The sequence below is a fragment of the Ruegeria sp. CDSA020 genome, from assembly GCF_059612345.1.
The window spans coordinates 112,035-337,410 of record NZ_JBXWQK010000005.1 but is presented as its reverse complement, the minus strand read 5'-3'; the positions used below and the strand labels follow the sequence as shown (position 1 = coordinate 337,410).

The following is a 225,376-nucleotide window of genomic DNA, read 5'->3' as shown; positions in this document are numbered from 1 at the left end:
CCGAATTTTTGCCCGTCGGATATCCGATCACGATGGCCGCGCTGCGTGCGCTGCCTGCCGGACTGCTGCTGCTAGTTTTGTCCCGTCAACTTCCAAGGGGTCATTGGTGGGGCCGCATATTCATTCTGGGCGCGCTCAATTTCACCGTGTTCTGGACCCTGCTTTTCGTCGCGGCTTACAGGCTCCCCGGTGGGGTCGCAGCCACTGTCGGCGCGGTACAACCTCTTATTGTAGTCTTCCTGTCGGCATTTCTGCTGAACACCCCGGTTGGGCTGAGATCGGTCGGCGCAGCGCTGCTGGGGGTGATCGGCGTCGGGTGCCTTGTCCTCGGAACAGCTATCAATCTTGATACGGTTGGCCTGATCGCTGGACTGGGTGGCGCCCTTTCGATGGGGGCAGGAACTGTCCTGACGCGCAAATGGCAACCGCCGGTGCCGCTGCTGACATTTACCGCTTGGCAACTAACCGCCGGCGGGCTGTTGCTGGTGCCGCTTGCACTGATATTTGAGCCCGCCTTACCAGCGCTTGAAACAAACAGCCTTCTCGGAATTGGATATCTGAGCGTCATCGGGGCTGCCCTGACCTATATCCTGTGGTTCCGAGGCCTCGCCCGGATCGAACCCTCTGCGGTCTCGGCACTTGGCTTTCTCAGCCCGTTATCCGCCGTAATGATTGGTTGGGTCATGCTTGGGCAAAACCTGACCTTTGTGCAGATCGCCGGTGTCTGTATCGTACTTTTGGCGGTCTGGCTGGGGCAAATGGGCAAGCGTACCGGCCGTTCGATTGTCACCATCAGAAAGCCCGCCTGAAACTCCAGGCATCGATGTACGAGTTTTGTGCTAAACTGTGTGCTGTGCAACGCCCGGGCAAGAAAGGTATCACGTGTCAAAAAGCCGAGTAAAACCGCGCTATTTTGCCATCGCCCTGCTGCCGGTATGTGTTTTCGCAATCCATAAACTGATCCAGAACCAAATGATCGCCAATGAACTGGACGTCCCAGTGAACTTTGTGTTGAGCGGTAGCTCTTGGCGGGAAGCCGTTGGTCGATTTCGATTTCTTGCCGCGTCCTGGTTCTTTTTATCGCTGGCCTTGTTGCCCGTGGCAGTCTTGTTCCGGACCCTGTCACGCCCGATCGAAAAAAGCACCCGGATCGCGGCAATCGCGATTGTAGTCGCCATCGTGTTTCTGGCTCTCGTGCCAACCATTCAAAAGCATATGACCGACCAAAGCCCGCAGATTTACCACCAGATCGGCAAAGCCGTTTTTGAAACAGCATTGTCGCAAGGCACCTTACCGGCATGTTCCGGTTCGGAAGATAGCTGGATGTTTGGGAAATGCGGGCAGGCCCCTGTTCTTTCACTGTTCAACCGTATTCTGGACCTGGTAAATGCAATGGCCGGCCTTGCGATCGGGTCGCTGATTGTCGGAATGATATTGTGTCTTGGACGGCATGAATCTCAGGACATCGAAGCAACCGCAGCTGAGCTGGCGCAAAACCTGCGGCAGATGCGGCAGCAGCTCTACCTGTCCAGTCTGGTGCTGACCTTCGGCATGTTCTTTGCCGCAAGCTGGATGTACTGGCCCTTGCCCATGATCGCTGAATCAGAAAGGGCCGCCTATAGCGCATTGCTCAACGCATCGGCCTTGTTCACCGGCACATATTTTTGCTTGCTAATGCTCAGCTACTTTCTTCCCGTGGCAGTCCTTCTGGACGGAAGAATTTCTAACCTCGCTTTGGCTGCACGAAATCAGGGCGGCAAAGACCAGGCATTCGACATTGATGACTGGAGATCGTCGCATAAGCTGACAGAAGGCACAGGTGACATCATCGGCGCCGGCTTCGCCCTGACGGCCCCAATCTTGGCCGCTTTTGCCGGTGGCATATCACCGATTTTGGGTTAGACCGTGGTTTGTTGAGCAACCAGAACGCGGTTTATCGCATCGGTCGAATGCTCTGCTGGTCCAAGTTGTAACAGCTAGGCTGCGCAAAGGGTCACGCGAGTCCCATTCCGCCCAAGCGGCACAAACTTCTGGAAATGGAGAGAATGGCAGGGGCAGCAGGGTTCGAACCCGCGACCTACGGTTTTGGAGACCGTCGCTCTACCAACTGAGCTATACCCCTAAGGTGCGCCTCAAATATGCCAGCCGCGCGGCGGACTCAAGAGGCTTTTTCAGATTCCTCCTCAGTTATGCGCACGACAAACAAGTTGCGTATAGCGTTGAGTTCTATAAGACACGGTTTGATCAATATGAGGGTCACCATTCGTGAGTATCCGCAAGAAAATCGCCGATAGCGAGGCCGTCCTGAATTGGACCGCCCGCCGCATCGCGAGCTATATTCGGATGGTCAACCGCAACACCCAATGGCAACGCATCGGCTATGAAGAGCTGGACCAACTGGCCGATCAGGGCGAGCCGGTCATCGTTGTCCTTTGGCATCAGCGACTGGCACAATCGCCCTATTTCTTTCCGTTGGATAAGGGGCGTATCTGCTCGATCACATCCTCGGCGCGCGCTGGCAGCATGGTTGGTCGGGTGCAGAAACTGTTCGGCATGGACACCATCGCCATGACCAGCAAAAACGCCAACAACATCGCGGTGTCACGCGAAGTGATCGGCAAGATCAAGCGGGGCATTTCCATCGGTATCGCCGCTGACGGCCCGCGCGGTCCGGAACGGGTGCTGTCGACCGTGCCTCTGGTTTGGGCACGCACCTCGGGCAAGCGGGTCTTCGGTATCACCTATTCCGCCCGCCACGGCAGCGAGGCCGGAACCTGGGATCGCCTGCTGATGCCGCGCCCCTGGCGCAACAAAGGCGTGTTTCTGTGCCGGGAATGGACCGAAAACGTTCCCCGCAAGACCAGTGAAGAAGAACTCGAGACCCTGCGGTTAAGCCTTGAGGCGCATATGAACGACATCACTGCCGAAGCAGACAGGATGGTCGGGCGCGAACCCTGGTTACCCAAGGGCTAACCGCCGCGCAGCCTTTGCATCAGATACACTTCGCTGCCTTCGGGGATCGGTTCGGTCAACCCGCTGGCGATCACGCGCCCATTGATTGAGATGGATACACCGGCATCTATCGGCGCCTGAAGCTGCGGATGTACCCGCGCGAGCGCCTGCAACAACTCGCCGGTGGTTTTAGCCTCGACCTCGACCACCTGCTGACCCCCGGTCAAAGACCGGAGGCCGGACCACAGGTGAACCTCAACCATTGTCCTTGAGCGCCGCCAGAATGCGCGGCGGTGACATTGGAAGTTGTTTCATCCGCACACCCGCCGCGTTCGAAACTGCGTTGGCGATGGCTGCCAGCGGCGGCACGATGCCGGTCTCGCCCACGCCGCGCACACCAAACGGGTGGCCGGGATTGGGCACTTCGACGATCACCGTGTCGATCATCGGCAGGTCGCTGGCGACCGGGATGCGATAGTCGAGGAAGATCGAGTTCTGCAGACGACCATCCTCGCCATAGACATATTCCTCGTTCAACGCCCAGCCGATACCTTGCGCCGCGCCGCCCTGATATTGGCCTTCGACATAGGTCGGGTGGATGGCCTTACCGGCGTCCTGGATGACCGTATAGCGAGTGATGCTGGTCTTGCCGGTTTCCGGGTCGACCTCGGCATCGACGATATGGGTGCCGAAGGACACGCCTGCGCCCTCGGGCGTCGCTTCGAAATGGCCCGAGATCGGACCGCCGGTCGCGCCCATATCAGCGGTGATATCAGCCAGCGGCATCGGGTCGAAATCACCTGCATTGGGGCCCGAGGGCACCGCGCAGCCGTTTTCCCATTTCACCGCATCCACCGGGATGCCCCACTTGGCCGCCGCCCGTTCGCTGAGCTTTTCGACCGCGTGCCGGGCCGCCTTGATCGTGGCCAGACCCGAGGCATAGGTCACGCGCGATCCGTGGCTAACGTCATTGTATCCCAGCGTCGCCGTGTCCGCGATGGTGACGCGGATATTCTCGTAGGGAATGCCCAGAACCTCGGCTGCCATCAGCGCCATCGACGCGCGCGAGCCGCCGATATCGGGCGTGCCGACCATCAGCTGGGCCGAGCCGTCCTCGGACAGGGCAAGCGACACCGATGTCTCGCCGCCGTGGTTGAACCAGAATCCACAGGATATCCCACGCCCCTGCCCTGGTTTCAGTGGCGCAGAATAGTGCGGATGCGCCTTGGCGGCCTCAAGCGTTTCGACCAGACCGATGCGTTCGTAGCGCGGGCCATAGCTGGCCTTCGTACCTTCGTAGGCGGCGTTTTTCAGACGCACGTCCACGGGGTCCAGACCCAGTTTCTTGCACAGCTCGTCAATCACCGACTCAACAGCAAAGGCTCCCATCGGTGCACCGGGCGCCCGGTAGGCCGCTTGTTTCGGGCGGTTGGCCATGACGTCATAGCCCACCTGCTTGACGTTAGTCAGGTTATAAGGAGCAAAGGCACACATGGCCGTCATATCACCCGGCGCGCCGGGGAAGGCCCCACCCTGCAGGCGGAACACGCCTTGCGCTGCGGTGATCGTGCCGTCTTTCTTCATCCCGATCTTGATATCCATCGACGCGGAGGCCGTCGGACCGGTGGCCCGGAATACCTCGGATCGGGTCATCACCAGCTTGACCGGGCGGTTGGCCTTGCGGCTCAGCGCCAGCGCGACCGGCTCGATGAATACGGTTGTCTTGCCACCAAAGCCGCCGCCAATCTCGGACGCCGTCACCCGCAGTTGCGATGTTTCGATCCCCAGCAAAGCCGCACAGGTTTTCTGCGCGATCCAGTGCCCTTGGGTGGTGCACCACAGCTCACCCTTGCCGTCATTTCCCAGCGTCGCCAAACAGGCATGAGGTTCGATATAGCCCTGATGGGTTGCCTCGGTGACGAAGCTGTCTTCAACGACCAGATCCGCCTCGGCAAAACCGGCTTCGACATTGCCATGCCCGCTTTCGTGATAGCGCACGACGTTCGGGTGCATCCCTTCGGGCACGGAATAATCCGCCGCCCCCTCGCGTATAACCGGAGCGTCCGGAGCCATCGCTTTGTCGACATCGGTCACATGGGGCAGCACCTCATATTCGACCTCAATCAGTTTGAGTGCGTCACGTGCCGACAGCGCCGAAGTTGCCGCAATAGCTGCCACCGCGTGGCCGTCATACAGGGCCTTCTCGCCTGCCATAACGTTTTCCAGCACGTTCCAGAACTCACCTTCAAGACCGGGCTTAAACGGCACCTCAGCGAAATCGTCACGGGTCACAACGGCTTTGACGTCTTTATGCGCTTGGGCCTTGGAGGTGTCGATCTTTACGATCCGCGCATGGGCATGGGGCGAGCGCAGAATAGCCCCGTGCAACATGCCCGGTGCGGTGGCGTCAGCGCCAAATTTCGCGCGCCCCGTGACCTTGTCCAGCCCGTCAGGGCGGTTCGGTCGGGTGCCAACGAAAGTGAATTCAGATTTGCGATCGTCGAGTGCCATTACGAAGCCTCCCGCAGTTCAGCCGCTGTATCCATCACGGCGCGAATGATCTTGTCATACCCAGTGCAGCGGCAGAGATTACCAGCCAACCAATACCGTGTCTCTTCCTCGGTCGGGTTCGGGTTCTTTTCCAGCAACGATTTGGCCGCGACCAGAATACCGGGGGTGCAGATACCGCATTGAAGAGCAGCATATTCAATCATCTTCTTCTGCAGCGGATGCAGAACGTCCCCGTCTGCAATACCTTCGACCGTCTCGATCTGTTTACCCTCTGCTTCGATCCCAAGCATCAGGCAGGAACAAACCAAACGGCCATCGACAGTTACCGAGCAGGCACCGCAATCGCCGGTGCCGCAGCCTTCTTTCGCACCGGTCAGGTTCAGCTTGTCGCGCAGACAGTCCAGCAGGGTCTCGCGTGGGTCACATAGGTATTCGACCGTGTCACCATTGACGGTGGTGGATACGTGGAACTTGCTCATGCTTGCTCTCCCTTGGCGCGGGCATAGGCGATTTTCGCGGCGCGTTTGGCCAGAACCCCGGCCACTTCTGTACGGAATGCGATCGTGCCGCGCTTGTCGTCGATCGGGTTACAGGCAGTAGATGCGGCAGCGGCAAGCGCGTCCAATGCAGCATCGTCAAGGGTGCTGCCCATGATCGCCTTGGCGCAGTCTTCGACAAGCAGAACAGTCGGAGCCACAGCGCCCAGCGACACGCGGACCTCGGTGATGGTATCCCCGTCCAGACGGAGATTCACACCTACGCCAACCACCGCAATATCCATCTCGGTCCTGGGGATGAACCGCAGATAGGCATCACCTCCGTTTTCGCCGCGTGCAGGAATATTGACCGCCGAGATCAGTTCACCCTTGGCCAAGGACGTTCTGCCCGGGCCGGTCGGAATATCTTCGACGGCAACCTCACGGGTGCCACCTGGTCCGGTTACTGTCACGGTCACGCCCGCTGCCACCATGGCTGGCACCGAATCCGCCGCAGGCGAGCCATTGCACAGGTTGCCAGTCAGCGTCGCCCGCCCCTGCACCTGAGTCGATCCGATCAAATCCATCGCTTCGACCACGCCGGGCCAATCGCGGCCCAACCCGGGATGTTCGCTCATTTCCGCACCCGTCGCCGCCACGCCCAGCGTCCAGCTGCCGTCAGCATTGCGGGTGATATCGCTTACGCCATTGATTTTCTTGATGTCTATCAATGTATCAGGCGTCACCAATTCCGAGCGCAACTGCACCAAAACATCGGTGCCACCGGCAAGAAACCGTGTAACGCCTTTTGCATTTTCTGCCAGAGCCGACGCCTCGGCAAAGCTGGCAGGGCTGTGATAATCCATGATTTTACCTCGCGCCTGTTGGTCAGGATCCACTGGGGTTCGCAGGGACGTTAATGCAGCAACACACTGGCGTCCATGGCAAGAACGACCTATTTTTCGATCCCGAAATGACGTTTCCAGACCTCGGATCAGAGGTCGATCTCGACCACCCCGTCCGGGTCCGCAGCACGGCTTTGGCACAGGATGATTGCGCCTTCGCGCTGCTTGTTCGACAGCACGAAATCCCTATGCTCGATTTCACCCGAAATCACACCGCATTTACAGACGCCGCAAATTCCGTCCGAACATTTCACATCGACCTGAATTCCGGCTTCGTTCAGCACCTGCGCCGCGTGTTTGTCGGCGGGAACCTGCAGCTCTCGCCCCGATTTGGCCAGTTTCAGCGTGAAAGAATGGTTCTCATATTCGGGCTGCTCGGGAACGGAGAAATACTCCAGATGCCGCGCCTCGTCTGGGAACCCTTGACGTTCCGCTGCCTGCATCACGCCTTCCATGTACCGATCCGGGCCGCAGGTATAGACATGCCAACCTACCTGATATCCCGACAGGATTGACTGTAAATCAGCGCGCGTGCCTTCGTCCGAGAAATGATAGTGCACGTGATCGGCCCAGGGCATTGCAGCCAGATCGTCCAGATACCCCGCCCCAGCGCGGGTACTGGCCGAGTAATGCAGGTCAAAGGGTTTGCCCAGACTGTGCAGGCGGTGGGCAAAAGCGATCATCGGCGTGATACCGATCCCGCCGCCCATCAGGAATGTCCTGGTGGCGGTCTCATCCAGTTCGAAATGGTTGATCGGTTTCGAGATGAAAACCTTGCGCCCTTCGGTAAAAATCCGGTGCAACAGGGCCGAGCCGCCCCGCCCCTCATCCTCGCGCAAGACACCGATCTGATAGGTCGCTGGGTTCGCCGGATTGCCGGACATTGAATATTGCCGCAGGAACTCTGGCGCGACCAGCACGTCCAGATGGGCGCCTGCGGTCCACTGAGGCAGCGGCGCGCCATCCAGCGTCGCGAACTCATATTTGGTCACATCATCCGTCATCCGGTCGACCATGCTCAGCTCGACCCGCATGACAGGGGCATCACCTGCGATGGAATAGTTGTGAACAACAGACATGTCCCCGGCGGCCTTGCGTGCCTTGTACTCCTCTGCCGTGACCATCGCTTCATAAGCTGCAATCCCGGCTTCGCGGTCCATGGCAAAAGGATAGGGCCAGGGATGCGGGGCCAGATAGGCGGGATAGACCGCCAGCGTCTGATCCTCATATTCCAGGGCAAGGTCCGTCTGCAGGTTGCGCCGGTTCAGCGGATGCTGGGTCGGGCGATACGCGCCGTCGGGCTGCAATTCGATATCCCACCACCATTTCTTGGTGTCGTTCAAGCCACCATTGCCCACCGCATCGTCCAGTTTCGCCAGCGCTGGCGCGGCTTGGGGGAAGTTCATCGCGGCCCAACGGAAGGGACGTTCCTTGAAGATGCCTTCCAGATTCCATGGGCAGGTCTTCATGCACCGCCCGCACATCGCACCACCCGATGTTGTCACCCGGTAAGTGGCGCATTTCTGGCTGTCGGACTTCCAGATTTCATAGCCGTTGAACATCAGTTTTGGCCCGGCGGTGATCGCCCCCGAGGGGCATTCTCGCGCGCATTTATTGCAGCTTTCACAAAAACTCTGCAGTCCGAAATCTATCGGCTTGTCATGAGCCAGAGGCATATCTGTTGTGACCGCACCGGATTTCAGACGCGGGCCCAGATAGGGGTTCAGGATGACCTCGCCAATCCGGCTGACCTCTCCCAGTCCCGACAACAGCAAAAGCGGAGGCTGCAGCACCTCGCCATCCATCACCGTATGGGCCTTTGCCTTGTACCCAAGGTTGCGGATCTGCTGTGCAACGACCCCACCCAAAAGCGAGAACCGCAGATAGGCGCGCATGGATTGGGCCACTGCAATCCAGTCGTCGCCACTGGACCCTTCCATGGTCTCGTAACCCTGATCAATGATCATGCTGATGGCTTGATCATGCGGCGGCGTGATCTCTTCTCCGGCGGCATCATGTGAATACCACGCCCAATCGGGGCACCGGCTGAGACCTACGGCATCCGCACCCAGAAAATAGGTCGCGGCCTTGATATTGGCGGCGTTCCGGGCGGCATCTGTCGGCGGCGCTGTCTCGGCGCTATCGCCATCCTGCAGCAGAACAAACGCGCCCAGCGCGCGCCGCTGTGCGAAACTGGGGGCCGCCTTGCGCACGTAATGCCCACCCTTGGCGGCGTCCTGCATGGACTTTCCCATGTCGCCGAATTGCGCCCGGGCAAACATGTCAGCCCGTTTGGGGACGCGTGCAACGTTTTCCTCGTCAATATAAGTTGTCGGCGTTTCGACACGCTTAAGCTTTTCGAAGGGATGCGCGCCGTCGACATAGCGCCGTTTGGCATAGGAGTCTCGGTTCAACGCATTCTTGGCAAAACCCGCCCCCAACCACCATGCCGGTCCTTGTGTGCGAAACCACGGTTGCTGAGCCATCGGGCACAGCGGGCGGTCATGAGCGATCTCCAACTCGGTCGTCACCACCGCCAGCCCGAACCGAGTCCCAAGCCAGGGGGCAACAAGCTGCCCACCTTCGACCGAGGCCAATCCTGCGGCGACCGCCAATTTGCCCAGATCAACATCCGAAGACATCGCCGAATGCGCCCGCGCATCAAAGCCAAGCAGGCGGATGTAGTTGGCAATAACCACCGCATTTTCGGTCGCCAACAAACAAGCGCGATGATCCTGCGCATCCACGATCCAATCGGCTCCGGGCTCGGACGGGTCCGGGTCACGGTTGTGTTCATATAGGAACACGATTGCATGGCGGTGGCTGTCAATCGGTTTGGGTGCAGCCTCGATACTGTCTTTCAAATCCGCCATGATGACGTCAATACCCGAGGCCAGTGTTTTGGTCTGCCGAGTTCTTAAGGCATCTGACAGCCGGTCGATATCGGGATTACGGCGTGGCGCGGATAACAGCGCGTCGGACGGCAGCGGACCGCATCCGATCATCGACGCATCGTTGAAATAACCAAAGGCCTTTAAATGGTTGGCACGTTCGCGCGGCTCTGACGGGATATCGGCCATTGCCGTGTTCACCAGCCCGTTGCGGATCGCATCCATCATAGCCTGAAATTCACCCATCGCATTAACGATGCTTTGGGGTTTGTCGGGTCGGCGAAAGCTAAGATCGCCCATAGGCGTCACCTGCGAAAGGTCCGGCATTGTGTCCTGCCGCGCCAACCGCTCTAGCGGGTAGCCGCCCATATGAACTGGCCTGTTCCGGTCTGAAAAGAAACGGATTCCCATAGCGTGCCTCCCCTTGCCCGTCTGACCCTTAATGCCCGGTAGACAGCAATACCATTCATACTTAATCATAAATAATATGAATAAAAATGATTTCACTGATTTGGACGGCAAAGTCCTGCGGGTCTTTCTGACAATACTCGAGGAAAGCTCGGTCTCGAAAGCAGCCGATCGGCTGGGGGTCACGCAATCGGCAATCAGCCACACGCTGTCCAAACTGCGGCAGGTGCTGGGCGATCCGTTGTTTGTACGTTCAGGTCAGGGCCTGACCCCGACCGAACGTGCCTTGTCCCTGAAGGACCCTATTCAAACGGTGCTGGACGGGATGCGTGCCTTGACCGACGGTCGCCCCTTTGACCCGTTATCCGAACAGATCGACATTCGCATCGCCACAAATGACATGCCACGCGAAGTGATATTCCCAAGGCTGTTGCGAGACACACGCGCCGAGGGTGCACGGCTACGGTTGGAGTTCATCCCATCGGGCGTTCCCGATCCGGACCTGTTGCGCAGCGACCGGTGTCAGTTGATGGTCACCCCTCTGCCGCCGGATGGGCCGGACATTTACCAGAAACGACTGCTCGAAAGCCCGCTGATGATGTTTTATGATGCCGGCCATTGCACCCCGCCAAACAGTTGGCAGACCTACTGCGAGAGCGAGCATATCGAGGTGCGCTTTTCCGATGGCCGCAACGCCCGTGCCGTCATGCGGGGTGTTGATCAAAGCCAGATCAGAGCGCCGATTGTTACCCTGCCCCATTTCAACGCGATTCCGGCCTTTGTGCGGGGCAGCTCGTTGATCTCGACCGATACCGCCTTGATGAGACAAGGTCCTCTGGCCGGGTTGGACTGTGCGCATTTGCCCTTCGAATGCACCCCGGTTCCGCTTTACATGGTCTGGCACCAAAGGTCGGCCAATGACCCAGCGCATCGTTGGCTGCGCAGAAGGATCGAAGCCATAGCAGCTGACATCAGCGCGCCTTGATCAAATGGGTCAGTGCAGCACCGGTTTCAAAGTAGGCGTGACGCAGGCGGGTCCAGCGTTCAGTATGTTCCGCCACAGCGGGAACTGGCAGCAACGCCGGATCCCCTGCCAAAAGGCTCTCAGCCGCCATACGGCCAAACACCGTGCCCGGCCCGATACCCCGGCCTGAATAGCCATGGATCGAAACCGCATCCGGTCCGATCCGGGTGATCTTGGGAATGTGGTCCGAGGTCATCCCAATGCGGCCGTGCCATCCCTGCTGCAAGGGTTGATCCGCAAGCTGAGGATAAAGCTCTGACAGTTTGCGCTTGATCCATCCGGTATGAGCGGCGCTGCCCGCATGTTCTAGATTGCCCATTGCGCCGAGGATAAAGCGCCCGTCGTGATCCATTCGGAAAGAGGTCATGATCAGGCCGGTATCCCAACATCCTTCGGCTCCGGGAAGAATACTCGCGCGCAGATTGTCGGACAACGGCGCAGTAGTGAATTGAAAATACGAGACAGGAACATAGGCCGGTGCCGTATCGGGCAGGTTCCGATGATACGCGTTGGTGGCCTGGATCACTGATTTGGCGCGCACCGTGGCCTGCGGGGTTTCCAACAGCCACTGGCCATCGACATGGCGCATCGTCATCACTGGGCTGTGCGTGTGAACGCGTGCCCCGGTTGCGGCAGCCGCACGGACCAGACCACGCACATATGCCATCGGCTGGATCGTTCCGGCGCGCGGGTCGAACAGAGCTCCACGAAAGGTGGCGCTGCCCGTGCGCTGGTACGTCTTGTCCGACGACAGCAACTCGACCGGAGCGCCTGCCTGACGCAACTGTGCATGGCGTATTTTCAAATCAGCAAGACCAGAGCCAGAATGCGCACAATGCAACGTGCCCTTGCGCATCGGCTCGCACTCGATCCCATGTGTCTGGATCACGCTGAATACTTCACTTGGGGCCGCCGCAAGGATTTCGATCAGACGTGTCCCGGCCGCATCCCCCAGATGAGCGCAGATTTCAGTAGGTCGTACCCAGAGCCCGGCATTGACCAGCCCCACATTGCGCCCAGACCCCCCATGCCCGATCTCTTGCGCTTCAAGCACACAGACCGAGGCTCCGGCCCGTGCGGCCGTCAAAGCCGCGGAACAGCCAGTATAACCGCCGCCGATCACCGCAAGGTCCACAGACAAATCGCTGGTCAGCGGGGCGCTCTCCACATGCTCGCGGCAGGTGTGTAGCCAAAGGGATTGATCGTAGTCGCTCAATGCGGACTCCTTGCGGTGTCAAAAACCATTAGGACGCGGGATCAGGTCGTCGCAAGAGCCCTTTGATCCTCACGCCCCATCGCGATCAGGAAAGGCCGCGCCTCTTGCTGCGACTGAAACGCTGCCCGATCGCACATCCCCTGCCACCCGGCCAGAACCAGCGATTGCGCAACGGCACCGCCCAAAGTCGCTCCGGGGCCTGTCACGATGAACAGGTCAGGCGCGAATTCGCGCGCGGCGGTCTGGATTGCGCGGGTGAAGTCATAGGCCGCGGTCACTTGATGTCCCAGGGTGTAATCCCACAGTGCCTGCGTGTCCGTCGCACCCGGCCACCAGATTTTGCCACGCCCGTCGATCAGAGGCCGGTCAGGCTGTTTGAACAGCTCCGCACCAAGTTGCGTGCGCCCTTCCGCAGCCACCGGAGCTTGAAGGTGGGTGTGAAATGCGGCGTGATTTGCCAACCTCATGGGGAACCTGTCTTGCACACTCGGCCACGATGCCTCGAACGCGCGCAAGCCCTCTTCGTTACCCGCTAGAACCAGCATTCCGCCCAAATCAATCGACAATGCCAGAACCTGACCGTCCTGCGCGTTGATCCGCGCCACATCCGCCAGCAATTCAGCCTTACGCTGAGGATCAGCCACCCAGCTATCGTCTGAAAACGGGTATACGAGCTGCCCACCAATTAGGTGGTCCTGCATCAGCGTCCCCATTGTGTTCACCACACGAAAGCCATTCTCGGGCGACGCCGCGCCTCCGACGGCGAGGGCGATGTACCAGCCCATCGAGTTGCCGGTGACAGCCACCACTTCAATGTCATCGGCCAGCACCTGAGCATCAGCCAGAGATGCCGCGTAGATCAAAGGTGAGGCCACATCTCCACGCGAATACTTGCTGACCGTGAACCGATCGGCACCGTCCAGCTCCGTGACCGTCTCTTGCCCCGCATTGGCACGGATAGCGTCAAAATTGCCAAACATCTGCATCCGGCTTGCGTGATGACGGTGCAAATAACCCAGCTCGGCTTTGTTATAGGTGCCCCGACCCGGGCAGATCACAACGGCGGTACGGGTCATGAGCGGTTTCCAGTCAGATTGAGCGCGGCGGCGACGATATTAACCTTTGACGGCAATGGCGCAGCATATGCAGGCCCGGTCGCGATAAAGCTGTCTTCCGCCACAACGCGGGCGATTGGGGTGTCGGGGCTTTCTTCGACGAAGAAAGTTGTCAACGCCTCTGACTGGCTCCCGGTCCGGCGGCATTCGTCAACGACCAGAATATGCGCACAGGTTTTGGTGGCCTCGCGCAACGCTTCTGCAGGTAATGGAGCCAACCATCGCATGTCGATAATCCGGGTTCGGATCCCTGCGGCCTCAAGTTCGGGCAAGGCTTGCTGCGACAGGTAGTGGCCGTTGCCATAGGTCACAATCGCCAGATCGGTGCCGTCCCCCTGTACCCCGACCTCGCCCAGGCGGATGCTGCGATCCGGCGAAGGATAGGTCGTCATCCATCCGGCATCTTGTGCCTGATGGAGGTCGCGCATCGGATAAAGCGCAATGGGTTCCAGGAATACCACGACGCGCTGCTCTTCGCGGGCCAGCCTTACGCATTCTCGAAGCATCTGCACCGCGTCCGAACCGGTCGAGGGGCAGGCAATGATCACACCCGGAATATCGCGCAGAACGGCCAGAGAGTTGTCGTTGTGGAAATGCCCCCCGAAACCCTTCTGATATCCCAGCCCGGCGATCCGCAGGACCATCGGATTGGTAAATTGCCCGTTCGAAAAAAAGGGCAAGGTCGCGGCCTCGCCCCTGATCTGGTCCTCGGCATTGTGGAGATAGGCCAGAAACTGAATTTCAGGGATCGGGACAAAGCCGTTATGCCCCATACCAATGGCCAGCCCCAGAATGGACTGTTCGTCCAACAGCGTGTCGATCACCCGATCCGGGCCGAACCGCTGTTGCAGCTTTTGGGTCACGCCATAGACGCCACCCTTGCGCCCCACATCTTCGCCCATGCACACGATCTCGGAGTGTTCCAGCATCAGATCGGTCAGCGCCCAGTTGATCAGACGACTCATCGGCTGGGGGTCGTCCATCGCGCGCATGTCGCCGCCAAAAGCGGCTGCACGGGCCTCGGCCCCCGGACCATTGGTGGGTTTGCAGGAGCGTTTTGGCGGGATCAAGCTGGCCATGACTTCGGACGCGGTGGTCAGATGCGGGCGGGTCACGGCCTCTGCCGCGATCCTGTCGGTGCGAGCGCAAGTATCCTGATATATCTTCAGCGCCTGATCCGACGATAGCGCCCCGGCCTGATCCAACAGCCGCACCGAATGCAGCAGCGGATCATTTGCCTCATCAGCTTCGACTTCGGATTTAGCCATATAGGTCGTCGGGACGTCCGCCCCCGCATGGCCATAAAGCCGAACGGTTCTTAGATGCAGAAAAGCCGGTTTGCGCCGAGTGCGCACGTATTCCGCCGCCTCTTTCGCAACCGCATAGGTTTCGAAAATATCCAAACCGTTGGCCTGGAAATATTTGATCCCCGGCCGGTGCTGCATCGACGCTTGAATCCATCCCTTTGGCGTTTTGACCGAGATACCGATCCCATTATCCTCACAGACGAACAACAGGGGCAAAGGGGTCGACTGAACGCTGGTCCATCCGGCCGTATTGATCGCCCCCTGCGCAGTCGAGTGGTTGGCCGATGCGTCCCCGAAGGAACACATGGCGATCCCGTCCTGTGGCAGTTCGCGATGTTCGGGCGGGTGCCGCCGCGCTGCACCCAGGGAATAGGCCGCACCCACAGCTTTGGGCAGATGACTGGCAATTGTCGAGGTCTGCGGCGGGATCATCAGTGCCTTCGAGCCCAGTACCTTGTGCCGACCACCCGAGATCGGGTCCTCTTTCGAGCAGGCGAAACTCAGTAACATATCCCAGGCGATCTGCTGACCCGGCACCTGCTCGGAACGCGCGATCTGAAACGCGGCATCTCGGTAGTGCAAAAACGCGATGTCCGTGGGCCGCAGCGCGTGGGCGACAGCCGCCATGCCCTCATGCCCGGACGAGCCGATGGTATAGAACCCCTGCCCCGCCTTCTGCATTGCGCGGCTGGTACGGTCCAGTGCCCGGCTGAGAACCTGAGACCGGTACAGCGACACCGCATCGGCGTTGCTTAATCCCGGTCGCGGTGCGGCGCCGTCAGGCAGGTGGTGCTGCGCCACACGTGTCAGGAAATTCTCATGAACGATCTGAGCGCGATCCATGGCGGCCCCTCTACTTCAATCTGGTGGTCGCAACAGAAATGCGCCGCAACCCTTCTTGCAGGCTTTCGGTGGCGTAAGCAAAAGAAAGCCGCAGGTGGCCCGGCAAACCAAAGGCACGCCCCGGCACCAGTGCCACCCCGACTTCGTCCAGCAGATACCGGCAGAATTCGTGATCGACCGGCATTTCAGCCGGTGTTTTGGGAAAGACATAGAACGCGCCATCCGGAACGGCACACTCCAGACCCGCGGCATTCAACCCAGCAACCACAAGATCACGGCGCACCCGCATCGCCTGCAGGCGTTCGCCCAAAAGCGTTTGCGGCCCGGTAATCGCAGCCAATGCTGCCGCCTGCGCGATGGAACATGCGCCTGATGTAATCTGCCCCTGAACAGCGGTCATCGCCTTGATCAAGGGTGATGGCCCGATTCCCCAACCGATCCGCCACCCGGTCATTGAATAGGCCTTGGAAACTCCATTTACGGTCAGCACTCTATCCGCCAGATGCGGCACGGCCTGAACAAATGGCGTGAAGGGAACATAGGTCAGGTGTTGGTAGATCTCATCCGAGATCACCCAAACATTGGGATGCCTGTCCAAAACGCGACCCAGAGCCTGCATTTCCGATTCAGTATAGACCGCGCCGGTCGGGTTTGAGGGCGTGTTCAGCAAAAGCCAGCGAGTGCGCGGCGTAATTGCGGCCTCAAGCTGTGCTGGGGTCAGCTTGAACCCCTGAGAAACCGGGCAGTCCAGCACAACCGGAATACCGCCGGACAGCCTGACCATATCCGCATAGCTGGTCCAGAACGGCGCCGCGATAATAACTTCATCGCCGGGATCGAGCGTGGCCATCAGCGCCCCGGACAAAACCTGTTTAGCACCGGTCGAGACGATCACGTTTTCCGGCCGGACACTGGCCCCGACGGCGATAGCCGCCCGGAGGTCCGGCGCCCCTACCGTCGCCGGGTATCGTGTTTGCCCGGCCAGCGCCGCTTGATGGGCCGCTTCGACCACATGTTCAGGGGTCGGAAAATCAGGCTCACCGGTGCTGAGCGCGACTACATCGACACCCTGCGCCTTAAGGCGCGCAGCCTGCTCAGAGATCTGAACAATCTCTGACAACTCAATCCCGCGCAGCCTGTCTGCACGCCTAAAACTATCTGCTGCGATTTCCCTGGACACTGCCAACGTCTCTCTTGACCAAAATATTCATTTGGTATCGGGCTGGCGGGCCCTAAAAGCCAGTGATATTCCATCCGAAAGGTATGAGGAATTATCATATGATCGCCCCCCGTCGTTTTCTGCCGTCTATCCCCTCTCTGCTGGCACTCGAGGCCGTTGACCGCCTTGGCAGTGCTTCGGCGGCAGCGGAAGAGCTTTCGCTGACCCAAAGCGCCATCAGCCGACAGCTCAAGTCGATGGAGGAACAGCTGGGCATCGAACTGATCCAGCGAACCCAGATGCGGCTGCAGCTTACCCCGGCGGCAAAAGAATACGTTCAGGTCGCGCGCAAAAGCTTGCACCAACTGGCGCAGGCCTCCCTAAAACTCAGAGCCAATCCGACCGGAGGATCGCTGAACCTGTCGATCCTGCCGGCGTTTGGGATGCATTGGCTGGCGCCGCGTCTTCAGGACTTTGCTCGCCGACATCCCGAGGTGACCGTCAATCTGAACACCCGGCTTCGCCCCTTCGATTTCGAAACGGAACATTTCGACGCCGCGATTCATTTCGGGCGTCGAGATTGGCACGGCGTCAACTACCTGCCGATCATGCGTGAAAACGTTGTACCGGTCTGCGCTCCGGAAATTCTGCCAAAAAACCCCGAACAGATTGACTGGCTAATGAATGCCCCGCTGCTGCACCTGGAAACACGCCCTGATGCCTGGGAGCAATGGTTTGCCGCACAAGGGCTTGTGGCATCAGGGCTTGGCGGCATGTTGTTCGACCAATTCTCGACTATGGGACAAGCCACAATTCATGGGCTTGGGGTGGCGCTGCTGCCCAGCTATCTGGTCGAAGACGACCTGAAAACCGGGCGACTCGTTCCCGCCTGGAAAGGCCCAGGCGTCAGTCTGGGCGATTTCTTTCTGGTCTGGCCGCAATCCCGGGTGGCATCCGAGCCGCTGAAGTCGTTCTGTTCTTGGCTGCAAGGCCAAGTCGACCAAATCTCGTGACCGGGCCATTCCGACCACCCTAGAAAACTGCGGGGAGGGAGCGTTCCGAACAGGATTATGTGTCCAACGACCGAGCAATGAGTTCCTTCATGATCTCATTTGTCCCACCATAGATCATCTGAACCCGCGCATCCGCGTAAAGCCGAGCAATCGGATATTCCATCATGAACCCATAGCCACCAAACAGCTGCAGACATTCGTGCATGATCTCATTCTGCACCTCAGACCCCCAGTATTTGGCCATCGACGCGGTCGATGCATCCAAAGTTCCAGCCTCAAGCCTGGCAATACAGTCGTTGACAAAACTGCGCAGCACTTCGGCCTTGGTTTTACACTCGGCAAGCTTGAAGCGGGTATTCTGGAAATCCATCACGCGCTGACCGAAGGCTTTGCGCTCCTGCGTGTATTTCACTGTTTCGGCAATCGCGAAATCAATCGCACCCAGGGCACCGATTGCAATCGTCAGGCGTTCCCAGGGAAGTTGCCGCATCATCTGGTAAAAACCCTGCCCCTCTTCCGCACCAATCAGGTTTGTCATCGGGACCTTGACGTCCTCAAAGAACAGCTCGGCCGTGTCATTGGACTTCATGCCCAGTTTCTTGAGGTTCCGCCCCTTGCGGAACCCATCTGCGCCCTGCGTTTCGACCGCGACCAACGATACCCCCTTCGACCCTTGGGACTTGTCGGTCTTTGCAGCCACAAGGATCAAGTCCGCAGATTGCCCATTGGTGATAAAGATCTTGGACCCGTTCAGACAGTAGGAGTTACCGTTCTTTTCCGCAGTTGTGCGAATCGACTGCACATCCGAACCGGTTCCGGGCTCTGTCATGGCCAGCGCGCCGACCATCTCGCCCGAGGCGAGTTTCGGCAGCCAATTCAACTTTTGATCTTCGTTGCCATAAGCGGTGATATAGTGGATGACAATCGACTGGATCGCATAGCCCCAACCGGAATCTCCGTGCGAGGTCTGGGCGTACATGGTCAGAGCATCAAATCCCATGCCACCACCGACACCGCCGTGTTCTTCGGTGATCGCGCCAGCCATCAGTCCCATGTCACCGGCCTTGCGCCAGAACGCACGATCAACAACCCCGTTTTCGGTCCAGCGCTCGATATTGGGCACCAGTTCGTCCTGCATGAAACGGTTCGCCATTTCGGCAAACATCTGGTGCTCTTCGGACACCCAGCTGGATGTAGGGGTAATAAGAGACATTGCGCATCCTCCAAGATCAACTTGCTGCCAGCGTAATTTGGACCGCCAAGTAATCCAATGCGTTGGATGAAACGCTACGCAACGTCTTTTGGAAGATTTCGCCGGGTCACGGGATCGGTGCGGCCAACGCGTTTTCCAGCAAGACCCGCGCTGCAGCTTTGGCATCTTGCGCGGGATCACAGCTTTTCAACAGAACCGCCGTCACGATTGCCCCTTCTTTCAGCAGAAGAATCTGACATCCCAGGCTTTCAGGGTCGAAGGCACCGGCTTTGCGGGCCAGATCCGTGAAATATTCCAACAACAACCGCTTGTGCTCCGCCGCCTGCACGTGGATCGGGTGCTCTTTCTCCTGGAACTCGGCGCCAGCCTTGATGAACATGCAGCCGCGAAACCCGTCTTCGGCGAACCACTCGCCCAGTGCATCAAAGCTTGAAATCAACTGGTCCGCAGGGGTGTGGGCCAATTCCTCGACACGACGCATGAACCAGTTGCGGAAATTCTCGTCCCGCAGACGCAAAGCCGCCAGAATCAGATCTTCCTTGGTGCGGAAATGTTTGTACATCGAAGTCTTCGACACACCCGTCTCAGCCACCAGCTTGTCCATGCCGGTCGCATGAAAACCGTCACGATAAAAGACCTTCAGGGCCTTGCGGACCAGCTCATCCCTTTTGTTTGGGCGCATGATTCGCCTCCTATACGTACCGATCTGTACATAATTGTACCCTCCATAATCCGCAAGGGCCACCAATGTTCAGGAAATTCTCTTTATTTTCCACCTGGATAGAGAAAAATTTTAGATATTTTACAGGCGCCCCTTGCAAAGAGGTACCGATCAGTACACCTTAACGACACGATGTACCGATCAGTTAACTATGGAGCCGTCATGAAACGCCGTACCAGCCCCTTCAACCGCCAGTACATCCCATTTCTGTTGACCCTTGCGCTGCTCGCTGCATCGCTAACCTGAAGGATCATGACATGAACCGCCCCCCTCTGCCGCCATTCACTGCTGAGACCGCTACACAAAAGGTCCGCATGGCTGAAAATGCTTGGAACAGCCGCGATCCGGATATCGTGACGCCCGCCTACACCGAGGACAGCCAATGGCGGAATCGGGCTGAGTTTGTCGCGGGCCATGCTGAAATTCACGCGCTTTTGACCCGCAAGTGGAGAAATGAGCAGGAGTACCGGCTGATCAAAGAACTCTGGGCCTATTCGGAAAACCGTATTGCCGTGCGCTATGCCTATGAATGGCGGAACGACAGCGGCCAGTGGTTCCGCTCATATGGTAACGAGAACTGGGAATTCGATAGGGATGGTCGGATGGCCAAACGTCATGCCTCGCTGAACGACCTTCCGATCAGGCAACAGGATCGGGTTTTCCTTTGGCCTCTTGGTCCACGCCCTGACGACCATCCCGGCCTGTCTGATCTGGGCCTGTAGAAAGGACCTATTATGCCACGTGCTTTTTCCAAACTAACCTTCACGTCTGCTGTTCTCACCCATCAAGAAAGGATGGGATCGGCGAAAACCTATGCGAAATTCCTGGAAAGCGGCCCTGTGCAGGGTCACGAAATCAGAGCCGCCGAAAAAGTGTTCATCGAGGCCCGCGACGGGTTCTACCAATCAACCGTGTCCGAGACCGGCTGGCCATATGTGCAGTATCGTGGCGGACCCGCGGGGTTTTTACGAGTACTTGATGCGCAGACCATCGGGTATGCTGATCTTTCGGGCAACAAACAGTATATCTCGCGCGGGAATTTGGATGGCAATGACCGGGTTGCGCTGATCCTGATGGATTATGCCAACCAGCGACGCCTGAAAATACTTGGGCGTGTCAAAATTGCCGAAGGCGCTGCGGCGGCTGCCAGCCTCTCCCCTGAAGGCACCCAGACCCCGGCCGAGCGCGCCGTCATTATCAAGGTCGAAGGTCTGGACTGGAATTGCCCAAGTCACATTACCCCACGATTCACCGAGGCCGAGCTGCGCCCCCACCTGAACGAATTGGGCCAGCAGCTGGCCCAACTTCAGGCGGAAAATGACCGGCTGAAACGGGAACTGGAAAATAAGAAATAAACCCCAGTGCCAAGCATTCCCCAACTTGTGATTCAAGGACTGACACCATGATAACGTTAACGCTGCACCGAGCCTTCATAGTCCTGTTTGGTTTCGCTCTGTCGATTGCCTTTCTTATGCTGGGATTTTTCGCATCTCCCGAAGCTGTTCGGACATCCCCGCCCGCGCTTTATAATTCGCTGCTGCTGGAAAAACTGACCCAAGACTAAGAACCGTACGGCCCTCGAAACAAGAGATTGTGCCTGAATCATGATCTCTGCCCTTGACCTTCCTGTGACTGGAACCCCCATCTAGGGTTGGAAACAGGACAGGATGAGTCGATTGGCCACCCCACATGCTATCAGACTGAAGGTCACCGGAATGAACTGCGCATCCTGCGTAGGCCGCGTGGAATCTGCGTTGCGCAATGTTCCCGGGGTTACCGAGGCTTCGGTCAACTTCCCAACCGAGACTGCACAGGTCACTTATGACGGGCCGATCAGCGACCTGACCGGCGCGCTGGACAAAGCTGGTTATCCGGTGTCAGTGGCAGAAGCTGTTCTGCAGATTGACAGAATGAGTTGTGCTTCTTGCGTCGCAAGGATTGAACGAGCACTCTGCGCAGATCCGGCCGTCATAAGTGCTCGGGTCAACCTGGCCACTGAAACCGCGACCATTCGTTTTGCCGACGGGGCAACTGATCCTGTGAAGCTGGCGCAGCAAAGCACTAAAGCGGGCTATCCGGCGCACCCTTCCAGGATGGCCGAAAGCAACGATGACAAACCGGGCGAAGCCTCTGCGCTGATTCGTACGACCCTGATCGCTGCAACGCTGGCTTTGCCCGTGTTCATACTCGAGATGGGCGGGCACATGATCCCAGCCTTTCATCACTGGGTTCAGGCGATAATCGGGATTCAGACCAGCCATATCATCCAGTTTGTCCTGACGTCAGTTCTGCTGATCGGCCCCGGAAGGGTGTTCTATGCCAAGGGTATCCCGGCCTTGCTGCGCGGGACACCTGATATGAATGCGCTGGTCGCGATGGGAACCGGTGCCGCCTATCTGTATTCCGTCCTGGCCACCTTTGCGCCTCAGGTTCTGCCGCAAGGCAGTGCAAATGTGTATTACGAGGCCGCCTCGGTCATCGTGGTCCTTATCCTGCTGGGTCGCGCGATGGAGGCGCGGGCAAAAGGCCGGACCGGGGCCGCCATTCGCAAACTGGTCGGGCTTCAACCGAAAACAGCCCGGCTAGAACAGGACGGGGGCACGGTCGATCGACCCATATCCGAAATACTGGTTGGCGATGTGCTGCAGATCCGACCCGGAGAGCGCGTCCCAGTCGATGCTCAGGTGTTGGACGGCACCTCATACGTGGATGAAAGCATGATTACCGGCGAACCCGTTCCTATAGGGAAATCGGCCGAAGATCAGGTGATAGGGGGCACGGTCAACGGCACGGGCGCGCTGCGCGTGCGCGCCACGCGGGTTGGGTCCGAAACGGTGCTGGCGCAGGTGATCCAGATGGTTCAGCAAGCTCAGGGTGCCAAGTTGCCGATACAGGGGCTAGTCGACCGGATCACGGCGTGGTTTGTTCCCGTTGTGATTGGCGTTGCCCTACTGACCATTGCGATCTGGCTGATCTTTGGCCCTGCGCCTGCCTTGCCGATGGCGCTGGTCGCAGGGGTTTCGGTTTTGATCATTGCTTGCCCCTGCGCCATGGGGCTGGCGACTCCGACGTCGATCATGGTGGGCACGGGGCGCGCGGCTGAACTGGGCGTGCTGTTCCGCAAAGGCGATGCTTTGCAGCAGTTGCAACAGGCCAAGATCATTGCTTTGGACAAAACCGGGACTCTGACACTGGGGCGCCCCGAACTGGCGAATGTCACGACCACGAACGGGTTTGAGCGCGATACTGTTCTGCGGCTGGCCGCTGCGGTTGAGGCGCGGTCCGAGCATCCGATTGCCACGGCGATCACGCGGGCCGGACCGGCGGACCTGCCCCCTATCTCCGGCTTTGAATCGCTGACTGGGCTGGGCGCCCGCGCGTCCGTTGATGGGCACGATCTGTTGATCGGCTCACCCAGATTAATGGCGCAGAACGGCATTGATCTATCCGCGTTGAGCCAACAGGCCGACCAGCATGCCGCCGAAGGGGCAACCCCCGTATTCGTCGCGATCAACGGTCAGGCTGCGGCACTTCTTACGGTCTCGGATCCGGTCAAACCGGGCACGATCGAAGCTTTGCACAGGCTGCACACGATGGGCCTGACATTGGCGATGGTCACCGGGGACAACGCCCTGACTGCGCAGGCCTTGGCAAACAAGCTGGGCATCGATCATGTCACAGCCGAGGTCCTGCCGGACGGAAAGCTCGCCACAATCAACGCCCTGCGCGACCAGTTCGGAGAGCTGGCCTTTGTCGGAGACGGGATCAACGACGCCCCGGCATTGGCTGCGGCGGATGTCGGCATTGCTATCGGAACTGGCACGGATGTGGCGATTGAAACGGCGGATGTGGTGCTGATGTCGGGCGATCTTCGCGCGGTTGCCAATTCAGTTGAAATCAGTCGCCGGACCATGAACAATATCCAACAGAATCTGGGCTGGGCGTTTGGATATAATGTTTTGCTGATCCCTGTCGCCGCCGGGATTCTGTATCCTTTTGGCGGCCCGCTTCTTTCCCCGGTTCTGGCGGCTGGAGCCATGGCTTTGTCCAGCGTCTTTGTCGTCACCAACGCGTTGCGACTTCGCAGGGTTCGCGCCAGCCTGCCCGAGGGGTCACATACGGCGGCTCAACAAATGGTGACGTCATGAATATCGGCGACGTTTCCAACCAAACCGGTCTCCCGGCCAAGACCATCCGCTATTACGAAGATATCGGACTGATCAAACCGCTGCGCGATGATAATGGCTATCGCCGGTTCCGCAGTCAGGATGTGCACAAACTGAACTTTTTGGGCCGGGCCCGCGCATTGGGATTTACGATCGAAGATTGCCGGACCCTGATGGCCTTGTATGAGGATGAAACCCGCGCAAGTGCAGATGTGAAGAAGGTTGCCCGCGCGCATATGGTCCAGATCGAAGCGAAGATCGCCGACCTTAATGCGATGCGCGATACGTTGGGTCATTTAATTGACGCCTGCGCCGGCGACGACAGGCCTGATTGTCCGATCCTGAAGGATTTGGGCGGACAACCCTGACACGGGGTTGCCCTTTGTCTTCAGCTTTGCTTTGTCTCTGCCAAACAATCCGGCTTGCGGCGTCTGACCGGGCCCGGACAGCAGAGAGGTTCACCAAATGGCAAAAGTTGCGTTCCTTGGTTTGGGTGTCATGGGATATCCAATGGCCGGCCACCTGCAGGCTGCAGGTCATGAGGTCACGGTTTTCAACCGAACCACCGCTAAGGCCGAGGCTTGGGTCGCCCAATATGGCGGCTCAATGGCCGCTACCCCGCGCGAGGCGGCTGAGCGAGCCGAGCTTGTCATGGCCTGTGTGGGCAATGACGATGATCTGCGCATGGTCTGCACCGGCGACGATGGTGCCTTCGGCGCAATGTCAAGCGGCGCGGTTTTCGTCGACCATACGACCGTCTCGGCAAAGGTAACCCGAGAGCTTTATGGCGAGGGCAAAGCCGCAGGGATTGCCTTTGTGGACGCGCCGATTTCGGGCGGTCAGGCCGGGGCTGAAAACGGAGTTCTGTCGATCATGTGCGGGGGGGATCAGGCTGCCTATGACGCGGCCGAGCCCATTATGCAGGTCTATTCCAAAATCTGTCGCCGCATTGGGGACAGTGGCGCCGGTCAGATGACCAAGATGTGCAACCAGATCGCCATTGCCGGACTGGTTCAGGGCCTCAGCGAGGCGCTGCATTTTGCCGAAAAAGCCGGGCTGGATGGCCGGGCGGTTGTGGAAGTGATCAGTCAGGGGGCCGCAGGCAGTTGGCAGATGGCGAACCGCTATGAAACCATGTTGGACGATCATTTTGAGCACGGTTTCGCAGTGGACTGGATGCGCAAGGATCTGGGAATTTGCTTGGATACCGCAGATGAAACAGGGGCATCCCTGCCAGTGACGGCTTTGGTTGATCAGTTCTATAAGGATGTGCAGAAAATGGGCGGGAATCGGTGGGATACGTCCTCGCTTATTAAACGGTTGCGCGCATTGGGGTAACGGGAAAAGGGGGCTGTCTGCCCCCTCTTGGCCCGCAGGGCCAATTCACTCCCGAAGATATTTTTAGCCAGATGAAAAGGACCCCGGTTTACTGGGACAGGGTTTCAAATGAACGACATCATCGCATTTTGGGCTGATGCTTTGCGGCAAAATTGGGGGCTGGACGCGCGGCTGACCCGATTGGACGGCGAATACGATCTTAATTTTCTGGTCCGGGCAACCAACGGACAGGATTATGTTCTGAAAGTCATGCGCCCCGGATGCGAAGCAGAGCTTGTGGACCTGCAGGTCAAAGCCTTGGAACATATCGCCTCAGAAGCACCGGGGCTGCCATTTCCCACAGTGTTTCCCGATTTGCGGGGGGATTATCTGCCCCGAATCGAAGATCACGAGGGGGTACCGCGCCTTGTTTGGTTGCTGGAATGCCTGCCTGGGCAATGCTATGCGAAATCGGCACCCAAATCCGAAGAGTTGATCCTAAAGCTGGGTCGCGTTCTGGGTGCTACAGACCGCGCATTAGAGCGGTTCACGCATGAGGGTTTGGCCCGGGGCGATTTCAAATGGAATCTGACGCAGGCAGGATGGATCGAACAGCATCTGGACACCGTTAGTAGCCCCGCGCGACAGGCAGTGCTGGCCGATATATGTTCCGAATTCAATGCGATATCGGGCAAGTTGGCAGGCTTGCCCAGTCAGGCGATTCATAATGACGCCAATGACTATAACGTTCTGGTCGAAGCAGAGCTTGGCCAGCGCCCGGGGGTGTCGGGCTTGATTGACCTTGGCGATATGTGTGCCGCGCCACGCGTTTGCGATCTGGCGATTGCCGGGGCCTATATCGTATTGGATCATCCGCAACCCGAACGCGCATTGGCGGCACTGGTGCGCGGCTATCAGGCGGCAAACCCCCTGCGCGCGGACGAAGTCGATCTGATCTGGCCTCTCTTGCGGATGCGACTGGCTGTGTCGGTTGTGAACTCGACCCTGATGGCCCTTGAAAACCCGGATGATCCTTATGTCACCATCAGTCAGGCGCCGGCCTGGCGGTTTCTTGAGGACCACAGCGTCAATGGCGGATTGATGCCAGCGCGCCTGCGCGTCGCCTGTAGTCTGCCGGTCACCGATGGGGCCGAATGCATCCATGCCTATCTGTCCGCGCATCGTGGTCAATTCGCCGAGATGTTTGGACAGGGTCTAAAAGATGTGCCCATTGGCTCGCTATCGGTCGAAAACTCTGTGTGGCCGCAAAACCCATTCCACATGCCCCTGGCCGAGGCGGCACGTGTTGGCGAGGAAAATGTCACAGACTTCTGGTTGGGATATTACAATGAACCCCGCCTGATTTACACAGAGCCGGGGTTCCGCAAAGGGCCATGGAAAGCTTCGGACCGACGCACCGTGCATCTGGCGGTGGATGTGTTCGCGCCTGCCGGCACTGTCCTGAATGCCCCGATCAGTGGCCGGGTCGAGGCGGTCGAGAACCGCGACAGTCACCTTGACTATGGCGGGGTGGTGATCCTGCATCACGAAACACCCCAAGGCGATCCGTTCTATACACTCTACGGACATTTGGATCCCGAGGTCTGCGACAGGCTGAACCCGGGCGATCCAGTCGCACAGGGAGCGGCGTTTGCACGGCTTGGGGATGTCACACAGAACGGGGGCTGGGCCCCACATGTACATTTCCAGCTGGCCCTGACTACCAACGGGATGCAGGCCAACTGGCCGGGTGTTGGCGACCCTGACGAGCTTGAACTGTGGCACGCCGTCTGCCCGAATCCGGCGGCTCTGCTGAACCTTCCCGATGACAAGGTGTTCTATCGGCCGACCGATAAACAGGCGATCCTGCAGGGACGGCAGGACCACTTCGGAGGCAACCTGTCCCTGACCTATGACGATCCAGTCATGCTGGTACGCGGTTGGAAGCATCACCTGTTTGACGAATGGGGTCGCCCTTATCTGGATGCGTATAACAATGTACCCCATGTGGGCCACGCCCACCCGCGCATTCAGGCTGTCGCAGCAGATCAGCTCAAGCGGATGAATTCCAACACTCGGTATCTACATCCGGCCCAGACGGCTTTTGCCGATAAGGTTCTGTCCAAGCTGCCCGATCACCTCGAGGTCTGCTTCTTTGTGAATTCCGGCACCGAAGCCAATGAGCTCGCCCTGCGGCTGGCCCGCGCCCATACCGGCGCCAAAGGGATCGTGACGCCCGATCATGGGTATCACGGCAATACCAACGCCGCGGTGGCAATTTCGGCCTATAAGTTCAACAAACCGGGCGGAGTTGGTCAGGCGGATTGGGTGGAACTGGTTGAGGTCGCGGATGACTACCGAGGGTCTTTCCGGCGCGACGACCCCGATCGCGCCCAGAAGTTTGCAGATCTAGTGGACCCAGCGATTGCAGCCCTACAGGACAAAGGTCAGGACGTTGCCGGTTTCATTGCCGAGACTTTCCCTTCAGTTGGCGGGCAGATCATACCACCCAAAGGCTATCTGCCCGCGGTTTATGAGAAAATCCGCGCCGCTGGTGGTGTCTGCATCGCCGACGAGGTGCAGACAGGTCTGGGGCGTCTGGGCAAATATTATTTCGGCTTTGAGCATCAAGGCGCGCTGCCGGATATCGTGGTCATGGGCAAACCCATTGGCAACGGTCATCCATTGGGCGTTCTGGTTACTACCAAAGAGATCGCCCGCAGCTTTGACAACGGGATCGAGTTCTTTTCGACCTTTGGCGGATCGACCCTGTCCTGCCGCATCGGCAAAGAAGTTCTGGATATCGTCGATGATGAAGGCTTGCAGGACAATGCCCGCCTGATGGGCGACAGGTTGATGACAGGCCTGCGTCAGATCGAGACCGATTTCGGATCTGTCGGTGATGTGCGCGGCATGGGCCTGTTCGTTGGAGTCGAACTGATCAACCCCGATGGCTCTGAAGGCCGTGAGATCTGCAAATATGTCAAGAACCGGATGCGCGACCACCGGATTCTTATTGGCAGCGAAGGCCCAAAGGACAGCATCCTGAAAATTCGCCCGCCGCTGACGATCGAAGCGGAAGATGTGGACATGATCCTGTGGGCATTACGGGATGTGCTGGCAGAAGTTGGTGATTACAGCCCGCCACCCTCATGCGATCATGACCATCACCACGCAGGGTGCGGCTGCTGCTGAGGGCACGGAACCCCGGCGCGCATTCGCCGGGGTTCTGCACCTGCTCTGCTGCTTAGTGCAGCGTGGCAGTGGGGTTCTGATGTCTTGAGGTTGGCATCGGGATCGAGACCGTCATGCGTCGCAAAGCCAGCCCTAATTCCTCAGACAAAGCGGCCAATGCGGGGGCAAAATCGGGACGGACGATCAGGGACGCCATCATCATAGCGTCTTCGCGCGCGCCTTCTGATGCCGCCGCAATCATCTGGGCGAAACAGTTTTCATCCGCGCCAAGGCAGGCACAGCCCAACCCATGCCGGATCAGCGGGCGCCGTCCGTGATGGGCACAAAGCGAGCACAGCCGGTCCAGCGTCAACATCGCTGCCCGGCCCTGATCCGTGCCCAGGGCGATCTGAAAGTCCTGCGCCGCATCCATACGCGTTTGCATTCCGTCCCCCCAGAGGCGCAGGTACATGACCGCACCGGCCTCGACAGGGCTTAGGTCGGACAGACGACCAACGGTCGCGCCACCCCGGGCTGCAGGCGCGCTCATTTCGTCAGGATCAGTTTGCCCGCGCGCGTGATGCGCAGGGTGTACAGCTGATCGCCCAGCTCGATATGGGCCAGATTGCCCCCCTTGGTCAGATCTTCAGCCTTATGTGCAGGCAGCATTGATACGGCAAAAGACTGGCTGGGATTCGGGTTCTGAACATTCATCAGGATCACTCCGGAGGGTTTCGGGCAATGCGCCTTATCGGTTAACTTTTCGGGTATCTGGCTGGCCCGATTCCGGGGTTGCTGACGGCTTGAAATATAATCTGATTATTTTAGTCAGGTATGTCAAGCCTCAATATCCCACTCTCGCAACCGGGTTGAATTGCACTGCCTGAACACACCAGTTAGGACTTGCGGTGCAGCTTCAGAGGCAAGGATTTCAATGAGCGCTACAATTATGTTCGATTTGGACGGAACACTGGTCGACAGCCTTCCGGACATCACCGCCGCTGCGAATGCAATGCTGCGGGACACTGGTGTCCCGCCCCTGCCCCAGGACACGATCAAACAATTCGTCGGCAATGGCCTCCCGAAATTGGTAGAACGCATGATGTTTCATTGCGACCTGCCTATGGATCGCCATGCCGAGCTATCGGAACTGACGCTGACCCACTACAACGCAGCCTCCAGCGACAAAACCGTCGTTTACCCTGGCGTGGCCGAAGCGCTTGAACAGCTGCGCCAGATGGGTTGTGTTCTGGGTGTTTGTACAAACAAACCCAAAGCACCGGCTGACCATGTTCTGAAGTCGATGGGCCTGACCCATCATTTCGATGCCACCCTGGGTGGTGACAGCCTGGCCACGCGCAAACCAGACCCAGCCCATCTTGAGGCAAGTTTTAGCGCAGTGGCCGCTATAGGTCCGCGCCTGTTCGTGGGTGACAGTGAGGTCGATGCAGAAACCGCTGAACGGGCCCAGGTGCCCTTTTTGCTATTCACGGAAGGTTATCGGAAAAGCCCGGTTTCTGAACTGTATCATACCCGTAACTTCGCCGACTGGCACGAAGTGCCTGCGCTTGTAAGTGAGCTTTTGGGGGAATTGGGTTGATGTCCCCCAACTAGTGAGGGGCCGGCCGAGGGGGTAAGTAGCCAGCCCCTCAAGGGGGAAAAGTGGTAGGTCCTTGGAAACTCCTTGGATGATTTGAAGTTAACGAATCGCTCCAATCAAAGATATAGGGGGTTTCCCGTAGCCCTAGACAGGGTGTTGAAATTACATAATAAATTATCCGTAAATTCTAAAAATTCGTTGAATATTGTCATTTTCCGTTGGTGACCCGGACCCAGGACACCGCCAATCGAAAGCTGAACAACGAAAAAGGGCGGGGATGAACACCCCGCCCGACGGTTCAGAACAATTGCTGAATCCGCATGTTCAGATTGCCAGATATTCCTCGCGCAGCTGTGGATTCTCTAACACCTCGCTGGCGGCTCCATCAAACACGATGCTGCCCGTATCCAGAATGATCGCACGGTCCGCCAATTCCAGGGCGCGCACCGCGTTCTGCTCGACAATGATCGTGGTCATACCCTGCTGTTTGACGTGAAGCAGAGTCTTTTCGATCTCATCCACGATCACCGGGGCAAGCCCTTCATAGGGTTCATCCAGAAGCAACACCTTGATGTCCCGTGCCAAAGCCCGCGCAATCGACAGCATCTGCTGCTCTCCGCCAGACAGGGTAATGCCTTCTTGCTTGCGGCGCTCACCCAGCCTTGGGAACAGCTCATAAAGCCGTTCCAGCGACCAGCCGACAGGTGGAGCGATCTGGGCGAGTTGCAGGTTCTCTTCGACCGTCAGACCGGGGATGATACGACGATCCTCGGGCACAAGGCCAAGGCCTGCAGCGGCGGCCTCATAGCTGGTCATTTTGTGCAGCGGCTTGTGATCCAGCCAGATTTCACCATGACGCACCTCGGGGTCACTGACCCGCGCGATGGATCTGAGCGTCGAGGTCTTGCCAGCACCATTCCGGCCCAGCAGGGCCAGAATTTCACCTTCGTGCACGTTAAAGCTGACGCCCTGCACGATATAGCTTTCGCCATAGTATGAATGCATGTCCCATACGGACAAAAACGCAGGGGCGGTGCTGGCCATATTGGCGTTTTTCGAAAAGTCAGGTTTCTCGTTCATTGCTTTTCCTTACGCGGCCTCACCCAGATAAGCTTCGCGAACCTTGGGATGCCCGCGGATGTTTTCTGGCGTATCTTCGACCAGAGGTGTTCCCTGCGCCAGAACGGTGATGCGCTCGGCCAGGCTGAACACCACATGCATGTCATGTTCAATGATGGCGATGGTAATGTCACGCTCGTCCTTGATCTGTTTGAGCAGGTCGATCGTGTTGTTGGTATCTGCCCGGGCCATCCCGGCGGTGGGTTCGTCCAGCAAAAGCAGGCGCGGGTTCTGGCTGAGGCACATGCCGATCTCAAGTCGTCGCTTGTCCCCGCGTGACAGCGATGCCGCGTGCATCTCGCGTTTGTCAGCCATGTTCATCTCTAACAGCATCGCCTCGGCCTGCTCGACAATCGCCTTTTCACTGGAGATGGTTTCATAGGCGTGCATCCGAAACGCGCCGTCCCGCATCGCAAAGATCGGGATCAACATGTTCTCCATCACAGTCAAATCGCCGAAAATCTCGGGCGTCTGGAACACACGGCTGATACCCATCTGGTTGATCTGATAGGGTTCCAACCCCAGAACAGAATTGTTGTCGAACAAAACAGAACCGGTATCCGGCATCAGCTTTCCCACCAAACAGTTCAGCAAGGTTGACTTGCCCGCACCGTTCGGGCCGATGATCGCGTGGACCGAGTTTTCTTCGACGTTGAGGTTCACATCCGACAGCGCCTTGAGGCCACCGAAGCGTTTGCTGACGTCTTTGACTCGTAGAATTGCCATGGTGCCCCCTTATTCCGCTGGCTCGGTTTTGCCCTTCGGGGCATCATCGGCGCCCGGTTTCTTACGCTTGAACCAACCCATCAGCCGCTGACCACCTTCAACCAGCCCACCCGGCAGATAGATCACCACCAGCATGAACAGGATACCCAGCGTCAGATGCCAACCCTTGCCGATGAACGGATGGATCAGGAACACAACCGCGTCCTCAAGCCCATCGGGCAGGAAAGCGAACCAGCTGTGCAGAACATTGTCGTTGATCTTCGAGAAGATGTTTTCGAAATACTTGATAAAGCCTGCTCCCAGTACCGGCCCGATCAGGGTCCCTGTACCGCCCAGAATTGTCATCAGTACCACCTCGCCCGAGGCAGTCCACTGCATCCGTTCGGCCCCGGCCAGCGGGTCCATTGCGGCCATCAGCCCCCCCGCCAGACCGGCATACATGCCTGAAATCACAAAGGCTGCCAGAGTGTAGGGTTTCGAATTTAGACCGGTATAATTCATCCGCTGCTGGTTGGATTTCACCGCCCGCAGCATCATGCCAAAGGGCGAGCGGAAGATGCGGATAGAGAGATAGAACACCGCCATCATGATCACCGCACACAGGTAATAGCCCGCGTTAAAGTCAAAGCTCCAGGCACCCACATCCAACGTATAGGTCGCGCGCATGGGAATGCCGAACAGATGCGGTAGGTTTGGCGCGCTGGCCGATTGCAGGATCTGCGGATCGTCCGCATAGACCTGCAAGCCGGTCTCACCATTTGTCAGGTTGAATTTTGGGTTCGAAAGCACCGAATAGGCCAGCGCAAAGCTCATCTGTGCAAAAGCCAGCGTCAGGATCGAGAAATAGATGCCCGACCGACGCAGGCTGACAAATCCGATCAGCAGCGAAAACAATCCAGCAACCAGAACGCTGAGTGCGATGGCCGGAATGACGTTATAGCTGAGCAGTTTGAACATCCACACAGCGGAATACGACCCCACCCCAAGAAAGGCCGCATGGCCAAAGGACAGGTATCCGGTCAATCCAAACAGAATGTTGAAGCCGATCGCAAAGATCCCAAAGATCACGAACCGCTGCATCAAATCGGGATAGCCCGCGTTGAACTGCGCCATGGCGCTGCCTTCGGGGAACGGGTTCAGGATAAAGGGCGCCAACAGGGTCAGTATGGCGACGATGATCAGCAGGCTGGTATCTCTCTTGTTCAGTCCCAACATGGCTTATTCCTCCATCACGCCTTTGCGCCCCATCAACCCGCGTGGACGGGTCAAAAGCACGATGATGGCGACAAGGTAGATGATGATCTGGTTGATGCCGGGGATCGTGGTCGTGGCCCAGGTGGTCGACGCAAAGCTTTCGAGCACGCCCAGCAGGAACCCGGCCAGAACCGCGCCCGGCAATGAGCCCATCCCCCCCACAACCACAACCACAAAGCTGAGAACCAGAAAGTCCATGCCCATGTGATAATTTGGGGGGTTGAGCGGCCCGTACATCACCCCGGCAAGACCCGCGACCGCGGCCGCAATCCCGAACATGATGGTAAACCGCCTGTCGATATTTATCCCCAGCAGGCCCACCGTTTCACGATCTGCCATGCCAGCCCGCACGACCATGCCAAAGGTTGTGAATTGCAGGAACGAGAACACCGCTCCGATAATGCCAACGGCAAACCCGAAATAGACCAGCCGCCAGATCGGATAGATGATGGCGTTGGGATCGAATCCAACCATGATGCCAAGATCAACAGACCCACTCAGCATATCGGGGGGCGGGGTCTGGATCGGATTGGCACCGAAGAAATACTTGATGATCTCCTGCAGCACGATCGCCAGGCCAAAAGTCACAAGGATCTGATCCGCATGAGGGCGCTTGTAAAAATGTTTGATCAGCCCGCGCTCCATCACATAGCCGACAAACAACATGATCGGGATCGCGAACAGGACAGCCAGAGGAACGGACCAATCTATGATTGACGCGCCAATCTCGGGGCCGAACCAGGCCTCAATATACGGGGTTTCAACCTTCAGCGGGTTGCCCAGAAAATCTTTCTGACTTTCATCAAGGGTCACGTAGCTCAAGTTAAAGAGTTTTTGCAAAGACACCGCGCAGAACGCACCAATCATGAACAGCGCCCCATGGGCAAAGTTCACAACTCCAAGCGTTCCGAAAATCAGCGTCAGGCCAAGCGCGATCAGCGCATAAGCCGACCCCTTGTCCAACCCGTTCAGAATTTGCAGAAGAATGGCGTCCATAGTCCCCACCTTTGGCCTGTCCAGTGGACTCCCCCATAGGCGGGAGAGCCCGTTTTCTAGGTCAGAGAATTTTCGTCGAAAATTCTCGCGCTTGTGTTACGCGCCCGGATTGCATTTACCCAGTTCGCCACCGGCAAACATCGGGTGCTCGGGATCGTATTCGACCTGCGCGCGTGGGGTGATCTCGACGATCTCCAGCGTGTCATAGGCGTTGGTCGGGTTCTCGTTGCCCCGCACCACCAGCACATCCTTAAAGCACTGATGATCTGCACCACGATACCAGGTCGGCCCGTTGCCCAGACCGTCGAACTCGAAATCTTCCAGCGCTTCGGCGACACCACAGGGGTTGAAGGTACCCGCTCGTTCGCACGCATCTGCGTAGAGCAGAACCTGTGCATAGCAGGTCTGAGCCGAATTGGACGGCGGCTTGCCGTATTTCTCACCAAAGGATTTCACAAAGGCCTTGGTGCCTTCGTCTTGCAGCTGCCAGTTCCAGTTCATCGAACCCAGCACGCCCTTGATGTTCTCGCCAGCACCAGCAGCCATCAATTCGGAATACAGCGGCACGACAATCTTAAAGTCTTTGCCGTTGGCCACCTTGTCGAGCAGGCCGAACTGAATCGCATTGGTCAGCGAGTTCACCATGTTACCGCCATAGTGGTTCAGAACCAGCACATCCGCGCCCGAGTTCAGAACCGGCGCGATATAGGACGAGAAGTCCGTCGACGCGAGCGGTGTTTTGACCGTGTTGACCGTTTCCCATCCCAGGGCTTCGGTCGAGGCCACAATCGACTCTTCCTGAGTCCAGCCCCAGTTGTAGTCAGCGGTCAGATGATAGGCCCGGCGTTCACTTCCCATTTCGGCGGCAAGAACCGGCGCCAGAGCAGCGCCCGACATGTAAGCATTGAAGAAATGGCGGAAACCGTTCGCCTTCTTGTCCTTACCGGTCGTGTCGTTGGCATGGGTCAGGCCAGCCATGAAGATCACGCCCGCTTCCTGACACAGACCCTGAACTGCGACAGCCACGCCCGAGGACGAGCCGCCGTTGATCATGATCGCACCGTCTTTTTCGATCATCGACTTGGCCGATGCGCGTGCGGCGTCCGATTTGGTCTGGGTGTCGCCGGTTACGAACCCGACCTTTTTACCAAGAATCCCGTTCCCTTTCAGGGCCTTGGACGTAAAGGTGTTCAGGCAACCGCCATCGCCCTCACCGTTCAGATGCTCGACTGCAAGCTGCTGTGCCAGCAGTTCATCATTACCCTCTTCTGCATAAGGCCCGGTCTGCGGAACATTGAAACCCAATGTGACAGACGACCCAGAAGGTTCGTTAGTATATGCAGCAGCCGACGATGCGGTAAAAATCGTAGGTAGGGCCAGACCGGTACCGGCAACAGCACCAGACTTCAGCACGCCGCGGCGTGTGACAGATTTATTAGTCATTCATTCCTCCCAGTTCCCTGTTTTACGTCTGTTGGCTCCTCTTCCAGCAAACGATTGCGCAGGTTTACGCACCGCGAGTATGGCGGGGGTTCTGAAAATTTCTCAATAACCTATTCAAAAAGCAGCTATGTTATGTAAACAAATGAACACCTAGGTGCGGATTTTTGTAAATTTTCAAACATTTTGTGCTTCTTAAGAATTGAAATTAAAAGGTATTATTTGAAAACATGCCGGTGATCGCCATGCAGGCAGTGCCGCTCTGCTCGACAAGCAAGAAGTTGTTGCTAAATCTAAAGGAGAGCCCGGGCCGTATGATACAGCTCAGATGGTCACCGGGACGAGCTGACTTCCCCTGGAGATCAAGCCGTTTGAACCTGGGTTCTCAAACCCGAAGCATCGTGCAAATCAAGAATTGTGACAAATTGAAAAACGGTTAATCCCTCCACGGCTGCATCGGTGAATACAGGCAACCGCCCGACCAACCGACGACCAAACAAGCGCAATAACCTTACAAAAAAGGCATAAACCACTACGCTTCGCCCCGTATTCCGCGAATAGGTCAAAGAAATAGTCCGCGGATTTTGTGCAGTTTGTTTACTGAAACGCGACGAATTGATCGTACATAATTAGGTTAATGATTTTTTAGATGAGTTTTAGACGATTATATAGAACTATAGGAATGTAAAGAATCGGTAGGAGGTTGCGCACTCTTATATTGCAAATGCGCGTTTATGTTTGTTCGAGTACAGGTTGTTATCTATGGTCCGGGGGAATGCTCAGAGCGCTGCGTGGTTGCCAAACGCGCTTCATGCCAGAGCCATCATTAATTTCATTCATTGGAGCCAGGCAGGCGTCGTTCTTGATGCCGCGCTTGAAGGTATCGTCAAAGCATTTGGCGCCGATTGTGCTGTCATCAGCCGTGTGTGGCTGAACAAGGGGGCCCATCGTGTTGCCGCACGGGCTGACACACGGGATCCAAAATTCCAAAGACCGTTGTTTCATTCTTTCGCCAACGACGCCCTCGGCCCGTTTCGGAACAAACCAAAACGCGCCTCGGTGTTTAGTCTGCGAGATGACGGGGCAGATCCCAGTGATATCTCCGCAGTTTTGTTGGATTGGATGTCGCACCGCAAGCTGGATGACATTCTGTTCGTATGCCTGGACCATAACGGCGGCGAAATCGACTTTCTGGAACTTCATTTCGGGCAGAGTTCCGAACCCGGTTGCCGCGAAGCCATTGAACAGGTGGCTCCGCAACTATCCGAGACCTATCAGGCCCGCCGAGCCGGACTGATCACTGAATCATTGTCTCGGCAATCAGTCACCGCACTCAGAAAATCATACAGTGAAGCACCTATTCTCAGCACCGAGAACCCAACGGGCCTGACCCGTGCCGAATGGCGTGTTTGCGTTCTTGTTTCACGCGGGCTGTCGCCTCAGTCCATTGGTGCCGAACTTGAGATCGGACCAGCGACAGTTCGCACGCATCTCAAGCATATCTATTCAAAAACGGCGCTGGACACCTTCCACATGCTGGCCCGGCGCTTGGTATCGGTAGAAGAGCGCGAGGCCCTTTTTGGGAAACCTGGCCAGGCACGTGCCTGATGCCTGAACTGGACTGGCAGTCCTGGCTGACATTGTGGGTATTCACACCGTTGTTCGTAATGATCGCCTGGACGGATTTCACCCAAATGCGCATCCCTAACCTGTACTGCCTGCTGGGCGGTGCAGTCGTGCTTGTGACCGCGCCGTTTCCGGATTGGAACCAACTGCTGCTGCGCCTTCTTGTGGCCGTAGCGTGTTTTGCGATTTGTTTCGGTCTGTTTGCCGCGAGTTGGCTTGGCGGCGGCGACGCCAAGATATTGCCAATCGTATTTGCCGCAATTCCGGTCCCGGTCGTATCGACCTATCTGCTAATACTGGCAGGCTGCATGGCAGCGGGGCTGATCGGAATGTCGCTGTTTCGGCGCCTCGCCCGACAAACTTCCCCGCATATCAAGTCGACCGCCCAGTCGCGCGAATTTCCTCTTGGAATCGCTATCGGATCATCCGGGGTGATCCTTGCAATCTGGTCGGCTACAGCGCTTTGGTTCTGACCATGTCAGCGCCTTAAGGGCCAAACGCATCCATATAGCGGATCACGATCGGGGCCAGGATCAGCCCAGCGATTGCAGGCAGCATAAAACTGGCCATAACCGCCGACATTTGGACAGGCAACTTGTTGGCCTTTTCCTGTGCCCGCACCTCGCGCAGTTCACGCATTTCTTCGGCATAGGTGTTCAAAGCCGCAGCCAGGGGAACGCCAAACCGGGTCGATTGCAGCACAACGCTTACGAATGAGCTCATTTCCTCGATACCTGTTCGACGCGCCATACGCATCAGCGCGGTATCTCGGTCACGCCCTGCCTGAATCTCGGAAAGCGCAATCAGCATCTCTTCGGACATTTCCGGCGCGACAAGCTGCATTTCGACCGCCACTTTCAGTAAGGCCTGATCAAAACCGAGGCCAGCCTCGATACCGATCTGAAGCAGATCCAGCATGTTCGGAAACGCATTTTCCATCAGACGCTTGCGCTCTTTGATCCGGGCGCCCATCCATAACTGCGGTATGAGATACCCGATCCCGCACAATACGCCGACATTCCGGATAATCTCGAACGCGTTCAGGCTGGACGTATATTCCGCGATCCGCGCACCCAAGTTGTTTGCCGGTTGCCAGGACATCAGGAAGAGGAAGGCCAGCGGCAGGAACGTCGCCAGCCCCAAACGGATAAGATAGAAATTCACGATTGCGTTTTTGCTGCGAAATCCGGAACGCGCCAACACCTGCCCAACTTCGAAACGTACACTGGCATCGCTGGGTATCAGGGCCGCACTCAACCCTGTCGGCGCTTCGCCCTCGACTTTTTCAGGAACTGCCCGTGACAAAGCCTGACGTGGGCGGCTCGACACCATGCGCTCTGCGGCTGTGGACCGTTCGCTAAGCGAGGACGAGATACCAAGAAACGCTACGACCGCACCTATCAGCACACAACCCAGAACCAGGATCTGCGTTGATAATTCGCTATCAAAAATCGAACTCAAATACTCCATCGAATACGCCTCTTCAAATCCGGAAATTCACAAGCTTGAACATCACAATCGCGTTCAGGACGATGGTCACGGCGATAACGCTCATGACTGGCACAAAGGCCGGAGAGTCCGCGACATCGCCATAATATGTGGGCGTCATGATGGTCATGAACACGGCAATGCCAACGGGAATGGATGACAGGATATATGCTGTCATGCGGCCTTCGGCCGAGATGGCCTTGACCTTGCGACGCAATGACATGCGCGCTCGGATCACGCGAGCCAGCGTGCGCAGGATGCCGGCCAGGTCGCCACCTGTGCCGTGCTGCATCATCAGTGCAACAGCTAGATATTGGATATCTTCTTCATCGATGCGGTCAGCCATGCTTTTGATCGCAGTTGTCAGTTCTTCGCCATAAGAGACCTGATCAACGACCAGCCCAAACTCGGTTCCAATCGGGTCAGGCATTTCTTCGGCGACACTTTGTAAGGTTGTGTTCAGTGGGTGCCCCACCTTCAATCCACGGGACATCAGGTCCAGCGCATCGGGCAACTGCTTGATCAACGCCGCCTTGCGCTTGCGCAACGTCACACCCAACGCAACCAGTGGCGCAATCAGGAAAACAAGGGCGCAGGTGGGGACCACTTTCAACGGATCAGCCACCATAGACCCACCAATGGCCGAGATCAGAAAGGCTGCGCCACAACCGGCCAGAAACATTTCGGGAACCATGTTCAGGCCCGAAACCTTCAACGCCAGAGGCAAATCCCCCACTAGCGGGAAACTCCGCAACAGTGGCTTGGCTTCCTGCGGTTTCAACAGGCTGAGGACATCCTCACCCGACTTCCCCTCGGACAGCATCTGAATTCGGCGGTTGATCGCCTCTTCGCGGTTTTCGCCACGCCGCATAAACTGACGCAGCCCTTCAAAAGCAATCAGCGCACCCAGGAAAACCGCAAGCGCAAGAACAAACCTGACATCGAACCCGGCAACTTCCATTTCCGGGCCGATCAGGTTGTTGATGTTCAAATTGGCCAGATATGACCTGATTTTCTCGAACATCCCAGACCTCCTTAGTTGAACTTGACGGTGGACAGGTCGACCCCGGCAGCCGCCAGTGCATCACTGGATTTTGGTCGAATTCCCGTGGGCATGAACCGGCCCAGAACCTTGCCGTTTTCATCCTTGCCTTCGCGCTTGAAGACAAAGATGTCCTGCATGGTGATGATGTCGCCTTCCATTCCAGTCACTTCCGAGATCGAAGTAACCCGGCGCGTCCCGTCTGACAGTCGGTTCAACTGAAGCACAAAGTGGATTGCCGAAGCGATGGTGGCCCGGATCGCCGAATGCGGCAGCTCCATCCCGCCCATCTGTACCATCTGTTCGACCCGAGACAGCGCATCGCGTGGACTGTTGGCATGAACGGTCGTCATCGAACCGTCATGGCCGGTATTCATCGCCTGCAGCATGTCGAAGGCCTCTGATCCGCGCACCTCGCCGACCACAATACGGTCAGGGCGCATCCGCAGCGCATTGCGGACAAGATCACGCTGGGCCACAGCGCCGGTCCCGTCCAAACCGGCTGGGCGGGTCTCCATGCGGAGAACATGTTCCTGCTGCAGTTGCAGTTCAGCAGCGTCTTCGATGGTCACGACCCGTTCGTTGCCGCCGATATAGGAAGACAAGGCATTCAGCATCGTCGTTTTACCTGATCCGGTTCCTCCGGAAATCAGGACATTCATCTTTGCCTCGACCAAACCGCGCAACAACGCCGCGGCACTGTCATTCAATGCATCGTTCTTAACCAACCGCTCCATCGTCAGCGGTACGCGCGCGAATTTACGGATCGACAAGGCCGGCCCGTCCAGCGCGCAGGGCCGAATGATCGCGTTTACACGGCTGCCATCCTCAAGCCGCGCATCCACCCAGGGCTGGCGTTCATCGATACGACGGCCAACACGGCTGACAATCTTGTCGATGATCCGCAGCAAATGGCGTTCATCCCGAAAACGGGCCGAGGTTTTTTCCAGAATACCTGAACGTTCGACGAAAATCTGCTTGTGACCGTTCACCAGAATATCGTTGATCGAAGGGTCGGCCAGCAAAGGCTCCAGTGGCCCAAGCCCAAGCACCTCGTGCATCAGTTCTTCGACCAAAAGCTTGATTTCCTCGGACCGCATGGCCCGGCCCTCGGTCCGCAACAGATCAGTTGCGTGTTTGCCGATTTCGCCCCGCAATGTGTCTTCTTCGACCTTGTCGATCACAGCCAGATTCAGCTTATCAAGCAACGAGTTGTGCATCCGGGCCTTAAGGTCAATACGGTCCATCTCGCGCTCGCGCTCCATGGCACGGCGTTCGGCGTTCTTGACCTCGATATCAGCAACATTTCCGTTCGGCTGTTTCGTGTCCAACGGCACAACTTTTGGGGATTGGGATGTAGTGCGACCCGTTCTGTCAAATTCACGAAACATTCTGCTTTACCTTTTACTTAACTGATCTTCACATCTTCGGACTTCGATTTACTGTTTGCCCACGCGTGGCGGCAGAGAAACTGTGGTTTCCTGCGCGATGCGGCGGATGGCCCGTGTCAGAGGCGCCCGATTTGAGACCTCTTGCAGAGGTACGCCCCGGTCCACGCATTCACGAACGGTTCGCTCATCCTTGGGAACCCAATGGGCGAAATCCTGTTCCAACAGCTTTGCTGCTGCACGGTGGTGCGCGGCCGGGATCAGGGGTTTCTTTTCCAGGCTCGCAACCAGCTGGATTTCCAAGGCCGGGTTTTCGGCGTGATAGAAATCCATCAATTTCCGCGCTGACCGGATCGAAGGCACTGCGACATCCGTTACCAAAAGCAGCCGGTCGGCTTGCGACAACACCGGCGTGATCCACTCGACCAGAGCTCGCGGCAGATCAATAATCACATAATCATGGCTGCGCTTGAGGCTGTCCAAAATGGCCGAGATCTGTTCTTCATTAATGGCACTGAGAGGACCAAAGCGCGACGGTGCAGCCAGAACATCAACCCCACAGGGGGACTTGGTCATGGCCTGTTCCAGAAAGGCGCCATCGGGAATGCTCTCATCCATCGCCATCCGCCACATGGCGTCACTTTCCTCAACATCCATCAGGGCGGCAATAGATCCGAACTGAAAATCCAAATCGACAACCGCGACTTCGTTGGCGGCTTTCTTCTTGAAGAACCCTTCCTTGGCCTGTAGCTCGTTGGCCAGATTGGCAGCGACGATAGACGATCCAACCCCACCACGGGATTTGGCCACGGCGATCACTTTGCCCAGGGTTGCCTGACCGCCCCACACGGCCGGCAACTGCGCCTGACGGCGGGCCCGGATTGCGTCCACCTGCGGCACAATTTCCTCGTCGATCCACTTTCTCGGAAGAACGTCGTCGACACCAAGCTTTTTCAGCTGGCGCGCCTTTTCCAAGGGCAAATCCTCGTGGGCCAACGCAATGATGATCGCATTTGGCATACGGGCATCACAGATTTTCCGTGCGGTTTGCAGTAGGTCCCCGGAATTCTCATCCACATCGAACAGAACAACATCATGCTCTGCAGTCAGCGAGATCGCAGAGCCGTTTACCCCCGCAACGGTGTCCTGACGACCGGTGAACCGGCAGTTCGCCTGCCCCCGTAACGAGCCTTCTATGGCCGAGTAAATCTGCTCGTCCGGTGAAATCAACAATACTGAAATCTGCTTGGCACTCATTATGTTTCTCCTTACTCACTCGCCCCGGCCGCCAGATCTTCGGCGGGAACCGATGTGCTCATCGCGGGAAGAGAAATACTGTTGGGGGTATTTGACGCAGGTGTTGTGCCGTTCGAGGCAAGAGCGGCCAGACCGGCGATTGGCATCATGAAGTTAAAGTTTACGTTAACAAGTTCGGCGGTAACGACCGGCGTATATGGCCCCCCTAAAAATCCAAGGCGCGCGTCATGCGAATATCCGATCTGTACGTTGGCGGCAGTCGTTCCCGGTGGCAGCAACATGCGGATATCATTCCAGACACGTGCGCCGTAATCCGTCGCGGTATTCAACGGGCAAGGCGCAGGCAGGGCAGGCACGGCACAGACATTGCCACTGCGGCAGAGCACCCCAAATTTCGTACTTGTAGGAGCGCCGCTTGCCAGCGTGTGCTCGGTCGGCAACGCACCGCAAAGCGGAGGCCCAAGAGTTGCCAGCCTAGATGCTTTTTGCATCGCCTTCTGCGCCATGGTAGTCGACCAGAACAACCGGCCATAATCCACAATGCCGAACATCAGCAACAGGAACAGTGGAATGACCATCCCCAATTCGACTAGGGCAGCGCCACGCTCCTGACTCCGGAAGGTCCGCAGGATATGCGACAACCGGGTCATACGCCGAACACCCGGCTCTGATCCGAAATCACCGTGTCAAGCGTGCTAACAGCCCCGCCGAACAGGCCCAGAACATTGCCCAGGATAAAATCAATCTGGATTTTCGCGGTCACTTCGACCACTGAGGTCGGGTCAATACGATAGCTGCCAGACCGCGATATGCAGGTCGGGGTTACATCCACCAGCGTTGTTCCGACCGGCAAATGCGCCCCACCGCCCAGTCGGTTGGCGACAATATCTGTGGCCATTGCATCATAGCTTGCGACGCCGCCCGCGCTGCATAGATCCAGCGGTGCGATGCGAGCGATCATGCGCGACGCATCCCGTACGCCGGCAGATGTCGCCTGATGTATCCAGGTGATCCGGCTGCCCTCGATGATCACAACAAAGAACAGCAAGATAACCGGCAGAACCATGGCGAACTCGACCATCGGCGCGCCAGACTCGCAGCGCTGAAAGCGTGAGAGGAAGCGACCCAGCGGCTTCATCGGTACAGCCTCACGACATCGCGGAAAATGCCATCAACGGCACTGCCACCAACTCCGCCGCCAACCTGTTTGACCACCTCGACGAAGATGTCGAAATCCGAGCCTGTGGATTCTTCAAGTGGCTGAAACAGAAAGACTTTTACGAATTCCTTCACCGGCACATCGGTGGCCCGCCCGGAAACTGGGTTCGCGGTGCAGTCAATCGCTGCGGCGATGAACGTACGCCGCTCGGGATCGGTGCTGGGCTGGCCTGAACATTGGGCGCGGCCGGTCTCGTCCCGTCCGGTGACGATATCGCCTGACCCGGCCCGGCTGACCTCATCCAGATATACCTGATACCGGGTGTTTCCTGTCGGTGCGCCCTGCGCATGCGGCGTCAGCGTACCGTCCGGCCCAACTCCATAATTCATAAGGTTGTAAGCCGCTTGCCCTGACGTCCAGTTGCCATCGCCAAAACGGCTGCCATTGCAAAGACCACTCACCGGGTCAAAGCAATCATCCGGCGGCATTGGAATAGTATTGGTCGACAGGTCCGGGTTGTTTTTCACACAGCCCCCGCCGGAATGGTCCCAGCCTGAAATCACATTTGGACCCGGTGCATAGTCTGGATCGTTCTTCAGTTGGTTCATGGTCGCCTGGAACATATCGAACCGCGAATTGTAGATCGCGCTGCCAATCCCGTTCCGCTGACCGGGTTCGGTGTCGACACCGCGCTGAGACACGCATTTGGTCAGGTTCCCATTCGCAGCAATGAGGCAGATATACAGCTTTGAGCCGGTCAGACCGGCGCATGGTCCGTTTGGATTGATCCCGATATCCGTTGGATCCAGGAATCCGAAATTCCCCGGCCCCCAGGCTGAGTTGTTGCCGCCAGTACGCAATTTGATGGAAGCGCCGATATTGGCGCTGGAGGTCCAGCCCGACGGGATACAGAACATCAACGGCGTTACGTCACAGGCATATGCTGAATACCCAGCGATCGAGACTGAATTCACCTCTCCGGACGGGCTGGCGACACCCAGCAAGCTGGCCAGCGATCGGCCAAAAGGCAGGAAAACAGTCCGTGGTGTCGCGGTCACCTCGACCAAGACGGCACGCGCCGGGTCTGTCGTCACAAAGGGCGTAACCGAGTCGTTATCGTCTGGGTCTGCCGCCGGAGTCGGCAATCCGGTCAGAAAGCGAAGCGAAAAATCCGCCGAAGTTCCAAGGCTTTGGCTGCCATCCGCGAAAAACTGTTCGTCGTCGATCATGCCGGATGCCGCAGCTGTTGCACGTGTAATGGCGTCAGCATTGCCATCCAGCTCTCCTGCGGCGGCAAGCGCCACGTGGTCGGTATAGGCTTGCAGGTCAGTTTGGGTAGAGGCGATACGCCCCAGATCAAAAGTCAGTGCAGCCATTCCGATCATGACGACCATGAACATGCCGACAAAAACCAGAATTGTGCCGTCTTCTTTGTCCCTGATTTTGCGTAGCGAAGTCATATCAACCTCCCTCGAAAGACCAACCTGACCTCAGTTCACCGGCTCAGTTGTTGCACTGGTGTTCCCAAAGACCTGAATTTCCTGAACGTCGGTTGCCCCACGGCGAACTTTCACAATCGGCCTGGGCGTGCCCTCTTCTAGCGGTGATTTTTCAAGGAGGATGTCGCTGAGGCGAACCGCTTCCAGCGGCTTATCCTCTTCTGTTTGCAGAGACCGCAGAGACAGGCTGAGCTGCCCGGCCTTCTGCGCCAGAGCCAACTTCTGACCTTCATCCGGGGTGACCTCGATCGTAACCGTGCGGGCAATGCCGGGTTGGTCAAGCTCTTCATCCGCGGTTTGGTCCACGCCGATGACCCGGATATTCTGCAGGATCGTCACTGCACGCAGTGTATCATTGGTGCCGCGGGTCAGAACAATGTCGACAAAGTCGCCAGGCGTAACAAATCCGCCTACCCCTGTCTGCGCGTCGACATTGATCGCCATCGCGCGGTTATTCTCGCCAATCGTCTGAACGATTGTCACTTTTTCACCAAAATCGGAAACTTTCGAGGTCAAAAGAATTTCGCCCTGCGCCAAAGCGCGCTTGGCCCGGCGAGGTTCTATGCCTGCGGCAGGCAGGACATCATCAAAGCTTGTAAAAACACCTGCAGGCACAGATGCAGTAGGCCAATCAATGGTCGTCAGCTTGTGCCCTTCGATCGGCGTTCCGAACGCGATATCTTCGGCCACGGCCACAACACGAACTATGGTTGGTTCACCCGCTGACTGATTCCTTCGGATCTGATCCTGTGCCAGAATAACCGCGCCACCCGCCAAACCTATTCCCAGGAAAGTCATCAAAAATGATTTAATACGCATGGTATCCTCCAATTCCCGGGAAAACTCAGGATAATTACTTAATTGGGCCTGAATGGCCAAACAGACCGCTTATGCAAATCAAAGGTGGTCTGGTAGGAAACTGACGCCCCACGCTTGCGAATGGGAAGTCAGGTTTTTTTCACTTAGGAAATTGGCGCGCAGCTTAAGGCGTTGTCCGCTGGGCTGCCGAGTTTGCATCACTAAAGTTGCTGCTGGTCGTGCCAGCCAAATTGGTCAGAATTGTCCCGCCGACGACAATCGCAACAAACAGCGCGATGCCATATTCAACCAGGGTGGCGCCACTCTCGTCTTTGCGTAGCTTCAGAAATACTTTGCGAATTCCATTCAACATTACTTGAACTCCAGACTGTTTTACCAAAGTGCGAAATCCCGCACTGACACGAGGAACACACCCCCGTTAACTAAATCGTTACCGATGAGGCGGTGCCGAAACCTCCCCACAAACGAAAAGAAATTCCCGCTTAGGGCGAATTTTCGATCATTTTGGGCGGAAATGTGTCAAATCGCGGACCGATTTACGGTGCGCGGCGGCAGATTTACCTGATCTCCCGTCAGAAAGAATCGATTGGTGAGAAGCTGCTCGGGGTCAATAAACCGGGCCCCGCGTCAAACGAGCAATCATTTGCAACCGATTGCAGCCACCAGACTAACTGGCTTAGTATCACGACATGAAAATGTCTGTCATCCCACCTTTCTTCTGCAGGTACGAAACATGAGCGTCACCCTAAAAGACGTCGCAGCTCTGGCCGGGGTGTCGCGCTCTGCCGTGTCGCGCACCTTTACCGAGGGCGCCTCGGTTTCGGCGAAAACCCGAAGCAAGGTGGAAAAGGCGGCTGCTGAACTGGGCTACAGCCCGAACGCCCTGGCCTCATCGCTGACCACGGGACGGACAAAGCTGATCGGGCTGATCTCGAACAACTTTCACAACCCGATTTTCCTTGAAGTGTTCGATCAATTCACGCGCGCCTTGCAGGAACGCGGTCTGCGCCCGTTGATCGTGAATCTGACGGATGAGACCGAGCCTGCCAATTCCGTTCGGATGCTGCGCCAGTATTCGGTCGACGCCGCGATTGTGGCCTCGTCGACCCTGCCGCCCAGTTTCGCCAAGGCGTTTCACGATGCAGGCGTTCCGGTCGTGCATACGTTCGGACGCTCTGCGACCTCGCCCGAGGTACATGTGGTCGGGATCGACAATGTTGAATGTGGTCGCATGGCGGCCCGCGAGCTGCAGGCGCGGGGCTATCGGCGCGTTGGATATCTGGGCGGGCCTAAGGATGCGACCTCGGCCATGGACCGCTATCAGGGCTTTATGGAAGAGGCCGAAAAGCATCCCGATCTTGAGGTCACATACTCTTTCGCCGGGGCCTATTCATTTGAGGCGGGGCGCGCGGAAATGCTGGATTTGCTAAAGGGTCAACCAGCCGAAAGCTATTTCTGCGGCGATGACATTCTGTCCGTCGGTGCGCTGTCCGCCCTGTCGGATCACGGGTTGAAACCGGGCAAGGATATCGGGATCATCGGCCTGAATGACATGGAGATGTCGCGTTGGGAAAGCGTGAATCTGACGACCATCCACCAACCGATCAAGCAAATCATCACCTCGTCTGTGGATCTGGTGGAAGAGATGCTTAAAGACCCCGAGCGTTATCCCGAGGCCCGCATTTTCCCCTGCCGCGTAGTCGAAAGGGGCACGCTGCGCCCCCGCGCCTAGTCAGCGGAACATAGGGGGGCGCGCATCCTTCCAGGCTCCGTCTTCATTGCCCGACGCAACGGCAGCATGGACCGCTGCGATAGACCGCACACCATCCGCTGCGCCTGGCAACCCGTCGCGGGATTCGCCACGAATGGCATCGGCCAGATCGCAATAGATGTTGGCTACAGCCAAGGGAAACCCTTCAGGATGTGCGATGGCAACCCGCGACAGGCGCTGGGCGTCCTCGTACAAGCCACCTTCGCCCTTTTCAATGATCTGTGTGCGGCCGCCAACCGGTGTATAGAGCAACTGGTTGGGCTGTTCCGAGGTCCATCGCAGACCGCCGGTTTCACCAAAGACCTGAATGTCGAACCCATGTTGGCGCCCGATCGCAACGGACGAAGTCCACAAGCGCCCGACGGTGCCACGCTCTGTCCGGAAGTTGACCATGGCATCATCCTCCAGCACGCGGCTTGAGATGGTCGAGGCCATGTCGGCGGACAGCGACGTGACCTCATCATCGCAAATGAAGCTTGCCATATGCAGCGCGTGTATACCGCAATCCGCGAACTGCCCCGAGACACCGGCCATCGCCGGATCATACCGCCAGCGCACGCGTGGATTGTCGGCGTCAGTGGCATCCCCGTGGTGGCCGTGGCTGAAATTCGTCACGACCAGACGCACCTTGCCGATATCCCCGACCCTCACCATTGCACGTGCCTGGCGCACCATCGGATAAGCCGAATAGCAATAATTCACGGCGCATAGCTTGCCCGATGCTTCGGCGATGCGCACGATCTCTTCGCCTTCTTCCACGGTCATCGTCATCGGCTTTTCGCACAGAACGTTAAAACCCGCCTCGAGATAGGCCTTGGCAATTTCAAAATGGGTCGAGTTCGGTGTCGCGATGGTAACCAGATCGATGCGGTCGCTACGGTCTTTTTCACCGGCTAGCATCTCTTGCCAGTCGCCATAGGCGCGATCAGTTGCAACGCCCAGACGCTGTGCATATTCACGTCCCACGTCGGGGCGGTGGTCCAACGCTCCAGCAGCGAACTCAAACAGCCCATCGGCCTGTGCGCCAAGGCGGTGCGCAGGGCCAATCTGGCTGCCTTCACCGCCACCGATCATGCCCCATTTCAGCTTTGTCATGGTCTTAGTCTCTCTTTGGAAATTGGGTGGTGAGTTTTCAGAAATCGCTGATATCTGTCCATTGCCGCCCGTCTGACGATGCCAATGCAGCCGCCAGAACGCGGTTCACCTCGTGCCCATCGCGGAAGGTAGGCCAGGTATTCTGTCCAGAATGGATGGCCTGCAGGAAATCCTTGGCCTCGATAATGATCTGATCCTGATATCCTGTGCCGTGGCCAGGGCCCTGGCAAAAGGGCTCGTAATCCGGATGCGCGGGGCCGGTCAGGATCTTGGTGAACCCGCGCGTGGCCTCGGGGCCTTCGCGGCGATACAGCCACAGGGCGTTCTGATCCTCTTGATCGAACCGGATCGCACCTTTGGTACCCGAGATCTCATAGGCGTAACCCATCTTGCGACCCGTTGCGACGCGGCTGAAATAAAGGTTTCCCATGACCCCGTTTTCAAAACGACACATCATCTGCGCGTGATCATCATTGGTAACTTCGCCGCCGGGGCGATGCCGGTGCACCGTCTCCACATCGGCCATAACCTGAGTGATCGGCCCGATCAGCGCCAACGCACCATTCACCATATGCGGAGCAAGATCGCCGATGGTTCCATTGGCCATTCCCGTTGTGCGCCAGGTTGCTGGGGCCTCGGGGTCGGCATAGAAATCCTCGGTATGTTCGCCACGGAACCATGTGACCTGACCGATTTCCCCTTCAGCAATAAGCTGTCGCGCATATTGGCTGGCGGGGGTGCGGATATAGTTGAACCCAACCATGTTGATTGCACCTGTGGCCTCGGCTGCCGCCACCATCGCGCGGCTGTCGTCCAAGGACGCCCCCAAGGGTTTTTCGCACAGCACCGGTTTACCAAGGGCAAACGCCGCCTCAGCGATTTGACGGTGCGTCGACTGAGGTGAGGCGATCACAATGGCCTCGACCTTTGGATCCTCGACCAACATGCGCCAGTCATCGGTAGCGCGCTGGAACCCGTAGGCGGCGCGATAGACTTCCGCGCTTGCAGATGTCGAGGCACAGATCACCTCAAGCCGCGGGCGCAGCACGGTGTCGAACACGGCACCTACCGCTGACATCGCGACCGAGTGGGCCTTGCCCATATAGCCGCCGCCAACAATTCCAATTCCAATTTCAGGCATCTGCCGCGGCCTCGCACATATCATTTGCAACCGGTTGCAAAATCAGTATCGTGTGAATCGATTCAACGCAAGGATCAACACACCTTGCCGACCCTTTTCGCCGGAGGAAATGACGTGACCGCTTTGATGGACGGTATCAAAGGAAACCGCTTTGGCGTCTTGGGTCGTGCGGGCATGGACCTGTTTGCCGATCCCATCGGCGAGAAAAGTGAGGATGCCGACGCGTTCCGGGCCGATCTGGGCGGTTCATCGGCAAATATATGTGTGGGTCTGGTCAAGCTGGGCAGTCAAGCGTCGCTGATCACCTCGGTATCAGACGACGCGGTCGCGCGGTTCTGCCTGAACCGGCTGGCGCATTACGGCGTCGATACGTCCAACATACGGGTTGTAAGGGGCGAATACCGCATGTCGCTGGCAATCTACGAAAGCCGGACAGAAGATTTCCAGAATGTCATCTACCGCAATGGCGCAGTCGATTTCCAAGTCACCGAAGAGGATATGGACCAGGTCGATTTCAGCTCCTTCTCGGCTGTGATCTCGGCCGGAACCGTCTTTGCGGCCGAGCCTTCGCGCAGCGCCACATTCCGGGCCATCGACACGGCCCGCAAGGCCGGTGTGCCCGTAATATTTGACATAGACTATCGCCCTTACAGTTGGCCCTCACCCGAAGTCGCGTCCGAGGTCCTGTCCCGCGCCGGTGACGCCAGTGATCTGATCGTAGGCAATGACGAAGAATTCGGTTTCATGGCGGGCGGGATAAACAAAGGGTTTGCCAAGGCGCAGGAACTGGCGGCCAAACCAGGCCGCGTGGTGATCTATAAAATGGGTGAAAAAGGCGCCATCACGCTGATGGACGGGCAGGAATTTCAGACAGGCATCTATCCGGTGACTGCCGTCAAGCCGAATGGCGCAGGTGACAGTTTCATGGCCGGGTTACTGGCCTCGGTTGCAGCGGGGTACTCGCTGAAGGACGCGGTGATGCGCGGTTCGGCCTGCGCCTCGATCGTCGTGTCTCAACCCGGCTGCGCGCCCGCTATGCCGACCACCGAACAGCTGGACACGTTTCTGGCCACCCATCCCGGCCCCACGGCATAGGAGATCCCAATGCATATCGCCCCCTATGAGAACCAGAACAAACCCATCGTGGATGCCGATGACCCAATGGTGCCCCTGAACTATTTCAACATCGTCAAACTGAAACAGGGCGAGGCGTTCGAATATCAAGTGCCGGGGTATGAGACCTGCATCGTCCCGGCCACAGGTACAGTCGATGTGGATGTCGAAGGCGTGCAATTTGCCATGCTGGGCAACCGAGGAGAGGATGTCTGGGATGGAGAGCCAGAGGGCGTTTATGCACCCGTTGGCGCCAAGGTGCAGATCGTCTGCGCCTCGGACCACTCCGAAGTCTTCATCGCGGGCGCCAGATACGACAAAGTGCTGGACCCGTTCGATGTCCGCCAGCACGATCTGGTGCAATACGGCAGCGACGACACCAAAACCCACCGCAAGATCAAGCACATCCTGGGCCAGAAACAGCATGACAAGGTGGGCCGTCTGCTGGTGAGTGAGCTGTTCACCGTGGGTCAGGGCGGCTGGTCGGGATTTCCCAGCCACAAACACGATACCAACCGCCTGCCGGATGAGACCCGCCATGACGAGACCTATAATTTCCGTTTCAAACCCAACTGGGGCTCTGGCCTACAGATGCTGCAGCGCGAGGATAACGAACCGGGCGACGCCTATCATATCATGGACGGATCGACCGTCTGTATCGACAAGGGTTATCACCCCTGCTGCGTCCTGCCGGGGTATGAGATGTATTATTTCACGATCCTCGGCGGCCTGACCCAACGCTCGCTAGTCCAGTATTTCCAACCCACCCATGCCTATCAGATCGAAACCATACCGGGCATCAAAGACATGATTGCAAAATTCAAATGACCCTCGCCACACTGAAAGACGTTCTGCAACCGGCTTATGAACAAGGCTATGCCGTGGGCGGCCTGGTCACGTTAGGATGGGAGGATATGCGCGCCTATGTGGCCGCAGCCGAAGCCGAAAACGCGCCTCTGATTCTGCAGGCCGGACCCAGTTGCCGCGAGCACACCCCCCTGCCCGTTCTGGGCAAGATGTTCCGCTATCTGGCCGAAAACGCCTCTGTCCCCGTCGTCGCCCACCTGGACCATGGGTACACCTTCGAGGACTGCAAAATCGCGTTGGACAGCGGCTTTACCTCGCTGATGTTCGACGGGTCGCGTAAGCCATTGCAGCAAAACATCGATGAGACCGCGGCCATTGCCGAAATGGCCCATGCGGCAGGGATTTCATGCGAGGGAGAGATCGGCTTTGTGGGGTATTCCGGTGGCGAAGGCTCAAATGGTACCGACCCCGAGGAAGCCGCGAAGTTTGCACGCGAAAGCGGCGTCGACGCGATGGCGATTTCGGTTGGCAATGTTCACTTGCAGCAAAACAAAGAAGGTGGCCTGGATGAGGCGCGTATCGCCGAAATCGATGCCGTGACCGAAGTGCCTTTGGTCATTCATGGCGGGTCCGGTGTGCCGGTAGAGCAGCGTATGAAGCTGGCGCGCGAGACCTCGATCTGCAAGTTCAACATAGGAACCGAGCTGCGTATGGCATTCGGAAATGCCATGCGTGAAGCCGTCAATCGTGATCCTGAACGGTTTGACCGCGTCACGATCCTGAAGGAAACGCACGACCCGGTTGAGGCAGCTGCCCGCACCGTGATCCGTGCCTTTGGCGCCCCGCCGCAGCATTAGGGCGTCAAGTTACCAGTCGACCGGAAGCGCATCGCCAAGCGGCATCACCTCAGATCGAGCCGCCTTCGACCATGAAGTTCCCCGCGCTGCACATGGCCGCGTCGTCTGAGGCCAGAAACAGGACCATGCGCGCCACATAGACCGGCTCAATCGGGTCCGGCAGACATTGACGATCCACCTGCTTGGCCAGCGCCTCGGGTGTCACCCATAACTCTTTTTGCCTCTCCGTCATGATCCAGCCCGGAACTACTGTGTTCACCCTGATGCGATGGTCGCCCAACTCGCGCGCCATGGTACGGGTTAGGCCATGAACGGCAGATTTGGCGGTGGCATAGGCCGGGAATCCTGCCCCGCATTCCCACCAGGAATTCGATCCCAGATTGACGATGGCCCCCTTGCCCTTAGCGATCATGCCCGGGGCCACCGACTGGATGGCAAAGAACATATGGCGGATATTGGTGGCCATTCGGTCATCCCAATACTCCGGCGTTACCTCGCGCCAGTCGTGGCGTTCGTCATGGGCAGCGTTGTTGACCAGAACATCCGCCTCGCCCAGCGTGGCGACCAGCCGCTCGAACGCGGCCTGCAATGCCTCAATGTCGCGCAGATCGCATTGGGCAAAGGCATGCTGCCCGTCCAGTTCCGCCAATAGCGCTTGGCCCGCATCTGCGTTCAGATCAACAAACCCGACCCTGGCCCCCTGGGCGGCAAAGGCGCGAACCGTTTCGGCGCCGATCCCCCCGGCCCCGCCGGTGATAAAAACTGTTTTTCCCGCAAGACCGGGGTAATTCGCAAAATTCGCGCTCATGCGTCACGCTCCATGATCCATTCAACTTCGGGGGCGGCAACAAAGCGCCATTTCCGCAATGGGCCGGCCATGACGTTCAGATAGTACATCTCAAACCCATAGGGCGCACCGCAGGGATGATGCCCGCGCGGGACGATCACGACATCGCCATCAGATACAGCCATAGCCTCGTCCAGATCGCCATCATCGGTATAGACCCGCTGAATGCCGAACCCGTACGAGGGGTTCAGACGGTGGTAATAGGTCTCTTCGAGATAAGTGATGCGAGGAAAGTCATCCTCATCATGGCGATGGCTGGGGTAGGAGGACCAGTGGCCATTGGGCGTGAAGACCTCGGTCACCAGCAGGCTGTCAGCGACGTCTTCGGCCTCCATCGCGATATTGTTGATATAGCGGGTATTCACACCCTTCCCGCGTTCGGTCAGTGTGATGCCACCCGGCCCGATCCGTCGCGCCGGATGGCCACCTTTGCCGGGGGCCGAACACACGGCCACAACACAATCGGTTTCCGCCACAGCCTGCCAATCGGTTCCGTTGGGCAGGTACAGACAATGCGGCGGCGTCTTTTCAAAGACATCCATGCGGTCACCCAGCACACCCCAATCCTGCCCGGCCCCGGTGATATGCGCCTTGCCCTCGACCATGACCAGGATGACCTCATTGTCACCGGTTTCTTCGGCCGCCCTGTCGCCTGCGCGTAGGTGGTAAAGACCGAACCCGACATAGCGCCATCCCGCAGAGGCAGGGGTGATGTCATGCACCTTGCCATAGGGGCCGCGTGGTTTCCTGAGCAGGTTGGCCATGGGGCCTCCTTTCTGGGCGCGCCGGCCCGGTTCGTAACGTCAGGCGGATTGTCGGGTTTTCAACGCCGAAAGTGCCGAGGTCAGTTGCTCTGGCGTCCATTCTTCGGCGACCGCACGCCGCAAGATATCCGCCTGGCTTTCCGGCGCATTACCACCAATCGGGGGATCTGTGTCCAGATTTGTCGGAAACGGATAGCCTTCGGCCGTCGCCGCGATGGCCGCGTCCAGCTCGGACCCAGTCAGCTCGCCGCTTTGCTTCAGGGCCACCAGTGACGGCAGCACGGCCTGCGCCATGGACCGGCGGTCGATGGCCTCCATCGCACGACCAAAAGCGGATGAGATCTGCAACAAGTTCGCCATACGGTCGATATCCGTGCTGCGGTTCTCGCCGGCCGAGTGGAACAGCGCGGGGTTGAAGAATACCGCGTCGCCTTTGTTCAACGGCACCTGAACATAGCTCTTCTCAAAGTGGTCCCTGTGCGCGGGGTCGTGAAAGCCAATATATCCGGCTGGATATAGCTGTGAAAACGGCAACAGTTTGGTGGGCCCGCTTTCCACCGGCATGTCACAATGGGCCACTGCCCCCTGCAAGGTCAGCGCCGCCGTCAGCAGATGTGCATGCACCGGATACCGGGCAGCGCTTTCAGCGGTCTGAAAGCCCAGATGGTAGTCCCTATGCGCCTGCTGTGCCTTGCCGCCGGGGCGGACCTGATTGACCTGAGCCGTGACCTGATAGTTCGGCCCCAGCCATGCCTCGCAGGCGGTGGCAACAGCAGCGTTGCCGAAGTATTTTGAGAAACCTTCCGGATCGCGCAGGCAGTGCTTTTGCAGCGCATTCCAGATCCGGTCATTCGCTCCCGAGGCGGCAAAATGATCACCCTCGCCTTCGCCGCTTTGGCGTTCCTCGTCGATGATCTGCCGAAAAACCTCGGTCGCCCGGTCGATCACCGACAGATCCTGATAGGCCCATTTCAGCGCGATCACCCCGGCGGATTGGTTCAGCACATGGCCCCATTCCGCCATCAAAGCGCGCCGTTGCCCTGTATCTTCCAGCGCGGGACGCAGGGCATTCATGTCATAGACGGGGACGTTCTTTTCGATCATCGCGGCCTGCGGAACCATGTCCGAGGTCAGTTTCCGAGAGGTCAACACCTTGAATTCGTCCAGATCACAGGATTCCCGGTCAAAATACCCGACATATCCAATTCTTTGACTTACCATGATTTTCTCCTTCTTCATGGCCTTGGTGTTGCCCCTTGGGGCGGTTTGTTAGTTGGTGATCTCCAATCTTGCCTGAGCGCAGACATCGACAATGTGGTCGTAACCCATCTTGGAATACTCTTGGGGTGGGGCCTTGGCGGGGTCCTGTTCGGCCTCGACCACGATCCAGCCGCTATAACCCATAGATTTCAACGCATTCGCCACGGCTTGAAAATCAATGCAACCATCGCCAGGCACGGTGAACGCGCCCGCGACGACAGCATCCAGGAAACTGCGGTTATTCTCGCGCACATCCTGGACAACGGCCGGGCGGATGTCCTTGAAATGCACATGGCGCACCCGGTCGCCCCACCGATTGAGCGTCGCCATTACATTGCCCCCACCAAACAGCAAGTGGCCGGTATCAAAGCACAAGCCAACCTCGGGGCCCGACCCTTCCATCAACCAGTTCACATCATCTTCGCTTTCGATGATCGTGCCCATGTGGTGGTGATAGGCCATCGGCATGCCCTGGTCGGCCATCCATTTGGCCAGCTCGGTGATTTTGGCGGCATAGGCCAGTATCTCGTCTTTCGACAGTTTCACCCGGTCATTGACCGGTATATCGATCTGCCCCTGCACCGTGTTCGAGCATTCGGCATAGACGATGCACGGGCTGTTGAGCGCTACGAATTGTTCGACCTGCGCGCGCACAGCCTCGCGCTCGGCGGCAAAATCGTTAACCAGAGAAGCCCCAGAACACCAACCGCCACACAGGGCGATATCATTGGTGTCGAGATATGTGCGCAGACCTTCGGTATCGCCGGGCATCCGCTGACCGCGTTCGACGCCGGTATAGCCGATCTCGCGCGCCTCTTTCAGGGCCTGTTCCATCGTGTAAGCCGCGGTCAGGTCCGGCAGATCATCATTCTGCCATGCAATCGGAGAGATGCCGATCTTCACGCTCATTTCGTGTTTCTTTCCTTGATGGCAACCTCATAGGCTGCGCGCTTTTCATTCACTTCCGGGCGGATGCTGACTTCGGGCACGGCCACTTCCCACCAGGTGCCGCCATATTCGGTCGACGGGTACGGATCGGTGTCTATGACGACCACATAGGGGCCGGTGACCTCGCCACGTTTGGCCAATGCCTGCTCCAGCTCAACGATCGAGCCCACCTTGACCGAGGTCGCCCCCATCGCCGCCGCATGCGCAGCGAAGTCTATGGCCGAGGGCGTTTCGTGCACCGCGTGATCCAGCAAATTGTTAAACTCGGCCCCGCCAGTGCCCATTTGCAGACGGTTGATGCAGCCAAAGCCCCGATTGTCGGTGATCACCACTGTGAAAGAGACCCCCATCATCGCCGCCGTCGCCATTTCGGAATTCGCCATCATATAGGTGCCGTCACCGGTAAAGCAGATGACGTCGCGATCAGGCTGGGCCATCTTGATGCCCATTGCACCGGCGATTTCATAGCCCATGCAACTGAACCCGTATTCCATGTGATAGGCACCGGGGCGGGGCGCTTTCCACAGCTTGTGCAGCTCACCCGGCATCGTGCCCGCGGCGCACATGACTACCGTGTTATTGTCCGAGGCGCGTTGCACCGAACCCACCACCTGCATATCCGTAGGCAACGCGTTTCCGTCACCGGGTGCGTCGGTCAGTGCATCCACCTTGCCAAACCAATCTGCCTTCAGCGTGTCCGCCACCGGGTCGGCCCGGTAGCCGTGCAAGGCTTCGCCAAGTTCCTCTAACCCGACACGCGCATCGCTTTGCAGCGGCATTGCGCCGTGTTTTTCGGCGTCATAGGCGGCTGTGTTCAGGCAGATCATCTCGCGGTTCGGATTGGAAAACAGCCCCCAGGACCCGGTGGTAAAGTCCTGCAACCGCGTCCCAACAGCAAGCACCAGATCGGCCTCGGCGCAGGTGGCGTTGGCCGGTTCACCACCGGTTACACCAACCGGACCAAGGTTCAACGGATGATCCCAGGCCAGCGCTGATTTCCCGGCCTGCGTCTCGGTGATCGGGATATTGTGGGATTCCACAAAGCTCTGCAGAACATCCGTCGCTCCGGAGTAATGCACGCCACCTCCGGAAACGATAACGGGACGTTTGGCTGATCTGATCGCAGCCACCGCACGGGCCAACTCCGCCTCATCCGGGCGAATGCGGCGCTGATACCAGACCCTCGGCTCGAAGAAACCCTCGGGATAGTCATAGGCTTCGGCCTGAACATCCTGGCAAAAGGCCAACGTCACAGGCCCGCAATCGGCCGGGTCGGTCATGGTGCGAAAGGCGCGGGGCAAGGCCGTCAACAGATGTTCAGGCCGCGAGATGCGATCATAGTACCGGCTGACCGGGCGAAAACAGTCATTGGCACTAACCGTACCATCACCAAAGCTTTCGATCTGTTGCAACACAGGGTCAGGCCCGCGGGTGGCAAACACATCGCCGGGGATAATCAGAACCGGCAACCTATTCACATGCGCCAACGCCGCCGCAGTGACCATATTGGTGGCCCCCGGTCCAATGGATGAGGTCACCGCCATCGCCCGCGTCCGCCGCATCTGCTTGGCATAGGCAATCGCGCAATGTGCCATTGTCTGTTCATTTTGCCCGCGATAGGTTGGCAGGCTGTCTTTCGCGCCGTGCAGCGCTTCGCCCAGCCCGGCCACATTGCCATGGCCAAAGATGGCCCAGACACCGGCGATAAAGGGTTCACCCGCTTCGTTCATCTGCGCGCCCAGATAGCGCACCAAAGCTTGCGCTGCGGTCAGTCGGACTGTGTTGCCCATAGTGATACCTTTCAACACAAGGCCATCTCGGCCATTCCTGCAATTTCGAAATTAGCGGGCCTGTGGCCCAGACGGGGGAACGGTTAAACCGTTCCGCCCAAAGAGCCTTCCAGCTGGGCCATTTCCTGACCTCCGGCCATCAGGTCCTGCAATTCCTCGGGTGTGATCTCTCCACGTGTGGCCGTGCCCAGCGTCTTGCCACGATTGAGCACGGTAAAGCGATCACCCACTGCCAGCGCATGGCGCACGTTATGGCTGATAAACACCACACCCACGCCCTGATTACGCACCTTGTCGATGGTTGCCAAAACATTCGATGTCTGACGTACCCCAAGTGCCGAGGTCGGTTCGTCCAGGATCAGGACCTTGGCCCCGAAGTAAACCGCGCGAGCAATGGCAACTGTCTGGCGCTCACCTCCTGACAAGGTTCCAACGGCCTGATCCGGCCCGCGCAGATTGATACCCATCTTGCGCATCTCGGCCATACAGACCTCATTGGCCTGGTCGATATCGAACCGTTTCAGCAATCCCTTGCCCTTAGTCGGTTCGCGGCCCATGAAGAAATTCCGCGTCACACTCATCAGCGGGATCATCGCCAGATCCTGAAACACGGTCGCAATGCCCGCCTCCATCGCATCGCGTGGCGTGTCAAATTGCAGCGGTTTGCCTTCGAAAAAGATCTCGCCCTTGGTGGGTTTGTGAACTCCGGACATGGTCTTGATGAAGGTCGACTTTCCGGCACCGTTGTCGCCCAGCAGGCAGTGGCATTCGCCAGGCCTGACGTCAAAGCTGACGCCTGCCAGGGCAATAATGTTACCAAAATGCTTTTCGATATTCTTCATTTGCACGATCGGCGCGACATCCTTTACCGCATCCCCGTGATGGAACTTGCTGTCTTCAGTCATATCAGCGCTCCCCGGTTACGCGTTTGCGGATGGCGTTGTTGAACAATACCGCGATCAGAAGCATTGCGCCCAGGAACACCTGGAACCAGTCCTGATCGAAATCCGTGTAAGTCAGCCCGATGACCACCATGCCAAAGATGATCGCGCCAAAGAACGCCCCGATGGCCGATCCATAGCCACCGGTCAGCAGACAACCTCCGATCACCGCCGCAATGATGGCCTCAAACTCTTTCTGGAAGCCACGGCGCGCATCGGTCGATCCTGCGTCGATCACGGTGATGATTGCAACCAGCGCCGCGCAGCAGGCGGTTAGCATGAACAAGGACACTTTGATGCGGCTCACCGGCACGCCCGAGTTCGAAGCCGCATTGCTGTCGCCACCGGCCGCGAAAATCCAGTTTCCGGCAGGGGTCCGCAGCAGAACATAGGTCGCCGCAAGGGCCAGAACGATGAACCACAAAATCTCAACCGGAATGCCCGGTACTTTCGGCGCCCCGTTTTTGAATGTGTCGATCAATCCGTTTGCAGCCAGCCAGGCAAACAAACCGGCAAAAGCTTCGCCCGAGAAGAACGGGGCCAGCCAGTCGTTTTCGACTACATCGCGCACGCCACGCAGCTGGGTTGACCCGCCAGTGGCTGCTTTGAGACCCACCAGTGAGAGACCGCGCAGAATGAAAAGGAAAGCCAGAGTTACAATAAAAGAAGGCAAGCCTGACCGTATGACGATATTGCCGTTCACCGCCCCAACAAAGGCCGCAAAAACAAATGTCATCGGGATCGCAATGATCAGAGGTAACTGCCAAGTCACCACGCAGACACCAAAGAACAGGCCTGCAAAGGCAACCATCGAACCGATCGACAGGTCAAACTCACCCCCGATCATCAGCAGCGCCGCTCCGATAGCCAGGATACCCAGCTGTGCCGCGGGCGTCATGAAGTTCATAACTCCAGCCAGCGTGAACATGGAATCGTCTGCCGTGAGCGCGAAGAAAATGACCACCAGGACCACACCGGCCATGGCACCAAGCTCTGGACGTTTCATCAGCTTGGTCAGAAACGGTTCTTTCTTTACGCGTTCGTCCGTAGTGACGGGCGCTGACTCACTCATGTTTCCCTCCCAATTCGGTTGAAACGGCGCACCTGGCGCCGTTTCTGTTTTTCACTGTCCCAATCGGATCAGCGGATACCCTGTGCCGACAGGTCGATAACCTGAGCTGCCTTGTCCTGTGTGATCAGGTTCGGACCCGATGGCACGTTGCCACCTGGCATCAGGCCGTATTTGGCATGCAGGCCCATGAAGTTCACAGACAGATAGCCCTGCAGATACTGCTGCTGGTCGATGGCAAATGCCGCATCTCCATCGGCGATGGACTGCAGGAAGTTCGCAGACAGGTCGAACGAGGCTACGTTCACATCACGGCCCGATGCTTTCACAGCCGCTACCGTGGGTTCACCAGCCGAACTTGCACCCAGCGCCATGACTGTGTCGACAGCGTCATTCGCGGCCAGAGCGGCCGAGACCTTCGCTTCGATTTCTGAAGGATCGTTCGAGGTTGGCAGAACTTCGACGCTGCCACCAAAGCCTTCGGCAAAACCGGCGCAACGCAGGTCAAGCGCCACGTTTCCGACTTCGTGGTTCACACAGATCGCATTCGCGCCACCCATCGAAGCCAGCTTTTCGCCTGCGGCCTTGCCCGCATCAAACTCGTCCTGACCGACATGCAGCAATGCGCCCAGCTGTTTGGACACGTCCGAACCCGAGTTGATCGAGATCACTGGAATTCCGGCAGCAACAGCACGTTCGATTGACGGGCCAAGCGCATCGGCATCCGGGATCGAGACAATCAACCCGTCCGGTTCCTGGTTCACGGCGGCGTCGATCAGCTGTGACATCGCAACCATGTCAAAGGTCTCGGGTGCGCGGTATTCCACGTTCACGCCGACATCCTTGCCCGCTTGCTCAACGCCGTTTTTCACGACGTTCCAGAAGGCGTCATTGGCCTGACCATGAGACACAACGACGATCTCCTGCGCGAATGCAGGCGTGGCCATCGCCAGTGCACCAGCTGCCAGTGCGCCTTTAAAGAAATTATTCATATGGTTTCTCCTCCCGTTTGAACAGTGTGTTGGGGTCTTGGCCCCAATCTTCCGATTAAACCGAATCTTCTTCGCCCCGATCCGGGGCGAAGCTGCCCCAAGTTTCCGCATATCCGATCATTTTGCAACCGGTTTCAAAACTTTGGCCAAAACCATCGACTGTCCGGACTGCGCAGAACGGGTTGCGGCCTCGGCCATAGCAAGCGCGGCGACACCGTCGTCCAGAGTTACAGGCACCCCTGATCCAGAATTTACTGACCTAACGAATGCATCCCATTCTGCGCGATAGGCAGACATGTAGCGTTCAAGGAAAAAGTAAGTAGGCTTGGCACCGGTCACGCCATTCGAAGTTGACTTAACCACTGAGTTTTCAAGGATATTTTGCGCCTGAAGCATCCCTTCTGATCCCAGCAATTCGACCCTCTGATCATACCCATAAGCCGCGCGCCGAGAGTTTTTGATCACAGCGATCCGGCCATCTGCATAAGTCATTGTCACGACCGCCGTGTCCACATCACCTACGGCACCGATTTCGGGGTCAACAACCGATGTGCCCACTGCCGAGATTACTTCCGGCAGGTCACCCATCAGGAAGTTCGCCATGTCGAAATCATGAATCATCATGTCCCGAAACAGCCCTCCTGATACTTTGACATAGCTCACCGGTGGCGGCGCGGGGTCGAAAGATGTAATGGACAACAACTCGGCCTTGCCGACCTCACCAGCCTCAAACGCGGCCTTCAAAGCAGCAAAATTCGGGTCGAATCGACGATTGAAACCGACCATGACGGGCTGGCCTGTGGCTTTTGCAAAGGATTGACAGGCGACAGCCCTATCAAGGCTCAAATCAACCGGCTTCTCGCACAATACCGCTTTCCCGGCTTGGGTAGCCGCTTCGATCAGGTCGGAATGCGTATCCGTCGGCGTGGCGATCAGCACTGCATTTATCGAAGGATCAGAAATGATCTCTTGTGACTGTCGCGCACTGGCCCCGAATTCCTCAGCCAAACGCGCCGAAGCTTCGGGCAGTGCATCAGACACCGCGCTCAGTTCACTGTAAGGATGCGCCGCAATAGCCTGCGCGTGAACACGCCCAATGCGCCCAGCCCCCAGCAATCCTACTTTTAGCATCCCGCGCCCCCGAATCCCTTTTTTCGACACCACAATGATTCTCTTTGCAACCGGTTGCAAGAATTATTTCACAGTTACGTAAATTCACCCTTGTTTTCGGGTACTCGGCATGTGTGCCCACTGCAGCTGCGGCCGTCCAATTCACAAATATACAGTAACTGGCGCCTCTGACTTAGAACGCAAGCGAAAGGCCGCGCGTCACCCTGAATTCATCTTATTTGGGAAACGCACATTGGCACTGTCAACACCTGCCCAGGCCTACCCTGCTATGGCTTGGATTCATTTCGGTTAACATAAAACCACGCAAGTGTTACACTCGGCGCATTATTAGATTCCAAGATTTATTTGCAGTTTGAGGTATTGTTATGGCCACAAGAATCCGCAAAAACGTTTGGACCCTGCCAGCCAACGACGAAACTCTGATCTGGTATGAGCGTGCTGTCGAAGCTCTCTGGGACCGAGATCTGGAAGACCCGACATCGTGGTTTTTCATGGGCGCAGTTCATGGGCAGCCGCAGAATTTTCCGAACATTCCCGGTTCCGGACAATTCTGGAACCAATGCCAGCACCAAAGCTGGTTCTTCCTGCCCTGGCACCGCGGATATATCACCGCATTTGAGGCCGTCGTCGGCAAAGCCGTCGCCGATCTGGGCGGGCCGCAGGATTGGGCGCTGCCTTATTGGGACTATTCCCAACCCCTGTCAGAAAACCCGAATGCGCGCCGCCTTCCTGTGGCGTTCCGTGAGCCGACCAAGTCAGACGGCACGCGCAACTTCCTGTTTTCCCGCCGACGTGTAGTGGTGAATGGAGATTTCGGATTTCCAGACGACGTGGTGTCGCTGGATGCGTTGGATCATGAAGATTTTACCAATGATACGCCCGGCTTCTCATCAGGGTTTGGTGGCCCGCAAACCGGGTTTCACCCCGGCGGTGGGGACAATGGCGCATTGGAAAGCACGCCCCATAACGATATACACGTTTGGATTGGGGGCTCTGGCGGTTTTATGGCAAATCCGGCCACCGCGGCCTTTGATCCGATTTTCTGGCTGCACCATTGCAACATTGATCGGCTATGGGAAGTCTGGCGCAACGCAGACCCGAGCCATGTCGCCCCACCCTCGCCACTGTGGCGCACTGGCCAGACATTCTCGATGCATGATGGCGATGGCGCGGCATTCACCTTCAACAGCGAAGAAATGCTGGACAGCACAAGCGTCCTGCACGGGTTTCAATATGACGGCGTTCCACCCGCAGTAGAACCCGCCATTCCAGCAGAGGAGTTCGTCATGGCAGGCAAGGAACCCGAGCTTGCCGGCGCAAGCGAAGCTCCGGTCAAGTTGCGTGGTGCAATGACCACTGCCGGCGTAAAGCTCGACACTTCAGTCGCGCTGATTTCCGGCGCCGAGGCCCCCGGCACCACCCGGCGCGTTCACCTGCATCTTGAGGGGATCAAGGGCCGTGGCATGCCCGGATCTTACCGCGTCATGCTGGATCTTCCGGATGACGCTTTGCCGCCAGCGATTATCGGCACCTTGTCGCCTTTTGGCCTTGAACAGGCAAGCAACCCGGACGGCCCACATGGCGGCAGCGGCCTTGCGGTGACTTACGAGATCACAAAGCTGGCCTTTGCACTGGGGCTGAGCCAAGGCGACGCCAACAGGTTGCAAATCCGGTTTCAACGGATGTTTGATGACAGCGAGGCCTTTGGCCAAGTACCTGGGTTGGAACAGATCGCCCCAACAGAACAGCAGCCAGACATTGAGATCGGCCGCATAAACCTTTATTTCGACTGATCGCCCATGGCGTCGGCTACCGGAATAGATCGCCCTCGCCTGTTTGGACGGGCCGATATCGAAATACGCACGACACTTGGCGTGGCCGCGCTTGCATGGCTTTGGCTTGCTTTGGTGCCCGCGCCATCATTGCATTGGCCGGCGATGGTTCTGGCGATGATGCTTCCAACGCTTGTTCCGCAGATCGCCCATGTCCGCGCGCGCAGCTTCGCAGATCGAAGATCACGCGCGGCACTTCTGTTTGTTCTGCCATATCTGTTGGCCTGGCTGGTCGCAGGCGCGCTTGCTGCGTTCCTTCTGGCGCCGGTTCTGCACCAAACCGTGTTTGCGCCGTTGGCTTGCCTGTGCGCCGCAGCATGGCAGTTTAGCCCGCAAAAACGCAGCGCATTAAGGAAATGCCACAGCCGTCCGGTCCTGGCCGCCTTTGGTCCAAGTGCCGACCGCGATGTGCTGATCTTTGGGCTGACCTATGCGCGCGATTGCATCACCTCTTGCTTGCCGATGATGCTTGTCATGCTAGGGACCCACGACTTTGCCGTCATGATCTTTTTGACTGTGATTATCCTGTCGGAGCGCGCCGTTCTTCGCCCCGACCCCCGCGCCAGCGCATTCACCCTGTTGCTGACCGCGCTTGCGCTTACGGCGTTGGCCCATGCGCCCCACCATCTTTTGCTTTTGTATAAGGATATTTGCCATGCAGGAATATGACGCCCTAACAAGGTCCGATGTCTCGCTCGACGGCGATCCGCTAGTCATTGAAGTGGTCTCGGATACACCCCAATCCTTGTCGGCTATTCAAGAACGTGTGGGTAGTGCACTTCCTGATGTTGCCACCAGTACCCAAGCGGTCTTCGACGCAGATGCGGATCGATTTTTCTTTGTTGAATTCCCCGAGATCGATCCAAAAGGCCAAGAGCGTGAGGTTTTTGCATTTGGCCGTGCCCTCCGTATGGCGCTGGACGTAGCCGAGGCCAACCCGGTCTTGCCAGACAGCTTGTACGGGGCTGCACATGTGGGTACGGAAAGCTTTCTCAGTTTCTGCGAAACCAAGCGCGACAACTCTCGGCCCTATGGCTGGCACCACAAACGGATCAAGACACCGCTGGCCTGGCAGCACACCCGGGGTCAGGGTAGCAAAGTCGCGGTGATCGACACGGGCTATTCCGACCATAGCGAACTGGCCGGCGTGATCGAAACCAACGGCATGTGGAATTTTGTCGAAGGGAACGGGGATGCGCGTGACCGGTTTTCAGGCGGCGTCCTAAAACATCCTGGTCATGGCACGCTTGTCACCTCGGTCGTCGGATCGCGGGGCGGGGCCGATATGAATGGCGATACCACCTCGCCGGGGGCGATAACCGGTACGGCCCCTGCGGCCAAGGTTCTGCCAATCCGGGCGATCAAATCGGTGATCGACATGACACAGCTGCGTATTCCTGCGGCAATCTCTCATGCCGTCAGCCAAAACGCCGATGTCATCGTGATGGCGCTTGGCGGGCCGGTACGGGTCTCTTCGACGGAACAGGCGCTGCGCAATGCGGTACAGGCCGGGCTGGTCATCGTCTGCGCTGCGGGCAACTGTTATCCGAACGTGGTCTTTCCCGCCGCCTATGCATCACTGGAAATCTGCACAGCGGTCGCTGCACTGCAGCCCGACAGACGCCCCTGGCGCAAAACTGGGCGTGGCCCCGAGGTCAGCTTTTCGGCCTATGGCGAAAACGTGTGGGGCGCGGCCAAGAACAAGGCGACCGACCCAAACTCGGGTATCCGCGCCAGCCAGGGTACCACGCTTGCCACCTCAATGACTGGAGGCGTTGCAGCGCTGTGGGTCGCACATCACGGCGGTCGGGCGGCGCTGTTGCAAAAGGCCCAGAATGCTGGGACCACCGTTCAGGCGATGTGGTTGCACTGTGCCAAACACGGGATGAACAAGCCAGCCGTCTGGAACGGGGCCACCGATCTTGGCGCGGGCATCATCAACGCTCAGGCGGTCTTGGACGCGCCGCTTCCCACAGGCGCCGAAAGCCCGGCGGCACCCGATCCGAATGCGACCCCAACATTGAACATTCTGGTCTCGCATCTTGCGGGAACAGACAGCACCGCCGCCGAAGAGGTTACCCCTGACATGGCCGATTACGCCAATGAGATCATGTGGCTCAGCTATCGCCGTGGGGCCCGCAAACGCATCGCCGAAAGCGATGGTGGGGCCGAGGCCATGGTTGGCGAAGACGCCCCGACCCCGGGCTTGGACACCGCATTGTCGGACAAACCGGCCCTCAGCGCCTATTTGGGCATGGGATAAGCCACGGATGGTGAATGCAGCGCATATCCGGATTGCAATCCGAAAGCATGAACCGATTGTGCGTCATGCTTTGACTGCGCTGTTTCCCGACCCTGATGACCCGGTGAATTATGAAGCCGTCGAGGAAAGTGTAGACGAAGATATCGGCGAAACGCTTGCCGATGTCTTGCTGGAAATTCTGGTCGACGCTGCGAAGGTCAAGCAGTTCCTCAATTTTCTGCGCGCGCGCGGCGCGGACCCTGTGCCGCGCGACCGTAACCTGATTTTTGCCGAAAACATCGCTCGGTTTGACGGCACCCTGATCGGCATACCGGCGAATAATTCGTTCGACTTTGCTGCATTGGGCGATTTTGCCCCACGCGCAGAGAGCTTTCGCTGTCAGATCTGGATCAACAACACATTCGAAGGCTCCGGCGCGTTTGTTGCCCCCAATCTGGTGCTGACTGCAGCCCATGTTCTGGACCCGCTAAACTCCGTGCCCGCCGGGGTCGACCCTCGGCTTGAAATACTTGCCTCGGACGAAAAGCGGTACCGGGCAAAATGCGTAAAGCTCTGGCCCTATCACGACAGTGAAAAGGCCGGGAACCTGCCACCGGGCGATGAGGTGGATATCGCGCTGCTGCGGATATTCCTGCCGCTGGGGCATACCTATGGCAGTGTCGATGTAACCGGGGACCCCCCCGATTTTGAGGGTGCAGACCTGTTCACATTGGTCCACTACCCCGAAGGTGTCACCAAGGGGTTCATGCCCGGCAAGGTACACCGCGAACCCGGAGCCAAACGGTTCCCTCATGACATCGACACATCCGGTGGCTCATCAGGTGGCCCCGGTTTTGACAGCCAGTTCAGGTTTTTGGGCATCCACCAGGGCAAATGGGAGACGACCAAACGGCTTGTCCCTTTCGAGCAGTTCCACGATGACCCCGATTTCCAGGATCTGATCAGCAAGAACTCGAACCAGCGGGATATGTGGTCGCTGAGCCGCGACATCGATGGACCCATCATCATTGGCCGCAACCAGTTCGTGACTGGACTTGCGCATATGCTGGATCATCCCAAATCCAAACTGCGTGGAATCTGGATCAGGCGCGAGGATACGACATCTATTCGCGGTCTTGGGTTCAGCTATGACATGCTGGAATCCTATCTGCTGATGCAAGAAGCACCTAACGCCGCGCCGCAACATCGTTGCATCCGATTGGGGCCGACCCTGAATACAGACGATTTGCTTGCTGATCTTGCCGAGAAGGCCAACGGAACCGTCGCCTCGCCAGACGCTGCTGCTGGAACAACCGCCGCCCAGACTACCGATGTTGCATTCGAAGGCAGCCGCGCGGAGACCCTAATTGCTGACATGGATCAGGCCGCCAAAACCGCAGGGCAAACATGGTGGATCTATTTCGACAACCCGCCCGAAGGGCTCTCACCACGTGCCCAGGTACAGTTCGAGCACATCGCCAAATGCCTGCCCACATCCGAGAACCTGCGCCTGATCCTTGCAGGCTATGAGACCTATCGCCTGTCGCCCCTGCGTTTTGCCAATGTCGGCGCTGTCGACGGCGCGCAGCGCAGCGGCCTATTGGTGGAAGAGCTGGGACCATTCACACGTAGCGATGTTGAGGCTACAATTAACAGCATGATCACTTCGCTTGACCCGGCAAAAGAGCTGACACCGGCTGCTCGACGGGCAATGGTGGACGATGCTCTGGCCGGGTTGAGCCCTGACAACACAGGTGAATTCGATGGCGAACATCTGGAAACCGTTGTCACCCGTGTTCGCCAAGAGGCCAAACGCTTTCTGGAGATAGAAGAATGAACCAGGCGCAGGAAGAACTCCGTTCGCGTCTGCTGCGCGCCGCAGCCCTTCGCGGGGCATTTGAACCACGGCAGCTTATGCGCGAGGTGCTGAGCGAAGATGAGTACGGCAACCGGGTGCTACGGGCCCGGCTGATGTCATCCCTGCGCGAGTTGAGCCATGTTGATAAGTCGGGCAGCTCCACGAAATGGATTCTGCGCCTGACTGCACGACATCGCGAATTGTCCGGGATCGAAGAGTTCGACTCGGCGGCAACGCAGACCGATATCGTGCAGGCTCTGTCGGGCCAAGAGGGGTTCGCACCGGGCGCTCTGGATCACCTTATCGAGGCGGAAACAGATGAACAAAACCTGTCGCAGCACCTTGTCACGTTAGAGCGTGCAGGCCAAAAAGCGCCGGGATATGACCGCCTGTTCAGGCTGCGCAGCCGATTGAACCTGCTCAGACGCGAGCGCCGATCAAAAGAGCGCCTGGGCGAAAAATTCGTGGGGCGTGTCAGCGAAATCGACAAGATTCAACGCTGGATCGACCACCCTATGCGCTCGGCCCCTTTGAAAACCTTGCATATCGAAGGTCAGTACGGGATCGGAAAATCCTACCTGCTGGAACGCATCATCCAGATTACAAGCGAACGCGAAGACGTCATCCTGATCCGGCTGGATTTCGATCAGCCCTCATTGCAGACCGGTCCAATCTTTGAAGAGATCTCGCGTCAGATCGGTACCGCAATACCCCAAGCGGCCCCCGAACTCCGCAAATTGCGGTTGCGATATTCCGAACAGATCACACGGGAGATATACGAAAGCTCGGATCTTACACCGCGTCAGTTGATCCTGGCGATGACCAACGCGGTGGCTGATGCCCGCCTGCGCCTTGTCATTCTGCTGGATACGCTCGAAGTACTGCATGGTCAGGGCGCGACCTTCGTGAATAACCTCATGAACGATCTGGATCGCTTTGTCGAAAAGGAACAGATCGAAGTATCGATCATCTCAGCCGGTCGCGGGCCGATTTTCGGCGAAGATCACCCAAGACGGGGCGAATACATCAAGCTCGACCAGATCGAAGACGAGTTGGTCAATCAAACGCTGGATGAGGCCGGAATCCCCGAGGAATTCCGCGATCAGATCATTTTGCGCTGTCAGGGCAATCCGTTGAAATTGCGGCTGCTGATTGACGAGGTGCAGACCGAGGGCCGATTGGCCGAAGTCACCGAAGACGAGAATGACCCGATTGCCGCGGGCATCGTGAACCGGGCCATCACATCGCGCCTGCCAGTGCACCTGCGTGGCATTGCCAATTACGGCTTGGTTCTAAGCGAGATAAACGCCGACAACCTGAACGGCATCGTTGCACCGGCGCTTGGGCTGGGTGACCTCAGCAGCGAAGCAGGCACAATCGTCGCGGATCTTGGCCTGCAATCCTGGCTGATGGACGCCGCCACTGATGGTCAACTGACCCATAAGGCCGACATGCGGCGGGACCTGTTAGAACCCACCTATAACCAAAGCCCCGTCGAAACCGCAGAGGTAAACCGTGCAGCTTGTGACTATTACGCTGACCGCGATCCGCTGTTGTTCCTTTATCATTCGCTTCAGCTTATGCGCGTCGGAGAAGCCCCTCCAAGCATCAATCCCTCACTGGCTGAACGCTTCCCCGAACAGCTGTTGAAAGAGCTGCCAATCGACGCGCAGGACCTGATCCGTCAAGCTCGCGGCCAGCGCTCGGCCCCGGTGCAAGAAACCAAACAACGGGAATACGGCGCCACTGGGCTGGACAGCAGTTCTGAACTTCCCCCCGAAGACCTTGTACAGGTTGAGTCCAAGGCCGCGACGGCACGAGCACGGATCGTCAAAGGTCGCGGTTATGTGGCCGCACCAGATAGTCGCGCAGTCAAAGACCTGCGAACGATGTTGGAGCAGGGCCAGCGCCGCGAGGCAACACATATCATACGCGAAGGATTGAAAGGCGCCTATGATCCGGCAAGCGAAGTTGGCATCCTGATCCTGTGCCACAACTGGCAGAGCGGTCATTGGTCCATGGCGCGAAGCCTATTCAATTTGTTGCCAGCAGATACCTTGCTGAGAGAGGCACAACAAAGGCCCGAACTGGAAGGCCGGATGCTCCTAGAGATTTATGCCGAGTTTGAATTCGAAGAGCTCGTTAACCGACTCCGCGATAAGGACTTTCGCGACATAGCTCTTCGCGTCGTGAACAGCTCGTCTCGAATTGGAATGCAGTCAGCAGCGCTTGAATTCGCTCTTCTGGCAACGGGTATGAGTTTTGAGGGTGATCATGAGGTTCTGGGCCTGATCGCCCCCTATCTGGATCACGGCCCACGCGAGCTGACCTATGAAAGGCTCCGCTATGCGGCGGGTATCCGTCAGGAGTTCGGGCTGGAATATTCAGAGCCGGACATGCCCGACCCCGCTTTACCGACGGATGATTACGGGCTCGCGTTGGCCCCATTGAATCCCTATTTCGACCGGATGCTGGCACTTGTGGAAGAGTTTCAAGCAAGTGGCCGAGGTCGTGTTCTGCGCGATTTGTCCAACCTTGCCACCGGCCTATATGAAGCGGCTGACATTTTTGCCCCGGGTTTACAGGGGATCAACAATGCGATGTCCCAGCTGTCAGAGCGTCCAACGGATGTGATTTCGCTATTGCGCGCGATGGGCCTTACCGCTGATTGGGCCGAGGGGTACAGTTTTTACCACCCGATCCCTGACTTGCCAACGCTCGCACGCGCGGCAAGACGTTGGCAACAAGTCATCGGCGGCTATTGGGCCTTCCCCTCACCACCGCCACCAGAATGGAATTCCACACGGAAATGGAGCGACCTGACATCAAGTCGAACCGTCGACCTTTTGGAACGCGGCAGTCATGGTCTGGCAGACCGAGTTCTAAACTTCTGGGCGGATCCTTTGAACGAAGGGCGCGGTAAGTCCACTCAAACCCTGCAACGCCGCCTTGCACCAGTTGCTCGGGGGCTCACCCATGGTTCAGGAACAGAGGAAATCCTTGGTTGGCTTACCAAAAGCCGGGCGCCCGTGGTGTTTCATCCGGCACTGACCATGTTTGCCGAAACAGGGCGGGGGCCAAAATACCTCGATCCCTAGAGGCAGATCGACTGAGTTTGAAAACTTCATATTAGCTGAGGAACCAATGCCATGAGCGATTTCGAAAAGGAAACATTCAGCCGGCTGGAAGGCCTTGGAAATGCCGGAACAATCGACAAGGCGCGTGAGGCTCTGGATACCAGTCCGGGCATTCTTGGTGAAATGGGCCTGACACCGGATCGTGCCCGTGAATTGATGGGCGCGCAGATGAATATGCTGGAAAGCTTTGGCTCTACGCCCTCGCAACTTGAAGCCATCGTGCGCGCGGTCGGACGCCCTCCCCTGATCGTGCGCGGCGGCAAGGTTGAAGGCAAACAATCGCTGTCATCCGACTTTCCGCCGGATATCGACATTCGTATTGGCAAGGCCGAAGACAATATCGCCTCGGTCGGGCGGATCGAGTTTATCAATCATGACTTTAGCTGGGGTGGCACTGGCTGGGTGATCGAAAAGAAGGTCGACCATCTGCTGATCATCACCAATCGCCATGTTGCCAAGCTGGTCGCGCGGCGCAGTTTCCTGGGCGATGGTGTCTTCATGTTTGCCCCCGGCAATGCCCGCTATGGCGCCCGGATAGATTTCCTGGAAGAGGTCGGCGCGGCACAAGACCCCGAACGGCTTTTCGACATTCGCAAGTTCACCTATATCGCCGAAGATGCGGCCGCAGATATCGCGCTTGGAAAGATCGACCTGCCCGCAGATACGGCCAATTTCACGCCTACGCCGATCCCGCGCGCCGATACGGATGCCCAGCACGGCGAATGCGTCGCGGTGATCGGGTATCCCGCCAAGGATTCCCTGCGCAATGACCCCACGCAGATGTCCAACTATTTCAACGACCTGTATGACGTGAAACGCTTTTCGCCCGGATTTCTCATCGAAGATGGCGGCGTGACGATCCTGCGCCATGACTGCACAACTTTGGGCGGCAACTCGGGCTCGCCTGTGATCTCGTTGGACAGCGGTAAAGCGGTTGGTCTGCATTATGCAGGTACCTTCGGCGTCGGAAACTCGGCGGTCAGGATCAGCACGGTCAACGCATTGTTGGACGGGGCGGTGCCGACCTCGATCCCCGGAACTGAAATCGTGCGGCCAGAACGACCTGACGGAAACCATGACGCAGACCATTTTGAACCGCGCGACGGGTACAACCCGGACTTCCTTCAGGTGGCAGAGGTGCCTCTGCCGGTGGTACCGAATGCGTTTGGGCTTGCCACTCCGTCGGATGCGACCCCGGAACGCCCCAACGAATTGCGCTATCAGAATTTCGGCATTCTCTATTCTGCGACTTTCAAAACACCGATCATTGCCGCGCTGAATATCGATGGTGCCAAGACCCGACCGCAAAAACGAGGTAGCGACAAGTGGTTCGCTGACCTGCGCATCCCAGCAAATGTCCAACTCGGCAAAGAGGATTATGATCACGCGGATATTGACCGGGGCCACCTGGTTCGCCGTGCGGCGACAAATTGGGGTGTCGATGATGCACAGGCCAAACAGGCCAATGATGACAGCTTTCACTATACCGCTGCTGCCCCGCAGCACCGGGCCTTTAATCGGAGCCACGCGCAATGGTTGGGTCTTGAGAACTTTATCATGACAAATGTGCGCACACATGGATTCAAGGCCTGCGTGTTCACCGGACCAATCCTGACCGGTGACGAGCCGATGTTGAAAGATACCGGATCGCCGGTACCCCTGAAGTTCTTCAAGCTTGTGACCATGCTGGCCGAAGAGGATGGCAGCGAAGGCATTCTTCGCCTTCACTCCACCGCCTATGTGCTCAGCCAGGTTGAGGTCATCCAACAGATGCTCTCGAACGAGGGGAGCGTGGAATCTGTCGGTGGATTTGAGTTTGGTGCCTATAAGACATTCCAGATCCGCGTCCGGGATTTGGAAAAATTAACCGGGCTGAACTTTGGACCCCTTAGCGATGCCGACCCATTGGCGCAGCGTCTGACCGATGCAGAAAGCCTGGCGGGACAACCACGTCCGATCGTCACAGTCGAGAGCTTTGCCAACGTCGTAATCTGAGAGTGGCGGATGTATACTCAATTAGGAATTGTGCATTTGGCGAGCCGTGGAGGACTCGAACCCCCGACCTGAGAATTAGAAGTTCCCTGCTCTAATCCAGCTGAGCTAACGGCCCGCTCATATTCTGGCTGTATCAGCCAAATCCCTCGCCTTGTCAACTTGATGGAGAGATGAGGTTTTGGGGCAAAAAACCTCTCTGATTTCAGCATTATCTCTAACCGGAGCAAGCTTATACAGGTACCTTGATTGCTGGGTGAACTGCACCTCGAAGCCATGCCTCAAAAGGCCTTTACCGAGTCGAACTTCCCAGACTAATTCAGGCCGCATATGCAGCCTGTCACGATGACGGAATACATCGGCAAACTGGGATGCCGTCACCTGCATCACGCGCGCCATTGATGTGACAAGGTTCGGAAGGCGCGTACCAACTGGAATGCTCGAGACCAATGGGCTGGGTGACAGAAAATTCCTTGGCGATCTCGGACAATGTTTTCAGCCTGACCAGCACCAAGTGCCCCAAGGTTCTTAAGCTCGCGCAGTAATGAGTTCCGTTGGTTCTATTCACCCTACATCATAGTTTTTGCGCCAACCGACGCATGGTGGAAATATATCCGGCGTCGATGGACTCGTGATCGGGGTGCTGACCATCTTCAATGACCTTTTGACCAGCAACATAGACGGCAATGATTTCTGCCTGCTGACCCGAGAACATGTGGAAATCCAGCACGGCTCCGGGCGACACCGCCGCCATCAGACCATTCCTATCGTAAGACAGTTCTACAAAATCGGCACGGCACCCTTCTGCGATACGACCGATATTGCGCCCGGCTGCACGCGCTCCTCCCCGGGCGGCGGTCTGCCAGAGATAACCGCCGACATTGGGCATCTCCTTGGAGCACATAACATTGCGCTGCCGGTGCAGCAGGCGCTGACTATATTCCAGTGTGCGCAGCTCCTGAACTGCCTGGGTACAGATGTTGCTGTCCGAGCCGATGCCAAAATGGCCATTTGCTGCCACGAAATCGACCGCCCGAAAAATCCCGTCTCCAAGATTTGATTCCGTCAGCGGGCACAGACCCACGGTCGCGCCCGAAGCGGCAATGGCCGCAACCTCGGCGTCATCCAGATGGGTGGCATGGATCAGGCACCACGCGGCGTCAATCTGGACCTGGTCCATCAGCGCCGCAACAGAGCGTTTGCCACTATGGGCGATACTGTCTTCCACCTCTTTGGTCTGTTCGGCCACATGGATGTGAACTGGACACCCCGGCAACTGGTCTTGCCGAAGCTCCATAAGCCATGACATTTCATCCTCGGTTACGGCGCGCAGGGAATGCGGCGCGATTCCGAGGTTAAGCTTTTCATGCTGCTGCTTCAGGGTTTCGATCAGCAAAGCGTATTGATCACGTGCATTGGTGAATCGCCTCTGAGCATCTTGCGGAGACAGCCCGCCGAAATTTGCGTGTGCATAAAACACCGGAAGATGCGTCAGGCTGAGGCTCGTTCGATCCGCAGCAGAGACAATTGCAGAAGATAGCTCCTCAGGTTGGGCGTAGTGCGCTCCATCCTCTTCGTTGTGCAGATAATGAAACTCGACAATCTCGGTATAACCGCCTTTGAGCAATTCCATATACAGCTTGGCAGTGATTGCCTGCAGGTCCTCGGGCGATACGTTATGAGCGAAATAATACATCATTTCGCGCCAGGACCAGAAGCTGTCGACCGGATTCCGGCGCACTTCTGATAACCCCGCCATCGCGTATTGAAAGGAATGACTGTGCAGGTTGGGCATGCCCGGCACAACCGGGCTTTCAATCACCGGATAGGCGTTGGGATTGTCGTCCGCGACCAGTGCTCCGAACTCACCAGATTCCGTAACGGTTACGGAGATATTGCTAAGCCAGCCCTGGTCCGTCATTGCCTGTTTGAAATGAAATCCAGTTGTCATCCACTTTCCTTTACTTGGATGCCGTATCGGCGAGTCTGTTTGGGTCATCCACGGGTGGTGTTAACTTCATCCAGCAACGCGGTAACAAGGTTCTTGATCGCGGCGCCAAGCACCTCTGCCTTAGGGGGCACAAGATCCCAAGGGGCGTGCTCAATCATATAGGTGGACTGTGCAATTTCGAGTTGCAGCGCATGAATGTTCTGGTCGGGTTGGCCATAGTGCCGGGTAATATAGCCTCCCTTAAAGCGGCCGTTTTTGACAAAGCTGTATTGGCCGGACCCCAGCGATCTTTCGGCGCAGGCCTCAAAGCGCGCGGCTGTGCTGGCCCCGCTATTTGTGCCCAGATTCAAATCCGGCAGCACCCCATCAAACAGCCTTGGCACTTCGGAACGGATGGAATGCAGATCCAACAGTATGCAGGTGCCAAACTGCGCCCTGATCCGCAGAATCTCAGCCTTGAGCGCCTGATGATACGGTGCCCAATAGGATTGGATGCGCGCCTGTGTCTCCTGCCCATCTGGCTCTTGCCCTTCCAGATAAAGCGGCTGACCGTCAAAATCGATTTGCGATATCAGGCCGGTTGTCGGACCGGAATAAAGCGGCGCGTCATCAGCTGAACGGTTCAGGTCCACCACATAGCGCGAATACTGCGCCGCCATGACACCCACACCCAATTCGGCACAAGGCAGCGCCAGCTTGTCCATGTGCCAATCCGTATCCTTCAGCTCCAGCGCGGCGGGTCGCAAACGGCGTTCAACCTCCGGAGGCAGCAAGGTTCCGGCATGTGGGACATTCAGCAAAATCGGCGTTGAACCCGCCTTAAACGTCATTAGATTCTGAACAGCCATCGCGTTCCCTTTGTTTGATGTTCTGTCAGCCCATAATTCGGCAGACCGACGAAGACCGACATTTTTTATCGCCCCAAAAGCTGGACTCCGGTCAGATCAGAGATGCGTCGTCATCCGGTAACCCGGTGCAAAGTAAAGCTTGGCATATGTCACCGGCGCGCGACGCAGCCAGGTAATGCGTTCGGCGGTAAAGATCGGGTCGCCAGGTGGCGTGTCCAGGAACTTGGAGATTTCACCATCAGCCTTGGTCGCCATGAAACTAAGCTCCAGATTGCTGAATGGCACCCTGTTAACCAACCAGTCATTCGGCCCCGATTGTTCGAAACTTTCCTCCAACACTTCAGGTACAACGTCGGCAACTATCCATCGCACCTCAAGCTGAAACGCTACGTTGTCGGCATAATGCATACATCGCAGGTGCAAGACGTCCTGCTCTTTTTTCAGGTCGAGGCGTGATGCCAGCCAGGACGGTGCGGGTTGCACCTCTCGGTCCACCAAAGAGTACCGATAGGCCGCACCGGTGGCCGTTATCTCGTCACGCACCAAAGGGATCGCAAATTGCGCCTTTCTGATGGGAGAATTCAGAACCCGCGTGCCGGCCTTGCGTTTTCTTTCCAGGTATCCTTCTTCGGCAAGCTCTCTCAACGCCCGGTTGACCGTTGTTCGTGTACTTGAGAATTCAGCGGCCAAATCCATCTCGCTTGGCAAAATGGAATCCGGGCTCCAGATACCGGTTTGGATTCGATCCAAAACCACCTGCTTGATGTCCCGAAAGCTCATGTTCCCCTGAGGTCTTGCCATAAAACTCCCCAACTCAAAAACCGGCCTTAATTGGCTTATACATACACATAAGACATCTGCAATGAAGCATGTAACTCTGCCCCGCACCTAAGACCTCTACCTAATTTGACTCCAAGAAGGCGGCTTCGGCGCGATGCCTTTCATTATTTTGTGTACACATTATGCAGTAATCAGTATACCTATTTCAGAAGCATTGCAACTTGGGATCAGATTCTCATGACTGGTAAAACAACCCTTCGTGGCGCAAAAATTGCAACACAAGCCAGCCAGCAGGGCCCTTATGGGCTAATCGAGGATGGCATCATCGTAATATCAGGTGAGTTTATCGAATGGGTCGGACCCAGACGCGATCTGCCCGATGAATATACCGAGCTTGAGGCCGAGGATCTGAACGGACGCCTTGTGACGCCCGGTTTGATCGACTGCCACACCCATGTTGTATTTGGCGGCGACCGCGCCCAAGAGTTTGAAATGCGCCTGAATGGTGCAAGCTATGAACAGGTTGCGCGCGCCGGAGGCGGTATTAACGCAACCGTTCAAGCGACACGGGCCGCCAGCCTGGAAGAGCTGATAGAAAGTGCATTGCCCCGCGTCGACGCGATGATCCAAGAGGGCATGACCACTATCGAAATCAAGTCCGGCTATGGGCTAGAACAACAGACAGAGCTGAACATGCTGCGCGCCGCGCGCGAAATTGGAAAACGTCGCCCGGTTTCTGTTCAAACCACATATCTGGGCGCCCACGCGACTCCGCCAGAGTACAAGGGGCGCGATGACGCCTATATCGACGAGGTCGTCATTCCGACCTTGCGGGCCGCCCATATAGAAGGGCTGGTTGATGCGGTTGACGGATTCTGCGAAGGGATCGCCTTTCAGCCCAAACAGATCGCCCGTGTCTTTGACGCCGCCGCTGCGCTTGGCCTTCCGCTTAAACTGCATGCCGAGCAGCTTTCTAATCTGGGCGGGGCGCAGCTTGCCGCCTCCTATGGCGCATTGTCTGCGGATCATATCGAGTATCTTGACGAAGACGGCGTGATCACCATGGCCCAGGCGGGAACAGCGGGCGTAATCCTGCCCGGTGCGTTCTATACTCTGCGCGAAACGCGTCAGCCTCCGATTGAGTTTCTGCGCAAACACGATGTCCCAATGGCACTGGCAACCGATTGCAATCCGGGATCATCCCCCCTGACATCTCTTCTTCTGACCATGAATATGGGCTGCACCCTGTTCCGCATGACGCCAGAGGAAACACTTGCGGGCGTAACCTGTAACGCAGCGCGTGCCCTTGGTTTGAGTGATCGCGGTATGATCGCAGCGGGTCAGCGGGCCGATCTGGCGGTCTGGAATGTGGGCCGTCCGGCCGAGCTTTCTTATCGTATCGGGTTCAACCCGCTTCACAAACGCATCTTTGGAGGTCAAGCGTGACAACTCTCACTCTGGCGCCCGGGCAGGCTACTCTGCCTCAGCTTGAAACCATCTATTGGGATGAAGCCTCGGTCATACTTGATCCGACGTGTCGTCCTGCGGTCGAGGCGGCCGCAAAACGGATCGCTATCGCCGCTGCGGGTGATGTACCGGTTTATGGCGTCAACACGGGTTTTGGCAAATTGGCCAGTCTCAAGATCAAATCTGAAGACACCGCCACTTTGCAGCGAAATCTGATCCTCAGCCATTGCTGCGGCGTAGGAAACGCGATGCCCCGCCGGATGGTTCGGCTTATGATGTCTCTTAAGCTATTGAGTTTTGGCCGTGGCGCATCTGGCGTCCGCTGGCAACTGATCAAGCTTATGCAAGACATGCTGGAAAAAGGCGTCACCCCTGTTGTTCCAAATCAGGGATCGGTTGGCGCGTCAGGCGATCTGGCACCTCTTTCACATATGACCGCAGTAGTGATCGGTGAGGGAGAGGCGGAATATAAAGGCGAAATTCTTCCGGGCGCCGAGGCGCTTGCAAAGGCTGGCCTGTCCCCGATCGAGCTTGGCCCCAAGGAAGGTTTGGCCTTTATCAATGGCACACAGTTTTCAACGGCCTATGCGCTTGCCGGTCTGTTCGAAGTCTGGCGTGCTGTGCGCAATGCGCTGGTCATCTCGGCCATGTCCACCGATGCCATCATGGGATCAACCGCTCCGCTGCAGCCCGAAATCCATGCGCTGCGAGGACATCGTGGCCAGATCGAAGCGGCAGGTTCGATGCGTGAGATACTGGCGCAATCCGAAATTCGAGAAAGCCACCGGGATGATGATACACGTGTTCAGGATCCCTATTGCATCCGCTGTCAGCCGCAGGTGACTGGTGCGGCGATGGATGTCCTGCGACAGGCCGCACAGACCCTTTTGATCGAAGCGAATGCTGCAACAGACAACCCACTTGTGCTGACCGAAGCGGATATGATCGTGTCCGGTGGTAATTTTCACGCGGAACCCGTTGGGTTCGCTGCTGACATGATTGCGCTGGCATTGTCCGAGATTGGCGCGATCAGTCAACGGCGTATTGCTCTGATGGTCGATCCAACGCTCAGCTTCGATCTTCCGCCCTTCCTGACACCTGAACCCGGATTGAATTCCGGCCTGATGATTGCCGAGGTGACGACAGCCGCTTTGATGAGCGAGAACAAGCATCTGGCCAACCCATGTGTCACCGATTCAACACCCACCTCCGCCAATCAGGAAGATCACGTCTCGATGGCAGCGCATGGTGCGCGGCGGCTGTCCCGCATGGTCGAAAACCTCAACCATATCCTTGGGGTCGAGCTGCTCTGCGCCGCGCGTGGCATCGAATTCCGCGCCCCCCTCCAGACGAGCCCGTTGCTGCAACAGGCCATCGCACGGCTGCGCGAGGATGTTTCGAGCCTGCAAGAGGATCGCTATATGGCGCCCGATCTGAAAGCTGCAAAGGAATTGGTCGCGTCGGGCGCGTTGCTGAACGCGCTGAACGCCTCTTTGCCGGGCCTTAACTGATGACGGTCTTTGCCATGATGGCGCGCGACCGCAGCCGAGACACATGATTGAAAACTTCAATGCCCTTGCCCTGTCGGGCTCTATCCAATCTGAAGGGAATGACCGATGAGCGATCCTCGTAAGAACAGCCGGGACATCTATCCGCCAACCGGGACCGAACTGAATGCCAAAAGCTGGTTGACCGAAGCACCACTGCGGATGCTGATGAACAACCTGCATCCCGACGTGGCAGAAAACCCGCACGAGCTGGTAGTATATGGCGGCATAGGCCGGGCCGCGCGAACCTGGAAGGATTTCGACCTGATCGTCGACAGCCTGAAAGATCTGGAAGCGGCCGAAACCCTGGTCGTGCAGTCGGGAAAGCCCGTCGCCATCGTGAAAACCCACAAGGACGCACCGCGCGTGCTGATTGCCAACTCGAACCTGGTGCCGCATTGGGCGAATTGGGATCACTTCAACGAGTTGGATAAGAAAGGTCTGGCGATGTATGGCCAGATGACCGCGGGTTCCTGGATTTACATCGGGTCGCAGGGCATCGTCCAAGGCACCTATGAGACCTTCATGGAAGCAGGACGCCAGCACTATGGTGGCAGTCTGAAAGGCCGTTGGATCCTGACCGGGGGTCTGGGTGGTATGGGCGGTGCTCAGCCACTGGCTGCTGTGATGGCGGGTGCCTGCTGTCTGGCCGTGGAGTGCGACGAGAAATCCGCCGATTTCCGACTGCGCACGCGCTATGTCGACGAGAAAACCCACAGCCTGGACGAGGCGCTGGATATGATCGAGCGTTGGACCAAAGCGGGCGAAGCCAAATCCGTGGCGCTGATCGGCAATGCCGCCGATATCTTCCCCGAGATCCACAAACGCGGCGTCAAGCCCGACATCGTCACCGATCAGACCAGCGCGCATGACCCGATCAATGGGTACCTGCCTCAAGGTTGGACCGTAGCCGAGTGGCGATCCAAGGCTGAAACCGCTCCGAAGGAAGTGGAAAAGGCAGCCCGCGCCTCGATGAAGGTGCAGGTCGCGGCGATGGTTGCCTTTCACAATGACGGTGTTCCAACCGTCGACTATGGCAACAACATCCGGCAAATGGCGCTTGAGGAAGGTCTGGAAGACGCCTTCGCCTTCCCGGGCTTTGTGCCTGCCTATATCCGTCCGCTATTCTGCCGTGGCATTGGCCCGTTCCGCTGGGCGGCCCTGTCGGGGGACCCCGAGGACATCTACAAGACCGATCAAAAGGTCAAAGAACTGCTGCCCGATAACACGCATCTGCACAACTGGCTGGATATGGCGCGTGAACGGATCGCATTCCAAGGCCTTCCTGCGCGTATCTGCTGGGTTGGTCTGGGTGACCGACATCGCCTGGGTCTGGCGTTTAACGAGATGGTCAGAACGGGCGAGCTAAGCGCGCCGGTGGTCATTGGTCGTGACCATCTGGATTCCGGTTCAGTCGCCTCGCCCAATCGCGAGACCGAAGCGATGAAGGACGGGTCTGACGCGGTCTCGGACTGGCCTCTGCTAAATGCACTGGTCAACACTGCCTCAGGCGCGACTTGGGTATCTCTGCACCATGGCGGCGGCGTTGGCATGGGCTTTTCCCAGCATGCGGGTGTGGTGATCTGCGCCGACGGCACCGATGATGCTGCCAAACGCCTGGAGCGCGTTTTGTGGAACGACCCTGCCTCGGGCGTGTGGCGTCACGCCGATGCGGGTTATGACCTGGCCAAGGATTGCGCTCGTGAACACGGGCTGCGCCTGCCTGGAATTCTGGGAAACTAAGCTTGGATCAAGCGGAACAGATCCCGGCCCTTCATTTGTGAAGGCCGGGATTGAACGATCACAAAACACCGTGCGCGCCGGTTGCTTTCGGAAACGGTGATCTAATGGACAAAGCAGAGCGTGTTGAACGCGCGTCTCCAGGCTGAAACCTCGGAGGCAATCGGCACGCCTTGCAGACCTTGTTTGATCAACCCCGCCAGACGACCCGCATCGCCTGCGGTCATCCCCCAACGGACAAGCTCGGGCGTGCCAATCCGCAGACCGTTCATATCACCCTCAACCGCCGCCACGGGCAGACCGATGCCGCAGGCAAGGAACCCAGCTTGGCGTAAGGTTTTTGAGGCCGCTTGCCCGCCCCCGAATCGCTCGGCCAGCACAGCGAACTGGTGAGAGTTGGTAAAGCCCTCGGCCCCAGCGAACACAGGCACATTTTGTGCATCCAAAGCCGCAGCCAATGCCTGCGCCATAGCGATCATCTCTTTCGCATAGGCCGCGCCAAAGTCTTTCCAGTCCAGCATCGTGACCGCAAGCGCGGCAGTTTTCGCCGCATCAAAATTGGCCGTCATGCCGGGAAAGGCGATAGCGTCCAGCGTTTTGGCGATTTCTGCATCATTCGAAACGATCAGCCCACCTGCAGGGCCACCAAGGCTTTTATAGGTGCTCATCGTCATGAAATGCGCGCCCTCGGCCAGCGGGTTGGACCAGGCGCGCCCGGCAATAATGCCGCATTGATGGGCCGCATCGAACATGACCTTGGCCCCGACCTCATCGGCGATGGACCGCACTTCGGACACGGGATGCTCGAACAGGTTCAGGCTGCCACCAATCGTAATCAACTTGGGCCGCTCGGCCCGTGCCAGCGCCCGCAGTTGGTCCAGATCAACGGTATAGCCATCGGCATTCACCGGGGCCTCTATGGTGCGCAAGCCGTATAAGCCGGCGCAGCCATCGACATGATGCGTCACATGCCCGCCTAGGGATGCGGGCGGCGCAATGATTGTGTCGCCCGGTTTGCATGTGGCCATAAAGCCATAGAGGTTGGCAATCGCACCAGAAGGCACACGAACCTCGGCGAATTTGGCATCGAGCACATCCGCGCAAAGCTGGGCCGCGATCACTTCGATTTCCTCGATCGCTTCCAGTCCCATTTCGTATTTGTCGCCGGGATACCCCAAAGAGGGGCGCGACCCGATGCCAGAGGATAACAGCGCTTCGGCTTTCGGGTTCATCACATTGGTCGCAGGGTTGAGGTTAAAGCACTCTTCCTCATGGATCACTCGGTTCTGCTCGGCCAGCTGCTCGATACGGGCCAGCAGATCGGCAGACGTTGCGGACGCCGTCGTGGCCGCTATGTCTTGAATCAGGGTTTCACTGGTGCTCGGCACCCAATCTCGTTGTGCAAGCGTCATTGGACGTCCTCCGTTTTGCAGCATGGTGGCAGCCATTCCGTGACAGCGCAAAGCAGATTTGCTATTTCTTGGCGTAGAAAAACTAAGGCTTGAAATGAGTGTCATGCCCAAACGCCCGAAAGGGCCCCCGCTGAATGCAATGCGCGCCTTTGAAGCTGCCGCACGTCATGTCAGCTTTGTCGCCGCCGCTGAGGAATTGAGCGTCACGCCCGGAGCGATTTCGCAGCACATCAAGACACTGGAGGGCTGGGCAGGTACCGCGTTGTTTCGGCGCAACGCGCAGGGGGTGGAACTGACCAAGGCCGGGGCTTCGCTGGTGGCTGAATTCTCTGCGGCCTTCGACGGGTTGGCCGAGGCGACGCGTGCCCTCCGCAACCTCAAACCCAACGCCGATTTTCATATCGCCGCCTTGCCATCTGTTGCGCAGCTTTGGCTGCCGAAACGGCTAAGCCGGGTCAGGGCGCAGTTTCCGCATATCAATTTTTCGGTGACCGCGATGGAAAATCCACCCAGTCTTGATCGGGAATTGTTCGATCTGGCCATATTCATTGGCGAACCCAATGCTGAGCCCGAGCAGATTTGCATTTGCCCCGATCTCATCTCTCCGGTCGGCGCGCCTAGCCTGATTGAACGTATGAACCACTTTGGCGACGCCGTCCTTCTGCATGACCAGACCTGGAACGACGATTGGACAATCTGGTCACAGAACACGGGAATTGAACTGCAAGATGCGCAGACCGGGCCGAAGTTTTCTCTGTACAGCCTGGCCGTGGAGGAAGCGAAGGCAGGTGCGGGTATTCTGATGGGGCATCTATGTTTGCTTGAGGATGCCCTGGCAAGCGGCGCTCTTAAGTCTGCAAGCGAATACACCTGCCCAACGGGCCGCTTTCTGTTCGTCCAGATACCTGGCGCAACGCGGCAAAGACTCGAAACGCAACAGGTCGTGGCATTGCTGAACGAAGATAGTGCCTAACAACCGGCCTATTCTGCGGGCTTTAGATCCAATCGCATGAAGGCACTGTTGGGGTCGGCCTCATAGCCGTAGATCGGGCCGCAATAGGAATAGCCCAGCGCTTCATACAGCCTGCGCGCGGCGTCATAGTAGGACAGATGATCGGCGCCCGTCTCAAGAACCAGCGCCGAGGTTCCTTCGACCCGTGCGTGATCAGCAAGATGGGTCATCATCACTCGCGCCAGACCGCGGCCACGCGCGGCGGCAAGGATATGCACGGATTTGACTTCGGCGGTCCCATCCGGCAGCGCCTTGAGCGCGCCGCAGCCCAGCACCTTGTTACCCTCATACAAAGCCCAGAACCGCATTCCGGGCCCGGCCAAGGCACTGGCATCCATCGTGTGATTGCTCTCGGCTGGCCCGGCGGTTTCGCTATGGGCAAAATGCGCCTCGACCACCGGGCGCAATGCGTCGGAGGTTGGGTCAGTCTCGCGAATGTCGATCATTTAGTGCGTCCAGGGTGCGCGCCGATCGGTGGCAAAATTCTCGCCATAACCGCGCGCGCGCAGGTTCGGCTTGCGTTTATGCGGTTCACTGACCTGTGCGTCGATACCGTTGTCCTTGGCATAATCCAGCGCCTCTTCCTTGGTGTCGAAATTCAGACGCACCTGGGTCTGGGTGTCACTGGAAGACGTCCAGCCCATCAATGGATCAACCTCGCGCGTGGATGCTGGGGCATATTCCAACACCCAATGCCGGGTTTTGGCCGTACCCGATGTCATCGCATTCCGCGAAGGTTGGTAGATCCGTGCGCGCATGTCGCCTCTCCGTACTCACTTGGCTGAGGTTGTTTATGCGTCAGAGCGAGGCCTGGGACAAGGTGGCAAATGTCGCGGCTGGCGAACTCGATTTTCGCGCCTCGGCCCAAGACTAATGCCAGAAACTGTCATCAGATACTGCTAGGTCAGGCATCAACTGACAACAAGGAAACCAAGATGATTCACTTTGAAAGAGCCCTGGAAATGGATGCCAACCCACAAGATGTATGGGCCATTCTCAACCGCTTCATGCATATCGATGAATTCGCGCCCCAGGTGGTCTCTGTCGACGCTTTGACCGAGCAGGAAAACGGCGTCGGCTCGAAAAGACGCTGTCATTTTGCGAATGGAACCTCTCTGGTCGAGAAGGTCACGCAGTGGGACACCAATCGCGGCTATCGCGTGCAACTCTCCGATATGGCCGCCATGCCCCTGACCGAGGCCAGCGCAGCGATCACCATCGAGCCCCAGACAAACGGTGGTTCTCGCGTGGTCTGGAGCATGGATTACCACGTGAAATACGGCGCATTTGGCTGGGTGCTGGGGCAAACGCTGATGAAAATGATGATGAAGGGCGTTCTGGACGGCAACCTCAACGCGCTTGCCCAAAAGGCGCGTGCTGGCCAAATCCCCAATGGCCAAACCGCATAATCCCGGATTGATGCGCTCCATTTCAGATCAGGCCTTGCAGATGGACAAAATAAGAACAAATGTAAGGGCCTGATCCGGAGCCTGCCCATGCCTTACGCCCATTCCGACAAGACCCAGCTGACCGCTGATGACGTCCGCGCCCGCCTGAAACTGGAAGGCGGTAAAGAATTCGTCATGCATACCGAGTTCTCACCGGCAGGCGACCAGCCCACCGCGATCAAGGAACTGACCAACGGCATCTTCGACGGCGAAAGAGAACAGGTTCTGCTGGGCGCGACCGGGACGGGCAAGACCTTCACAATGGCCAAAGTGATCGAGGAAACCCAGCGACCCGCCATTATCCTTGCGCCCAACAAAACGCTCGCGGCGCAGCTCTATGGCGAATTCAAAGGCTTCTTCCCGGAAAACTCGGTCGAATATTTCGTGTCCTACTACGACTATTACCAGCCCGAGGCTTATGTCGCACGGTCGGATACCTATATCGAGAAAGAATCCCAGATCAACGAACAGATCGACCGGATGCGCCACTCGGCCACGCGGGCGCTGTTGGAACGCGATGACGTAATCATCGTCGCCTCAGTGTCGTGCATCTACGGTATCGGCTCGGTCGAAACCTATGGGGCGATGACGCAAGACCTGAAGGTTGGCGGTGAATACAACCAGCGCCAGATCATGGCCGATCTGGTCGCCCAGCAATACCGCCGAAATGATCAGGCATTCCAACGGGGCTCGTTCCGAGTACGGGGTGACAGCCTGGAAATCTGGCCTGCCCACCTTGAGGATCGCGCTTGGAAATTCTCGTTCTTCGGTGAGGAATTGGAAACCATCACCGAGTTCGACCCGCTGACCGGTGAACGCGCCGCGAATATGGAACAGGTGCGGGTTTACGCCAACTCGCACTACGTGACCCCGAAGCCAACGATGAACCAGGCGATCATCGGCATCAAGAAGGAACTCCGCATCCGACTGGATCAACTGGTCGGAGAGGGCAAACTGCTGGAAGCGCAACGTCTGGAACAACGCACGAATTTCGATCTGGAGATGTTGGAGGCCACCGGCGTCTGTAACGGAATCGAAAACTACTCGCGCTATCTGACAGGCCGCGCACCGGGCGAGCCGCCCCCGACGCTGTTCGAATTCATCCCCGACAACGCCATCGTCTTCGCCGATGAATCCCACGTCAGCGTACCGCAGATCGGCGGCATGTATCGGGGCGACTATCGGCGCAAATTCACCCTGGCCGAACACGGGTTCCGCCTGCCATCCTGCATGGACAACCGACCCCTCAAGTTCGAGGAATGGGACGCCATGCGCCCGCAATCCGTCTTCGTCTCGGCCACGCCTGCGAAGTGGGAGATCGAACAGACCGGCGGCGTCTTCACCGAACAGGTGATCCGCCCCACCGGCCTGCTGGATCCCGAGGTCGAAATCCGCCCTGTCGGCATGCAGGTCGACGATCTGCTGGACGAGGTGCGCAAGGTCGCCGCCGACGGTTATCGCACGCTGGTCACCACTCTGACCAAACGCATGGCCGAGGACCTGACCGAATACATGCACGAACAGGGCATCAGGGTCCGTTACATGCACTCGGATATCGACACGCTGGAACGCATCGAGATTCTGCGCGACCTGCGACTGGGCGCGTTCGACGTGCTGATCGGTATCAACCTGCTGCGCGAGGGGCTCGACATCCCCGAATGTGGGCTGGTCGCCATTTTGGACGCCGACAAAGAAGGCTTCCTGCGATCCGAGACCTCACTGGTCCAGACCATTGGCCGCGCCGCGCGCAACGCCGACGGGCGGGTGATCATGTATGCCGACAAGATCACCGGTTCCATGGAGCGCGCGCTGAACGAAACCGATCGCCGCCGCGCCAAGCAGATCGCCTATAACGAGGAACACGGCATCACCCCAGCAACGGTGAAGAAAAACGTCGAGGACGTTCTGGCCGGTCTCTACAAAGGCGACGTCGACATGAACCGCGTCACCGCCACCATCGATAAACCGATGCACGGCGCGAACCTTGAGGCCCATCTGGACGGGCTGCGCGACAAGATGCGCAAAGCCGCCGAGAACCTGGAATTCGAAGAGGCCGCCAACGTCCGGGATGAGATCAAACGTCTGGAAGCGGTCGATCTCGCCATCGCCGACGACCCCATGGCACGCCAATGGGCGGTCGAGAAAGCCTCGGAAGACGCAGTGAAATCGCGCGGGCGGTCAACGGCTGGACGGCCGGGACAGCGGGGTGGGAATGTGAAGCGGAGGAAGAGGTAAGTTGATGTGGGGATTTCTCTCAACAATTGCCCTTGGGTTAATTGCAGCAATGACGACGTTTGTGTTTCAGGCCCGAAGCTGGCGTGAAAAGAATCGCGAAGATATACGCAAGGACGAAAGACAAGCCGCGCTTCAAACTGTGGAGCTAATAGGCGACGCGTTCGACAGAAGATATCATGCGCACAGGAAACTTCTTGGAGCACTTGATATTGGTGATAAGGATATAAAGGTCATCTACGCGGAGTATAACAAAGAGGTAGATGCGTGGATGACAGCATTATCTAGAATCTCTGCAAGACTATCGGTCTATTTCGACCGCGAAACTGCGAACGTGTTTGTTTGTGAGTGCCACGATCCACTTAAGGATAGCGGTGATGGTCTGCAGCTTAGATATCGGCATGGCCGGGATTTGAGCAGTGTAGACAAGGCTATTGCCTCGCGTATTTTCAACAATTTGCAAGTGGCGCGAAGAAACTTTCAAAGGTTCCAGCGCGATCTACTTGCGCGTGTCGAAGATGACGAATTCGGTTCAGTGCAATACTGGAACAACACACAGCATGGGAAGTTGGACGATATTTCGGTATGGTTTCTCGTATCAAGACTCTTTGGAGTCGTGAAATAGCCTCAACGTGTATAGATAGCGCGCCCGAACAGCAATTGCCCAAGTAGGTGCGCAGACCCTTCCCATACCAATGTAGTCCTCTGGCCGTCGTGACGTAAGCAGTTCAAAGTCACCCAAACAGTCTACAACAACCCCTGGTATTGGCCTGGCTAACAACGAAGCAATAAATGCAGATTCGTTGGTTGTTAGTACAGCAGGTTCCTTTTCAAACAGGCGTTGCGAAGCCGCCTCAATTCCATTCAACCCGCGTCCAAAATAGCTCCTCTTGAGGTAGGACAACAATAATTCATCTTTAGAGAGCCAGCTATTTATAGCTGTTGCGAGGATGGTTTCCCTAACTTTACGCGAGAATGTTCTTTCGCGTCTGTTCGTGATTATCCGTACAAGCTGCTGATCTAATGTGCTTATGCCCCCGGGTTTTTGAAACCTGAAGGCTCTTTTGATCAACCGGGGTATTGCGCGAAATTCAAATCCAAGGTGTCGAAAAAAGCGTCTATCCTCGATTAGTAGGATCATTTTGATAACATCAATATTCAAGTTTTTCAGTGTGACCGATGACTCGTTCCAAATTGTGGATTGTGAGTCTAAGCACACCTCTTCCACAATTCGATCTAAGTCCCAATTCAACGCGCGCAATCGGCGTTTTATGCTCAAATCCAATCTTGGGGCGTGCCTAGTATCCATAGGCTCCGAGATACCAGCAGAAATCAAAGTTGGCGAGCAGGTATGTGACGTTTCAATTTTTGCTGGGGACCAGCAGAAGATGGGCGGGATTATCCCGCCCGATACCTTACCCCTTATCCCAATGGGCAATCACATCATACCCAACCGGCGTTGGCGGGCTTTCCATGAACTCGGCGAATGGCCCCACAGCTCGGCCACTTTGGGTGCGTTTGCGTTCGAGGTCGCCTCGCTTTCAACGACCGAGATCACATAGCCCGACCCGTCCTCGTTCATCACATTGGTAAAGCTGTGCATGCCGGGCATGCCCATGATTTCTGAATTCAATGCGTTCATTTTCGCCGTCGCCGCCTCACGCGTGCCGGGCTTCATCTTGAATTGAGTAATACGTGCAAACATGATCTTCCTCCCTCGTCCGGCGATTCGCCATGTGACGCGGTCGGAACGACCCCGCCGCACGCAACCTAGCACGGCAGCCCGAAATCTCACATTGATACGCGTGATTTGCGGCCATTTTTCAACCATACGCCTCACTGTATTTGGGCCACTGACACGCCAGAGTTGCTGCCCAGCGCGGAAGGCTCGACATCTGAATCACATATTGTGATTCCACAGCTGCAGCCAGATCGAACCCGAACAACCAAAGCGCCGTTCACCGTGTTTGCGGCCTGAGCTAATTGCCGGCCTGAGACAAGCTGGCTTTCAGCTTCTCCAGCGTATTCAAAAGGCGGTCTAGGTCAGCTTCGTCCAGCCCGGTATCGGCGATCATGCAGGCGGTGATCTCATGCGCCACAGACCGCAAGGCCGATCCCGCCCCGGTCAGAGAAACAACAACCTGGCGTTCGTCCTCTTTGCTACGGGTTCGGTCGACAAGCCCGTCGGCCTCAAGGCGTTTCAGAAGCGGGGTCAGCGTGCTGGTTTCCATCGACAACGCGTTGGCCAACTCACTGACATTTCGCCGGTCTCTCTGCCACAGCAGGGTCAGGGTGATGTATTGCGGATAGGTCAGCCCTAGCGGGCCGAGGTGTCTCTTATAAGCGCGGTTGATCACATGCCATGACGTATAGACCGCATGGCAAAACATCTCGTCGGTCTTCGGTTGGGTCGGAGAATCTGTCACGGCAGCACCTTCGCTCGCTTATATCGTGCACGATATAATTCATTGACCCACGCCCACAAGGTAGTTTATATCGTGCTCGATATTATTGCGTACGATATAGGAGGCAACACATGTCCTGGCTACCAACGCTCATCACCGAGACACCCGAGGAGGGATTTGACCTGGCAATCAAACTATCACGGATGGCGGTTAAGAAGACGCAGCCCAATGACGAGATTCGTCAGCGCTTGAGGCCGATCTACGAAAACGATGCGGACAGCCTGACTATGGTGTCGCATGTCGTGGCGACAAATTACCAGACCGTGGCGGCAGCGAACAACTATTGGCGCAAGTGAGTAAAGGTGAAATGGGCTGGGTGGCGGATGGGATTACCTATTCCTATACGCCCAGTTCCGCCCGCATCTTCTTGGTCAGCTTGGCCACGACCAGATCATAGGACGTCACGATATGCTCGCGCAGCGACGTGTCGCTCATCCCGCGGTCCTCATAGACCTGCAGCCATTTCATCCCGCGCGAGGCCAAATATGGCGCAGGGCGAATTCCGGGTTCGTCGCTCAGCACCTCAAAGGCCAGTTCAGAGGCTTTGAAGGTGAAGGCGTCCTGACCGTCGTTCCAGCCGCAGATCGCAAACACCTTGCCCCCCACTTTCCACACGTCTGCATTGCCCCATTGAACCACATGAGAGCTGGCCTTCAAGCCAGCGCAGAAACTGTTGAACTCTGCTCGCGTCATCGGCTCAGCCTCTTTGTTCCGAAGTCCTTACCCACCTGTCAGGGCCTCACGAATTTGGCATTGCCAACGCGTTTTTGAGGGGCAGCGCTTTGTTCTGCATTCGGGGCAATCACTCCACAGGCCACACCATCCTGATCGGGATCGTTTTGCAGGTGATAGCCCGGCTCGCCCTCCAGAAACGGACCAGGAAGAACCGAGAGCGCAGCACCACATCCGGCAAGAGCAACAAGATGTAAAACCGCCTCATCACGCTCGAATTCGGAAGTGCGCAACCAGACGCTCAGGGCAATGATGCCTGTCGTCAGCGGCAACATGAGGACCATCAGCAGAATCCGCACCGGTGACAATGCGCGTCGGCGCAGAGCTTCGGCGCGTTGAACACGTTTGGCCGATTTCGGATCCGTGAACAGCGCCTTTGGAGTGGTCTTTTCTGGCTGCATTCCCGATCAATACACCAGTATCCGTGGGATGCCGATACCTAAGGGACAAACATATCTGTGAAACTCTGTCACGATGCAGGACGCTCTACGAGCCTGGGCCAAGCAAACAAGACAGACCGCCAAATTCTTGGCTGCTCGCTTGTGATCTGGCAGAGACCTAACGCACCACGTGCACTGAGCATGCAGCGTGGCGGACAACATGGGTAGCGGTGGAGCCCAAAAGCAGGTCCTGCATACCTGGTCGATGAGACGCGATGATGATCAGATCCGGCTTATTCACGTCGGCCCAGTCAAGGATCGTCCGACCGGAATGCCCCTCGACAACGACTCCGCGGGCGCCCGAAATATTTTCCGCCAGCGCATCCAACTCGGCCTGAACGGCCTTGCGCGCATCGTCCAGATACCCGACCGGCATATAAGCGCTGGCATAGGCCGGTATATGTTCGACCACGTGCAGCAGCGTGACCTGTGACTCGGGTGCTGCCAACAGTTGCGCCAGTTTCAATGCAGACGGCATATCACGCGCGTCGTCGAATGATATTGGTACAAGAATATTGTGATACATGGCACGCGCCTCCTTGGTTGCTCAAGTATACTGGTCGATTACCAGACGCGTGACCTTGATCCAGGTCAGGATCAGTTGAAGGTTTCCGCAACATCGTACATGACGGGCTCAAAACTCTTGCACAACTCGTTGATTTTACGGTTTCTATCACGCATTTCTGACGTACGCAGCATGGCCAGAAAATCCTCGCGACGCTCCCATTGCGAATAGTTGGCAATCCGGGTCTGGGCGTCATTCACGTGCAATCCCGCTGCAACAAATCCAGGTTGCTTTGAGATGAAGCTGGCATAGGCATCCGTCAACGCCTCGAGCAGATCCTGGCAGGTGCCAGGCGTCATTTCAAATGTTGTGATTACGGTCTGCACAGTAGCGTTTTTGGAAATCTTTGGCATCTTGAAACTCCCTTGTCTGTCTCAAACCTAACACAGGATTCTGAAAGGTCTTGTGTTTCCTTTTGGCCTAGGCGCGCTCTTATCAATTCGAAAAATGAACAAAACACTAACACTCCGTTAACCATGCTGACGGAAGCTGCAAGCATGTATCGCATTGCCCTGATATTGCATCTGTTGCTGATGGCCTCTCCTGCCTGGTCAGGTGCATGGCTGCGAGAAAAGGATGCAGCATTCACAGCCGCCTCACTGACAGCTTTTCGGCTCCCTGAGGATGGGTACGACTATAAAACATCTCTCTATGCGGAATGGGGATACAGCCAGAACCTGACGGTCGGCTTTGATTTCGAACAAAACCAAGACCTCTATGGCCATGCACTCATCTTTGCCCGTGTCCCAGTAGCGGATTTGGGCCAATGGGGTCGGCTCGCTGCTGAATTTGGTGCCGGTGCATATCACAAACAAGAACGGGCCTGGGCACAGTACAAAGTGACGCTGTCTTACGGCAAAGGATTCCAGAGCGCCTTGGGAAGCGGTTGGATCGCGATTGATGCCGCCATCGAAAACCGAACACATGATGACATCTATCGAAAGCTCGACCTGACAACAGGGCTTTCATCGGACAGGTTGATCAATCCCCTTATCCAAATCGAAACGGCCTACAGGTCTGGGCACTCGATATATTGGAAGGCACGCCCCTCGGTCATGATCCGAACCAAAGACAGTTCTACTACCTGGATTCTGGGGGTGGAAAGAAATGATGCCCGCAAAAACACGGGCATCAGACTAGCTTTGTGGAACGAATTCTAAGTCCAATCCGTTCCTACATTAATTCAGGCAGACGCCCGCACCGTCAGCGCTCCATCCTCAGGATTGCTGAAACCTCGCCCTTCAGACCCTCAGGCCAGCGTAACTGGATATCAGATCCATCCACCCCTTGCTCCAGCAGGACATAGGGGTGCGAATATTTGGTTAACCCAAGCGCTGTCTTCAAAGGTCCCAGAACGGTAACCGAGTCACAACTGCGCGCCTTGCCACCAAAGGGCAACCGATCCTCAGAAGACACCGTCCACGCCGTTGCAGCGGTGTTCTGTGCGTGCCGTACCCTCAGTGGATTTGCGGTTTTAGCAGTCACACCATGGAACGTATTGTTTTCAAACGTCACGTTCAAATGGGCTGTGTTGTTCAGATCAGCGAATGTCGTGTCCACGCGTTCGGCCCGGTCGATCCCACCGTTGATGGATCGGAATTTGTTCCCCGTCACGACAACGCCGTTCAGGAAATGCCCGGCGCCATAGGGACGAATGACAATGCTGCTGAACCAGGGCGCGACCTCGTTCGAGTAGAAGATATTGTCGGTAATGCTCATGGCGCTGAACGAGAAGCCAGCGGTGTAAACAGGGTCTGAATCCCGCTCATTTGTCCATTCGACAAAACAGTTATCGACATAGTTCTCGGCGATGGTCGAGCTGTTGTAAGTTCCGATCATGACCAAACCGGCCGAGCGCACCCCCTGAGCGATGCTGTCCCCCTGGAAAAAATGGTTGCCCAGAACCATGTTGTTGGTCCCTGCCAGCACCGCAAAATGCAGGAAACGAACCGCGCGATTATGGCGCAACTTGATGTCATTGGCCGTTGAGTTCAACGCAATCGACTTGCGATCCGAGACGTCAAAGGACTCTTCAGAAGACAGGAACTGACAATTATCGACCAACATGCCCTGACACCCTGTACCGATCGAGGTGATACCGCGATCCAAAGGTCGGCTGATAAAACAGTTCGTTATGGCAAATGTGCTGCCTGACGGCGCAAGGCGGATAGCGCTACAGCGGCCATTGCATTGAAACTCGATCTCTTCCATTCCGAACTTGCGCAACGTGCTGAAACCACTGAAATCGAGCAGATATTTGAAAGACAAAAAGGTGAACGTTTGCGTCCCGGATGCGTTATAGATCGGGGCGTTCAAAGTGATCTCTCCCGCCCCCTCATCCTTGGACCGGACATAGATCTCGCGGCCAACGCCGCTGCCCTGCACCAGCGAGCCGACAGGAATGTTGGCCACATTCGCAACATTGGTCAAACGCGTTGGGTCCGACGGGCTGTAGGTTGCCAGAGATGTGAATGTCTCGGTGCCCCATGCCGAACTGCTTTGAACATCGAACTGGCCATTGCGGATGATCCGCCGTGTCGAAAACCCTGTCTGTTTGTTGGGAACCGCCGCCGCCATATCAATCGGCTCACTCACCGAGATCTTGCGCCCACCCAAATCCAGCGATTCATGATCCGAGTTGTTCAGCAAAGCCTGAAAGGCCTTTTTGAACGCCAGATCCTCGGCGCCGAAGGCCGTGATATAGGCTGGCAGGTTAAAATCCTTGGTCAACAAGAGCATCTTGTCATCGGGCATCGTGACCGTGCCCTCAAATTCAATCTCTGACGAGATCGTCGTGTTTTCCGTCAACAGGTAGGTGCCATCCGAGACAAAGACACGTCGTCCATTCGCCGCCTGATCAGCGGCGACAAACGCTGCTGTGTCATCCGCTACACCATCACCGACCGCTCCGAAATCACGGATATCGACCAGAGAGATCATGTCGCGCAGGAACACATTGGTGACATCCGTTATCTCGATATCGTCGATCCGGACCACAGCGCCGTTGGTGCCTTCAATATCCAGCCCGAAATGCCCGTACAGGGCGGAAACACCCCAAGGCATATCCACGCCCGTCCGTTGCCCCGCGCCCACAATCGCTGTGATTTCGTGCACTGTGCCATAGCCAGACAGCAGTGTTGCCGGGCCTTGCTCGACCACGCCCGTCACCTGAACATCACCTGCACCACCCGCCCAAGCGGCGATACGAACCTCGGGCAAGGGGCCGCTAATCGCTTTTATCCGGGCTTTGACCTGTAAGTAGCACCCCGGCAGCAGCGGTGTCTGACCCATATAGCGCAGCTGCTGTGTTGCGTTCACCTTCAGAATTTCCAGACATCCGCCAAAATCCGCGTCTGCCGGAACAAATACACCATTCCCCGATCCATGATAGGTTGGCGAACCCGGTGTTCCGTCACCACTTGACCATACGTTCAGACCGTTTGCGAAAGCAGGCGGCATGAACACGATGCCGTCGGTGATTGCCTTGTTCATAGAAATCCCTTTCCCATTCGCGCAGCGGCCAATCACCACGCGCATAAACCCAGTGTTCGGGGTCGGCCCCGAACGCAAAAGCCTGAGTATCGAAAAGGAATTAACCGCCGCTCATATCACCGTGACGGTGGTGTTGCGCTACGCCGCCGGATCCGAATTTCCCAAAAGCTGCACGCCGTTGATTTTCCAGCTCTGTCCCTGAGGGATCATCTCGTAGTCCAGAATGTGAATCTGCCCGTCGCCATCCGTGATCATCACCTTCTGCCACAACGCCCCTGAAATTTCGCGAAGTTCCAGAAACCGCACGTCCGCAGGCCGCCAGACCATCGGATAGCCACGCCGGACCATCACCCCGAAATTCTCAGGCGTTCCGAAAAGGCGCTGGATAGTGGGGCTGGCAAATGTAAAGGCGGTTGCGAAATCATCCACCTTGAACGCCTGTATCTGCCCCGCGATATTCGCCTCGATCTCGGCGTTTTGGGCAAAGGCACCGGATGCCAGTCCGGCGCTTATAGATACAGCAAGTATAAAACGACGCATGGGGCCACCTCCTGATCGAAGGGTAGTCCCACGCGCGATCAGGTCAAATCAGACCAGCTCTCCGGCCAGCGCCTTGTCGATCAAGGCGACTGTTTCCGGCACTCCATAAAGCGCGATGAACCCGCCAAATCGCGGCCCCTGGGATGCGCCCAACAACACCTCGTAGAGCGCGGTGAACCAGCCCCGCATAGGGTCAAACCGCTCGCGCCCGACAGAGTAGACCACCGATTGCAGCGCCTCATCCTCGATCGGTCCGTCATATGCCGCCAGCTCTGCTTTCAACGCCTTCAGCGCTTCGCGCTCTTGATCCGTCGGCGCCCGGTGCTGGCGGGTGGGCTTGACGAAATCGTTAAAGTAGCGGACCGCAAAGCCCGCCGCCTGATCCAGATCAGGATGCGTCTCAGCCGTGGCCTCAGGCGCATAGCGACGGATGAACCCCCACAGCGCCTCTTTGTCCTCGGCCCCGGAAACCGAAGCAAGATTCAGCAACATCGCAAAGGGCACCATCAGCGTCGATTCAGGAACCTCCCCACCGTGGATATGCCACACCGGATTGCTCAACTGCGCCTTCAACTCTTGCCCCGGATAGGCCCGCAGTTGCTGATGATATTCATCATAGGCCTTGGGGATCACATCAAAATGCATGCGCTTGGCGGTCTTGGGCTTTTGATACATAAAATACGCAAGACTCTCAGTCGGTGCATAGGTCAGCCATTCGTCGATCGAGACGCCATTGCCCGAAGATTTCGAAATCTTCTGACCGTTCTCATCCAAAAACAGCTCATAGCTGAAATGCTCTGGCGCACGGCCACCCAACGCCCGGCAGATCGCGTCATAGATCTTTTCGTTGGTGGCATGTTCCTTGCCGTACATTTCAAAATCGACGCCCAGCGCGGCCCAGCGCGCACCGAAATCCGGCTTCCACTGCAGCTTTACGTTGCCCCCCGTGACCGGCAGCGTCCATTCCTTGCCGTCGTCGTCATCAAAGGTGACGGTATAGGTCTCGGCGCAGACCTTTTTCATCGGCACGTACAGAACCCGACCTGTTTCGGGGTGGATCGGCAGGAAGATCGAATAGGTCTGCTGCCGCTCTTCTCGCAGGCTTTTCAACATGATGGCCATTACGGCATCATAGTTGTCGACCGCCCGCTTCAGAATCTCGTCAAACTGACCCGAGCGATAGAAGTCGCGCGCCGAATAGAAATCATACTCGAACCCAAAAGTGTCGAGGAACCGGCGTAACATTGCGTTGTTGTATTCGCCAAAGCTTGGGTATTCGCCGAACGGATCAGGGACCGAAGTCAGAGGACGCTGCAAATGCTCTTCAAGCGCTTCGGGTTTCGGCACGTTGCCGGGCACTTTGCGCATACCGTCCAAATCGTCCGAGAAACAGATCAGCTTGGTTGGAATATCCGACAGCGCTTCAAACGCACGCTTGACCATGGTGGTCCGTGCCACCTCGCCAAATGTACCGATATGCGGCAAGCCGGACGGGCCATAGCCCGTCTCGAACAACACATACCCCTTGTCCGGAGCCCCTTTCTGATAGCGTTTGAGCAACCGGCGCGCCTCTTCAAAAGGCCAGGCCTTGGACGACATCGCGGTTTCACGCAGTTCAGACATTTTCTTCAAGCTCCATCGGAAAAACAGCGTCAGCTTTGGTTTGCAGCCGACCGACCCCTCCTATTGTGCCGGTGCAGCATGAGTCAATAAAGCACGCTGTTTTTCCTAACGGGAAGCTGACATCAGGCGACCAACTGATCCAACTTGGCCGCCCAGATGAAATCATTCTCGCTGAGGCCACTGATTTCGTGTGTCGTCAGTAGAACGTCCACATATCCCCAACCAAAGCGGATATCGGGATGATGCCCTTGCTGATCGGCCAGCCAGGCGCAAAGGTTCGCCAGATAGGTCGCCTTGGCAAAGCCTTTGAATTTGAAATGACGGCTGAGAGTTTTTGCATCCGCATCCAGCGACCAATCGGAGGTCAACTGGGCCAGATGCGCGCTTGCCGCATCACGGTTCAAAGCTGGAATGCCGCCGGAACAAGGGGCACAGGTCCGATCCGATAGGGTGCGGGTTTGTTCTGATGTGGTCATGTCCAGCTTACTCCGCCGCTGTTGCCTTTTCGGGAAACTTATTCGGCAACAGGCCCAGTGATTGCGCCTTATGCACATCCGCCAGCAAATCCCGATCGGCGGCAGCAAAAAGTTCCTCGGGGTCGTCCAGCACGAAATAGCCCATCTGGTGCATATCAATCCGGTAGGGCGTGCGCAGGATCGTCAGAACGTCAAAGGGATCGCGGTCGGGTATTTCGCTTTCCACCGCGTAGACAAGTTCGGTCGGGGATGAGGCAAGCCCCGATCCCAGCGCCTTGATCACCCCATCCTGACGCCGCAGGCCAAATTCGATCGAGAACCAATACAGCCGGATCAGCCAGGCATAGTCTTTTTCACCGGCCTGCACCCCCGCCAATCCGATAGCGTGGCTGAAGGCGGCAAATCGCGGATCGCTCAGCAGTGGGGTATGGCCGAAAATCTCATGAAAGATGTCAGGCTCTTCGATGTAATCGAAATCCTCGCGGGACCGGATGAACGAGGCCGCCGGGAAAACCCGGTCGGCCAACATGCCAAAGAAGGTCTTGAACCCGATCAGCGCGGGTACAGGCTGCACTTTCCAGCCTGTCATATCCAGAAGCCTCTCAGAAATATCAGCGCATGATGGAACACGGGTTTTCGGAAGCTCCAGCCGGTCCAGCCCCTCAAGATAATCACGCGCCATATAGCGCTGTACGTTCTCTTGCTGAGCGGCATAAAGATCAGCCCAGACAGCATCCTCTTCGTCGGTATATGTGATGTGACCATTGGCATTGGCCACCTTGGCGACGTATTTTGTCGACTTTGGCATGGAAGCTCCTCCTGAAAAGAGCATAGCCAGCCATCGTGAAAAATTTCATTTGAATGTTTTTCAGGATCATACAATATGAACGAAACATCTCACAAACTCAAAAGATATGACGCAAATGCTTCAAAACGCGGATATCGCCATCCTGCAAGAGCTTCAGACCGATGGCCGTCTGTCTATGCAAGAGCTCGCGGATCGTACCGGCCTGTCTGCCTCGCAATGTTGGCGGCGGGTTCGCGATCTCGAAGCTGCCGGGGTTGTGGCAGGCTATACCGCTCGTGTGCCCGCCAAATCCGTTGGCCTGAACGCAATAGCCTATGTTCATGTTGCGCTGCGCGATCATCAGGAAGACAGCATCACTTCGTTTTTGCGGCTGGTTGAGACCGAGGCTCAGATTGTCGAGTGCGCCTCAATCACCGGGGATCATGACTTCATTCTGAAAGTCTATTCGAAAACACCCGAAGATCTTGAGGCGTTCATCATGCAAAGGCTGTTGAAATCGGGGTTAGTCCGCGACACTCGCAGCAATTTTGTACTGCGGCAGACGAAAACACGTGGCCCTTTGCCCATTCTTTGATCTATCGCTCCAAAATCCGTTGAACCTATTCCCTGCCCCACCTATCGTGCGGGATCAGAACAGTTCAATCAGGACACCCCTATGACCAACCAAGTGCCACACCCGATGTCTCCTCAAGATTGCCTCGTGGCGATTATGGTTGCGATCTCTGCATCAGATGAGACCATCCGCACCGCCGAGCTGGTCAAGATCGAGGGCGCGGTCAACATGCTGCCTGTCTTTGCAGAATATGACATCGACCGGATGTATCGCGTTTCCCAAATCGTCTTCGATCTGTTTGAACAAGAAGATGGTCTGGATGCCCTGTTTGGACTGATCCGCGACAACCTGCCCGAACGCCTGAACGAAACCTCCTATGCGCTTGCATGTGATGTTGCGGCTGCAGATGGTACGCTGGCAGAATCCGAATTGCGGCTGCTCGAGGAAATCCGTTACGAGTTGGACATCGACCGTTTGCATGCCGCTGCCATCGAGCGCGGCGCGCGGGCACGGCACACGACCTGACATCAGCTGCTGCCGGCCAGCTTCCCCCACCTTTCGATCAGTGCGCGCTGCAATTTGCGCGACCTGTTATTCCAGCTCCGCCCGCCTTCGGGCCGTTCACGATACGCTCGGGGGATCGTTGCGCGATGCTCTATGTCGGCCGTGAATATCGCAAAGGCCAGCTCTGCCCCATCCGGTGAGGTTATGAACCCGCCCAGGCCCGAGACAAAGTTCAGGGTTCCGGTTTTCGCATTCACTCTGATCGGATGATCCTTGACCGGCCGCCCCTGACTGTCGGCAAGGGTAAATTTCTTCAGCAAAGGCCGGAGGTCTCCGGCTTTCTGCGCCGCCAGCAGCGCGACCACCAAATCCTCGGGCGCTACGCGTGAATCGCCCCCAAGCCCTGAATGATCGACCATCGCAACCCCGGTCACACCATAGGTCTCTGTGGCCCATCTGTTCATCTCGGCGGCTGACTCCGCCAAAGTCTGCGGTCGCGTACCGCGCGCCCTCGAGGCAGCGAGCCCTACCATCTCGGCAGTGAGGTTGGTCGAGTATTTCAGCATGCCCTGCAATATGCTCTTGAGCGGGTCGCTTTGATGAATGACCAAAGGCGTTCCATTCGGCATCTGCCGCGTGACCTGCGTCCGCCCCAGCACAATTCCGTTGGATCGGGCCAATGTTCTGAAAACGTCACCTGCATAAAGCGCGGGCTTGCGGACAGGCAGCCACCGCGCCCCATCGCTACCTAACGCGCCTTTGGCAACAGTCCACCGGTCCTGACGGGCGCTGGGTTCGTAGGTATAGATCGGCAGGTTGCGGCCCTCGACCTTCATGGACGCCACTTCCACTGCAGGGGTATAGCGCGTGCTTCGGGCATCCATGGTCACGTCATAGCTGGCGCCCTGCTTTTTCCACTCGAAATGCACGCGATTGAAATTCAGAGAAATGCCGCTGATCGCAGGGCTGTACCCCAAATGATCTGGCTGCCCCGGATCAATGCTGAACACGTAAGGCAACGCGCCATCATAAACTTTGAACGCGCCGCGAACCTCGGTGATTCCGGCCTCGCGCAAGTTTGCCGCCATCGTGGCCAGCGCATCCGTATCCAGCAAAGGATCACCACCGCCAACAAGAACAAGATCGCCGTTCAAAATGCCGTTTTCTATGGGCCCCTCAGCGACCAACGCAGTTTCGAACCTGTAGTCAGCACCTAACACATTCAGCGCGTAAAGCGCGGTCAGGGCCTTGCCAACACTTGCCGGTGGCAAACCCCGGTCGCCACCATAGGTTTCAAGCACCGTGCCTGTATCAGCGTCGGCTACAGCAAAGGCGACTTCGCCGCGCAGGTTCGCGGCTTCGACCAAGCGCACAACACCTACGATCGGCTCATCACGAATCTGAGGCCTCAATGACGTCAGCGGTGCCTCAGCCATAACGGCTACAGGCATCAGGGCCGTGCCCAGACCAGCAATAAATCCTCGTCGCGAATAACGATCAATCATGGGTCAATTAAAATCTCAGAGATCACAGGCAAACAACCTGAGATCCGAATTATGGGCCCACAGGGGCTATTCAGGCAACACCTTGTTGCCCCAATCCCCATGAATGCGCAACTGGGTCGAACTGACATCCAGCATCGGTACATTCACAAAGCACCATGCCGGGGCCTGTGCCCGGCCCAGTAAATGCCGCGCCTGCCCGTCGATGCGGTATTTGGCATAGCGACGCGCCGCAGGGGACATACGTGCAGAGATGCGGTCTCCGGGACGGGCAACAACGCCAACCGGTACGGTTTCAACAATCGACTGCCAATCCTTCCACTTATGGAATTGCGCCAGGTTATCCGCGCCCATCAGCCAGACAAACCTGACCTGCGGATAAAGCTTCTGCAGGGCGGCGACAGTATCCGCCGTGGCGCGTGTGCCGGTCTGGGCCTCGATATCCGTCACCTCGACACGTGGATGCTGCATCACAGCTTGCGCTGCCTTCACCCGCCGCGCCAATGGCGCAGGCCCGCGCTCTTTCAACGGATTGCCCGGAGAGACCAGCCACCACACCCGATCCAGCCCAAAGGCCTTCATTGCCTCGAGTGTCACATGCACATGGCCCTTATGCGGCGGATCAAATGACCCCCCGAACAACCCCACGACCTGCCCGGGCCGTACATATGGGATAGAGCTACGCTGCATCTCTTGCTGATGTTCAGAACTCGGCGGGGTTGTCAATCAACAGGTTGCACAGCGTCGCCCAGCCTGACCCGCCCGGGCCGCACCACCTCGGCGCACCAACCGCCATGACCCCGAACGGTGGAATAGCCACCCTTGCCGAGCGCCTCCTCCATCCGGCTGCACGGTGCGCAGATCACGGTGAAACGCAGGATGGCCTCGCCCACCAGCACCTCACGCCCCTTGAGCGCCGCCAGATTGATCCCCGAAACCACCAGATTGCGCCGCAGGATTTCAGGCGCGACCGGGCCCTGCCCGAGATAAGAGCCCATCGCCGACAGGTGTTCCTGCTGGATCAATGTAACTGCCCGCTTTCCCGGACGGCTATGATCGCCCTTAAGCCCCTCGCCGAAAACCATAGCTTCGTCGACCGAAACCATGTCCACCCTCCGCGCCGACCGGAGGCCAATCCACGAAATCCTCCCCGACTGCGCCCAGCCCGCTATGAGATTTTTCAGGGACATAAGAGATTCCGAAATTTCCACTTCTCCCCCTTTCTAGCCATCTGGCCCTTCCCGACCCAACCGCTAATAGTAGCGCTGATTGATTTGTGAATTGGAACCAAACATGCGCCTGACCATTCCCGAACCCAGGATCAAGCTTTATGAAGACGGCTTTGCCGAGCACGACAAACTCTCGCGTGAGGCGACTGGCGACAACCTGTCAGAATTGGTCGAACGCATCGATGATCCGCTGGTGATTGCTCTGGATGGAGAATGGGGGTCTGGCAAATCGTTCTTTCTGAAATGCTGGGTTGGTGAGCATTTAAAACGTGAAGAGAATACAACACAGACCGTCTATTTCGATGCGTTCAAACATGACTTTTTGGATGATCCTTTGATTGCGTTGACCGGAGTAATTGCTGACCGATTTGACGAGGCCGATGACAAAAAAGCTCAGAAGGCTTGGAACAAGGCCAAACATGTAGCCCCCGCCCTCGGTCGAGCAGTTATTCGCGCCGGAGTTTCAGTGGTGACAGCTGGGCTTGTGACCAAAGCAGACGAACTGGCAGAGGCTGCAATCAACACTGCTTCCGTAGAATTGGATGGAGCCGTGGCCGGTTTCTGGAAAAGAGAGAACGGGAAACGCGCAGCGATGGAGGGTTTCAGGCAAGCTTTGATTGACTTGACTGAGCCTGACAAGGACGGAGTGCCAGCTCGAAAACTCGTTATCGTCGTAGATGAGCTGGACCGCTGCCGCCCAGACTATGCGCTTTCGCTGCTCGAAATCGTTAAACACTTTTTCAACGTAGGAGGCGTCCACTTTGTTCTGGGTGTCAATCTGGAGCAACTACAAAATAGCGTCAAAGCAAGGTATGGAAGCGGAACAGAAGCCGACGCATACCTTCAAAAATTTTATTCTATAAAGTTAAACCTGCCCAGAAAGATCCAATACACACAAGACTATGTGCAATACTTCGATTTTGCATCTGGACAGTTGAAGTTACCACCGGAAATCCATGGTATCACTCGCGACCTACTAGAACGCTATTTAGGTTCCGCGCCGATGACTCCTCGGACAATTCAGCGGATACTGACTGTTCTCGCGCTAATCCCACTCCGAAGCATCCGTGAGACACCATACGAATTTTTGGTGGTTCCTGCGATGTTAAAAATATGCGCTCCGACCATCTACGAAAAAATGAGAAACAATGAATTAACGTTGGAAAATCTTCTACTGATCTTCAAAATAGATGTAGAGAAGATTGATGGTTGGGTCTCTGCGTTGAACGCGGCAGGACAGCACCATCAAGAGTATTTCGGAAGTACCGGAAGACGTTTTCCAGACAACTTTCTGGCCTCGATCTGCGAAGATTACCTTGAAGTATTCGACACAAGAAGTCTTGAAGTCGAATAAGTAAGGGGTCGCGCATTCATCCACGATTGCCCCCACCCCACGCATCCGCTATCACACCGCCCAACCAAATTTCTCCGACCCAAAGGACGCGACATGGCCGCCTATCAATATGTCTACCACATGCAGGGTGTCTCCAAGACCTATCCCGGTGGCAAGAAGTGCTTTGAAAACATCCACCTGAGCTTTCTGCCCGGCGTGAAAATCGGTGTTGTCGGCGTCAACGGTGCTGGTAAATCGACGCTGATGAAGATCATGGCCGGTCTCGACAAAGACTTCACGGGTGAGGCTTGGGCGGCCGAGGGCGCCAAAGTCGGTTATCTCCCGCAGGAGCCGAAACTGGACGAAACCCTCAGCGTGCGCGAAAATGTCATGCTAGGCGTGGCCGAGAAAAAGGCGGTCCTCGACCGCTATAACGAATTGGCGATGAACTACTCAGACGAAACCGCGGATGAGATGGCCAAGCTGCAGGACGAGATCGACAGCCAGAACCTCTGGGATCTCGACAGCCAGATCGACGTCAGCATGGAGGCCCTGCGCTGCCCGCCGGATGATGCCAATATCGCCAACCTCTCAGGCGGTGAAAGACGCCGCGTCGCGCTGTGCAAATTGCTGCTCGAAGCGCCCGACATGCTGCTGCTCGACGAGCCGACCAACCACCTGGATGCCGAAACAATCGCCTGGCTGCAACAGCACCTGATCGACTACAAGGGCACCATCCTGATCGTCACTCACGACCGCTATTTCCTCGACAGTATCACCGGCTGGATCCTCGAACTCGACCGGGGTCGTGGTCTGCCTTACGAGGGCAACTATTCCGCGTGGCTGGAACAAAAGGCCAAAAGGCTGGAGCAGGAAGCCCGCGAGGACAAGTCTAAGCAGAAGACCCTGCAACGCGAACTCGACTGGATGCGCCAAGGCCAGAAGGCCCGTCAGGCCAAATCCAAAGCCCGGATCAACGCCTATAATGATTTGGCGGAACAGTCCGAGCGCGAAAAGCTGACCCGCGCACAGATCGTCATCCCCAACGGCCAGCGCCTTGGCGGTAAGGTGATCGAGGTCGAAGGCCTGTCCAAACACATGGGCGATAAGCAATTGATCGAGAACCTCGACTTTACCCTGCCCCCCGGCGGAATTGTCGGCGTCATCGGGCCCAACGGCGCCGGTAAATCGACCCTGTTCAAGATGCTTACTAGTCAAGAGCAGCCCGACGCAGGCACCATCACGCTTGGCGACACGGTTGAACTGTCCTATGTCGACCAGTCCCGCGACGACCTCAAGGACAACGACACCGTATGGGAGGCGATCACCGGCGGCGCCGAGATCATCCAGCTGGGCGACGCGCAGGTCAATTCCCGCGCCTATTGCTCCTCCTTCAACTTCAAGGGCGGCGACCAGCAGAAAAAGGTCTCCTTGCTGTCAGGGGGCGAGCGCAACCGAGTCCACATGGCCCGCCTGCTGAAAGAGGGCGGCAACGTCCTGCTGCTCGATGAACCGACCAACGATTTGGACGTCGAAACCCTGCGCGCGCTGGAAGACGCGTTGGTCGATTTCGCCGGCTGCGCCGTGGTCATCAGCCACGACCGCTTCTTCCTCGACCGGATCTGCACGCATATTCTGGCGTTTGAGGGTAATGCCCATGTCGAGTGGTTCGAGGGCAACTTCGAGGATTACGAAGAGGACAAAAAACGCCGTCTGGGACCAGACGCGCTGGAGCCGAAGCGGTTGAAGCATAAGAAGTTTGCGCGGTAAAATATTGAGCGATAACTTGTGCGGCGAAGAAATTGGTGCATACTCGCCGCACGGTACTGAGAATTATTGCGAAATCGACATTGTTGCATCCGATTTTTAAGAAGAACGTCCTAAGCTACGCTGGCGCCATAGCCGCAATTGGCGGTTTTCTTGGTGTGATTTTCTTGGTGTTATCTCTTTGGAATGGCAACCAATGGGCAACAGAAAATAGTAGCCTTTTATTGATCAACGGTTTCTACTGGTATGCCATCCTATTGATCGCGTGGCTTGTTCTATCTTGGCAACCAAAAGAGTTCATGTCTTCACCGACCGTCCGTGTTGTTAGAGAGGATGGCATTATCATAGTTGAGGGCAGCCCTTGGCTAGGTATTGGCGTTGGAGCAATGCTATTTGTGATGGAAGACGATTTTGAACGCATGGTTTGCTCAGCCGAGGTAATTAACATCCAATCCAATGGCCTCGTTCAGCTAGCGATACGCGATGACACCGATGTAAACTATATGGAAACGTTGCGGGCGGCAAAACAGCAGATTGTTATCAAACCGGGACATTACAAATGACGACCACCTATGAGAAGTTGGCGAAAGTTGTTTTCGTGATTGACGAGCAGAAAGTAGCGATCAACCGCGGCCAAAAGGATGGCGCACAAGTAGGCGACAAGTTCCTTATTTTTAGACTTGGCGAACAGATTGTGGACCCAGATACCGGCGATAATCTCGGGCAGCTGGAAATAGTCATCGGCCGAGCCCGAGTAACCCACGTTCAAGAACGACTATCGACACTCGAGAGCATTTCGACGAGAAACATCCCAGGGCGAAAGAGGATTATCAAAAAGACTGGTACAATTGCACTGCTGGGCATTGGTGAGGAAGAAATTGAGGAGAACCCATCGACAGTTGTCGAAGATTTGGATGCCGAGCAAGGAGACTTGGCAAAGCCGATCTGAACAAAGAACCTAATGCAAACGTAGGATGGGCGTTCGCTCCCCTCCCTCCCAATTCTGTAGGCTGGGCTCTGCAATCCTTCGGCTCTCCAAACGTGCCCACGGTGACACCACCACTCCATTCCGGATCAACTCGATCCGCGCGATTGTCACGATGGTTTGCCGAATTCGGCCACGCGGTGGGTTGCCCATTGCTCGGCGGAATCCCGTTTAAAACACCCCTTGACCCCTGAAAACACAGTACCTTCCGGATAATCCACCCTTGTCACACGCGCCACTCAATGCCATACCCAGAGTGCTAACGTTTCTATTTCGACCCACTGTCTCCTTCTACGGCGCTCAGTCTATCGATACAGACGACGACGCCAGGCTGCCGCAACTCCGTGGGCAGCACCAGATAAGGAGAGCACGGATATGCCTTCAGGCACCGTAAAATGGTTCAACACCACCAAAGGCTATGGCTTTATTGCACCCGAAGATGGCGGCAAAGACATCTTTGTACACATCTCGGCCGTCGAACGCTCGGGCCTGACCGGTCTGGCCGACAACCAGAAAGTCACGTACGAGCTGCGCTCGGGTCGTGACGGTCGCGAAAGCGCCGACGACATCCAGCTGGCGTAAGCCGCTATAAGGGCAGGGTTTTCCTCTGCCCTTTTCTATTTGTGCCTGAGCGACCACCTGTAAAAGTGTGTCCCGGCGATTACATCACAATTCAGTTACTCTTCCCCGACGATTGACCGGATCGGATATCATCCGGACACTATGGTCATGATTTTTCTGTTGTATTGAAGAGAGCTGATATGTTGACACGCCGTACATTCCTGACTGCAACAGCAGCAGCAAGCCTTGTTTCGAACGCCGCGTCGGCAAAGAAAGCCGTCGAATACGACCCCACTCCACAATTTGTTCGAATCAAAAAGCAATTCCTGCCAGGCCAGCTTCTGGTGGTTCCACGCTCGTTCTATCTGTACTTCGTAACAGAACCTCGCAAGGCAATCCGTTACGGGTGCGGGGTGGGCAAAGCCGGGCTGGAGTTCACCGGAACAGCGACCATAGACGTCAAAAAGGAGTGGCCCACCTGGCGCCCCACCAATGAAATGATCGAGCGTGAGCCAATTACATATGCTCGTTTCAAGGATAACGACTATGTGCAGCCTGGCGGTGACGGCAATCCGTTAGGTGCACGGGCGCTTTATCTGTTCCAGAACGGCGTTGACACTTATTTCCGAATTCACGGGACTACTCAGCCGCAGACCATAGGCCGTGCGGCCTCGAACGGATGTATACGCATGCTGAACACGCATGTCATCGACCTGTACCAGCGGGTGCCGATTGGAACAGTTGTGACGGTCGTCTGATCAATCTTCTGCTGATTTCACAAGTTCCAAAACCTTTGGTCCAAGGTCTTCAACGATGAGGGCCACACCACTGGCGTTGGGATGGATGCCATCTGCCTGCATGTGTTCCCGTACTTCTTCGGGGTTTCCTGCCGCAGTCAAACCTGTGAAAAAACTTGGCGCGTATCCAGTCTGATATCGATCCGCCAGATCGGGGTAGATCGCATCAAATGCGGCTTTGTAATCTGGGCCGTAATTCCCCGGCGCCTGCATCCCGACCAACAACACGGCGACCTCAGCGCCATCTGCTGCTTTCAAGATCGTCTCAAGATTTGCGCGTGCAACTGCCGGATCAAGCCCTCGCAACAGATCGTTCCCGCCCAATGCGACAATCATCCCATCCACGTCGGGTGTCAGTGTCCAGTCCACACGCGCGGCCCCTCCGGCAGTGGTATCTCCGGATACGCCCGCGTTGATCAGGCGCACATCCGCTCCGTGATCTTTCAACCAACGATCCAGCTGCGGAACAAATCCGTCTTGCTCGGGCAGGCCGTACCCTTGAGTCAAAGAATCCCCGAGAGCGGCAATCACTACGATTTCTGCTGTGGCCGCAAAGCCGCAACACGTGATAAGCACCGGCATCAAAGACTTGCGCAACATCTCAACTGCTCCATATCCCATTTGATTACCTCGGTTCGGACCAACCCATGATCTCAACTGTTCTATCACTTGAAAATGCCGCTTTATCGCTGGATGGCAATGCCGGTCAGGTAGATATCCTGCACGACATCACGCTTTCCGTACACAAGGGCGAGACACTGGGTCTGATTGGGCCGTCCGGGTCAGGAAAATCGTCGTTACTGATGCTGATGGGCGGGCTGGAACAGGCGACGGGCGGCCAGGTAACCGCACTCGGGCAAAATCTGACCCGCATGAACGAAGACGAGCTCGCGCGGTTCCGACGCAACAGCATGGGCGTTGTATTTCAAAATTTCCACCTGATCCCCACGATGACCGCCCTTGAGAACGTGGCCACACCGCTGGAGTTGGCCGGTCACAAAGATGCCTTTCAACGGGCCGAAGCCGAATTGGAGTCCGTTGGGCTGACGCATCGACGCGACCATTATCCAGCGCAGCTCTCCGGTGGAGAGCAGCAGCGCGTCGCGCTAGCCCGTGCCTCTGCCCCGCGACCACAGATCCTGCTGGCGGATGAGCCTACCGGCAATCTGGACGAAACAAACGGAGCCGCCATCATTGACCTGCTGCTTGGCCTGCGCGACAGGCATGGTGCTACTTTGGTTCTGGTGACCCATAGCCACAGCCTTGCGCGCAGATGTAACCGTGTTGTCCGGCTGCGCGATGGAAGGATTGCCGATGACACAAGGCAAGAGGCTGCCGAATGAGCCTGCGGATGGCCGGGCGGCTGGCGCGGCGGGAACTGCGCGGAGGTCTGCGCGGTTTTCGGGTGTTTCTGGCTTGTCTTGCACTTGGGGTCGCTGCCATTGCCGCTGTGGGTTCGGTCCGCCACGCCATCCAAACCGGACTGACGCAAGAAGGCGCGGCTCTGCTGGGCGGGGATGCACAGCTGGAATTCACTTATCGCTTTGCGGATGAGGCCGAACGCGCATGGATGAGCGGCGCAGCCACGGCCAACTCGGAAGTGGTAGATTTTCGGTCAATGGCAGTCACGCAGCAGAATGCTGAACCTCAGCGCGCGCTTACGCAGGTCAAATCCGTTGATGACGCCTATCCTTTGCTGGGCAAGCCCGTACTAGAGCCCCAGATGCCCCTGGCTGACGCGTTGAAGGGGCAGCTGGGGCTGCCCGGCGCCGTGATGGACCCCTCTCTGATCGACCGGCTTCAGCTATCGGTTGGGGATCGGTTTTCACTGGGGACGCAGGAATTTGTCCTGACGGCAGCCCTGATCCACGAACCGGACGGGGCGGCGGATGGGTTTGGATTGGGTCCGCGCACGCTGATCCGCACACAGGACTTGCTGAATTCCGGATTATTGGCACCGGGTACTCTGTTTTCCACCAAATACCGTCTGGATCTGCCGCCGGGGTCTGATCTTACAGCTCTTTCGGCGCAGGCAAGCGAAGCCCTTGAAGGCAGCGGAATGCGGTGGACCGATGCACGGAACGGTGCCCCCGGCATTTCAGAATTTGTTGCCCGGCTCAGCGCTTTTCTGGTTCTGGTTGGACTATCCGGGCTGGCTGTTGGCGGCATCGGCGTATCTGCAGCGGTGCGCGCCTATCTGGCGCAAAAGACTGAAACCATTGCTACCTTGCGTACTTTGGGTGCCGATCGGGCGACCGTGTTTCAGACTTATCTGATCCAGATCGGTATTCTCTCTGGCATCGGCATTTTTCTGGGCATCATATTGGGTGGATCGGTGCCTCTGCTGCTTGCGCCGCTGATCGAAACTCGCCTGCCTGTGCCCGCAGTGTTCTCGTTCTATCCGCAGCCTTTGGCTGAAGCCGCGCTTTACGGCGTGCTCACCGCCTTTTTATTCACACTCTGGCCCCTTGCCCGTACTGAAGAAATCCGTGCAGCCACCCTGTTTCGCGATGCGCTGTCTTCGGCGCGCTTCTTGCCTCGTGCAAAATATGTTCTGGCCACAGGCATCGGGCTTGCGGCGCTGATCAGCGCAGCCGCCTTTTTCAGCGGATCGACCCGCCTGACCCTTTGGACCAGCGGCGGGCTGGCCGGAGCGCTGGTTCTGCTTTCGATTGCAGCGATGGCGATCCGCAAACTGGCGCGCCTGACCACAAAACCCGCCCGAGGGAATCCTCCCCTGCGATGGGCCCTGTCGGCCATTTCCGATCCGCGCGAAGGGGCCGCATCGGTTGTCCTGTCGCTGGGGTTGGGCCTGTCGGTACTGGCCGCAGTCGGGCAAATCGACGGCACCCTGCGAAACGCGATTTCAGGAAACCTGCCCGATGTCGCCCCTTCATATTTCTTCGTCGATATCCAGAAAGAGCAGATGCCCGGCTTTACCGAACGGCTGGAAAACGACCCTGCCGTAAGCCGGATCCAAAGCGCGCCCATGCTGCGCGGGATCATCACGCAGATTAACGGGCAGCCCGCGATTGAGGTCGCCGGGGACCACTGGGTACTGGAAGGCGACCGCGGGGTCACCTATTCCGACGCCCCGCCCTCGAACGCACGGGTCACCGCCGGGGAATGGTGGTCCGAAGACTATTCCGGAACGCCTCAGGTCAGCTTCGCCGCTGAAGAGGCCGAAGAGATGGGCCTGAAGCTGGGTGACCAACTGACCGTCAACATATTGGGGCGCGACATCACCGCAGAGCTCACCTCTCTGCGCGAGGTGGATTTCTCGACCGCCGGGATGGGTTTCATCATGTCCATGAACCCGTCGGCCCTGGCCGGCGCCCCGCATAGCTTCATTGCCACCGTCTATGCCGAAGAGCAGGCCGAAGCCGCGATCCTTCGTGATCTGGCGGGTAAATTCCCCAATATCACCGCAATCCGTGTCCGCGATGCGATTGACCGGGTCTCGGGTCTGCTGGCCGGGTTGGCCGCTGCGACGTCTTATGGGGCTGGTGTTTCGCTGCTAACCGGCTTTCTGGTCCTGATCGGCGCCGCGGCAGCGGGTGAACCAGCCCGGCGGTACGAGGCCGCAGTCCTGAAGACCATCGGTGCCGACCGACGGCGCATATTGATCAGCTTTGCCCTTCGGGCTGTTCTGCTGGGGTCTGCCGCTGGAATTGTAGCCCTGATGGTGGGCATCCTCGGCGGCTGGGCGGTTGCGACATATATTTTCGACACCAGCTTTGACGTCATCTGGCAATCTGCCATCGGCATCGTATTGGCCGGGATCATCGTCACGCTGGGCGCGGGGTTGATCTTTGCCTTGAAACCCCTTGCCGTTCGCCCGGCGCGCATCTTGCGCGCCAGCGACTGAGTTTATCGGACGCAGGCGACGGGCTGCAAAATCGACAGCAGATTTGCATTGTCACACACCAGCGAATCCAGCGTGATTTCGTCCAGCGAGGCATAAAAAACCTCGGCCGCGTCCCGCAGCGCAAGGCGCAGCCGGCAGGCGTTGGTGAGCGGGCATGTATTGTCGGCATCCGCAAAGCACTCGGCAATCGGCAAGTCGCCCTCGATATGTCGAAAAACCGAACCGATCCGAATCTGATCAGCAGATCTAGCGAGTACCATACCACCATTGCGACCGCGATGAGTGCTCAGATAATCTAACTGGCTGAGTTGGTTGATCACCTGCGCCAAGTGGTTTTCCGAGATATTGCAGGTCTTTGCGATCTCGGATTTGGTCACCAACCTGTCTGGATTTGCTGCACAATACATCAGTAGGCGCACAGCAATATTTGTCCGCTTGGTTATCCGCATGTTTGCCTCCCTAAGTTCAACATGCTGCCTTATTGCATGTTGGGCAAAAAAGCGGTTTGACATACATCAATTCCCGGTCAGAAGTGATCCCGCATGGCAGACCCCTATTTCTTTGGCTACGGCAGCCTCGTGAACCTCGCGACCCACGATTTCCCCGACCCGCATCCCGCGCAGTTGAAGGGATGGCGGCGGGCCTGGCGGCATACCGATTTGCGCCCGGTCGCTTTCCTGACCGCCATTCCGGATCTCACTTCTGAAATCGACGGCATGATTGCCCATGTCCCAGGCAATGACTGGGACGCGCTGGATCAACGTGAGTGGGCCTACGACCGCGTACCAGCGACTAAGGCCGTCACCCATTCTCTGCCACACGAGGTTGAGATCGCTGTTTATGCCGTACCTGATGACCGTCAATCCGCGGCCAGCCGGCGCCACCCCTTGCTGATGAGCTATATCGACGTGGTTGTGCAAGGCTATTTGCGTGCGTTCGGGTCCGAGGGCGCCGATCGCTTTTTTGCCACCACTGATGGCTGGGACGCCCCGATCCTGAATGACCGGGCAGAGCCGCGGTATCCACGCCACCAGGCATTGAAACCGGATGAGACTTATTTTGTGGATGATCGGCTGAAGCGAATAGCAGCCCAGATCGTAAAGACCTTATAGAAAAAAGGCGCGGCCAGCAGACCACGCCTTATCACAATCTAAGGCACTAAGATCAGCCGCGCGCGCGGATCACCTGCAGAAGGGGTAACAGGGTTGCCATTTCGGGGCCGCGCTCCATCCCTGTCAGTGCCTTGCGTAAAGGCATGAACAGACTCTTGCCCTTGCGGCCTGTCGCGTCTTTCACCGCGCTGGTCCACTGCCCCCAGGTCTCGCCGTCGAACGGGCCTTCTGGCAACAACGCCACGGCCTCGGTGATGAACTCTCGGTCTTCATCGGCAATCAGAGGTTCGGCACCGTTACGGCACAGCTCCCACCACCCTTTCAGGTCTGCCAGAGTGGTGATGTTCTCGCGGGCCATGGCCCAGAACGGTTCGGCCAGTTCGGCCGGTACGCCCGCATCTGCCACAGCATCCGCAACGTCGGCCAATGACAAAGATTGCAGGTGTTTTGCCGTCAACGGAAACAGGTCCTGAACGTCAAACTTGGTCGGCGCGGCACCAAAACGACCAATGTCAAATCCATCGATCAGCTCGGCCATCTCTGTCCGCAACTCAACCGGGTCGGATGAGCCCAGACGCGCCATCAAGCTGAGCAATGCTAACGGCTGTACGCCTTGCTCGCGCAGATCACGCAGAGCCAGCGTGCCCAGTCGCTTAGACAGCGCCTCGCCCTGGGGGCCGGTCAGCAGAGAATGATGTGCAAAACGCGGGCAAGTACCACCCAGCGCTTGGATGATCTGAATCTGCGTCGCGGTATTGGTCACATGGTCCGAGCCACGCACCACATCGGTCACACCCATTTCGGTATCATCGACCACCGACGCAATCGTGTACAGAACTTGGCCGTCGCCCCGGATCAGAACCGGGTCAGAGACCGAGGCCGCATCAATCGAAATATCGCCTAGAATGCCGTCGGTCCACTCGATCCGTTCATGATCCAGCCTAAAGCGCCAGACACCGTTGCCACGTTCTGCCCGCAGCGCGTCTTTCTCGGCGTCGTTAAGGTTCAATGCTGCGCGGTCATAAACCGGCGGCTTGCCCATGTTCAGTTGTTTCTTGCGCTTGAGGTCCAGCTCGGTCGGGGTTTCGAAGGCTTCATAGAACCGGCCCATCTCGCGCAGCTTGTCGGCTGCCTCGGCATAGCGGTCCAGACGCTCGGACTGTCGTTCGACCCGGTCCCAATGCAGGCCCAGCCACTCGAGGTCCTGCTTGATGGCATCGACATATTCTTCCTTCGATCGCTCGGGGTCTGTGTCGTCGATACGCAGGATGAACGTGCCGCCAGCCTTGCGGGCAATCAGGTAGTTCATCAGCGCTGTGCGCAGGTTGCCCACATGGATGTAACCGGTGGGTGACGGGGCGAAACGGGTGGTTGTCATAGGAGTCTCCTGTTGGCGCGGCTCTTCTCACAGGATGGGCAAATTGTCCAGCCACCGCACCGGTTCACGCCAACGTCAGGTGGCAATCCTCGGGCGATACCCTATCTTCAAAGTGCTGGCACACACAGGGAGATCTCAAAATGACCGTTACACTGACTCGTAGGGCCGCACTGGGCGCGGCGGCAGCATTGCCTTTTGCATCAGCTGCTACCCCCATCCTGGCTGCAGCAAGCGATACCAAAGCGAATTCAACCATCGCGAAATCGTTCCAGTTGGGCGATTTCACCGTAACAACTCTGCTGGATGGCAGCCTGCCGCGCGATGGCGCCAAAGAGATTTTCGGCGGCGGTGCCACGGATGAGGAATTTGCAAACGTATCGGCCCAGAATTTTATTCCTGCCGATAAAGCCCAGTTCTTTTTCACACCAACGCTGGTCAATACCGGGTCTGAACTTGTGCTGTTTGATACTGGCCTTGGGCAAGGCGGCATTCAGGCGGCACTGGCAGATGCAGGCGTGAGCCCGGATCAAATCGACGTCGTCGTCATCACCCATATGCACCCTGACCATATTGGCGGCATGACCACAAATGACGCGCCGACTTTCCCGAATGCGCGCTATGTCACCGCATCATCCGAGTATGACTTTTGGGCCGCGCAGGATTCCGGCAATCGGGTCGGCGATCTGGTCGCCGCCAAAGTGACCCCAATGGCCGAAAAGATGACCTTTGTCGGCGATGGCGGCGAGGTTCTGTCCGGAATAACCGCCGTTTCAGCGCATGGGCATACCCCCGGACACACGGTCTTTCATCTGGAAAGCAACGGTCAACGTCTGGTGCTGACGGCCGATCTGGCCAATCACTATGTCTGGTCCTTCGCCCAACCCGAGTGGGAGGTGAAATTCGACATGGACAAAGCCGCAGCCGCCGCTTCTCGTCGTAATGTGTTGGGGATGCTGGCAGCAGACAAAATCCCGATGATCGGATATCACATGCCCTTCCCCGCAGCCGGTTACGTCGAGACGCGCGGCGATGGGTTCCGGTTTGTCCCGGTCAGCTATCAGATGATGGGTTAACGTTTAAAACCCTGGGTCCGGCCGAATTTTCGACCCGTCCGTAAAGCGGGACAGGCGGAAGTCGGCCGGATCAACACAAGGGTCACTGGCCGAGACCAAATCGGCCATCAGCCGCCCGGCACCGGGCCCGATCCCAAATCCATGACCCGAAAACCCTGTCGAGATGAACAGGCCCGGCTTGTGGTCGACGGGTGAAATGATCGGGATCGCATCCGGGGTGACATCAATCATACCCGCCCAGCTTTGAACGATTTCAGCCTGTTTTAGCGCGGGAATGCCCTTGGTTGCGCTTTTCCAAGCTTGCCGCAATGCCCGGCGCGACGGTTCGGGATCCAGAACGCGGCAATGTTCGAACGGAGTCACATCCGTGGGCAACCAGCTCCGGTCCTGCCCCGCCTCTTCGGCCCACCGCTTGGACAACCGAAACCGCAGCGACCGCCACTCCTGACGATATGCAGGAAGAAATTGCCACGCCAAGCGAAGGCTATCCGGCACGATATCAACGGTGTTTTCGTGCCCGGACGCAATCGTATACCCTCCGTCGTCCCGCTTGCGTATTGCAAAATCGTCCGACCACAAGGCGGCCTCAGGACCGGAAACCGGAGAGGTTCGGAATACGGTGTTCAGCACCTTCAGTTGTGGAAAATCAACTCCGGCATTCCCTGCAAACAAGCGCGACCACGCACCGCCTGCCAGTACGACATTGCCGCAGGCCACGCGACCGCGTTCTGTGAAGACACCGACGACACGGTCCGCCTCTGTATCCAGACAGCGCACTGCACAGTTGGTCATCAACAGGGCCCCCCGGTCACGCGCAGCTTCGGCGATTGCGGGTGCAGCCCATTGCGGTTCCGCCCTACCGTCTTGCGGCATAAACAATGCGCAATCCAACCCCGTCTGATGGTCTGGCATAAGTTCCGCCAACAGAGCCCCGGACACCATCCTTGCCCCAGTATTCAACCCCTCCACATGGCGAAGCCAGCGTTCAAGATTGCTCTGTTCCCGCTTGCCAGAGGCGCCGAACAGGATACCGGCCTGTGTGAAACCTGTCTTGCGCCCGGTGCGTTGATCGAGCTGCGCCCAGATACGCTGTGATTCCTGCATCAACGGGATTTCCCGAGGATCGCGCATACCCAAACGCACCCATCCCCAGTTCCGTGAACTCTGCTCGGAAGCAATTTGTCCCTTTTCGCACAGAAGGACAGACATTCCCCGCTCTGACAGTTCGAGGGCGGTTGATGCCCCAATAATTCCTCCACCAATGACAACAACATCAACGGCTTTTGGCAGCTTTAGATCGGGTTCAACAGCATTAGGCTTGGGGCCAGGCATCAACCGCTCATAATTCATTGCACGGACCGCAATGAAGGCGCGGGATCACGACAGACGCAACAGAAGAAACTTCGCTTCAATGACTATTGCGCAGGCCTGTGACCATTCGGCCAACGTGGCGAGCCAGCGCATCTAATTCAGGATTTTGAAAACTTCAGGCCGCGCCGCACAATTCTGCCAGTTTCTGACGCAAAGAGGTAGCGATACCGCCTTCCGGCACCTCGGCTTCTGTTTCCAGAAACTGCGCGCGGGGGCCCACCGTCGTGGATTCCTCTTTGGGCACCTCTTCATTCAACAAATTGGCAATGGCAGCATCTACCTTTGCCTCATCCAGAGACCGACCTTCGGATTGCATAGACCGCCATTTTGGCGGTGAATGAAGCGGTTTATCGTATTCATCGTACATAATGGCACCAAATCGTTAACTCAGACATCCAATTTCGGACGCGTCGCTAAAGACCGATGGGAAAGCTCATTAACACCTATTTCCCACAATGCGTCGCATCCGCCCCACATGGGGCAACAATCAAGCTAAAATGTGGCAAAAAAAAGACCGGGCATCAAGGGGGACTCGGAAACGCCCAAGAGAATCTAAGCCACTGTACTCAAAAATAAAAACAGTTCCAGAAGCAGGCGACTATTGCCCATAAATTGGAAACAGTTTTCGCGTCAGAATGGTGATTCCTGTAAGGCGTCAGGTCCTGTCGCGCCAACGATTCACGATAGGATACCTGCGATCCAGCCAGAATGCCCGCTTGGTCAAACGTGTCCCCGGGGCGGACTGAAACCGTTTGTATTCGCTGATATAGACCAAATGTTCGATCCGGCGCGCAACGGCTTCTTCGAACCCGGCGGCCACGCAATCCGCGATCGACCCATCCTGATCAACCAATATATCCAGAATGGCGTCCAGAACCGGATAATCCGGCAGGCTGTCACTGTCCTTCTGGTCTTCGCGCAACTCGGCACTAGGAGGTTTGTCGATGACCGAGGGTCGGATGACCTCACCCTCAGGGCCTTTCATCCAGCCGCGATGATTGGCATTGCGCCAGCGGCAGGTCTCGAACACGCGGGTTTTGTACAGGTCTTTGATTGGATTATAACCACCGTTCATATCCCCATAGATCGTGGCATATCCAACGGCGACTTCGGATTTGTTGCCTGTGGTCAGCAGCATCTCGCCGAACTTGTTCGACAGGGCCATCAGCAACAGCCCCCGCAGGCGGGACTGGATGTTTTCTTCGGTCAGATCTTCGTCTCGCCCGGCAAACAATGGGGCAAGCGTATCCGTGATCGCCGCGCGCCCCTGTGCAATAGGGACGAAATCATAGTGAACACCCAACGACTTAGCCACCGCTTCGGCATCATCCAAAGAATCCTGGCTGGTATATTCCGACGGCAACATCACGCAGCGAACATTTTCAGCGCCAATCGCATCCACCGCTATTGCCGCGACAAGGGCTGAATCAACGCCGCCAGAGAGACCCAGAACACCCTTTTTGAACCCGGTTTTGGCCATGTAATCACGCAGAGCCTGGACCATCGCGCGATAGTCCTGCTCCCACGCATCTGGCTGCGGCACAATCTCGTCCGGAATTATGCGCCAACCTGCATCGCCGCGTTCAAGATCCACATGCGCTATCGCTTCGTCGAACACAGGCATTCGGAATGCCAGTTCTCCGCCTGGATTCAACCCGAAGGTCGCCCCGTCAAAGACCTGATCGTCCTGCCCTCCGACCATGTTCAGGTAAATCAGCGGCAATCCGGTCTCAACCACGCGCGCCACCATATGGTTCAGGCGCACATCATATTTGTTTCGGAAATAAGGCGAGCCGTTGGGGATCAGCAGAAACTCGGCTCCTGTCTCCTCCAGCGTCTCGGCAACATCCGGATGCCAGCTGTCTTCGCAGATTGGGCTGCCGATCCGAGAGTTGCCAACCGAATAGGGACCGCCCAGCGGGCCGGAATCATACAGGCGCACTTCGTCAAAGACTGTCTCATTCGGCAGGTGATGTTTCAGCACTTTACTGCTGATCCTGCCGTTCTTGAGGATGAGATAGGCGTTATACAGCCGGTCATCTTCGAACCACGGCCCGCCGATCGCAATCGCAGGTCCATCGGCGCAACGTTCCGCAAGCGCCTCAACAGCTTTCATTGCGGCTTTGTGGAACGCAGGCTTGATCACAAGGTCCTGCGTATTATAGCCGGTGATGAACATCTCGGGGAAAGCAACAAGTTGGGCACCGGCCTCGCGCGCCTGCTCCCACGCAGAAAAAGCCTTGGCCGCATTGCCTTCCAAATCCCCGACAATGGGATTGAGCTGCGCCAGAGTGATACGGAAACGGTCGGCCATACTGCCCTCTTGCCCTCGTCTGTCCTATTGCCATTTACCAGATCGCACCGCGAGTGAAAGACCAATAAGGCAAAAGCCGTTGCCCTGCCTGCGTCGGTATCCTAGTTTTGCGCAAAAGCACGATGCTCGCGCAGACAGGACCAAACATGAACGTTTTTCGCACTTCAATCGCCGCAGTTGCATTGACCCTGTCAGCGCTGACCGCCTTCGCGCAGAACGATCAGGTAGTCGTGGCCGATGACGAAGTGGGCGGCGTATACGAAGGCACGTTCCTAAATGGCCTGCGGCACGGAACCGGCACCTACCAGTTGCCGGATGGTTTCGAATACGAAGGCGAATGGATCGAAGGCGAAATTCAGGGCCAGGGTATTGCGCGCTATGCTAACGGGTCGATCTATCAGGGCGCCTTTGCCAACGGTCAACCCGAAGGGTTCGGAACGATCGTCTATGCTGATGGTGGCAGCTATGAAGGGGAATGGGCCGATGGCTCGTTCAACGGCCAAGGAGTCGCCGTCTATGCCAACGGAGCGAAATACGAAGGTGGGTTCAAGAATGCCAGGCACCACGGCCAAGGCACTCTGACCGACCCGACCGGAGAGGTGTACGAGGGCGACTGGGTTGACGGGGTCAAGCAGGGCAAAGGCAAGATCACCTCAGCCAAAGGCAACGTGTATGAGGGCGACATCAAAGACGGCAAGCGTCATGGCACAGGCAGCCTGACGCGGCCGGAAGGTATGAGTTATACGGGTGACTGGTCCGAAAATCGCATGACCGGAAAAGGCCGTCTACTGCAAGCCAATGGCGATTTGTATGAAGGCGATTTTTTTGATGGGCGCCGACAGGGCAAAGGCAAGGCAACCTATGCCAGTGGCGCCATCTACGAAGGTGACTATCACGATGATCGCCGCCACGGCAAAGGCCGTTTTCTGGGCACGGATGGGTTCGACTATACTGGTGAATGGAAAGACGGCCAGATTGAGGGCCTCGGAGAGCTAACCTATCCTGACGGTTCGACCTATGTCGGTGATTTCAGTGCAGACCTGCCCCATGGCAAAGGAATGCACACCTATCCTGATGGCCTGATTTACGACGGCGACTGGATCGCCGGAGTCTTCGAGGGTCAGGGCAAGGCCACTTACCCGAACGGCGCCATCTACGATGGGCAGTTCAAGAACGGCCTGAACCACGGCACCGGCGTTCTGACATTTGCAAACGGGTACAAATATGAAGGCGATTGGGTCGACGGTGCGCGCCAGGGCGAGGGAAAAGCCAGCTTCCCGGACGGAACGACCTACAAGGGCGATTTCAAAGATGGGCAGCGCCACGGGCAAGGATCGATAACCACACCGCGCGGCTTCACCTATACAGGCGGTTGGGTCGAGGGGAAGATCAGCGGCACCGGAACCGCTACCTATGCGACTGGTGACGTGTACGAAGGTGGGTTTTTGGACAACAAACGCCACGGTGACGGCACGATGCGCTATGCAGACGGCAAAGAAGAAACCGGCGTCTGGGAAAACGGTGTTCTGCCGGGTGAAAACACCAGCGAGCCGCAGGAGAGTGCTCCGGCAGACGACAGCGCGACAACGGCAACCAGCCCTGCCTCTGACGGTTAGCGGGTCTCACCACGGCACAGGTTTTCCAGCCCAGTCGAAGAACCCGCCCGTGTCTGCGGGCACAAGCGCCCTGGCGACGCTCAGCAGGTTTCGCGCGGCTTCATCCGATTCAACGGTCGGGTGTCGCCCGACATATTTGCGCGTGAATTCTGTACGCACTGTACCCGGATGCAGAGCCACACAGATCGCCTGTTTGTGGGTGCGGGCCAGCTCAATCGCGGATGTGCGCACAATCTGATTGGCCGCAGCTTTTGAGGCCCGATAGCTGATCCATCCCCCCAGCTGATTATCTCCGATTGATCCGACGCGGGCGGACAACACCGCCACGACAGATCGCCTGCCCCGTGGTAGCAGCCGCGCAGTGTGTGACAGCACAAGGGCCGGACCAACCGCATTCAGGGCAAACTGGTCCATCATTGCTTGCGCTGAAATTGATCTGATGGACTTCTCTGGCTGTGCACCATTGATTTCCAAAGCACCCGTCGCAATGAAGATCATGTCAAACGGGCATTGCAATGCTTCCAGAGCCGGGCCGACAGCTTCGACATTCGTGAGGTCGAAACCATCAGCAGAACGCGACAAGGTGGTTACGTCTACGGATTGCATGGTCAACAGCCTTTGCAGCGCGGCACCGATACCACCCGAGGCACCTATGATGAGAGCTTTCTCCATTCCGGATCAACTAGCGGTCTTCATTCGGCAATCAACCGTCACGGTTCGTGCAGGTTTTGACGTCTGCATGAAATTCCTACTTTTCATTCCCCGCATGCGCTGTATAAGCTCAACCCCATGATCAACCGCGCAGATATCCTTGTTGCCGACACCGCCCCCTGCGGTGCGTCTCTGCGTGGCCTACTGATCCTAATCCGCCTCTGAGCGTGCCACCCGGCGCGCCCGCTCAGAGGAGGACGCCCGCGCGCCATAGGCTTTAGGACAGAAGAAGAAAGAGAATCCCATGACCAATGTGACCGACCAAGACCGCGTCTTGATCTTTGACACCACTTTGCGCGACGGCGAGCAGAGCCCCGGCGCGACCATGACTCATGCCGAAAAACTGGAAATCGCGGAACTGCTGGACGAGATGGGTGTCGACATCATCGAGGCCGGTTTCCCGATCGCATCAGAAGGCGACTTCAAAGCCGTCAGCGAGATTGCCGAGCGATCACAAAACAGCCGCATCTGTGGGTTGGCCCGTGCGAATTTCGCTGATATCGACCGCTGCTGGGAGGCGATCAAACACGCTGGCAAGAACCGCATCCACACTTTCATCGGCACCTCTCCACTGCACCGTGCCATTCCGAACCTGACCATGGACGAGATGGCCGACAAGATCCACGAAACCGTCAGCCACGCCCGCAACCTGTGCGAAAATGTACAGTGGTCGCCGATGGATGCGACCCGGACCGAGTGGGATTATCTGTGCCGTGTGATCGAGATCGCGATCAAGGCCGGTGCCACGACGATCAACATCCCCGACACTGTCGGTTACACGGCACCTGTCGAATCCGCTGACCTGATCAAGCGCCTGATCGAAACGGTTCCGGGCGCGGATGAGGTGGTGTTTGCCACCCATTGCCACAACGATCTTGGCATGGCGACGGCAAACTCTCTGGCGGCTGTCGCTGGTGGTGCGCGTCAAATCGAATGCACCATCAATGGCCTTGGCGAGCGTGCGGGCAATACTGCGCTGGAAGAAGTTGTGATGGCGCTGCGCACCCGCAATGACATCATGCCGTGGCATACCGGCATCGACACCACCAAGATCATGCATATCTCGCGCCGGGTTGCGACGGTTGCGGGCTTCCCGGTTCAGTTCAACAAAGCGATTGTCGGCAAGAATGCCTTTGCGCATGAAAGCGGAATCCATCAGGACGGCATGCTGAAGAACCGAGAGAATTTCGAGATCATGCGCCCTGAAGATATCGGCCTGTCGGGCACCTCTTTGCCGCTTGGCAAACACTCGGGCCGGGCTGCGTTGCGCGATAAGCTGGAAACGCTCGGCTTTGAGGTCGGTGACAATCAGCTCAAGGACATCTTCGTGCGGTTCAAGGATCTGGCCGACCGCAAGAAAGAGGTTTTTGACGACGACCTGATCGCGTTGATGAGCCAGGATGATGAGGCCGACGATCACCTGCAGTTGGTTTCGATGAAAGTCACCTGCGGCACCGGCGGTCAGGCGGAATCGACGGTCGAGCTGGAAGTGGATGGCAAGGACATTGTCGCGACCGAACATGGCGACGGTCCAGTCGATGCCGCCTTTAAAGCCATTCGCCGAATCTATCCCAACACCGCCCGCCTGCAACTGTATCAGGTCCATGCTGTGACCGAGGGTACTGATGCGCAGGCAACCGTATCGGTTCGGCTGGAAGAGGACGGCATGATCGCCACCGGTCAGTCAGCGAATACCGATACGGTCGTGGCATCCGCCAAGGCCTATATCCACGCACTGAACCGCCTGATCATGCGCCGTGAAAAGGCCGGGCCAGGTGCAGACACGCGTGAAATCAGTTATAAGGACCTGACCTGACAGCCGGATGACACTCCCAAGGGCTCCCGCACCCGCGGGTGCCCGGCTACGCCGGACGCCCTTGCGGCTTTGGGCCCGGCAGGGCGCCTGCGGCGCGCTGCCGGGCCCAACACGTTTGATGGCATCTTTAGATGCTGGCAAATGGGGCGGGAGAACCCTGTGGTCCGAAATCAGACTGGCGTCACAGCCCTTTGAACAGCTCTGACAGACGGTCCATTTCATCTTGGATGCCAAAGGGCGCGTTCAGCAGGAACATCCCTGATCCGACCATTCGATGACCTTCCCGCGCAGGTGCAAACCGGACTTCATGACAGATCGCCTTGGGAAAACCCTGCGCCTTCAACGCGGCAACCATCGGGGCCTGACGTTGATCGGTCAGGATCGGATACCACAGCGCGATGACGCCCACATTCCATTTACGGTGCAGTTTTGAGATCACGCCCGGCAGCCGGTCATAATCCGCCTTCACCTCATAGCTGGGATCAATCAACAGCATCCCGCGCCGCGGCGTTGGTGGCAGCAAAGACTGCGCCAGCTCATACCCGTCCTGTTTGTACACTTTTGCCCCAAAGGGGGACATGGTCATCGACAATGCCGCGTATTCCTGCGGGTGCAGCTCTGCGAAATGCAGACTGTCCTGATCCCTCAGCAGGTTGGCCGCGATCAGCGGTGAACCGGCATAGCTGTTTTCTCCGTGCCGTTCATGAACCTTGGCCAGCGCCTGCGACAAAGGATGATCAGATGGAAACCACCCTTCGCGCTGCGCTCGCTTGATACCTACGGCTGCCTCGCCTGTGCGCACGGCTTCTGCTGCGTCTAACTGGTACAGGCCACGCCCGGAATGGGTTTCCAGATAGGTTATCGGCTTATCTTTTCGCGTCAGATAGTCCAGTACCCATGCCAAAAGAGCGTGCTTTTGAACATCAGCCAGATTCCCGGCGTGGTAAATGTGTTGATAAGAGAGCATGTTGCCTTCTAAAGTCCCTCTCAATAAGGCGGAAAGGTGCTGAGTTACGCGGAATCAGCCCTTTTACCGGGCGAGATGGCACCCTATAAGACATCCGTCCCGGAACCGTCGAGTCGCGGGCAGTAGAAATTCTGACGAACGGGATCAGTACAACATGGGCATCTTTGGCAATCTGGGCGGCTTGTTCTCAGCGGACATGGCGATCGACCTTGGAACAGCAAATACGCTTGTTTATGTCAAAGGGCGCGGTGTGATCCTGTCGGAACCTTCGGTTGTGGCTTACCACGTCAAGGATGGGGTTAAGAAAGTCCTCGCCGTCGGTGAGGACGCCAAGCTGATGCTGGGCCGAACCCCTGGTTCGATCGAAGCGATCCGCCCCATGCGCGAAGGCGTGATTGCGGATTTCGACACCGCTGAAGAAATGATCAAGCACTTTATTCGTAAGGTGCATAAACGCTCCACCTTCTCAAAGCCCAAAATCATTGTCTGTGTCCCCCATGGTGCTACGCCTGTTGAAAAACGGGCCATTCGCCAATCGGTTATGTCCGCAGGCGCTCGCCGGGCAGGCCTGATCGCCGAACCCATCGCTGCGGCTATTGGTGCAGGAATGCCCATCACTGACCCGACCGGCAACATGGTCGTGGATATCGGCGGCGGCACCACCGAGGTTGCGGTTCTGTCGCTGGGAGACATCGTCTATGCCCGTTCGGTCCGCGTCGGCGGAGACCGGATGGATGAGGCGATCATCTCTTACCTGCGCCGCCAGCAGAACCTGTTGGTGGGTGAATCCACCGCCGAACGGATCAAGACCACCATCGGAACCGCCCGTATGCCTGATGACGGGCGCGGCCAGTCGATGCATATCCGTGGCCGCGATCTGTTGAATGGCGTGCCCAAAGAAATCGAAATCAGCCAGGCGCAGGTCGCCGAGGCCCTGTCGGAACCGGTTCAGGCAATCTGCGAAGCCGTTATGACCGCACTTGAAACCACGCCGCCTGATCTGGCCGCAGATATCGTGGACCGCGGCGTCATGCTGACCGGTGGCGGTGCTTTGTTGGGCGATCTGGATCTGGCACTGCGGGAACAGACAGGTCTGGCCGTGTCAATTGCTGATGAAAGCCTGAACTGTGTGGCTTTGGGCACCGGCAAGGCACTGGAATACGAAAAACAGCTGCGCCACGCGATTGACTACGAAAGCTAAGGCGCGCACCCTCTAAAGGGTACATTCGGGCGCGAGCAGCACGGGAAGGAGTCCTGTGGCAAAGGACCGATCACAGCGCGATGAATACACCACCCCGCTCCGCCGTCTGCTGCTGGGGATCGTGGTTCTGTGCCTTCTGGGCATCTTTCTGGTCTGGCGCATTGACAGCCCTCGCGTCGAACGGTTTCGGGCGCAGGTTGTCGACAACGTGGTGCCCTCGATGGATTGGGCGATGGTTCCGGTTACCGCTGCGGTCAATCTGGCACGGGATTTTCAGAGCTATCAACGCCTGAGCGAGCAGAACCAGGAATTGCGCAGCGAGTTGCGTCTGATGCGCGCCTGGAAAGAGGCCGCACTGCAACTTGAGCAGGAAAATGCACGGCTTCTGGATCTAAACAATGTGCGTCTCGATCCGCGCCTGACCTATATTACCGGGGTCGTCATGGCCGATAGCGGTTCTCCGTTCCGGCAGTCGGTTCTGTTGAACGTGGGCGAGCGTGACGGAATCATGGATGGATGGGCCACCATGGACGGGATTGGCGTTGTCGGTCGTATCTCGGGTGTTGGTCCAGATACCGCACGGGTGATCCTGATGACCGACGCATCCAGCGCGATACCTGCCACGATTCAACCGTCGGGGCAGACCGCTCTGATTGCCGGGGACAACACCGCCGCGCCTGTGGTTGAGTTTCTGGAGAACCGCGAACTGGTGCGCCCGGGCGACAGGGTTGTGACCTCGGGGGATGGCGGCGTTTTCCCTGGCGGCCTGCTGATCGGTCAGATTACCGCTGATCCGGGTGGCCGCCTGCGGGTGCGGCTGTCTGCAGATTTTGAACGGCTCAAATTTCTAAGAGTGCTGCGCTATCAGTCTGCGCCACTTATTCAGGACCCCGGAGGAATTGTCGGCCCACGCCAACCCGAAGCGGCACTGACACCGACGGAGACCGGCGATGGATAGTGCCGCGTCCAATCTGTGGCTCAAACGTGGCCTGTATCTGCTGTTGGCGCTGCTGGTCTTGTTCCTGCACCTGCTACCACTGGACACGCAACCGGATCGCTGGCCGTTTCCGGATTTCCTGATTGCGTTGACCTTTGCCTGGGTTCTGCGGCGCCCCGATTATGTGCCAACCCTGCTGGTCGCCCTGATCATGCTGGCAGCCGACCTTCTGTTTCAACGCCCCCCCGGCTTGCTGGCCGCGCTTGTTGTGTTGGGTACTGCCTATCTTCGGTCCGCAACTCCCGGGTTGCGCGACGCGGGCTTTTTGGGCGAATGGACCACCGTTGCCGTCGTGATCACAGCTGTTTTTTTCCTGAATCGCGTCATTCTTGCTATTCTGTCCGTGCAACAAGCGGCATTGGGGATGGTCGTGGTGCAAGTGGTTCTGACAATCGGGATCTACCCATTGATCGTTCTGCTCAGTCAGAACGGTTTTGGTGTGCGTCGTGTCGCACCTTCTGACCCTGGCCTGTCGGGAGGGCGGTAATGAAACAGCGCAAACCTAAGTCACAGGGCCTCGCCTATAAACGTTTGCCACGCCGTGCGCTGATCCTTGGAGGCCTGCAAGCCGCTTTTATCGGAGGTCTGGCCGCCCGGATGCGGTTTATGCAGGTAGATCAGGCTGACGAATACCGCCTGTTGGCCGAGGAAAACCGGATTAACATCCGCCTGATCCCGCCCACACGTGGTCGAATATACGATCGCAACGGGCAGATCATCGGGCAAAACTCTCCGTCCTACCGTATCGTCATGGTGCGCGAAGATGCGGGCGATGTTGAAGCCGTCATCTCCAAGCTTTCTGAACTGATCCCACTGACCGAGGATGAGGTCGAACGCGCCATGACCGAAATGCGCAGATCGGCCCCGTTCCTGCCGGTCACTCTGGCCGATCAAGTCACCTGGGAAGATATCTCGAAAGTTGCCGTCAACGCCCCCGCCCTGCCCGGTGTCACACCCGAGGTCGGGATGACCCGGCAATATCCCAGATATGAGGATTTCGCGCATATCGTCGGCTATGTCGGACCGGTCAGCGATTACGACCTCAGTCAGATAGAAGATCCGGAACCCGTTCTGCGCATTCCCCGTTTTCAGATCGGCAAGGTCGGGCTTGAGGCCAAACAGGAAATCAGTCTACGCGGCAAAGCAGGCGCCAAACGCGTCGAAGTGAACGCCACCGGCCGCGTGATGCGTGAACTTGACCGTCAAGAAGGTTTGGCCGGGGCCGATTTGCAACTGTCGGTCGATGCCGATCTTCAACAATACGCTCAGGCCCGTTTGGCTGGTGAAAGCGCCGCAGCAGTGGTGATCGATTGTGAGACCGGTGATATCCGCGCCATCAGTTCCGCACCCAGCTTTGATCCCAACCTTTTTGTGCGCGGAATCTCGGTTGCCGATTACCGGGCTCTGACACAAGACAACTATCGCCCGTTGGCCAACAAGACAGTACAGGGCACTTATCCACCTGGCTCGACCTTTAAGATGATCACCGCCATGGCCGCGCTTGAGGCTGGGGTCATCGGTCCTGGAAACACTGTTTACTGCCCCGGCCACTTGAAAGTCGGCAGTCGCCGGTTCCATTGTTGGAAACGCGGCGGGCATGGTACAGTTGATCTTGGTCTGTCTCTGAAACGCAGCTGCGATGTGTATTATTACGACGTTGCCCTGCGCACAGGCATCGACAATATCTCCGACATGGCTCGTATCTTTGGGCTGGGCGTGAAGCACGATATCCCGATGTCCGCAGTGGCTGCAGGGCTTGCCCCCAATCAGGCTTGGAAAGAGCGTGTCCACGGCGAAGAATGGCTGGTAGGTGACACTGCCAATGCCTCAATCGGTCAGGGCTTTATGCTGGCCTCACCGCTGCAACTAGCCGTCATGACAGCCCGGATTGCAACTGGGCGTGCGGTCTCGCCACGCCTTGTGCGTTCGGTCAATGGGGTCGAACAACCCTCGGGCGCCGGGGAACCGCTGGCGGTCAATCGGACTAATCTGGAATATGTCCGCAAGGCGATGTTCTCGGTCTCGAACGACCGGCGCGGGACGGCCTATCGCAGCCGCATCATTTCGGATGAGTTCCGCATGGCGGGCAAGACAGGCACCAGCCAGGTCCGCAATATCACCAAGGCAGAGCGTGCGGCTGGCGTTATCCGCAACGAAGACCTGCCGTGGGAACGCCGTGACCACGCGCTGTTCGTCAGCTTTGCCCCCTATGACAACCCGAAATACGCCGTAGCCGTCGTGGTGGAACATGGCGGCGGGGGGTCGAAGGCCGCGGCACCGGTTGCACGGGATATCATGCTGCAGGCGCTGTACAACGGTACGCCACCACTCGAAGCCTATCCGGCCGCCGATCGTGAGCGTATCAAGGAACAGCAAAAACAGCTGGAGGGCGACCGCCGCCCTAAAGCGCGTCCGCCCCAGAAGGACCGCGCATGAGCTATCTTGAATATGCCGTCAAATCCACGCCATCGGGGTTCCGCAAGTTCCTGTATATGAACTGGCCCCTCACCCTGCTGCTGATCAGCGTGGCCAGCGCAGGGTTCCTGATGCTGTACTCGGTGGCGGGCGGATCATGGACCCCTTGGGCCGAACCCCAGATGGAACGCTTTGGGTTGGGCCTAACCGCGATGTTCATTGTGGCACTGGTTCCGATCTGGTTCTGGCGAAACATGTCGGTTCTGGCTTATCTGGCCTCGATCGCTCTGCTTGTGGTGGTCGAGCTGTTCGGAACAGTTGGCATGGGCGCGCAACGCTGGATCGACCTGGGGTTCATGCGCCTGCAGCCATCAGAGGTGATGAAAGTAGCACTGGTGATGGTGCTTGCGGCCTATTACGACTGGCTCCCATCGCACAAAACGTCACGCCCCCTTTGGGTTCTGATCCCTGTCATCCTGATCCTGATCCCCACCTTCATGGTGTTGCGCCAGCCGGATCTCGGCACCTCGATCCTGCTGCTGGCGGCGGGGGGAGGCTTAATGTTTCTGGCCGGCGTTCACTGGGCCTATTTCGCTGCGGTTATCGCCGCGGGTGTCGGTCTGATCGCCACGGTCTTCAACAGCCGCGGAACCGAGTGGCAGTTGCTCAAGGATTACCAGTTCCGCCGCATCGACACCTTCCTTGATCCCTCCACCGATCCGCTGGGCGCGGGGTATCACATCACCCAATCCAAGATCGCGCTGGGGTCCGGAGGCTGGAACGGGCGCGGGTTCATGCAGGGCACACAATCGCGCCTGAACTTCCTGCCCGAGAAACACACAGATTTCATCTTTACAACGCTGGCCGAAGAATTCGGATTTGTCGGCGGCATCACCCTGCTGGTTCTCTATGGGCTGATCCTGATCTTTTGTCTGGTTACGGCCCTGACAACCAAGGACAGGTTTTCCTCTTTGGTCACGCTGGGTATCGCACTGAACTTCTTCCTATTCTTTGCCGTGAACATGTCGATGGTCATGGGCTTGGCCCCAGTCGTAGGAGTTCCCCTGCCGATGGTCAGCTATGGCGGTTCGGCCATGCTGGTTTTGATGGCAGCTTTCGGCATCGTCCAAAGTGCCCATATTCACCGCCCCCGCTGATCCGAAAGGCCCGTTATGACCGCAAACATCCTGTTCTCGGCACGCCCCGAACTATGGCCCGTGTATCAACCCTTGATGACACAGTACCTGACTAATGCCGGGGTCGCGTTTCAGCTAGGCACCACGTTTGAACCAGATCAGGTGGATTACGTCGTCTATGCGCCCAATAGCGGCTTACGGGATTTTGCACCTTACACCCGCCTCAAGGCCGTGCTCAGCCTATGGGCTGGGATCGAAAGCATCGTCGAGAATGACACTCTGACCGTGCCGCTGGCGCGAATGGTGGACCACGGGTTGACGCAGGGAATGACCGAATGGGTCGTCGGTCACGTGCTGCGCTATCATCTGGGTATGGACCGACACATCACGGTTCAGGATGGGGTTTGGGCCCCAGATCCACCACCGCTGGCCTCGGACAGAACCGTCTGCATCCTGGGCCTTGGCGCATTGGGAGAGGCCGCAGCCCGCGCGCTGTCGGCACTGAATTTCAACGTTACCGGCTGGAGCCGCTCGGCCAAGGCCATCCCCGGGGTCACCTGCTTTCACGGTGAGGATGGGTTGCGTGCGGCACTGACACAGGCCGAGATCGCGGTTTTATTGCTGCCCGATACGCCTGCCACGGAAAACACGCTGAACGCCGAAACCCTGTCCCTGATGCCCAAGGGTGCGCATATCATCAACCCGGGCCGAGGACCGCTTATCGACGATCAAGCCTTGCTGGCAGCTCTGGATACGGGCCAGATCGGTCACGCAACGCTGGATGTTTTCCGGGTCGAGCCGCTGCCTGCGAGCCACCCGTATTGGACGCATCCAAACGTCACGGTGACGCCTCACATTGCCTCTGAAACCCGCCCCGTTACATCGGCGCAGGTGATCTGCGAAAATATTCGCAGAGGTGAGGCGGGCGAGCCTTTCCTGCACCTCGTTGACCGCGAATTGGGATATTAGGCTGCGATAAGGCCGCGCCCCTTCAGCAGGGCCTCAACCCCCGGCAAACGACCGCGGAAGGCCAGATACAGGTCTTCGGCTTCGCGGGAACCGCCAGTGGAAAGGATATTTTCCTCCAGCGCTTTTGCGCGTTCGGAATCAAAGGCGCCCCCCGCCTCTTCGAACGCGGCAAAGGCGTCTGCATCCATGACCTCGGACCACATATAGCTGTAATAGCCAGCGCTATAGCCGTCACCGGCAAACACATGCGCAAAATGCGGCGTGGCATGGCGCATCCCGATTGCCGCGGGCATTCCCAGATCCGCCAGAACTTCTGCCTGTCTCGCCATCGGATCGTCGGGCACAGCGCCCTCATGAAAGGCCAGATCAACCAGCGCCGAGGCCACATATTCTACAGTCTGGAACCCCTGATCGAAATTGGCGGCCTTGAGCACTTTCTCTAGCATCTCCTGCGGCATCGGTGCGCCGGTTTCGGCATGGGTGGCGAATTCGGCCAGAACCTCAGGGACTTCAAGCCAGTGTTCGTATAGCTGGCTGGGCAGCTCGACAAAGTCGCGCGCAACGGAGGTGCCCGAGATGCTTTCATAGGTCACGTTCGACAGCATCTGGTGCAACGCATGGCCGAATTCATGGAACAAAGTCCGAGCGTCGTCATAAGACAGCAGCGCCGGATCACCCTTGGCGAAATTACAAACGTTGATCACGACCGGAGCCTGCACCTTGGGAAACTTTGCCTGCCCGCGCATCGCGCTGCACCAAGCGCCTGACCGTTTGGAGCCGCGTGCAAAGTAATCCCCAATGAACACCGCGATATGTTGCCCGTTCCGTGTCACTTCCCATGCCCGGCAGTCCGGATGGTACAGCGGTATGTCCAACTGCTTGAATTCCAGCCCGAACAAACGGTTCGCGCAAGCAAAAGAGGCCTCGATCATGCGATCCAACTGCAGGTACGGTTTCAGCGCAGCCTCATCCAGATCGTGTTCTGCCTTGCGTCGTTTCTCGGCGTAGTAACGCCAGTCCCACGCCTCCAAAGGCCCATTCACCCCATCATTCTGCATCATCTGCGTCAGGATTTCAGCATCAGCATTGGCACGCGTTTTGGCAGGCTCCCAAACCTGCATCAGCAGATCACGGACGCGGTCGGGCGTGCGGGCCATTTCGGTTTCCAGTTTGAAATCGGCAAAACTTTCATAGCCCAGCAGCTTTGCACGTTCCTGACGCAACTGCAGGATTTCGGCGGCAATTTCCCGGTTGTCAGTCTCGCCGCCATTTGCCCCCCGGGCAGTCCATGCGCGATAGGCTTTCTGGCGCAAATCCCGGCGCGGTGAAAACTGCAGAAACGGTACGATCAGTGACCGGGACAGGGTGACAACCGGTCCTTTTGCACCCTTTTCCTCACCCGCTGCCCGGGCAGAATTGACCACAAAACCAGGAAGCCCCTGTAGGTCATCTTCGGACAATTCCATGAACCAATCGCGCTCATCGGCAAGAAGGTTCTGGGTGAAGGACGTCCCCAGCGAGGCAAGCCGCGCTTTGATCTCTTGCATCCGCGTGTCTTCGTTTCCCTCAAGCGCCGCACCAGCGCGCACAAACCCGCGATGCGACAGCATCAGAACGCGTGCCTGCTCATCCGTCAGGCCCAGTTCATCCTTGCGCGCCCACAGATCGGCAACCCGCTGAAACAACGCCTTGTTGGACGAAATCCCCGAGAAATGCGCGGCCAGCTTGGGTGAAAATTCGCGCTGCAACTCCTCACGCAAGGGATTGCTGTCTGCGCCCGCGACCGTGAAGAATACCGACAGAACCTTGTCCATCATCTCTCCTGCAGCTTCCAGCGCTTCGACCGTGTTGGCAAAAGTCGGGGCCTCCGGGTTAGAGGCAATCGCGCCAATCTCAGCGTTATGGGCCTGCATGGCCGCGTCCAGGGCCGGGGCGAAATCCGTGTCGGATATCGTGTCGAACGGTGCAATTTCGAACGCGCTGGTCCAGGCGGACAGAATCGGGTTGGTCATTGAAGTCTCCTTTGTCCCCTACCTAAGAACGACCGCGCGTTCGATCCAGAGCAGAGGGGTTATCCTTTGCCACAAACGGGGCAATCTGCACGGCGAGGCAGTGTAATCTTGCGGCTTTCGCCATAGAGAGCGTCGTAAATCAGCATCTCACCCCTCAGTGCCAGACCCGCCCCGGTGATCACCTTGATCGCCTCAACAGCCATCATCGAACCGACGACGCCAGGCAAGGGGCCGATCACCCCAGCCTCGGCGCAGGACGGGGCCAGACCTGGAGCCGGAGCCTCGGGGAAAATGCACTGATAACAAGGCGCATCGTTGGCCGGGTCGAAAACGCTGAGCTGGCCTTCCCACTGCGACAGCGCACCCGAAATCAGCGGCTTGCCCAACGCGACCGCCGTGCGATTGGCCAAATAGCGCGTGTCGAAATTATCAGTTCCGTCCAGGATGACATCAAAATCGGAAAATAACTCGGTGGCGACCTCTTCGGTCAGTCGGCGGTGATAGGGCAGAACAACCACATTCGGGTTTTGCGCCAGCATGGCCTGCTGGGCCGAAAAAACCTTGGGCATACCGATATCCGCATCCAGGTGGATCACCTGACGCTGAAGATTGGCGTTCTCAACCTCATCATCATCAATCACCCCGATCGTGCCGACCCCGGCCGCAGCCAGATACTGCAAAGCGGGCGCCCCAAGCCCCCCAGCGCCGATCACAAGCACGCGGGCCTGCTTCATCTTTTTCTGCCCTGGCCCACCAATTTCGCGCAACACGATATGGCGGGCATAGCGGTCAAGCTCGGTCTCGGAGAATTTGTCTGAGGGCATGGCTGGCTCCTTGTTCGAGGCCGGCGCCGCGCGTTTTCGCAGCGCTTTCAGTCCCCTTCCATAGATCAGAACCAGAACCCCCGTACCAACCAAAATCAACCAGGTCGCAGCAGAACCACCCGTGGCCTGACGCAGGGGGTTGCCAAGGGGCAAAACCAGCTGTGCCGAGATTACCCCCAGCAACAACACCCCAACCGAAATCATCCGTGCATTGCGTGACACGCCAGCCAGATAGCCGAGCCCCCAAAGCGCTGCGGCGATGATCAGGACAAGTAACATCAGCCGCGCCCGGTCGAACCGAACCCGCCTGCACCGCGGTCAGTATCGCTGAGCGTATCCGTGGCCTCAAATGACGCCTGCACCACCGGGGCGACGACCAGTTGGGCGATACGTTCCCCATGTGTGATTTCAAAGCTCTCCTGCCCAGCGTTCAACAGGATCACCCCCAGAGGGCCGCGATAGTCGCTGTCGATCGTACCCGGCGTATTGGGCAGCGTGATCCCGTATTTCAGCGCAAGGCCCGAGCGGGGCCGGACCTGCACCTCATACCCATTTGGGATTTCAATCCGCAGTCCGGTGGGAACCAGAGCCCGCTGACCGGGCAGCAACGTGATCGGCGTCTTGTCCGGGAAGTTTGCACGCACATCCGCGCCTGCCGCTCCGGTGGTTTCATAAGATGGCAAGGGCACCGAAGGGTCGGCCCCGTCCTCACGGATCACACGAATTGCTACCATCGGATATCCTCTTGTCTAACCGGCCAACGCGTCGGAAATCTTGCGTGCCAGTTTTTCGGCCACTGCGTCTTTGCCCATGCGTGGCCATTCCTCGGCCCCATCGTCGGAAATCAGGATCACCGCGTTTTCGGCCCCTCCCATTATCCCGGTCGCAGGGCTGACATCATTGGCAACGATCCAGTCGCACTCTTTGCGCTCGCGTTTGGCGGTCGCATGTTCGATCACGTTGTCGGTTTCCGCAGCAAAGCCAACAACTAGCGCGGGGCGTCCATCGTCCAGCTTGGCGACCCGCTTCAGAATGTCCGGGTTTTCAGCAAAATCCAGTGCCGGAAGACCGTCGCGCGTCTTTTTCAGCTTGCGGTCCGACGCGCTGGCCACCCGCCAATCCGCCACGGCGGCGGCAAATACCCCGGCATCGACAGGCAATGCTGCATCCACCGCGTCTGACATCTGCTGGGCTGTTTCAACCCGCACAACCTCGACCCCATCGGGTGCGGGAACCTCAGCAGGTCCGGTCACAAACACAACCTCTGCACCCAACGCAGACAGAGCACGTGCAATCGCTGTGCCCTGCGCCCCGGATGAGCGGTTCGCGATATAGCGCACCGGGTCAATCGGCTCGTGCGTGGGACCCGAGGTCACAAGAATGCGTTTACCGCTGAGCGGTCCGCTGCCCAGCGATGCCTCAATCGCGGCGACGATCTCAAGCGGCTCCGACATGCGGCCCGGACCATATTCGCCACAGGCCATGTCGCCTTCGTTCGGCCCGACAAAACGAATGCCGTCCGCCTGCAGCTGTTTCAGATTGCGCTGCGTCGCCGGGTGATCCCACATGCGGACATTCATCGCAGGCGCACACAGAACCGGTGTGTCCGTCGCCATCAGCAGGGTCGAGGCCAGATCATTCGCCAACCCTCCCGCCATTTTGCCCATTAAATCCGCAGTCGCCGGAGCGACCACGACAAGATCCGCAGAGCGGGACAACTGGATATGCCCCATCTCGGCCTCATCGGTCAGATCGAACAGATCGCGATAGGCCTTCTCGCCGGCCAGCGCGGCAACAGATAGAGGTGTCACGAATTCTTCTGCTGCGCGGGTCAGGACCGGCGTAACGGCGGCGCCGCGTTCCTTCAGTCGCCGGATCAGATCCAGTGACTTATAGGCAGCAATACCGCCACCAATGATCAGCAGAATCCGTTTCGATGCCAGCATGTTGTGCCCTTCCCGTCTCGGTCGGCCCCGACATTAGGCAAGCGCGCCCGACAGTTCCAGCGGTTAATTCTGCGGTTGAAAGGCCAGGCAGGGGTCTTCTCGGTCCGCGGTCGGGCTGTCGATGACTGCATCATAGTCCCCTTGGATCGTACCGTCTTCAGACTGACCCAGGACATACACTTTAAGACCCGGACGCAGACGCGACAGGAATGTCGGAATACCGCGGTCCTTTCGTGCGTGGCCATTTCCGGTGATAACTGCAACCGGGCCACCAGTTTCGTCAACGGCACGCAATATGGCCCGTGCCAGCACCGCATCGCGCAACCTTTGGATCGCAACCAGCTGCGGCAGAGCGCTTTCCGGCAACGCATCGCAATGCGCCGCCATCTGGTCAGCCTCGCGCGCCGCCTGTTCCGCCTTTGACAGAGGTACGGTCAACCCAAATCGCGCTGCGTCAGCGCCTAGCGCAGTTGCAGCGCCACGTTCCATCGCTGTACGCGCTGCCTTACGCGGGACCATTGCGCCATAGACCGGCGCATCCGTGGCCTGAAAGATCGGGTAATACAGGCTGAGAGGGGGCCAGCCGGATTCCGCCCAACGCAGGATGCGTGACAGTTCTTCGGGATCGGACGCCGCTTTTTGCGCCAGGCGCTGCGCGCCTTCCTCGGTGACCATTTCCCAGACCACGGCGGAGGGGTCGATCAATGTAATCGCCTGTTCCTGAACCAGATGATGGCGGCGATTGTCATGGGTTTCGCCCAACAAAACAACGTCTGCCATTCGCATCGCGGCCGCGACATCGTCAGGGATCAGGTCATCGGCATGACCGGACCCAGCCATAACCATCAGCGTACACATCAGAATCGCAATCTGTTTCATGCGATGAAGTGTTGCACCTCGCGCGATTGAGCTTCAAGGTTCTTACGCATTTTTACAAAAGCCGCGGCTTCAAGCTGACGCACCCTCTCTTTCGACAGGCCCAGTTCCTGACCCAGGCTTTCCAGTGTGCGCACCGGTTCACGCAGCTTGCGTTCGCGCACGATGAAGCGCTCTCGGTCGTTGAGGGCTTGCATCGCCATCACCAACCATTCGCGCAACTGTTCGGTGTCGTGCTTGTTTTCAACGGTTTCAGCGGCCTGTTCCCGGTCATCCTCTAACGCGTCGATCCATTCGCGCCCGTCTTCATCCGTGGATTGCACAGCGTTCAACGAGAAATCCGACCCTGCCAGCCGGCCTTGCATCATCTCAACGTCGCGCAACGGAACACCGATCTCGGCTGCTATCATCTGGTGCAACTGGTGACGGTCCAGCGCCATCCCATCAGTGGCCGCTTCGCGTTCAAGCCGGGCCTGGACGCGACGCATGTTGAAAAACAGGGATTTCTGGGCAGAGGTGGACCCGGTCCGAACCATTGACCAGTTTCGCATTACATAGTCCTGGATACTCGCCTTGATCCACCAGACGGCGTAGGTCGAGAACCGAACCCCGCGATCCGGGTCAAATTTGTCAGCGGCCTTCATCAGACCCAATCCGGCCTCTTGGATCAGATCATTCATCGGCGCGCCGTAACGTTTGAACTTGGCCGCCATCGAAATTGCCAACCGCATATAGGCCGTGATCAACCGGTGAAGCGCCTTTTCATCACGCTGGTCACGCCAGGCATAGGCCAGCTTCAACTCGGTTTCTGCATCCAGTAACTCGGCCTTCATCGCCCTGCGCGACATCGAGAAATCGTTTGCGCTGTCCAGTGCCATGGAAATCTCCCTTTTTCGCTGGCGCGGCCCGGGCTTGCCTTGCCGACCCATGGTCGATACGCAGAACAACACCAGGTGGATCACTTAAAAGGTAATGATCGTGGGTTCGGATTTAACCTTTGTGCTGGGCGGAGCAGCCTCAGGCAAATCGGCATTCGCCGAGCAACTTGTTGTTTCATCAAGTAAAAGCCGCGTTTATCTGGCCACATCACAAGTGTTTGATGATGAGATGCGCGATAAGGTTAACCGCCATATCTCACAGCGCGGCAGCGGTTGGGACACGATCGAGGCCCCCCTGGACCTTGGCGCACCCCTGGCCGAGCTGACCCAGGATCAGATCTGTCTGATAGATTGTGCTACCATGTGGCTAACCAATCACCTGCTGGCGGAACACGACCTGCAGCAGGCCCAGACAGCACTGCTTGATGCGTTACGAGACTGTCCTGCCCCGGTCGTCATCGTCTCGAACGAGGTTGGCCACGGGATCGTCCCGGGCAACGCCCTGTCTCGTCAGTTCCGCGAGGCGCAAGGCCGCTTGAACATCGCGCTCGCCGCGCAGGCTGATCTGGTGGTTCAGGTTACCGCCGGGCTTCCTGTGGTGTTGAAAGGGCAACTGCCATGACGCGTCTGCATCTAGTCAGGCATGGTCCGACCCATGCCAAAACCATGGTCGGCTGGTCCGATCTGCCTGCTGACCTAAGCGACCACGCCGCCATTGGTCGGCTACAAAGCTACCTGCCGGCCAACGGGTTGTTGATCTCATCCGACCTGTGCCGTGCCGCTGACACGGCTTCGGCGGTACAGGGCACCCGGCACCGCCTGCCCCACCACCCCGACCTGCGTGAGATCAATTTTGGCAGTTGGGAATTGCGGGGCTTCGAGGAAATCGAGGCCGAAGACCCCGAACTAACCTTCGCCTACTGGGACAATCCCGGTGAAGTTCGCCCGCCAAACGGCGAAAGCTGGAATGAAGTCCGAGCCCGCGTCAACGCGGTTATTGACAGGTTGATTGGCGATCACACCGGCCAGGACCTGATCATTGTTGCCCATTTCGGCGTCATCCTGACACAGGTCCAGCGTGCCATGGATGTGGACGCGCAAGAGGCTTTCGGCCACCGGATCGACAATCTTTCCGTGACTGAGATTACTCATCACGGCGACCGTTGGTCGGTCGGTCGGATCAATCACTGCCCGTGATCAGGCCGCGCACAAATCTCTGTTTTACGGATTGAATAGCCTGAGTCATCCTAGACCCATGACCTATGATTTGTTTATCGGAGACCGCCTGTTTTCCAGTTGGTCCTTGCGTGGTTGGTTGATGCTGGAGAAGTTCGACCTGCCCTATCGAAACCACATGATCGGCCTTTATTCAGGCACTATGGCCGAGGATATGAAACCCCTGTTCCCGGCGCGTCTGGTGCCTGCTCTGCGCCTGCCAGACGGAACTGTGGTTGGTGAAAGCCTTGCCATGGCCGAGACCTTGGCTGAGCGCCACCCACAGGTCGGATTGTGGCCCTCTGACGCGGCTGCCCGCGCCACTGCACGGTGGCTTTGCACCGAGATGGTGGCCGGATTTTCAGCCCTCCGCGGGGAATGCGCGATGCAGCTGCTTCATAGTTGGAAGGGGTTCGAACCGGCGGCCGAAACGCTTTCTGACCTGCGCCGGATCGAAACCCTTTGGGATCATGCGCGCCAAGTGTCTGGGGCGAACACCGGCCCTTTGTTCGGTACATATTCTTTGGTGGATGTGTTTTACACGCCCGTTGCCGCGCGGATCATCGGTTATGGGCTGCCTGTTTCGGACGCCAACCGGGACTATTGCCTGACCCTCCTGTCGGATCCGGTTGTCAGGCAGTGGCGTGCGATGGGTCTGACAGTCCAGTACGACCCTTTCCCGTATTCGCTGGACCTTCAATCGGATCCCTGGCCAATCGGCGGGGCATCGTCTGCTGTGGCCGCCCAGAGCGGTCCCTCGGTCAACCAGACCTGCCCCTATTCCGAAGAGCCCGTCACAGATTTTCTGGACCTGGACGGTCAGCGCTGGGGATTCTGCAATCGGTTCTGCCGCGACAAAACCCTCGCCGATCCGGAGGCATGGCCGAAATTCACTCAGATGGTCAGCGCCGTTAACGATTCCTAAACCGGCGGCGTGCCAGTAACGACCTGTTAACCAAGCAGGTCGTTCATGGTCGCTCGTTCTCATACAGTCGCCTTTCAAGGTGTCGACGCCCGCCCGGTCGAGGTGCAATGCGCGGTTTCACCGGGGTTGCCTGCCTTTTCCATCGTCGGCCTGCCCGACAAAGCAGTTTCAGAGGCCCGCGATCGCGTCCGAAGCGCGCTAAGCTCGATGGCCATTGCCCTACCGTCAAAGCGTATCACCATCAACCTATCCCCCGCTGACCTGCCCAAAGAAGGCAGCCATTTCGACCTGCCCATTGCGGTGGCTCTGCTGTCAGCCCTGGAAATCATTCCCAAGGACGCGGCTGAAGGGGCCGTTTCACTGGGGGAATTGTCACTGGACGGGTCTCTTGTGCCTGTTGTCGGGGCGCTTCCTGCCGCGATGACCGCCGCGGCCGAGGACCGAACCCTGCTGTGCCCTCGGGCCTCCAGCGCCGAGGCGGCTTGGGTTGACGCTACTCAGGTGATCGGCGCTGAATCTTTGGGCGATGTTGTCCGCCACTTCTCGGGCCAAGCCCCTTTGCCCGCTGCCCTGCCCGGCGAGGTCAAATTTTCCCGCAGCACCCGCGACCTGCGCGATGTCAAAGGGCAGGAGCGGGCGAAACGCGCGTTGGAGATTGCCGCCGCAGGGCGGCACCACCTGATGATGATCGGCACGCCGGGGTCCGGGAAATCCATGCTGGCCGCGCGCCTGCCGGGGATCTTACCGCCCCTGACACCGGCCGAGGCGCTTGAAACCTCGATGATCCAATCCCTGTGCGGCCTGCTTGACGAAGGCGGCATCAGCCGCACCAGACCATTTCGCGAGCCGCATCATACGGCATCGATGGCGGCCATTGTTGGTGGAGGGAAAGGAGCCAAACCAGGAGAAATCTCATTAGCCCATAACGGGGTTTTGTTCATGGACGAATTTCCCGAATTCCCACGAACCGTTCTGGAAACCCTGCGCCAACCCATCGAAACCGGAGAGGTCATGATTGCACGTGCCAATGCGCATGTGAAATATCCCTGCCGCTTTATGCTGGTTGCCGCCGCCAACCCCTGCAAATGCGGCTACCTGACAGATCCGGCGCGGGCCTGCTCGCGTGCGCCGGTCTGCGGCGAGGATTATCTGGGGCGCATTTCAGGCCCGCTGATAGATCGGTTCGACCTGAGGTTCGAGGTACCTCCGGTCGGGTTCACCGACCTTGACCTGCCTTCATCCGGGGACAGTTCGGCCACAGTTGCCGCGCGTGTCGAGCAGGCGCGTGCGGTTCAAGCGCAAAGATACACTGGAACGTCCGCGCGCCAGAATGCGGATGTTGAGGGCAATGTGCTGGAAGAAATCGCCGCGCCGGATGCCGAAGGAAAAGAGCTGCTGTTGAAAGCGGCTGAGAAATTTGGTTTGTCAGCGCGCGCCTTTCACCGCATCTTGCGGGTCGCGCGCACCATCGCCGATCTGGACGGCGCATCAGATGTCCGAAGACCCCATGTGGCCGAGGCGCTGAGCTTTCGCATCAGCGCCAATATTGCATCTTAAAGCCTGGCTTCGATGGCCTGCCAAATCTTTTCTGCGATGTTCACGCCATCAAATCGTTCCAATTCCTGAATTCCGGTTGGCGAAGTCACGTTAATCTCGGTCAGGTAATCGCCGATTACATCGATACCAACAAAAACCTGCCCTTTTTCCTTCAACAAAGGTCCAATGGCTGCGCAAATCTCAAGATCGCGATCCGTCAGACCAACCTTTTCGGGCCGTCCCCCCACATGCATGTTGGATCGTGTTTCACCTTTGGCGGGAACACGGTTGATTGCACCCACAGCCTGACCGTCCACCAGAATGACCCGTTTGTCGCCATTGCTGACATCGGGCAGGAATTTCTGAACGATCAGAGGTTCGCGCGAAAACCCGGTGAACAACTCGTGCAAAGATGTCAGGTTCCGGTCGTTGCCATCCAACCGGAACACCCCCGCACCGCCATTTCCATAAAGCGGTTTCAGGATAATATCGCCGTGCTTTTCTTTGAACGCCTTAATCGTCTGCAGATCGCGGGCGATGGTTGTCGGTGGCGTCAGATCAGGGAAATCCAGCACCAGGAGTTTTTCGGGATAGTTCCGAACCCAGAATGGATCATTTACCACCAGCGCCTGTCCCTTAAGCCGGTCCAGCAGGTGGGTAGAAGTGATATAGTGCATGTCAAACGGGGGATCCTGACGCAGCCAGACCACGTCGAACTCGGCCAGATCAACCTCGCGCTCGGGCCCCAATTCTGCCGGGTTTCCAGCCACGCGCTGCACCGTCATATCGTGGCCGCGGGCCGTGATCCGGCCCTCCTGATAAGCCAGTTTGTCAGGGCTGTAGAAGAACAGCGTATGCCCGCGCGCCTGTGCCTCTTCGGCCAGACGGAATGAGCTGTCGGCATTGATATCCACGGCCCCGATCGGGTCCATCTGAAAGGCAATTTTCATGGCGTGTCCCTCAGTTTCACGCCAGATACATGGCCCAGCCAGGCCGGGGGTTCAATGGGGTCAGACCTGATCAAAGGCGTTTTCGATGATTTGCACCGCGCCGAACGCATCCACCAAAGCCGCATCAAACCGAACATTTGTCAGCTGACCGTTGGGTTCTTCTTCCAGAAATTGGGCGGCCGAGGCACAGATACGGTCCATCTGGCGCCGTTTGATCCGGGCAGCAGCCATCTCAAAGCTTGTGCTTTTCTTGACCTCGACGAAAACCAATCCGTCGCCGTTGCGGACGATAAGATCAATCTCGCCCCCTGCCCCGCGCCAACGGCGATGTGCTATGGAATATCCCCGCCGCTCGTAATCTGCCGCAACCTGCTGTTCCGCCGCCTGACCCGCATGATAAGAAACCGAACTTCGGACAGTGCGTGAGGTCATCTTACCCTTTCCCGAGTTTCAGCGCCTTCTGATAGATCGGTCGACGCGGCAGTTTATACATCTGCGACACCAAATCCGCCGCATCGCGTAATGAATGAGTTTCCAGGGCGCGTATCAAAGCCTCTTCTATGTCTGAATCGTTAACAGTTTCCGAAGCCCCACGGTCTACCAGCAGAACAATTTCGCCTTTGACCGTCTGACTCGCCAATTCTTCTGCCAGCTCTGCCAACGACCCGCGCCGAACTTCTTCGAATTTCTTGGTTAATTCGCGGCACATCGCGGCCTGCCTGTTTTCCCCTAGAACCTCGGCCAGATCCGACAGACAGGACGCCACACGTTTCGGAGATTCATAAAATACCAACGTCCCAGGCACATCTCGCAGCGTCTCGATCCGCGTCCGGCGCGCGCCTGAGGCATTGGGCAAAAACCCCGCAAAGAAAAAGGCATCCGTCGGCAAACCGGCCAGCGTCAGCGCCATCAGCGCGGCGGACGGCCCCGGCGCGCAGGTGACAGTATGCCCCGCCTCGGCCGCCTGTCGTCCCAGATCATATCCCGGGTCCGCGATCAACGGCATCCCGGCCTCGGACGCATAAGCCACTGATTTCCCCTCTTTCAGCGCATCAAGTATCTTGCCGCGGGCGCCTACACCACTGTGATCATGATAGGCCAGGATGCGGCGCCCTTCGAGCGGAACGCCGTGAATCTCCATCAACCGGCGCAGGCTGCGCGTGTCTTCGGCGGCGATCATGTCCGCCGACGCCAACACGTCTAGCGCCCTGAGCGTAATGTCGCGCGCCGCCCCGATCGGAGTGGCAACAAAATACAGGCCCGTGCCCAATTTGACTTTTTGAAAATTCAAAGCTGGACCCTCACAGCGTGACGTCTATTATCGCGGCGCAAATAATGGCAGCATCCCAAGCCGCCGGATCAGGGAGTTTTCATTTAGATGTTTACCGTTTGCAAGCCCGTTCGCAAGTTGGCGCGTGCAGCCGCCGTCTTGGCCACCGCGACCATTCTGGCGGCGTGTGACGTCAGCAGTATCGGCGGAGGCCCGTCGATCAACACCTCAAAACCTGTGCCGGTTGCTTTGCTGGTTCCGGCCGGATCTGGAAATTCCGGGGATGCTGAACTGGCGCGTAGCCTTGAAAACGCAGCCCGCCTGGCGATGTCCGATCTGCAGAATGTACAGATTGATTTGCGGGTCTACGACACCCGGGGCAATTCGGGTACCGCCGCAACAGTCGCGCAGCAAGCCGTGGCAGACGGCGCAAAGATAATCATTGGTCCAGTCTACGCCCAGGCGGCAAACTCAGCTGGTCTTGCGGTACTGAACAACAAGGTCAACCTGCTGTCGTTTTCGAACAATACCAGCATCGCAGGCGGCAATGTCTTCGTGCTCGGCCCCACTTTTGAAAACACCGCCAACCGGTTGGTCAACTATGCCGGTTCGCGCGGCAAGACCGGAACGGTCATCGTGCATAGCAACGATGCCGCCGGGCGGCTTGGACAATCGGCTATTGCAACCGCGCTGAGCAACAGCCGAGTGGGTAATGCAGGCACGGTCGGCTATGACCGCTCTCAGCAGGGGGTCATCAACTCGGTGCCGACAATCAAGGCTACTGTGGCGTCCTCGGGGGCGGATTCGATCTTTTTGACTTCGACCACTGCAGGGGCGTTGCCGCTGTATTCCCAGCTTCTACCAGAAGCGGGCGTCTCCCCGGCATCCACGCAATATATGGGCCTGACCCGCTGGGACATCCCGGCCCAGACACTGGAACTGCCAGGCGTTCAGGGTGGCTGGTTCGCATTGCCGGACCCATCCAAGGCACAGGCTTATCGTCAGCGGTACAACAACACATATGGCGAGGCACCACATCCGATCAGTGGCCTAGCCTATGATGGCATAGCCGCGATTGCTGCCTTGGTCAGCCAGGGCAAATCCGACGCTCTGACCGCATCTGCCCTAACTCAGAACCCCGGTTTTCAGGGCGTTGGCGGTATCTTCCGTCTGCGACCCAACGGTACGAATGAACGTGGTCTGGCCATTGCCACGATCCAGAACAAACAGGTGGTTGTGATTGACCCTGCCCCCCAAAGCTTCTCTGGCGCCGGATTCTGATCGGCTGGCTCTGACACTCATCCCAAGGGGTGACCTGATTTGCCAGCCCGAAGAAATCTTTGACAGCGCAGCCGTTATGGCACAGCTGTCAGAGGCCTTCGACAAGACATCTGATAACGCCGAAAGGCGCGGCGAAACCGTGCGGATTTTGCGCAACGTCCAGAAATTCGGTCGTCAGGCAATCGCCGATGCCTTTGTCCGCGATCCATTCGACGCGCGGAGGCTGACCCATTCCTATACCTACCTGACCGACGGGCTGGTCTGCACCGCGATGCAAGTGGCCAGTCGCGAGCTTCACCCGCTGGCCACGCCGACACAGGGTGAAAAAATGGCCGTGCTGGCAGTGGGCGGCTATGGGCGCGGGGAAATGGCCCCGTCCTCGGATGTCGATCTGCTGTTTCTGACCCCCTACAAAATCACTGCCTGGGCAGAGAGTGTGATCGAATCCATGTTGTATATCCTGTGGGATCTGCGGCTGAAGGTCGGGCATTCTTCGCGCACCATCAAGGATTGCCTGCGCCTGGGATCCGAGGATTTCACCATTCGCACCGCGATGTTGGAACAGCGCTATTTGGCTGGCGACGCCGATCTGGCAAATGAGTTGGAAACGCGCCTGAAAGACGATCTGTTCAATGGCACTGAGCGCCAGTTCATCGAGGCCAAGCTGCAGGAACGCGACGCGCGCCATCTGAAACAGGGCGAGCGGTATATGGTCGAACCCAACGTAAAAGAGGGCAAAGGCGGATTGCGCGACCTGCAATCGCTCTACTGGATTGCCAAATATATTTACGGCGTTCAGGACGTGGCCGAGTTGGTACCGCTGGGTCTGTTCACCCCCGAGGAATTCAGCACTTTTGTGGAAGCTGAGGATTTCCTGTGGGCCGTTCGCTCGCATTTGCATCTGGTGACCGGGCGCGCAACCGAACAACTGACCTTTGACATGCAGGTCGAGGTCGCTTCCCGTATGGGATACGAAGACCGGGCCGGTCGTCGGGCGGTCGAAGTGTTTATGCAGCGCTATTTCCGCGAGGCCACGAAGGTTGGCGAGCTGACGCGCATCTTTCTGACCAAACTCGAGGCGACGCATATGAAAGGCGCGCCTCTGCTAGAGCGTATTTTCCGCCGCCGCCCCAGGATCAAAGCCGGATACAAAGTCGTCCATGGACGTCTGGACGTAGCCGACCCGAACAAGTTTCTGGCGGACAAGCTAAACCTTCTGCGCCTGTTCGAGGAAGGTCTGCGCACCGGCATGCTGATCCACCCGGACGCGATGCGGCTGGTCAGCGCCAACCTGAACCTGATTGATGACGACATGCGCGAAGACAAAGAGGCGCGGCGCATCTTTCTCGACCTGATGCTGAAACACGGCAACCCGGAACGCGCCCTGCGCCGCATGAACGAACTGGGGGTGCTGTCGGCCTTTCTGCCCGAGTTCGAACACATCGTGGCGATGATGCAGTTCAACATGTACCACAGCTATACGGTGGATGAGCACACCATTCAGTGCATCGTCAATCTGGCCCAGATTGAACGCGGAGAGTTGGGGGAATCCCTGCCGCTGGCGTCTTCAATCCTGGAAGGAGGGGTCAATCGCAAGGTTCTGTATGTTGCCCTGCTGATCCATGACATTGCTAAGGGGCGACCCGAGGATCATTCGATTTTGGGCGCACAGATGGCCCGCAAGATTGCACCTCGGCTGGGTCTGAACAAATCGGATTCAGAAACCGTGGAATGGCTGGTGCGGTATCACTTGTTGATGTCGGACATGGCGCAGAAACGCGATATTTCCGACCCGCGCACGGTGCGCGACTTTGCCAAGGCCGTGAAAACGGTCAAAAGGTTGGACCTACTGACCGTGTTGACCGTCTGCGACATTCGCGGCGTTGGACCCAACACCTGGAACAACTGGAAAGCCACCCTGCTACGCGCGCTGCATGCAGAAACCAAGCGCGCGCTTGAGACCGGGATGGAAGACCTCAACCGTGCCAATCGCGGTGCCGGTGCCAAAAAGGCGTTGCGGGCCGAGCTGGCGGAATGGACCAAAGCCGCCCTCAAAACCGAGACGGGTCGGCACTATGACCCCTATTGGCAGGGCCTGAACCTTTCGACCCATGTAGAATTTGCCGAGATGCTGAAAGAGCTGGACCGCAGCGGTGATGCTGGCGCGATGGAAATCCGTCTGCACCCGGATGAAGACCGCGATGCGACGCGGGCCTGCTTTGCCATGGGTGATCACCCCGGCATTTTTGCCCGTATCGCAGGCGCTTTGGCGCTGGTCGGGGCCAATGTGGTTGATGCGCGCAGTTACACCACCAAAGACGGCTATGTCACCGATGCGTTCTGGATTCAGGACGCCGATGGCCACCCGTTCGAGGCCAGCCGCTTGCCGCGCCTGACACAGATGATCCACAAGACCCTTAAAGGCGAGGTCGTGGCGCGGGATGCCCTTAAATCACGCGACAAGATCAAGAAACGCGAACGGGCCTTTAACGTGCCGACCCATATCATCTTCGACAATGACGGGTCCGAGATCTACACGATCATCGAGGTCGATACCCGGGACAGGCCCGGCCTGCTTTATGATCTGACACGAACGCTTGCTGCCGCCAATGTCTATATCGCCAATGCGGTGATCGCGACTTATGGCGAACAAGTGGTGGACACCTTTTACGTCAAGGATATGTTTGGGTTGAAATATCACTCGGAAAGCAAGCAGCGCGGGCTTGAGGCCAAGCTGCGCAAGGCCATCTCCGAAGGCGCCGAGCGCGCGGTCTCATGAAACAGATCCGGCTGTTTTCAGGCCTGTTCACTGTCGGGTTCTGGACCCTGGCCAGCCGTATTCTGGGCTTTCTGCGGGAAATCCTGCTGACCGCCTACATCGGGCCCGGGCCAGTAATGGATGCATTCGTCGCCGCCTTTCGCCTGCCCAACATGTTCCGCCGCTTCTTTGCCGAAGGTGCGTTTAACGCAGCCTTTGTGCCAATGTTTTCCAAACGGCTCGAAGGCGGGGAAAACGCGCAAGGCTTTGCACAGGACGCGTTCAACCTGCTGGCCGTGGCGGTGCTGGCGCTGGTCGGGCTGGCGATGGTTTTCATGCCTGGCCTGGTCTGGCTGACGGCCGAGGGCTTTTACGGTGACGACCGCTTCGACCTTGCCGTGGATTATGGATATGTGGTCTTTCCCTACATCTTTTTCATGTCGCTAGCGGCGCTGTTCTCGGGCGTGCTGAACGCAACCGGCCGTTTCGCGGCTGCCGCCGCCGCGCCGATTTTACTGAACATCTTTGCCTGCACAGCACTGATCGCCGGCGCTATATCAGGCGGAGAAGTCATCCGTTGGCTGATCGCCGTCATCCCCATCGCTGGTGTTGCGCAGCTAGCGCTGGTCTGGATTGCAACCGAACGTGCGGGCATCCGTATCCGCCCGGGCCTGCCGAAACTCAGCCCTGAAATGCGCAACATGGTCCGCATTGCGGTTCCGGCCGCCTTGGCCATGGGGGTTACACAGGTCAATCTGGTGGTGGGCCAGCTGGTTGCTTCGAAAACCGAAAAGGCCGTCAGCTGGTTGTTTGCAGCGGATCGCTTGTACCAGTTGCCATTGGGCGTCGTGGGCATCGCCGTCGGCATCGTCCTGTTACCCGATCTATCTCGCCGCCTGCGCGCTGGGGACAAGTCGGGCGCCCGCGATGCGTTTTCTCGCGCAGGTGAGTTTACGTTGCTGTTGACCATCCCGTCGACCGTTGCCTTTGTGCTCATCCCTACCCAGCTGGTCTCGGTTCTGTTCGAGCGCGGACAGTTCACCCCCGAAGACACCGCCGCCACCGCACTTGCCGTGGCGATCTATGGCATCGGCCTGCCCGCGTTCATGCTGCAGAAATTGTTGCAGCCTTTGTATTTCGCGCGTGAAGATACACGCTCGCCCTTTCACTATGCAGTGTTTGCGATGGTCGTGAACGCTGCACTGGCTTTCGGGCTGTATCCGTTGGTGGGATGGTTCGCACCGGCGATTGCCGCCTCGGTGGCCGGATGGGCCATGGTTGGACTGCTGGCCTTGGGCGCGCGAAAAATGGGGGAAGAAGCGCAGTTTGACGACCGGTTCAAGAACAGGGCATGGCGGATCATTGCGGCGTCCCTAGGGATGGGAGCTGTCCTGTATGCCGCTATTGAGCTGTTTGGGTGGGCCTTTGCCCTGGAAGGCTGGCGTTACCTGGCACTGCTCGGCTTGATCATCGTTGCTGCAGTTACGTATTTCCTGCTCGGCCACCTGATTGGTGCATTCAAACTTTCCGAGTTCAGGAAGGCTCTACGTCGATCCTGATTAGTCGCGCCGAATACGCCTGACGATTCGCGCCCACCCACCCGGAGCAACCAGGAACGACAGGGCAAAACCAGTGGCAAAACCGCCCAGATCAGCCACCCAGTCCAGCGTTCCGCCAAACAGCAGGCCGAACAACAACTGAATGCCCATCAAAACGGCGATCAGGCTGAAGGCGCGTGACTGGTTCTCACCCACCAGCGACAGCTTGCGCCAGAGTATCCACGTAAACGCTCCGATCAGCCCATAGACCGGAGGGAACCCACCCACCAGCGGAAAGCGCGGATCCAGCAACAGTGCATAAGCCAGCGCACCACCCACGCCCGACAGCACAAAGATCACCAGCATCTGAACGCTACCAAAAACCTCGGCCACCATTTTACCCATGGCCAGCACAAAGACGCAGACAAAGATGGCCTGCGTGAACGTGCCGGATACAAACGGATAGGTGACAAAGCGGATCAGATGCTCGAACGGCCAGCGCCCGTTTTCCACCATCCAGTCGAAGATATCCGGCGAAAACGAATAGTGCTGCAAAGCGTCCAGGCGCCAGCCTACAGCAGTTGGCCCCCCAATGATCCCGCGCGTACCTAGAGTAAATGCCAGTTCAACCCCCATGATGAACACACACAAAGCCACCACCACGGGCGGCAGAGGGTTCACGGCGGGTGTATAATGCTCACTGCTCATTGGGCGGGCCTTTCGCGGCTGTTGACGTCCCTTTGCCTCATGGGTAAGCGACGGGGGCTGATTTTTCCAGACGGGAGTTCCCTTCGATGACCGATTCCAAGTTCACGCCGCGCGTGTTTTCCGGTGCACAGCCATCCGGTAACCTGCACCTTGGCAACTATTTGGGCGCATTGCGGAACTGGGTTCGGATGCAAGGGTCCAACTATCAGACAATCTACTGTATGGTCGATTTGCACGCGATCACCGTTTGGCAGGACCCCAAAGAGTTGCAGCACGCAACGCGTGAGCTGTGCGCGGGGTATATCGCATCAGGATTAGATCCCGAAAAATCGATCCTGTTTAACCAAAGCCAGGTTCCTGAGCACGCGCAACTAGCATGGATTTTTAACTGCGTTGCCCGGCTTGGCTGGATGCAGCGCATGACACAGTTCAAAGATAAGGCTGGCAAGAACGCGCAGAATGCATCGTTGGGCCTATTCGCCTATCCGGCGCTCATGGCCGCAGATATCCTTGTATATCACGCGACACATGTTCCCGTCGGAGATGATCAAAAGCAACACCTGGAACTAACCCGAGACATCGCAACTAAGTTCAATCATGACTATGGCGTCGATTTTTTTCCGTTGACAGAACCCGTCATCAAAGGTGCGGCAACTCGGGTCATGAGCTTGCGCGATGGGTCAAAAAAGATGTCCAAATCCGACCCCTCTGACATGACCCGGATCAACATGACCGATGATGCCGACACGATCGCCAAGAAAATCCGAAAGGCCAAGACCGACCCGGACGCTCTGCCTTCGGAAGTCGATGGCTTGGACAACCGCCCCGAGGCCCGCAATCTGGTGAATATCTACGCCGCCCTCAGCGATCAGACGGCGGATCAGGTTCTGGCCGACGTTGGCGGCAAGCAATTTGGCGAGTTCAAACCGATGCTGGCCGATCTGGCGGTTGCCAAACTGTCTCCGATCTCGACCGAAATGGCCCGCTTGATGGGCGAAGAGGCCGAGATTGATCGCATTCTGGCCAATGGCGCAGAAAAGGCGCGCGCGATTGCGGCCCCGATCCTGCAGCAGACCTATGACATCGTCGGCATGGTTGGTGCGAAACGGGGCTGATTGGCTCTGGACGTTGCCTTAACGCCTTCCTAGGTTTGCCTCAAAGCTTGGGAGGGCGTCATGGCAGTCGGCAAGAACATCCGCACCTATTTCAACGGGCAATGGCATGATGGGGATGCACCGATCATGCGCGCTGCGGATCATGGCGCATGGCTGGGATCATCCGTCTTTGACGGCGCGCGGTTCTTCAACGGGCTGACCCCGGACCTGAATGCCCATTGCGCCCGCGTGAACCGCTCTGCCGAGGCGCTGATGCTGACCCCCACCGTCACCACAGAGCAAATGGTTGAGATCGTGCGCGAAGGGCTTGAAGCCTATGCGCCCGACACGGCCGTGTATATCCGCCCGATGTATTGGGGCATCGACGGAGATGCGACAGCGATCGTACCGCAGGAAAACAGCACCGGGTTTGCTGTCTGCCTAGAAGAGATTCCGATGGCGCCTGAGACCGCCTCGGCCACGCTGGGACTGACCCGATTCCGCCGTCCGGTACTGGAATCAGCAGTGGTGAATGCCAAGGCCGGGTGCCTGTATCCCAACAACGCACGGATGCTGAACGAGGTACGTGCGAACGGGTTTTCGAATGCTTTGGTGGCTGACGCATTGGGCAACGTAGCCGAAACCGCAACCGCCAATATCTTTATGGTCCGCGACGGCGAGGTCTTTACCCCCGTCCCCAACGGCACCTTCCTTGCCGGCATCACCCGTGCACGACATATCAAAAACCTGCGGGCCGACGGCGTGGCTGTGCATGAGGCGGTTCTGAGTTTCGAGGATTTCTACGGGGCCGACGAGGTATTCATGACTGGCAACATGAGCAAGATCACCCCGGTGACCGCGCTGGAGGACACCCGGTTTCAGGTCGGTCCCATCGCCCGGCGTGCACGCGACCTGTATTGGGACTGGGCCGCCAGTGGGCGTTAGGCTCTGGTTGCCAGCACGCACCTAGTCGGGCATGATCCCCGGAAATGAATGAGGACACCCATGCGCAAGTTCCTAGTGGTTCTGGATGACAGTCGCGAATGCCTGAATGCGATGCGATTCGCGGCTATGCGCGCGGCCCATACCGGCGGCGGCGTAACAATCCTGTCGGTAATCCCACCGGACGAATTCAACCATTGGATCGGCGTTGCCACCGTCATGCGTGAAGAAGCGCGCGAGCGTATCCATGCGCATTTTGAAGTTTTCGCAAAATGGATGCGCGACAAGCAAGACGTTGATCCTGAACTGGCCATCCGCGAAGGCGAGCCCGTTGCCCAGATCATCGAGCATGTGCAATCCGATCCTGATATCGGCGTTCTGGTTCTGGGTGCAGGCACTGACAAAAAGGGACCTGGCCCATTGGTGACTCAACTGACCAAAAACTCAGGCAGCCTGCCGATCCCAATCACTATTGTTCCTGGTGATCTGAGCAAAGAAAAACTCGAAGCGATTACCTGAGGCCACACCGATGCAACGCAGCATTCAATTCTGGTTCGAATTCGCCTCGACCTATTCTTATCTCAGCGCGATGCGTATCGAAGAGGCTGCCACCCGCCATGGCGTCTCGGTCGAATGGCAGCCTTTTCTGCTGGGGCCAATCTTTGCCACCCAAGGGTGGGATAATTCTCCGTTCAATCTGTACCCGGCAAAAGGTCGGTACATGTGGCGGGATATGGAACGCCTGGCCGCCCAGCGCGGCTTGCCATTTGTCCGGCCCGATCCTTTTCCGCAGAACGGCTTGAAAGCGGCCAGGTTAACATTGGCGATTGAAGATCAGGGGCAAAAAGCTGCCTTTGTGCGCGCCGTCTATTCTGCCGAATTTGCCCAAGGGCAGAACATCGCGGATGAGGCTGTTTTGGCCGGATGCCTCAGCTCTGCCGGGCTTGCCGCTGATTTACTTTCCCAGACCCAGAATCCGGCGATCAAAGCAGCGCTTATCGCGCAGACAAAAACCGCTCAGGCCAAAGGGCTTTTTGGCGCGCCCAGCTTTCTGGTCGGGGATGAGCTGTTCTGGGGCGATGATCGGCTGGACGACGCGATAAGCTTAGCTGCGGAAATTTAGAATCGTTCCAATTCTTGACTTCCAGCTCGTGGACCCGCATATCAGAGACAACAGATACGGAGCCGCGCCATGTTCATCCAGACCGAATCCACACCGAACCCTGCAACCCTGAAATTCCTGCCCGGCCAGACCGTGCTGGAAGCGGGCACTGCAGATTTCCCATCGGCTGAGGCTGCGGAAAAGTCGCCGCTGGCCAACAGCATTTTCGCTGTGAGTGGCGTGACCGGGGTATTTTTCGGCAATGACTTCGTGACCGTGACCAAAGCGGACGACGTTCAGTGGGACCACATCAAACCCGCCATTCTGGGCGCGGTGATGGAGCATTACCAGTCCGGCCAGCCGATCATGGGAGCGGATGCCAATACGGCCTCGGGCCATGCTGAACACAGCGGCGAAGACGCAGAGGTGGTCAACCAGATCAAAGACCTGCTGGACAGCCGTGTGCGCCCGGCAGTCGCGCAGGACGGGGGCGACATCACGTTTCACGGTTTTGACCGCGGCGTTGTCTACCTGCATATGCAAGGCGCCTGCGCAGGCTGCCCATCCTCGACGCTGACGTTGAAGATGGGAATCGAAAACCTGCTGCGTCACTACATTCCCGAAGTGACCGAGGTTCGCCCTGTTGCCGTCTGATCCTATCATTCTGGCGTTTGACACATCGGCCGCGCATTGCGCGGCCGCTTTGTTGCGCGGTGACCGGATTGTGGCGTCTTGTGTCGAGCCCATGTCGCGAGGGCAGGCCGAACGCCTAATGCCGCTGCTCGAAGAGGTGCTGTCAGCAGAGCAATGCTCATGGCGCGACCTGTCGGCAATCGGCGTTGGAATTGGCCCCGGAAATTTCACCGGCATCCGCATATCGGTCTCGGCCGCGCGGGGTCTGGCCTTAGGTCTGGGGATACCGGCCATCGGTGTGTCGGGCTTTGACGCACTTGCCACCCTGGACGGAGATGCACTGCCAGCGATCCGCGCGCCCAGGGACCAGGTCTATGTTTCGCGGCCTGATATGGAACCGGAACTGATCCAGCTTGATCAGGCAGAATCGCTAGGCACGCTGATGTTCAACGACAACCCAAAGGCTCAGGTCTGCGCTATTGCCCGCGTGACAGCGCAAAGATGGCAGACCACGACCGAGGCCCCCGCCCCCCTGTACATACGCCCCGCAGACGCGGCGCCCTCCAAAGACCAACCGCCGATGTTGTTGGACGGATGACCCCCGAAGACTTGGCCGAAACCCATGCGGCGGCCTTTACGAAAGCGCGCCCCTGGACCGCCGCAGAGTTTGCAGAGCTGCTGCAGAATCGCTTTACCCATATCGTGGGTGACACCCAGTCCTTTGCCCTTTTCCAGGCAATCGCAGACGAAGCCGAACTGCTGACGATTGCCACCCATCCCACAGTTCAGCGGCAGGGACTGGCTAGGGAACGTATGGTCGAATGGCACGCGGCTGCCAAAAAACTGGGCGCTATCCGGGCGATTCTGGATGTTTCCATCGCCAACCAGCCCGCGATTACACTTTACAAGCATTGCGGGTATCGTGTGTGCGGCACGCGCAAGAATTACTATACGGTTGAAAATAATCAGAAAATTGATGCCATCGTCATGGAATGCAATTTAACCTGAGACAGGTCGCGAATTTTCTTGGACCAAATGGTCAAAAATCTGTTGACCGCGGCGGTTGCAAACGGCCTTAATTCCCGCCATCACAACGGTTATGCTCGCTAACAGTGGGTAAACGGGGCTATCTTGGCTCCGACCGAAAAAAACAAACGGGAGTAACAAATGACCCTGATGAAATCCTTGATGGGCGCCGCAGCGGCGGTTGCACTGACAGCGGGTGCCGCACTGGCCGAACCGGCACTGATCTTTGATCTGGGCGGCAAGTTCGACAAATCGTTCAACGAAGCCGCGCATAACGGCGCCTCACGCTGGGCGGAAGAAACGGGCGGCACCTACCGCGAGATCGAAATGCAGTCCGAAGCGCAACGCGAACAGGCCCTGCGCCGCTTTGCCGAAGCAGGCTCGAACCCGATCATCACCATGGGTTTCGGTATGGCTGACCCGCTCAGCGCGGTTGTTGCCGACTATCCGGACACGAAATTCGTTGTTGTCGACGTAACCTGGCTGGACGCGCCCAACCTGCGTCAGGTTGGTTTCGCTGAACACGAAGGCTCGTATCTGGTTGGTATGATGGCTGCGATGGCGTCCGAATCCGGTACCGTTGGCTTCATCGGCGGCATGGATGTTCCGCTGATCCGTCACTTTGGCTGCGGCTATGCTCAGGGTGCCAAGGCGGTGAACCCCGATATCAACGTGGTTGCCAACATGACCGGCACAACGCCTGCGGCATGGAACGACCCGGTAAAGGGCTCGGAACTGACAAAGGCACAAATCAGCCAGGGTGCCGACGTGGTCTATGCCGCAGCTGGCGGCACCGGTGTTGGTGTTCTGCAAACCGCTGCTGACGAAGGCATCCTGTCAATCGGTGTCGACAGCAACCAGAACCACCTGCACCCGGGCAAAGTTCTGACCTCGATGCTGAAGCGCGTGGACGTCGCTGTTTATGAGGCGATGAGCGCAGGCGAGAACGTTGAGACCGGCGTATATATCATGGGTCTGGCCGAAGACGGCGTTGGCTATGCGATCGACGACAACAACGCTCCGCTGGTTTCGGATGATATGAAAGCAGCAGTCGACAAAGCCCGTCAGGACATCATCGACGGCAATGTTTCAGTTGTCAGCTACTACGAGAACGACAGCTGCCCAGCACTGCAGTTCTGATATCGCGCGGGTCGGGGGTGATGCTCCCGGCCCGATTCCACTTTGCTGCACCGGGATGACCGGGCAGTCCTTTCGGCAACTGAGGACAAGACATGACCGTCCCCGCCATTGAGCTCAAAGGGATATCCAAATCCTTTGGGCCGGTTCAGGCCAACAAAGACATTTCCATCAGCGTCGCCCCCGGTACGATCCATGGGATCATCGGAGAAAACGGTGCGGGCAAATCCACGCTGATGAGCATTCTCTACGGCTTTTACAAAGCCGACAAAGGTGAGATTTGGATCAACGGTCAAAAGACCGAAATCCCTGACAGCCAGACCGCGATCGCCTCGGGCATCGGGATGGTGTTTCAGCATTTCAAACTGGTCGAGAATTTCACCGTTCTGGAAAACATCGTGCTGGGCGCCGAGGATGGCGGGCTATTGGCCCCGTCCCTGACCAAGGCCCGCAAAGAGTTGAAAGAGCTGGAAGAAGAATACGAGCTGTTCGTGGATCCCGACAAACGGATCGACGAGATCGGTGTGGGGATGCAGCAGCGGGTCGAGATCCTCAAGGCGCTGTATCGCAAGGCCGAGATCCTGATTCTGGACGAACCGACGGGTGTTCTAACCCCCTCCGAGGCGGATCAGCTATTCCGCATCCTCGACCGGCTGCGGACCGAGGGGAAGACGATCATCGTGATCACCCACAAGCTGCGCGAGATCATGGAAAACACCGACACCGTGTCGGTTATGCGCCGCGGGCAAATGACGGCCACCGTGAAAACCGCCGAGACCAGCCCCGAAGAACTGGCCGAGCTGATGGTGGGCCGCAAGGTTCTGCTGCAGGTCGACAAGGTTCCGGCGCAGCCCGGCAAGCCCATCCTCGAGATTGAAAACCTGCGTGTTTTCGACAGCGCTAGCGTCGAGCGTGTCAAAGGCATCGACTTGACCGTGCGCGCTGGTGAGATCGTGGGCATCGCAGGCGTCGCCGGCAATGGCCAATCCGAACTGCTTGAGGTTCTGGGCGGGATGCGCCCGGGCCAGGGCCAGATCAAACTGAACGGCACGCCGCTTGCGCTCAGCGGGGTGGGGTCAGATGGCCAGGCGCGGCGCGCGCAGCACATTGCGCATGTGCCCGAAGACCGCCAGCGCGAAGGCCTGATCATGGATTTCCACGCCTGGGAAAACGTGGCCTTCGGATATCACCGTGACCCGGCCTATCAACGCGGCATCTTCATGGATAATGCGGCGCTGCGCGCTGATACCGAAGCCAAGATCGAAAAGTTCGATGTGCGCCCGCCGAACCCCTGGCTGTCGGCCAAAAGCTTTTCGGGCGGCAATCAACAGAAGATCGTCGTCGCGCGTGAAATCGAACGTAACCCAGACCTGCTGTTGGTTGGTCAGCCGACCCGAGGCGTGGATATCGGGGCGATCGAATTCATTCACAAACAGATCGTCGATCTGCGCGACCAGGGCAAGGCGATCCTGCTGGTCTCGGTCGAGCTGGAAGAGATATTCTCGCTGTCGGATCGAATCGCGGTCATGTTTGACGGACATATCATGGGCGAACGCCTGCCCCATGAAACTGATGAAAAAGAACTTGGCCTGTTGATGGCCGGTGTTGCGGGAGAGGCAGCGTAACATGGAAAAAATGCCCAAATGGGCCGATGTCGTTCTGATCCCGGTGATCAGTCTGCTTCTGGCCGCAATCCTGTCGGCGCTGGTCATCCTCGCCATTGGCGAAAACCCGATCGAAGCGGTGAACCTGATGGTCACCGGCGCGCTGGGATCGACCTATGGCTGGGGCTATACGCTGTATTACGCCACGAATTTCATGTTCACCGGACTCGCTGTGGCGGTCGCCTTTCACGCACGGCTGTTCAACATCGGTGGCGAAGGTCAGGCGATGCTGGGCGGGCTTGGCGTGGCCGTGGTGTGCCTTTACATCGACTGGCCGCATTGGAGCATCGCCTTGCTGGCCGCCTGTGCCGCATCGATGGTGTTCGGGGCCGCTTGGGCCGCCATACCGGCCTATCTGCAGGCCAAACGCGGCAGCCATATCGTGATCACCACGATCATGTTCAACTTTATCGCTGCGGCCTTGCTGAACTATATGCTGGTCAACGTCATGCGCCCGCAGGGCTCGCAAGACCCGGCGACTGCGCGTTTCCCCGAGGCGGTACACCTGCCGACGTTCCAGTCGATGTTCTCGACCGCTGAAAATGTCGTGTTCCGTGGCGCGCCTGCCAATATCTCATTCTTTGTTGCAGTCCTGGCCTGTGTGATCGTTTGGGCGCTGATCTGGCGCACCCGGCTGGGCTATGAGATCCGCGCCTATGGGCATTCGGAAACCGGTGCCGTCTATGCCGGTATTTCTCCGGTTCGGATCACCATCATCGCCATGCTGATCTCGGGCGCGCTGGCTGGTCTGATGGCCACGAACAACGTGATGGGTGAGGCAGAGCGGCTGGTTCTGAACTCGACCGAGGGCGCTGGCTTTATCGGTATCGCCGTGGCGCTGATGGGTCGGTCCCATCCGTTTGGGGTGTTTCTGGCGGCGCTGCTGTTTGGTTTCCTCTATCAGGGCGGGGCCGAGCTGGCGCTATGGACGTCGATCCCGCGCGAGCTGATCGTAGTCATTCAGGCCCTGGTGATCCTGTTCACCGGCGCGCTTGACAACATGGTCCGCATGCCGCTCGAGAAGCTGTTCCTGGCCATGCGGAAGGAGGGCTAAGCGATGGATACTTTCGTTACCCTCATCCAGGTCCTCGATTCGACCGTCCGCTTGGCCACGCCGCTGTTGCTGGCATGTCTGGCCGGTCTGTATTCCGAACGCGCCGGTATTTTCGACATCGGGCTTGAGGGCAAGATGCTGATCGCGGCGTTCTTTTCTGCCGCCGTCGCCGCCGTGACCGGATCGGTCTGGCTGGGATTGCTGGCCGGAATCGCGGCCTCGCTTGTTCTATCCGCATTGCATGGGGTGGCCTCGATCACCTTTCGGGGCAACCAGCTGATTTCGGGCGTCGCCATCAACTTTCTGGCCTCGGGGCTGACGGTCCTGATCGCGCAAAGCTGGTTCAAGCAGGGCGGGCGTACCCCCTCGCTGTTTGGCGGAGGGCGCTTTGAACCGATCACCTTCCCTTTTGCGGATGCCGTGAGCGATGTCCCTTTCCTTGGGCCAATCTATTCCGAGCTGCTGTCCGGCCATTCAATCCTTGTCTATGTGTCATTCCTTCTGGTCCCGACAACCTGGTGGGTTTTGTACCGCACCCGCTTTGGCCTGCGCCTGCGCGCGGTGGGTGAAAACCCAGCCGCGGTGGATACGGCCGGGGTTTCTGTCGTTGGGCTGCGTTTTGCGGCCGTCGCAATCTGTGGTGTGCTGTGCGGCATAGCCGGTGCCTATCTGGCCACGGCCTTGCAAGCTGGCTTCGTCAAGGAAATGACCGCCGGTCGCGGGTTCATCGCGCTGGCCGCCCTGATCTTTGCAAAATGGCGGCCATGGCACGCGATGTGGGCTTGCCTGCTGTTCGGACTGTTGCAAGCGGTTGCGTTGCGGTTCCAAAATATTGACCTGGGTGGCGTGGTGATTCCTGTGCAGGTCATGGATGCGCTGCCATATATCCTGACCGTCGTCATTTTGGCCGGCTTTGTCGGCAAGGCTGTTCCACCGAAGGCCGGTGGCGAACCCTATGTAAAAGAGCGGTAATAGGTCCAGTTTGAAACACACGTCAGTCCTGTTCGCTGCATGGCGGCATGTAGAGTTGATTTTACATGCCGCAACGGCTCTAAAGGGGCATGGATGTGTTTCCAGTGACAGCTGATTTGAGAGAGTTTCTCGCCGGGGTGCCGGATGCTAGGTCTTGCGCTTGGTCTAAGGGGATACTCCCTATCAAAACGCCTTCTGCGGATGCACAGATTCAGACTGGTCCAAGCCGCCAGCCCTGCTTTACCCTGCCTCGCCAAGGGCGTGATTCTGCGCGTCAGATACGAACCCTTTCACAAATTCCAGAAGTCGAATGTGTCACATTGCGCGACGCAGCTGGCCCTAATTACTAGTACCTCATGCAAATTTACCTTCCTATCGCTGAAGTTTCCGTAAACGCCTTTCTGCTGCTGGGGTTGGGCGGCATGGTCGGCATCCTATCAGGGATGTTCGGGGTCGGCGGCGGGTTTCTGATGACCCCGCTGTTGTTTTTCATTGGCATCCCACCAGCAGTTGCCGTAGCCACCGAAGCGAACCAGATTGTCGCCTCGTCCTTTTCTGGTGTTCTGGCCCATTTCCGCCGAAAGACGGTCGACCTGAAGATGGGCACGGTATTGCTGGTCGGGGGACTGATCGGTGCTGCGTTCGGGGTGGTGATCTTCAACTATCTCAAAAGCCTCGGACAAGTCGATTTGCTCGTAACCCTGTGTTACGTGGTCTTTCTGGGCGTCGTCGGCAGCTTGATGTTCATCGAAAGCCTGAACGCGCTGCGTAAATCCAAAAAGGGCACCGCCGCCCCTGTTGCACGTCGTCAGCGCGGCTGGATTCACGCGATGCCGTTCAAAATGCGGTTCCGTACATCGGGCCTCTATATCTCGGTCATCCCCCCCGTCCTGGTCGGGCTTAGCGTAGGTATCCTTTCTGCGATCATGGGCGTCGGAGGCGGCTTTATCATGGTTCCTGCCATGATTTACCTGCTGGGAATGCCCACCAAAGTCGTTGTCGGCACCTCCCTATTCCAGATTATTTTCGTAACAGCGTTCACCACGATGCTGCACGCGACAACCAACTACACAGTCGACATTGTTCTGGCTGTGTTGTTGCTGGTCGGCGGCGTGATCGGGGCGCAGATCGGAACGGTGATCGGCGCACGAATGCCTGCCGAGCAGCTGCGCGTATTGCTGGCTGCACTGGTCTTGGTGGTTTGTGGCAAGCTGGCGCTGGATCTGCTTCTGGAACCCTCCGAGCTCTACTCGCTCGGCGTTGCAGGGGGGCACTGATCATGCTGAGACGGTTGATCCTGCTACTCGCCCTTTGTGTCACCCCGGCCATCGCCGAGGAGGAACAGGTCGTGCTTGGCCTAAGTCAGGACCGGGTTGCCATCACGGCGAATTTCGATGGCTCGGAAATTCTTATTTTCGGTGCCGTGAAACGTGAAACGCCGATCCCTTCCGGCCCACCGCTTCAAGTTATCGTGGCCGTTGCAGGCCCCTCGAGCCCAGTGACGGTCCGGCGAAAAGAACGCAGGCTGGGTATCTGGGTCAACACCGACAGCGTCCTGGTCGACCTTGCGCCCAGTTTTTATGCGGTTGCCACCAGCGCTCCGCTTACAGAAATCCTGTCAGATACAGAAGACTTGCGGTACAGGATCTCGATTGAACGGGCCATTCGGTCAGTGGGTGCCGCGATGAATATCCGGGGCGCGCAGAATTTTGCCGAGGCCGTCGTTCGCATCCGTGAGGATGAGGGCTTGTATTCTATCCGCGAAAATACGGTTGCGGTGGACGAGCAGACATTGTTCCGAACCTCAATCGACATGCCAGCCGATTTGACCGAAGGCGCCTATTTCGCGCGCATATACCTGACCCGCGGCCGAGAGGTTGTTTCCCAGTTCGAGACCACAATCGACGTGCGGAAGGTCGGGCTGGAACGGTTCCTCTACAACATGTCCCGTCAGCAGCCGGTCTGGTATGGCCTGATGTCTTTGGTCATTGCCATCGCGGCGGGTTGGGGAGCGTCCACAGCCTTCCGACTATTGCGCGAGAACTAAAGCCCTATCCACGCCCGATATAGGGCATCGTAGTGGCCATGACGGTCATGAACTGGACGTTTGCCTCTGCAGGCAAAGACGCCATGTGCAGTACAGAACGTGCGGCATCGTCAACAGCCATCGTCGGGTCGGGCTGCTGCCCTCCCGCGATGGCGTTTTCAACCAGGTTTTGCACCATCTGTGTTCGCGCGTTGCCAATATCGATTTGACCACATGCGATACCAAAGGCGCGCCCGTCCAGTGATAGGCTGCGTGTCAGGCCTGTTATCGCGTGTTTCGTAGCGGTGTAATGGACCGAATTCGGACGCGGTACATGCGCGGCGATCGAACCGTTATTGATGATCCTTCCGCCTTGCGGGGCCTGATGCCGCATGATGCGAAAGGCTTCGCGCGCGCTTAGGAACATCCCGTTCAGGTTCACGCTGACGCTCTGGTACCAATCCTCCAACTGGATTTCGTCTATCGTGCCGCCGGGGGCAAAGATTCCGGCATTATTGAATAATACGTCAAGACGTCCCGCCTCATTCTGGAATGTCTCGAAAGCACCCGAAACAGCGGTGGGGTCGGTAACATCGGTCACCAAGGGGATCGCATTCTTGTGCCTTTCAGCCAATTCGTTCAGCACATCCGCGCTGCGCGCCAGCAGCCCGACCGCCCAGCCCTCGGCCAAAAACAGCTCGGCAGTTGCCCGTCCGATGCCTGAACTGGCGCCTGTGATTATGATGGATTTCATATCTCTTCGGCCTCCAGGGTCAGCGTCGCAGCCGGAGCCGCGCGCAAATCATCCACGCGCAGCGGATAAGTGGGCTTGGCCAGCCTGTTGCGCACCACCCAAATCAACCTTTCTTGCGCCCGCGTGATCGCAACATAAGCCAGACGTTTCCACAAAGGTTGCCCAGCCTCGGTTCGCCCCATCCGGGCAGCCGCATATATATCCGGCGCAAACACCTGTACCGTGTCCCATTGTGACCCCTGCGCCTTGTGAATAGTCACTGCTGCGCCATGCAAAAAGGTTGCCCCCATACGCGCAGCAAATGGAATAAACGGTTCTTCCTCATCAGGCATTTCGATTTTGACAATCGACGCTGCACTGACCTGAGGATCCTCGGCCCCCATCACATGCAGGCGCGAAAACCCCGGTTTTCGTCCTGGCCCCAGATAGATGACCTGAGCACCCTTGATTAGCCCGCGCGCCTCAAGATCCAGTCTTTTCTTGCGGTGCTTCAGCGGCAGTTCGATTCCATCGCAAATCAGCGGCTCTCCCGCCAGAAGCTCGGTGTCGGGTGCAGCGTGAACATTGCGGAAGGCCTGAATCAAGCGAATTCGGGTGGCATTTCGCCAGACCAGAACCGGGCTGCGGGCCATTAGGTCAACTTCAACACGCTGCCCCCAAACAACACGGTCATCCTGTCGGGCGGTCTGTTCGACAAGCCGTTCAAAATCCTCAAACCCCATCTGAGGGTCGGCCAGCGCATGCGCGAGGTCCAGGATCGGGTTGTCTGCCGTCTGCCTGTGGACCCTGTGCAATACCTGCTTTCGCGGCTCGGGCAGAGTCTCGAATACCATGCTGCCGGACTGATTGACCGGGGCGAGCTGCGCCGGATCGCCAAAAAGCAACAGGGTCGGAAAGATCTCTTTCAGGTCTTCGAACTGCCGGTCATCCAGCATCGAGGCCTCATCTACAAAGCCTATGTCCAGCGGCTCCTCCCGACGCTTCCAGCCGGTGATAAAGTCGGACCCACGAAGGCCCGCAGCGGCCAGCGCGCCGGGGATCGACTTGTTGTTCTGATAAAAAGCGGCCGCCCGGTCCAGGGCTTCGTCAGTCAACCCTTCAACCTCGGGGCGTTCATCGTTGCCCGCCAGCCATTCGGCAATGCGTTCATATTCCGGGTCATAAACCGGCGTATAGAGGATGCGGTGGATCGTGGTCGCAGGCACACCCCGCAGGCGCAAAACACTGGCGGCCTTGTTCGTTGGCGCAAGAATGGCCAAGCTGCGTTTCTCGCGCGCTTTGCGGCTTTCGAAATCACCGGAAACAATCTGAAGACCCGCGTCAGCCAATGCTTTGTAAAGCTCTGCCAGCAGTAGCGTTTTCCCTGAACCCGCCTTGCCGATCACGGCCATCACCCCGGATTCGCCATTGCCGGGCATTTTCAGCAGAGCATCATCATCCAGGTCCACACCGGCAGATTTCAGCATCTCGGAAATGCTGTCATAGGCGGCGGCTTGATCGTCAGAAAAGGTTACTGTGGGTATAGACATGGCGCGACCCTACAGGGCCAGGCCAGCTATCGCCAGATATGGAATTGGCTTTCAGACCCCGTCAGGCGGACAGGGCAAACCGGTGTTGCCGGACAGTGCCAAACGCGGCTTTGAACCACATCCTGGACAGCTCACGTGGGATGCCCGCCCGTTCAGCCACCCGATTGCAATCCTCGGCCGAATAGGGCCAGAGCCCAACCGAAATCTGATCACGCCCTTTCCCTTGTGACCCCAGAACGACTGGAGACGAACCGATCAGACGGTAGATCCGAATCATGCGCGCATCAAAGACGCCTGCAATATGGGTCAGCCCGAACCCTTCCATGATTTCGCCGCCGCTCAGCATGATGGCACCGGCAGTATGGGCACTGGCCGTTCGTGACAGGCAGAACCGCGTCACCTCCCAGATCAGCGGGCTGTGGACAGGCTTACCTCCTGTCAGATGCCCAAACACCTCATTCACCATGACAGGTCCTGTCGTCGGCAAAACCCGCATCGACCCCCCATGACTGCCATCCTCTTCTTCCCAGATGACATAGAGCGGATTCAGGTCATCATACTGATCCCGCTCTTCTCCTTTTTCGTCCACGTGAACATCCCAGCCCAGCCGCGTTTTGAACTGATCCGCTCGATCCCGGAACATCCCTTGGGCCAAATTCGGAAACTTATGTAGTTCGTCGGCAAACAAATAGCGCAACATGACTTTTCCCCTTGTCGTCCTGTGCAGGAACGAAGGGGGTACAAAGTCGTGGTTAATTTCCCGTTTTTCGCGCGCGCGCTTGTTAAACCACTATTAATCCACGGCTGAGTGCTGTTGCGATGGCATGGGTTGTGTTCTGCGCCCCAAGCTTGGCACGCGCACTTTCAATATAGACACGCAGCGTATGTTCCGAGATTGACAGTGAGTGCGCGACTTGTGCCCGGCTGTATCCAAGCGCCAGCAAGGTCATGGCATCCGTCTCACGAGGCGACAGGCCCCGGGTCGTATCCGGCTGCCTGTCGGTTTCGAACTCCAGAGCCTTTCGGTTAAAGTAATGCGCGATCAAAATCAGCTCGCGGCCATGGGCCTCGATGAAGGACTTCCATTTCTCATCATCACATGAGTGATTCACTGTGAATAAGGCAAACTGGCCGTTCGGCCCCCGGATGGGGATCGAATAACCCTGATTGCCAACTCCATGTTCAAGGGCATCTTGCAAAAAGGCTTTCGCCACTTTTCCAGACCAGTCCAGCAATTTCCAGTCAACCGGGTGGAACCGTTGGAAACACCCCAGGATCACCGGATCTATGCGGTGATAATTCCGCTCACGGTATCGCTCGGCCCAAGCGTCCGGGTAAGTTGTATAGCCGTATTGATCCCCGGCACCATCAACCCAATGATAGATAAGATGTTCAACCTGCAGCCGGTCGCGCAATCGAACGGCTACATCGCCCAACTCGTCAAGCGTGTTGGTGCTTTCCAAGTCCTCTAGGACCTGACTCATGTCGAGTTGTGTTCCCATTCGCGGGCGCCTGTGCCTTATCCTGCATGGACGCAATCTCGGCCGCTGCGATCAACTTGGTATCATCAAGCTGCTCGGCAAGTGCGGTCAAACCGTTTTCAACAGCGAAGGCGTTGAGGTCCGACAAAACGTCCAGTATCCACTCATTATGCGCCATCTAAAGTCTCTCCGAAACGGTTAACGAAGGGTTAACACAACCATAACATGTGAGATGCTTTTAAGCCTATTCACTGGTTTCTACTCCCCAAAACTAGCGGGTCACGATTTCGCAACCCACTGTAATTATTGCCTAATGCCTAGAAATAGATGCACCCGCGCTCGCTCGATGCGATTCGCGGGTGCTAATATTCTTTTTTTTGGGGGCTCAGCCTTTTGCGTCTAGAACCTCTTCAAGCGTGCGCAAGCCCGTCTGCGGCGCCTGAACCAGAACCGACATGTTGCCTGGTTTATGCTCATTCCGCATCATCTTCATATGCGCGTCGGGCAATTCACCCCAGGCAAACACTTCGGACATGCAGGGATCCAGACGGCGTTCGACCATCAGTTGGTTCGCGGCAGCAGCCTGCTTGAGATGCGCAAAATGCGAACCTTGCAGGCGTTTCTGATGCATCCACATATAGCGAACGTCGAAAGTCAGGTTATAGCCGGTGGTACCGGCGCAGATCACAACCATACCACCTTTTTTCACGACAAAGGTCGACACCGGAAATGTGCTTTCGCCGGGATGTTCAAACACCATGTCGACATTCTTGCCTTTGCCGGTGATTTCCCAGATCGCCTTGCCGAATTTGCGCGCCTCTTTGAACCAGTCCGCATATTCCGGTGTGTTTACTGTGGGCAACTGACCCCAGCAGTTAAAGTCTTTGCGATTCAGCACGCCCTTGGCGCCCAGCCCCATAACAAAGTCACGCTTGCTTTCGTCTGAGATCACGCCGATCGCGTTGGCGCCTGCGGTATTGATCAGCTGGATCGCATAAGAGCCCAGGCCGCCCGAGGCACCCCAGACCAGAACGTTCTGGCCCGGCTTCAGATCATGCGGCTCGTGCCCGAACAGCATCCGATACGCGGTCGCCAGCGTCAGAGTATAGCAAGCGCTTTCTTCCCAGGTCAGGTGCTTGGGGCGCGGCATCAACTGCTGGGCTTGAACGTTGGTGAACTGTGCAAAAGACCCATCCGGCGTTTCATAACCCCAGATCCGCTGGCTGTCCGAATACATCGGATCGCCACCATTACAATGTTCGTCGTCGCCATCGTCCTGGTTGCAGTGAATGACAACCTCGTCGCCCACTTTCCAGCGCGTTACTTTCGAACCCACGGCCCATACGATCCCCGAAGCGTCAGAACCGGCGATATGATACGGGGCCTTGTGGCCGTCAAAGGGCGAGATCGGCTTGCCCAGGGATGCCCAGACGCCGTTATAGTTAACGCCCGCCGCCATCACCAGAACCAACACCTCGTGGCTGTCCAGCTCTGGTACGTCCACGACTTCCTGGACCATCGCAGTATCCGGTTCCCCGTGGCGTTCCTTACGGATTGCCCATGCATACATTTTCTTAGGCACAAACCCCATCGGAGGGATTTCACCCATTTCATAGAGGTCTTTTTCCGGCGCGTCGTAAGTTGCGATACCGCTGTCGGTGTCCAGAGCCATGTTGGCCTCCTTATTTCTCATTCCTGTTTGCCGCGATGCAGAAGCGCTTGCGTTGGATGATGAGATATTGGCCTGAAGGAAATAATGCAATATATTTTGCATCATTTTTGTAATTTTATGACCCAGCGCCTGCAGAAACTTCTTTCGCTGCCGCAGCATCAGGCCAGCCGTCGCCAATCGGGGCTGAGGCTGCATAGTAGTCGAGCAGATCAACCCTTTGCCCGGATTGAGATATTTTCCCACCTTCTCGTTTCAGAATTCTGCGTTCGACCAGCTGATCCAAGGCAGCTGAAACCGCAGACTCATCCTGATCACCCAAAGTTCCGTCACGTTGCAAAAACCCGGTGATCAAGCTTTTAAGCTCGTCTTCGGGCATTTCTCCTTTGGTGCGAACCAGCCAGCACGCTGCAGGAACAGGCGCCTGCGGAATCGCTTCTTTGATCCGTTGCATGAGTTCGCGCGCGAGATCAGTCATTACATCGTCATGGGCGGTGCGAAATTCCTTCAACGAGATAGGGTGACCATATCGCACCCCAGCAAATCCAAACCGCTGGTAGCGACCGGTTAGGCGCCTACCTATTTGTTTCAATATCCACCCAGTTATGACCCCGATCCGGGCACGAAATTGCCTTTGATTGCCAAGTGCGGCCTTGGTCAGGATCGTATCTTCAAGAACCCGGTCATAGTTTAGCGCAACGGGAACAAACACCACATCCGCCCCATCCGCGCTGGCACCATCGATTATGTATTTCAAAAGCCCCAGCTTGGGGCGTGCCATAGCCCCCGTCAGGCTCAGCCCGCCTTCGGGGAACATAGCCTGTGTGACACCGGCATCGGTGGCATGCCGGACATAGCAGGCCAATACCTGACGATAGAGTTCGCTGCCGGACTTGCGGCGAATAAAATAGGCCCCCATCGCACGAATCAACCGACTGAGCGGCCAAACACGCGCCCATTCGCCAACAGCATAAGACAAAGCCGATTGCTGGGCCGCCAGATAGGTGACCAGCACATAATCCATGTTGCTGCGGTGGTTCATCACAAAAACAACTGTCGCATTTGGATCAATATCTTTCAGGGCATCTTCATCCTGATAACTAAGCCGTACATCATAAAAGGCGTTGCTCAGAATCCGCGCCAACCGGATGGCGATACTGAAATAGGCAACGGCGGAAAAAGAAGGCACGATCTCGCGCGCATACCGCTGGGCCTGTTCAAAGGCGACCGCTTCGGGGATGCCTTCTTCACGTGCGTGCTGCTGCACGGCCTGCCCTACCTGAGGATCATAGATCAGGCGTTGAATCATATCGTGGCGTCGGGCCAGCTTGAACGGCTGTATCGGGCGCTGCAGGCGCGTGTTCAGGCGTTTGACCGCGCGCTCCAACCTACGACGAAAAAACCACCGCACAGACGGAAACAGAAAATGCGAGGCCAGTGTGACCGCGGCGAATACCAGGATCAACAAAAACAGCCAAAGCGGAAGTTCCACGGTCTGTGTCATAAATGCACCCTGCCACCAATCGCTGCATCCCACAATCGGCACAACCGGAAATGCCGCGACGCAGCGAATTGACATGTCCCGAAAATTGCGCTTTAGAACCCATGAACGCAATTTTCTTGCCCACCCGCAATACGAGGCCCAGCTATGACGCAGACGCAGAAAGATCGCCCCTGGCTCATCCGAACCTATGCCGGTCATTCCACCGCCAAAGCGTCCAACGCGCTGTATCGCGGGAATCTGGCCAAGGGTCAGACGGGTCTGTCAGTGGCCTTCGATCTGCCGACGCAAACCGGCTATGACAGCGATCACACGCTGGCACGCGGCGAGGTTGGTAAAGTGGGTGTACCGATCAGCCATCTGGGCGACATGCGGGTTTTGTTCGACCAGATCCCGTTGGAACAGATGAACACGTCGATGACGATAAACGCCACGGCTCCTTGGTTGCTGGCGCTCTATATAGCGGTTGCCGAGGAACAGGGCGCCGATGTCTCGAAACTGCAGGGCACGGTTCAGAACGATCTGATCAAGGAATACCTAAGCCGCGGCACTTATGTCTGCCCGCCGAAACCGTCGCTCAAGATGATCGCGGATGTGGCCGAGTATTGCTATTCCAATGTGCCGAAATGGAACCCGATGAATGTGTGTTCCTATCACCTGCAAGAGGCTGGCGCGACGCCCGAACAGGAACTGGCCTATGCGCTGGCTACCGCCATCGCCGTTCTTGACGAGTTGCGCCCGCGCGTCCCGGCCGAGGATTTCCCAGCATTGTGCGGACGGATTTCGTTCTTTGTGAATGCCGGCATCCGCTTTGTCACCGAGATGTGCAAAATGCGCGCCTTTGTGGATCTTTGGGATGAAATCCTGCAACAACGTTATGACGTTGAAAACCCGAAATTCCGCCGCTTCCGTTATGGGGTGCAGGTGAACTCACTGGGACTGACCGAGCAGCAGCCGGAAAACAACGTCTACCGTATCCTGATCGAAATGCTGGCGGTGACCTTGTCGAAAAAGGCCCGTGCCCGCGCGGTTCAGCTGCCCGCATGGAACGAGGCCCTTGGCCTGCCCCGCCCGTGGGATCAGCAGTGGTCGATGCGGATGCAACAGATTCTTGCCTATGAAACCGACCTGCTGGAATATGGCGATCTGTTCGACGGCAACCCGGCCGTAGACGCCAAAGTCGAAGAATTGAAACAGGGCGCGCGGGCCGAACTGGCGAACCTGGATTCGATGGGGGGTGCTGTCGCTTCGATCGAATACATGAAGTCCCGTTTGGTCGATTCCAACGCAGAGCGCCTCAACCGGATCGAGCGCAACGAGACCATTGTGGTCGGCGTGAACAAATGGACCGAGGGCGAGCCCTCACCCCTGGAAACCGAAGACGGCGGCATCATGGTCGTTGATCCGGCAGTAGAGCAGGAACAGATCAACCGCCTGAACGAATGGCGCACCGAACGGGATGGCGCGGCAGTTGCAGCAGCGCTGGCCGCTTTGCGTGAGGCCGCACAATCCGGTGCGAATGTAATGGAGCCGTCAATCGTCGCCGCCAAGGCTGGCGTCACCACCGGCGAATGGGCCGAAGAGATGCGCAAGGTCTATGGCACATATCGCGGCCCGACCGGCGTTTCCGGCTCGGTCTCGAACAAAACCGAAGGGCTGGAGGAGTTGCGTGCGGCGGTCGACGCGGTCAGTGACAAGCTGGGGCGTCGCCTGAAATTCCTGGTCGGGAAACCCGGTCTGGACGGCCATTCAAATGGCGCTGAACAGATCGCCTTCCGCGCCCGCGATTGCGGCATGGACATCAGCTATGACGGCATCCGTCTGACACCCGAGGAAATTGTGGCCGCCGCAATCGAGGACAAAGCCCATGTGATCGGCCTGTCGATTCTGTCCGGCAGTCACATACCGTTGGTTCAGGACGTTCTGAACCGTCTGCGCGAGGCGGGCCTGAACGATGTTCCTGTTGTTGTCGGTGGCATTATCCCTGATGACGATGCTGAAAAACTCAAAGCGATGGGTGTGGCCAAAATCTACACGCCAAAAAACTTCGAGTTGAATGCAATCATGGGCGACATAGTTTCCTTGGTTGATCCGCAAAACCTGGCCGCTGAATAACCGCCGATTTGCCACCCATTTTCCCCGTATCTATCGCCTTCGCGAAAGGGATAGATAATGGATGCTTTTAGAACTACGGTGACTCTTCGGGGACATTGTAATTCGGTAACATCAGGGGAATGTAAATGGGAATGAATCTCGAAAAGATGACGCGCAATGAACTGTTGGAATTGCGTGCCAATGTAGATGTAGCGCTGAAAGCAGCCGAAAGACGTGACAGGAAAGAGGCTTTGAAAGCCGCTCAGAAAGCCGCAGCGGAATTTGGGTTTTCCCTTTCCGAACTTTCTGATGGGTCCTCGAAATCTCTTAAGGTATCGAAAACAAAAGCAAAATACCGAAATCCATCCAACCACGATCAAACCTGGTCGGGACGCGGTCGCAAGCCGCATTGGGTACACGAAGCTTTGAAAGCCGGAGCGGATATTTCGGATATGGAAATCTGAATGGAATTGATAACGAAATGACGATTCATATAGGCGCCGAAAAAGGCGAAATCGCTGAAACAGTTCTTTTACCCGGTGATCCTTACCGGGCAAAATGGGCTGCAGAAACTTTTCTGGATGACGCCAAACTGGTGAATGACGTGCGTGGCATGTTGGGCTTCACCGGAACCTGGAAAGGTAATCCGGTCACGATTCAAGGCAGCGGTATGGGAATGCCCTCGCTGTCAATTTACGTGAATGAATTGATCCGCGATTTTGGCGCCAGAACTTTGATCCGTATAGGGTCATGTGGCGGGATGCAGGACAGTGTGAACATTCGTGATGTCATTTTGGCGATGACTTCGACCACGCTCAGCACGCCGTCTCGGGGGATCATGAAAGAGCTCAACTTTGCACCTTGCGCGGATTGGAGCCTGTTGCAGGCCGCCTTTCAGGCTGCGGCAAACAAAGGAACACCAACTCATGTTGGCGGGATTTATTCCTCGGATGTATTCTACGATGAACGTCCCGATCTGAACGAACAGATGGTGCGTCACGGCATTCTGGGCGTCGAAATGGAAGCCGCCGAACTTTACATCCTGGCCGCGCGCCACAAGTGCCGGGCCCTTGCCGTGCTGACCGTTTCCGACCACTTGCTGACAGGAGAAGCTCTGCCATCGTCCGAACGTGAAAGCAGCTTTGGCGACATGGTTGAGATCGCACTTCAGGCGGCGTTTCCAAAGGCTTAGCAAACGGGTTGGGGCAGGGTCGACCCTGTCCCGCATTGGCTATCTACCGGTCGATCCCTTTAAACACTGCTTGGGGCTTTCCGCCCCATCGGTCTGAGCACCGCAAAACGAACAGACCCATTGCCCTTCTTTTCGGTGCTGGCGCCAGCGGCATTCACGCGTCAGTGACGAAGTACGGGCGCGCCACAGAAAATAGGCGAATACGGCGGCAGCAAGAAGCAGAAGAAAAACAGGCATTCTCCTGCTTTGCTGATCAGTCGGTTGTTTTCAAGCCCTGCAATCGCAGATCAGGCAGCATTTGCGTATTCGAACAGCTCTGGCATCCGCTCTGAAGTGGGGATTACCGTTTCTGGCGTATAATAGGCCCATGCCTGTTCCAGCAATTCCAGGGCTTCGGCGGCATCAGCGGAGTTGGTTTTGGTTCTCATCGGAGTGATCCCATTGTGACATAATCACTCCTCCCTGAGCCAAACATAGGACAGGCTGCAGGCGTTCACACCACATATTCTTGCAAATGGGAATTGCACCTGCCGCAACACAGCAGGCACATGGATCAAGTCCGCCTCACACCGTGCGTTCGACCATCATCTTTTTGATCTCGGCGATTGCCTTTGCAGGGTTCAGACCCTTCGGGCAGGTTTTGGCGCAGTTCATGATCGTGTGGCAACGATACAGCTTGAACGGATCTTCCAACTCATCCAAGCGCTCACCAGTTGCCTCATCTCGGCTGTCAATGATCCAACGATATGCATGCAGCAGAGCCGCCGGGCCAAGATAGCGGTCGCCATTCCACCAATAACTTGGGCACGAGGTCGAGCAGCTGGCGCACATCACACATTCATAAAGACCATCCAGCTTTTTGCGATCTTCAATGGATTGCTTCCACTCTTTCGCAGGCCGGTTGGTCTTGGTTTCTAGCCAGGGCATGATGCTTGCGTGCTGGGCATAGAAATGGGTCAGGTCCGGAATCAGGTCCTTGACCACAGGCATATGGGGCAAAGGATAGATTTTCACATCGCCCTTGATCTCATCCATGCCATAGATGCAGGCCAGCGTGTTGATCCCGTCGATATTCATCGCACAGGACCCACAAATGCCCTCGCGACAAGACCGGCGGAAGGTCAAGGTTGGGTCGATCTCATTCTTGATCTTGATCAGCGCATCCAAAATCATCGGACCGCAGCTGTCCATATCGACGAAATAGGTATCCACCCGGGGATTTTGACCGTCGTCAGGATTCCAGCGATAGATCTGGAACTTGCGCACATTCGTCGCGCCCTCTGGCTTGGGCCATGTCTTTCCGGTGGTAATCCGAGAATTTTTTGGCAGGGTGAGTTGTACCATTTCCGACCTCGCTAAATTCCCGTGTATAGATACACGCTGCAAGTGCGAAAGCCAACCATTTAGCCTTGAAAACAGTCAATAAAGATGGGTGATTTCACCTTTACATTGAGCTTATGTGCATGGAGTCTGCACCCGAGAAAGCAAAAGCTGAGTGCCGTATGCAGACACGAGTATTGAATATTCCCTACGGCACCAAAAACCCCTATCAAAACATGATGTACAGCGCATGCGAGCCAGAGTTTTCTCTAGCTGCAATGAAACAGCTGAACTTTGCAGAGATTGCGAAACCAGAATTTCAGACCGAACACGGAATCCTGCATATCCAATGGGATGACAGGCTGTTTCCGATCATGGATGGTGAAGATCCCGCGAACAACGCCCTGTTTCAAGATGCCGTGTCGGGACTTGAGCTGTATAAATCAAACGGTGGTCGCGTCATCTGGACCATTCACAATCGCGCCGCGCATTCAGCGCGTGAGGGCAACGATGGATTTCACGCGGCGCGACGCAAGTTGGCAGAGCTGGTCGATATGATCCATGTCCATACCCCAAATGCGCGACAACATATGATCGCCCAATATGACGCTGAACCAAATAAGATTTGCCTGATCCCTCACCCAAGCTATCTAGGAGTTTATGAAAGCGCCGAAATCACGCTTGCGCGCCTGATGCAACCACGCGATCAGACCCATTTTTTGACCTTTGGCGCGATGCGCGGAAACCGCGAGTTGGACCGGCTTCATTTCGCCATCCGGAAGCTAACCAACAGGGGTTTCGACTTTCATATGTCAGTGGTCGGCCGAGTCTTTCGGCCCAGTCGGCGATTGGTACGACGGCTGGACGCCATTTCAAACGTAACCGTGATAGGCGAACGCGTAGAAGATGAGGCCATTCCGAGTGTGTTTTCCCAAGCTCACGCCTATGTTTTGCCATCTACACAAACCTTCACCTCTGGAACCGCAATGCTTGCCATGACCTTCGGCTTGCCAGTTGTCGCCCCGGACATTGAACCCCACCGGCAGACGACCCCGGAATCCTGTCATGATCTACTGTATCCCGCACAAAACCCTCGAGGACTGATCCGCATGATGATGAAGGTGATGGAAATGTCCGATTCAGAACTCGCTGAAAAACGTAGGGCGTGCTTCGAATTCGCTCAGGAGCGCGCGCCAGAGCGGATCAGCCGCAAGTTGGCCGAAGCGCTTACGGTTCTAAGAAATGGATAATCTTTTCAGCGCCCGCATTTCTGCTTTGTACGATCTTCTGGATTTGACCAGTATTGTACGCATTGCCGATATTGGCGCCAATCCAATGCGCCATGACGCCCCTTACCGAGACCTACTAAAGAACAAATTTTGCAATGTCGTCGGTTTCGAACCTCAGGAAAATACGATGAAAGAGGTCGTCCGCAATAAAGGTGAAAATGAAGAGTATTTCAACTTTGCAGTCGGAGACGGCAAACCGGCCTTGTTGAATATCTACAAGGGCTCGGGTTTGACATCCTTGCTGAAAATAAGGGAAAAAACACTTTTTTACCTGCGCGGCCTACGCAAAGCTGCAAGGCAAATTGGCAGTATGGAGATGCAAACCCAGCGGCTGGATGATATCGCAGGTTTGGGTCCAGTGGATTTTCTGAAAATTGACATTCAGGGCGCCGAACTTTCGGTGTTTACCTCGGCGGAAAACACGCTGAAAAATGTCGCCGCCATACAGACCGAAGTATCGTTTTTTCCATTGTACGAGAATCAGCCAGGTTTTGGCGAGGTTGACACATTTCTCAGAAAATTGGGGTTTTTGCCCCATAGTTTTGCGCATATCGAGAACAGGCTGGTCATATCGAAATGGTCAGGAGTTCTTTCGGACTTTGAATCGACACAAATGCTGGACGGGGACATTATCTATCTCAGAGACTTGTCTGATCCTGCAGAGCTGAACAGCCAGATACTAAAGCGACTGGCAATTCTAACCGAAGGTGTTTTTAGGTTCACAGATGTCAGCCTGAAAATTCTCGATATATTGGCACAGCGTCAGGAAATCTCTGAAGCCGATGTGAATGAGTACATTGAAACATTCATCTCGCCATAGCCGATTGGCTAAGTACAGATATTACTTACCCATAGAATTTGAGCAGTCCGGTGGTTGGTCGCGGACTGCCCAATCACATCAGAAAGTCCGCGCCTTGGGCGCGATTTTCTTCAGGCTGATTCCGCCTTCTGCTTCGGTGCTCAGCGGATCGACGATCACCGGGCGATAGCTGAGATCGACCTTGTTGCCGTCCACGCGGGACACCGTGTGAACGCGCCAGTTTTTGTCGTCGCGTTCGCTGAAATCCTCATGCGCATGGGCACCACGGCTTTCCTTGCGCGCTTCGGCACCGACGATGGTGGCCAACGCACTTGGCATCAGGTTGGTCAGTTCCAGCGTTTCCATCAGATCGCTGTTCCAGACCAGCGAGCGGTCGGTGACTTTCAGGTCGTCCATCTTGGCGGCAATCGCCGTCATCTTTTCAACGCCTTCAGCCATGGTTTTGGCGGTGCGGAATACGGCCGCGTCAGCCTGCATGGTCTTTTGCATCTCAAGCCGCAGATCGGCGGTCGGGATCGCTCCGCTGGCGTTACGGACGGTGTCAAAGCGATCAAAGGCTTTGTCGACCGACCCCTGGTTCAGAACCGGGTTGGCGCTATCGGCATCCACAACCTTGCCGGCCCGGATCGCCGCCGCGCGGCCAAAGACCACCAGATCGATCAGCGAGTTTGAGCCCAAACGGTTCGCCCCATGGACCGAGGCACAACCCGCCTCACCCACAGCCATCAGGCCGGGCACGACAGCGGTTGGATCATCGGCGGTGGGGTTCAGAACTTCACCCCAATAGTTGGTCGGGATACCGCCCATGTTGTAATGCACGGTCGGCAGAACCGGGATCGGCTCTTTGGTCACGTCCACACCGGCAAAGATCTTGGCGCTTTCGGAAATACCCGGCAGACGCTCGGCCAAAGCCTCGGCAGGCAAGTGGCTAAGGTTCAGGTGGATGTGGTCGCCCTCTGCACCCACACCGCGCCCTTCGCGGATTTCCATAGTCATTGAGCGCGAGACATAGTCGCGCGGTGCCAGGTCTTTGTACTGAGGCGCATAACGCTCCATGAACCGTTCGCCTTCGGAATTAGTCAGGTACCCGCCCTCACCCCGCGCACCTTCGGTGATCAGACAGCCCGAGCCGTAGATGCCGGTCGGGTGAAATTGAACGAACTCCATATCCTGCAGCGCCAGACCCGCGCGGGCCACCATACCGCCACCGTCACCGGTACAGGTATGGGCCGAAGTGGCGCTGAAATACGCCCGGCCATAGCCGCCGGTCGCCAGCACCACCATCTTGGCGTTGAAGACATGCATGGTGCCATCGTCCAGCTTCCAGCAGACGACACCCTGACACTGTCCGTCGTCGGACATGATCAGGTCGATGGCGAAATATTCGATGTAGAACTCAGCATTGTTTTTCAACGACTGACCATAGAGCGTGTGCAGGATTGCGTGGCCGGTCCGGTCAGCAGCGGCACAGGTCCGCTGAACCGCGGGGCCTTCACCAAATTCGGTGGTGTGGCCGCCAAAGGGACGCTGATAAATCTTGCCTTCCTCGGTCCGGCTGAAGGGCACACCGTAATGCTCTAGCTCATAGACCGCCTTGGGTGCCTCACGTGCGAGGTATTCCATCGCGTCGGTGTCGCCCAGCCAGTCCGAGCCCTTGACCGTGTCGTACATATGCCACTGCCAGTGGTCAGGACCCATATTCGACAGCGACGCCGCGATGCCGCCCTGCGCGGCAACCGTGTGCGAGCGGGTCGGGAACACCTTGGTCACGCATGCCGTACGCAGACCCTGTTCCGCCATACCCAGCGTTGCGCGAAGACCTGCACCACCTGCGCCTACGACAACAACGTCGTATTCGTGGGTTTCATATTCATATGCTGCTGTCATTGTACTTATTCCTTACCGCGCATCATCACAGGGCGAGTTTCACCAGGGCGAACAGCCCCGCAACCATCAGCGTGTAGCCAAACGCCCACATCGCAACCAGCGTCACTTTTTCGGCGACACCATGGATATAGTCTTCGATGGCCTCCTGCGCTTCGTACATCAGCTGCAACAGGGCAACGATCAGTGTCAGCGCGCATACGATCGCCGGGAAGGGGCGACTGAAATAAGCCAGAACCTCTTCGTAGGTTCCGCCCAGACCGGCACCAAATGTGAAGATGAAGAGAGGAATCAGAACGGTCAGGATCATGGCCCGGACCATTGTGTTCCAATGTGTTTGGGTTCCGGATTTGCCCGCTCCCAGACCCTCGGCGCGTTTACGGTCAGTCAGGTATCGCATCGAACGTCTCCTTAAACCACAAGAACGGTGATGATGGTCAGGATCGTGGCACCAACGAACATGCCCCATCCCAGCTTTTCAGAGAGATCAACATCCAGGCAGTAGCCGAAATCCCAAAAGACATGACGCAACCGGCCCAATGTGTGGTACCACAAACCCCAGGCCGCTCCGGTCATGACAAGATCACCGAACCAGCTGCGCAGAAACCCGTCTATGCCTGCAAAGGCCGCCTCGGAGGTTGCCGCCGCCAACAGCCACCACACCACAAGTGCTGCGATTGCGAACACGGCCAATCCAGTCATCCGAACCATGATCGACGACAGAGACGTCATCTGTGGGCGGTAGATGCGGATATGCGGTGAGAGCGGGCGGTTGCCCCGATTTACATCGCTCATGGCGGCTCCTTTTCGGTTGGCTTCCGAAGGTTTTACTGGTTTTTGCGACACTGTCACGTGCTGCAGCTGCAAAAAAGCTCAGAATTCGCGCAAAATGACAGATTAAGCGATAAAGTGATCACACAAAATATTCTTGTGATCACAAATCAAATAAGACGAAACAGATGTTAGCGCCTGCAGCTCCGAATCCCTGCCACACTTATTTCAGACCGGCCGTTTGCTCGGTCACTTCCCGCAACAGTTTCTTTCGGATGCGGGCCGGATAATCCTCGAACCCGGCCGCCGAAACGACAAACGCTCCCTCACCTACAATGACGTTCTCAAAGAAATAGGCCGTCAAGTCGGGTTCGCTTTCCTCGATGGCGATGGCATTTACCGTGACACCTTTCCCACGCAACACATCGTGAATCTCGGACGGTTCAACCCCTTCGTTGGAAACCCCATCACCCGAGATATCAATCAGGTGCCGTTTGCATTCGGTTACCTCGCTGAAACTGGACATTGTGGTCTCAAGCGCCTCACCGATTGCAGTCGAAAAATTGCGCCAGACTCTAGCATCCGCAGCCACCTGTCTGGCGAAACTATCTATGGCTTCAAAGCTATCCATATGTGTCCAGGGGATCGTCACCTTCTGACGAGAGGCTCCGGTCCATTGGACCAGCATCAACCGCGCATTCCCGCGCACGAGCGCCTCGGAGACGATGGGGTCACGCAATCCAGCGGCCAGGCCGTCCATTTGTATGCGGTATTCGTTCGAATCCACCGATCCCGAGACATCAACGGCCAGAGCCAAAGCAAGATCACACGCCTCGGCGGTCGGGGCCAGAAAGAAACAGGCGACGAAAGAGCGAAGCAGAGACATGGTCGCATCCTAGCACGAATATTGCAGGCTGCGTTCAAATGAATGTGGGGTCAGACTGGCATCAAAGCCCAGTAGTCGAGGTCCAACAGAACGTTGGGCAGATATCGGCCATCGTCATTTTTCAACTCGAATGGCTCTCCGCCCTTCGTGGCAACCAGCCGCAACCGGACCACCCCAACGCCGGGGATGCCGGTTTCGGCTTTGTCCAGCACCTCTGACCAGGCCTTAATCGTATCACCTGAGAAGCAAGGGTTGGCATGGGCGCCACCGTTCAACCCGACGATCATCTGCGCATTTGCCAATCCGTTGAACGACAGGGTCCGCGCCATCGAGATCACGTGCCCGCCATAGATCAGACGGCCTTCGGGGCGGAAGGTCAGATCGAAATGAACCTTGGCGGTGTTCTGCCAAAGCCGCGTGGCCAGCATATGCTCGGCTTCTTCCACGGTGACGCCGTCCACATGATCAATCTTTTCACCAATCGCGTAATCGCCCCACCGATGCGCCTCACCGGCCTGAACAAATTCATAGGAGGAAAAGTTCAGCCCTTGTGGCACTACCAGATCCTGTGGCTCCAGCACCTGTTTCAACTCGGGCACCACCGTGTCCGGGGCGGGCGCGTCAGGGTTCGATTTGCGCACCATCACCCAGCGGACATACTCAATAACCACCTCATCGCGCTGGTTCAGGCCACGGGTTCGCACCCACACCACACCGGTTTTTCCGTTCGAGTTCTGCTTGACCCCAATCACTTCGGATTCCGACCGCAGCGTATCGCCGGGATAAACCGGCTTCAGCCAACGCCCCTCAGCATAGCCCAGATTAGCCACAGCATTCAGCGATACATCAGGGACAGTCTTGCCAAACACCACGTGAAACGCCGCTAGATCATCGATCGGGCTTTGCGGCAGGCCACAATTCCGGGCGAACTCATCCGAGGAATACAGAGCATGACGTGCCGGATAGAGCGCATGATACAACGCCCGTTCGCCATCGGTCACGGTGCGAGGCACCGCGTGGTGCAGCACTTGCCCTACAGAATAATCCTCGAAGAAACGGCCCGGATTGGTCTTTGCCATTATTGCTGTCCCAGTTTCATTTCAGGGGAATAGTCGGTCGCAACCTCTTTGGTCACGGCCTGCGCACAACGCATCACGTTGTTTGCAGTGTCAAAGGCATAGGACGGGTCGCCATACAGCTCCCACCCTTTTGCCAGCGCGTCCGACACTTTGTGACAGAAGGCTGCGGTGTCTTCCTCGGTCAGCAGACGATAGAGTGTTGCCATGTTGTCAAACCTTTATGAACCAAACGGCGACGGGCCGACCAACCCGTGAATATAGCCGATAATGCCCAGCAGAACGATCGACGCGACAAAGAACATCGCATCCTTGCCGTAAGTGCCCGGCTCGCCCGGTGTCCAGTCCGGCTCGGATTTGTTGATCACGATCACTTCGACCACCGCCCAGGCCAGCAAGCCGCCGAACAGGACGATTGAGGCCAGATCACCATTGACCAGCAAATGCGCAAAGGCCCAGAGCTTCATGCCGCCCAGCATCGGGTGACGCAGCTTGTTCAGCAGACGACCCTTTTGGCCTGCAGGGCTCATCATATAGATAGCGATCAGCACCAGCAGGTTGTTGACGTGGATCAGAAAGGTCGGCGGCGACCAGATTGGGATGAAATCGGTCATGCGATAACCGAAGATCATCAACAGGATTGACGCCAGCAGTGCCAGCGCCACCGCGCCCGCACCGCCTTTGCCCATCGCCGCGCGCTGGTCCGGCATCACGCGTTTGAACAGATGTGCGGCCCACCAGAGCGCCACACCAAGAATCAGAAGAACAAAGCCCATGCTGGCTTACCCCGCTTGCAAAGCTGAAATCGCCTCTGCTTTTGCCAGAATTTCACGGGCGGTTGCAACGTGCAGGTTTTCCACGATCTTGCCATCGACGACCGCGACGCCCTGCCCTTGTGCTTCGGTCTCTTCAAAGGCGGTGATCTGGCGGCGGGCCAGATCGATTTCCTCATCCGATGGGGCGAAGGCGTCGTTGGTGACATCGACCTGTGCGGGATGGATCAGGGTCTTGCCGTCAAAACCCATATCGCGGCCCTGCGCGCATTCGGCCGCCAGGCCTTCGCTGTCCTTGAAGGCGTTATAGACGCCATCGACGATGATCAGCCCCTCAGCCTTGGCGGCTAACAGGCACAGGCCCAGCGACGTCCGCAACGGCAGGCGGTCAGGGCGGAACCGTGTCTGCAATTCCTTAGCCAGATCGTTGGTGCCCATGACGAAGCCCGCCATCAGCGGATGCGCGGCAATTTCGGCGGCGTTCAGCATCCCGCGCGGGGTCTCCATCATGGCCCAAATCGGCAGATTACCGGTTATTGCGGCCAACGCATCCACATCTGCGGCAGAATTCACTTTGGGCAGCAGAACCACATCCACGTCCATGTCCCGCACGGCTTGGGCATCGGCCCGGCCCCATTCGGTATCTAGGCCATTGATTCGTACGATCTTGACCCGCGCTCCATAACCGCCAGCAGCCAAGGCAGCCCCGAGCGTTTCACGCGCGTTGTTTTTTTCGTCCGCCGTGACCGCATCTTCGAGGTCAAAAATAACCGCATCAACAGGCAGGTTGCGGGCCTTGTCCAACGCCCGGTCTTTGGAACCAGGAATGTACAATACGGAACGGTAGGGTCGCTGACGGGGGTCCATTGGCTTCGGCCTCTTGAAATAATGTTGCGCAGAATGGGGCATTTTCTGTAGGAAAGTTCAAGCGCAAACTTGCCGCACCGCAGCATTAACGACGCAACGTGCGTTCCTTTAACCGTATTTCGGTCTGCACCGGTCACCGTCTTGGCAGATCGCAATCAAAAGGGTTCACCGATGAGCAAGACGCTGTTCAATATGACAATGGGGCTGGGTATCATGGTTCTGGCCGCCCAGCAGGTGCAGGCTCAAAGCTGCGCCCCCCGCGACGAGGTCATAACTCGACTGGCCGAGACTTATGGCGAAACGCGTAAGAGCATTGGCATCGCCCGACAAGGTGCGGTGATGGAAGTCTTTGCCTCTGATCAAAGCGGAAGCTGGACTATTACTGTGACATTACCGGATGGAATGACCTGCCTTGTGGCTTCGGGCCAGTCCTACGAAGATATGGCCGAAGCACTACCGCCCAATGTCTAGCTCAGGGCCTCCCAGATCAGTTTTGTTCCGGTCAGCATCAGCAAAACGTAGGCAATACCGAAGAACAGGCGTTCGGATATCATGAAATGCGCGCGCACACCCAGCCATGCACCAAGCACGGCAAATGGAGCCAGCAACAAGTCGGCCAGCGCAGTGTGCCATGTGAACAGACCCAGATAGGCATACGGAATGAATTTAGCGACATTGATGACCCAGAAGACCAGCACAGTGCTCGCCTGAAACTCGGTTTTCGACAGACGCTGCGATATCAGATAGACGGCGGCGGGCGGGCCGCCCGCATGACTGACAAAGCTGGTGAATCCGGCGACCAACCCCGCAAGAATTCCCGCAAATGGCGGCAGGCGATTGGCAAAGCCGCGGATCCAGCCCTTTCTCTGGGCCACATGCCAGATCACGAACCCCACTGAAATTCCTCCGATCAGCAGGCGCAGAAGGTCGTCATTCGTGGCGCGATACAGCCAGGCGCCCACTGCCACACCGGGCACTGCCCCCACGATCAGCAGGCGTGAATCCGGCCAGTTCCAGCGTTTCCAATAGGGGCCCAGCGTAGCGATGTCGATTACCATCAGAATTGGCAACATCAATGCAAGCGCCTGTCCCGGTGTCAGGATCAGTGCCAGAATCGATGATGCGGCAAACGCCACCCCCGAGCCGAACCCACCCTTCGAGATGCCGGCGAAGATCACAGCAGGGATCGCCACGGCAAAAAACATCAGGTCCATCTCGAACATGCGGTGTCCCGTAAATATGCATGAGTCACAGGCGGTTTAGCGCAATCGGTAGGAGACGTGCAAACGGTATGCGGTGGCATGCCGCGCCGCAGAAGGCTTGCGCAGCGCCGGTTTTAGGACTAGCAAAACCGCGATTTCAATACCGACCGGAGATTTTCCAAATGGCCAGACCCAAGATCGCGCTGATCGGCGCAGGTCAGATCGGCGGCACGCTCGCCCACCTCGCAGCAATGAAGGAACTCGGTGACGTCGTGCTGTTCGACATCGCCGAGGGCACTCCGGAAGGCAAGGCGCTGGATATCGCAGAATCCGGCCCTTCCGAAGGGTTCGACGCCAAGCTAAAAGGCACCCAGTCCTATGAGGACATCGCAGGCGCCGACGTTTGCATCGTCACCGCAGGTGTCCCACGCAAGCCAGGCATGAGCCGTGATGACCTGCTGGGCATCAACCTGAAAGTCATGAAGTCGGTCGGTGAAGGCATCGCCGCCAACGCGCCCGATGCTTTTGTCATCTGCATCACCAACCCGCTGGACGCGATGGTCTGGGCTCTACGTGAATTCTCGGGCATGCCGCACAACAAGGTCTGCGGCATGGCGGGCGTTCTGGACTCGGGCCGTTTTGCCCACTTCTTGTCGGAAGAATTCAACGTGTCCATGCGCGACGTCACTGCCTTTGTTCTAGGTGGCCACGGCGACACCATGGTTCCTTCGGTTCGTTATTCTACCGTTGCGGGCATCCCGCTTCCCGATCTGGTCGAGATGGGCTGGACCACACAAGAGAAACTGGACGCAATCGTGCAGCGTACCCGAGACGGCGGGGCTGAAATCGTTGGCCTGTTGAAAACAGGTTCGGCTTTCTATGCGCCTGCCACATCGGCAATCGAAATGGCCGAAGCCTATCTGAAAGACCAGAAACGCGTCCTGCCCTGCGCCGCTTATTGCGACGGAGAGCTGGGTGTCGAAGGCATGTATGTCGGCGTACCCACCGTGATCGGCGCAGGCGGTATCGAGCGTATCGTCAACATCAAGCTCAACGAAGAAGAGCAGGCCGGTTTCGACAACTCGGTCAACGCCGTGAAGGGTTTGATCGAAGCATGTAAAGGCATCGACAGCTCTCTGGCCTGATCCGCCTAATACCGTTAAACAGTGCCCGGCTCACCTTTGGTGGGCCGGGTCATTTTTTGGAAGATTGCCATGTCGCCCCAGGGATTTGTGATTGCCGCAAGCGGTAAGGATTACATCGAAACAGCGGTGGCAGCGGCTCGGTCGTTAAAGGTCGCCATGCCGGATGTAGCGGTCGACCTGTTCACCGACCTCGAAAACATCCCGGGAACAGAAGTGTTTGACCAAATCCACATGCTGGACAAAAGCTGGTTCCGACCCAAGTTCGAAAGCCTTGTGCGGTCCCGGTTCGAAAAGACGGTCTATTTGGATGCCGATGTGCGCTGTCTGGCAGATATGTCGGATATCTTCACCGTCTTGGAGCAGTTTGATATCGCGATGGTCCATGACCCTTTGCGCAACTCGGCCCATGCGCAACGTGTTTGGAAAACTCCGCTGCCCAACGCATTCCCCCATCTCAATGGCGGGCTGGTTGGAATTCGCACTTCGGACGCAGTGCTGGATTTCCTGCGAGATGTACAAGAGACTATCATCTCGGAAAACCTGACCTCAGATCAGGCGCTGATCCGCGAAAAGCTGTTTGCCAGCGCGTTGCGACTGGCAGTTCTGCCACCCGAGTACAACTTCCTCGATTATCGTCAGGCCGAGATGTTTGGTTTTCTGCACAGCGCCCCGCGCCTGCTGCATCACTACAAATTTCACAACCGTCATGACAAGCGGCTGGACAGCGCTAGAACTGTCGCCGGTTTGGTAGGGCCCGATCTCGAACGTCATATCAACAGCCTTATCGAAGCCGACGCACAGCTCACGCCCGGCGCGTCGAAAAAAGTCCGACCACTGGTTGACAAAGGCTTGTTGGGCAAACTGCGCAAACTGGTGATGTCTGTGAAAAAGGGTATCGTCCGCCTCAGACGCGGATAGGTTAGCGCTAGCTTGAAAACGTCATATTCTATTGGGTGAATTTCCCGACGAATCAACGCTCAATACCGACTCAAGTTTTGTGATCACACCCTGAAATGCTGTGATCACAAATAATGAAAATCTTCGTGAAAAACCTACTCAACATCAAAAAAGCCTTTAAACTTGCCCCTTAGACACGCCTATATCGGTCAATCGTAGTCAGACGGGACAGTTTCGATGAACATTCACGAATATCAGGCCAAAGCGCTTCTTCGCAGCTATGGCGCCCCGGTTTCCGACGGTCGCGCGGTCCTGCGCGCCGAGGAAGCTAAAACCGCAGCCGGTGAGTTGGACGGACCTCTTTGGGTCGTCAAAGCGCAGATCCACGCGGGCGGCCGCGGCAAGGGGTCTTTCAAGGAATCCGATGCCGGGGAAAAAGGCGGCGTCCGTCTGACCAAATCGGTTGAAGAGGCCGCCGAGGAAGCCAAGAAGATGCTGGGGCGCACGTTGGTCACCCATCAAACCGGCCCCGCAGGCAAACAGGTCAACCGCATCTATATCGAAGCAGGGTCCGGCATCGAAACGGAATTGTACCTGGCCCTGTTGGTAGACCGCCAGACCAGCCGCATCTCATTCGTCTGCTCGACCGAAGGCGGCATGGATATCGAAGAGGTGGCCGCAGCCACGCCTGAGAAAATCTTGTCCTTCTCGGTTGACCCAGCCACCGGTTATCAGGCCTATCACGGCCGCCGCATCGCATTCTCACTGGGTCTGCAGGGCGCACAGGTCAAACAATGCGTCAAACTGATGAGCCAGCTCTATGCCGCCTTCGTCGAGAAGGACATGGAAATGCTGGAGATCAACCCGCTGATCGTCTCCGACAGCGGCGACCTCAAGGTGCTGGACGCCAAGGTCAGTTTTGACGGCAACGCGATGTATCGCCATCCGGATATTTCAGAACTGCGCGACACGACCGAGGAAGACCCCAAGGAACTGGAAGCCAGCAAATACGACCTGAACTACATCGCGCTGGATGGTGAGATCGGGTGCATGGTCAACGGCGCCGGTCTGGCGATGGCAACGATGGACATCATCAAGCTGTACGGGGCCGAGCCTGCCAACTTCCTCGACGTCGGCGGCGGTGCCACCAAAGAGAAAGTCACCGAGGCGTTCAAGATCATCACCTCTGACCCGCAGGTCAAAGGCATTCTGGTCAACATCTTCGGCGGCATCATGCGCTGTGACGTGATTGCTGAGGGCGTTGTGGCCGCGGTGAAAGAGGTCGGCCTGCAAGTTCCGCTGGTTGTGCGTCTGGAAGGCACCAATGTCGAGAAGGGCAAAGAGATCATCAACACCTCGGGCCTGGACGTGATCGCAGCGGACAACCTAAAAGACGGTGCCGAGAAGATCGTGAAGGCGGTTAAGGGGTAAATTCGTGGGTCTTTTCAGTAAGCCACTGTTGTTTGCAGGCGCACTGCTTAGCTTGGCCGCCTGTCAAACAACAACTGAGAGCACGTCGCCGTCGAACCCGCCAGAAATCAAGCGGTCATCAAACGCGGGTCCAGGCGCCAATCCGGTCTCGGCCGGACAAGCTACGGCGTATTTCCGCGCGCTGTGTGGTCAGGCAGAATTGGGACGCAGTGCTTTGGAAGACGCAGCGGCGGCAAATGGATTTGTCCAGAACTCGAAAACAACGACATACTTTCATCAGAAACAAGATCTTTCGGTCAAACTGACCGATACTGCCTGCTCAATTGTGTTTGTGTCCAACGAAAATCCATCAACGGTCAATGGGACTTTTAACGCTTTGCAAAGCGACTTGGGTCCGATCAGCATCCGGGACGTGGGTGTAATCGGCGGCGAACACTACTTCAGCGCACGGATCAAAGTTTGAATGGGCGTGAGCCTACAACCAATACCTTAAGGGTCACCTGACCCATCAATGGTAAAAATAGGAGAACGCCAAATGGCAGTCCTCATCGACGAAAATACCAAAGTGATCTGTCAGGGCTTTACCGGCTCGCAGGGCACATTCCACTCTGAACAGGCCATCGCCTATGGCACCAAGATGGTCGGCGGCGTGACCCCCGGCAAAGGCGGGATGACCCACCTTGACCTGCCCGTGTTCAACTCGGTCCACGAGGCCAAGCACGTGACCGAAGCCAACGCATCGGTGATCTATGTGCCGCCGCCGTTTGCGGCGGACTCGATCCTCGAAGCGATTGATGCCGAGATGGAAGTGATCGTCTGCATCACCGAAGGCATCCCGGTTCTGGACATGATGAAGGTCAAGCGCGCTCTGGAAGGCTCAAGCTCGCGCCTGATCGGGCCGAACTGCCCCGGTGTGATCACGCCCGACGCCTGCAAGATCGGCATCATGCCCGGCCACATTCACAAACGCGGGAGCGTGGGTGTCGTTTCCCGCTCGGGTACGCTTACTTATGAAGCTGTGAAACAGACAACAGACGTAGGCCTGGGCCAGTCCACCTGTGTGGGCATCGGCGGCGACCCGATCAAAGGGACCGAGCATATCGACGTGCTGGAATGGTTCCTGGCCGATGACGAAACCCATTCGATCATCATGATCGGTGAGATTGGTGGTTCTGCCGAGGAAGAAGCCGCGCAGTTCCTGGCGGATGAGGCCAAGAAAGGCCGCTCGAAACCCACCGCTGGCTTTATCGCAGGCCGCACGGCCCCTCCGGGCCGCCGCATGGGTCACGCGGGCGCGATTGTAGCCGGTGGCAAAGGCGGAGCCGAGGACAAGATCGAAGCCATGCGCTCGGCCGGTATCGTCGTGGCCGAAAGCCCGGCGCAGCTGGGTGAGGCTGTGCTGGAAGCGATTGGGTGAGCTGTGACTCCCTGTTGCCCATATGAGCTGAGGGCGGCGCCCAACCGCGGGTGGGTGCGAAGCACCTGCCCGTCAATTCTTTGGTTTACCTTCGGCAAAACGGGGTGGACGAACGCTGCCCGGCGATGCCGCTGGGCAGGACTCGTTGTAGCGGTCGCCTGCTTAGGTAACCTAGCCAGCGCCGAAGCATCTAGTGAAGCACCGATGGATCAATTCATCGTTCGCGCCATTCCTGGCGTCACAGGTGGCTCGACAAAAACATTGGGCGATGACCGCATCTCATTTACTTATTTGAGCATTCGTGTCGACGATGAAGAGTTGCAAGCAGCTGCCGATTTTTGGTGCTCGCAATTTGAAGGATCCGCTAGACTTGTTTCCGATACTCAGGTCGGCAGCTCACTTCTGCTATTTGAACGCCGCCAGTCAGTTTTCGACTGCGCGGTCCAAAATTAGGGGCAAGGCATGAGTCAACCAACAACCATGACCTTCTCCGACGCCATCCGCACCTGTTTCTCCAAGTACTTCACGTTCTCGGGTCGTGCCTCGCGGCCTGAATACTGGTTCTTTTTCCTGTTCATCCTGATCTGGAGCATCATCGCCGGGATCATCGACGCGCAGTTCTTCACGCAAGTCGCTGTGACTGAAACCGAGACGTCCAGATCCGTGTCCGTCACGTCTTCGCAGCCTGTGCAGGGCATTGTTGGTCTAATCGTGTTCTTCCCGCATCTGGCCGTCGCCTGGCGGCGGATGCATGATACCGGGCGCAGCGGGCTGTATGCGTTACTGCCGATCCTGCTGTTCTTTGGCGCCGGGGCCGTGATGGTCTTTGGTATCGGCCTCGCTTCGCATTTCCAGCATGGCGGCAATCTGGACATCCTGTTCACCCGCGCCACGCTGCTGATCGTCATTCCGACATTTATCGTTCTGTTTGTGTCGCCCCTCCTGGTCCTATGGTGGCTGACCCGCCCCAGCCAGCCAGGCACCAACCAATACGGTCCCAATCCTTCAGAGGTCCCTCAATGAACCTGCTGAGCGTAAACTCTCTACAAGCGGCCCCTGTAGCCAGAGGGGCCATCTGACATGGTTTTGGTTTGCCATGAGCATAAGTTTGTCTACCTCAAGACGACAAAGACAGCGGGAACCTCTACCGAGATAGCGCTTCAGCCCTTGTGCGAAGAACCCGGACTTCCACGGCTTGAAAATGGGCAAATCCGCGTATCGAAATACGGTATTGTCGGTGCTCGTGGGAAAACTGCAAGTTTGGTCCGGCCAAAATGGCAGTTCTGGCGCAAATACGCATGGCGCAACCATATGCCTGCGAAACAGGTTCGAGCCAATCTTGGGGCAAAGACCTTTGATTCCTATACAAAGATCGCCAACGTACGAAATCCATTCGATCGTGCTGTATCCGACTACCACTTTCGGAAACATCAGCAAGGATTGCCCTCGGAAGACCCGCAGACCGAAATTGCTCAGTTCAAAGAGTTCATCCGGTCAAAGGCCTGGGGCAATAACTGGGACATAGTCTCGATCAACAACAAGCTGATCGTGGACAAGTTCGTCCGCAAGGAAAACCTGCAGTCAGATCTGAAAGAGATTTATCGATCCTTTGGGTTGCCGGAAGACAGCTTTGAATTGCCGCACGAGAAGTCGATGGCCGAACGACGAAAAGGCATTCCGGTGCCCGATTATTTCGACGCAGATACGATAGATATCGTTCGACGAAGAATGACCTGGATATTCGAGGCCGGAAACTACCCCGAAGATCCGCAAGACTAAACCATACCAAACCCGAAATCGCATTTGAGGTCCTACAATGACCGAACATACGCCCAACTCTGCCTTCCACGCCTCAAGCTTTATGCAGGGGCATAATGCCGAATATCTGGAGCAGCTCTACGCCCAGTATACCAAGAACCCCGGCGCGGTGGATGCCGCCTGGGCCGAGTTCTTCAAGGCCATGGGCGACGCCTCGCCTGATGTCCAGCGCGAGGCCGAGGGGCCTTCGTGGGCGCGGTCCGACTGGCCGCCGATGCCGACGGATGATCTGACCGGTGCGTTGACTGGCGAATGGGCCGAGATCGACGCCAAGGCGGCGGGTAAGAAGATCAAGGAAAAAGCCGCCGACAAAGGCGTTGCCGTCAGCGAAGACCAGATTAAGCGCGCAGTTCTGGACAGTCTGCGGGCGCTGATGCTGATCCGGGCCTATCGTATTCGGGGTCATCTGGCCGCCGATCTGGACCCGTTGGGCATGCGGGCTGCCAGCACGCATCCGGAATTGGACCCCAAAACTTATGGGTTTACCGATGCCGATATGGATCGCCCGATCTTTATCGACAACGTGCTGGGCCTGCAGATGGCCAGCATGCGCCAGATCGTCGAGATCGTGAAACGCACCTATTGCGGCACCTTCGCGCTGCAATACATGCATATTTCGAACCCGGAAGAGGCTGCCTGGCTGAAGGAACGGATCGAAGGCTATGGCAAGGAAATCGCGTTCACCAAAGAGGGCCGCAAGGCCATCCTGAACAAGATGGTCGAGGCCGAAGGGTTCGAAAAGTTCCTGCACGTGAAATACATGGGCACCAAGCGCTTTGGTCTGGACGGCGGCGAAGCACTGATCCCCGCGATGGAACAGATCATCAAACGCGGCGGGGCCCTAGGCCTGAGCGATATTGTCATCGGCATGCCACACCGCGGACGTCTGAACATTCTAGCGAATGTAATGGCCAAGCCATACCGCGCCATCTTTAACGAATTCCAGGGGGGCAGCTTCAAGCCTGAGGACGTGGATGGCTCGGGCGATGTAAAATACCACCTGGGCGCCTCAAGCGACCGCGAATTTGACGGCAACAGCGTACACCTGTCATTGACCGCTAACCCAAGCCACCTTGAGGCGGTGAACCCTGTTGTTCTGGGCAAGGTCCGCGCCAAGCAGGATCAGTTGAACGACACCGACCGGACCAGAGTCATGGCCATTCTACTGCATGGCGATGCGGCCTTTGCCGGTCAGGGTGTCGTTGCCGAAGGATTCGGCCTGTCCGGCCTGCGCGGTCACAGGACCGGCGGCACCATGCATATCGTGGTGAACAACCAGATCGGCTTTACCACTGCACCGCATTTCTCGCGCTCCAGCCCTTATCCCACGGATATCGCACTGATGGTTGAAGCCCCGATCTTCCACGTGAATGGCGACGACCCCGAGGCGGTGGTACACGCAGCCAAGGTTGCGACCGAGTTTCGCCAGAAGTTCCACAAGGACGTTGTTCTGGATATATTCTGCTATCGCCGGTTCGGGCATAACGAGGGCGACGAGCCCATGTTCACCAACCCGATCATGTACAAGAAGATCAAGACCCATAAGACCACGCTGTCACTGTACACGGAGCGGCTGGTCAAGGACGGGTTGATCCCCGAAGGCGAGATCGAAGATATGAAAGCCGCCTTCCAGGCCCATCTGAATGATGAGTTCGAAGCCGGCAAAGACTATAAACCCAACAAGGCCGACTGGCTGGACGGGCGTTGGGCGCATCTGGATAAGAACAAAGACGAATATGTTCGCGGCGATACTGCGATTGCACCAGAAACCCTGGCCGAGGTTGGCGCATCGCTAACCCGGGCCCCCGAGGGATTTGCACTCCATAAAACTGTCGGCCGCCTGCTGGACCACAAAAAGCAAATGTTCGAAACCGGCAAAGGCTTTGATTGGGCCACGGGTGAGGCACTGGCCTTTGGATCATTGCTGACCGAAGGCTATCCAGTTCGCCTGTCGGGTCAGGACGCGACGCGCGGTACGTTCAGCCAGCGCCATTCCGGCTTTATCAATCAGGAAACTGAAGAGCGGTACTATCCACTGAACAACATCCGGGCTGGTCAATCACAATATGAGGTGATCGACTCGATGCTGTCGGAATACGCGGTTCTGGGCTTTGAATACGGCTTTTCCCTGGCTGAACCCAACGCTCTGACCCTGTGGGAGGCGCAGTTCGGCGATTTCGCCAACGGTGCGCAGATCATGTTCGATCAGTTCATCAGCTCGGGCGAAAGCAAATGGCTGCGCATGTCCGGTCTGGTGACCCTGCTGCCGCACGGGTTCGAAGGGCAAGGGCCTGAACACTCGTCCTCGCGTCTGGAACGCTTTCTGCAGATGTGTGGTCAGGACAACTGGATCGTAGCCAACTGCACGACGCCTGCGAACTACTTCCACATCCTGCGCCGACAGCTGCACAGAACCTTCCGCAAGCCTCTGATCCTGGTGACACCGAAATCGCTGCTGCGCCACAAGCTGGCGATCAGCACGGCCGAGGATTTCACCACCGGCTCCAGCTTCCACCGGGTGCTGTGGGACGACGCGCAAAAGGGTAACTCGGACACAACCCTGGTCAAGGATGACAAAATCAAACGGGTCGTGATGTGTTCCGGCAAGGTCTATTTCGACCTGCTGGAAGAGCGTGACGCGCGCGGCATCGACGATGTCTATCTGATGCGGATCGAACAGTACTATCCGTTCCCCGCGCATTCGCTGATCAATGAACTGGAACGGTTCAAGGGAGCCGAAATCATCTGGTGTCAGGAAGAGCCCAAGAACCAGGGTGCATGGTCCTTTATCGAACCCAATATCGAATGGGTCCTGACACGGATCGGCGCCAAACATACCCGCCCGGTCTATGTCGGCCGCGCCACCTCGGCCTCACCTGCGACAGGTCTGGCCAGCCAACATAAAGCCCAACAAGAAGCGCTGGTGAACGAAGCGCTGAGCATTGAAGGAAAGTAATGATGTCCATTGAAGTTCGTGTTCCCACGCTGGGCGAATCCGTTACCGAAGCCACCGTCGCCACCTGGTTCAAGAAACCCGGTGATGCAGTCGCGGTCGATGAAATGCTGTGCGAGCTTGAAACCGACAAGGTCACGGTCGAGGTCCCCTCGCCCGCCGCTGGCGTGATGGGTGAGGTTGTCGCCGCCGAAGGCGAAACCGTTGGTGTTGATGCCCTGCTGGCGACAATCGTCGCCGGAGAAGGTGCCGCCCCGGCCCCAGCCGCCGCACCTGCGCCTGCTGCCGCTCCGGCAGCCTCGGGCGGCAGCGTCGATGTGATGGTGCCCACGCTGGGCGAATCCGTCACCGAAGCAACCGTTTCGACATGGTTCAAACAGGTCGGCGACAGCGTCGCACAGGACGAGATGCTGTGTGAGCTGGAAACCGACAAGGTCTCGGTCGAGGTTCCCGCCCCTGCGGCGGGTGTTCTGGCAGAAATCGTTGCCCCTGAAGGCGCAACCGTAGATGCCGCAGCCAGGCTGGCGGTGATCTCGGGTTCAGCAGTAGGGGCAGTAGCCGCTCCGGCAGCGGTTGCACCTGCAAGCGGAAGTGATTCCGTTGGCGGCAAAGATGTGGCCAATGCACCCTCGGCCGAAAAAGCCATGGCCCAGGCTGGCCTGTCCGCCGATCAGGTCACGGGAACCGGACGCGACGGACGTATCATGAAGGAAGATGTGGCCAAGGCAGTCGCGGCCCCAGCGCCCGCTGTCGCGGCACCCGCACCTGCGATCCAGGCGCCACGCGCACCCGTTGCTGCACAGGATGCCAGCCGCGAGGAACGTGTGCGCATGACACGCTTGCGCCAGACCATCGCCAAACGCCTGAAAGACAGCCAGAACACCGCCGCCATGCTGACCACCTATAATGAGGTGGACATGACCGAGGTGATGGCCCTGCGCAACCAATACAAAGACCAGTTCGAGAAGAAGCACGGCGTCCGTCTGGGCTTTATGTCCTTCTTCACCAAGGCCTGCTGTCATGCACTGAAAGAAGTGCCCGAAGTGAATGCCGAGATTGATGGCACCGACATAGTCTATAAGAACTTTGTGCATATGGGTGTCGCCGCAGGCACGCCGACCGGTCTTGTTGTTCCGGTCATCCGTGATGCAGATTCGATGTCATTTGCCGCGATCGAAAAGGCCATCGCCGAAAAGGGCAGGCGCGCCCGTGACGGCAAGCTGAGCATGGAAGAGATGCAGGGCGGCACCTTCACCATTTCGAACGGCGGCGTCTATGGCTCGCTGATGTCCTCGCCGATTCTGAACCCGCCGCAGTCGGGTATTCTTGGTATGCACAAGATTCAGGACCGTCCGATGGCCATCAACGGTGAGGTCAAGATCCGCCCGATGATGTATCTGGCTCTGTCCTATGACCACCGGATCGTGGACGGCAAAGGTGCTGTGACCTTCCTAGTGCGCGTGAAAGAGGCACTGGAAGACCCACGCCGCCTGCTGATGGATCTATGACCATGGCAACTCATGTACTCTGGCAGGCTGACGTTGCTGATTTTGATGTCTGGCTGAAAGTGTTTCGCGAAGACAAGCCAATGCGGGAGGCCGCGGGTATCCGCGACCTCCACATCTGGAAAGACCCCGATCAGCGTGATCATGCGGTTGCAATGTTTGAGGTGGTTGATCTTGAAAAGGCCCTGAGTTTCTTTGATTCCGAGGAATTGGCCATGCATCACGAACGCGGCGGGATCGCGCATATTCAGGTGAAGCTTCTGACGCCAGTTTAAACCGATTTATCGCATCCGTTCCTAATGCGAGGAAACAAGCTGAATGACCACGGAATTGACCGTCTTGTCGCTGGCAGCCCTTCTTTGGGTCGCTCAATTTGTCGCCTATTTGATCTCTGGCCACGGCAAGGTCGATGTGCTGCACGCGTTGGGGCCACGTGATACTCCGTTTGACAAACCTGCTGCAATGGGACGACTGCACCGGGCGCTTAGCAACCATTCCGAAGGGTTGGTTTTGTTCGCTATCGCATCTTTGGTCATTACGGCCTCGGGGCAATCCAGCGCTTTTACTGCCGCCTGTAGTTGGGTCTACCTGATCGCACGCGCTTCCTATGTTCCGGCCTATGCATTTGGCTGGACACCGTGGCGTACAGTGATCTGGATGATCGGGCTGTTGGCGACCACTGCAATGCTGTTGGCAGCTGTGTTTTGATTCGAGCTGCCGCATAGATTATTCAATGGGGGTGCATTGCGCGGACAAGCGCATCCGACCCCACCAAATACAAGGACCGGACAAATGGCAAACTATGACGTCATCGTAATCGGAGCAGGCCCCGGCGGCTATGTCTGCGCCATCCGCTGCGCGCAGCTGGGGTTGAAAACCGCCGTGGTCGAAGGGCGTGAGACGCTGGGTGGCACCTGCCTGAACGTGGGCTGCATCCCGTCTAAGGCGTTGCTGCATGCCAGCCATCAGCTGCACGAGGCCGAGCATAACTTTGCCAAGATGGGCCTCAAGGGCAAAAGCCCGTCGGTCGATTGGAAGCAGATGCAGGCCTATAAGGACGAAGTCATTGACGGCAACACCAAGGGCATCGAGTTTCTGTTCAAGAAGAACAAGATCGATTGGCTGAAAGGCTGGGGCTCGATCCCTGCTGCCGGTCAGGTCAAGGTCGGTGATGAGGTTCACGAGGCCAAGAACATCATCATCGCGTCCGGGTCCGAGCCTTCCGCGCTGCCTGGTGTTGAGGTGGATGAAAAGGTCGTCGTGACCTCAACCGGCGCGCTGGCGCTGGGCAAGATTCCGAAGAAGATGGTTGTCATCGGCGCAGGCGTGATCGGGCTGGAACTGGGCTCGGTCTACAGCCGTCTGGGTTCCGAAGTCACGGTGATCGAATTCCTCAAGGAAATCACCCCGGGGATGGACCCTGAGGTTCAGAAAACCTTCCAGCGCATCCTCAAGAAACAGGGCCTGAGTTTTGTCATGGGTGCTGCGGTGCAAAAGACCGAAGCCACCAAGACCAAGGCCAAGGTGACTTATAAGCTGCTGAAGGATGACAGCGAGCATGTGATTGACGCCGATACCGTCCTTGTCGCTACTGGGCGCAAACCGTTCTCGGATGGTTTGGGGCTGGACGCTTTGGGTGTTGAAATGACACCCCGCGGTCAGATCAAGGTAGGCGCCGATTGGCAGACTAACGTGCCGGGCGTCTATGCCATCGGCGACGTGACTGAAGGCCCGATGCTGGCGCATAAGGCCGAAGACGAGGGCATGGCCGCCGCCGAACAGGTTGCGGGCAAGCATGGGCATGTAAACTATGGCGTCATTCCGGGCGTGATCTACACCTGGCCCGAGGTCGCCAATGTCGGCGAGACAGAGGCGACGCTCAAAGAACAGGGCCGTGCCTATAAGGTCGGAAAGTTCATGTTCATGGGCAATGGCCGCGCCAAGGCGAACTTTGCCTCGGATGGTTTCGTCAAGATTCTGGCAGACAAGGAAACCGACCGCATTCTGGGCGCGCATATCATTGGCCCGGCTGCGGGTGATTTGATTCACGAGGTCTGCGTGGCGATGGAATTCGGCGCCTCGGCCGAAGATCTAGCGCTGACCTGTCACGCGCATCCGACATATTCCGAAGCGGTGCGTGAGGCGGCCCTGGCCTGCGGTGACGGGCCAATTCACAGCTAACAAAAGGACCCCGGTGACTAGGTCGCCGGGGTCAACCATGCATCCAGATAGACCCTCAACCGGTCGGTAAAACCGGTCGAGGCGTGCAAGGCGCAGAACTTCAGGGACATGGCCTGAATGGCAAAGGCCTGAACACCTTCGGCCAACAGCTCGGTCGGAATGTCCTGTCGGACATCCGCAGCGTCAAGCCACATCATCACCACACGAAAGTAGCGCTCAAAGCAATATGCGATCGGTCCGATATCGGCGATAGCCGTCGCCCCCGAATATCTTATCAACAAGTCAAAGACATACCGTTCGGATGTCATGAAGCTGTGAACCGGCTGCAGGGCGGTCATGATATCATTCACCGATTTGGGCGCGGTCCCAGCCTCGGCCTGATCGAGGCAGGCATTCAGCCGATCTGCGATCAGAAGCTCCATCAAGGCATCCTTGTCGCGAAAATGCGCGAAGAACGTCCCTTTGGCGACGCCAGCGCTCTGGACGACCTCTTCTACCCTCAGCGCTTCGTATCCGCTGTTTTCAATGAGCGCCTCGGCAGCCGCCAAAAGCCGGGCCCGAGTTTTGAGAGTTCGTTTCTGGGGTGGTTTTTGCATATGGTTAGCTCGCATGTTTTTTGACCATGGTCAAATTTTTATTGACCGTGGTCACTTTCCGATTCTATAAGTGACCACGGTCATTTTCAGGAGAGCCCCATGCAACCGAAGAAAATACTTGTCCTCGACGGACACCCCGCCGATAGCAGCCTGTCGCGGACATTTGCCGAAACTTATGCCGACGCCGCCCGAGGCAAGGGACATGACGTGCGTCTGGTCCATCTAAGCGAGATGCAGTTCGACTTTGATTTTGGCCAGGGCAATTATCACGATTTCAAACCGCTAGAACCGGTTCTTGAGCAGGTATTGCAAGATTTCGAATGGAGCGAGCACCTGGTCTTGACCACGCCAATGTGGTGGGGCGGATTGCCCGCAAAGCTCAAAGGTCTGATCGACAGGATGTTCATCCCCGGACGCACCTTTGACACGCGAAACACCACCAAGATTGGATTGCCCGCCCCGATGCTGAGCGGACGCACCGCGCGCGTCATTCTGACATCAGATACGCCGGGTTGGTTCATGCGCCTGATCTATCGCCAGGCCCTGATCCGCCAGGTACGCGATCAGATTTTGGGATTTGTTGGCTTCAAGCCGACCCGGTTCACCTATTTTGCCGGGGCAAGTTATCCCAAACCGGGTCACGTGGACCGCTGGGTCAGCAAGATCGCCAAGATCGGAGCCGCCGCGGCTTGAGGGCGTTTGCGTCACTATGCCCAGCCGAAACCACCGCCAAGGTGTTGCCGGGCACAGGCGATCAGCGGATCACGTCAGGCCGGCAACCACCGCAGATGCTCGCTATTTGACCGAATGGCGACTGGCGGCATCTGCATCGGGCGCTTGGTAAGACGATGGCCGCCGTTTCTTGTTCAGAATACGCCACGCATCTCTGAACGGCAGGAAATAGAGCTTCATGCAGGTGTCCATCTCGTGACCTTTGTCCTTCTCGGTCACACCGAATTTCACGTCTCTGTTATCCTCGGGCATGATGTAGGTGCCGAACAACACATCCCAGAACGGAAACATGAAGGCGAAGTTTTTGTCCAGATGGTCCGGGTGGCAACTGTGATGCACGTGGTGATGCGCAGGCGAGGGAAATACTTTCGACCACACACCCGGCCAACGCAACCAGATATGGGAATGTCGCAGATTATAACCTCCGACATTGAACAAGAACATCAGCACCGGCACGCCCAGCAATGCCGGCATGTTCGGCTGGTATCCTAACAGTCGAAACGCAAACCCGGTTACTGCGCCGGCACCAAACCCAATCGCAACATTGTAGAGGATATTGTCTATCGGATGTTCGCGAAAATTCGACAACGGGTGCATCACCTCGGCGCTGTGATGAACTTTGTGAAATTGCCACAACAGCGGGACCTTGTGCTGCAGGTAATGGGCTGCGTAGCCGATGAAATCCATAATCAGGAATAGAATGAGCATGTAGGTGAAGGTAGCCAAAGCCCCCAACCAGCCAACCAAGGGCTCTGCCCGGGGTGAGTTATTGGGGTCAAGCCCACCGCTTGCCCATTGATAGGACAAGGCGGCTGATCCGGCGAGCAGACCCAATATCAGAAAATGCCCGATCAGTTTGTGGAAAAAGAAATAGCGGATATCGAGCCATGCCGAAGGGTGGTCCCAGACCTTGCGGGGAAACAGAAACCCGAGAAAGCTACTCTCTCCGTCTACATGTGACGCGTTTCTGCGCTTCACGGCATAGATGGCGAAGGCAATCAGCAGAGAACTGCCGACATAGACATAGAAAATCCGGTTCGTGGGATCCAAAGGAGACGTAAACACATAGCGGGCGTGGTTCAGGAAAGAATCCCAAACTGAACTAAGCTGCTCCATTGACGGCTCCTGTAACCTGTATTTGCCTCACGGTTCTCTACTTACCTACCCGTGTGACGATTCTTTGACCAAACCTTGATAAGTAATCAGGCTACCACATCGTTTTTGCGGCGCGTTGCCCCCAGGCCTCATCATATTGCGTGCCACCTTCCTCGCCGTCTGACGCTTCGGCTAGGATTTCACCCATTGTCGGCAATATAGCGGCTCCGTCCCCGCTGCTCCATGTCCGCGCACGCAGCAGCGCACGGGCGCACTGTGTGTAGACCTCGGTAATGTCGATGACGATCACGGTGGCCGGAAGCCTGCCTTGTTTTTCGAACCGAGTTCGAAGGCCTTGGTCCGCTGTCAGTCGGGCCGACCCGTTGACGCGCACAACATTGTTCGACCCGGGGACCATGAACATCAAGGACACACGCGGATCGCGCACGATATTGCGCAAGCTGTCCAGCCTGTTGTTTCCGCGCCAGTCGGGCATCGCCAATGTCTTTGGATCCAGTTCCAGAACCACCGGACCATCATCGCCACGTGGGCTGCCATCGACCCCTTCGGGCCCTACCGTACTGAGTACGCATAGCCGCGAAGCCATGACCCATTGCCGGTACAGAGGCGTCAACCGGTGCGCTACTTTACGCAATGATGGGGCGCCCGGTGCGCCGTAATGCCCCTCAAGCGTTTCGATATCGTCAATGAACTGCATCAGGATCAAACCCCACTTCTGTCATCAAAGCGTTCGAGCGCGTCTCGATCACATCTTCCAATCGGTCCAGAAAGCGCGCACGTTCGACGCCGGGTTCTATCGGATCAAGGAAGTCGACGATCGCAAGGCCGGGTTTGCGCATCACGCCGCTGCGGGGCCAGAACACTCCGGCATTTGTTGCAACAGGTACGCAAGGGATTCCCAAGCCTTCGTACAGGACGGCAGTTCCAACCTTATACGGTTTGTGAACGCCGGGCGCGACCCGGGTGCCCTGCGGATAGATCACCAACTGGCCAGGTTCTGTAAATTCCTTCGCCACATCCTGGACCATCTTGGCCACAGCGGCGCCCTTCTTGCCGCGATTGACCGGGATGCACCCTAGGCGGCTTGCGTAAAGCCCAATGACTGGCGTCCACAGCAATTCGCGCTTCATAATGAACTTGCCATGAGGAATCGCGCTAAAGATCATGATGATATCGAGGAAAGACTGGTGTTTGGCCCCGATGACCACCTCGTCCACTGGCACAGTCCCGCGAATTTCGCATCGAATACCAACCATCCAACGCGCCAGCCACATGGTTGTGCGCGCATAGGTCTTGCATGCATGCAGCGCTCCGCGCTTTGCAAACATGGCGTAAGGAGCAAACACGAGGCCAAGGACCAGCATCCACATGTAGATCACGATCATGAAGACCAGTGAGCGGACCCATTGAATTGGAGTGGCCATTACGAAAGCTCCTTCAATTTGCGGTTTGCCGCAGTCCATGTGGCTAGAAAGGCCACCGCAGCACCCAGTACCGGGATGAGGGCTGGCAACAGCCACCCTGCCCCCTGAAAGCCCAGGCCCGTCAGAAAGCCGCCCTCGTCCGACGATGCCTCGGGCAGCAACAACACACCTGTCATTCCGAACAGCACACCAACCATCGCGCCAAAAAATGCGCGGTAGGTGAAGCGGCGAACAAACGCATTGGCAATAAATCGATCCCGGGCCCCGACAAGACGCAGCACCTCGATAATCTGCGCGTTGGCTGCCAGCGACGCATTGGCCGCCAATGTGATCATGGCGGCGGTCGCTCCGCCAATCAGAAGGATTGAGACCCAGCCAAGCCTCCGGAGCGAGCGGGCCGCATCAACCAAAGGTTCGCGCCAGCGCGAGTGGTCGTCCAGAACGGCTCCGGGCACCTCGGCCCCAAGACGCAGGCGCAATCCTGCTGCATCCAGACCTGGCTCACCTTCGACAATTTCGATCAGCTGCGGCACGGGCAGCGTGTCCAGTGGCAAATCCGGGCCAAACCAGGGCGACAACAGCGCAATCTGCTCCTCGATAGTCAACGCCCGGGCAGAGGCGACACCGGGTGTTTGCGACAGCACCGTCAGCGCGGTTTCAGTCTGGGCGACCATCTGGTCGGCCGGGGCATTGATCCGCACCGTGGCAGCGCCGGCAAGTTCGCTTGCCCAGCGGTCTGCCACTCGCCCCGACGCCAATGACAGAGCCAGCGCGAACACCGCAAGAAAGCCCATCGCACCGGACACGAACAGTGTGAGATGTGCAGTATAGCCAGTGGGCGGAACAACTCGGTCGGCACGACCATCACGTTTCAACAGGTTGTGGAAAGTTTCCACGTTCATAGATCCGCCCCCGCCAGTTGAATTTGGCGCTGCGAGATGCGCAAAACACGCGCCTGCACCTGGCTTTTCGCCGCACGGATCAGGCTAAGATCATGGGTCGCAATCAAGACTGTCTTACCCATCTTGTTCAACTCGACCAGCAGGCGCAAAAGGCGCTGAGACATTTCCCAATCCACATTGCCCGTCGGCTCATCGGCCAGCACGACATCGGGCGACAGCATCACCGCACGGGCCAGCGCCGCACGCTGGCGTTCACCGCCTGACAGCTCTGGTGGCAGCGCGTCAAGACGCGCACCCAGCCCGACCCAGTTTAACAGATCTGACAGATCTGTTTGCTCGGCAATTTCCGCCTTACCGGATACCATCAACGGCAAAGCGACATTCTCGGCCAAAGTCATGTGATCCAGAAACCGGCAATCCTGATGCACCACACCTATCCGGCGGCGCATCAGGGCCATCTGATCGCGGTCAAGGCGGGCGATATCCTGATCGAACACGCTCAGCCTTCCCGATGTGGGCAGCAATGCGCCATAGCAGAGCTTTAACAGGGTTGTTTTGCCAGCACCGGACGGCCCGGTCAGGAAATGAAACGACCCCGGTTGAAGCTTAAGCGATACGTCGCTCAGCAATTCACCTCCACCATAGGTGTAGCTGACATGGTCCAGCTCGATCACGGGGACCCCCAATTTTTGTGCCGCTCTTCTTGCCCCAGCGCGGTTCAGGTTTCAATGCCCGTACCGGGTCCAAATGGTGACACTTGGCCCGCGAAACCGAAAACGCGCTTTGCTGTTTGGTTCTAACGGAATATCATTCTTAAAAAAACTATTATCAGGCCAACCCCCGGCCCGGAGGCAGCATGCGTCTTACTTGTCCCAACTGCAGTGCCCAATACGAGGTGCCAGACGAGGTCATTCCAGAGGAAGGCCGCGATGTTCAGTGTTCGAATTGCGAGAAAACGTGGTTCCAGGCCAAACATCCGGCGGATCCAACCGTTGAGCAACCTGCAGATGAAACGACTGCCGAGGATAAGGCTGTTCCACCGGCGGAGCCAGAAACCGCCGACCAGACCGAGCCCGAGCCCGAAGCCACACCAAAGGATGGTGCGCCGGTCAGCAATGTGGATCCTTCGGTCGCCGATATACTGAAGGAAGAAGCCGCACGCGAAGCCGAATTGCGGGCCCAGGAAGGCAGCAGTCTTGAAAGCCAGCCTGATCTTGCTCTTGATCCACCTTCCGAGCCGGAACCAGACCCCGAACAGGCGGTCAAGGAACTGACAGCTACAGAAACCGCTAAAGATTCCGGGCAAGGTGACGCCCTGCCCGATGTCGAAACGATCAATTCCGGATTCCGCGGCGACGCCTCTGCAGATGCGCCTGAGGCATCAGCGCCTGCGCCCCCCAAATCCGGCGGCTTTCTGCGTGGGTTCGCTCTGATCTTGATACTTGGTGTGATCCTGTTCCTGATCTACGGCAATGCTCCGCAAATCAGTGAGGCTGTTCCTCAGGCGGATGCAGTTCTCAAACCTTATGTGTCTTTGGTGGATCAAGCCCGGCTTTGGCTGGATACCCAGGCTGGCGCTTCTCAGAACTGATCAGAACCGTTCAAGCAGGCGCTTGAGATATTCCAATTCAATCTCGGGGCGTTCGGATTCACCGGTCCGGCGGCGAATTTCGTCCAGCAACTCGCGCGCACGGCGATAAACGTCCTCACCCTGCAGCAGGCTCTCATCGGTTGACATCGACCCGTTTGCCCCAGGGTTGCGGCCCAGTGGATCGCGGTTGTTGGCCTGCATGTCGCCTTCCTGACTGCCTTGACCTGGTTGATTCTGCTGGTTCTGGGCCAAGGCCTCACCTAACGAGCGCATCCCTTCCCGCAGCGCATCCATCGCTTCGGACTGGTTGTCGATAGCATCGGCCAGCTCGTCATTCCGCAGAGCCTGCTCAGCCTCATTCATGGCGCGGCCAGCGCGCCCAAGCGCATCACGGGCGGCTTCGCCTTCCGGAGTACCGGCACCGGGCAAGTTTTGTTGCTGGCGGCCCAGCTCATCGCGCAGGGCCTGTTGACGATCGGCCAGCGAACCCTGACCCTGCTGACCTTCATCAGCCTGGTCCGAACCCTGCCCCTGTCCGCCCTGGCCTTCGTGGCTCTGACCACGGCCCTGACCGCCATTGCGGCCCTGATTGCCCTGGTTTTCACCAGTCTGCGCACCGGGATTGAACTGCTCTTGCAGATCGCGGAAAGCCTGATCGCTCAGCCCCTGTTGATCGCGCAATGTCTCTGCCAAACCCTCCATCGCCTGTTGGCCTTCGGATTGCTGACCTTGACCCTGACCTTGCGTGACGCGCATGTTCTCCATCATCTGCTGGAATTCCTCCAGCGCCTGCTGCGCCTCGGCCATACGGCCCTGCTCCATCAGATCCTGAATTCGATCCATCATCCGTTGCAGATCATCCTGCGTCATCTGCAAGGATTCTCCGTCTTGCCCCTGCTGACCTTCTTCACCGTTCTGCTCTGCCAACCGCTGTAACTGTTGCAGGTAGTCCTGGGTGGCCTCGCGCAGCTCTTGCATCAGCTCAGCGATCTCTTCGTCGCTTGCCCCGTTCTGCATCGCCTCCGTCAGGCGCTCCTGCGCCCGGCGCATCCGCTCAAGAGCGTCGGCAAGCGTACCGTCCTCGATCAATACGGCCAGCTTCCATAGTGAGGCCGCGATTTCTTCCTGCTGCGTCGGCTTCAACCCGTATTCGGTAAATGTCTCAAGCCGCCGAAGTGTCACCCGCAAGCGCAAATAGGCCGTATCCGAGCGGAACAGGTCCTCGGGCAGATACGATACCGCCCGCAGAATCTGAGATACCCGTTTCGCGTTGTCCCGTGACCACAGCAGATCGCGCCGCTGTTCAACGATCGCAGCCGCCAGCGGATCAAAGAACCGACGCGCCGGAAGTGCTGTTGTATAGGGTTCAGACTGCCCTTGCTGATCGGCAGCATCACGCGCCATCAAAGTGATCTTTACTGGCAGATGCGCCCAGGGATGTTGTGAGAAATCCTCGATCAAATTCTCCGTGAAATCGGCCCGGTCGCCTGTAATGGGCATCGGTAACTCAACCTCGATCACCTCACGCGGTTCTGGAATCGCCATCAGACCATAGCGGCGATCAATTGCATCCAGATCCAGTTCGATCAGGGCAGAGCCTGCTATCACACCGTAATCATCTTTGGCCGCAAAGGGCAGTTTCATCTGGCCGCCTGCTTCGGATTTGGCAACGTCCGACACGGTGATCTGTGGAGACGTATCTACGATCACTTCCAACGCCCAATCGCGTCCGGAAGGCCCGTCTATCGTCATTCGGCCCGAACGTTCGACGACAAATTCCTGTTCAGGGTCGGTGACCGCTTCCGTGCCCAGCGGTGTCGAGGTTTCGGTCAAGCTGTGCGCACCTACCTCGCCGTAGAATCGCAATGTGATGCGGCTGCCTTGCGGGACCGAAAGTGTCGGGTCGGATTGATCCGCCAGATAGAGCGTTGGCAAGCCGGTATAGCGTGGCGGCTCGACCCAGCCTTCCCAACTTGGTCCCTGCCCGGCAACAGCTGCACCCGGTGTCATCTCTGTCACGGATCCTATGCGCCAAAATGAGCCGAAAAGCACGGCAATCACCAGCGCCAGCAAAGCTATGAACCGCAGAGCATAGGGGTCGCGGTCGGCCAGTCGGAGATCGGGCTTTACCGGCGCAGCCTGTGCGGCACGTTCCGCCATACGCGCCTGATGAGCCCGCCACAGGGCCACAGAATCAGCATCCATCGAGCCGATGGCCTGTTCATCCATCAGAGCCTGGATAGGACGCCCTGGCAGGGTCTCATCCATCCGGATCAACGCTTCGTTTCGTGTTGGGATACGGAACCGCCGCACGCCGTGGATCAGTGCAACCAACAGCCCAATCAACGCCGCCGACCCCGCGACCCAAACGGTTTCCACCCCGACATGGTCCTGCAGTCCGAGCATCAGCGCGGCCAACAGCGCCATGGAAATTGAGAAAAACGGCCAGAAAGACCGCCAAACCTGCTCGCTTAGCATCCCCACCTGCGTTAGCAGCAAAGACAATCTGGGGATCGGCAAGGTTTCTCTTGCGGTCAAGTCGGGCCTCCGTTCACCGGCCCGCGCGTCTATTGCGTCAGAGCCACTCGGGTATGGTATCGCGGTTTATGATTTCGTCAAAGCTCGGACGTTCACGAATTACGGCAAATTGATCTCCGTGCACCAGAACTTCGGGTATCAGGGGCCGCGTGTTGTATTCGCTGGACATGACCGCGCCATAGGCCCCTGCGCTGCGAAAGGCGACCAGATCACCAGCACCCAGTGGCGGCATCTGCCGTTGCTTGGCAAATGTATCGCCGCTTTCGCAAACCGGACCGACGATATCATAGGGTTGCTGTTCCGTGCCCGGCACGGGTTCGATCACCGGTACGATATCGTGATAGGCTTCGTACATGGCCGGGCGGATCAGGTCGTTCATGGCACCGTCGAGGATCAGGAAATCCCGGCCCTCGCCGGATTTCACATAAATCACTTTGCTGACCATCAAACCAGCATTACCGGCAATCAGGCGGCCCGGCTCTATTTCGATTTCGCATCCCAGATGACCCAGAGTGTCTTTGATCAGCGCACCGTATTCCAAAGGCAGCGGCGGCGCGTCGTTCGAGCGCGCATACGGAATGCCCAGCCCCCCACCCAGATCAAGGCGGCGAATATTGTGACCCTCATTGCGCAGCGTCTCAGTCAGCTCAGCAACCTTCTGATAGGCCAATGCAAAAGGCTCCAGCTCGGTCAGTTGCGAGCCGATATGGACGTCGATGCCAATGACCTCCAGCCCGGGCAGGCTGGCAGCATGGGCATAGACTTCTGACGCGCGGGCGATCGGAATGCCGAATTTATTCTCGGATTTTCCGGTGGCGATTTTGGCGTGGGTCTTGGCGTCCACATCCGGATTTACCCTAACGGTGATCGGAGCAACGACGCCCAAATCAAGCGCAACGGCGTTGATCACCTCCATCTCGGGTTCGGATTCCACGTTGAACTGACGAATGCCACCGGTCAGAGCGGTGCGAATTTCTTCGGCTGTTTTGCCAACGCCCGAAAACACGATCTTATCGCCGGGCACTCCGGCAGCTTTGGCCCGCAGGTATTCCCCACCCGAAACAACGTCCATCCCCGCGCCTGCCTCGGCAAGCGTCTTCAGGATCGCCTGATTGCTGGCGGCCTTCATCGCATAACATACGAGGTGGTCGGTCCCGTCCAACGCCTCATCGAACAGCTGGAAATGACGCAGCAGCGTCGCCGTCGAATAGACGTAAAAGGGTGTCCCAACCGCAGCTGCGATTTCGGAGATCGGGACATCCTCGGCGTAAAGCGCGCCGTCGCGGTAAAGAAAGTGATCCATAAAGACGCGCTTAGACCAAAATGCCCCGGCGGATCAATGGATTCTACGCAAACAGGGGTGTCGCGTCATTCAATATGCGAAACGCCGACCCGCCCATAACCGGATATCGAAATTCCAGATCCGCCGGATTGGGGTTCGGGATCGGGTCGCGGTTTATAGGATGGGTCGCAAGCCGCAAGAATGGCGAGGCCAAAGAACAGGCCTAAAATCTTCATATTCATTTCTTTTTCCAAGGTTTACGGCCGAGCGCCATTGATCGGTCTGAAATGGGAACTGAGTGCTGAAACTGCAACTCGGGAAACACTACCGCCCGAGAAAAACGCTCAGAGGGCCGCGTTGCAGGCCAACGCCGCCCCCGACATAGGCGCCGCTGGTGCCGACGCCGATATTGGCGCTCATCGTTGGTTGGATCGGTTCGCCATCCGCACCGCATCCGGCCAGGGTTACCCCTGCCAGCACCAACAGAGCCGCAGTCAGAATTCGCATTACACCAACGCCTTCCATCGCTTGACCTGAGCCCGCACCTGATCCGGTGCCGTGCCGCCGTAAGACTGGCGCGAGTTTACCGAATTTTGCACTGTAAGGATAGAAAAGACGTCATCGGTGATCTCCGCATGCACTGTTTGCATATCCGCAAGCGTCAGGTCCGGCAGATCGCAGCCCTTGCTCTCGGCCATCGCAACCAGCGATCCGGTGACGTGATGGGCATCGCGGAACGGCAGGCCCAGAACGCGCACCAGCCAGTCGGCCAGATCAGTCGCGGTCGAAAAACCCGACCCTGCAGCCGCAGCCAGGCTTTCGCGGTTGGCGGTCATATCCTTGACCATGCCTTCCATCGCTGCCAGCGCCAGCATCCAGTTATCGGCAGCGTCAAAAACCTGTTCCTTGTCTTCCTGCATGTCCTTGGAATAGGCCAGCGGCAAGCCCTTCATCACCATCATAAGCGCGGTGTTGGCGCCATAAATGCGCCCGACCTTGGCACGGATCAGTTCTGCCGCATCCGGGTTCTTCTTTTGCGGCATGATAGACGAGCCAGTCGAAAAACGGTCAGACAGGGTGACAAAGCGGAACTGGGCAGAAGACCAGATCACCAGTTCTTCGGCAAAGCGCGACAGGTGCATTGCACAGATCGAAGCAGTTGACAGAAATTCCAGCGCAAAATCGCGGTCACTGACGGCATCCAGCGAGTTGGCGGCCGGGCGGTCAAAGCCCAGCGCCTCGGCGGTCATGACCCGATCAATAGGGAACGAGGTTCCAGCCAGCGCGGCAGCCCCCAGTGGGGATTCGTTCATCCGCGCGCGGGCATCGCGGACGCGGGACAGATCTCGCCCGAACATTTCGACATAAGCCATCATGTGATGACCCCAGGTCACAGGCTGGGCGGTTTGCAGATGGGTAAAGCCCGGCATGACCCAGTCCGCCCCGGCCTCTGCCTGCGCCAAAAGCGCGCGGATTAGGGCCAGCAGACCGGCATCGGCGGCATCGAACTGATCACGCACCCACAATTTGAAATCGGTCGCCACCTGGTCATTGCGCGACCGGCCTGTGTGCAAACGGCCCGCAGGTTCGCCAATGACCTCTTTCAGCCGTGCCTCGACATTCATGTGGATGTCTTCCAGCGCGGTCGAGAACTGGAACGCCCCGCTCTGAATTTCTGACAATACGGTGAGCAGCCCTTCCCGAATGGCCTCAGCATCACTATCAGTTATAACGCCCGTGGCAGCCAACATGGCGGCATGGGCGCGCGAGCCTGCAATGTCCTGGGCTGCCATCCGCTGATCGAACCCGATCGAGGCATTGATTGCCTCCATGATCGCGTCTGGACCGGCGGCAAAGCGGCCGCCCCACATCTGGTTCGAAGATTGATCGGTCATGTAAGAAAACCCGGAGTTGATATGCGCCTATTTCGTCTGATCCCCCTTTATATGGCCCTTGCGCTAGGTGCAAACGCGGCTTTGGCCACAGATGCGGAAACTCTGGGTCCGCTGCGCGAAGGCACCCTGAAGCGGTTGATCCTGCACAAAGAGCCCAAACCGCACACCTTGGTCGAATTTCAGTTGGAAGATGACGGTGGCACCGCAACGCTTGCCGACTATCAGGGCAAATACGTTCTGCTGAACTTTTGGGCCACATGGTGCGCACCGTGCCGCAAGGAAATGCCTCAGATCGCCGAGTTGCAGGCGGAATTCGGGGGTGACAAATTCGAAGTCCTGACATTGGCCACCGGGCGCAACTCATCCGCGGGGATCAAGAAGTTTTTCGAGGAAAACAACATCGAGAACCTGCCGCGCCATCAAGATCCGGGCTCGGCCGTGGCACGTGAGTTCGGTGTCATTGCCCTGCCAATCACGGTCATTCTTGACCCCGATGGCAATGAAATCGCCCGCCTGATCGGGGATGCCGAGTGGAATTCAGACAGTGCCAAGGCGATCATTGCGGCACTGGTCGCAGAAGAAAGCTAAGGTCGTTTTCCTGAAGTCCTGAATTTATGATAGCCTCCCCGTCGTTGTAACGAGGAGGCTTTCTTTATGAAGAACGTATTCACTCTGGCCATTGCTGCCTGTCTGATTTTGGGCTCGGCATTGGTCGCCGAGGCCAAAGACATCAAGAAAGAACAAGATTTTCTGAATGCTGTCGCCAGTAAGAAACTGGTGGATGGCGGCACCTGGGTGCTTATTTCACCCGACGGGAAGATTTCCGGGCAAACCAGCGACAAGGTCAAATTCTCGGGCGCATGGGCCTGGAACAAAAGGTTTTGGTGCCGAACGCTTGTTGTTGGCGGAAATCAGATCCCGCAGGATTGCCAGAAAGTAACGATAGAAGGGAACCAGGTGACCTTTACCCGCAACAAGGGCAAGGGTGATTCCGGGGGGACCTATACGATTACCAACTGACCTCTTTACAAGGGCGCCGTGATTCCCAACCGGTGCCACAGGTCCAATTCCAGCTTACGCGACGCCACCTTTGACAGCCGCGCATCTGCTTTGCAGTTTGTCGGTCAGGAGGATGTCATGCCGCTGGAGATATTGTTGGTTCTGGTCGTTGGGGGGATCGGCGGAATTACTATTCTGCTGCATCTGACGGGCCGTTCGCGGCAGTTCGCCCTGACGCCTGATCTGGCGCGCGCGCAATGGTCGCGCCATTTCCCAGATGACGTGATCGCAGATGTAACCGTAGCGCATGACCAACGTTCCGCGCTGATCCGAACCACAACCGGTTCGGGCCTTTTGTGGTCGTTCGGCGCGGATACCGTGGCCCGCCACCTGCAGGATTATGACTGGATCGAGCATCCGGACGGATTCGAAGTTCAGTTTCATGATTTCGGAACCCCCTCAACCCGCATCCACCTCGATGACATCGAACGCGCCCACTGGCGACACCTGATGGAGCCCGCATGACCGACCAGATTTCCTTTCCCGATGCCGTGCAATGGGCAGTCCCGTTCTTTATCGCCGCAATTCTGGCCGAGTTCGTCTGGATCGCTTTCAAAGGCCGGGGCGGGCGCTATGAAACGCGGGATGCGGTCACCTCGCTGATCATGGGCGCGGGCAATATTGCCTCGGGGTTTCTGCTCGGTTTCATCGCCTACGGGTTCTTTATGTGGTTGTGGCAGATTACTCCGCTGGACCTGGGCACCTCGATCCCGGTGATTATCCTGTGCTTTTTGCTGGACGATTTGCGTTACTATTGGGTGCATCGGTTCGGGCATCGCATCCGTTGGGTCTGGGCCAGCCATGTGAACCATCATAGCTCTCAGCATTACAACCTGACCACGGCGTTGCGTCAGACCTGGACTTATACATTCACCTTCATGATGGTCGTGCGCGCGCCGCTGATCCTGCTGGGGTTTCATCCGGCAATGGTTCTGTTTGTCGGCGGTCTGAACCTGATCTATCAGTTCTGGATTCACACCGAGGCCATCGGCAAGATGCCCCGCTGGTTCGAGGCGGTTATGAACACCCCCAGCCACCACCGCGCCCATCATGGCCGCAACGCGCGCTATCTGGATTGCAACTATGCCGGCGTGTTCATCATCTGGGACAAGATGTTCGGCACCTTTGTGCCAGAGCAGGTCGATGACAAGGTCGACTATGGGTTGGTTCACAATATCGGAACCTTCAACCCGTTGCGCGTCGCCTTTCACGAATGGGTCGGAATCTGGCAGGATGCCACGCAATCGGGGCTAACTTTGCGCCAGCGGTTGGCCTATTGCTTTGCCCCACCCGGTTACAGCCATGACGGCAGCCGGGATAGCTCGGAGCAGATCAAAGCCAAGCATATCTCGCGCAACCCCAGGGATCGAGGGACGCCCGGATTTGAGCATTTTGAGACCGAAACGCACAAATCCAAAGCAAAACAAGCTTGAATCCGCCGGTCACGTGCTGATTTTCTTGAAAATTAGCTCAGCCTGCACATATCCAAACGATGTGCATTACGAGTGACCGGAGATTATCATGACCCGTTGGACAACATTTTCCACAGTTTTAGGACTGATAGGCCTGCTTCTCGCAATGCTGACAGCGCTGGCCGCCGGGACAGCAACGCTGATCGCGTTTGGACTGGCCATGATGGTGCTGGGATTTACGGGCGCAGTTATTGGTGCCGCTAGATCTCTGGGACGTGTTCTGGACGCAGCCCGCTGACATTTTCATTTCCATTAACCGCAGATTCACATCTTTGCCCTGAAATTGGATCCTGACCGACGACGGTAGGGAAGCGATTTCGATCATGCGGGACAGGAAACTGGCAGATTTACCCGAAGGATCAGACAGCCCGTTAAACGCGGCCGTGCTGTCGCGCGACAACTCAACGATCCAGATGGCTACGGATGCTGTCAAACACAAACAGTGCAAACTGGCCTTTCAACCGGTCATGCAGGCTAACGCGGCACATGGTATCGCCTTCTACGAAGGCTTCATCCGGGTGCTGGATGAAACCGGTCGTGTCATCCCGGCACGCGAATTTATGCCTCAGCTTGAAAACACCCCGATTGGCCGCGAATTGGACTGCATCGCGCTTGAAATGGGCCTGCGCACATTGGCGCGCACCCCGGACATCCGCATGTCGATCAATATGTCCGCACGGTCGATCGGATATGGACGTTGGTCGCGTGTTCTTGACCGGTTCATGAAAGAAGATGCCAGTATCGGTGAAAGGCTGATCCTTGAAATATCCGAAAGTTCGGCCATGACCGTGCCGGAACTCGTGGTCGATTTCATGGACCGGTTGCAACCACGTGGCGTTGCATTTGCGCTGGATGATTTTGGGGCCAGCAATTTCTGCTTCCGCCATTTCCGCGAGTTTCTTTTTGATGCCGCCAAGATTGATGGCCAGTTCATCCGCGGCATCAGTGAAAACCCGGATAATCAGGCGCTGGTTCGTGCCCTGATCGCAGTTGCAAGGGAATTTGAGATTCTGGTCACGGCCGAATCGGTCGAAACCAAAGCGGATGCTGAGTTTTTGGTGGCCAATGGTGTCGATTGTCTGCAAGGATTTCTGTTCGGCGCACCTACGGTTTCTGCGCCCTGGAAAACGGAAAACGAACAGAAATCGGCGGGTTAACCCCAAAAAACCAGGGACCTTGGGTCCTGAGACAAGCTGCCCGTTGCTGCAAATGCAGCATTGCGCTATTGCAGTGATACTTGAGCGGGGGATTACGGGGCGCTCTTGTTGCGGGGGGAACCTCTCGACCTGCGCCGTCAGACATTCCGCCGGACCATGTCGGTAAAGGACTGATCATAATGACCAATGTAGTTATCGCATCCGCCGCACGTACAGGCGTCGGCAGCTTTGGTGGTTCGTTTGCGAACACCGCAGCCCATGATTTGGGCACAGCCGTTCTTGAAGCCGTTGTAGAACGCGCCGGAATCGAAAAAGGCGAAGTCAGCGAGACAATTTTGGGTCAGGTTCTGACCGCAGCCCAGGGTCAGAACCCGGCGCGTCAGGCGCATATCAACGCCGGTCTGCCGCAGGAAAGCGCGGCCTGGGGCATCAACCAGGTCTGCGGATCCGGCCTGCGCGCCGTGGCACTGGGCGCACAGCATATCCAACTGGGCGATGCTGATATCGTCGCTGCTGGCGGGCAAGAGAACATGACCCTGTCGCCCCATGCCGCCGCTCTGCGCGCCGGCCAAAAGATGGGCGACATGAAGTATATCGACACAATGATCCGCGATGGACTGTGGGATGCGTTCAACGGGTATCACATGGGTCAAACCGCCGAAAACGTTGCTGAAAAGTGGCAGATCAGCCGCGATATGCAGGATGAATTCGCCGTCGCAAGCCAGAACAAGGCCGAAGCTGCGCAGAAGGCAGGCAAATTCGCCGATGAGATCACCCCCTTTACCATCAAGACCCGCAAGGGTGACATCGTGATGGACAAGGACGAATACATCCGCCACGGCGCAACCATGGAAGCCATGGCCAAACTGCGCCCGGCTTTTGCTAAGGACGGATCGGTCACCGCCGCCAATGCCTCGGGCCTGAACGACGGCGCGGCTGCGACCCTGCTGATGTCGGCGGCAAATGCCGAAAAGCGCGGGATTGAGCCTCTGGCGCGGATTGCATCTTATGCTACCGCTGGTCTGGACCCGTCGATCATGGGCGTCGGCCCGATCTATGCCTCGCGCAAGGCGCTGGAAAGGGCGGGCTGGTCGGTTGACGATCTGGATCTGATCGAAGCCAACGAAGCCTTTGCCGCACAAGCCTGTGCCGTGAACAAAGACATGGGCTGGGACCCGTCCATCGTGAACGTCAATGGCGGGGCCATTGCCATCGGTCACCCGATCGGCGCCTCGGGCTGCCGCGTTCTGAACACTCTGTTGTTCGAAATGAAGCGGCGGGACGCGAAAAAAGGTCTGGCGACTCTGTGCATCGGTGGCGGCATGGGCGTTGCCCTATGTGTCGAGCGCGACTGATCTAACAATGCCTTCTCGGCCCACTCTTATTTCGGCCCTTGTGATTTGCTTTGCAGGGGCCGCAGACGCACAGAACCGTCAACCGCTTTCGACCAGCCTGACGGAGTGCAGCGTCATCTTTACAGAGCTGGCCGAGCTGAGAGCATGCCGGAACAAGGACCAAACAACCACAGACGCCGCGCTTGCCAGCGCGGCGTTATTCGTTGTGGAAGCTCGTGATCAGGCCGCAATGGAAGGCATTAAGAACCCCTACAAACACATCCAGTCCGCGCAGGTTCGATTGTCCGAGACATGGCACGTTCGCTTTGGCAATTTGGCTCTGCTGAACGAAAATAAGGACTGGATCGACTATTGCCGTGCATTGGGTAAAGATCGTGGCCTCACACTACCCTGAGGCGAAACCAAAAGCCCCAGCGCTGCGGCAACTTGCCTGCGCAATATTGTTGCGCTGGTTGGTTCGGAATAGTAACAGCATTACCAAGACGACTTAAATTGGAGGATTCCTAAATGGCACGAACAGCACTCGTCACCGGCGGTTCCCGCGGCATTGGCGCAGCAATTTCCAAGGCGCTTAAGGCCGAAGGGTACAATGTTGCAGCCACCTACGCGGGGAACGACGAAGCCGCCGCGAATTTCACCGACGAGACCGGAATCGCCACCTACAAATGGAACGTTGCGGATTATGACGAATCCAAAGCGGGCATCGAAAAGGTCGAAGCCGAGATTGGCCCGATCGACATCGTTGTTGCCAATGCCGGCATCACCAAGGACGCCCCATTCCACAAAATGACACCCGAGCAGTGGCATCAGGTGATCGACACCAACCTAACCGGCGTATTCAACACCGTTCACCCGGTTTGGCCTGGCATGCGTGAGCGCAAGTTTGGCCGTGTCATAGTCATCAGCTCGATCAACGGTCAAAAGGGTCAGTTCGCTCAGGTGAACTATGCCGCAACGAAGGCGGGCGATCTGGGAATCGTGAAGTCGCTGGCGCAGGAAGGCGCGCGCGCGGGCATCACCGCCAACGCTATCTGCCCTGGCTATATCGCAACCGAAATGGTCATGGCTGTCCCCGAGAAGGTTCGTGATTCCATTATCAGCCAGATTCCGGCGGGCCGACTGGGCGAACCGGAAGAGATCGCACGCTGCGTTGCTTTCCTGGCCTCTGAAGACTCGCAATTCATCAACGGATCGACCATCTCGGCCAATGGTGCTCAGTTCTTCGCCTAAGTTGGCTGCCAAAATGCAAGCGGACCGGTTCTAAGCAGAACCGGCCCTTCTTTTATCCCGTAAGACCGCGCGCGCTGCGATCAGCGGGAACCGAAAATCCACTTCAACACATTCAGAACCGCTTTGCCCCGCGCCTCATGCGCGCGCAGAATCGCCGATTGTGCAGCTGGATTTGTTGTCATCTCAATCATGGCAGCCTCTCAGTTCAAAACAGTTTTCCTTGACTTATGAGCAATATGAACTCTAGTTGGCAAAGCCGCAAACGAGCTTTTTTGAACGTTCAGTTAAGAATTTCTATACTATGAGCGACTACCTGCCGCCCTTGACCGCTTTGCGTGCCTTTGATGCCGCCGCCCGGCACATGTCTTTTGCCAAAGCCGCGGCAGAGCTGCATGTAACGCCTGCGGCCCTGTCCTTTCAGATCAAATCCCTTGAGGAGCATTTGGGCCGCCCTCTGTTTCACCGCCTGAACCGCGCGGTGGAGCTGACAGAGGCTGGGCGCACCCTGGCCCCGGGCGCCGCGGATGGATTTGCCACGTTACAAGCCGCATGGCGCGCCGTGAGCAGACAGGGTGACGACACTAGCCTGACCGTCACAGCGGGCCCTGCCCTGACGGCCAAATGGCTGGCGCCCCGCCTGTACGAATTTGCCCGCGCACATCCCGAAATAGATCTGAAATTCTCGGCCACGTTACGCATCATCGACCTTGAACGGGATGATGTGGATGTGGCCATTCGATTTGGCGAAGGTGCGGATAAGGGGCTGTATTCCGTGCCAGTGCGCCGGGAATGGCTGACGCCGGTCATGACGCCCGAGCTCGCCCGCCAGTTCACCACGCCGGGAAGCCTGCGGGATGCACCGTTGATCCATGACGCCTCGATCCGCTTTCTGACCCCACCCAGTGATTGGCCCGCCTGGTTCAGGGCCGTGGGCATCGCACATACCCCGACCCATGGTGCCGAGTTTTCGAACGCCGATCACGCAATTGACGCGGCTGTTGCGGGCGTTGGCGTCGCGCTTGGCCGCCGGGCCATGATCCTGAAAGATCTGACCGAAGGCACGCTGGTCGCACCTTTCAAGACCGCCATCGAAACAAAGGGGCGCTTTCGCTTCCTGTGCCTCTCGGGGGCCGAGAACCGCCCTCAGATTGCGGCGTTTCGGGATTGGTTTCTGGCCGAGATTGAAAAGACCGCACATATATCCGATGAGTTCGACATCATTCCAGTCGAGGACCTGTCAGCCGCATGACCCGAAACCGCGCCACTACTATCGGTTTTGTCGCCGTTTTACTCTGGTCCCTTCTGGCCCTGTTCACCGTCGGCTCAGCCCCCGTTCCTGCGCTGTTGCTGAATACGATCTGCTTCTCGATCGGGGGTACGCTGGGGCTAGTCTGGGCCTGGGCCAATGGCGGGCTGGGGCAGTTGCGGACCGTGCGTTGGACCACCTATCTGTTTGGCACCATCGGGTTGTTTGGCTATCACACACTCTACTTCTCGGCCCTGCGCATGGCCCCTGCAGCCGAGGCCGGGCTGATTGCCTATCTCTGGCCCCTGTTGATTGTGCTGTTTTCAGGTTTGCTACCGGGCGAGCATCTGCGTGCAGGGCACCTGATCGGAGCCTGCCTGGGCTTTGCTGGGGCCGCTGTGATCATCGCCGGGGGTGGTGGCGCAGGATTTCAGGCCAGCCACCTACCCGGTTACGGGCTGGCGCTGCTGTGCGCTCTGACATGGTCGGGCTATTCCGTTATGTCCCGTCGTCTTGGGGATACGCCCACAAGCTCTGTCGCTGTGTTCTGCATCTTTACCGCCATCGCCTCGGGTGGTCTGCATCTAGCCATCGAAGAAACCGTTTGGCCGGGCACGGCCTTTGGCTGGGCTTCGATCGCGGCACTTGGGCTGGGGCCTGTTGGTCTGGCGTTCTATGTCTGGGACATCGGGGTCAAACAAGGCGACATTCAGATTCTTGGCACCGCGTCTTATGCAGCGCCCCTGTTGTCTACCGTCGTTTTGGTGGTTGCCGGGATCGCAGCCCCATCCTGGGGTCTGGCAATCGCAGCCATCCTGGTCACCGGCGGCGCGGCCATAGCCGCGCGCGCCAGCCTTAAAAGTTAACTGGAAAGTCGCTCTATCTCTTCCTTAAGCCTTAGCTTCTGTTTCTTGAGTTGAGCGATATGGAGATCGTCGATGCCTGGCGCGCGCTGGGCTTGTTCTACTTCGAGACCGAGAGTTTCGTGCTTCTTCTTCAGTTCCGTCAGATGTGCGCTCACGCTCATGGCGATACTCCTTCATTGGTGTCTCTGAATAACGTAGGAAGTTGAGCACATCGTTTCCAGCCTGTCACGCTGCAGACGCACAGATTCTATAATAAATCTGACAAATTCGGCTGGTTGGCGCCTATTGATCCGAAAACCCGTTCAGCGCAGCACCGTCGCGCAAAACGGACGATATCTGAGAGGTATAGCTTTCGCCGTCTTTTTCGTGGCGCAAACCCTTGTGCAAAATCAGCGGGGCATGCAGTTGAAACGCAGCCCGACCGCCTTTTCTGGCCCTAAGGACCACCAATTCAGCCTTCCGACCTGCCCGCGCGGCCAGGGGCAGAACTTCGACTGAGCCAAGCCGCCCCTCACAGGCTGACAGCATGTCGGGCAACCGATCGGCCTTTTGGATCATGTGCAGATAACCCCGCGGTGCGAGGCGCTTTGCCGCACAATCGAACCAATCGCGCAACGGGGTATCCTCGCCCAAGGCAATTCCGCGACCCGAGTCCGCCGCAGGGCTGTGGGCACCGGCCAAGTAATAGGGCGGATTCGCAATCACATGATCGAACTGCTGTTGTTTCAGTTCAGCGGGCAGTTTGCTCAGATCGGCCTGCACCACTGTCAGCGCCTGCGCATTCTGATCCGCGTTGCGGGTGGCCAGATCGGCATAGGGCGATTGCAGCTCAACACCCGTGGCGTTCAATCCCGGCACGCGCGCCATCAGGCACAAGATGGCGGCACCAGCGCCACATCCCAGCTCCAGCACGGATTGCCCAGCCTTGGCCGGTACCGCTGCCGCCAGCAAGACAGGATCGACCCCGGCGCGATAGCCGGACAGGGGCTGCCAAAGCCGAACGCGCCCATTAAGAAAGTCGTTCAAACTTAGCTCTGGGTCAGTGAATTGCGTCATCGGCCCAGCGGGATCTCATTGTCGCGCATCACCCGTTCCGCGCGGGTCAAATCATCTGCCCGCACCATAAGGCGACGCGGGAAAATACCGATGCCACCTTCTAGGATGCTCATATTTACGTCCATCTGAAAGCAGTCTATATCCTCGCCCTGAAGTAGGGCGGATGCAAAGGCCAGGATCGTCGGATCAGTGCTGCGCAAAAGTTCTTTCATGGGGATGGATGTAAGGGCAAGGTGAGGCGGAAGTCGAGCCTTGTATCAGGAGTGTGATGAACATCAGCACAGTCTCAAAACCGCATGAGCGGCTGGCCGAGATTCTTTCGGGTGAAATGGACGCGGTCAATGACCTGATACGCACGCGCATGGCCTCAGAACACGCGCCCCGCATTCCCGAAGTCACCGCACATTTGGTCGAAGCGGGTGGCAAGCGCCTGCGTCCGATGCTGACACTGGCCGCGGCGCGGCTGTTCGACTATGCCGGGGACCATCATTTGCGTCTGGCGGCAACGGTTGAGTTCATCCACACCGCGACCCTGTTGCATGACGATGTTGTCGACGAAAGCGCACAAAGGCGCGGACGGCCAACAGCGAATCTGCTTTGGGACAACAAATCCAGCGTTCTGGTTGGGGATTACCTGTTCTCACGCAGCTTCCAGCTTATGGTCGAGACCGGGTCTCTTAGGGTTCTGGACATCCTTGCCAATGCGTCTGCCACGATCGCCGAGGGCGAAGTGCTACAGATGACTGCTGCAACCGATCTGGGCACGGATGAGGCCATCTATCTTCAGGTTGTGCGCGGCAAGACCGCAGCCTTGTTCTCAGCCGCAACCGAGGTGGGCGGGGTCATCGCCCAAGCGTCAGAGGCCCAGGTCAAGGCGCTCTTCGATTATGGCGATGCGCTGGGGATTGCCTTCCAGATCGCTGATGACCTGCTGGATTATCAGGGCGACAGCAAAGCGACCGGCAAGAATGTCGGCGACGACTTTCGCGAGCGTAAGCTGACGCTGCCAGTGATCAAGGCGGTGGCGCAGGCCACCCCCGAAGAACGCGCCTTCTGGCAGCGCACCATCGGTAAGGGTCGTCAGGAAAGCGGTGATCTCGAAACCGCTCTTGGCCTTATGGGCAAATACGGCACGCTTGCGGCGACGCGAAAAGATGCGCTTGGCTGGGCCAACAAGGCTAAGGCGTCGCTAGGCATCCTGCCCGACCATGAGATCCGCACCCTGCTGAGCGATTTGGCAGACTTCGTTGTCGCGCGCCTTAGTTAAGCTGAACCGCACGGCACCACCAGTCGGGATGGGCTGCTCCAATCTCATAGGCGGCGAAATGGGCGGCTTTCATCGTCGGATACAGCGCGAAACAGGTCGATCCTGACCCCGACATGCGCGCCAACAACGCCGCTTTTGTATCGCTCAGCGCGTCCAGCACCTGCGCGACGTCGGGAGCCAGAGAAGTGGTTGGACCTTCCAGGTCGTTTCGCTGTTTCCCCAGCCATTCGGCACAATCCTGAGGCCCCTCAAATACGGGTATTTCCTCTGCCATAGGCGGGTTTTCCCTGCATTGCAAAGCCGCGAAAATAGCAGGGGTTGGAACCTCTACGCCAGGGTTGACCAACAAGGCCGGTAGATGCGGGAGCGTGACTGGGTCCAAACGTTCTCCGATGCCGCGCATACGGCTGGGACTGGCCGCCGCGCAAACAGGAACATCCGCCCCTAGGCGCAGCGCAGTTCCCGGCGGGATAGCTCCACCCTCATCTTCTATCATCCGCAAAGTTGCGGCGGCATCGGAAGAACCGCCACCGATCCCGCCCCCATGCGGCAGCACTTTGTTCAGGTCAATATGCCCAGTCCAGCCTGCAGCCTCGGCGGCTTTCCACACCAGATTGCGACTATCGCTTGGCACACCCGCCGCATGTTCGCCGGTGACAGAGATCGACAGCGCCTCACCCGCGGTGAAATGCAGCGTATCGCACAGATCGGCAAACACCACGAGCGAATCCAACAGGTGATAGCCGTCCACGCGCTGGCCGGTGACGTGCAAGGTAAGGTTGATCTTGGCGGGCGCGAAAGCCTTAGCCTTCATTGGCGACCTTCAGCGGCGCGGCACCTTCTTCGATCAGAACCTCGTCCAGCCCGACCTCGATCTTGCGGCGAATACGCTCTGGGTCGGCCTCACCATCGGCGTCTTCGAGGTCAATGAAAGACAATGCCCGCTTCCACTGGAACTCGGCTTCGCGTGCGCGGCCCACGGCCCAGTAAACGTCACCCAGGTGATCATTCACCACTGGGTCTACCGGCATCAACTCGACGGCACGCTCCATATGCTCGACCGCCTCTTCATAGCGGCCCAGTCGAAACAGAACCCATCCCAAGCTGTCGACGATATAGCCGCTACCAGGGCGTGCGGCGACGGCGCGTTCGATCATGCCAAGCGCTTCGTCCAGATTTTCGCGCCGTTCTACAAGCGAATAACCCAGATAATTCAGGACCTGCGGTTGGTCGGGGTTAAGTTCTAGCGCACGGCGGAAATCGGCCTCAGCATTGTCCCACTGCTTTAGTCGCTCGTACGAGATACCACGGGCGTAGTGCAGGAACCAGTTGCCGCCACCATCGGCATCAATCAATTCAATCGCTGTGCTATAGGTTTCGACAGCCGCAGCATAGTTTTCTTCACGTCTTTGCAAATCAGCCAGCGCCACGTGAACACTTGGCAGATCCGGTCTCTGCGTCGCAAGGGTCTGCAAGACTTCTTCCGCCGCATCGGTTTTGCCTGCCGTGACAAGCACCTCGGCCCGGCCCAGTTCAGCAGCGTGATAGTCACTGCTGCTCGCGGGCACTTTGCGATAGGCTTCGACGGCAAGATCGTATTGCTCCAACTCGTCCAAAAGTTCGGCACTCAACAAGATTGCGTCCACGTGATCCGGGCGCAGAAAGGCTGCGACCTGCGCATAAAGCAGGACGTAATTCTCAGCCGCCTCACTGCTGAGCGCGGCTCCCACGGAAAAGAACACTTCTGCGATACCGTCCTGCGATGTGCGGACATGAGTAAAGGGCAGCGTTTCGCCAGCGCTCAGACGCGATTCGTACCCTTCAATCGAGGGATCAGAGCCCGACTCGAACACGTCATCCAGAAACTGCAGCGCATCCTCATTGCGGTCCAGCTGCGACAGAACCTCGGTCCGTGCCAGCGCTGCGCGGCGGGTAAATCGCGCCACAACACCATTATCGGCCGCAAAGACTGCCTCGGCACCTTCAAAGTCTCCGACCGAGGCCAGTGCCAAAGCTTTGTGGTAAAGCGCGAACTCGCGCAGACCTTCCTGCGCTGCAACTTGGTCAAACTGCTCCAGCGCGCTGGTCATCGCACCCTGGCCCATATGGGCCCAGCCCAATATTAACCCGTCAACCAGCGGCCCGACGCCTTGCGTTTCGGGGTCGCGGGCAAGCAGTTCATCCAGCTTGCCTTCAGCCACCAGATTAGCGGCAATCGCCATTTTCGCGGGCTGGTTGGGCAGGCCTAACTCTTCGATGGTTTGGGCAATCGGCAAAGCGCGCTTAACCTCGCCCAGCGACAAGCGCGCAACGACGACATTCTCCAGCAACCGGTCGTTTTGAGGATCTGCGCGCAATGCTTGCGCAAAATATTTCTCAGCCGCCGTATAGTCGTCCTGAAAAATCGCCTGACGCCCGGCAAGATACGCACCGAACCCAGTGTCGGCATAAGCCGGAATGGCGAATGACGTGGTAAACAGCACAGCCAGCGCTGTGCGACGAATGAGAAAAGTCACCAAATTCCTGCCTTGCGATTGTCGGTTGCGCAATAAGCTAGGGCTTTGACCAGAAAGAGGCAATGGCAGAGCCTTCACGACGCCGCCATTGCCCATTTTTCGCTTACATATTGGGATAGTTCGGACCATCCCCTCCCTGCGGCGTGGTCCAGGTGATATTCTGGCTGGGATCTTTGATGTCGCAGGTCTTGCAGTGAACGCAGTTCTGAAAGTTGATCACGAATCGCGGACCATTTTCATCCTCGACCATCTCATACACGCCCGCCGGGCAATAGCGCTGCGCCGGTTCGTCGAATTCGGGCAGATTGACACTGACCGGAATCGCCGGGTCCGACAGTTTTAGATGGCAAGGCTGACTTTCCTCGTGGTTCGTCATCGCGAACGAGACGTTGGTCAGGCGGTCGAAGGACAGCGTGCCATCCGGCTTTGGATAGTCGATCGGTTTATGTTTACTGGCTTCTTCAGTCGATTCCGCGTCGTTCTTGCCGTGGCCCAGAGTGCCAAACAGCGAAAAGCCCAGAGTGTTTGTCCACATGTCCAAACCGCCCAGCGCCAGCGAGGGCATCAGACCCCACTTCGACCACATCGGTTTGACGTTGCGCACTTTCTTGAGGTCTTTTCCGATGGCACCTTCGCGAACATCTGCTTCATAGACAGTCAATTCATCGCCCGAACGCTCGGCTTTGATGGCATCAAATGCCGCCTCGGCCGCAGCTTTGCCAGACAGCATCGCGTTGTGGTTGCCCTTGATGCGCGGCACATTGACCATGCCCGCCGAACAGCCCAGCAGCGCCACGCCTGGCGCGACCAGCTTGGGCATCGATTGATATCCACCCTCAGTAATCGCACGAGCGCCATAAGCCACGCGCTTGCCGCCTTTCAGCAGCTCGGCCACCATCGGATGATGCTTAAAGCGCTGAAATTCCATATAGGGGTACAGGTGCGGGTTCTTGTAATTCAGGTGAACCACAAACCCGACATAGACCTGATTGTTTTCCAGGTGATAGATGAACGACCCGCCGCCCGCGTTGCTGCCCAGGGGCCAGCCCATTGTATGGGTGACGGTGCCTTCCTTGTGCTTGGCCGGGTCGATCTCCCAGATCTCTTTCATGCCGACGCCGTATTTCTGGACTTCTTTTCCGGCTTGCAGATCGTATTTCGCGATCACTTCCTTGGACAGCGACCCGCGCACACCTTCGGACAAGAAGACATATTTGCCGTGCAGCTCCATGCCCGGCTCGGTGTTCGGGCCGTAGGAGCCATCGGCCTCAAGGCCGAAGACACCGGCAACAACGCCTTTGACTTCGCCATTGTCGCCATAGACCAGCTCGGAACAGGCCATGCCGGGGAAGATTTCCACGCCCAGCTCTTCGGCCTGTTCAGCCATCCAGCGGCAGACATTGCCCATCGAAACGATATAGTTGCCGTGGTTGTTCATCAGCGGCGGCATCGGGAAGTTCGGAATGCGGATTTTTCCGGCCTCACCCAGCATATAGAAGTTATCTTCGGTGACCGGCGTGTTCAGCGGCGCACCTTTTTCCTTCCAGTCCGGTATCAGCGCATCCAGGCCGCACGGGTCCAGCACCGCACCTGACAAGATATGCGCACCCACCTCTGAGCCCTTTTCCAGAACGACGACGTTCAGATCGGCATCCAGCTGTTTCAGACGGATGGCCGCCGACAGTCCCGCGGGGCCGGCGCCCACGATCACCACGTCATATTCCATCGCTTCGCGTTCAATCTCGGCCATTGCGGGCTCCTTCGCTAACTTTCCGAATTGGCGCATCTAACGCACGGTCGGCGCAATTTTGTTTCACGGCTGATTACATGCTGGGAAAGCCACAGGTCAATCGAAACACGGCGTAACTATGCCGCTATGCGGCAGATCACGTGTCCGGAGTGTCACCCATCAGGTATCTGGGGCCACTTCCCTTGGATTTGGCACGGTCATCAGGATTGTAAAGAGCACATTTGGGCAAACTAAGGCACCCACAGCCAATGCATCCGTCCAGATTGTCACGCAGGCGCATCAACGTATCGATTCGCTGATCCAGATGCGACCGCAGATCCTTGCTGATGTTTTTCCAATCCTGCGGCGTTGGTGTACGATTTCCGGGCAAGCCGGACAGGACTTCTCGGATTTCGGGCAGGGTTAATCCGAATTGCTGCGCTATCATCACAAAACTCAACCGTCTTATGTCGGCGCGCTGATATCGCCGCTGCCCACCCGCATTGCGCCATGGGGCAATCAGACCCTGCGCCTCGTAATATCGGATCGCTGAAACCGCCAGCCCGGTGCGCTGGGCCAAAGCGCCTATTGCCAGCCCCTCTGAAATCGCCATCTCGCCCTCAAAAAATTCCTTGACCTAAAGTTAGGTTTAGAAATTACGGTGAGTCGGGACAAGCCTCAAATTGAATAGGAGATCCCATGATGGCGACACTTGAACACACCAATTTCACCGTCCGCGACCCGCAGGCTTCGGCAAAATGGATGCAGGACGTCTTCGGTTGGAAAACCCGCTGGGAAGGCCCTGCAATCGCGGGTGGCTATACCGTGCATGTCGGTAGCGCACATACCTACCTGGCGCTTTATGCACCCAGCGATCCCAAACCCTCGAGTGAAAGCAGCTATGACATCATCGGGGGGCTGAATCATGTCGGCGTTCTGGTCGAAGACATCGACGCAACCGAAGACAAGGTGGTCAAAGCAGGTTTCACCCCCAAGTCGCATGCAGATTACGAGCCCGGCAGGCGGTTCTATTTCGATGATGAGAACGGCATCGAGTTTGAAGTGGTGCAATATGCTTGAAACACTCTGGATGGCCTCAACCACCTGGAAATGGCAGCGCGGTCAGCTGTTTGGTCAGCGTAACAGGTGCCCACGGCGCCCAATCCAACGGCGTTAAGTCGCAAATCCAGCTTGCTGTCTTCTTTGACCTCTTGCATTTCACGCATCATTTGGGTCAGGTATTTGCCAACCCATCAAATCGCCCCGACGCTGGTTCCATGCGGCGGGGCGTTACAATTTCAGCGTGGACGACAAGAATATGGAAAAAATTCCCATGACGCCTGCGGGCAATGCTGCGCTTCAGGCCGAACTCAAGAACCTAAAATCCGTCGAGCGGCCAGCTATTATCGAAGCCATCGCCTCGGCCAGGGAACTGGGTGACCTGAAAGAAAACGCCGAATATCATTCGGCCCGGGAAAAGCAGGGTTTTATCGAAGGCCGCATCAAAGAGTTGGAAGGCATCCTTTCACTGACCGATGTGATCGACCCTGCCAAACTGTCCGGTGCTATCAAATTTGGCGCCAAGGTCACGCTTGTTGACGAAGACACTGAAGAGGAAAAGACCTGGCAGATTGTAGGGGAATATGAGGCCAATATCGAAGCCGGCCTGCTGAACATCAAATCCCCTATTGCCCGCGCCCTGATTGGAAAGGACGAAGGCGACAGTGTCGAGGTACGCACACCTGGCGGCGTACGTTCTTATGAAGTCCTGAGTATCACCTACGCCTGAGCCCCGGAGCGTTCCCAATGTCCGAGCCTACGCCAGAGCAGGAAGCCAATCGGCCAACCTCACTGGGCATATATGATAGGCCAACCAAGCCTTCGATAACCGAGATCGAAATTGCAGCCGTCGCCCTCAGCGTGATCTGGCTGATCGTCTCGGTTGTTTTTCTGGTGCTGCCCGACGAGGTCGACGGCGGAGGCTTTGTCGTGACCTTGCTGGCGGTCTTTATGCCGGTGGCGATGATCTGGGTCGCAGCAATGGCCATGCGCGCCAGCCGGATCATGCGCGAGGAAAGCGCACGACTACAAACCTCGATTGACGCCATCCGAAACGCATATATCGCTCAGCAACAGCGATCTTCCAGCACCTATGAGCCAGCCGTATCCAAAAAGCTGGATCAGATCGCGGAAACGGCCAAGAAAGCCGAAAGCGCGCTGGCCACGTTTTCAACCAAGCGCAGGGAACCCGCACAGCAACCGACAGCCGTGGGGAACGGCGATCAGACTTCGCTGGAGCTGGGTACACAAGCCGGGGATATCGTGCCCCCGCTTGGCACCGACATCTTTATCCGTGCGCTG

222 protein-coding genes and 2 tRNA genes (2 of these 224 only partly in view) are annotated in these 225,376 nt (G+C 57.5%); 110 read left to right on the top strand and 114 right to left on the bottom strand.

Annotated features, from left to right (window positions below; all coding sequences use genetic code 11):
- Window positions 1-809, top strand: the 3' portion of a protein-coding gene (locus AC2FJW_RS11155; RefSeq protein WP_281972447.1) for an EamA family transporter. Its footprint begins 73 nt before the window's first position; only the last 809 of its 882 coding nucleotides appear in the window; the start codon falls outside the window, past its left edge; the stop codon is at window positions 807-809.
- Between the two features lie 73 nt (window positions 810-882).
- A complete protein-coding gene (locus AC2FJW_RS11150; RefSeq protein ID WP_496750087.1) occupies window positions 883-1,902 on the top strand; it encodes a hypothetical protein in 1,020 nt (339 codons plus the stop codon).
- A 144-nt stretch (window positions 1,903-2,046) separates the two neighbouring features.
- Here the strand turns inward: AC2FJW_RS11150 and AC2FJW_RS11145 are convergent.
- Window positions 2,047-2,122 (bottom strand) — tRNA-Trp (locus AC2FJW_RS11145).
- A 143-nt stretch (window positions 2,123-2,265) separates the two neighbouring features.
- On the opposite strand from AC2FJW_RS11145, the gene AC2FJW_RS11140 reads away from it, so the two are divergent.
- Window positions 2,266-2,973, top strand: coding sequence for a lysophospholipid acyltransferase family protein (locus AC2FJW_RS11140; protein WP_496696211.1), 708 nt, complete (start codon window positions 2,266-2,268; stop codon window positions 2,971-2,973).
- Here AC2FJW_RS11140 and AC2FJW_RS11135 read toward each other — a convergent pair.
- From AC2FJW_RS11135 to AC2FJW_RS11115, 5 genes are all read right to left on the bottom strand, one after another.
- Complete coding sequence (locus AC2FJW_RS11135) at window positions 2,970-3,215, bottom strand: MoaD/ThiS family protein (RefSeq protein ID WP_281972450.1); 246 nt, start codon at window positions 3,213-3,215, stop codon at window positions 2,970-2,972. The two genes, AC2FJW_RS11140 and AC2FJW_RS11135, sit on opposite strands and share 4 nt — an antisense overlap.
- Window positions 3,208-5,463: a xanthine dehydrogenase family protein molybdopterin-binding subunit gene (locus tag AC2FJW_RS11130; RefSeq protein ID WP_496696213.1), complete on the bottom strand. Its 2,256-nt coding sequence runs from the start codon at window positions 5,461-5,463 to the stop codon at window positions 3,208-3,210. Before AC2FJW_RS11130 ends, AC2FJW_RS11135 begins: the two co-directional genes overlap by 8 nt.
- Window positions 5,463-5,942, bottom strand: coding sequence for a (2Fe-2S)-binding protein (locus AC2FJW_RS11125; RefSeq protein WP_142635794.1), 480 nt, complete (start codon window positions 5,940-5,942; stop codon window positions 5,463-5,465). Before AC2FJW_RS11125 ends, AC2FJW_RS11130 begins: the two co-directional genes overlap by 1 nt.
- Window positions 5,939-6,805, bottom strand: a complete 867-nt coding sequence (locus AC2FJW_RS11120; protein WP_496750086.1) for an FAD binding domain-containing protein — start codon at window positions 6,803-6,805, stop codon at window positions 5,939-5,941. Before AC2FJW_RS11120 ends, AC2FJW_RS11125 begins: the two co-directional genes overlap by 4 nt.
- Window positions 6,806-6,933: 128 nt before the next feature.
- The gene (locus AC2FJW_RS11115; RefSeq protein WP_496750085.1) at window positions 6,934-10,146 is read right to left on the bottom strand and encodes a reductive dehalogenase; all 3,213 of its coding nucleotides are present in this window, start codon (window positions 10,144-10,146) and stop codon (window positions 6,934-6,936) included.
- A gap of 76 nt (window positions 10,147-10,222) precedes the next feature.
- On the opposite strand from AC2FJW_RS11115, the gene AC2FJW_RS11110 reads away from it, so the two are divergent.
- On the top strand, window positions 10,223-11,128 hold the full coding sequence (locus AC2FJW_RS11110; RefSeq protein WP_271948216.1) for a LysR family transcriptional regulator: 906 nt from the start codon (window positions 10,223-10,225) through the stop codon (window positions 11,126-11,128).
- Here AC2FJW_RS11110 and AC2FJW_RS11105 read toward each other — a convergent pair.
- From AC2FJW_RS11105 to AC2FJW_RS11090, 4 genes are read right to left on the bottom strand one after another with little or no spacing between them, the layout of a single operon-like run.
- Window positions 11,115-12,383, bottom strand: coding sequence for an NAD(P)/FAD-dependent oxidoreductase (locus AC2FJW_RS11105; protein ID WP_496750084.1), 1,269 nt, complete (start codon window positions 12,381-12,383; stop codon window positions 11,115-11,117). The genes AC2FJW_RS11110 and AC2FJW_RS11105 overlap by 14 nt on opposite strands.
- Before the next feature lie 41 nt (window positions 12,384-12,424).
- The gene (locus tag AC2FJW_RS11100) at window positions 12,425-13,459 is read right to left on the bottom strand and encodes an ACP S-malonyltransferase (RefSeq protein WP_496696224.1); all 1,035 of its coding nucleotides are present in this window, start codon (window positions 13,457-13,459) and stop codon (window positions 12,425-12,427) included.
- Entirely contained in the window at window positions 13,456-15,648 is a 2,193-nt protein-coding gene (locus AC2FJW_RS11095; RefSeq protein WP_496696226.1) for a dehydrogenase E1 component subunit alpha/beta, read from the bottom strand. The genes AC2FJW_RS11100 and AC2FJW_RS11095 overlap by 4 nt, the downstream gene beginning before the upstream one ends.
- A 10-nt stretch (window positions 15,649-15,658) precedes the next feature.
- The gene (locus AC2FJW_RS11090; RefSeq protein WP_496750083.1) at window positions 15,659-16,828 is read right to left on the bottom strand and encodes a pyridoxal phosphate-dependent aminotransferase; all 1,170 of its coding nucleotides are present in this window, start codon (window positions 16,826-16,828) and stop codon (window positions 15,659-15,661) included.
- Between the two features lie 98 nt (window positions 16,829-16,926).
- Here AC2FJW_RS11090 and AC2FJW_RS11085 point away from each other — a divergent pair, with 98 nt between their 5' ends.
- A complete protein-coding gene (locus AC2FJW_RS11085) occupies window positions 16,927-17,820 on the top strand; it encodes a LysR substrate-binding domain-containing protein (RefSeq protein ID WP_142635780.1) in 894 nt (297 codons plus the stop codon).
- A gap of 55 nt (window positions 17,821-17,875) precedes the next feature.
- Here AC2FJW_RS11085 and AC2FJW_RS11080 read toward each other — a convergent pair whose 3' ends face one another.
- The gene (locus tag AC2FJW_RS11080; RefSeq protein WP_496750082.1) at window positions 17,876-19,033 is read right to left on the bottom strand and encodes an acyl-CoA dehydrogenase family protein; all 1,158 of its coding nucleotides are present in this window, start codon (window positions 19,031-19,033) and stop codon (window positions 17,876-17,878) included.
- Window positions 19,034-19,139: 106 nt separating this feature from the next.
- Window positions 19,140-19,715, bottom strand: coding sequence for a TetR/AcrR family transcriptional regulator (locus AC2FJW_RS11075; protein ID WP_496696234.1), 576 nt, complete (start codon window positions 19,713-19,715; stop codon window positions 19,140-19,142).
- A gap of 296 nt (window positions 19,716-20,011) precedes the next feature.
- Between AC2FJW_RS11075 and AC2FJW_RS11070 the strand changes: the two genes are divergently transcribed.
- From AC2FJW_RS11070 to AC2FJW_RS11040, 7 genes are all read left to right on the top strand, one after another.
- On the top strand, window positions 20,012-20,476 hold the full coding sequence (locus AC2FJW_RS11070; RefSeq protein ID WP_496696235.1) for a nuclear transport factor 2 family protein: 465 nt from the start codon (window positions 20,012-20,014) through the stop codon (window positions 20,474-20,476).
- A gap of 12 nt (window positions 20,477-20,488) precedes the next feature.
- The gene (locus AC2FJW_RS11065; RefSeq protein ID WP_496696236.1) at window positions 20,489-21,109 is read left to right on the top strand and encodes a pyridoxamine 5'-phosphate oxidase family protein; all 621 of its coding nucleotides are present in this window, start codon (window positions 20,489-20,491) and stop codon (window positions 21,107-21,109) included.
- 47 nt (window positions 21,110-21,156) lie between these two features.
- Window positions 21,157-21,318 (top strand): hypothetical protein, encoded by a 162-nt coding sequence (locus AC2FJW_RS11060; protein WP_496696238.1) that lies wholly within the window; start codon window positions 21,157-21,159, stop codon window positions 21,316-21,318.
- 103 nt (window positions 21,319-21,421) lie between these two features.
- Entirely contained in the window at window positions 21,422-23,902 is a 2,481-nt protein-coding gene (locus AC2FJW_RS11055) for a heavy metal translocating P-type ATPase (RefSeq protein ID WP_496750081.1), read from the top strand.
- Window positions 23,899-24,288: a Cu(I)-responsive transcriptional regulator gene (gene cueR, locus AC2FJW_RS11050; protein ID WP_142635768.1), complete on the top strand. Its 390-nt coding sequence runs from the start codon at window positions 23,899-23,901 to the stop codon at window positions 24,286-24,288. Before AC2FJW_RS11055 ends, cueR begins: the two co-directional genes overlap by 4 nt.
- Window positions 24,289-24,385: 97 nt before the next feature.
- On the top strand, window positions 24,386-25,258 hold the full coding sequence (locus AC2FJW_RS11045) for an NAD(P)-dependent oxidoreductase (RefSeq protein ID WP_496750080.1): 873 nt from the start codon (window positions 24,386-24,388) through the stop codon (window positions 25,256-25,258).
- A gap of 108 nt (window positions 25,259-25,366) precedes the next feature.
- On the top strand, window positions 25,367-28,432 hold the full coding sequence (locus AC2FJW_RS11040) for an aminotransferase class III-fold pyridoxal phosphate-dependent enzyme (RefSeq protein WP_496750079.1): 3,066 nt from the start codon (window positions 25,367-25,369) through the stop codon (window positions 28,430-28,432).
- Between the two features lie 52 nt (window positions 28,433-28,484).
- On the opposite strand, the gene AC2FJW_RS11035 is transcribed toward AC2FJW_RS11040, so the two are convergent.
- Both AC2FJW_RS11035 and hemP read right to left on the bottom strand, forming a co-directional pair.
- A complete protein-coding gene (locus AC2FJW_RS11035) occupies window positions 28,485-28,961 on the bottom strand; it encodes a hypothetical protein (protein ID WP_496700761.1) in 477 nt (158 codons plus the stop codon).
- A complete protein-coding gene (gene hemP / locus AC2FJW_RS11030; RefSeq protein ID WP_142635762.1) occupies window positions 28,958-29,125 on the bottom strand; it encodes a hemin uptake protein HemP in 168 nt (55 codons plus the stop codon). The genes AC2FJW_RS11035 and hemP overlap by 4 nt, the downstream gene beginning before the upstream one ends.
- Window positions 29,126-29,345: 220 nt before the next feature.
- On the opposite strand from hemP, the gene gph reads away from it, so the two are divergent.
- A complete protein-coding gene (gph, locus tag AC2FJW_RS11025) occupies window positions 29,346-30,011 on the top strand; it encodes a phosphoglycolate phosphatase (protein WP_496700763.1) in 666 nt (221 codons plus the stop codon).
- A gap of 324 nt (window positions 30,012-30,335) precedes the next feature.
- Here gph and AC2FJW_RS11020 read toward each other — a convergent pair whose 3' ends face one another.
- The 5 genes from AC2FJW_RS11020 to AC2FJW_RS11000 all read right to left on the bottom strand — a co-directional run bounded on the left by AC2FJW_RS11020 (window position 30,336) and on the right by AC2FJW_RS11000 (window position 35,549).
- A complete protein-coding gene (locus AC2FJW_RS11020) occupies window positions 30,336-31,091 on the bottom strand; it encodes an ABC transporter ATP-binding protein (RefSeq protein WP_142635758.1) in 756 nt (251 codons plus the stop codon).
- Window positions 31,092-31,100: 9 nt separating this feature from the next.
- Window positions 31,101-31,856, bottom strand: a complete 756-nt coding sequence (locus AC2FJW_RS11015; protein ID WP_142635756.1) for an ABC transporter ATP-binding protein — start codon at window positions 31,854-31,856, stop codon at window positions 31,101-31,103.
- A gap of 9 nt (window positions 31,857-31,865) precedes the next feature.
- Entirely contained in the window at window positions 31,866-33,071 is a 1,206-nt protein-coding gene (locus tag AC2FJW_RS11010; RefSeq protein ID WP_496696250.1) for a branched-chain amino acid ABC transporter permease, read from the bottom strand.
- 3 nt (window positions 33,072-33,074) lie between these two features.
- Window positions 33,075-34,106 (bottom strand): branched-chain amino acid ABC transporter permease, encoded by a 1,032-nt coding sequence (locus AC2FJW_RS11005; protein WP_142635752.1) that lies wholly within the window; start codon window positions 34,104-34,106, stop codon window positions 33,075-33,077.
- A 96-nt stretch (window positions 34,107-34,202) separates the two neighbouring features.
- Window positions 34,203-35,549, bottom strand: a complete 1,347-nt coding sequence (locus AC2FJW_RS11000; protein ID WP_142635750.1) for a substrate-binding protein — start codon at window positions 35,547-35,549, stop codon at window positions 34,203-34,205.
- Between the two features lie 759 nt (window positions 35,550-36,308).
- Between AC2FJW_RS11000 and AC2FJW_RS10995 the strand changes: the two genes are divergently transcribed.
- Complete coding sequence (locus AC2FJW_RS10995; RefSeq protein WP_496696253.1) at window positions 36,309-37,154, top strand: helix-turn-helix transcriptional regulator; 846 nt, start codon at window positions 36,309-36,311, stop codon at window positions 37,152-37,154.
- Window positions 37,154-37,645 carry an A24 family peptidase gene (locus tag AC2FJW_RS10990; protein WP_496750078.1) on the top strand — a complete coding sequence of 164 codons (492 nt, stop codon included), beginning with the start codon at window positions 37,154-37,156 and terminating at the stop codon, window positions 37,643-37,645. Before AC2FJW_RS10995 ends, AC2FJW_RS10990 begins: the two co-directional genes overlap by 1 nt.
- 13 nt (window positions 37,646-37,658) lie before the next feature.
- Here the strand turns inward: AC2FJW_RS10990 and AC2FJW_RS10985 are convergent, their stop codons facing one another.
- From AC2FJW_RS10985 to AC2FJW_RS10945, 9 genes are all read right to left on the bottom strand, one after another.
- The gene (locus AC2FJW_RS10985; RefSeq protein ID WP_142635745.1) at window positions 37,659-38,642 is read right to left on the bottom strand and encodes a type II secretion system F family protein; all 984 of its coding nucleotides are present in this window, start codon (window positions 38,640-38,642) and stop codon (window positions 37,659-37,661) included.
- A gap of 13 nt (window positions 38,643-38,655) precedes the next feature.
- Window positions 38,656-39,684 (bottom strand): type II secretion system F family protein, encoded by a 1,029-nt coding sequence (locus AC2FJW_RS10980; RefSeq protein ID WP_142635743.1) that lies wholly within the window; start codon window positions 39,682-39,684, stop codon window positions 38,656-38,658.
- An 11-nt stretch (window positions 39,685-39,695) separates the two neighbouring features.
- Window positions 39,696-41,093 carry a TadA family conjugal transfer-associated ATPase gene (locus AC2FJW_RS10975; protein WP_496750077.1) on the bottom strand — a complete coding sequence of 466 codons (1,398 nt, stop codon included), beginning with the start codon at window positions 41,091-41,093 and terminating at the stop codon, window positions 39,696-39,698.
- Between the two features lie 48 nt (window positions 41,094-41,141).
- Window positions 41,142-42,347 carry a CpaE/TadZ family protein gene (locus tag AC2FJW_RS10970; protein WP_496691718.1) on the bottom strand — a complete coding sequence of 402 codons (1,206 nt, stop codon included), beginning with the start codon at window positions 42,345-42,347 and terminating at the stop codon, window positions 41,142-41,144.
- An 11-nt stretch (window positions 42,348-42,358) separates the two neighbouring features.
- A complete protein-coding gene (locus AC2FJW_RS10965; protein WP_496706319.1) occupies window positions 42,359-42,997 on the bottom strand; it encodes a TadE/TadG family type IV pilus assembly protein in 639 nt (212 codons plus the stop codon).
- Window positions 42,994-43,485: a TadE/TadG family type IV pilus assembly protein gene (locus tag AC2FJW_RS10960; RefSeq protein ID WP_271948250.1), complete on the bottom strand. Its 492-nt coding sequence runs from the start codon at window positions 43,483-43,485 to the stop codon at window positions 42,994-42,996. Before AC2FJW_RS10960 ends, AC2FJW_RS10965 begins: the two co-directional genes overlap by 4 nt.
- Window positions 43,482-44,966, bottom strand: a complete 1,485-nt coding sequence (locus AC2FJW_RS10955; RefSeq protein ID WP_496750076.1) for a pilus assembly protein TadG-related protein — start codon at window positions 44,964-44,966, stop codon at window positions 43,482-43,484. The genes AC2FJW_RS10960 and AC2FJW_RS10955 overlap by 4 nt, the downstream gene beginning before the upstream one ends.
- Window positions 44,967-44,996: 30 nt before the next feature.
- On the bottom strand, window positions 44,997-45,824 hold the full coding sequence (gene cpaB, locus AC2FJW_RS10950; protein WP_142635731.1) for a Flp pilus assembly protein CpaB: 828 nt from the start codon (window positions 45,822-45,824) through the stop codon (window positions 44,997-44,999).
- Between the two features lie 163 nt (window positions 45,825-45,987).
- Window positions 45,988-46,176, bottom strand: a complete 189-nt coding sequence (locus AC2FJW_RS10945) for a Flp family type IVb pilin (protein ID WP_281972471.1) — start codon at window positions 46,174-46,176, stop codon at window positions 45,988-45,990.
- Between the two features lie 381 nt (window positions 46,177-46,557).
- Here AC2FJW_RS10945 and AC2FJW_RS10940 point away from each other — a divergent pair, with 381 nt between their 5' ends.
- Window positions 46,558-47,556 (top strand): LacI family DNA-binding transcriptional regulator, encoded by a 999-nt coding sequence (locus AC2FJW_RS10940; protein WP_496750075.1) that lies wholly within the window; start codon window positions 46,558-46,560, stop codon window positions 47,554-47,556.
- Here AC2FJW_RS10940 and AC2FJW_RS10935 read toward each other — a convergent pair whose 3' ends face one another.
- Together AC2FJW_RS10935 and AC2FJW_RS10930 are read right to left on the bottom strand one after the other, a co-directional pair.
- A complete protein-coding gene (locus AC2FJW_RS10935; RefSeq protein ID WP_496696267.1) occupies window positions 47,557-48,690 on the bottom strand; it encodes a Gfo/Idh/MocA family protein in 1,134 nt (377 codons plus the stop codon).
- 37 nt (window positions 48,691-48,727) lie between these two features.
- On the bottom strand, window positions 48,728-49,831 hold the full coding sequence (locus AC2FJW_RS10930; protein WP_496696269.1) for a Gfo/Idh/MocA family protein: 1,104 nt from the start codon (window positions 49,829-49,831) through the stop codon (window positions 48,728-48,730).
- 126 nt (window positions 49,832-49,957) lie between these two features.
- On the opposite strand from AC2FJW_RS10930, the gene iolC reads away from it, so the two are divergent.
- The 3 genes from iolC to AC2FJW_RS10915 are packed head-to-tail and all read left to right on the top strand — an operon-like array spanning window position 49,958 to window position 52,608.
- Window positions 49,958-50,926 carry a 5-dehydro-2-deoxygluconokinase gene (iolC, locus tag AC2FJW_RS10925; RefSeq protein WP_271948662.1) on the top strand — a complete coding sequence of 323 codons (969 nt, stop codon included), beginning with the start codon at window positions 49,958-49,960 and terminating at the stop codon, window positions 50,924-50,926.
- Window positions 50,927-50,935: 9 nt separating this feature from the next.
- On the top strand, window positions 50,936-51,772 hold the full coding sequence (locus tag AC2FJW_RS10920) for a 5-deoxy-glucuronate isomerase (protein ID WP_496696271.1): 837 nt from the start codon (window positions 50,936-50,938) through the stop codon (window positions 51,770-51,772).
- Window positions 51,769-52,608: a class II fructose-bisphosphate aldolase gene (locus tag AC2FJW_RS10915; RefSeq protein ID WP_496696273.1), complete on the top strand. Its 840-nt coding sequence runs from the start codon at window positions 51,769-51,771 to the stop codon at window positions 52,606-52,608. Before AC2FJW_RS10920 ends, AC2FJW_RS10915 begins: the two co-directional genes overlap by 4 nt.
- A gap of 49 nt (window positions 52,609-52,657) precedes the next feature.
- Here the strand turns inward: AC2FJW_RS10915 and AC2FJW_RS10910 are convergent, their stop codons facing one another.
- The 9 genes from AC2FJW_RS10910 to iolG form a co-directional block, all read right to left on the bottom strand.
- Window positions 52,658-53,416: an SDR family NAD(P)-dependent oxidoreductase gene (locus tag AC2FJW_RS10910; protein WP_496696275.1), complete on the bottom strand. Its 759-nt coding sequence runs from the start codon at window positions 53,414-53,416 to the stop codon at window positions 52,658-52,660.
- Window positions 53,413-54,219, bottom strand: a complete 807-nt coding sequence (gene iolB, locus AC2FJW_RS10905; protein WP_496696277.1) for a 5-deoxy-glucuronate isomerase — start codon at window positions 54,217-54,219, stop codon at window positions 53,413-53,415. Before iolB ends, AC2FJW_RS10910 begins: the two co-directional genes overlap by 4 nt.
- A gap of 39 nt (window positions 54,220-54,258) precedes the next feature.
- Window positions 54,259-55,440: a phytanoyl-CoA dioxygenase family protein gene (locus AC2FJW_RS10900; protein WP_496750074.1), complete on the bottom strand. Its 1,182-nt coding sequence runs from the start codon at window positions 55,438-55,440 to the stop codon at window positions 54,259-54,261.
- 48 nt (window positions 55,441-55,488) lie between these two features.
- On the bottom strand, window positions 55,489-56,388 hold the full coding sequence (iolE, locus tag AC2FJW_RS10895) for a myo-inosose-2 dehydratase (RefSeq protein ID WP_496750073.1): 900 nt from the start codon (window positions 56,386-56,388) through the stop codon (window positions 55,489-55,491).
- Complete coding sequence (gene iolD, locus AC2FJW_RS10890; RefSeq protein ID WP_496696283.1) at window positions 56,385-58,217, bottom strand: 3D-(3,5/4)-trihydroxycyclohexane-1,2-dione acylhydrolase (decyclizing); 1,833 nt, start codon at window positions 58,215-58,217, stop codon at window positions 56,385-56,387. The genes iolE and iolD overlap by 4 nt, the downstream gene beginning before the upstream one ends.
- A gap of 83 nt (window positions 58,218-58,300) precedes the next feature.
- Window positions 58,301-59,122 (bottom strand): ATP-binding cassette domain-containing protein, encoded by an 822-nt coding sequence (locus AC2FJW_RS10885; protein ID WP_142635708.1) that lies wholly within the window; start codon window positions 59,120-59,122, stop codon window positions 58,301-58,303.
- 1 nt (window position 59,123) lies between these two features.
- A complete protein-coding gene (locus tag AC2FJW_RS10880; RefSeq protein WP_142635706.1) occupies window positions 59,124-60,230 on the bottom strand; it encodes an ABC transporter permease in 1,107 nt (368 codons plus the stop codon).
- A 68-nt stretch (window positions 60,231-60,298) separates the two neighbouring features.
- The gene (locus tag AC2FJW_RS10875; RefSeq protein WP_142635704.1) at window positions 60,299-61,219 is read right to left on the bottom strand and encodes a sugar ABC transporter substrate-binding protein; all 921 of its coding nucleotides are present in this window, start codon (window positions 61,217-61,219) and stop codon (window positions 60,299-60,301) included.
- Window positions 61,220-61,336: 117 nt separating this feature from the next.
- The gene (iolG, locus tag AC2FJW_RS10870) at window positions 61,337-62,350 is read right to left on the bottom strand and encodes an inositol 2-dehydrogenase (protein WP_496696288.1); all 1,014 of its coding nucleotides are present in this window, start codon (window positions 62,348-62,350) and stop codon (window positions 61,337-61,339) included.
- Between the two features lie 365 nt (window positions 62,351-62,715).
- Here iolG and AC2FJW_RS10865 point away from each other — a divergent pair, with 365 nt between their 5' ends.
- From AC2FJW_RS10865 to AC2FJW_RS10840, 6 genes are read left to right on the top strand one after another with little or no spacing between them, the layout of a single operon-like run.
- A complete protein-coding gene (locus AC2FJW_RS10865; RefSeq protein WP_496696290.1) occupies window positions 62,716-64,143 on the top strand; it encodes a tyrosinase family protein in 1,428 nt (475 codons plus the stop codon).
- Window positions 64,144-64,149: 6 nt separating this feature from the next.
- On the top strand, window positions 64,150-64,851 hold the full coding sequence (locus AC2FJW_RS10860; RefSeq protein ID WP_281995353.1) for a copper chaperone: 702 nt from the start codon (window positions 64,150-64,152) through the stop codon (window positions 64,849-64,851).
- Window positions 64,838-66,445: a S8 family peptidase gene (locus AC2FJW_RS10855; RefSeq protein ID WP_496750072.1), complete on the top strand. Its 1,608-nt coding sequence runs from the start codon at window positions 64,838-64,840 to the stop codon at window positions 66,443-66,445. The genes AC2FJW_RS10860 and AC2FJW_RS10855 overlap by 14 nt, the downstream gene beginning before the upstream one ends.
- Before the next feature lie 7 nt (window positions 66,446-66,452).
- Window positions 66,453-68,261, top strand: a complete 1,809-nt coding sequence (locus tag AC2FJW_RS10850; RefSeq protein WP_496750071.1) for a S1 family peptidase — start codon at window positions 66,453-66,455, stop codon at window positions 68,259-68,261.
- Window positions 68,258-71,380 (top strand): ATP-binding protein, encoded by a 3,123-nt coding sequence (locus AC2FJW_RS10845; RefSeq protein ID WP_496750070.1) that lies wholly within the window; start codon window positions 68,258-68,260, stop codon window positions 71,378-71,380. The genes AC2FJW_RS10850 and AC2FJW_RS10845 overlap by 4 nt, the downstream gene beginning before the upstream one ends.
- 51 nt (window positions 71,381-71,431) lie before the next feature.
- Complete coding sequence (locus AC2FJW_RS10840; protein ID WP_496750069.1) at window positions 71,432-73,414, top strand: DNA/RNA non-specific endonuclease; 1,983 nt, start codon at window positions 71,432-71,434, stop codon at window positions 73,412-73,414.
- 37 nt (window positions 73,415-73,451) lie between these two features.
- Here AC2FJW_RS10840 and AC2FJW_RS10835 read toward each other — a convergent pair.
- The 4 genes from AC2FJW_RS10835 to hutC all read right to left on the bottom strand — a co-directional run bounded on the left by AC2FJW_RS10835 (window position 73,452) and on the right by hutC (window position 77,011).
- Window positions 73,452-73,529 (bottom strand) — tRNA-Arg (locus AC2FJW_RS10835).
- A 456-nt stretch (window positions 73,530-73,985) separates the two neighbouring features.
- Window positions 73,986-75,362 carry a formimidoylglutamate deiminase gene (locus AC2FJW_RS10830; RefSeq protein WP_496750068.1) on the bottom strand — a complete coding sequence of 459 codons (1,377 nt, stop codon included), beginning with the start codon at window positions 75,360-75,362 and terminating at the stop codon, window positions 73,986-73,988.
- A gap of 44 nt (window positions 75,363-75,406) precedes the next feature.
- A complete protein-coding gene (gene hutG, locus AC2FJW_RS10825) occupies window positions 75,407-76,210 on the bottom strand; it encodes an N-formylglutamate deformylase (RefSeq protein WP_496750067.1) in 804 nt (267 codons plus the stop codon).
- A gap of 96 nt (window positions 76,211-76,306) precedes the next feature.
- The gene (gene hutC, locus AC2FJW_RS10820; RefSeq protein ID WP_246097191.1) at window positions 76,307-77,011 is read right to left on the bottom strand and encodes a histidine utilization transcriptional repressor HutC; all 705 of its coding nucleotides are present in this window, start codon (window positions 77,009-77,011) and stop codon (window positions 76,307-76,309) included.
- A 216-nt stretch (window positions 77,012-77,227) separates the two neighbouring features.
- Here hutC and hutI point away from each other — a divergent pair, with 216 nt between their 5' ends.
- The 3 genes from hutI (at window position 77,228) to hutU (ending at window position 81,747) form a co-directional block, all read left to right on the top strand.
- A complete protein-coding gene (gene hutI, locus AC2FJW_RS10815; protein WP_496700799.1) occupies window positions 77,228-78,436 on the top strand; it encodes an imidazolonepropionase in 1,209 nt (402 codons plus the stop codon).
- Complete coding sequence (gene hutH, locus AC2FJW_RS10810) at window positions 78,433-79,968, top strand: histidine ammonia-lyase (RefSeq protein WP_496750066.1); 1,536 nt, start codon at window positions 78,433-78,435, stop codon at window positions 79,966-79,968. Before hutI ends, hutH begins: the two co-directional genes overlap by 4 nt.
- A 105-nt stretch (window positions 79,969-80,073) precedes the next feature.
- Window positions 80,074-81,747: a urocanate hydratase gene (gene hutU, locus AC2FJW_RS10805; protein WP_496750065.1), complete on the top strand. Its 1,674-nt coding sequence runs from the start codon at window positions 80,074-80,076 to the stop codon at window positions 81,745-81,747.
- A 101-nt stretch (window positions 81,748-81,848) separates the two neighbouring features.
- Here the strand turns inward: hutU and glyA are convergent, their stop codons facing one another.
- A complete protein-coding gene (gene glyA, locus AC2FJW_RS10800; RefSeq protein ID WP_496750064.1) occupies window positions 81,849-83,156 on the bottom strand; it encodes a serine hydroxymethyltransferase in 1,308 nt (435 codons plus the stop codon).
- Between the two features lie 103 nt (window positions 83,157-83,259).
- On the opposite strand from glyA, the gene AC2FJW_RS10795 reads away from it, so the two are divergent.
- The gene (locus tag AC2FJW_RS10795; RefSeq protein WP_496750063.1) at window positions 83,260-84,129 is read left to right on the top strand and encodes a LysR family transcriptional regulator; all 870 of its coding nucleotides are present in this window, start codon (window positions 83,260-83,262) and stop codon (window positions 84,127-84,129) included.
- Between the two features lie 8 nt (window positions 84,130-84,137).
- Here the strand turns inward: AC2FJW_RS10795 and AC2FJW_RS10790 are convergent, their stop codons facing one another.
- Window positions 84,138-84,614 carry a GNAT family N-acetyltransferase gene (locus AC2FJW_RS10790; RefSeq protein WP_496696310.1) on the bottom strand — a complete coding sequence of 159 codons (477 nt, stop codon included), beginning with the start codon at window positions 84,612-84,614 and terminating at the stop codon, window positions 84,138-84,140.
- Window positions 84,615-84,926, bottom strand: coding sequence for an ETC complex I subunit (locus AC2FJW_RS10785; RefSeq protein ID WP_142635668.1), 312 nt, complete (start codon window positions 84,924-84,926; stop codon window positions 84,615-84,617).
- 177 nt (window positions 84,927-85,103) lie between these two features.
- Between AC2FJW_RS10785 and AC2FJW_RS10780 the strand changes: the two genes are divergently transcribed.
- The 3 genes from AC2FJW_RS10780 (at window position 85,104) to AC2FJW_RS10770 (ending at window position 88,473) form a co-directional block, all read left to right on the top strand.
- A complete protein-coding gene (locus AC2FJW_RS10780; protein ID WP_496750062.1) occupies window positions 85,104-85,577 on the top strand; it encodes an SRPBCC family protein in 474 nt (157 codons plus the stop codon).
- 87 nt (window positions 85,578-85,664) lie between these two features.
- Entirely contained in the window at window positions 85,665-87,851 is a 2,187-nt protein-coding gene (uvrB, locus tag AC2FJW_RS10775) for an excinuclease ABC subunit UvrB (RefSeq protein ID WP_496750061.1), read from the top strand.
- 4 nt (window positions 87,852-87,855) lie between these two features.
- Complete coding sequence (locus AC2FJW_RS10770) at window positions 87,856-88,473, top strand: hypothetical protein (RefSeq protein WP_496750060.1); 618 nt, start codon at window positions 87,856-87,858, stop codon at window positions 88,471-88,473.
- Here AC2FJW_RS10770 and AC2FJW_RS10765 read toward each other — a convergent pair.
- From AC2FJW_RS10765 to AC2FJW_RS10755, 3 genes are all read right to left on the bottom strand, one after another.
- Complete coding sequence (locus AC2FJW_RS10765; protein WP_496750059.1) at window positions 88,447-89,157, bottom strand: biosynthetic peptidoglycan transglycosylase; 711 nt, start codon at window positions 89,155-89,157, stop codon at window positions 88,447-88,449. The genes AC2FJW_RS10770 and AC2FJW_RS10765 overlap by 27 nt on opposite strands.
- A gap of 129 nt (window positions 89,158-89,286) precedes the next feature.
- Window positions 89,287-89,553: a hypothetical protein gene (locus AC2FJW_RS10760; protein ID WP_496750058.1), complete on the bottom strand. Its 267-nt coding sequence runs from the start codon at window positions 89,551-89,553 to the stop codon at window positions 89,287-89,289.
- 274 nt (window positions 89,554-89,827) lie between these two features.
- Window positions 89,828-90,274: a MarR family winged helix-turn-helix transcriptional regulator gene (locus AC2FJW_RS10755; protein WP_496750057.1), complete on the bottom strand. Its 447-nt coding sequence runs from the start codon at window positions 90,272-90,274 to the stop codon at window positions 89,828-89,830.
- 110 nt (window positions 90,275-90,384) lie between these two features.
- On the opposite strand from AC2FJW_RS10755, the gene AC2FJW_RS10750 reads away from it, so the two are divergent.
- Window positions 90,385-90,609 carry a hexameric tyrosine-coordinated heme protein gene (locus tag AC2FJW_RS10750; RefSeq protein ID WP_142635660.1) on the top strand — a complete coding sequence of 75 codons (225 nt, stop codon included), beginning with the start codon at window positions 90,385-90,387 and terminating at the stop codon, window positions 90,607-90,609.
- A 43-nt stretch (window positions 90,610-90,652) separates the two neighbouring features.
- On the opposite strand, the gene AC2FJW_RS10745 is transcribed toward AC2FJW_RS10750, so the two are convergent.
- The 4 genes from AC2FJW_RS10745 to AC2FJW_RS10730 form a co-directional block, all read right to left on the bottom strand.
- Window positions 90,653-91,006 (bottom strand): MmcQ/YjbR family DNA-binding protein, encoded by a 354-nt coding sequence (locus AC2FJW_RS10745; RefSeq protein WP_496750056.1) that lies wholly within the window; start codon window positions 91,004-91,006, stop codon window positions 90,653-90,655.
- 38 nt (window positions 91,007-91,044) lie between these two features.
- Window positions 91,045-91,446, bottom strand: coding sequence for an excalibur calcium-binding domain-containing protein (locus tag AC2FJW_RS10740; RefSeq protein WP_246097187.1), 402 nt, complete (start codon window positions 91,444-91,446; stop codon window positions 91,045-91,047).
- 157 nt (window positions 91,447-91,603) lie between these two features.
- The gene (locus tag AC2FJW_RS10735; protein WP_281972496.1) at window positions 91,604-92,011 is read right to left on the bottom strand and encodes a universal stress protein; all 408 of its coding nucleotides are present in this window, start codon (window positions 92,009-92,011) and stop codon (window positions 91,604-91,606) included.
- Between the two features lie 71 nt (window positions 92,012-92,082).
- Window positions 92,083-92,403, bottom strand: a complete 321-nt coding sequence (locus AC2FJW_RS10730; RefSeq protein WP_142635654.1) for an antibiotic biosynthesis monooxygenase family protein — start codon at window positions 92,401-92,403, stop codon at window positions 92,083-92,085.
- A 123-nt stretch (window positions 92,404-92,526) separates the two neighbouring features.
- Between AC2FJW_RS10730 and AC2FJW_RS10725 the strand changes: the two genes are divergently transcribed.
- Window positions 92,527-93,210 carry a hypothetical protein gene (locus AC2FJW_RS10725; RefSeq protein ID WP_496750055.1) on the top strand — a complete coding sequence of 228 codons (684 nt, stop codon included), beginning with the start codon at window positions 92,527-92,529 and terminating at the stop codon, window positions 93,208-93,210.
- Between the two features lie 43 nt (window positions 93,211-93,253).
- On the opposite strand, the gene AC2FJW_RS10720 is transcribed toward AC2FJW_RS10725, so the two are convergent.
- The 5 genes from AC2FJW_RS10720 to phhA form a co-directional block, all read right to left on the bottom strand.
- A complete protein-coding gene (locus tag AC2FJW_RS10720) occupies window positions 93,254-95,542 on the bottom strand; it encodes a glycosyl hydrolase family 28-related protein (RefSeq protein ID WP_496750054.1) in 2,289 nt (762 codons plus the stop codon).
- Between the two features lie 138 nt (window positions 95,543-95,680).
- Window positions 95,681-96,082, bottom strand: a complete 402-nt coding sequence (locus AC2FJW_RS10715) for a DUF4864 domain-containing protein (protein ID WP_496750053.1) — start codon at window positions 96,080-96,082, stop codon at window positions 95,681-95,683.
- A gap of 48 nt (window positions 96,083-96,130) precedes the next feature.
- Window positions 96,131-97,705: a lysine--tRNA ligase gene (locus AC2FJW_RS10710; RefSeq protein ID WP_496750052.1), complete on the bottom strand. Its 1,575-nt coding sequence runs from the start codon at window positions 97,703-97,705 to the stop codon at window positions 96,131-96,133.
- A gap of 122 nt (window positions 97,706-97,827) precedes the next feature.
- Window positions 97,828-98,181, bottom strand: a complete 354-nt coding sequence (locus AC2FJW_RS10705) for a 4a-hydroxytetrahydrobiopterin dehydratase (RefSeq protein WP_496750051.1) — start codon at window positions 98,179-98,181, stop codon at window positions 97,828-97,830.
- Window positions 98,182-98,188: 7 nt separating this feature from the next.
- On the bottom strand, window positions 98,189-98,989 hold the full coding sequence (gene phhA, locus AC2FJW_RS10700; RefSeq protein ID WP_496701696.1) for a phenylalanine 4-monooxygenase: 801 nt from the start codon (window positions 98,987-98,989) through the stop codon (window positions 98,189-98,191).
- A 106-nt stretch (window positions 98,990-99,095) separates the two neighbouring features.
- On the opposite strand from phhA, the gene AC2FJW_RS10695 reads away from it, so the two are divergent.
- On the top strand, window positions 99,096-99,563 hold the full coding sequence (locus tag AC2FJW_RS10695) for an Lrp/AsnC family transcriptional regulator (RefSeq protein ID WP_246097185.1): 468 nt from the start codon (window positions 99,096-99,098) through the stop codon (window positions 99,561-99,563).
- 81 nt (window positions 99,564-99,644) lie between these two features.
- Complete coding sequence (locus tag AC2FJW_RS10690) at window positions 99,645-100,067, top strand: tellurite resistance TerB family protein (protein ID WP_142635642.1); 423 nt, start codon at window positions 99,645-99,647, stop codon at window positions 100,065-100,067.
- 2 nt (window positions 100,068-100,069) lie between these two features.
- On the opposite strand, the gene dacB is transcribed toward AC2FJW_RS10690, so the two are convergent.
- From dacB to AC2FJW_RS10675, 3 genes are all read right to left on the bottom strand, one after another.
- On the bottom strand, window positions 100,070-101,551 hold the full coding sequence (gene dacB / locus AC2FJW_RS10685; protein WP_496750050.1) for a D-alanyl-D-alanine carboxypeptidase/D-alanyl-D-alanine endopeptidase: 1,482 nt from the start codon (window positions 101,549-101,551) through the stop codon (window positions 100,070-100,072).
- 66 nt (window positions 101,552-101,617) lie between these two features.
- Window positions 101,618-102,238: a nicotinate-nucleotide adenylyltransferase gene (locus AC2FJW_RS10680; RefSeq protein WP_496750049.1), complete on the bottom strand. Its 621-nt coding sequence runs from the start codon at window positions 102,236-102,238 to the stop codon at window positions 101,618-101,620.
- A 32-nt stretch (window positions 102,239-102,270) separates the two neighbouring features.
- Window positions 102,271-102,654: an MOSC domain-containing protein gene (locus tag AC2FJW_RS10675; protein WP_496750048.1), complete on the bottom strand. Its 384-nt coding sequence runs from the start codon at window positions 102,652-102,654 to the stop codon at window positions 102,271-102,273.
- Between the two features lie 187 nt (window positions 102,655-102,841).
- Here AC2FJW_RS10675 and AC2FJW_RS10670 point away from each other — a divergent pair, with 187 nt between their 5' ends.
- From AC2FJW_RS10670 to AC2FJW_RS10645, 6 genes are all read left to right on the top strand, one after another.
- Window positions 102,842-104,131: a KAP family P-loop NTPase fold protein gene (locus AC2FJW_RS10670; RefSeq protein WP_496750047.1), complete on the top strand. Its 1,290-nt coding sequence runs from the start codon at window positions 102,842-102,844 to the stop codon at window positions 104,129-104,131.
- 93 nt (window positions 104,132-104,224) lie between these two features.
- A complete protein-coding gene (gene ettA / locus AC2FJW_RS10665) occupies window positions 104,225-105,880 on the top strand; it encodes an energy-dependent translational throttle protein EttA (RefSeq protein ID WP_496750046.1) in 1,656 nt (551 codons plus the stop codon).
- A 35-nt stretch (window positions 105,881-105,915) separates the two neighbouring features.
- Entirely contained in the window at window positions 105,916-106,440 is a 525-nt protein-coding gene (locus AC2FJW_RS10660; protein ID WP_496750045.1) for a hypothetical protein, read from the top strand.
- Window positions 106,437-106,826: a hypothetical protein gene (locus AC2FJW_RS10655; protein WP_496696343.1), complete on the top strand. Its 390-nt coding sequence runs from the start codon at window positions 106,437-106,439 to the stop codon at window positions 106,824-106,826. The genes AC2FJW_RS10660 and AC2FJW_RS10655 overlap by 4 nt, the downstream gene beginning before the upstream one ends.
- A gap of 411 nt (window positions 106,827-107,237) precedes the next feature.
- Complete coding sequence (locus tag AC2FJW_RS10650; RefSeq protein WP_142635630.1) at window positions 107,238-107,444, top strand: cold-shock protein; 207 nt, start codon at window positions 107,238-107,240, stop codon at window positions 107,442-107,444.
- A 179-nt stretch (window positions 107,445-107,623) separates the two neighbouring features.
- Window positions 107,624-108,181, top strand: coding sequence for a L,D-transpeptidase (locus AC2FJW_RS10645; protein WP_496750044.1), 558 nt, complete (start codon window positions 107,624-107,626; stop codon window positions 108,179-108,181).
- Here AC2FJW_RS10645 and AC2FJW_RS10640 read toward each other — a convergent pair whose 3' ends face one another.
- The gene (locus AC2FJW_RS10640; protein WP_496750043.1) at window positions 108,182-108,841 is read right to left on the bottom strand and encodes an arylesterase; all 660 of its coding nucleotides are present in this window, start codon (window positions 108,839-108,841) and stop codon (window positions 108,182-108,184) included.
- Between the two features lie 26 nt (window positions 108,842-108,867).
- On the opposite strand from AC2FJW_RS10640, the gene AC2FJW_RS10635 reads away from it, so the two are divergent.
- Both AC2FJW_RS10635 and AC2FJW_RS10630 read left to right on the top strand, forming a co-directional pair.
- Window positions 108,868-109,563, top strand: a complete 696-nt coding sequence (locus tag AC2FJW_RS10635; protein WP_496696350.1) for an ABC transporter ATP-binding protein — start codon at window positions 108,868-108,870, stop codon at window positions 109,561-109,563.
- Window positions 109,560-112,088 (top strand): ABC transporter permease, encoded by a 2,529-nt coding sequence (locus AC2FJW_RS10630; RefSeq protein WP_496750042.1) that lies wholly within the window; start codon window positions 109,560-109,562, stop codon window positions 112,086-112,088. The genes AC2FJW_RS10635 and AC2FJW_RS10630 overlap by 4 nt, the downstream gene beginning before the upstream one ends.
- A gap of 2 nt (window positions 112,089-112,090) precedes the next feature.
- Here the strand turns inward: AC2FJW_RS10630 and AC2FJW_RS10625 are convergent, their stop codons facing one another.
- The gene (locus tag AC2FJW_RS10625) at window positions 112,091-112,537 is read right to left on the bottom strand and encodes an RrF2 family transcriptional regulator (RefSeq protein WP_496676481.1); all 447 of its coding nucleotides are present in this window, start codon (window positions 112,535-112,537) and stop codon (window positions 112,091-112,093) included.
- 93 nt (window positions 112,538-112,630) lie between these two features.
- Here AC2FJW_RS10625 and AC2FJW_RS10620 point away from each other — a divergent pair, with 93 nt between their 5' ends.
- A complete protein-coding gene (locus AC2FJW_RS10620; protein ID WP_496750041.1) occupies window positions 112,631-113,200 on the top strand; it encodes a gamma-glutamylcyclotransferase family protein in 570 nt (189 codons plus the stop codon).
- Window positions 113,201-113,252: 52 nt separating this feature from the next.
- Here the strand turns inward: AC2FJW_RS10620 and gltX are convergent, their stop codons facing one another.
- Window positions 113,253-114,578 carry a glutamate--tRNA ligase gene (gene gltX / locus AC2FJW_RS10615; protein ID WP_496696352.1) on the bottom strand — a complete coding sequence of 442 codons (1,326 nt, stop codon included), beginning with the start codon at window positions 114,576-114,578 and terminating at the stop codon, window positions 113,253-113,255.
- A 140-nt stretch (window positions 114,579-114,718) separates the two neighbouring features.
- On the opposite strand from gltX, the gene AC2FJW_RS10610 reads away from it, so the two are divergent.
- A complete protein-coding gene (locus tag AC2FJW_RS10610; RefSeq protein WP_496750040.1) occupies window positions 114,719-115,651 on the top strand; it encodes an MBL fold metallo-hydrolase in 933 nt (310 codons plus the stop codon).
- Window positions 115,652-115,654: 3 nt separating this feature from the next.
- Here the strand turns inward: AC2FJW_RS10610 and AC2FJW_RS10605 are convergent, their stop codons facing one another.
- The 3 genes from AC2FJW_RS10605 to AC2FJW_RS10595 all read right to left on the bottom strand — a co-directional run bounded on the left by AC2FJW_RS10605 (window position 115,655) and on the right by AC2FJW_RS10595 (window position 119,336).
- Window positions 115,655-116,983: an NAD(P)/FAD-dependent oxidoreductase gene (locus AC2FJW_RS10605; protein WP_496750039.1), complete on the bottom strand. Its 1,329-nt coding sequence runs from the start codon at window positions 116,981-116,983 to the stop codon at window positions 115,655-115,657.
- 154 nt (window positions 116,984-117,137) lie between these two features.
- Window positions 117,138-117,389 (bottom strand): hypothetical protein, encoded by a 252-nt coding sequence (locus tag AC2FJW_RS10600; protein WP_496750038.1) that lies wholly within the window; start codon window positions 117,387-117,389, stop codon window positions 117,138-117,140.
- 288 nt (window positions 117,390-117,677) lie between these two features.
- Window positions 117,678-119,336, bottom strand: a complete 1,659-nt coding sequence (locus AC2FJW_RS10595) for an NAD+ synthase (protein WP_496750037.1) — start codon at window positions 119,334-119,336, stop codon at window positions 117,678-117,680.
- A 146-nt stretch (window positions 119,337-119,482) separates the two neighbouring features.
- Here AC2FJW_RS10595 and AC2FJW_RS10590 point away from each other — a divergent pair, with 146 nt between their 5' ends.
- Window positions 119,483-120,952, top strand: a complete 1,470-nt coding sequence (locus AC2FJW_RS10590) for an MORN repeat-containing protein (protein ID WP_271948348.1) — start codon at window positions 119,483-119,485, stop codon at window positions 120,950-120,952.
- Window positions 120,953-120,958: 6 nt separating this feature from the next.
- Here the strand turns inward: AC2FJW_RS10590 and AC2FJW_RS10585 are convergent, their stop codons facing one another.
- Window positions 120,959-121,624: an SDR family NAD(P)-dependent oxidoreductase gene (locus AC2FJW_RS10585; protein ID WP_496750036.1), complete on the bottom strand. Its 666-nt coding sequence runs from the start codon at window positions 121,622-121,624 to the stop codon at window positions 120,959-120,961.
- Window positions 121,625-121,907: 283 nt separating this feature from the next.
- Here AC2FJW_RS10585 and AC2FJW_RS10580 point away from each other — a divergent pair, with 283 nt between their 5' ends.
- Complete coding sequence (locus AC2FJW_RS10580) at window positions 121,908-123,479, top strand: 2-isopropylmalate synthase (protein ID WP_496750035.1); 1,572 nt, start codon at window positions 121,908-121,910, stop codon at window positions 123,477-123,479.
- A gap of 181 nt (window positions 123,480-123,660) precedes the next feature.
- Here the strand turns inward: AC2FJW_RS10580 and AC2FJW_RS10575 are convergent, their stop codons facing one another.
- Window positions 123,661-124,446: a 23S rRNA (adenine(2030)-N(6))-methyltransferase RlmJ gene (locus tag AC2FJW_RS10575; RefSeq protein WP_496750034.1), complete on the bottom strand. Its 786-nt coding sequence runs from the start codon at window positions 124,444-124,446 to the stop codon at window positions 123,661-123,663.
- A gap of 154 nt (window positions 124,447-124,600) precedes the next feature.
- On the opposite strand from AC2FJW_RS10575, the gene AC2FJW_RS10570 reads away from it, so the two are divergent.
- The 6 genes from AC2FJW_RS10570 to AC2FJW_RS10545 are packed head-to-tail and all read left to right on the top strand — an operon-like array spanning window position 124,601 to window position 131,164.
- The gene (locus AC2FJW_RS10570; protein WP_142635599.1) at window positions 124,601-125,647 is read left to right on the top strand and encodes a rod shape-determining protein; all 1,047 of its coding nucleotides are present in this window, start codon (window positions 124,601-124,603) and stop codon (window positions 125,645-125,647) included.
- Window positions 125,648-125,702: 55 nt separating this feature from the next.
- Entirely contained in the window at window positions 125,703-126,605 is a 903-nt protein-coding gene (mreC, locus tag AC2FJW_RS10565) for a rod shape-determining protein MreC (RefSeq protein ID WP_281972515.1), read from the top strand.
- The gene (locus AC2FJW_RS10560; protein ID WP_496750033.1) at window positions 126,598-127,131 is read left to right on the top strand and encodes a rod shape-determining protein MreD; all 534 of its coding nucleotides are present in this window, start codon (window positions 126,598-126,600) and stop codon (window positions 127,129-127,131) included. The genes mreC and AC2FJW_RS10560 overlap by 8 nt, the downstream gene beginning before the upstream one ends.
- Window positions 127,131-129,080, top strand: a complete 1,950-nt coding sequence (gene mrdA, locus AC2FJW_RS10555; protein WP_142635593.1) for a penicillin-binding protein 2 — start codon at window positions 127,131-127,133, stop codon at window positions 129,078-129,080. The genes AC2FJW_RS10560 and mrdA overlap by 1 nt, the downstream gene beginning before the upstream one ends.
- The gene (rodA, locus tag AC2FJW_RS10550) at window positions 129,077-130,216 is read left to right on the top strand and encodes a rod shape-determining protein RodA (RefSeq protein ID WP_281995378.1); all 1,140 of its coding nucleotides are present in this window, start codon (window positions 129,077-129,079) and stop codon (window positions 130,214-130,216) included. The genes mrdA and rodA overlap by 4 nt, the downstream gene beginning before the upstream one ends.
- A gap of 15 nt (window positions 130,217-130,231) precedes the next feature.
- Window positions 130,232-131,164, top strand: a complete 933-nt coding sequence (locus tag AC2FJW_RS10545; protein ID WP_496750032.1) for a 2-hydroxyacid dehydrogenase — start codon at window positions 130,232-130,234, stop codon at window positions 131,162-131,164.
- Here the strand turns inward: AC2FJW_RS10545 and AC2FJW_RS10540 are convergent.
- The 6 genes from AC2FJW_RS10540 to AC2FJW_RS10515 all read right to left on the bottom strand — a co-directional run bounded on the left by AC2FJW_RS10540 (window position 131,161) and on the right by AC2FJW_RS10515 (window position 137,700).
- Window positions 131,161-133,176, bottom strand: a complete 2,016-nt coding sequence (locus tag AC2FJW_RS10540) for a M3 family metallopeptidase (protein ID WP_496750031.1) — start codon at window positions 133,174-133,176, stop codon at window positions 131,161-131,163. The genes AC2FJW_RS10545 and AC2FJW_RS10540 overlap by 4 nt on opposite strands.
- A gap of 59 nt (window positions 133,177-133,235) precedes the next feature.
- Window positions 133,236-134,279 (bottom strand): HesA/MoeB/ThiF family protein, encoded by a 1,044-nt coding sequence (locus tag AC2FJW_RS10535; protein WP_271948361.1) that lies wholly within the window; start codon window positions 134,277-134,279, stop codon window positions 133,236-133,238.
- Window positions 134,279-134,734: a dUTP diphosphatase gene (gene dut, locus AC2FJW_RS10530; RefSeq protein ID WP_496750030.1), complete on the bottom strand. Its 456-nt coding sequence runs from the start codon at window positions 134,732-134,734 to the stop codon at window positions 134,279-134,281. Before dut ends, AC2FJW_RS10535 begins: the two co-directional genes overlap by 1 nt.
- Window positions 134,735-134,749: 15 nt before the next feature.
- Entirely contained in the window at window positions 134,750-135,946 is a 1,197-nt protein-coding gene (gene coaBC, locus AC2FJW_RS10525) for a bifunctional phosphopantothenoylcysteine decarboxylase/phosphopantothenate--cysteine ligase CoaBC (protein ID WP_496696376.1), read from the bottom strand.
- Between the two features lie 63 nt (window positions 135,947-136,009).
- Entirely contained in the window at window positions 136,010-136,825 is an 816-nt protein-coding gene (locus tag AC2FJW_RS10520) for a ChaN family lipoprotein (RefSeq protein WP_496750029.1), read from the bottom strand.
- The gene (locus tag AC2FJW_RS10515; RefSeq protein WP_142635576.1) at window positions 136,822-137,700 is read right to left on the bottom strand and encodes an RNA polymerase factor sigma-32; all 879 of its coding nucleotides are present in this window, start codon (window positions 137,698-137,700) and stop codon (window positions 136,822-136,824) included. Before AC2FJW_RS10515 ends, AC2FJW_RS10520 begins: the two co-directional genes overlap by 4 nt.
- A 100-nt stretch (window positions 137,701-137,800) precedes the next feature.
- Between AC2FJW_RS10515 and cobU the strand changes: the two genes are divergently transcribed.
- Genes cobU through AC2FJW_RS10495 form a run of 4 tightly spaced genes read left to right on the top strand, consistent with a single transcriptional unit; the run spans window position 137,801 to window position 141,397 of the window.
- Entirely contained in the window at window positions 137,801-138,322 is a 522-nt protein-coding gene (cobU, locus tag AC2FJW_RS10510) for a bifunctional adenosylcobinamide kinase/adenosylcobinamide-phosphate guanylyltransferase (RefSeq protein ID WP_496750028.1), read from the top strand.
- Window positions 138,319-138,897, top strand: a complete 579-nt coding sequence (locus tag AC2FJW_RS10505; protein ID WP_496691771.1) for a histidine phosphatase family protein — start codon at window positions 138,319-138,321, stop codon at window positions 138,895-138,897. The genes cobU and AC2FJW_RS10505 overlap by 4 nt, the downstream gene beginning before the upstream one ends.
- 58 nt (window positions 138,898-138,955) lie before the next feature.
- Window positions 138,956-139,840 carry a glutathione S-transferase gene (locus tag AC2FJW_RS10500; protein ID WP_496750027.1) on the top strand — a complete coding sequence of 295 codons (885 nt, stop codon included), beginning with the start codon at window positions 138,956-138,958 and terminating at the stop codon, window positions 139,838-139,840.
- A gap of 45 nt (window positions 139,841-139,885) precedes the next feature.
- The gene (locus AC2FJW_RS10495) at window positions 139,886-141,397 is read left to right on the top strand and encodes a YifB family Mg chelatase-like AAA ATPase (RefSeq protein WP_496750026.1); all 1,512 of its coding nucleotides are present in this window, start codon (window positions 139,886-139,888) and stop codon (window positions 141,395-141,397) included.
- Here AC2FJW_RS10495 and gshB read toward each other — a convergent pair.
- The 3 genes from gshB to rsmI are packed head-to-tail and all read right to left on the bottom strand — an operon-like array spanning window position 141,394 to window position 143,617.
- A complete protein-coding gene (gene gshB, locus AC2FJW_RS10490; protein WP_281995201.1) occupies window positions 141,394-142,326 on the bottom strand; it encodes a glutathione synthase in 933 nt (310 codons plus the stop codon). The two genes, AC2FJW_RS10495 and gshB, sit on opposite strands and share 4 nt — an antisense overlap.
- A gap of 60 nt (window positions 142,327-142,386) precedes the next feature.
- On the bottom strand, window positions 142,387-142,758 hold the full coding sequence (locus tag AC2FJW_RS10485; protein WP_496750025.1) for a YraN family protein: 372 nt from the start codon (window positions 142,756-142,758) through the stop codon (window positions 142,387-142,389).
- A 1-nt stretch (window position 142,759) separates the two neighbouring features.
- Window positions 142,760-143,617: a 16S rRNA (cytidine(1402)-2'-O)-methyltransferase gene (gene rsmI, locus AC2FJW_RS10480; protein WP_496750024.1), complete on the bottom strand. Its 858-nt coding sequence runs from the start codon at window positions 143,615-143,617 to the stop codon at window positions 142,760-142,762.
- 87 nt (window positions 143,618-143,704) lie between these two features.
- On the opposite strand from rsmI, the gene AC2FJW_RS10475 reads away from it, so the two are divergent.
- Genes AC2FJW_RS10475 through murJ form a run of 3 tightly spaced genes read left to right on the top strand, consistent with a single transcriptional unit; the run spans window position 143,705 to window position 149,194 of the window.
- Window positions 143,705-144,877, top strand: coding sequence for a penicillin-binding protein activator (locus AC2FJW_RS10475; RefSeq protein WP_496750023.1), 1,173 nt, complete (start codon window positions 143,705-143,707; stop codon window positions 144,875-144,877).
- Complete coding sequence (locus tag AC2FJW_RS10470) at window positions 144,837-147,656, top strand: [protein-PII] uridylyltransferase (protein ID WP_496750022.1); 2,820 nt, start codon at window positions 144,837-144,839, stop codon at window positions 147,654-147,656. The genes AC2FJW_RS10475 and AC2FJW_RS10470 overlap by 41 nt, the downstream gene beginning before the upstream one ends.
- The gene (gene murJ, locus AC2FJW_RS10465; RefSeq protein ID WP_496696392.1) at window positions 147,653-149,194 is read left to right on the top strand and encodes a murein biosynthesis integral membrane protein MurJ; all 1,542 of its coding nucleotides are present in this window, start codon (window positions 147,653-147,655) and stop codon (window positions 149,192-149,194) included. Before AC2FJW_RS10470 ends, murJ begins: the two co-directional genes overlap by 4 nt.
- Here the strand turns inward: murJ and AC2FJW_RS10460 are convergent, their stop codons facing one another.
- On the bottom strand, window positions 149,195-149,881 hold the full coding sequence (locus tag AC2FJW_RS10460) for a rhomboid family intramembrane serine protease (RefSeq protein WP_496696394.1): 687 nt from the start codon (window positions 149,879-149,881) through the stop codon (window positions 149,195-149,197).
- 86 nt (window positions 149,882-149,967) lie between these two features.
- Here AC2FJW_RS10460 and trpS point away from each other — a divergent pair, with 86 nt between their 5' ends.
- The 13 genes from trpS to AC2FJW_RS10395 all read left to right on the top strand — a co-directional run bounded on the left by trpS (window position 149,968) and on the right by AC2FJW_RS10395 (window position 161,552).
- Window positions 149,968-150,996 carry a tryptophan--tRNA ligase gene (trpS, locus tag AC2FJW_RS10455; protein ID WP_496696396.1) on the top strand — a complete coding sequence of 343 codons (1,029 nt, stop codon included), beginning with the start codon at window positions 149,968-149,970 and terminating at the stop codon, window positions 150,994-150,996.
- Between the two features lie 60 nt (window positions 150,997-151,056).
- Window positions 151,057-151,920, top strand: a complete 864-nt coding sequence (locus AC2FJW_RS10450) for a branched-chain amino acid aminotransferase (RefSeq protein WP_496696398.1) — start codon at window positions 151,057-151,059, stop codon at window positions 151,918-151,920.
- A 60-nt stretch (window positions 151,921-151,980) separates the two neighbouring features.
- Window positions 151,981-152,436 carry a universal stress protein gene (locus tag AC2FJW_RS10445; RefSeq protein WP_142635548.1) on the top strand — a complete coding sequence of 152 codons (456 nt, stop codon included), beginning with the start codon at window positions 151,981-151,983 and terminating at the stop codon, window positions 152,434-152,436.
- Between the two features lie 10 nt (window positions 152,437-152,446).
- The gene (locus tag AC2FJW_RS10440) at window positions 152,447-153,040 is read left to right on the top strand and encodes a 2-hydroxychromene-2-carboxylate isomerase (protein WP_496696400.1); all 594 of its coding nucleotides are present in this window, start codon (window positions 152,447-152,449) and stop codon (window positions 153,038-153,040) included.
- A 69-nt stretch (window positions 153,041-153,109) separates the two neighbouring features.
- Window positions 153,110-153,673 (top strand): NifU family protein, encoded by a 564-nt coding sequence (locus AC2FJW_RS10435; protein WP_496750021.1) that lies wholly within the window; start codon window positions 153,110-153,112, stop codon window positions 153,671-153,673.
- Window positions 153,663-154,250, top strand: a complete 588-nt coding sequence (gene tsaB / locus AC2FJW_RS10430) for a tRNA (adenosine(37)-N6)-threonylcarbamoyltransferase complex dimerization subunit type 1 TsaB (RefSeq protein ID WP_496750020.1) — start codon at window positions 153,663-153,665, stop codon at window positions 154,248-154,250. Before AC2FJW_RS10435 ends, tsaB begins: the two co-directional genes overlap by 11 nt.
- Complete coding sequence (locus AC2FJW_RS10425) at window positions 154,247-154,660, top strand: GNAT family N-acetyltransferase (protein WP_496750019.1); 414 nt, start codon at window positions 154,247-154,249, stop codon at window positions 154,658-154,660. The genes tsaB and AC2FJW_RS10425 overlap by 4 nt, the downstream gene beginning before the upstream one ends.
- Before the next feature lie 159 nt (window positions 154,661-154,819).
- On the top strand, window positions 154,820-155,818 hold the full coding sequence (locus AC2FJW_RS10420) for a BMP family lipoprotein (protein ID WP_142635539.1): 999 nt from the start codon (window positions 154,820-154,822) through the stop codon (window positions 155,816-155,818).
- Window positions 155,819-155,910: 92 nt separating this feature from the next.
- Entirely contained in the window at window positions 155,911-157,440 is a 1,530-nt protein-coding gene (locus AC2FJW_RS10415) for an ABC transporter ATP-binding protein (protein ID WP_496750018.1), read from the top strand.
- 1 nt (window position 157,441) lies between these two features.
- Entirely contained in the window at window positions 157,442-158,533 is a 1,092-nt protein-coding gene (locus AC2FJW_RS10410; protein ID WP_142635535.1) for an ABC transporter permease, read from the top strand.
- A 3-nt stretch (window positions 158,534-158,536) separates the two neighbouring features.
- Window positions 158,537-159,505, top strand: a complete 969-nt coding sequence (locus AC2FJW_RS10405; protein ID WP_142635533.1) for an ABC transporter permease — start codon at window positions 158,537-158,539, stop codon at window positions 159,503-159,505.
- Between the two features lie 356 nt (window positions 159,506-159,861).
- On the top strand, window positions 159,862-160,782 hold the full coding sequence (locus tag AC2FJW_RS10400) for a sulfite exporter TauE/SafE family protein (RefSeq protein WP_142635531.1): 921 nt from the start codon (window positions 159,862-159,864) through the stop codon (window positions 160,780-160,782).
- Window positions 160,783-160,784: 2 nt separating this feature from the next.
- A complete protein-coding gene (locus tag AC2FJW_RS10395; RefSeq protein ID WP_142635529.1) occupies window positions 160,785-161,552 on the top strand; it encodes a TIGR02186 family protein in 768 nt (255 codons plus the stop codon).
- Window positions 161,553-161,556: 4 nt separating this feature from the next.
- Here the strand turns inward: AC2FJW_RS10395 and AC2FJW_RS10390 are convergent, their stop codons facing one another.
- The 6 genes from AC2FJW_RS10390 to AC2FJW_RS10365 all read right to left on the bottom strand — a co-directional run bounded on the left by AC2FJW_RS10390 (window position 161,557) and on the right by AC2FJW_RS10365 (window position 168,468).
- On the bottom strand, window positions 161,557-162,285 hold the full coding sequence (locus AC2FJW_RS10390) for an SDR family oxidoreductase (protein WP_282021633.1): 729 nt from the start codon (window positions 162,283-162,285) through the stop codon (window positions 161,557-161,559).
- Entirely contained in the window at window positions 162,282-163,814 is a 1,533-nt protein-coding gene (locus AC2FJW_RS10385; RefSeq protein ID WP_142635525.1) for an ATP-dependent DNA helicase, read from the bottom strand. Before AC2FJW_RS10385 ends, AC2FJW_RS10390 begins: the two co-directional genes overlap by 4 nt.
- 61 nt (window positions 163,815-163,875) lie before the next feature.
- Entirely contained in the window at window positions 163,876-164,514 is a 639-nt protein-coding gene (locus AC2FJW_RS10380) for an acyl-homoserine-lactone synthase (protein ID WP_282021634.1), read from the bottom strand.
- Window positions 164,515-164,596: 82 nt separating this feature from the next.
- On the bottom strand, window positions 164,597-165,316 hold the full coding sequence (locus tag AC2FJW_RS10375; RefSeq protein WP_496691781.1) for a helix-turn-helix transcriptional regulator: 720 nt from the start codon (window positions 165,314-165,316) through the stop codon (window positions 164,597-164,599).
- Between the two features lie 364 nt (window positions 165,317-165,680).
- Complete coding sequence (gene ccrA, locus AC2FJW_RS10370) at window positions 165,681-166,967, bottom strand: crotonyl-CoA carboxylase/reductase (RefSeq protein ID WP_142635517.1); 1,287 nt, start codon at window positions 166,965-166,967, stop codon at window positions 165,681-165,683.
- 115 nt (window positions 166,968-167,082) lie between these two features.
- A complete protein-coding gene (locus tag AC2FJW_RS10365; RefSeq protein WP_496696416.1) occupies window positions 167,083-168,468 on the bottom strand; it encodes a 1-acyl-sn-glycerol-3-phosphate acyltransferase in 1,386 nt (461 codons plus the stop codon).
- 129 nt (window positions 168,469-168,597) lie between these two features.
- On the opposite strand from AC2FJW_RS10365, the gene AC2FJW_RS10360 reads away from it, so the two are divergent.
- From AC2FJW_RS10360 to deoD, 3 genes are all read left to right on the top strand, one after another.
- A complete protein-coding gene (locus AC2FJW_RS10360) occupies window positions 168,598-170,580 on the top strand; it encodes a protein meaA (protein WP_496750128.1) in 1,983 nt (660 codons plus the stop codon).
- A gap of 125 nt (window positions 170,581-170,705) precedes the next feature.
- Window positions 170,706-171,023, top strand: a complete 318-nt coding sequence (locus AC2FJW_RS10355; protein ID WP_496696418.1) for an H-NS histone family protein — start codon at window positions 170,706-170,708, stop codon at window positions 171,021-171,023.
- A 17-nt stretch (window positions 171,024-171,040) separates the two neighbouring features.
- Window positions 171,041-171,751 (top strand): purine-nucleoside phosphorylase, encoded by a 711-nt coding sequence (gene deoD / locus AC2FJW_RS10350; RefSeq protein WP_496750017.1) that lies wholly within the window; start codon window positions 171,041-171,043, stop codon window positions 171,749-171,751.
- A 287-nt stretch (window positions 171,752-172,038) separates the two neighbouring features.
- Here the strand turns inward: deoD and AC2FJW_RS10345 are convergent, their stop codons facing one another.
- Both AC2FJW_RS10345 and AC2FJW_RS10340 read right to left on the bottom strand, forming a co-directional pair.
- Complete coding sequence (locus AC2FJW_RS10345) at window positions 172,039-172,179, bottom strand: hypothetical protein (RefSeq protein ID WP_185956642.1); 141 nt, start codon at window positions 172,177-172,179, stop codon at window positions 172,039-172,041.
- Between the two features lie 136 nt (window positions 172,180-172,315).
- A complete protein-coding gene (locus AC2FJW_RS10340) occupies window positions 172,316-173,095 on the bottom strand; it encodes a succinate dehydrogenase iron-sulfur subunit (protein ID WP_142635506.1) in 780 nt (259 codons plus the stop codon).
- 254 nt (window positions 173,096-173,349) lie between these two features.
- Between AC2FJW_RS10340 and AC2FJW_RS10335 the strand changes: the two genes are divergently transcribed.
- On the top strand, window positions 173,350-174,321 hold the full coding sequence (locus AC2FJW_RS10335; RefSeq protein ID WP_496750016.1) for a glycosyltransferase family 4 protein: 972 nt from the start codon (window positions 173,350-173,352) through the stop codon (window positions 174,319-174,321).
- Complete coding sequence (locus AC2FJW_RS10330; RefSeq protein WP_496750015.1) at window positions 174,314-175,180, top strand: FkbM family methyltransferase; 867 nt, start codon at window positions 174,314-174,316, stop codon at window positions 175,178-175,180. The genes AC2FJW_RS10335 and AC2FJW_RS10330 overlap by 8 nt, the downstream gene beginning before the upstream one ends.
- Window positions 175,181-175,258: 78 nt before the next feature.
- Here the strand turns inward: AC2FJW_RS10330 and sdhA are convergent, their stop codons facing one another.
- From sdhA to AC2FJW_RS10290, 8 genes are all read right to left on the bottom strand, one after another.
- Complete coding sequence (gene sdhA, locus AC2FJW_RS10325) at window positions 175,259-177,067, bottom strand: succinate dehydrogenase flavoprotein subunit (protein WP_496700892.1); 1,809 nt, start codon at window positions 177,065-177,067, stop codon at window positions 175,259-175,261.
- Window positions 177,068-177,092: 25 nt separating this feature from the next.
- Window positions 177,093-177,464, bottom strand: coding sequence for a succinate dehydrogenase, hydrophobic membrane anchor protein (locus AC2FJW_RS10320; RefSeq protein WP_142635498.1), 372 nt, complete (start codon window positions 177,462-177,464; stop codon window positions 177,093-177,095).
- 11 nt (window positions 177,465-177,475) lie between these two features.
- Window positions 177,476-177,859 carry a succinate dehydrogenase, cytochrome b556 subunit gene (gene sdhC, locus AC2FJW_RS10315; protein ID WP_142635496.1) on the bottom strand — a complete coding sequence of 128 codons (384 nt, stop codon included), beginning with the start codon at window positions 177,857-177,859 and terminating at the stop codon, window positions 177,476-177,478.
- A gap of 199 nt (window positions 177,860-178,058) precedes the next feature.
- Entirely contained in the window at window positions 178,059-178,721 is a 663-nt protein-coding gene (locus tag AC2FJW_RS10310) for a DUF1194 domain-containing protein (protein WP_496750014.1), read from the bottom strand.
- A 50-nt stretch (window positions 178,722-178,771) separates the two neighbouring features.
- Entirely contained in the window at window positions 178,772-179,800 is a 1,029-nt protein-coding gene (locus tag AC2FJW_RS10305; protein ID WP_496750013.1) for a MaoC family dehydratase, read from the bottom strand.
- The gene (locus AC2FJW_RS10300) at window positions 179,800-180,006 is read right to left on the bottom strand and encodes a DUF1737 domain-containing protein (RefSeq protein WP_142635490.1); all 207 of its coding nucleotides are present in this window, start codon (window positions 180,004-180,006) and stop codon (window positions 179,800-179,802) included. The genes AC2FJW_RS10305 and AC2FJW_RS10300 overlap by 1 nt, the downstream gene beginning before the upstream one ends.
- A 12-nt stretch (window positions 180,007-180,018) precedes the next feature.
- Window positions 180,019-180,573, bottom strand: a complete 555-nt coding sequence (locus AC2FJW_RS10295) for an NnrU family protein (protein WP_496688977.1) — start codon at window positions 180,571-180,573, stop codon at window positions 180,019-180,021.
- A 6-nt stretch (window positions 180,574-180,579) separates the two neighbouring features.
- Entirely contained in the window at window positions 180,580-181,437 is an 858-nt protein-coding gene (locus AC2FJW_RS10290) for an HpcH/HpaI aldolase/citrate lyase family protein (RefSeq protein ID WP_496750012.1), read from the bottom strand.
- 171 nt (window positions 181,438-181,608) lie between these two features.
- Between AC2FJW_RS10290 and AC2FJW_RS10285 the strand changes: the two genes are divergently transcribed.
- Window positions 181,609-181,908, top strand: a complete 300-nt coding sequence (locus tag AC2FJW_RS10285) for a hypothetical protein (protein ID WP_271948426.1) — start codon at window positions 181,609-181,611, stop codon at window positions 181,906-181,908.
- On the opposite strand, the gene AC2FJW_RS10280 is transcribed toward AC2FJW_RS10285, so the two are convergent.
- Window positions 181,905-182,660 carry a sulfite exporter TauE/SafE family protein gene (locus AC2FJW_RS10280; protein ID WP_496696434.1) on the bottom strand — a complete coding sequence of 252 codons (756 nt, stop codon included), beginning with the start codon at window positions 182,658-182,660 and terminating at the stop codon, window positions 181,905-181,907. The two genes, AC2FJW_RS10285 and AC2FJW_RS10280, sit on opposite strands and share 4 nt — an antisense overlap.
- 161 nt (window positions 182,661-182,821) lie before the next feature.
- Between AC2FJW_RS10280 and mdh the strand changes: the two genes are divergently transcribed.
- The 13 genes from mdh (at window position 182,822) to lpdA (ending at window position 195,986) form a co-directional block, all read left to right on the top strand.
- Window positions 182,822-183,784, top strand: coding sequence for a malate dehydrogenase (gene mdh, locus AC2FJW_RS10275; protein ID WP_142635480.1), 963 nt, complete (start codon window positions 182,822-182,824; stop codon window positions 183,782-183,784).
- A 69-nt stretch (window positions 183,785-183,853) separates the two neighbouring features.
- On the top strand, window positions 183,854-184,702 hold the full coding sequence (locus tag AC2FJW_RS10270; protein ID WP_496750011.1) for a putative nucleotide-diphospho-sugar transferase: 849 nt from the start codon (window positions 183,854-183,856) through the stop codon (window positions 184,700-184,702).
- A gap of 216 nt (window positions 184,703-184,918) precedes the next feature.
- Complete coding sequence (sucC, locus tag AC2FJW_RS10265; protein WP_496696438.1) at window positions 184,919-186,112, top strand: ADP-forming succinate--CoA ligase subunit beta; 1,194 nt, start codon at window positions 184,919-184,921, stop codon at window positions 186,110-186,112.
- Between the two features lie 214 nt (window positions 186,113-186,326).
- Window positions 186,327-186,575, top strand: a complete 249-nt coding sequence (locus AC2FJW_RS10260; RefSeq protein WP_142635474.1) for a hypothetical protein — start codon at window positions 186,327-186,329, stop codon at window positions 186,573-186,575.
- Window positions 186,576-186,647: 72 nt separating this feature from the next.
- Window positions 186,648-187,529, top strand: coding sequence for a succinate--CoA ligase subunit alpha (sucD, locus tag AC2FJW_RS10255; protein WP_109312903.1), 882 nt, complete (start codon window positions 186,648-186,650; stop codon window positions 187,527-187,529).
- A gap of 204 nt (window positions 187,530-187,733) precedes the next feature.
- Entirely contained in the window at window positions 187,734-187,982 is a 249-nt protein-coding gene (locus AC2FJW_RS10250) for a hypothetical protein (protein WP_496696442.1), read from the top strand.
- 27 nt (window positions 187,983-188,009) lie between these two features.
- A complete protein-coding gene (locus AC2FJW_RS10245; RefSeq protein WP_496696592.1) occupies window positions 188,010-188,552 on the top strand; it encodes a DUF805 domain-containing protein in 543 nt (180 codons plus the stop codon).
- Window positions 188,553-188,609: 57 nt separating this feature from the next.
- Window positions 188,610-189,308, top strand: coding sequence for a sulfotransferase family 2 domain-containing protein (locus tag AC2FJW_RS10240; protein WP_282021642.1), 699 nt, complete (start codon window positions 188,610-188,612; stop codon window positions 189,306-189,308).
- Between the two features lie 37 nt (window positions 189,309-189,345).
- Window positions 189,346-192,303, top strand: coding sequence for a 2-oxoglutarate dehydrogenase E1 component (locus AC2FJW_RS10235; protein WP_496750010.1), 2,958 nt, complete (start codon window positions 189,346-189,348; stop codon window positions 192,301-192,303).
- 2 nt (window positions 192,304-192,305) lie between these two features.
- Window positions 192,306-193,808: a 2-oxoglutarate dehydrogenase complex dihydrolipoyllysine-residue succinyltransferase gene (odhB, locus tag AC2FJW_RS10230; RefSeq protein WP_496750009.1), complete on the top strand. Its 1,503-nt coding sequence runs from the start codon at window positions 192,306-192,308 to the stop codon at window positions 193,806-193,808.
- Window positions 193,809-193,810: 2 nt separating this feature from the next.
- On the top strand, window positions 193,811-194,080 hold the full coding sequence (locus AC2FJW_RS10225) for a hypothetical protein (RefSeq protein WP_142635953.1): 270 nt from the start codon (window positions 193,811-193,813) through the stop codon (window positions 194,078-194,080).
- A gap of 43 nt (window positions 194,081-194,123) precedes the next feature.
- Window positions 194,124-194,513 (top strand): MAPEG family protein, encoded by a 390-nt coding sequence (locus AC2FJW_RS10220; protein WP_496700912.1) that lies wholly within the window; start codon window positions 194,124-194,126, stop codon window positions 194,511-194,513.
- 84 nt (window positions 194,514-194,597) lie between these two features.
- Complete coding sequence (lpdA, locus tag AC2FJW_RS10215) at window positions 194,598-195,986, top strand: dihydrolipoyl dehydrogenase (protein WP_496696448.1); 1,389 nt, start codon at window positions 194,598-194,600, stop codon at window positions 195,984-195,986.
- Window positions 195,987-196,003: 17 nt separating this feature from the next.
- On the opposite strand, the gene AC2FJW_RS10210 is transcribed toward lpdA, so the two are convergent.
- On the bottom strand, window positions 196,004-196,582 hold the full coding sequence (locus tag AC2FJW_RS10210) for a TetR/AcrR family transcriptional regulator (RefSeq protein WP_142635458.1): 579 nt from the start codon (window positions 196,580-196,582) through the stop codon (window positions 196,004-196,006).
- 99 nt (window positions 196,583-196,681) lie between these two features.
- Here AC2FJW_RS10210 and AC2FJW_RS10205 point away from each other — a divergent pair, with 99 nt between their 5' ends.
- On the top strand, window positions 196,682-197,275 hold the full coding sequence (locus AC2FJW_RS10205; protein WP_142635456.1) for an NAD(P)H-dependent oxidoreductase: 594 nt from the start codon (window positions 196,682-196,684) through the stop codon (window positions 197,273-197,275).
- Window positions 197,276-197,377: 102 nt separating this feature from the next.
- On the opposite strand, the gene AC2FJW_RS10200 is transcribed toward AC2FJW_RS10205, so the two are convergent.
- The 5 genes from AC2FJW_RS10200 to AC2FJW_RS10180 form a co-directional block, all read right to left on the bottom strand.
- Complete coding sequence (locus tag AC2FJW_RS10200; protein WP_271948450.1) at window positions 197,378-198,430, bottom strand: sterol desaturase family protein; 1,053 nt, start codon at window positions 198,428-198,430, stop codon at window positions 197,378-197,380.
- A gap of 91 nt (window positions 198,431-198,521) precedes the next feature.
- A complete protein-coding gene (locus AC2FJW_RS10195; RefSeq protein WP_496750008.1) occupies window positions 198,522-199,127 on the bottom strand; it encodes a pyridoxamine 5'-phosphate oxidase family protein in 606 nt (201 codons plus the stop codon).
- Window positions 199,114-199,854, bottom strand: coding sequence for a lysophospholipid acyltransferase family protein (locus AC2FJW_RS10190; protein WP_496750007.1), 741 nt, complete (start codon window positions 199,852-199,854; stop codon window positions 199,114-199,116). The genes AC2FJW_RS10195 and AC2FJW_RS10190 overlap by 14 nt, the downstream gene beginning before the upstream one ends.
- Window positions 199,854-200,756 carry a cell division protein FtsX gene (locus AC2FJW_RS10185; protein WP_496750006.1) on the bottom strand — a complete coding sequence of 301 codons (903 nt, stop codon included), beginning with the start codon at window positions 200,754-200,756 and terminating at the stop codon, window positions 199,854-199,856. The genes AC2FJW_RS10190 and AC2FJW_RS10185 overlap by 1 nt, the downstream gene beginning before the upstream one ends.
- Window positions 200,753-201,430 (bottom strand): cell division ATP-binding protein FtsE, encoded by a 678-nt coding sequence (locus AC2FJW_RS10180; RefSeq protein WP_496696455.1) that lies wholly within the window; start codon window positions 201,428-201,430, stop codon window positions 200,753-200,755. The genes AC2FJW_RS10185 and AC2FJW_RS10180 overlap by 4 nt, the downstream gene beginning before the upstream one ends.
- Window positions 201,431-201,612: 182 nt before the next feature.
- Here AC2FJW_RS10180 and AC2FJW_RS10175 point away from each other — a divergent pair, with 182 nt between their 5' ends.
- On the top strand, window positions 201,613-202,347 hold the full coding sequence (locus tag AC2FJW_RS10175; protein ID WP_496691808.1) for a zinc-ribbon domain-containing protein: 735 nt from the start codon (window positions 201,613-201,615) through the stop codon (window positions 202,345-202,347).
- On the opposite strand, the gene AC2FJW_RS10170 is transcribed toward AC2FJW_RS10175, so the two are convergent.
- The 5 genes from AC2FJW_RS10170 to argH all read right to left on the bottom strand — a co-directional run bounded on the left by AC2FJW_RS10170 (window position 202,348) and on the right by argH (window position 208,062).
- Window positions 202,348-204,885, bottom strand: coding sequence for a TIGR02302 family protein (locus tag AC2FJW_RS10170; protein WP_496750005.1), 2,538 nt, complete (start codon window positions 204,883-204,885; stop codon window positions 202,348-202,350).
- 37 nt (window positions 204,886-204,922) lie between these two features.
- Window positions 204,923-206,188: a diaminopimelate decarboxylase gene (gene lysA / locus AC2FJW_RS10165; protein ID WP_496689007.1), complete on the bottom strand. Its 1,266-nt coding sequence runs from the start codon at window positions 206,186-206,188 to the stop codon at window positions 204,923-204,925.
- Window positions 206,189-206,253: 65 nt separating this feature from the next.
- Window positions 206,254-206,409: a hypothetical protein gene (locus AC2FJW_RS10160; protein ID WP_185956656.1), complete on the bottom strand. Its 156-nt coding sequence runs from the start codon at window positions 206,407-206,409 to the stop codon at window positions 206,254-206,256.
- Between the two features lie 82 nt (window positions 206,410-206,491).
- Entirely contained in the window at window positions 206,492-206,674 is a 183-nt protein-coding gene (locus AC2FJW_RS10155) for an argininosuccinate lyase (RefSeq protein ID WP_496691811.1), read from the bottom strand.
- Window positions 206,674-208,062, bottom strand: coding sequence for an argininosuccinate lyase (gene argH, locus AC2FJW_RS10150; RefSeq protein WP_496750004.1), 1,389 nt, complete (start codon window positions 208,060-208,062; stop codon window positions 206,674-206,676). The genes AC2FJW_RS10155 and argH overlap by 1 nt, the downstream gene beginning before the upstream one ends.
- 21 nt (window positions 208,063-208,083) lie before the next feature.
- Here argH and AC2FJW_RS10145 point away from each other — a divergent pair, with 21 nt between their 5' ends.
- The 11 genes from AC2FJW_RS10145 (at window position 208,084) to yddG (ending at window position 216,447) form a co-directional block, all read left to right on the top strand.
- Window positions 208,084-208,650 (top strand): TlpA disulfide reductase family protein, encoded by a 567-nt coding sequence (locus AC2FJW_RS10145; RefSeq protein WP_496750003.1) that lies wholly within the window; start codon window positions 208,084-208,086, stop codon window positions 208,648-208,650.
- A gap of 66 nt (window positions 208,651-208,716) precedes the next feature.
- Window positions 208,717-209,082: a hypothetical protein gene (locus AC2FJW_RS10140; RefSeq protein WP_496750002.1), complete on the top strand. Its 366-nt coding sequence runs from the start codon at window positions 208,717-208,719 to the stop codon at window positions 209,080-209,082.
- A 117-nt stretch (window positions 209,083-209,199) separates the two neighbouring features.
- A complete protein-coding gene (locus tag AC2FJW_RS10135; RefSeq protein WP_271948467.1) occupies window positions 209,200-209,586 on the top strand; it encodes a hypothetical protein in 387 nt (128 codons plus the stop codon).
- Window positions 209,583-210,554: a sterol desaturase family protein gene (locus AC2FJW_RS10130; protein WP_496750001.1), complete on the top strand. Its 972-nt coding sequence runs from the start codon at window positions 209,583-209,585 to the stop codon at window positions 210,552-210,554. The genes AC2FJW_RS10135 and AC2FJW_RS10130 overlap by 4 nt, the downstream gene beginning before the upstream one ends.
- Before the next feature lie 88 nt (window positions 210,555-210,642).
- Window positions 210,643-210,831, top strand: coding sequence for a hypothetical protein (locus AC2FJW_RS10125; RefSeq protein ID WP_496691815.1), 189 nt, complete (start codon window positions 210,643-210,645; stop codon window positions 210,829-210,831).
- An 85-nt stretch (window positions 210,832-210,916) separates the two neighbouring features.
- Complete coding sequence (locus tag AC2FJW_RS10120) at window positions 210,917-211,750, top strand: EAL domain-containing protein (protein WP_496750000.1); 834 nt, start codon at window positions 210,917-210,919, stop codon at window positions 211,748-211,750.
- A gap of 179 nt (window positions 211,751-211,929) precedes the next feature.
- Window positions 211,930-213,105 carry an acetyl-CoA C-acetyltransferase gene (locus AC2FJW_RS10115; RefSeq protein WP_496749999.1) on the top strand — a complete coding sequence of 392 codons (1,176 nt, stop codon included), beginning with the start codon at window positions 211,930-211,932 and terminating at the stop codon, window positions 213,103-213,105.
- Between the two features lie 7 nt (window positions 213,106-213,112).
- Window positions 213,113-213,499: a hypothetical protein gene (locus tag AC2FJW_RS10110; RefSeq protein ID WP_496749998.1), complete on the top strand. Its 387-nt coding sequence runs from the start codon at window positions 213,113-213,115 to the stop codon at window positions 213,497-213,499.
- Window positions 213,500-213,612: 113 nt separating this feature from the next.
- Window positions 213,613-214,335 (top strand): acetoacetyl-CoA reductase, encoded by a 723-nt coding sequence (gene phbB / locus AC2FJW_RS10105; RefSeq protein ID WP_271948478.1) that lies wholly within the window; start codon window positions 213,613-213,615, stop codon window positions 214,333-214,335.
- Between the two features lie 301 nt (window positions 214,336-214,636).
- A complete protein-coding gene (locus tag AC2FJW_RS10100) occupies window positions 214,637-215,584 on the top strand; it encodes a transcriptional regulator GcvA (protein WP_496749997.1) in 948 nt (315 codons plus the stop codon).
- Complete coding sequence (gene yddG, locus AC2FJW_RS10095; protein WP_496700936.1) at window positions 215,581-216,447, top strand: aromatic amino acid exporter YddG; 867 nt, start codon at window positions 215,581-215,583, stop codon at window positions 216,445-216,447. The genes AC2FJW_RS10100 and yddG overlap by 4 nt, the downstream gene beginning before the upstream one ends.
- Here the strand turns inward: yddG and AC2FJW_RS10090 are convergent.
- From AC2FJW_RS10090 to AC2FJW_RS10080, 3 genes are all read right to left on the bottom strand, one after another.
- Window positions 216,444-216,608 carry a YdcH family protein gene (locus AC2FJW_RS10090; RefSeq protein ID WP_142635414.1) on the bottom strand — a complete coding sequence of 55 codons (165 nt, stop codon included), beginning with the start codon at window positions 216,606-216,608 and terminating at the stop codon, window positions 216,444-216,446. The two genes, yddG and AC2FJW_RS10090, sit on opposite strands and share 4 nt — an antisense overlap.
- A 121-nt stretch (window positions 216,609-216,729) precedes the next feature.
- Complete coding sequence (locus AC2FJW_RS10085; protein ID WP_496749996.1) at window positions 216,730-217,503, bottom strand: tRNA1(Val) (adenine(37)-N6)-methyltransferase; 774 nt, start codon at window positions 217,501-217,503, stop codon at window positions 216,730-216,732.
- Window positions 217,500-217,715, bottom strand: coding sequence for a putative signal transducing protein (locus AC2FJW_RS10080; protein ID WP_496696474.1), 216 nt, complete (start codon window positions 217,713-217,715; stop codon window positions 217,500-217,502). Before AC2FJW_RS10080 ends, AC2FJW_RS10085 begins: the two co-directional genes overlap by 4 nt.
- Before the next feature lie 56 nt (window positions 217,716-217,771).
- Between AC2FJW_RS10080 and AC2FJW_RS10075 the strand changes: the two genes are divergently transcribed.
- Window positions 217,772-218,770 (top strand): polyprenyl synthetase family protein, encoded by a 999-nt coding sequence (locus AC2FJW_RS10075; protein WP_496709219.1) that lies wholly within the window; start codon window positions 217,772-217,774, stop codon window positions 218,768-218,770.
- Here AC2FJW_RS10075 and AC2FJW_RS10070 read toward each other — a convergent pair.
- The 4 genes from AC2FJW_RS10070 to soxR all read right to left on the bottom strand — a co-directional run bounded on the left by AC2FJW_RS10070 (window position 218,763) and on the right by soxR (window position 223,628).
- A complete protein-coding gene (locus AC2FJW_RS10070) occupies window positions 218,763-219,584 on the bottom strand; it encodes a 4-(cytidine 5'-diphospho)-2-C-methyl-D-erythritol kinase (RefSeq protein WP_496749995.1) in 822 nt (273 codons plus the stop codon). The two genes, AC2FJW_RS10075 and AC2FJW_RS10070, sit on opposite strands and share 8 nt — an antisense overlap.
- The gene (locus tag AC2FJW_RS10065) at window positions 219,574-221,382 is read right to left on the bottom strand and encodes a tetratricopeptide repeat protein (RefSeq protein ID WP_496696595.1); all 1,809 of its coding nucleotides are present in this window, start codon (window positions 221,380-221,382) and stop codon (window positions 219,574-219,576) included. Before AC2FJW_RS10065 ends, AC2FJW_RS10070 begins: the two co-directional genes overlap by 11 nt.
- A gap of 7 nt (window positions 221,383-221,389) precedes the next feature.
- Window positions 221,390-223,036 carry an electron transfer flavoprotein-ubiquinone oxidoreductase gene (locus AC2FJW_RS10060; RefSeq protein ID WP_271948491.1) on the bottom strand — a complete coding sequence of 549 codons (1,647 nt, stop codon included), beginning with the start codon at window positions 223,034-223,036 and terminating at the stop codon, window positions 221,390-221,392.
- A gap of 136 nt (window positions 223,037-223,172) precedes the next feature.
- A complete protein-coding gene (gene soxR, locus AC2FJW_RS10055) occupies window positions 223,173-223,628 on the bottom strand; it encodes a redox-sensitive transcriptional activator SoxR (RefSeq protein ID WP_142635400.1) in 456 nt (151 codons plus the stop codon).
- An 86-nt stretch (window positions 223,629-223,714) separates the two neighbouring features.
- Between soxR and AC2FJW_RS10050 the strand changes: the two genes are divergently transcribed.
- The 3 genes from AC2FJW_RS10050 to AC2FJW_RS10040 all read left to right on the top strand — a co-directional run.
- A complete protein-coding gene (locus tag AC2FJW_RS10050) occupies window positions 223,715-224,095 on the top strand; it encodes a VOC family protein (protein WP_496749994.1) in 381 nt (126 codons plus the stop codon).
- A gap of 238 nt (window positions 224,096-224,333) precedes the next feature.
- A complete protein-coding gene (greA, locus tag AC2FJW_RS10045; RefSeq protein ID WP_496749993.1) occupies window positions 224,334-224,804 on the top strand; it encodes a transcription elongation factor GreA in 471 nt (156 codons plus the stop codon).
- A gap of 17 nt (window positions 224,805-224,821) precedes the next feature.
- Window positions 224,822-225,376 carry the 5' portion of a hypothetical protein gene (locus tag AC2FJW_RS10040; RefSeq protein WP_142635394.1) on the top strand. The gene runs 438 nt beyond the window's last position, so the window shows 555 of its 993 coding nt (coding positions 1-555); it begins with the start codon at window positions 224,822-224,824; its stop codon lies off the right edge, out of view.

What these genes read in the sequence shown, in the direction of transcription:
- AC2FJW_RS10785 (WP_142635668.1), bottom strand. Translation starts at nt 84,926, where the DNA reads ATGCGCGCACGGATCTACCAACCTTCGCGGAATGCGATGACATCGGGT.
- AC2FJW_RS10680 (WP_496750049.1), bottom strand. Translation starts at nt 102,238, where the DNA reads ATGCAGCGTAGCTCTATCCCATATGTACGGCCCGGGCAGGTCGTGGGG.
- AC2FJW_RS10135 (WP_271948467.1), top strand. Translation starts at nt 209,200, where the DNA reads ATGCCGCTGGAGATATTGTTGGTTCTGGTCGTTGGGGGGATCGGCGGA.
- AC2FJW_RS11075 (WP_496696234.1), bottom strand. Translation starts at nt 19,715, where the DNA reads ATGCGCCCAAACAAAAGGGATGAGCTGGTCCGCAAGGCCCTGAAGGTC.
- AC2FJW_RS10795 (WP_496750063.1), top strand. Translation starts at nt 83,260, where the DNA reads ATGCCCAAACGCCCGAAAGGGCCCCCGCTGAATGCAATGCGCGCCTTT.
- AC2FJW_RS10955 (WP_496750076.1), bottom strand. Translation starts at nt 44,966, where the DNA reads ATGACTTCGCTACGCAAAATCAGGGACAAAGAAGACGGCACAATTCTG.
- AC2FJW_RS10585 (WP_496750036.1), bottom strand. Translation starts at nt 121,624, where the DNA reads ATGGAGAAAGCTCTCATCATAGGTGCCTCGGGTGGTATCGGTGCCGCG.
- AC2FJW_RS10945 (WP_281972471.1), bottom strand. Translation starts at nt 46,176, where the DNA reads ATGTTGAATGGAATTCGCAAAGTATTTCTGAAGCTACGCAAAGACGAG.
- AC2FJW_RS10190 (WP_496750007.1), bottom strand. Translation starts at nt 199,854, where the DNA reads ATGGCCACTCCAATTCAATGGGTCCGCTCACTGGTCTTCATGATCGTG.
- AC2FJW_RS10670 (WP_496750047.1), top strand. Translation starts at nt 102,842, where the DNA reads ATGCGCCTGACCATTCCCGAACCCAGGATCAAGCTTTATGAAGACGGC.
- lysA (WP_496689007.1), bottom strand. Translation starts at nt 206,188, where the DNA reads ATGGATCACTTTCTTTACCGCGACGGCGCGCTTTACGCCGAGGATGTC.
- AC2FJW_RS10765 (WP_496750059.1), bottom strand. Translation starts at nt 89,157, where the DNA reads ATGGATACTAGGCACGCCCCAAGATTGGATTTGAGCATAAAACGCCGA.
- AC2FJW_RS10750 (WP_142635660.1), top strand. Translation starts at nt 90,385, where the DNA reads ATGTCCTGGCTACCAACGCTCATCACCGAGACACCCGAGGAGGGATTT.
- iolD (WP_496696283.1), bottom strand. Translation starts at nt 58,217, where the DNA reads ATGGGCAACACAGTCCGACTGACCGCAGCGCAAGCTTTGGTGCGCTAT.
- AC2FJW_RS10980 (WP_142635743.1), bottom strand. Translation starts at nt 39,684, where the DNA reads ATGTTCGAGAAAATCAGGTCATATCTGGCCAATTTGAACATCAACAAC.
- AC2FJW_RS10355 (WP_496696418.1), top strand. Translation starts at nt 170,706, where the DNA reads ATGGGAATGAATCTCGAAAAGATGACGCGCAATGAACTGTTGGAATTG.
- sucD (WP_109312903.1), top strand. Translation starts at nt 186,648, where the DNA reads ATGGCAGTCCTCATCGACGAAAATACCAAAGTGATCTGTCAGGGCTTT.
- hutG (WP_496750067.1), bottom strand. Translation starts at nt 76,210, where the DNA reads ATGGCTGTTCAGAATCTAATGACGTTTAAGGCGGGTTCAACGCCGATT.
- AC2FJW_RS10900 (WP_496750074.1), bottom strand. Translation starts at nt 55,440, where the DNA reads ATGGTAAGTCAAAGAATTGGATATGTCGGGTATTTTGACCGGGAATCC.
- AC2FJW_RS10850 (WP_496750071.1), top strand. Translation starts at nt 66,453, where the DNA reads ATGGTGAATGCAGCGCATATCCGGATTGCAATCCGAAAGCATGAACCG.
- AC2FJW_RS10070 (WP_496749995.1), bottom strand. Translation starts at nt 219,584, where the DNA reads ATGAAGGCTAAGGCTTTCGCGCCCGCCAAGATCAACCTTACCTTGCAC.
- AC2FJW_RS10620 (WP_496750041.1), top strand. Translation starts at nt 112,631, where the DNA reads ATGGCAGACCCCTATTTCTTTGGCTACGGCAGCCTCGTGAACCTCGCG.
- AC2FJW_RS10930 (WP_496696269.1), bottom strand. Translation starts at nt 49,831, where the DNA reads ATGCCTGAAATTGGAATTGGAATTGTTGGCGGCGGCTATATGGGCAAG.
- AC2FJW_RS10635 (WP_496696350.1), top strand. Translation starts at nt 108,868, where the DNA reads ATGATCTCAACTGTTCTATCACTTGAAAATGCCGCTTTATCGCTGGAT.
- AC2FJW_RS10305 (WP_496750013.1), bottom strand. Translation starts at nt 179,800, where the DNA reads ATGGCAAAGACCAATCCGGGCCGTTTCTTCGAGGATTATTCTGTAGGG.
- AC2FJW_RS10310 (WP_496750014.1), bottom strand. Translation starts at nt 178,721, where the DNA reads ATGTCTCTGCTTCGCTCTTTCGTCGCCTGTTTCTTTCTGGCCCCGACC.
- AC2FJW_RS10880 (WP_142635706.1), bottom strand. Translation starts at nt 60,230, where the DNA reads ATGAGTGAGTCAGCGCCCGTCACTACGGACGAACGCGTAAAGAAAGAA.
- AC2FJW_RS10130 (WP_496750001.1), top strand. Translation starts at nt 209,583, where the DNA reads ATGACCGACCAGATTTCCTTTCCCGATGCCGTGCAATGGGCAGTCCCG.
- AC2FJW_RS10110 (WP_496749998.1), top strand. Translation starts at nt 213,113, where the DNA reads ATGCCTTCTCGGCCCACTCTTATTTCGGCCCTTGTGATTTGCTTTGCA.
- AC2FJW_RS10995 (WP_496696253.1), top strand. Translation starts at nt 36,309, where the DNA reads ATGGTCCGGGGGAATGCTCAGAGCGCTGCGTGGTTGCCAAACGCGCTT.
- AC2FJW_RS10050 (WP_496749994.1), top strand. Translation starts at nt 223,715, where the DNA reads ATGATGGCGACACTTGAACACACCAATTTCACCGTCCGCGACCCGCAG.
- AC2FJW_RS10875 (WP_142635704.1), bottom strand. Translation starts at nt 61,219, where the DNA reads ATGAATAATTTCTTTAAAGGCGCACTGGCAGCTGGTGCACTGGCGATG.
- hutU (WP_496750065.1), top strand. Translation starts at nt 80,074, where the DNA reads ATGAGCGATCCTCGTAAGAACAGCCGGGACATCTATCCGCCAACCGGG.
- gltX (WP_496696352.1), bottom strand. Translation starts at nt 114,578, where the DNA reads ATGACAACCACCCGTTTCGCCCCGTCACCCACCGGTTACATCCATGTG.
- AC2FJW_RS10220 (WP_496700912.1), top strand. Translation starts at nt 194,124, where the DNA reads ATGACCACGGAATTGACCGTCTTGTCGCTGGCAGCCCTTCTTTGGGTC.
- AC2FJW_RS11000 (WP_142635750.1), bottom strand. Translation starts at nt 35,549, where the DNA reads ATGACTAATAAATCTGTCACACGCCGCGGCGTGCTGAAGTCTGGTGCT.
- AC2FJW_RS10395 (WP_142635529.1), top strand. Translation starts at nt 160,785, where the DNA reads ATGCTGAGACGGTTGATCCTGCTACTCGCCCTTTGTGTCACCCCGGCC.
- AC2FJW_RS11095 (WP_496696226.1), bottom strand. Translation starts at nt 15,648, where the DNA reads ATGGATCGCGCTCAGATCGTTCATGAGAATTTCCTGACACGTGTGGCG.
- AC2FJW_RS11020 (WP_142635758.1), bottom strand. Translation starts at nt 31,091, where the DNA reads ATGAACGAGAAACCTGACTTTTCGAAAAACGCCAATATGGCCAGCACC.
- AC2FJW_RS10385 (WP_142635525.1), bottom strand. Translation starts at nt 163,814, where the DNA reads ATGTCTATACCCACAGTAACCTTTTCTGACGATCAAGCCGCCGCCTAT.
- AC2FJW_RS10425 (WP_496750019.1), top strand. Translation starts at nt 154,247, where the DNA reads ATGACCCCCGAAGACTTGGCCGAAACCCATGCGGCGGCCTTTACGAAA.
- AC2FJW_RS10145 (WP_496750003.1), top strand. Translation starts at nt 208,084, where the DNA reads ATGCGCCTATTTCGTCTGATCCCCCTTTATATGGCCCTTGCGCTAGGT.
- gph (WP_496700763.1), top strand. Translation starts at nt 29,346, where the DNA reads ATGAGCGCTACAATTATGTTCGATTTGGACGGAACACTGGTCGACAGC.
- AC2FJW_RS10650 (WP_142635630.1), top strand. Translation starts at nt 107,238, where the DNA reads ATGCCTTCAGGCACCGTAAAATGGTTCAACACCACCAAAGGCTATGGC.
- AC2FJW_RS10390 (WP_282021633.1), bottom strand. Translation starts at nt 162,285, where the DNA reads ATGAAATCCATCATAATCACAGGCGCCAGTTCAGGCATCGGACGGGCA.
- AC2FJW_RS11040 (WP_496750079.1), top strand. Translation starts at nt 25,367, where the DNA reads ATGAACGACATCATCGCATTTTGGGCTGATGCTTTGCGGCAAAATTGG.
- AC2FJW_RS10295 (WP_496688977.1), bottom strand. Translation starts at nt 180,573, where the DNA reads ATGGGCTTTGTTCTTCTGATTCTTGGTGTGGCGCTCTGGTGGGCCGCA.
- AC2FJW_RS10840 (WP_496750069.1), top strand. Translation starts at nt 71,432, where the DNA reads ATGAGCGATTTCGAAAAGGAAACATTCAGCCGGCTGGAAGGCCTTGGA.
- AC2FJW_RS10885 (WP_142635708.1), bottom strand. Translation starts at nt 59,122, where the DNA reads ATGACTGAAGACAGCAAGTTCCATCACGGGGATGCGGTAAAGGATGTC.
- AC2FJW_RS10320 (WP_142635498.1), bottom strand. Translation starts at nt 177,464, where the DNA reads ATGCGATACCTGACTGACCGTAAACGCGCCGAGGGTCTGGGAGCGGGC.
- AC2FJW_RS11045 (WP_496750080.1), top strand. Translation starts at nt 24,386, where the DNA reads ATGGCAAAAGTTGCGTTCCTTGGTTTGGGTGTCATGGGATATCCAATG.
- coaBC (WP_496696376.1), bottom strand. Translation starts at nt 135,946, where the DNA reads ATGCTGGCATCGAAACGGATTCTGCTGATCATTGGTGGCGGTATTGCT.
- AC2FJW_RS10725 (WP_496750055.1), top strand. Translation starts at nt 92,527, where the DNA reads ATGCTGACGGAAGCTGCAAGCATGTATCGCATTGCCCTGATATTGCAT.
- AC2FJW_RS10365 (WP_496696416.1), bottom strand. Translation starts at nt 168,468, where the DNA reads ATGACACAGACCGTGGAACTTCCGCTTTGGCTGTTTTTGTTGATCCTG.
- hutI (WP_496700799.1), top strand. Translation starts at nt 77,228, where the DNA reads ATGACTGGTAAAACAACCCTTCGTGGCGCAAAAATTGCAACACAAGCC.
- AC2FJW_RS10415 (WP_496750018.1), top strand. Translation starts at nt 155,911, where the DNA reads ATGACCGTCCCCGCCATTGAGCTCAAAGGGATATCCAAATCCTTTGGG.
- AC2FJW_RS11010 (WP_496696250.1), bottom strand. Translation starts at nt 33,071, where the DNA reads ATGTTGGGACTGAACAAGAGAGATACCAGCCTGCTGATCATCGTCGCC.
- mrdA (WP_142635593.1), top strand. Translation starts at nt 127,131, where the DNA reads ATGAAACAGCGCAAACCTAAGTCACAGGGCCTCGCCTATAAACGTTTG.
- AC2FJW_RS10505 (WP_496691771.1), top strand. Translation starts at nt 138,319, where the DNA reads ATGACGCGTCTGCATCTAGTCAGGCATGGTCCGACCCATGCCAAAACC.
- hemP (WP_142635762.1), bottom strand. Translation starts at nt 29,125, where the DNA reads ATGAATGTTCAGAACCCGAATCCCAGCCAGTCTTTTGCCGTATCAATG.
- AC2FJW_RS10435 (WP_496750021.1), top strand. Translation starts at nt 153,110, where the DNA reads ATGTTCATCCAGACCGAATCCACACCGAACCCTGCAACCCTGAAATTC.
- AC2FJW_RS10340 (WP_142635506.1), bottom strand. Translation starts at nt 173,095, where the DNA reads ATGGTACAACTCACCCTGCCAAAAAATTCTCGGATTACCACCGGAAAG.
- trpS (WP_496696396.1), top strand. Translation starts at nt 149,968, where the DNA reads ATGACCGATTCCAAGTTCACGCCGCGCGTGTTTTCCGGTGCACAGCCA.
- AC2FJW_RS11080 (WP_496750082.1), bottom strand. Translation starts at nt 19,033, where the DNA reads ATGTCTCTTATTACCCCTACATCCAGCTGGGTGTCCGAAGAGCACCAG.
- AC2FJW_RS10675 (WP_496750048.1), bottom strand. Translation starts at nt 102,654, where the DNA reads ATGGTTTCGGTCGACGAAGCTATGGTTTTCGGCGAGGGGCTTAAGGGC.
- AC2FJW_RS10495 (WP_496750026.1), top strand. Translation starts at nt 139,886, where the DNA reads ATGGTCGCTCGTTCTCATACAGTCGCCTTTCAAGGTGTCGACGCCCGC.
- AC2FJW_RS10965 (WP_496706319.1), bottom strand. Translation starts at nt 42,997, where the DNA reads ATGACCCGGTTGTCGCATATCCTGCGGACCTTCCGGAGTCAGGAGCGT.
- cueR (WP_142635768.1), top strand. Translation starts at nt 23,899, where the DNA reads ATGAATATCGGCGACGTTTCCAACCAAACCGGTCTCCCGGCCAAGACC.
- soxR (WP_142635400.1), bottom strand. Translation starts at nt 223,628, where the DNA reads ATGGCGATTTCAGAGGGGCTGGCAATAGGCGCTTTGGCCCAGCGCACC.
- AC2FJW_RS10920 (WP_496696271.1), top strand. Translation starts at nt 50,936, where the DNA reads ATGCATATCGCCCCCTATGAGAACCAGAACAAACCCATCGTGGATGCC.
- AC2FJW_RS10645 (WP_496750044.1), top strand. Translation starts at nt 107,624, where the DNA reads ATGTTGACACGCCGTACATTCCTGACTGCAACAGCAGCAGCAAGCCTT.
- AC2FJW_RS10745 (WP_496750056.1), bottom strand. Translation starts at nt 91,006, where the DNA reads ATGACGCGAGCAGAGTTCAACAGTTTCTGCGCTGGCTTGAAGGCCAGC.
- AC2FJW_RS10710 (WP_496750052.1), bottom strand. Translation starts at nt 97,705, where the DNA reads ATGTCTGAACTGCGTGAAACCGCGATGTCGTCCAAGGCCTGGCCTTTT.
- hutC (WP_246097191.1), bottom strand. Translation starts at nt 77,011, where the DNA reads ATGGCAAGACCTCAGGGGAACATGAGCTTTCGGGACATCAAGCAGGTG.
- AC2FJW_RS10830 (WP_496750068.1), bottom strand. Translation starts at nt 75,362, where the DNA reads ATGACAACTGGATTTCATTTCAAACAGGCAATGACGGACCAGGGCTGG.
- mdh (WP_142635480.1), top strand. Translation starts at nt 182,822, where the DNA reads ATGGCCAGACCCAAGATCGCGCTGATCGGCGCAGGTCAGATCGGCGGC.
- AC2FJW_RS10545 (WP_496750032.1), top strand. Translation starts at nt 130,232, where the DNA reads ATGACCGCAAACATCCTGTTCTCGGCACGCCCCGAACTATGGCCCGTG.
- AC2FJW_RS11060 (WP_496696238.1), top strand. Translation starts at nt 21,157, where the DNA reads ATGATAACGTTAACGCTGCACCGAGCCTTCATAGTCCTGTTTGGTTTC.
- AC2FJW_RS10865 (WP_496696290.1), top strand. Translation starts at nt 62,716, where the DNA reads ATGGCCACAAGAATCCGCAAAAACGTTTGGACCCTGCCAGCCAACGAC.
- AC2FJW_RS10285 (WP_271948426.1), top strand. Translation starts at nt 181,609, where the DNA reads ATGAGCAAGACGCTGTTCAATATGACAATGGGGCTGGGTATCATGGTT.
- AC2FJW_RS10155 (WP_496691811.1), bottom strand. Translation starts at nt 206,674, where the DNA reads ATGCGAATTCTGACTGCGGCTCTGTTGGTGCTGGCAGGGGTAACCCTG.
- AC2FJW_RS10175 (WP_496691808.1), top strand. Translation starts at nt 201,613, where the DNA reads ATGCGTCTTACTTGTCCCAACTGCAGTGCCCAATACGAGGTGCCAGAC.
- AC2FJW_RS10515 (WP_142635576.1), bottom strand. Translation starts at nt 137,700, where the DNA reads ATGGCACTGGACAGCGCAAACGATTTCTCGATGTCGCGCAGGGCGATG.
- AC2FJW_RS11005 (WP_142635752.1), bottom strand. Translation starts at nt 34,106, where the DNA reads ATGGACGCCATTCTTCTGCAAATTCTGAACGGGTTGGACAAGGGGTCG.
- AC2FJW_RS10630 (WP_496750042.1), top strand. Translation starts at nt 109,560, where the DNA reads ATGAGCCTGCGGATGGCCGGGCGGCTGGCGCGGCGGGAACTGCGCGGA.
- AC2FJW_RS10715 (WP_496750053.1), bottom strand. Translation starts at nt 96,082, where the DNA reads ATGCGTCGTTTTATACTTGCTGTATCTATAAGCGCCGGACTGGCATCC.
- AC2FJW_RS10210 (WP_142635458.1), bottom strand. Translation starts at nt 196,582, where the DNA reads ATGCAAAAACCACCCCAGAAACGAACTCTCAAAACTCGGGCCCGGCTT.
- AC2FJW_RS10250 (WP_496696442.1), top strand. Translation starts at nt 187,734, where the DNA reads ATGGATCAATTCATCGTTCGCGCCATTCCTGGCGTCACAGGTGGCTCG.
- AC2FJW_RS10655 (WP_496696343.1), top strand. Translation starts at nt 106,437, where the DNA reads ATGACGACCACCTATGAGAAGTTGGCGAAAGTTGTTTTCGTGATTGAC.
- AC2FJW_RS10400 (WP_142635531.1), top strand. Translation starts at nt 159,862, where the DNA reads ATGCAAATTTACCTTCCTATCGCTGAAGTTTCCGTAAACGCCTTTCTG.
- AC2FJW_RS10375 (WP_496691781.1), bottom strand. Translation starts at nt 165,316, where the DNA reads ATGGGAACACAACTCGACATGAGTCAGGTCCTAGAGGACTTGGAAAGC.
- phbB (WP_271948478.1), top strand. Translation starts at nt 213,613, where the DNA reads ATGGCACGAACAGCACTCGTCACCGGCGGTTCCCGCGGCATTGGCGCA.
- AC2FJW_RS10690 (WP_142635642.1), top strand. Translation starts at nt 99,645, where the DNA reads ATGACCAACCAAGTGCCACACCCGATGTCTCCTCAAGATTGCCTCGTG.
- gshB (WP_281995201.1), bottom strand. Translation starts at nt 142,326, where the DNA reads ATGAAAATTGCCTTTCAGATGGACCCGATCGGGGCCGTGGATATCAAT.
- AC2FJW_RS10440 (WP_496696400.1), top strand. Translation starts at nt 152,447, where the DNA reads ATGCAACGCAGCATTCAATTCTGGTTCGAATTCGCCTCGACCTATTCT.
- AC2FJW_RS10245 (WP_496696592.1), top strand. Translation starts at nt 188,010, where the DNA reads ATGACCTTCTCCGACGCCATCCGCACCTGTTTCTCCAAGTACTTCACG.
- AC2FJW_RS10300 (WP_142635490.1), bottom strand. Translation starts at nt 180,006, where the DNA reads ATGGCAACACTCTATCGTCTGCTGACCGAGGAAGACACCGCAGCCTTC.
- AC2FJW_RS10060 (WP_271948491.1), bottom strand. Translation starts at nt 223,036, where the DNA reads ATGGCCGAGATTGAACGCGAAGCGATGGAATATGACGTGGTGATCGTG.
- iolB (WP_496696277.1), bottom strand. Translation starts at nt 54,219, where the DNA reads ATGGCCAACCTGCTCAGGAAACCACGCGGCCCCTATGGCAAGGTGCAT.
- AC2FJW_RS10240 (WP_282021642.1), top strand. Translation starts at nt 188,610, where the DNA reads ATGGTTTTGGTTTGCCATGAGCATAAGTTTGTCTACCTCAAGACGACA.
- AC2FJW_RS10200 (WP_271948450.1), bottom strand. Translation starts at nt 198,430, where the DNA reads ATGGAGCAGCTTAGTTCAGTTTGGGATTCTTTCCTGAACCACGCCCGC.
- iolG (WP_496696288.1), bottom strand. Translation starts at nt 62,350, where the DNA reads ATGCTAAAAGTAGGATTGCTGGGGGCTGGGCGCATTGGGCGTGTTCAC.
- murJ (WP_496696392.1), top strand. Translation starts at nt 147,653, where the DNA reads ATGAAACAGATCCGGCTGTTTTCAGGCCTGTTCACTGTCGGGTTCTGG.
- AC2FJW_RS10410 (WP_142635535.1), top strand. Translation starts at nt 157,442, where the DNA reads ATGGAAAAAATGCCCAAATGGGCCGATGTCGTTCTGATCCCGGTGATC.
- AC2FJW_RS10610 (WP_496750040.1), top strand. Translation starts at nt 114,719, where the DNA reads ATGACCGTTACACTGACTCGTAGGGCCGCACTGGGCGCGGCGGCAGCA.
- sucC (WP_496696438.1), top strand. Translation starts at nt 184,919, where the DNA reads ATGAACATTCACGAATATCAGGCCAAAGCGCTTCTTCGCAGCTATGGC.
- AC2FJW_RS11115 (WP_496750085.1), bottom strand. Translation starts at nt 10,146, where the DNA reads ATGGGAATCCGTTTCTTTTCAGACCGGAACAGGCCAGTTCATATGGGC.
- AC2FJW_RS10475 (WP_496750023.1), top strand. Translation starts at nt 143,705, where the DNA reads ATGTTTACCGTTTGCAAGCCCGTTCGCAAGTTGGCGCGTGCAGCCGCC.
- AC2FJW_RS10760 (WP_496750058.1), bottom strand. Translation starts at nt 89,553, where the DNA reads ATGTTTGCACGTATTACTCAATTCAAGATGAAGCCCGGCACGCGTGAG.
- AC2FJW_RS10580 (WP_496750035.1), top strand. Translation starts at nt 121,908, where the DNA reads ATGACCAATGTGACCGACCAAGACCGCGTCTTGATCTTTGACACCACT.
- AC2FJW_RS10560 (WP_496750033.1), top strand. Translation starts at nt 126,598, where the DNA reads ATGGATAGTGCCGCGTCCAATCTGTGGCTCAAACGTGGCCTGTATCTG.
- ettA (WP_496750046.1), top strand. Translation starts at nt 104,225, where the DNA reads ATGGCCGCCTATCAATATGTCTACCACATGCAGGGTGTCTCCAAGACC.
- AC2FJW_RS10270 (WP_496750011.1), top strand. Translation starts at nt 183,854, where the DNA reads ATGTCGCCCCAGGGATTTGTGATTGCCGCAAGCGGTAAGGATTACATC.
- AC2FJW_RS10625 (WP_496676481.1), bottom strand. Translation starts at nt 112,537, where the DNA reads ATGCGGATAACCAAGCGGACAAATATTGCTGTGCGCCTACTGATGTAT.
- AC2FJW_RS10065 (WP_496696595.1), bottom strand. Translation starts at nt 221,382, where the DNA reads ATGGGCAATGGCGGCGTCGTGAAGGCTCTGCCATTGCCTCTTTCTGGT.
- AC2FJW_RS10985 (WP_142635745.1), bottom strand. Translation starts at nt 38,642, where the DNA reads ATGGAGTATTTGAGTTCGATTTTTGATAGCGAATTATCAACGCAGATC.
- AC2FJW_RS11125 (WP_142635794.1), bottom strand. Translation starts at nt 5,942, where the DNA reads ATGAGCAAGTTCCACGTATCCACCACCGTCAATGGTGACACGGTCGAA.
- AC2FJW_RS11130 (WP_496696213.1), bottom strand. Translation starts at nt 5,463, where the DNA reads ATGGCACTCGACGATCGCAAATCTGAATTCACTTTCGTTGGCACCCGA.
- AC2FJW_RS10590 (WP_271948348.1), top strand. Translation starts at nt 119,483, where the DNA reads ATGAACGTTTTTCGCACTTCAATCGCCGCAGTTGCATTGACCCTGTCA.
- yddG (WP_496700936.1), top strand. Translation starts at nt 215,581, where the DNA reads ATGACCCGAAACCGCGCCACTACTATCGGTTTTGTCGCCGTTTTACTC.
- AC2FJW_RS10740 (WP_246097187.1), bottom strand. Translation starts at nt 91,446, where the DNA reads ATGCAGCCAGAAAAGACCACTCCAAAGGCGCTGTTCACGGATCCGAAA.
- AC2FJW_RS10420 (WP_142635539.1), top strand. Translation starts at nt 154,820, where the DNA reads ATGACCCTGATGAAATCCTTGATGGGCGCCGCAGCGGCGGTTGCACTG.
- AC2FJW_RS10520 (WP_496750029.1), bottom strand. Translation starts at nt 136,825, where the DNA reads ATGAAACAGATTGCGATTCTGATGTGTACGCTGATGGTTATGGCTGGG.
- AC2FJW_RS10405 (WP_142635533.1), top strand. Translation starts at nt 158,537, where the DNA reads ATGGATACTTTCGTTACCCTCATCCAGGTCCTCGATTCGACCGTCCGC.
- AC2FJW_RS10860 (WP_281995353.1), top strand. Translation starts at nt 64,150, where the DNA reads ATGGCGTCGGCTACCGGAATAGATCGCCCTCGCCTGTTTGGACGGGCC.
- AC2FJW_RS10380 (WP_282021634.1), bottom strand. Translation starts at nt 164,514, where the DNA reads ATGTTGCGCTATTTGTTTGCCGACGAACTACATAAGTTTCCGAATTTG.
- AC2FJW_RS10235 (WP_496750010.1), top strand. Translation starts at nt 189,346, where the DNA reads ATGACCGAACATACGCCCAACTCTGCCTTCCACGCCTCAAGCTTTATG.
- AC2FJW_RS10605 (WP_496750039.1), bottom strand. Translation starts at nt 116,983, where the DNA reads ATGCCTGGCCCCAAGCCTAATGCTGTTGAACCCGATCTAAAGCTGCCA.
- AC2FJW_RS10975 (WP_496750077.1), bottom strand. Translation starts at nt 41,093, where the DNA reads ATGTTTCGTGAATTTGACAGAACGGGTCGCACTACATCCCAATCCCCA.
- AC2FJW_RS10960 (WP_271948250.1), bottom strand. Translation starts at nt 43,485, where the DNA reads ATGAAGCCGCTGGGTCGCTTCCTCTCACGCTTTCAGCGCTGCGAGTCT.
- dut (WP_496750030.1), bottom strand. Translation starts at nt 134,734, where the DNA reads ATGGTAGCAATTCGTGTGATCCGTGAGGACGGGGCCGACCCTTCGGTG.
- AC2FJW_RS10280 (WP_496696434.1), bottom strand. Translation starts at nt 182,660, where the DNA reads ATGTTCGAGATGGACCTGATGTTTTTTGCCGTGGCGATCCCTGCTGTG.
- AC2FJW_RS10730 (WP_142635654.1), bottom strand. Translation starts at nt 92,403, where the DNA reads ATGCCAAAGATTTCCAAAAACGCTACTGTGCAGACCGTAATCACAACA.
- AC2FJW_RS11035 (WP_496700761.1), bottom strand. Translation starts at nt 28,961, where the DNA reads ATGAGCGCGCCTGCAGCCCGGGGTGGCGCGACCGTTGGTCGTCTGTCC.
- AC2FJW_RS10335 (WP_496750016.1), top strand. Translation starts at nt 173,350, where the DNA reads ATGAAACAGCTGAACTTTGCAGAGATTGCGAAACCAGAATTTCAGACC.
- uvrB (WP_496750061.1), top strand. Translation starts at nt 85,665, where the DNA reads ATGCCTTACGCCCATTCCGACAAGACCCAGCTGACCGCTGATGACGTC.
- AC2FJW_RS10125 (WP_496691815.1), top strand. Translation starts at nt 210,643, where the DNA reads ATGACCCGTTGGACAACATTTTCCACAGTTTTAGGACTGATAGGCCTG.
- sdhC (WP_142635496.1), bottom strand. Translation starts at nt 177,859, where the DNA reads ATGAGCGATGTAAATCGGGGCAACCGCCCGCTCTCACCGCATATCCGC.
- AC2FJW_RS10140 (WP_496750002.1), top strand. Translation starts at nt 208,717, where the DNA reads ATGAAGAACGTATTCACTCTGGCCATTGCTGCCTGTCTGATTTTGGGC.
- AC2FJW_RS10780 (WP_496750062.1), top strand. Translation starts at nt 85,104, where the DNA reads ATGATTCACTTTGAAAGAGCCCTGGAAATGGATGCCAACCCACAAGAT.
- AC2FJW_RS10080 (WP_496696474.1), bottom strand. Translation starts at nt 217,715, where the DNA reads ATGAAAGAACTTTTGCGCAGCACTGATCCGACGATCCTGGCCTTTGCA.
- AC2FJW_RS10695 (WP_246097185.1), top strand. Translation starts at nt 99,096, where the DNA reads ATGACGCAAATGCTTCAAAACGCGGATATCGCCATCCTGCAAGAGCTT.
- AC2FJW_RS10090 (WP_142635414.1), bottom strand. Translation starts at nt 216,608, where the DNA reads ATGAGCGTGAGCGCACATCTGACGGAACTGAAGAAGAAGCACGAAACT.
- AC2FJW_RS10330 (WP_496750015.1), top strand. Translation starts at nt 174,314, where the DNA reads ATGGATAATCTTTTCAGCGCCCGCATTTCTGCTTTGTACGATCTTCTG.
- dacB (WP_496750050.1), bottom strand. Translation starts at nt 101,551, where the DNA reads ATGATTGATCGTTATTCGCGACGAGGATTTATTGCTGGTCTGGGCACG.
- AC2FJW_RS10085 (WP_496749996.1), bottom strand. Translation starts at nt 217,503, where the DNA reads ATGACGCAATTCACTGACCCAGAGCTAAGTTTGAACGACTTTCTTAAT.
- AC2FJW_RS10115 (WP_496749999.1), top strand. Translation starts at nt 211,930, where the DNA reads ATGACCAATGTAGTTATCGCATCCGCCGCACGTACAGGCGTCGGCAGC.
- AC2FJW_RS10205 (WP_142635456.1), top strand. Translation starts at nt 196,682, where the DNA reads ATGCAACCGAAGAAAATACTTGTCCTCGACGGACACCCCGCCGATAGC.
- AC2FJW_RS11120 (WP_496750086.1), bottom strand. Translation starts at nt 6,805, where the DNA reads ATGGATTATCACAGCCCTGCCAGCTTTGCCGAGGCGTCGGCTCTGGCA.
- AC2FJW_RS10120 (WP_496750000.1), top strand. Translation starts at nt 210,917, where the DNA reads ATGCGGGACAGGAAACTGGCAGATTTACCCGAAGGATCAGACAGCCCG.
- AC2FJW_RS11110 (WP_271948216.1), top strand. Translation starts at nt 10,223, where the DNA reads ATGAATAAAAATGATTTCACTGATTTGGACGGCAAAGTCCTGCGGGTC.
- AC2FJW_RS10185 (WP_496750006.1), bottom strand. Translation starts at nt 200,756, where the DNA reads ATGAACGTGGAAACTTTCCACAACCTGTTGAAACGTGATGGTCGTGCC.
- glyA (WP_496750064.1), bottom strand. Translation starts at nt 83,156, where the DNA reads ATGACGCTTGCACAACGAGATTGGGTGCCGAGCACCAGTGAAACCCTG.
- AC2FJW_RS10720 (WP_496750054.1), bottom strand. Translation starts at nt 95,542, where the DNA reads ATGAACAAGGCAATCACCGACGGCATCGTGTTCATGCCGCCTGCTTTC.
- AC2FJW_RS10915 (WP_496696273.1), top strand. Translation starts at nt 51,769, where the DNA reads ATGACCCTCGCCACACTGAAAGACGTTCTGCAACCGGCTTATGAACAA.
- AC2FJW_RS10990 (WP_496750078.1), top strand. Translation starts at nt 37,154, where the DNA reads ATGCCTGAACTGGACTGGCAGTCCTGGCTGACATTGTGGGTATTCACA.
- AC2FJW_RS10445 (WP_142635548.1), top strand. Translation starts at nt 151,981, where the DNA reads ATGCGCAAGTTCCTAGTGGTTCTGGATGACAGTCGCGAATGCCTGAAT.
- AC2FJW_RS10450 (WP_496696398.1), top strand. Translation starts at nt 151,057, where the DNA reads ATGGCAGTCGGCAAGAACATCCGCACCTATTTCAACGGGCAATGGCAT.
- deoD (WP_496750017.1), top strand. Translation starts at nt 171,041, where the DNA reads ATGACGATTCATATAGGCGCCGAAAAAGGCGAAATCGCTGAAACAGTT.
- AC2FJW_RS10345 (WP_185956642.1), bottom strand. Translation starts at nt 172,179, where the DNA reads ATGAGAACCAAAACCAACTCCGCTGATGCCGCCGAAGCCCTGGAATTG.
- AC2FJW_RS10160 (WP_185956656.1), bottom strand. Translation starts at nt 206,409, where the DNA reads ATGAATATGAAGATTTTAGGCCTGTTCTTTGGCCTCGCCATTCTTGCG.
- AC2FJW_RS11055 (WP_496750081.1), top strand. Translation starts at nt 21,422, where the DNA reads ATGAGTCGATTGGCCACCCCACATGCTATCAGACTGAAGGTCACCGGA.
- rodA (WP_281995378.1), top strand. Translation starts at nt 129,077, where the DNA reads ATGAGCTATCTTGAATATGCCGTCAAATCCACGCCATCGGGGTTCCGC.
- odhB (WP_496750009.1), top strand. Translation starts at nt 192,306, where the DNA reads ATGTCCATTGAAGTTCGTGTTCCCACGCTGGGCGAATCCGTTACCGAA.
- AC2FJW_RS10485 (WP_496750025.1), bottom strand. Translation starts at nt 142,758, where the DNA reads ATGACCTCACGCACTGTCCGAAGTTCGGTTTCTTATCATGCGGGTCAG.
- AC2FJW_RS10575 (WP_496750034.1), bottom strand. Translation starts at nt 124,446, where the DNA reads ATGCTCTCTTATCAACACATTTACCACGCCGGGAATCTGGCTGATGTT.
- AC2FJW_RS10540 (WP_496750031.1), bottom strand. Translation starts at nt 133,176, where the DNA reads ATGACCAACCCGATTCTGTCCGCCTGGACCAGCGCGTTCGAAATTGCA.
- AC2FJW_RS10195 (WP_496750008.1), bottom strand. Translation starts at nt 199,127, where the DNA reads ATGCAGTTCATTGACGATATCGAAACGCTTGAGGGGCATTACGGCGCA.
- AC2FJW_RS10845 (WP_496750070.1), top strand. Translation starts at nt 68,258, where the DNA reads ATGAACCAGGCGCAGGAAGAACTCCGTTCGCGTCTGCTGCGCGCCGCA.
- phhA (WP_496701696.1), bottom strand. Translation starts at nt 98,989, where the DNA reads ATGCCAAAGTCGACAAAATACGTCGCCAAGGTGGCCAATGCCAATGGT.
- greA (WP_496749993.1), top strand. Translation starts at nt 224,334, where the DNA reads ATGGAAAAAATTCCCATGACGCCTGCGGGCAATGCTGCGCTTCAGGCC.
- AC2FJW_RS11015 (WP_142635756.1), bottom strand. Translation starts at nt 31,856, where the DNA reads ATGGCAATTCTACGAGTCAAAGACGTCAGCAAACGCTTCGGTGGCCTC.
- AC2FJW_RS10790 (WP_496696310.1), bottom strand. Translation starts at nt 84,614, where the DNA reads ATGATCGACATTCGCGAGACTGACCCAACCTCCGACGCATTGCGCCCG.
- AC2FJW_RS10970 (WP_496691718.1), bottom strand. Translation starts at nt 42,347, where the DNA reads ATGAGTGCCAAGCAGATTTCAGTATTGTTGATTTCACCGGACGAGCAG.
- AC2FJW_RS10735 (WP_281972496.1), bottom strand. Translation starts at nt 92,011, where the DNA reads ATGTATCACAATATTCTTGTACCAATATCATTCGACGACGCGCGTGAT.
- AC2FJW_RS11100 (WP_496696224.1), bottom strand. Translation starts at nt 13,459, where the DNA reads ATGACCCGTACCGCCGTTGTGATCTGCCCGGGTCGGGGCACCTATAAC.
- AC2FJW_RS10600 (WP_496750038.1), bottom strand. Translation starts at nt 117,389, where the DNA reads ATGTACGATGAATACGATAAACCGCTTCATTCACCGCCAAAATGGCGG.
- AC2FJW_RS10705 (WP_496750051.1), bottom strand. Translation starts at nt 98,181, where the DNA reads ATGACCACATCAGAACAAACCCGCACCCTATCGGATCGGACCTGTGCC.
- AC2FJW_RS10640 (WP_496750043.1), bottom strand. Translation starts at nt 108,841, where the DNA reads ATGGGATATGGAGCAGTTGAGATGTTGCGCAAGTCTTTGATGCCGGTG.
- AC2FJW_RS10075 (WP_496709219.1), top strand. Translation starts at nt 217,772, where the DNA reads ATGAACATCAGCACAGTCTCAAAACCGCATGAGCGGCTGGCCGAGATT.
- sdhA (WP_496700892.1), bottom strand. Translation starts at nt 177,067, where the DNA reads ATGACAGCAGCATATGAATATGAAACCCACGAATACGACGTTGTTGTC.
- AC2FJW_RS10500 (WP_496750027.1), top strand. Translation starts at nt 138,956, where the DNA reads ATGACCTATGATTTGTTTATCGGAGACCGCCTGTTTTCCAGTTGGTCC.
- AC2FJW_RS10855 (WP_496750072.1), top strand. Translation starts at nt 64,838, where the DNA reads ATGCAGGAATATGACGCCCTAACAAGGTCCGATGTCTCGCTCGACGGC.
- AC2FJW_RS11085 (WP_142635780.1), top strand. Translation starts at nt 16,927, where the DNA reads ATGATCGCCCCCCGTCGTTTTCTGCCGTCTATCCCCTCTCTGCTGGCA.
- AC2FJW_RS10770 (WP_496750060.1), top strand. Translation starts at nt 87,856, where the DNA reads ATGTGGGGATTTCTCTCAACAATTGCCCTTGGGTTAATTGCAGCAATG.
- AC2FJW_RS10595 (WP_496750037.1), bottom strand. Translation starts at nt 119,336, where the DNA reads ATGGCCGACCGTTTCCGTATCACTCTGGCGCAGCTCAATCCCATTGTC.
- iolC (WP_271948662.1), top strand. Translation starts at nt 49,958, where the DNA reads ATGGACGGTATCAAAGGAAACCGCTTTGGCGTCTTGGGTCGTGCGGGC.
- AC2FJW_RS11065 (WP_496696236.1), top strand. Translation starts at nt 20,489, where the DNA reads ATGCCACGTGCTTTTTCCAAACTAACCTTCACGTCTGCTGTTCTCACC.
- iolE (WP_496750073.1), bottom strand. Translation starts at nt 56,388, where the DNA reads ATGAGCGTGAAGATCGGCATCTCTCCGATTGCATGGCAGAATGATGAT.
- AC2FJW_RS10100 (WP_496749997.1), top strand. Translation starts at nt 214,637, where the DNA reads ATGAGCGACTACCTGCCGCCCTTGACCGCTTTGCGTGCCTTTGATGCC.
- AC2FJW_RS10460 (WP_496696394.1), bottom strand. Translation starts at nt 149,881, where the DNA reads ATGAGCAGTGAGCATTATACACCCGCCGTGAACCCTCTGCCGCCCGTG.
- ccrA (WP_142635517.1), bottom strand. Translation starts at nt 166,967, where the DNA reads ATGGCTCTGGACACCGACAGCGGTATCGCAACTTACGACGCGCCGGAA.
- cpaB (WP_142635731.1), bottom strand. Translation starts at nt 45,824, where the DNA reads ATGCGTATTAAATCATTTTTGATGACTTTCCTGGGAATAGGTTTGGCG.
- argH (WP_496750004.1), bottom strand. Translation starts at nt 208,062, where the DNA reads ATGACCGATCAATCTTCGAACCAGATGTGGGGCGGCCGCTTTGCCGCC.
- AC2FJW_RS10290 (WP_496750012.1), bottom strand. Translation starts at nt 181,437, where the DNA reads ATGGACCCCCGTCAGCGACCCTACCGTTCCGTATTGTACATTCCTGGT.
- lpdA (WP_496696448.1), top strand. Translation starts at nt 194,598, where the DNA reads ATGGCAAACTATGACGTCATCGTAATCGGAGCAGGCCCCGGCGGCTAT.
- AC2FJW_RS10570 (WP_142635599.1), top strand. Translation starts at nt 124,601, where the DNA reads ATGGGCATCTTTGGCAATCTGGGCGGCTTGTTCTCAGCGGACATGGCG.
- AC2FJW_RS10910 (WP_496696275.1), bottom strand. Translation starts at nt 53,416, where the DNA reads ATGAGCGCGAATTTTGCGAATTACCCCGGTCTTGCGGGAAAAACAGTT.
- AC2FJW_RS10535 (WP_271948361.1), bottom strand. Translation starts at nt 134,279, where the DNA reads ATGTTACTTGTCCTGATCATCGCCGCAGCGCTTTGGGGGCTCGGCTAT.
- AC2FJW_RS11070 (WP_496696235.1), top strand. Translation starts at nt 20,012, where the DNA reads ATGAACCGCCCCCCTCTGCCGCCATTCACTGCTGAGACCGCTACACAA.
- AC2FJW_RS11135 (WP_281972450.1), bottom strand. Translation starts at nt 3,215, where the DNA reads ATGGTTGAGGTTCACCTGTGGTCCGGCCTCCGGTCTTTGACCGGGGGT.
- AC2FJW_RS10225 (WP_142635953.1), top strand. Translation starts at nt 193,811, where the DNA reads ATGGCAACTCATGTACTCTGGCAGGCTGACGTTGCTGATTTTGATGTC.
- AC2FJW_RS10935 (WP_496696267.1), bottom strand. Translation starts at nt 48,690, where the DNA reads ATGACAAAGCTGAAATGGGGCATGATCGGTGGCGGTGAAGGCAGCCAG.
- AC2FJW_RS10940 (WP_496750075.1), top strand. Translation starts at nt 46,558, where the DNA reads ATGAGCGTCACCCTAAAAGACGTCGCAGCTCTGGCCGGGGTGTCGCGC.